Annotated in this window: 214 protein-coding genes and 2 pseudogenes (2 of these 216 cut by a window edge); 123 read left to right on the forward strand and 93 right to left on the reverse strand. The window is 60.0% G+C overall.

Translation table 11 applies throughout. The features are described 5' to 3' along the window. From clsB to ACI77H_RS23630, 3 genes are all read right to left on the reverse strand, one after another. Positions 1-95: the 5' end (the start) of a cardiolipin synthase ClsB gene (gene clsB / locus ACI77H_RS23620; RefSeq protein WP_407014079.1), read on the reverse strand. It extends 1,201 nt beyond the left edge of the window; only the first 95 of its 1,296 coding nucleotides appear in the window; its start codon is at positions 93-95; its stop codon lies off the left edge, out of view. Further along, positions 92-889 (reverse strand): endonuclease/exonuclease/phosphatase family protein, encoded by a 798-nt coding sequence (locus ACI77H_RS23625; RefSeq protein WP_407014080.1) that lies wholly within the window; start codon positions 887-889, stop codon positions 92-94. Before ACI77H_RS23625 ends, clsB begins: the two co-directional genes overlap by 4 nt. Before the next feature lie 275 nt (positions 890-1,164). Next, entirely contained in the window at positions 1,165-2,376 is a 1,212-nt protein-coding gene (locus ACI77H_RS23630) for an MFS transporter (RefSeq protein WP_407014081.1), read from the reverse strand. Between the two features lie 433 nt (positions 2,377-2,809). On the opposite strand from ACI77H_RS23630, the gene ACI77H_RS23635 reads away from it, so the two are divergent. Further along, positions 2,810-4,927 (forward strand): mechanosensitive ion channel family protein, encoded by a 2,118-nt coding sequence (locus ACI77H_RS23635; protein WP_407014298.1) that lies wholly within the window; start codon positions 2,810-2,812, stop codon positions 4,925-4,927. 134 nt (positions 4,928-5,061) lie between these two features. Here ACI77H_RS23635 and ACI77H_RS23640 read toward each other — a convergent pair whose 3' ends face one another. Beyond that, positions 5,062-9,372: a DEAD/DEAH box helicase gene (locus ACI77H_RS23640; RefSeq protein WP_407014082.1), complete on the reverse strand. Its 4,311-nt coding sequence runs from the start codon at positions 9,370-9,372 to the stop codon at positions 5,062-5,064. Positions 9,373-9,697: 325 nt separating this feature from the next. On the opposite strand from ACI77H_RS23640, the gene ACI77H_RS23645 reads away from it, so the two are divergent. Beyond that, positions 9,698-10,582 carry a sugar nucleotide-binding protein gene (locus ACI77H_RS23645; RefSeq protein WP_407014083.1) on the forward strand — a complete coding sequence of 295 codons (885 nt, stop codon included), beginning with the start codon at positions 9,698-9,700 and terminating at the stop codon, positions 10,580-10,582. Next, positions 10,575-11,504 (forward strand): NAD-dependent epimerase/dehydratase family protein, encoded by a 930-nt coding sequence (locus ACI77H_RS23650; protein ID WP_407014084.1) that lies wholly within the window; start codon positions 10,575-10,577, stop codon positions 11,502-11,504. Before ACI77H_RS23645 ends, ACI77H_RS23650 begins: the two co-directional genes overlap by 8 nt. A 73-nt stretch (positions 11,505-11,577) precedes the next feature. Here the strand turns inward: ACI77H_RS23650 and ACI77H_RS23655 are convergent, their stop codons facing one another. Then, the gene (locus ACI77H_RS23655) at positions 11,578-12,276 is read right to left on the reverse strand and encodes an OmpW/AlkL family protein (protein ID WP_407014085.1); all 699 of its coding nucleotides are present in this window, start codon (positions 12,274-12,276) and stop codon (positions 11,578-11,580) included. A 23-nt stretch (positions 12,277-12,299) separates the two neighbouring features. Here ACI77H_RS23655 and ACI77H_RS23660 point away from each other — a divergent pair, with 23 nt between their 5' ends. After that, entirely contained in the window at positions 12,300-12,473 is a 174-nt protein-coding gene (locus ACI77H_RS23660; RefSeq protein WP_407014086.1) for a hypothetical protein, read from the forward strand. A 24-nt stretch (positions 12,474-12,497) separates the two neighbouring features. Here ACI77H_RS23660 and ACI77H_RS23665 read toward each other — a convergent pair whose 3' ends face one another. From ACI77H_RS23665 to ACI77H_RS23680, 4 genes are all read right to left on the reverse strand, one after another. Next, the gene (locus tag ACI77H_RS23665) at positions 12,498-13,016 is read right to left on the reverse strand and encodes a DUF3299 domain-containing protein (protein ID WP_407014087.1); all 519 of its coding nucleotides are present in this window, start codon (positions 13,014-13,016) and stop codon (positions 12,498-12,500) included. An 11-nt stretch (positions 13,017-13,027) separates the two neighbouring features. Then, a complete protein-coding gene (locus tag ACI77H_RS23670; RefSeq protein ID WP_407014088.1) occupies positions 13,028-14,293 on the reverse strand; it encodes an ABC transporter permease in 1,266 nt (421 codons plus the stop codon). A gap of 1 nt (position 14,294) precedes the next feature. Then, positions 14,295-15,005, reverse strand: a complete 711-nt coding sequence (locus ACI77H_RS23675) for an ABC transporter ATP-binding protein (protein WP_407014089.1) — start codon at positions 15,003-15,005, stop codon at positions 14,295-14,297. 137 nt (positions 15,006-15,142) lie between these two features. Next, positions 15,143-15,727, reverse strand: coding sequence for a DUF2796 domain-containing protein (locus ACI77H_RS23680; protein ID WP_407014090.1), 585 nt, complete (start codon positions 15,725-15,727; stop codon positions 15,143-15,145). Between the two features lie 134 nt (positions 15,728-15,861). On the opposite strand from ACI77H_RS23680, the gene ACI77H_RS23685 reads away from it, so the two are divergent. After that, positions 15,862-16,206 carry a hypothetical protein gene (locus ACI77H_RS23685; RefSeq protein ID WP_407014091.1) on the forward strand — a complete coding sequence of 115 codons (345 nt, stop codon included), beginning with the start codon at positions 15,862-15,864 and terminating at the stop codon, positions 16,204-16,206. Between the two features lie 73 nt (positions 16,207-16,279). Here the strand turns inward: ACI77H_RS23685 and trxA are convergent, their stop codons facing one another. From trxA to ACI77H_RS23700, 3 genes are all read right to left on the reverse strand, one after another. Beyond that, complete coding sequence (trxA, locus tag ACI77H_RS23690) at positions 16,280-17,152, reverse strand: thioredoxin (protein ID WP_407014092.1); 873 nt, start codon at positions 17,150-17,152, stop codon at positions 16,280-16,282. A 198-nt stretch (positions 17,153-17,350) separates the two neighbouring features. Then, on the reverse strand, positions 17,351-18,007 hold the full coding sequence (locus ACI77H_RS23695) for a class I SAM-dependent methyltransferase (RefSeq protein ID WP_407014093.1): 657 nt from the start codon (positions 18,005-18,007) through the stop codon (positions 17,351-17,353). Then, a complete protein-coding gene (locus ACI77H_RS23700; protein WP_407014094.1) occupies positions 18,004-18,468 on the reverse strand; it encodes a YbaY family lipoprotein in 465 nt (154 codons plus the stop codon). The genes ACI77H_RS23695 and ACI77H_RS23700 overlap by 4 nt, the downstream gene beginning before the upstream one ends. Positions 18,469-18,596: 128 nt before the next feature. Here ACI77H_RS23700 and nrdR point away from each other — a divergent pair, with 128 nt between their 5' ends. The 12 genes from nrdR to ACI77H_RS23760 all read left to right on the forward strand — a co-directional run bounded on the left by nrdR (position 18,597) and on the right by ACI77H_RS23760 (position 27,411). Then, positions 18,597-19,061, forward strand: a complete 465-nt coding sequence (nrdR, locus tag ACI77H_RS23705; protein WP_003228656.1) for a transcriptional regulator NrdR — start codon at positions 18,597-18,599, stop codon at positions 19,059-19,061. Further along, entirely contained in the window at positions 19,058-20,191 is a 1,134-nt protein-coding gene (ribD, locus tag ACI77H_RS23710) for a bifunctional diaminohydroxyphosphoribosylaminopyrimidine deaminase/5-amino-6-(5-phosphoribosylamino)uracil reductase RibD (RefSeq protein ID WP_407014095.1), read from the forward strand. Before nrdR ends, ribD begins: the two co-directional genes overlap by 4 nt. A gap of 46 nt (positions 20,192-20,237) precedes the next feature. Continuing rightward, a complete protein-coding gene (locus tag ACI77H_RS23715) occupies positions 20,238-20,900 on the forward strand; it encodes a riboflavin synthase (protein WP_407014096.1) in 663 nt (220 codons plus the stop codon). 16 nt (positions 20,901-20,916) lie between these two features. Further along, complete coding sequence (gene ribBA / locus ACI77H_RS23720) at positions 20,917-22,008, forward strand: bifunctional 3,4-dihydroxy-2-butanone-4-phosphate synthase/GTP cyclohydrolase II (protein WP_407014097.1); 1,092 nt, start codon at positions 20,917-20,919, stop codon at positions 22,006-22,008. Positions 22,009-22,099: 91 nt separating this feature from the next. Beyond that, complete coding sequence (ribE, locus tag ACI77H_RS23725; protein ID WP_003185938.1) at positions 22,100-22,576, forward strand: 6,7-dimethyl-8-ribityllumazine synthase; 477 nt, start codon at positions 22,100-22,102, stop codon at positions 22,574-22,576. Beyond that, positions 22,573-23,073 carry a transcription antitermination factor NusB gene (gene nusB / locus ACI77H_RS23730; protein WP_008033741.1) on the forward strand — a complete coding sequence of 167 codons (501 nt, stop codon included), beginning with the start codon at positions 22,573-22,575 and terminating at the stop codon, positions 23,071-23,073. Before ribE ends, nusB begins: the two co-directional genes overlap by 4 nt. 27 nt (positions 23,074-23,100) lie before the next feature. After that, on the forward strand, positions 23,101-24,066 hold the full coding sequence (gene thiL, locus ACI77H_RS23735) for a thiamine-phosphate kinase (RefSeq protein WP_407014299.1): 966 nt from the start codon (positions 23,101-23,103) through the stop codon (positions 24,064-24,066). Then, complete coding sequence (locus ACI77H_RS23740) at positions 24,063-24,566, forward strand: phosphatidylglycerophosphatase A (protein ID WP_008033735.1); 504 nt, start codon at positions 24,063-24,065, stop codon at positions 24,564-24,566. The genes thiL and ACI77H_RS23740 overlap by 4 nt, the downstream gene beginning before the upstream one ends. A gap of 21 nt (positions 24,567-24,587) precedes the next feature. Next, positions 24,588-25,325 (forward strand): substrate-binding periplasmic protein, encoded by a 738-nt coding sequence (locus ACI77H_RS23745; RefSeq protein WP_407014098.1) that lies wholly within the window; start codon positions 24,588-24,590, stop codon positions 25,323-25,325. A 252-nt stretch (positions 25,326-25,577) separates the two neighbouring features. Further along, positions 25,578-26,195, forward strand: a complete 618-nt coding sequence (gene ribA / locus ACI77H_RS23750) for a GTP cyclohydrolase II (RefSeq protein ID WP_407014099.1) — start codon at positions 25,578-25,580, stop codon at positions 26,193-26,195. Further along, a complete protein-coding gene (locus tag ACI77H_RS23755; RefSeq protein ID WP_407014100.1) occupies positions 26,192-26,611 on the forward strand; it encodes an MFS transporter in 420 nt (139 codons plus the stop codon). The genes ribA and ACI77H_RS23755 overlap by 4 nt, the downstream gene beginning before the upstream one ends. Then, positions 26,611-27,411, forward strand: coding sequence for a cobalamin-binding protein (locus ACI77H_RS23760; protein ID WP_407014101.1), 801 nt, complete (start codon positions 26,611-26,613; stop codon positions 27,409-27,411). The genes ACI77H_RS23755 and ACI77H_RS23760 overlap by 1 nt, the downstream gene beginning before the upstream one ends. Before the next feature lie 59 nt (positions 27,412-27,470). On the opposite strand, the gene ACI77H_RS23765 is transcribed toward ACI77H_RS23760, so the two are convergent. Further along, on the reverse strand, positions 27,471-28,589 hold the full coding sequence (locus ACI77H_RS23765; RefSeq protein ID WP_407014102.1) for a succinylglutamate desuccinylase/aspartoacylase family protein: 1,119 nt from the start codon (positions 28,587-28,589) through the stop codon (positions 27,471-27,473). A 251-nt stretch (positions 28,590-28,840) separates the two neighbouring features. On the opposite strand from ACI77H_RS23765, the gene ACI77H_RS23770 reads away from it, so the two are divergent. The 7 genes from ACI77H_RS23770 to ACI77H_RS23800 are packed head-to-tail and all read left to right on the forward strand — an operon-like array spanning position 28,841 to position 36,417. Continuing rightward, on the forward strand, positions 28,841-30,442 hold the full coding sequence (locus ACI77H_RS23770) for a 5-guanidino-2-oxopentanoate decarboxylase (protein ID WP_407014103.1): 1,602 nt from the start codon (positions 28,841-28,843) through the stop codon (positions 30,440-30,442). Between the two features lie 34 nt (positions 30,443-30,476). After that, a complete protein-coding gene (locus ACI77H_RS23775; protein WP_407014104.1) occupies positions 30,477-32,060 on the forward strand; it encodes an amidohydrolase in 1,584 nt (527 codons plus the stop codon). 33 nt (positions 32,061-32,093) lie between these two features. Further along, positions 32,094-32,906, forward strand: a complete 813-nt coding sequence (locus ACI77H_RS23780; protein WP_407014105.1) for an ABC transporter ATP-binding protein — start codon at positions 32,094-32,096, stop codon at positions 32,904-32,906. 54 nt (positions 32,907-32,960) lie between these two features. Then, a complete protein-coding gene (locus ACI77H_RS23785) occupies positions 32,961-33,731 on the forward strand; it encodes a transporter substrate-binding domain-containing protein (protein ID WP_407014106.1) in 771 nt (256 codons plus the stop codon). Between the two features lie 39 nt (positions 33,732-33,770). Beyond that, positions 33,771-34,484 carry an ABC transporter permease gene (locus tag ACI77H_RS23790; RefSeq protein ID WP_407014107.1) on the forward strand — a complete coding sequence of 238 codons (714 nt, stop codon included), beginning with the start codon at positions 33,771-33,773 and terminating at the stop codon, positions 34,482-34,484. Positions 34,485-34,496: 12 nt separating this feature from the next. Beyond that, positions 34,497-35,186, forward strand: a complete 690-nt coding sequence (locus tag ACI77H_RS23795) for an ABC transporter permease (protein ID WP_407014108.1) — start codon at positions 34,497-34,499, stop codon at positions 35,184-35,186. 49 nt (positions 35,187-35,235) lie between these two features. Then, positions 35,236-36,417, forward strand: coding sequence for a pyridoxal phosphate-dependent aminotransferase (locus ACI77H_RS23800; protein WP_407014109.1), 1,182 nt, complete (start codon positions 35,236-35,238; stop codon positions 36,415-36,417). A 55-nt stretch (positions 36,418-36,472) separates the two neighbouring features. Here the strand turns inward: ACI77H_RS23800 and ACI77H_RS23805 are convergent, their stop codons facing one another. From ACI77H_RS23805 to ACI77H_RS23825, 5 genes are all read right to left on the reverse strand, one after another. Continuing rightward, on the reverse strand, positions 36,473-38,356 hold the full coding sequence (locus tag ACI77H_RS23805) for a TonB-dependent receptor domain-containing protein (RefSeq protein ID WP_407014110.1): 1,884 nt from the start codon (positions 38,354-38,356) through the stop codon (positions 36,473-36,475). Positions 38,357-38,524: 168 nt separating this feature from the next. After that, the gene (dxs, locus tag ACI77H_RS23810) at positions 38,525-40,423 is read right to left on the reverse strand and encodes a 1-deoxy-D-xylulose-5-phosphate synthase (protein ID WP_407014111.1); all 1,899 of its coding nucleotides are present in this window, start codon (positions 40,421-40,423) and stop codon (positions 38,525-38,527) included. A gap of 91 nt (positions 40,424-40,514) precedes the next feature. Next, positions 40,515-41,402: a (2E,6E)-farnesyl diphosphate synthase gene (ispA, locus tag ACI77H_RS23815; protein ID WP_407014112.1), complete on the reverse strand. Its 888-nt coding sequence runs from the start codon at positions 41,400-41,402 to the stop codon at positions 40,515-40,517. Further along, positions 41,399-41,641: an exodeoxyribonuclease VII small subunit gene (locus ACI77H_RS23820; RefSeq protein WP_007894317.1), complete on the reverse strand. Its 243-nt coding sequence runs from the start codon at positions 41,639-41,641 to the stop codon at positions 41,399-41,401. Before ACI77H_RS23820 ends, ispA begins: the two co-directional genes overlap by 4 nt. A gap of 261 nt (positions 41,642-41,902) precedes the next feature. Beyond that, on the reverse strand, positions 41,903-43,048 hold the full coding sequence (locus ACI77H_RS23825; protein ID WP_407014113.1) for a Fic family protein: 1,146 nt from the start codon (positions 43,046-43,048) through the stop codon (positions 41,903-41,905). 278 nt (positions 43,049-43,326) lie between these two features. On the opposite strand from ACI77H_RS23825, the gene ACI77H_RS23830 reads away from it, so the two are divergent. The 14 genes from ACI77H_RS23830 (at position 43,327) to ACI77H_RS23895 (ending at position 59,909) form a co-directional block, all read left to right on the forward strand. Beyond that, positions 43,327-44,118 (forward strand): YfaP family protein, encoded by a 792-nt coding sequence (locus ACI77H_RS23830; protein WP_407014114.1) that lies wholly within the window; start codon positions 43,327-43,329, stop codon positions 44,116-44,118. Positions 44,119-44,150: 32 nt separating this feature from the next. Then, positions 44,151-45,863, forward strand: coding sequence for a DUF2138 domain-containing protein (locus tag ACI77H_RS23835; RefSeq protein WP_407014115.1), 1,713 nt, complete (start codon positions 44,151-44,153; stop codon positions 45,861-45,863). Beyond that, positions 45,848-46,498, forward strand: a complete 651-nt coding sequence (locus ACI77H_RS23840) for a DUF1175 domain-containing protein (protein WP_407014300.1) — start codon at positions 45,848-45,850, stop codon at positions 46,496-46,498. The genes ACI77H_RS23835 and ACI77H_RS23840 overlap by 16 nt, the downstream gene beginning before the upstream one ends. Continuing rightward, a complete protein-coding gene (locus ACI77H_RS23845; RefSeq protein ID WP_407014116.1) occupies positions 46,495-51,060 on the forward strand; it encodes an alpha-2-macroglobulin family protein in 4,566 nt (1,521 codons plus the stop codon). The genes ACI77H_RS23840 and ACI77H_RS23845 overlap by 4 nt, the downstream gene beginning before the upstream one ends. A 1-nt stretch (position 51,061) precedes the next feature. Beyond that, positions 51,062-52,681 carry a DUF2300 domain-containing protein gene (locus ACI77H_RS23850; RefSeq protein WP_407014117.1) on the forward strand — a complete coding sequence of 540 codons (1,620 nt, stop codon included), beginning with the start codon at positions 51,062-51,064 and terminating at the stop codon, positions 52,679-52,681. Positions 52,682-52,684: 3 nt separating this feature from the next. After that, positions 52,685-53,500, forward strand: coding sequence for a YfaP family protein (locus ACI77H_RS23855; protein ID WP_407014118.1), 816 nt, complete (start codon positions 52,685-52,687; stop codon positions 53,498-53,500). Positions 53,501-53,781: 281 nt separating this feature from the next. Next, a complete protein-coding gene (locus ACI77H_RS23860; RefSeq protein ID WP_407014119.1) occupies positions 53,782-55,050 on the forward strand; it encodes a tyrosine-type recombinase/integrase in 1,269 nt (422 codons plus the stop codon). Positions 55,051-55,058: 8 nt separating this feature from the next. After that, positions 55,059-55,721 carry a hypothetical protein gene (locus tag ACI77H_RS23865; RefSeq protein WP_407014120.1) on the forward strand — a complete coding sequence of 221 codons (663 nt, stop codon included), beginning with the start codon at positions 55,059-55,061 and terminating at the stop codon, positions 55,719-55,721. Between the two features lie 136 nt (positions 55,722-55,857). Next, positions 55,858-56,100 (forward strand): AlpA family phage regulatory protein, encoded by a 243-nt coding sequence (locus tag ACI77H_RS23870; RefSeq protein WP_407014301.1) that lies wholly within the window; start codon positions 55,858-55,860, stop codon positions 56,098-56,100. Then, positions 56,097-56,486 carry a recombinase family protein gene (locus ACI77H_RS23875; RefSeq protein ID WP_407014121.1) on the forward strand — a complete coding sequence of 130 codons (390 nt, stop codon included), beginning with the start codon at positions 56,097-56,099 and terminating at the stop codon, positions 56,484-56,486. The genes ACI77H_RS23870 and ACI77H_RS23875 overlap by 4 nt, the downstream gene beginning before the upstream one ends. A gap of 198 nt (positions 56,487-56,684) precedes the next feature. After that, entirely contained in the window at positions 56,685-57,272 is a 588-nt protein-coding gene (locus ACI77H_RS23880) for a recombinase family protein (RefSeq protein WP_407014122.1), read from the forward strand. Positions 57,273-57,274: 2 nt separating this feature from the next. Beyond that, on the forward strand, positions 57,275-57,934 hold the full coding sequence (locus ACI77H_RS23885) for a helix-turn-helix domain-containing protein (protein WP_407014123.1): 660 nt from the start codon (positions 57,275-57,277) through the stop codon (positions 57,932-57,934). Between the two features lie 112 nt (positions 57,935-58,046). Continuing rightward, entirely contained in the window at positions 58,047-58,880 is an 834-nt protein-coding gene (locus ACI77H_RS23890; RefSeq protein WP_407014124.1) for a hypothetical protein, read from the forward strand. A gap of 303 nt (positions 58,881-59,183) precedes the next feature. Next, entirely contained in the window at positions 59,184-59,909 is a 726-nt protein-coding gene (locus ACI77H_RS23895) for a hypothetical protein (protein ID WP_407014125.1), read from the forward strand. Positions 59,910-60,093: 184 nt separating this feature from the next. Here ACI77H_RS23895 and ACI77H_RS23900 read toward each other — a convergent pair whose 3' ends face one another. The 12 genes and pseudogenes from ACI77H_RS23900 to ACI77H_RS23955 form a co-directional block, all read right to left on the reverse strand. Next, a complete protein-coding gene (locus ACI77H_RS23900; protein ID WP_407014126.1) occupies positions 60,094-63,294 on the reverse strand; it encodes a type I restriction endonuclease subunit R in 3,201 nt (1,066 codons plus the stop codon). After that, positions 63,294-63,752, reverse strand: coding sequence for a restriction endonuclease subunit S (locus ACI77H_RS23905; protein WP_407014127.1), 459 nt, complete (start codon positions 63,750-63,752; stop codon positions 63,294-63,296). Before ACI77H_RS23905 ends, ACI77H_RS23900 begins: the two co-directional genes overlap by 1 nt. After that, a pseudogene (locus tag ACI77H_RS23910) lies at positions 63,659-64,939 on the reverse strand (N-6 DNA methylase); the annotation flags it as partial. The gene ACI77H_RS23905 and the pseudogene ACI77H_RS23910, both read right to left, overlap by 94 nt. 766 nt (positions 64,940-65,705) lie before the next feature. After that, positions 65,706-66,455, reverse strand: coding sequence for a S24 family peptidase (locus ACI77H_RS23915; protein ID WP_407014128.1), 750 nt, complete (start codon positions 66,453-66,455; stop codon positions 65,706-65,708). Positions 66,456-66,681: 226 nt separating this feature from the next. Continuing rightward, positions 66,682-67,209 (reverse strand): inorganic diphosphatase, encoded by a 528-nt coding sequence (gene ppa / locus ACI77H_RS23920; protein ID WP_407014129.1) that lies wholly within the window; start codon positions 67,207-67,209, stop codon positions 66,682-66,684. Positions 67,210-67,322: 113 nt separating this feature from the next. Beyond that, entirely contained in the window at positions 67,323-68,135 is an 813-nt protein-coding gene (locus ACI77H_RS23925) for a zinc-dependent peptidase (protein WP_407014130.1), read from the reverse strand. A gap of 3 nt (positions 68,136-68,138) precedes the next feature. After that, positions 68,139-68,795 carry a DedA family protein gene (locus ACI77H_RS23930; RefSeq protein ID WP_407014131.1) on the reverse strand — a complete coding sequence of 219 codons (657 nt, stop codon included), beginning with the start codon at positions 68,793-68,795 and terminating at the stop codon, positions 68,139-68,141. Positions 68,796-69,083: 288 nt separating this feature from the next. Then, the gene (locus ACI77H_RS23935) at positions 69,084-69,545 is read right to left on the reverse strand and encodes an N-acetyltransferase (protein ID WP_017341019.1); all 462 of its coding nucleotides are present in this window, start codon (positions 69,543-69,545) and stop codon (positions 69,084-69,086) included. Positions 69,546-69,664: 119 nt separating this feature from the next. After that, the gene (gene eutC / locus ACI77H_RS23940) at positions 69,665-70,489 is read right to left on the reverse strand and encodes an ethanolamine ammonia-lyase subunit EutC (RefSeq protein WP_407014132.1); all 825 of its coding nucleotides are present in this window, start codon (positions 70,487-70,489) and stop codon (positions 69,665-69,667) included. Positions 70,490-70,497: 8 nt separating this feature from the next. Then, complete coding sequence (locus tag ACI77H_RS23945) at positions 70,498-71,892, reverse strand: ethanolamine ammonia-lyase subunit EutB (protein WP_407014133.1); 1,395 nt, start codon at positions 71,890-71,892, stop codon at positions 70,498-70,500. A gap of 193 nt (positions 71,893-72,085) precedes the next feature. After that, positions 72,086-73,456, reverse strand: coding sequence for an ethanolamine permease (eat, locus tag ACI77H_RS23950; RefSeq protein WP_407014134.1), 1,371 nt, complete (start codon positions 73,454-73,456; stop codon positions 72,086-72,088). Positions 73,457-73,648: 192 nt separating this feature from the next. Beyond that, complete coding sequence (locus ACI77H_RS23955) at positions 73,649-75,169, reverse strand: aldehyde dehydrogenase family protein (protein ID WP_407014135.1); 1,521 nt, start codon at positions 75,167-75,169, stop codon at positions 73,649-73,651. 300 nt (positions 75,170-75,469) lie between these two features. Here ACI77H_RS23955 and ACI77H_RS23960 point away from each other — a divergent pair, with 300 nt between their 5' ends. The 4 genes from ACI77H_RS23960 (at position 75,470) to ACI77H_RS23975 (ending at position 79,824) form a co-directional block, all read left to right on the forward strand. After that, positions 75,470-77,383, forward strand: a complete 1,914-nt coding sequence (locus ACI77H_RS23960) for a sigma-54-dependent Fis family transcriptional regulator (RefSeq protein ID WP_407014136.1) — start codon at positions 75,470-75,472, stop codon at positions 77,381-77,383. 185 nt (positions 77,384-77,568) lie between these two features. Beyond that, positions 77,569-78,918 carry a UDP-N-acetylmuramate:L-alanyl-gamma-D-glutamyl-meso-diaminopimelate ligase gene (mpl, locus tag ACI77H_RS23965; RefSeq protein ID WP_407014137.1) on the forward strand — a complete coding sequence of 450 codons (1,350 nt, stop codon included), beginning with the start codon at positions 77,569-77,571 and terminating at the stop codon, positions 78,916-78,918. Next, entirely contained in the window at positions 78,915-79,547 is a 633-nt protein-coding gene (gene ubiX / locus ACI77H_RS23970) for a flavin prenyltransferase UbiX (RefSeq protein WP_407014138.1), read from the forward strand. The genes mpl and ubiX overlap by 4 nt, the downstream gene beginning before the upstream one ends. After that, on the forward strand, positions 79,540-79,824 hold the full coding sequence (locus tag ACI77H_RS23975; protein WP_407014139.1) for a YceK/YidQ family lipoprotein: 285 nt from the start codon (positions 79,540-79,542) through the stop codon (positions 79,822-79,824). Before ubiX ends, ACI77H_RS23975 begins: the two co-directional genes overlap by 8 nt. A gap of 141 nt (positions 79,825-79,965) precedes the next feature. Here the strand turns inward: ACI77H_RS23975 and ACI77H_RS23980 are convergent, their stop codons facing one another. The 3 genes from ACI77H_RS23980 to ACI77H_RS23990 all read right to left on the reverse strand — a co-directional run bounded on the left by ACI77H_RS23980 (position 79,966) and on the right by ACI77H_RS23990 (position 82,912). Beyond that, complete coding sequence (locus tag ACI77H_RS23980) at positions 79,966-80,607, reverse strand: oxidoreductase (protein WP_407014140.1); 642 nt, start codon at positions 80,605-80,607, stop codon at positions 79,966-79,968. 27 nt (positions 80,608-80,634) lie between these two features. After that, positions 80,635-82,353 carry a C13 family peptidase gene (locus ACI77H_RS23985; RefSeq protein WP_407014141.1) on the reverse strand — a complete coding sequence of 573 codons (1,719 nt, stop codon included), beginning with the start codon at positions 82,351-82,353 and terminating at the stop codon, positions 80,635-80,637. Positions 82,354-82,456: 103 nt separating this feature from the next. Next, positions 82,457-82,912 (reverse strand): MaoC family dehydratase, encoded by a 456-nt coding sequence (locus tag ACI77H_RS23990; RefSeq protein ID WP_084319697.1) that lies wholly within the window; start codon positions 82,910-82,912, stop codon positions 82,457-82,459. 183 nt (positions 82,913-83,095) lie between these two features. On the opposite strand from ACI77H_RS23990, the gene ACI77H_RS23995 reads away from it, so the two are divergent. From ACI77H_RS23995 to ACI77H_RS24005, 3 genes are read left to right on the forward strand one after another with little or no spacing between them, the layout of a single operon-like run. Next, positions 83,096-83,458 carry a CidA/LrgA family protein gene (locus tag ACI77H_RS23995; RefSeq protein WP_150630363.1) on the forward strand — a complete coding sequence of 121 codons (363 nt, stop codon included), beginning with the start codon at positions 83,096-83,098 and terminating at the stop codon, positions 83,456-83,458. Further along, positions 83,455-84,171, forward strand: a complete 717-nt coding sequence (locus ACI77H_RS24000; protein WP_084319699.1) for an LrgB family protein — start codon at positions 83,455-83,457, stop codon at positions 84,169-84,171. Before ACI77H_RS23995 ends, ACI77H_RS24000 begins: the two co-directional genes overlap by 4 nt. A gap of 10 nt (positions 84,172-84,181) precedes the next feature. Then, the gene (locus tag ACI77H_RS24005) at positions 84,182-84,760 is read left to right on the forward strand and encodes an LON peptidase substrate-binding domain-containing protein (RefSeq protein WP_407014142.1); all 579 of its coding nucleotides are present in this window, start codon (positions 84,182-84,184) and stop codon (positions 84,758-84,760) included. Between the two features lie 12 nt (positions 84,761-84,772). On the opposite strand, the gene ACI77H_RS24010 is transcribed toward ACI77H_RS24005, so the two are convergent. Further along, positions 84,773-86,089: a bifunctional DedA family/phosphatase PAP2 family protein gene (locus ACI77H_RS24010; RefSeq protein ID WP_407014143.1), complete on the reverse strand. Its 1,317-nt coding sequence runs from the start codon at positions 86,087-86,089 to the stop codon at positions 84,773-84,775. Between the two features lie 192 nt (positions 86,090-86,281). Then, positions 86,282-86,980: a DNA-3-methyladenine glycosylase gene (locus ACI77H_RS24015; RefSeq protein WP_407014144.1), complete on the reverse strand. Its 699-nt coding sequence runs from the start codon at positions 86,978-86,980 to the stop codon at positions 86,282-86,284. Between the two features lie 189 nt (positions 86,981-87,169). Here ACI77H_RS24015 and ACI77H_RS24020 point away from each other — a divergent pair, with 189 nt between their 5' ends. The 13 genes from ACI77H_RS24020 (at position 87,170) to ACI77H_RS24080 (ending at position 99,743) form a co-directional block, all read left to right on the forward strand. Then, positions 87,170-88,441 carry a glutamate-5-semialdehyde dehydrogenase gene (locus ACI77H_RS24020; RefSeq protein WP_407014145.1) on the forward strand — a complete coding sequence of 424 codons (1,272 nt, stop codon included), beginning with the start codon at positions 87,170-87,172 and terminating at the stop codon, positions 88,439-88,441. 64 nt (positions 88,442-88,505) lie between these two features. Further along, a complete protein-coding gene (gene nadD, locus ACI77H_RS24025) occupies positions 88,506-89,132 on the forward strand; it encodes a nicotinate-nucleotide adenylyltransferase (protein ID WP_407014302.1) in 627 nt (208 codons plus the stop codon). Positions 89,133-89,204: 72 nt separating this feature from the next. Next, entirely contained in the window at positions 89,205-89,699 is a 495-nt protein-coding gene (gene rsfS, locus ACI77H_RS24030) for a ribosome silencing factor (RefSeq protein ID WP_407014146.1), read from the forward strand. A 9-nt stretch (positions 89,700-89,708) separates the two neighbouring features. Then, positions 89,709-90,176, forward strand: coding sequence for a 23S rRNA (pseudouridine(1915)-N(3))-methyltransferase RlmH (rlmH, locus tag ACI77H_RS24035; protein ID WP_007937439.1), 468 nt, complete (start codon positions 89,709-89,711; stop codon positions 90,174-90,176). A gap of 9 nt (positions 90,177-90,185) precedes the next feature. Further along, positions 90,186-92,081, forward strand: coding sequence for a penicillin-binding protein 2 (gene mrdA, locus ACI77H_RS24040; RefSeq protein WP_407014147.1), 1,896 nt, complete (start codon positions 90,186-90,188; stop codon positions 92,079-92,081). A 31-nt stretch (positions 92,082-92,112) separates the two neighbouring features. Continuing rightward, positions 92,113-93,216 carry a rod shape-determining protein RodA gene (gene rodA, locus ACI77H_RS24045; protein WP_407014303.1) on the forward strand — a complete coding sequence of 368 codons (1,104 nt, stop codon included), beginning with the start codon at positions 92,113-92,115 and terminating at the stop codon, positions 93,214-93,216. 17 nt (positions 93,217-93,233) lie between these two features. Then, complete coding sequence (mltB, locus tag ACI77H_RS24050) at positions 93,234-94,244, forward strand: lytic murein transglycosylase B (protein ID WP_407014148.1); 1,011 nt, start codon at positions 93,234-93,236, stop codon at positions 94,242-94,244. Beyond that, positions 94,244-95,254 (forward strand): septal ring lytic transglycosylase RlpA family protein, encoded by a 1,011-nt coding sequence (locus tag ACI77H_RS24055; RefSeq protein WP_407014149.1) that lies wholly within the window; start codon positions 94,244-94,246, stop codon positions 95,252-95,254. Before mltB ends, ACI77H_RS24055 begins: the two co-directional genes overlap by 1 nt. Positions 95,255-95,436: 182 nt before the next feature. Further along, positions 95,437-96,594 carry a D-alanyl-D-alanine carboxypeptidase family protein gene (locus ACI77H_RS24060; protein WP_407014150.1) on the forward strand — a complete coding sequence of 386 codons (1,158 nt, stop codon included), beginning with the start codon at positions 95,437-95,439 and terminating at the stop codon, positions 96,592-96,594. Positions 96,595-96,680: 86 nt separating this feature from the next. Continuing rightward, entirely contained in the window at positions 96,681-96,956 is a 276-nt protein-coding gene (locus tag ACI77H_RS24065) for a DUF493 domain-containing protein (protein WP_003215438.1), read from the forward strand. After that, positions 96,956-97,603 (forward strand): lipoyl(octanoyl) transferase LipB, encoded by a 648-nt coding sequence (gene lipB / locus ACI77H_RS24070; RefSeq protein WP_128871443.1) that lies wholly within the window; start codon positions 96,956-96,958, stop codon positions 97,601-97,603. Before ACI77H_RS24065 ends, lipB begins: the two co-directional genes overlap by 1 nt. A 1-nt stretch (position 97,604) precedes the next feature. Then, the gene (gene lipA / locus ACI77H_RS24075; protein WP_010467371.1) at positions 97,605-98,630 is read left to right on the forward strand and encodes a lipoyl synthase; all 1,026 of its coding nucleotides are present in this window, start codon (positions 97,605-97,607) and stop codon (positions 98,628-98,630) included. A 162-nt stretch (positions 98,631-98,792) separates the two neighbouring features. Beyond that, positions 98,793-99,743, forward strand: coding sequence for an LD-carboxypeptidase (locus ACI77H_RS24080; RefSeq protein WP_407014151.1), 951 nt, complete (start codon positions 98,793-98,795; stop codon positions 99,741-99,743). A 129-nt stretch (positions 99,744-99,872) separates the two neighbouring features. On the opposite strand, the gene ACI77H_RS24085 is transcribed toward ACI77H_RS24080, so the two are convergent. The 5 genes from ACI77H_RS24085 to leuS form a co-directional block, all read right to left on the reverse strand. Then, on the reverse strand, positions 99,873-101,195 hold the full coding sequence (locus ACI77H_RS24085) for a lytic murein transglycosylase (RefSeq protein ID WP_407014152.1): 1,323 nt from the start codon (positions 101,193-101,195) through the stop codon (positions 99,873-99,875). Positions 101,196-101,257: 62 nt separating this feature from the next. Next, positions 101,258-101,422 (reverse strand): alternative ribosome rescue factor ArfA, encoded by a 165-nt coding sequence (arfA, locus tag ACI77H_RS24090; RefSeq protein ID WP_071489899.1) that lies wholly within the window; start codon positions 101,420-101,422, stop codon positions 101,258-101,260. A 141-nt stretch (positions 101,423-101,563) separates the two neighbouring features. Beyond that, positions 101,564-102,601 (reverse strand): DNA polymerase III subunit delta, encoded by a 1,038-nt coding sequence (gene holA, locus ACI77H_RS24095; RefSeq protein WP_407014153.1) that lies wholly within the window; start codon positions 102,599-102,601, stop codon positions 101,564-101,566. 39 nt (positions 102,602-102,640) lie between these two features. Next, positions 102,641-103,246 (reverse strand): LPS assembly lipoprotein LptE, encoded by a 606-nt coding sequence (gene lptE, locus ACI77H_RS24100; protein ID WP_407014154.1) that lies wholly within the window; start codon positions 103,244-103,246, stop codon positions 102,641-102,643. 87 nt (positions 103,247-103,333) lie between these two features. Beyond that, a complete protein-coding gene (gene leuS / locus ACI77H_RS24105) occupies positions 103,334-105,940 on the reverse strand; it encodes a leucine--tRNA ligase (RefSeq protein ID WP_407014155.1) in 2,607 nt (868 codons plus the stop codon). 280 nt (positions 105,941-106,220) lie between these two features. On the opposite strand from leuS, the gene ACI77H_RS24110 reads away from it, so the two are divergent. Then, entirely contained in the window at positions 106,221-106,541 is a 321-nt protein-coding gene (locus ACI77H_RS24110) for a hypothetical protein (RefSeq protein ID WP_407014156.1), read from the forward strand. 108 nt (positions 106,542-106,649) lie between these two features. Next, on the forward strand, positions 106,650-107,411 hold the full coding sequence (locus ACI77H_RS24115; RefSeq protein WP_407014157.1) for a YdcF family protein: 762 nt from the start codon (positions 106,650-106,652) through the stop codon (positions 107,409-107,411). Between the two features lie 48 nt (positions 107,412-107,459). Here the strand turns inward: ACI77H_RS24115 and lnt are convergent, their stop codons facing one another. The 5 genes from lnt to miaB all read right to left on the reverse strand — a co-directional run bounded on the left by lnt (position 107,460) and on the right by miaB (position 112,870). Beyond that, positions 107,460-108,983 carry an apolipoprotein N-acyltransferase gene (lnt, locus tag ACI77H_RS24120; RefSeq protein ID WP_407014158.1) on the reverse strand — a complete coding sequence of 508 codons (1,524 nt, stop codon included), beginning with the start codon at positions 108,981-108,983 and terminating at the stop codon, positions 107,460-107,462. A 15-nt stretch (positions 108,984-108,998) separates the two neighbouring features. Then, the gene (locus ACI77H_RS24125; protein WP_017340984.1) at positions 108,999-109,838 is read right to left on the reverse strand and encodes an HlyC/CorC family transporter; all 840 of its coding nucleotides are present in this window, start codon (positions 109,836-109,838) and stop codon (positions 108,999-109,001) included. A 5-nt stretch (positions 109,839-109,843) separates the two neighbouring features. Further along, a complete protein-coding gene (ybeY, locus tag ACI77H_RS24130) occupies positions 109,844-110,338 on the reverse strand; it encodes an rRNA maturation RNase YbeY (RefSeq protein WP_407014159.1) in 495 nt (164 codons plus the stop codon). Further along, the gene (locus ACI77H_RS24135; RefSeq protein WP_407014160.1) at positions 110,331-111,335 is read right to left on the reverse strand and encodes a PhoH family protein; all 1,005 of its coding nucleotides are present in this window, start codon (positions 111,333-111,335) and stop codon (positions 110,331-110,333) included. The genes ybeY and ACI77H_RS24135 overlap by 8 nt, the downstream gene beginning before the upstream one ends. Positions 111,336-111,541: 206 nt before the next feature. After that, positions 111,542-112,870 (reverse strand): tRNA (N6-isopentenyl adenosine(37)-C2)-methylthiotransferase MiaB, encoded by a 1,329-nt coding sequence (miaB, locus tag ACI77H_RS24140; RefSeq protein WP_407014161.1) that lies wholly within the window; start codon positions 112,868-112,870, stop codon positions 111,542-111,544. 135 nt (positions 112,871-113,005) lie between these two features. On the opposite strand from miaB, the gene ACI77H_RS24145 reads away from it, so the two are divergent. Then, a complete protein-coding gene (locus tag ACI77H_RS24145) occupies positions 113,006-113,335 on the forward strand; it encodes a DUF1820 family protein (RefSeq protein WP_007894425.1) in 330 nt (109 codons plus the stop codon). 137 nt (positions 113,336-113,472) lie between these two features. Here ACI77H_RS24145 and ACI77H_RS24150 read toward each other — a convergent pair whose 3' ends face one another. The 4 genes from ACI77H_RS24150 to ACI77H_RS24165 all read right to left on the reverse strand — a co-directional run bounded on the left by ACI77H_RS24150 (position 113,473) and on the right by ACI77H_RS24165 (position 116,991). After that, on the reverse strand, positions 113,473-114,027 hold the full coding sequence (locus ACI77H_RS24150; protein WP_084319725.1) for a tetratricopeptide repeat protein: 555 nt from the start codon (positions 114,025-114,027) through the stop codon (positions 113,473-113,475). Between the two features lie 225 nt (positions 114,028-114,252). Then, positions 114,253-115,536 (reverse strand): glutamate-1-semialdehyde 2,1-aminomutase, encoded by a 1,284-nt coding sequence (gene hemL / locus ACI77H_RS24155; protein ID WP_407014162.1) that lies wholly within the window; start codon positions 115,534-115,536, stop codon positions 114,253-114,255. A gap of 15 nt (positions 115,537-115,551) precedes the next feature. Beyond that, complete coding sequence (thiE, locus tag ACI77H_RS24160; protein WP_407014163.1) at positions 115,552-116,175, reverse strand: thiamine phosphate synthase; 624 nt, start codon at positions 116,173-116,175, stop codon at positions 115,552-115,554. Positions 116,176-116,193: 18 nt separating this feature from the next. Continuing rightward, complete coding sequence (locus ACI77H_RS24165; protein WP_407014164.1) at positions 116,194-116,991, reverse strand: hydroxymethylpyrimidine/phosphomethylpyrimidine kinase; 798 nt, start codon at positions 116,989-116,991, stop codon at positions 116,194-116,196. A 313-nt stretch (positions 116,992-117,304) separates the two neighbouring features. On the opposite strand from ACI77H_RS24165, the gene ACI77H_RS24170 reads away from it, so the two are divergent. The 4 genes from ACI77H_RS24170 to ACI77H_RS24185 all read left to right on the forward strand — a co-directional run bounded on the left by ACI77H_RS24170 (position 117,305) and on the right by ACI77H_RS24185 (position 123,707). Next, a complete protein-coding gene (locus ACI77H_RS24170) occupies positions 117,305-119,689 on the forward strand; it encodes a 7TM diverse intracellular signaling domain-containing protein (protein WP_407014165.1) in 2,385 nt (794 codons plus the stop codon). Positions 119,690-119,762: 73 nt separating this feature from the next. Beyond that, the gene (locus ACI77H_RS24175) at positions 119,763-121,409 is read left to right on the forward strand and encodes an acyl-CoA dehydrogenase family protein (protein WP_407014166.1); all 1,647 of its coding nucleotides are present in this window, start codon (positions 119,763-119,765) and stop codon (positions 121,407-121,409) included. An 88-nt stretch (positions 121,410-121,497) separates the two neighbouring features. Next, a complete protein-coding gene (gene amn, locus ACI77H_RS24180) occupies positions 121,498-122,997 on the forward strand; it encodes an AMP nucleosidase (protein WP_407014167.1) in 1,500 nt (499 codons plus the stop codon). Between the two features lie 68 nt (positions 122,998-123,065). Next, positions 123,066-123,707: a pseudouridine synthase gene (locus ACI77H_RS24185; RefSeq protein ID WP_407014168.1), complete on the forward strand. Its 642-nt coding sequence runs from the start codon at positions 123,066-123,068 to the stop codon at positions 123,705-123,707. On the opposite strand, the gene ACI77H_RS24190 is transcribed toward ACI77H_RS24185, so the two are convergent. Continuing rightward, positions 123,702-123,911, reverse strand: a complete 210-nt coding sequence (locus tag ACI77H_RS24190; protein WP_007937369.1) for a DUF2788 domain-containing protein — start codon at positions 123,909-123,911, stop codon at positions 123,702-123,704. The two genes, ACI77H_RS24185 and ACI77H_RS24190, sit on opposite strands and share 6 nt — an antisense overlap. 211 nt (positions 123,912-124,122) lie before the next feature. Continuing rightward, positions 124,123-124,602 (reverse strand): Lrp/AsnC family transcriptional regulator, encoded by a 480-nt coding sequence (locus tag ACI77H_RS24195; RefSeq protein ID WP_007894448.1) that lies wholly within the window; start codon positions 124,600-124,602, stop codon positions 124,123-124,125. 435 nt (positions 124,603-125,037) lie between these two features. On the opposite strand from ACI77H_RS24195, the gene ACI77H_RS24200 reads away from it, so the two are divergent. Beyond that, positions 125,038-126,105 carry a DUF6515 family protein gene (locus tag ACI77H_RS24200; RefSeq protein WP_407014169.1) on the forward strand — a complete coding sequence of 356 codons (1,068 nt, stop codon included), beginning with the start codon at positions 125,038-125,040 and terminating at the stop codon, positions 126,103-126,105. Here the strand turns inward: ACI77H_RS24200 and ACI77H_RS24205 are convergent. Together ACI77H_RS24205 and ACI77H_RS24210 are read right to left on the reverse strand one after the other, a co-directional pair. Further along, the gene (locus tag ACI77H_RS24205; protein WP_407014170.1) at positions 126,090-126,998 is read right to left on the reverse strand and encodes a cation diffusion facilitator family transporter; all 909 of its coding nucleotides are present in this window, start codon (positions 126,996-126,998) and stop codon (positions 126,090-126,092) included. The two genes, ACI77H_RS24200 and ACI77H_RS24205, sit on opposite strands and share 16 nt — an antisense overlap. A gap of 29 nt (positions 126,999-127,027) precedes the next feature. Continuing rightward, entirely contained in the window at positions 127,028-127,447 is a 420-nt protein-coding gene (locus ACI77H_RS24210; RefSeq protein ID WP_253432399.1) for a polyribonucleotide nucleotidyltransferase, read from the reverse strand. 362 nt (positions 127,448-127,809) lie between these two features. On the opposite strand from ACI77H_RS24210, the gene hrpB reads away from it, so the two are divergent. The 3 genes from hrpB (at position 127,810) to ACI77H_RS24225 (ending at position 131,620) form a co-directional block, all read left to right on the forward strand. Next, positions 127,810-130,329 carry an ATP-dependent helicase HrpB gene (gene hrpB, locus ACI77H_RS24215; RefSeq protein ID WP_407014171.1) on the forward strand — a complete coding sequence of 840 codons (2,520 nt, stop codon included), beginning with the start codon at positions 127,810-127,812 and terminating at the stop codon, positions 130,327-130,329. A 170-nt stretch (positions 130,330-130,499) separates the two neighbouring features. After that, positions 130,500-131,078, forward strand: coding sequence for an NAD(P)H-dependent oxidoreductase (locus tag ACI77H_RS24220; protein ID WP_407014172.1), 579 nt, complete (start codon positions 130,500-130,502; stop codon positions 131,076-131,078). Positions 131,079-131,236: 158 nt separating this feature from the next. Beyond that, positions 131,237-131,620: a MerR family transcriptional regulator gene (locus tag ACI77H_RS24225; protein ID WP_407014173.1), complete on the forward strand. Its 384-nt coding sequence runs from the start codon at positions 131,237-131,239 to the stop codon at positions 131,618-131,620. 81 nt (positions 131,621-131,701) lie between these two features. Here the strand turns inward: ACI77H_RS24225 and ACI77H_RS24230 are convergent, their stop codons facing one another. After that, positions 131,702-132,631, reverse strand: a complete 930-nt coding sequence (locus ACI77H_RS24230; RefSeq protein WP_407014304.1) for a LysR substrate-binding domain-containing protein — start codon at positions 132,629-132,631, stop codon at positions 131,702-131,704. Positions 132,632-132,857: 226 nt separating this feature from the next. On the opposite strand from ACI77H_RS24230, the gene ACI77H_RS24235 reads away from it, so the two are divergent. From ACI77H_RS24235 to ACI77H_RS24255, 5 genes are all read left to right on the forward strand, one after another. Beyond that, positions 132,858-134,351, forward strand: a complete 1,494-nt coding sequence (locus ACI77H_RS24235) for an aldehyde dehydrogenase (RefSeq protein ID WP_407014174.1) — start codon at positions 132,858-132,860, stop codon at positions 134,349-134,351. A gap of 31 nt (positions 134,352-134,382) precedes the next feature. Further along, on the forward strand, positions 134,383-135,753 hold the full coding sequence (locus ACI77H_RS24240; RefSeq protein WP_407014175.1) for an aspartate aminotransferase family protein: 1,371 nt from the start codon (positions 134,383-134,385) through the stop codon (positions 135,751-135,753). A 399-nt stretch (positions 135,754-136,152) separates the two neighbouring features. Then, entirely contained in the window at positions 136,153-137,139 is a 987-nt protein-coding gene (locus tag ACI77H_RS24245) for an ABC transporter substrate-binding protein (protein WP_407014176.1), read from the forward strand. A gap of 9 nt (positions 137,140-137,148) precedes the next feature. Further along, the gene (locus ACI77H_RS24250) at positions 137,149-137,952 is read left to right on the forward strand and encodes an ABC transporter permease (protein WP_192410829.1); all 804 of its coding nucleotides are present in this window, start codon (positions 137,149-137,151) and stop codon (positions 137,950-137,952) included. Further along, a complete protein-coding gene (locus ACI77H_RS24255; protein WP_407014177.1) occupies positions 137,940-138,776 on the forward strand; it encodes an ABC transporter ATP-binding protein in 837 nt (278 codons plus the stop codon). The genes ACI77H_RS24250 and ACI77H_RS24255 overlap by 13 nt, the downstream gene beginning before the upstream one ends. Before the next feature lie 124 nt (positions 138,777-138,900). Here the strand turns inward: ACI77H_RS24255 and ACI77H_RS24260 are convergent, their stop codons facing one another. Together ACI77H_RS24260 and ACI77H_RS24265 are read right to left on the reverse strand one after the other, a co-directional pair. Then, positions 138,901-139,980: an endonuclease/exonuclease/phosphatase family protein gene (locus ACI77H_RS24260; RefSeq protein ID WP_407014178.1), complete on the reverse strand. Its 1,080-nt coding sequence runs from the start codon at positions 139,978-139,980 to the stop codon at positions 138,901-138,903. 66 nt (positions 139,981-140,046) lie between these two features. Beyond that, a complete protein-coding gene (locus tag ACI77H_RS24265; protein WP_407014305.1) occupies positions 140,047-140,721 on the reverse strand; it encodes a YciC family protein in 675 nt (224 codons plus the stop codon). Positions 140,722-140,900: 179 nt separating this feature from the next. On the opposite strand from ACI77H_RS24265, the gene ACI77H_RS24270 reads away from it, so the two are divergent. From ACI77H_RS24270 to ACI77H_RS24280, 3 genes are all read left to right on the forward strand, one after another. Then, positions 140,901-141,659, forward strand: coding sequence for a DUF2076 domain-containing protein (locus ACI77H_RS24270; RefSeq protein WP_407014179.1), 759 nt, complete (start codon positions 140,901-140,903; stop codon positions 141,657-141,659). A 120-nt stretch (positions 141,660-141,779) separates the two neighbouring features. Continuing rightward, on the forward strand, positions 141,780-142,259 hold the full coding sequence (locus ACI77H_RS24275) for an NYN domain-containing protein (RefSeq protein WP_064675757.1): 480 nt from the start codon (positions 141,780-141,782) through the stop codon (positions 142,257-142,259). A 22-nt stretch (positions 142,260-142,281) separates the two neighbouring features. After that, positions 142,282-142,893: a PolC-type DNA polymerase III gene (locus tag ACI77H_RS24280; protein WP_407014180.1), complete on the forward strand. Its 612-nt coding sequence runs from the start codon at positions 142,282-142,284 to the stop codon at positions 142,891-142,893. 11 nt (positions 142,894-142,904) lie between these two features. Here ACI77H_RS24280 and ACI77H_RS24285 read toward each other — a convergent pair. Together ACI77H_RS24285 and ACI77H_RS24290 are read right to left on the reverse strand one after the other, a co-directional pair. After that, positions 142,905-143,000: pseudogene (locus ACI77H_RS24285) on the reverse strand (metal ABC transporter ATP-binding protein); the annotation flags it as partial. A 15-nt stretch (positions 143,001-143,015) separates the two neighbouring features. Then, positions 143,016-143,471 (reverse strand): Lrp/AsnC family transcriptional regulator, encoded by a 456-nt coding sequence (locus ACI77H_RS24290; RefSeq protein ID WP_407014181.1) that lies wholly within the window; start codon positions 143,469-143,471, stop codon positions 143,016-143,018. Between the two features lie 165 nt (positions 143,472-143,636). Between ACI77H_RS24290 and yedA the strand changes: the two genes are divergently transcribed. Both yedA and ACI77H_RS24300 read left to right on the forward strand, forming a co-directional pair. Then, positions 143,637-144,563, forward strand: a complete 927-nt coding sequence (yedA, locus tag ACI77H_RS24295; protein ID WP_407014182.1) for a drug/metabolite exporter YedA — start codon at positions 143,637-143,639, stop codon at positions 144,561-144,563. A 65-nt stretch (positions 144,564-144,628) separates the two neighbouring features. Then, entirely contained in the window at positions 144,629-145,963 is a 1,335-nt protein-coding gene (locus ACI77H_RS24300) for a DEAD/DEAH box helicase (RefSeq protein ID WP_407014183.1), read from the forward strand. 140 nt (positions 145,964-146,103) lie between these two features. Here the strand turns inward: ACI77H_RS24300 and ACI77H_RS24305 are convergent, their stop codons facing one another. Continuing rightward, positions 146,104-147,345 carry a TIGR03862 family flavoprotein gene (locus ACI77H_RS24305; protein ID WP_407014184.1) on the reverse strand — a complete coding sequence of 414 codons (1,242 nt, stop codon included), beginning with the start codon at positions 147,343-147,345 and terminating at the stop codon, positions 146,104-146,106. Positions 147,346-147,624: 279 nt separating this feature from the next. Next, positions 147,625-148,545, reverse strand: a complete 921-nt coding sequence (locus ACI77H_RS24310; protein WP_407014185.1) for a histone deacetylase — start codon at positions 148,543-148,545, stop codon at positions 147,625-147,627. Positions 148,546-148,633: 88 nt separating this feature from the next. Between ACI77H_RS24310 and ACI77H_RS24315 the strand changes: the two genes are divergently transcribed. The 3 genes from ACI77H_RS24315 (at position 148,634) to ACI77H_RS24325 (ending at position 150,769) form a co-directional block, all read left to right on the forward strand. Continuing rightward, positions 148,634-149,203: a GNAT family N-acetyltransferase gene (locus ACI77H_RS24315; RefSeq protein WP_407014186.1), complete on the forward strand. Its 570-nt coding sequence runs from the start codon at positions 148,634-148,636 to the stop codon at positions 149,201-149,203. Between the two features lie 106 nt (positions 149,204-149,309). Further along, a complete protein-coding gene (gene tesB, locus ACI77H_RS24320) occupies positions 149,310-150,179 on the forward strand; it encodes an acyl-CoA thioesterase II (protein ID WP_407014187.1) in 870 nt (289 codons plus the stop codon). Then, positions 150,176-150,769, forward strand: a complete 594-nt coding sequence (locus ACI77H_RS24325) for an HAD family hydrolase (RefSeq protein WP_407014188.1) — start codon at positions 150,176-150,178, stop codon at positions 150,767-150,769. Before tesB ends, ACI77H_RS24325 begins: the two co-directional genes overlap by 4 nt. Before the next feature lie 52 nt (positions 150,770-150,821). Here ACI77H_RS24325 and ACI77H_RS24330 read toward each other — a convergent pair whose 3' ends face one another. Beyond that, entirely contained in the window at positions 150,822-151,781 is a 960-nt protein-coding gene (locus ACI77H_RS24330; protein WP_407014189.1) for an alpha/beta hydrolase, read from the reverse strand. Further along, complete coding sequence (locus tag ACI77H_RS24335; RefSeq protein WP_407014190.1) at positions 151,782-152,672, reverse strand: neutral zinc metallopeptidase; 891 nt, start codon at positions 152,670-152,672, stop codon at positions 151,782-151,784. Between the two features lie 257 nt (positions 152,673-152,929). On the opposite strand from ACI77H_RS24335, the gene ACI77H_RS24340 reads away from it, so the two are divergent. Both ACI77H_RS24340 and ACI77H_RS24345 read left to right on the forward strand, forming a co-directional pair. Beyond that, positions 152,930-153,706 carry an IclR family transcriptional regulator gene (locus tag ACI77H_RS24340; protein WP_407014191.1) on the forward strand — a complete coding sequence of 259 codons (777 nt, stop codon included), beginning with the start codon at positions 152,930-152,932 and terminating at the stop codon, positions 153,704-153,706. Between the two features lie 162 nt (positions 153,707-153,868). Beyond that, positions 153,869-154,747, forward strand: coding sequence for a DMT family transporter (locus ACI77H_RS24345; RefSeq protein ID WP_407014192.1), 879 nt, complete (start codon positions 153,869-153,871; stop codon positions 154,745-154,747). 125 nt (positions 154,748-154,872) lie between these two features. On the opposite strand, the gene ACI77H_RS24350 is transcribed toward ACI77H_RS24345, so the two are convergent. Further along, entirely contained in the window at positions 154,873-156,129 is a 1,257-nt protein-coding gene (locus tag ACI77H_RS24350; protein ID WP_407014306.1) for an MFS transporter, read from the reverse strand. 433 nt (positions 156,130-156,562) lie between these two features. On the opposite strand from ACI77H_RS24350, the gene quiC reads away from it, so the two are divergent. Together quiC and ACI77H_RS24360 are read left to right on the forward strand one after the other, a co-directional pair. Next, positions 156,563-158,464, forward strand: a complete 1,902-nt coding sequence (gene quiC, locus ACI77H_RS24355; protein WP_407014193.1) for a 3-dehydroshikimate dehydratase QuiC — start codon at positions 156,563-156,565, stop codon at positions 158,462-158,464. 102 nt (positions 158,465-158,566) lie between these two features. Further along, positions 158,567-159,244 carry a TetR/AcrR family transcriptional regulator gene (locus ACI77H_RS24360; protein WP_407014194.1) on the forward strand — a complete coding sequence of 226 codons (678 nt, stop codon included), beginning with the start codon at positions 158,567-158,569 and terminating at the stop codon, positions 159,242-159,244. An 86-nt stretch (positions 159,245-159,330) separates the two neighbouring features. Here ACI77H_RS24360 and ACI77H_RS24365 read toward each other — a convergent pair whose 3' ends face one another. The 3 genes from ACI77H_RS24365 to ACI77H_RS24375 form a co-directional block, all read right to left on the reverse strand. Beyond that, complete coding sequence (locus ACI77H_RS24365; RefSeq protein WP_407014195.1) at positions 159,331-160,185, reverse strand: shikimate dehydrogenase; 855 nt, start codon at positions 160,183-160,185, stop codon at positions 159,331-159,333. Positions 160,186-160,190: 5 nt separating this feature from the next. Further along, complete coding sequence (gene aroQ / locus ACI77H_RS24370) at positions 160,191-160,631, reverse strand: type II 3-dehydroquinate dehydratase (protein WP_407014196.1); 441 nt, start codon at positions 160,629-160,631, stop codon at positions 160,191-160,193. A gap of 140 nt (positions 160,632-160,771) precedes the next feature. Next, complete coding sequence (locus tag ACI77H_RS24375; protein WP_407014197.1) at positions 160,772-161,683, reverse strand: LysR family transcriptional regulator; 912 nt, start codon at positions 161,681-161,683, stop codon at positions 160,772-160,774. Between the two features lie 213 nt (positions 161,684-161,896). Between ACI77H_RS24375 and ACI77H_RS24380 the strand changes: the two genes are divergently transcribed. After that, positions 161,897-162,325 (forward strand): DUF4160 domain-containing protein, encoded by a 429-nt coding sequence (locus ACI77H_RS24380; RefSeq protein WP_407014198.1) that lies wholly within the window; start codon positions 161,897-161,899, stop codon positions 162,323-162,325. Continuing rightward, on the forward strand, positions 162,322-162,768 hold the full coding sequence (locus ACI77H_RS24385) for a DUF2442 domain-containing protein (RefSeq protein ID WP_407014199.1): 447 nt from the start codon (positions 162,322-162,324) through the stop codon (positions 162,766-162,768). Before ACI77H_RS24380 ends, ACI77H_RS24385 begins: the two co-directional genes overlap by 4 nt. A 54-nt stretch (positions 162,769-162,822) precedes the next feature. On the opposite strand, the gene trmA is transcribed toward ACI77H_RS24385, so the two are convergent. Both trmA and ACI77H_RS24395 read right to left on the reverse strand, forming a co-directional pair. Beyond that, positions 162,823-163,902, reverse strand: a complete 1,080-nt coding sequence (gene trmA / locus ACI77H_RS24390) for a tRNA (uridine(54)-C5)-methyltransferase TrmA (protein WP_407014200.1) — start codon at positions 163,900-163,902, stop codon at positions 162,823-162,825. Further along, on the reverse strand, positions 163,899-165,194 hold the full coding sequence (locus tag ACI77H_RS24395) for an NCS2 family permease (RefSeq protein WP_407014201.1): 1,296 nt from the start codon (positions 165,192-165,194) through the stop codon (positions 163,899-163,901). The genes trmA and ACI77H_RS24395 overlap by 4 nt, the downstream gene beginning before the upstream one ends. Positions 165,195-165,416: 222 nt before the next feature. On the opposite strand from ACI77H_RS24395, the gene ACI77H_RS24400 reads away from it, so the two are divergent. Beyond that, entirely contained in the window at positions 165,417-165,863 is a 447-nt protein-coding gene (locus ACI77H_RS24400; RefSeq protein ID WP_407014202.1) for a DUF4879 domain-containing protein, read from the forward strand. Positions 165,864-165,929: 66 nt separating this feature from the next. Further along, entirely contained in the window at positions 165,930-166,481 is a 552-nt protein-coding gene (locus ACI77H_RS24405; protein WP_407014203.1) for a DJ-1 family glyoxalase III, read from the forward strand. A 6-nt stretch (positions 166,482-166,487) separates the two neighbouring features. On the opposite strand, the gene ACI77H_RS24410 is transcribed toward ACI77H_RS24405, so the two are convergent. The 3 genes from ACI77H_RS24410 to ACI77H_RS24420 form a co-directional block, all read right to left on the reverse strand. Next, a complete protein-coding gene (locus ACI77H_RS24410) occupies positions 166,488-166,775 on the reverse strand; it encodes a HigA family addiction module antitoxin (protein ID WP_407014204.1) in 288 nt (95 codons plus the stop codon). 13 nt (positions 166,776-166,788) lie between these two features. Continuing rightward, positions 166,789-167,067 carry a type II toxin-antitoxin system RelE/ParE family toxin gene (locus ACI77H_RS24415; protein WP_407014205.1) on the reverse strand — a complete coding sequence of 93 codons (279 nt, stop codon included), beginning with the start codon at positions 167,065-167,067 and terminating at the stop codon, positions 166,789-166,791. A gap of 84 nt (positions 167,068-167,151) precedes the next feature. Continuing rightward, positions 167,152-168,390 carry an MFS transporter gene (locus ACI77H_RS24420; RefSeq protein WP_407014206.1) on the reverse strand — a complete coding sequence of 413 codons (1,239 nt, stop codon included), beginning with the start codon at positions 168,388-168,390 and terminating at the stop codon, positions 167,152-167,154. Between the two features lie 405 nt (positions 168,391-168,795). On the opposite strand from ACI77H_RS24420, the gene ACI77H_RS24425 reads away from it, so the two are divergent. Genes ACI77H_RS24425 through ACI77H_RS24435 form a run of 3 tightly spaced genes read left to right on the forward strand, consistent with a single transcriptional unit; the run spans position 168,796 to position 171,474 of the window. Then, on the forward strand, positions 168,796-170,238 hold the full coding sequence (locus ACI77H_RS24425; protein WP_407014207.1) for a cytochrome ubiquinol oxidase subunit I: 1,443 nt from the start codon (positions 168,796-168,798) through the stop codon (positions 170,236-170,238). 3 nt (positions 170,239-170,241) lie between these two features. Next, a complete protein-coding gene (gene cydB, locus ACI77H_RS24430; RefSeq protein ID WP_407014208.1) occupies positions 170,242-171,249 on the forward strand; it encodes a cytochrome d ubiquinol oxidase subunit II in 1,008 nt (335 codons plus the stop codon). 57 nt (positions 171,250-171,306) lie between these two features. Then, on the forward strand, positions 171,307-171,474 hold the full coding sequence (locus ACI77H_RS24435) for a DUF2474 domain-containing protein (protein WP_064680606.1): 168 nt from the start codon (positions 171,307-171,309) through the stop codon (positions 171,472-171,474). An 83-nt stretch (positions 171,475-171,557) separates the two neighbouring features. Here the strand turns inward: ACI77H_RS24435 and ACI77H_RS24440 are convergent, their stop codons facing one another. Together ACI77H_RS24440 and ACI77H_RS24445 are read right to left on the reverse strand one after the other, a co-directional pair. Next, the gene (locus tag ACI77H_RS24440) at positions 171,558-172,682 is read right to left on the reverse strand and encodes a methyltransferase (RefSeq protein ID WP_407014209.1); all 1,125 of its coding nucleotides are present in this window, start codon (positions 172,680-172,682) and stop codon (positions 171,558-171,560) included. A gap of 149 nt (positions 172,683-172,831) precedes the next feature. Continuing rightward, entirely contained in the window at positions 172,832-173,563 is a 732-nt protein-coding gene (locus ACI77H_RS24445; protein WP_407014210.1) for an autoinducer binding domain-containing protein, read from the reverse strand. A gap of 332 nt (positions 173,564-173,895) precedes the next feature. On the opposite strand from ACI77H_RS24445, the gene ACI77H_RS24450 reads away from it, so the two are divergent. Continuing rightward, positions 173,896-174,672, forward strand: a complete 777-nt coding sequence (locus ACI77H_RS24450) for a ferredoxin--NADP reductase (protein ID WP_407014211.1) — start codon at positions 173,896-173,898, stop codon at positions 174,670-174,672. A 42-nt stretch (positions 174,673-174,714) separates the two neighbouring features. Here ACI77H_RS24450 and mscL read toward each other — a convergent pair whose 3' ends face one another. Further along, entirely contained in the window at positions 174,715-175,131 is a 417-nt protein-coding gene (gene mscL, locus ACI77H_RS24455) for a large-conductance mechanosensitive channel protein MscL (RefSeq protein WP_017340883.1), read from the reverse strand. A gap of 104 nt (positions 175,132-175,235) precedes the next feature. Beyond that, positions 175,236-175,379, reverse strand: a complete 144-nt coding sequence (locus tag ACI77H_RS24460; RefSeq protein ID WP_407014212.1) for a hypothetical protein — start codon at positions 175,377-175,379, stop codon at positions 175,236-175,238. A gap of 413 nt (positions 175,380-175,792) precedes the next feature. On the opposite strand from ACI77H_RS24460, the gene radA reads away from it, so the two are divergent. Continuing rightward, positions 175,793-177,160, forward strand: coding sequence for a DNA repair protein RadA (gene radA, locus ACI77H_RS24465; protein ID WP_407014213.1), 1,368 nt, complete (start codon positions 175,793-175,795; stop codon positions 177,158-177,160). A gap of 130 nt (positions 177,161-177,290) precedes the next feature. Here radA and ACI77H_RS24470 read toward each other — a convergent pair whose 3' ends face one another. Further along, complete coding sequence (locus tag ACI77H_RS24470; protein WP_407014214.1) at positions 177,291-177,659, reverse strand: PilZ domain-containing protein; 369 nt, start codon at positions 177,657-177,659, stop codon at positions 177,291-177,293. Positions 177,660-177,817: 158 nt separating this feature from the next. On the opposite strand from ACI77H_RS24470, the gene ACI77H_RS24475 reads away from it, so the two are divergent. The 3 genes from ACI77H_RS24475 to yjiA all read left to right on the forward strand — a co-directional run bounded on the left by ACI77H_RS24475 (position 177,818) and on the right by yjiA (position 181,191). After that, a complete protein-coding gene (locus tag ACI77H_RS24475; protein WP_407014215.1) occupies positions 177,818-179,884 on the forward strand; it encodes a carbon starvation CstA family protein in 2,067 nt (688 codons plus the stop codon). A gap of 14 nt (positions 179,885-179,898) precedes the next feature. Next, positions 179,899-180,096, forward strand: a complete 198-nt coding sequence (locus ACI77H_RS24480; protein ID WP_007895266.1) for a YbdD/YjiX family protein — start codon at positions 179,899-179,901, stop codon at positions 180,094-180,096. Positions 180,097-180,219: 123 nt separating this feature from the next. Continuing rightward, complete coding sequence (yjiA, locus tag ACI77H_RS24485; RefSeq protein ID WP_407014216.1) at positions 180,220-181,191, forward strand: GTPase; 972 nt, start codon at positions 180,220-180,222, stop codon at positions 181,189-181,191. 57 nt (positions 181,192-181,248) lie between these two features. On the opposite strand, the gene ACI77H_RS24490 is transcribed toward yjiA, so the two are convergent. The 5 genes from ACI77H_RS24490 to ACI77H_RS24510 all read right to left on the reverse strand — a co-directional run bounded on the left by ACI77H_RS24490 (position 181,249) and on the right by ACI77H_RS24510 (position 189,686). Beyond that, a complete protein-coding gene (locus ACI77H_RS24490; RefSeq protein WP_407014217.1) occupies positions 181,249-181,938 on the reverse strand; it encodes a GntR family transcriptional regulator in 690 nt (229 codons plus the stop codon). Between the two features lie 25 nt (positions 181,939-181,963). Next, positions 181,964-182,668 (reverse strand): FadR/GntR family transcriptional regulator, encoded by a 705-nt coding sequence (locus ACI77H_RS24495; RefSeq protein WP_407014218.1) that lies wholly within the window; start codon positions 182,666-182,668, stop codon positions 181,964-181,966. Positions 182,669-182,721: 53 nt separating this feature from the next. Then, a complete protein-coding gene (locus tag ACI77H_RS24500; protein ID WP_407014219.1) occupies positions 182,722-184,035 on the reverse strand; it encodes a C4-dicarboxylate transporter DctA in 1,314 nt (437 codons plus the stop codon). 326 nt (positions 184,036-184,361) lie between these two features. After that, positions 184,362-185,615: a serine hydroxymethyltransferase gene (glyA, locus tag ACI77H_RS24505; RefSeq protein WP_407014220.1), complete on the reverse strand. Its 1,254-nt coding sequence runs from the start codon at positions 185,613-185,615 to the stop codon at positions 184,362-184,364. A gap of 222 nt (positions 185,616-185,837) precedes the next feature. Beyond that, positions 185,838-189,686 (reverse strand): EAL domain-containing protein, encoded by a 3,849-nt coding sequence (locus tag ACI77H_RS24510; protein WP_407014221.1) that lies wholly within the window; start codon positions 189,684-189,686, stop codon positions 185,838-185,840. Positions 189,687-189,971: 285 nt separating this feature from the next. On the opposite strand from ACI77H_RS24510, the gene ettA reads away from it, so the two are divergent. Next, the gene (gene ettA, locus ACI77H_RS24515) at positions 189,972-191,636 is read left to right on the forward strand and encodes an energy-dependent translational throttle protein EttA (protein WP_407014222.1); all 1,665 of its coding nucleotides are present in this window, start codon (positions 189,972-189,974) and stop codon (positions 191,634-191,636) included. A 371-nt stretch (positions 191,637-192,007) separates the two neighbouring features. Then, positions 192,008-193,345 (forward strand): NADP-specific glutamate dehydrogenase, encoded by a 1,338-nt coding sequence (gene gdhA / locus ACI77H_RS24520; RefSeq protein WP_407014223.1) that lies wholly within the window; start codon positions 192,008-192,010, stop codon positions 193,343-193,345. Here the strand turns inward: gdhA and ACI77H_RS24525 are convergent. From ACI77H_RS24525 to ACI77H_RS24540, 4 genes are all read right to left on the reverse strand, one after another. Further along, positions 193,342-193,836 (reverse strand): GreA/GreB family elongation factor, encoded by a 495-nt coding sequence (locus tag ACI77H_RS24525; RefSeq protein WP_407014224.1) that lies wholly within the window; start codon positions 193,834-193,836, stop codon positions 193,342-193,344. The genes gdhA and ACI77H_RS24525 overlap by 4 nt on opposite strands. Positions 193,837-193,906: 70 nt before the next feature. Next, on the reverse strand, positions 193,907-194,263 hold the full coding sequence (locus ACI77H_RS24530) for a hypothetical protein (RefSeq protein WP_407014225.1): 357 nt from the start codon (positions 194,261-194,263) through the stop codon (positions 193,907-193,909). Between the two features lie 195 nt (positions 194,264-194,458). Beyond that, a complete protein-coding gene (locus ACI77H_RS24535; RefSeq protein WP_407014226.1) occupies positions 194,459-196,312 on the reverse strand; it encodes a DUF4105 domain-containing protein in 1,854 nt (617 codons plus the stop codon). A 95-nt stretch (positions 196,313-196,407) separates the two neighbouring features. Beyond that, a complete protein-coding gene (locus tag ACI77H_RS24540; RefSeq protein WP_407014227.1) occupies positions 196,408-196,896 on the reverse strand; it encodes a DUF3015 domain-containing protein in 489 nt (162 codons plus the stop codon). 276 nt (positions 196,897-197,172) lie between these two features. On the opposite strand from ACI77H_RS24540, the gene ACI77H_RS24545 reads away from it, so the two are divergent. Continuing rightward, positions 197,173-199,611: a Lon protease family protein gene (locus tag ACI77H_RS24545; protein WP_407014228.1), complete on the forward strand. Its 2,439-nt coding sequence runs from the start codon at positions 197,173-197,175 to the stop codon at positions 199,609-199,611. 320 nt (positions 199,612-199,931) lie between these two features. After that, positions 199,932-200,273 (forward strand): hypothetical protein, encoded by a 342-nt coding sequence (locus tag ACI77H_RS24550; protein WP_017340866.1) that lies wholly within the window; start codon positions 199,932-199,934, stop codon positions 200,271-200,273. Positions 200,274-200,278: 5 nt separating this feature from the next. On the opposite strand, the gene ACI77H_RS24555 is transcribed toward ACI77H_RS24550, so the two are convergent. Beyond that, positions 200,279-202,108 (reverse strand): hypothetical protein, encoded by a 1,830-nt coding sequence (locus tag ACI77H_RS24555; RefSeq protein ID WP_407014229.1) that lies wholly within the window; start codon positions 202,106-202,108, stop codon positions 200,279-200,281. Between the two features lie 161 nt (positions 202,109-202,269). On the opposite strand from ACI77H_RS24555, the gene ACI77H_RS24560 reads away from it, so the two are divergent. The 3 genes from ACI77H_RS24560 to ACI77H_RS24570 all read left to right on the forward strand — a co-directional run bounded on the left by ACI77H_RS24560 (position 202,270) and on the right by ACI77H_RS24570 (position 203,943). Beyond that, positions 202,270-202,758, forward strand: a complete 489-nt coding sequence (locus ACI77H_RS24560; protein ID WP_407014230.1) for a TIGR00645 family protein — start codon at positions 202,270-202,272, stop codon at positions 202,756-202,758. Positions 202,759-202,892: 134 nt separating this feature from the next. Next, entirely contained in the window at positions 202,893-203,204 is a 312-nt protein-coding gene (locus ACI77H_RS24565; protein WP_407014231.1) for a DUF6482 family protein, read from the forward strand. 121 nt (positions 203,205-203,325) lie between these two features. Further along, positions 203,326-203,943, forward strand: coding sequence for an FKBP-type peptidyl-prolyl cis-trans isomerase (locus ACI77H_RS24570; RefSeq protein WP_008028844.1), 618 nt, complete (start codon positions 203,326-203,328; stop codon positions 203,941-203,943). Positions 203,944-204,055: 112 nt separating this feature from the next. Here ACI77H_RS24570 and ACI77H_RS24575 read toward each other — a convergent pair whose 3' ends face one another. The 3 genes from ACI77H_RS24575 to ACI77H_RS24585 all read right to left on the reverse strand — a co-directional run bounded on the left by ACI77H_RS24575 (position 204,056) and on the right by ACI77H_RS24585 (position 205,998). After that, entirely contained in the window at positions 204,056-204,313 is a 258-nt protein-coding gene (locus ACI77H_RS24575) for a hypothetical protein (RefSeq protein WP_407014232.1), read from the reverse strand. Positions 204,314-204,519: 206 nt separating this feature from the next. Further along, positions 204,520-204,861: a zinc ribbon domain-containing protein YjdM gene (locus ACI77H_RS24580; RefSeq protein ID WP_407014233.1), complete on the reverse strand. Its 342-nt coding sequence runs from the start codon at positions 204,859-204,861 to the stop codon at positions 204,520-204,522. Positions 204,862-205,029: 168 nt separating this feature from the next. Beyond that, positions 205,030-205,998, reverse strand: a complete 969-nt coding sequence (locus ACI77H_RS24585; RefSeq protein ID WP_017340860.1) for a polyprenyl synthetase family protein — start codon at positions 205,996-205,998, stop codon at positions 205,030-205,032. 240 nt (positions 205,999-206,238) lie between these two features. Here ACI77H_RS24585 and rplU point away from each other — a divergent pair, with 240 nt between their 5' ends. The 5 genes from rplU (at position 206,239) to ACI77H_RS24610 (ending at position 209,999) form a co-directional block, all read left to right on the forward strand. Beyond that, positions 206,239-206,553 carry a 50S ribosomal protein L21 gene (gene rplU, locus ACI77H_RS24590; RefSeq protein WP_003230856.1) on the forward strand — a complete coding sequence of 105 codons (315 nt, stop codon included), beginning with the start codon at positions 206,239-206,241 and terminating at the stop codon, positions 206,551-206,553. A gap of 34 nt (positions 206,554-206,587) precedes the next feature. Further along, positions 206,588-206,863 (forward strand): 50S ribosomal protein L27, encoded by a 276-nt coding sequence (rpmA, locus tag ACI77H_RS24595; RefSeq protein WP_407014234.1) that lies wholly within the window; start codon positions 206,588-206,590, stop codon positions 206,861-206,863. 193 nt (positions 206,864-207,056) lie between these two features. Next, on the forward strand, positions 207,057-208,280 hold the full coding sequence (cgtA, locus tag ACI77H_RS24600; RefSeq protein ID WP_407014235.1) for an Obg family GTPase CgtA: 1,224 nt from the start codon (positions 207,057-207,059) through the stop codon (positions 208,278-208,280). Between the two features lie 123 nt (positions 208,281-208,403). Continuing rightward, positions 208,404-209,522 carry a glutamate 5-kinase gene (gene proB / locus ACI77H_RS24605; protein WP_407014307.1) on the forward strand — a complete coding sequence of 373 codons (1,119 nt, stop codon included), beginning with the start codon at positions 208,404-208,406 and terminating at the stop codon, positions 209,520-209,522. 12 nt (positions 209,523-209,534) lie between these two features. Further along, on the forward strand, positions 209,535-209,999 hold the full coding sequence (locus ACI77H_RS24610) for a CreA family protein (protein ID WP_407014236.1): 465 nt from the start codon (positions 209,535-209,537) through the stop codon (positions 209,997-209,999). Positions 210,000-210,070: 71 nt separating this feature from the next. On the opposite strand, the gene rpsT is transcribed toward ACI77H_RS24610, so the two are convergent. Then, positions 210,071-210,349 carry a 30S ribosomal protein S20 gene (rpsT, locus tag ACI77H_RS24615; protein ID WP_008154937.1) on the reverse strand — a complete coding sequence of 93 codons (279 nt, stop codon included), beginning with the start codon at positions 210,347-210,349 and terminating at the stop codon, positions 210,071-210,073. Positions 210,350-210,601: 252 nt separating this feature from the next. Here rpsT and murJ point away from each other — a divergent pair, with 252 nt between their 5' ends. The 6 genes from murJ to ispH all read left to right on the forward strand — a co-directional run bounded on the left by murJ (position 210,602) and on the right by ispH (position 218,101). Continuing rightward, entirely contained in the window at positions 210,602-212,140 is a 1,539-nt protein-coding gene (murJ, locus tag ACI77H_RS24620; RefSeq protein ID WP_407014237.1) for a murein biosynthesis integral membrane protein MurJ, read from the forward strand. Positions 212,141-212,269: 129 nt separating this feature from the next. Beyond that, positions 212,270-213,220 carry a bifunctional riboflavin kinase/FAD synthetase gene (gene ribF, locus ACI77H_RS24625; protein WP_407014238.1) on the forward strand — a complete coding sequence of 317 codons (951 nt, stop codon included), beginning with the start codon at positions 212,270-212,272 and terminating at the stop codon, positions 213,218-213,220. Then, complete coding sequence (gene ileS / locus ACI77H_RS24630) at positions 213,221-216,052, forward strand: isoleucine--tRNA ligase (protein WP_407014239.1); 2,832 nt, start codon at positions 213,221-213,223, stop codon at positions 216,050-216,052. Then, positions 216,045-216,557 carry a signal peptidase II gene (lspA, locus tag ACI77H_RS24635; protein WP_407014240.1) on the forward strand — a complete coding sequence of 171 codons (513 nt, stop codon included), beginning with the start codon at positions 216,045-216,047 and terminating at the stop codon, positions 216,555-216,557. The genes ileS and lspA overlap by 8 nt, the downstream gene beginning before the upstream one ends. A gap of 7 nt (positions 216,558-216,564) precedes the next feature. Then, positions 216,565-217,002: an FKBP-type peptidyl-prolyl cis-trans isomerase gene (gene fkpB, locus ACI77H_RS24640; RefSeq protein ID WP_191623740.1), complete on the forward strand. Its 438-nt coding sequence runs from the start codon at positions 216,565-216,567 to the stop codon at positions 217,000-217,002. Between the two features lie 151 nt (positions 217,003-217,153). Continuing rightward, the gene (gene ispH / locus ACI77H_RS24645; protein WP_008028815.1) at positions 217,154-218,101 is read left to right on the forward strand and encodes a 4-hydroxy-3-methylbut-2-enyl diphosphate reductase; all 948 of its coding nucleotides are present in this window, start codon (positions 217,154-217,156) and stop codon (positions 218,099-218,101) included. Here ispH and ACI77H_RS24650 read toward each other — a convergent pair. Continuing rightward, on the reverse strand, positions 218,078-218,626 hold the full coding sequence (locus ACI77H_RS24650) for a GspH/FimT family pseudopilin (RefSeq protein ID WP_407014241.1): 549 nt from the start codon (positions 218,624-218,626) through the stop codon (positions 218,078-218,080). The genes ispH and ACI77H_RS24650 overlap by 24 nt on opposite strands. A 130-nt stretch (positions 218,627-218,756) precedes the next feature. Between ACI77H_RS24650 and ACI77H_RS24655 the strand changes: the two genes are divergently transcribed. The 7 genes from ACI77H_RS24655 to thiO are packed head-to-tail and all read left to right on the forward strand — an operon-like array spanning position 218,757 to position 225,542. After that, positions 218,757-219,230, forward strand: a complete 474-nt coding sequence (locus tag ACI77H_RS24655; RefSeq protein WP_407014242.1) for a GspH/FimT family pseudopilin — start codon at positions 218,757-218,759, stop codon at positions 219,228-219,230. Beyond that, positions 219,227-219,676: a type IV pilus modification protein PilV gene (gene pilV / locus ACI77H_RS24660; RefSeq protein WP_407014243.1), complete on the forward strand. Its 450-nt coding sequence runs from the start codon at positions 219,227-219,229 to the stop codon at positions 219,674-219,676. The genes ACI77H_RS24655 and pilV overlap by 4 nt, the downstream gene beginning before the upstream one ends. Beyond that, a complete protein-coding gene (locus ACI77H_RS24665) occupies positions 219,673-220,386 on the forward strand; it encodes a PilW family protein (protein WP_407014244.1) in 714 nt (237 codons plus the stop codon). The genes pilV and ACI77H_RS24665 overlap by 4 nt, the downstream gene beginning before the upstream one ends. An 11-nt stretch (positions 220,387-220,397) precedes the next feature. Then, positions 220,398-220,880 (forward strand): PilX N-terminal domain-containing pilus assembly protein, encoded by a 483-nt coding sequence (locus tag ACI77H_RS24670; RefSeq protein WP_407014245.1) that lies wholly within the window; start codon positions 220,398-220,400, stop codon positions 220,878-220,880. Next, entirely contained in the window at positions 220,864-223,974 is a 3,111-nt protein-coding gene (locus tag ACI77H_RS24675; protein WP_407014246.1) for a pilus assembly protein, read from the forward strand. The genes ACI77H_RS24670 and ACI77H_RS24675 overlap by 17 nt, the downstream gene beginning before the upstream one ends. 14 nt (positions 223,975-223,988) lie before the next feature. After that, the gene (locus ACI77H_RS24680; protein WP_407014247.1) at positions 223,989-224,387 is read left to right on the forward strand and encodes a type IV pilin protein; all 399 of its coding nucleotides are present in this window, start codon (positions 223,989-223,991) and stop codon (positions 224,385-224,387) included. A 54-nt stretch (positions 224,388-224,441) separates the two neighbouring features. Next, complete coding sequence (gene thiO / locus ACI77H_RS24685; protein ID WP_407014248.1) at positions 224,442-225,542, forward strand: glycine oxidase ThiO; 1,101 nt, start codon at positions 224,442-224,444, stop codon at positions 225,540-225,542. A gap of 75 nt (positions 225,543-225,617) precedes the next feature. On the opposite strand, the gene ACI77H_RS24690 is transcribed toward thiO, so the two are convergent. Both ACI77H_RS24690 and ACI77H_RS24695 read right to left on the reverse strand, forming a co-directional pair. Then, positions 225,618-226,955, reverse strand: coding sequence for a sigma-54-dependent transcriptional regulator (locus ACI77H_RS24690; RefSeq protein ID WP_407014249.1), 1,338 nt, complete (start codon positions 226,953-226,955; stop codon positions 225,618-225,620). Beyond that, positions 226,952-228,251, reverse strand: partial view of a sensor histidine kinase gene (locus tag ACI77H_RS24695; RefSeq protein ID WP_407014308.1) — the 3' portion only. The gene runs 290 nt beyond the window's last position; only the last 1,300 of its 1,590 coding nucleotides appear in the window; the start codon falls outside the window, past its right edge; the stop codon is at positions 226,952-226,954. The genes ACI77H_RS24690 and ACI77H_RS24695 overlap by 4 nt, the downstream gene beginning before the upstream one ends.

The raw sequence follows: 228,251 nt of genomic DNA on the forward strand, positions 1-228,251 counted from the left end.
CAACCGTACTCAACGTCGACCACGCCGGGTTCACGCGCCGGCGGGTTGGTGGGCACGTGTTCTGCGCTGGTCTTTTCCATCGGTGCGCTGCTCATAGCTCAATCTCCACCGATAGCGGTGCGTGGTCGGAAAGGTGTGACCAGGGCCGGGCCGCCAGAACTTGCGGACGGCTGGCCTTGAGGTTGCGCACGTAGATGCGGTCCAGGCGCAAGGCGGGCATGCGTGCCGGAAAACTGCGCGCCGGTTTGCCGTGGAGTTCGGCGAACACCTCGCGCAAACCACTAGGCTTGAGCAGTGCATCGGCGCGCTGACGCCAGTCGTTGAAGTCACCGGCGACAATCACTGGCGCGTCGCTCGGCAATTCTGCGAGGCGCTGGGTCAGCAGTTTCAATTGTTCGTTGCGATGGGTTTCGCGCAGCCCCAGATGGACGCAAATCGCGTGCACTTCCGGGCCATCAGCGGGCAGGCGCAATACGCAATGCAGGATGCCGCGGTTCTCGTGTCCGCTGATGGACACGTCGAGGTTGTCGTGGCGAATGATCTGGAATTTCGACAGCAGCGCATTGCCGTGATCGCCCGCTGGGTACACCGCGTTGCGTCCGTAGGCGAACTGCGGCCACAACGTGTCGGCGAGAAATTCGTACTGCGGCATCGTCGGCCAATTGCTGTAACGCTGGGGATGGTGCTCGTGGGTGCCGTGGACTTCCTGCAAAAACACCACGTCGGCGGACACACTGCGCACCGCTTCGCGCAATTCCGGAAGGATGAAACGCCGGTTGAGCGCGGTAAAACCCTTGTGGGTGTTGACCGTCAGCACGGTGAAACGGCGCACCGTCGTCACGGTTTCTAACGAGTCATCGGCGGGGTTGAGCTGCTCGGAGCGGTTCATGGCAACACGCCTTGTGCTGCAAGTTCGCCGCAGGCAAAGAATAACCAACCTGAAATACCGATGTGAATCGCCGCCATGTCGCCTCCCGTCTGATGGTCCTCGGTTGCCTCTGTCTTTTGATGACTGCGGGGCAGCGGCGAAAGTTTCGAAGAGACTACATACGGTATGCGGGCTAAACCTGTAGGAGCCGGCTTGCCGGCGATAGCGCTGGCACATTCAACATTGATGTGAATGTCACACCGCTATCGCCGGCAAGCCGGCTCCTACAGGGTTGATCAGTGACCGGAGACAACGCGGCTTGAGCCTTTAGCCGGTTCGGCATACACCGGGCCCAGGCGATCGAGGCGACCGCTCCACGCCGTCAGCGCCAGCGCCACCAACACCACCAGACCACCGATCCACGCGGTATGGATCAGGCCCATGTGAGCGACGATCAAACCACCGCCCCACGCCCCACCGGCAATGCCGAGGTTGAACGCGGCGATGTTCAGGCCGGAAGCCACGTCCACTGCATTTGGCGTGTGATGTTCAGCCTGACGCACCACATACACTTGCAAGCCCGGCACGTTGCCGAACGCGACGGCGCCCCAGACCAGCACGGTGGCCAGCGCCAGCCAAGGGTTGCCGGCGGTGAAGGTCAGCACGAACAGCACGGCGGCGAGCAGGGCGAAGATGATTTTCAGGGCGCTGATCGGGCCGCGCTTGTCGGCCAGTTTGCCGCCCCAGATGTTACCGATGGCCACCGAGATGCCGTACACCAGCAACACCAGGCTGACCGTGCTGGCGCTGAAACCAGAGATGTCCTGGAGAATCGGCGCGAGGAACGTGAAGGCAGTGAACGAGCCGCCGTAACCGACCGCCGTCATGGCATACACCAGCAGCAGGCGCGGTTGCTTGAGGACCTGCAACTGTTCCAGCAGCGAAGCCGGTTTGCTGTGGGTGATGTTTTTCGGCACGTAGAGCAGGCTGCCGATGAACGCAATCACACCCAGTGCAGAGACAGCGAGGAAGGTTTCACGCCAGCCGAAATGCTGACCGATGAACGTCCCCAACGGTACGCCGGTGACCAGTGCCACCGTCAGGCCGGTGAACATGATCGCAATCGCACTGGCGGCTTTTTCCTTCGGCACCAGGCTGGTGGCGATGGTCGAACCGATCGAGAAAAACACCCCGTGGGCCAGGCCAGTGATGATTCGCGCAATGATCAGCGATTCGTAGCTCGGTGCTTTCCACGCCAGCAGGTTGCCGAGGGTGAACAGCACCATCAGCGACAACAGCAGCAATTTACGCGGGACTTTGCCGGTGAGGGCGGTCAGCACCGGGGCGCCGATGGCAACGCCCAGGGCGTAGAGGCTGACCAGCAGGCCGGCGGACGGCAGGCTGACGCCAAGGTCGGCGCCGATAGTGGGTAACAGGCCAACGATGACGAACTCGGTCGTCCCGATGGCGAAGGCGCTGAGGGTCAGCGCGAGCAAGGCAATGGGCATGGCTGCAACTCCGGTGGGTTGATTGATGGAGCGCAGTGTCGGGGATTGGGTTGTGCGGAAAAATGGGGGGCTGGGCATTTGATATTTGCCGTGGGCGCAAATATCGCTCCCTTAGTAACTCGTGGTCCCTTGTAGAAGCTGGCTTGCTGACGAAGGCGGCCACAAATGCACCGCCGTTCTTGAGGGCCTCATCGCCAGCAAGCCGGCTCCTAAAAGGTTTGCGTGTAATCCATGTTTTATAGGGCACCGGACCTGTAGGCGCTGGCTTGCCAGCGATGGCGGCCTCGTATGCGGCGCGGTACTTGAGGGCCTCATCGCCGGCAAGCCGGCTCCTACAGGGTTGAGTTTCGTCAGAGATATCAGCGTGAAAACCGAACTTGCCGGGCATTTGCCAATCAGTTCCTTACAGACCCTTTTCAAGGAACTCCCCGTTTTGCTCAAGTTCAAGACCGCGATGTTACTGGGGGCGTTGCTGTTTCTCGGCAGCAACGAGCTGGAAGCCGTCACGCTGCCGGGTGTTCCCGCCGCAGCCGAGGAGCCGGCAAAACCTGAGCCGCTGGTCCAGGGGGGCCTGCTCGGGGCCATCAGTTCCAGCATCGACGACGTTCAGGACAAGCTCGACCTCAACGAAAACCTGGTCGACGCCTGGCGCCTGCGGGCGGATCGGGCGGCGGATGAAGTCGACAAACTGGTGAACCAGCCTTCGTCTCGATCACCGATGAGCGTGGTCGGCGATTTCCTGTTGTTGTCCGGCGTCTGGCTCGGAGTGTTTGCCTTGCTCACGGTACTCGGTGGGCTGCTGGACAAACGCTTGAGTGCAGGCCGATTTTTTCGAAAATACCCGCGTAGCCAGGACCTGCTCGGCTACCTGCTGCCATACACAATTCCCGCGTTGATCTGCCTGCCGATAACGCTATACGTCAGCCATTTTTTGCCGAATTCGGTGGGCCGGGCGCTGGCGCTGTGCTTTGCCTACGCCACCAGCAGCGGCATTTTCTCCACCTCGATGTTCTTGTGCGTGATCGTCATGTTCAACACCGGACACAAGCGTCCGGCGGTGCAGATCATCCGTGATTACTGCCCCAAACCGCTGTTTCTGATCGGCTTCCTTGCCGCGCTCAGCGATGCGTTGACCAGCCCGCAGATCGCCCGGCAACTGGGCGGCAACATCACCAGCAGCATTGCGGTGTTCACCGGTCTGTTTGCCTCGATCATCTTCGGATTGCTGGTGATTCGCCTGCGGCGTCCGGTGGCGCATCTGATCCGCAACCGGGCGCTGGCGCAGCGCTTGAAACAGCCTTCATTGCAGGAGTCCCTGCGGATTTTTTCCGGGCTCTGGTACTGGCCGATTCTGCTGATGGTGATGGTCTCGGCGATCAACCTGATCGGCGTCGGCGAGGACAATCAGAAAGCCCTGCGCTGCGCGTTGTTCACCACCATTCTGTTGATTGCCATGGTGTTCCTCAGCACGATTTTTCAGCACCTGTTCAAATCCGGAAAAGCCGCTGCGATCCAGCGCAGCAGTGCCTATAAGGAGCGTTTTCTCAGTTTGCTACACGCGTTGCTGCGAATTGTCATGGCCGTGGCGTTCATCGAAATTCTCGGGCGGATCTGGGGCGTGTCGCTGTTCGAGTTCGCCGAACGCAACTCGGTGGGCCGGGCGATCAGTGAGTCGCTGAGCAGCATGGGTCTGATCTTTCTGGTGACGTGGTTGCTGTGGGTGGTGCTCGATACCGCGATTCAGGAAGCGTTGAAACCGCCGATCAATAAACGCACGACACAGCCGAGTACGCGGGTCAAAACCATCCTGCCGCTGCTGCGCAACGCGATCAAAATCATCCTCGTGGTGATCTGCGCCATCACCACCATGGCCAACCTCGGGATCAACGTCGCACCGCTGCTGGCCGGTGCCGGGGTGGTCGGCCTGGCCATCGGTTTCGGTTCGCAGCAACTGGTGCAGGACGTGATCACCGGCCTGTTCATCATCATTGAAGACACGCTGTCGATCGGCGACTGGGTGGTGCTCGACTCCGGGCATGCCGGCACCGTCGAAGGCCTGACCATCCGCACCTTGCGCCTGCGCGACGGCAAAGGCTTTGTGCACTCGGTGCCGTTCGGGCAGATCAAGGCTGTGACCAACCAGTCGCGACAATTTGCCTATGCGTTTTTCTCGGTGCAGTTCACCTACGACACCGATGTCGACAAGGCTATCGAGCTGATTCGCGAGGCGGGGGATTCGATCCGCGACGATGCGTTTCTCAAGTACAACCTGCAAGGGCCGCTGGACGTATTTGGCGTCGACAAAATGGACCTCAACGGCGTGGTGCTGACGGCGCAGTTCCGTACGGTGTCGGGTGGCCAATATGCGGTGAGCCGTGCGTTTAACCAGCGCTTGAAAAAGCTTGTGGATAACAGCCCGTGGGTGCATTTCGCGCAGACTTATCCACAGCAGGTTTTGATGCCCCGGCAGGTTGCTACTGCGCAGGGAGATGATGACCTTGTGCCGGAGAATTCGCCGGTGTTGTTGCCGGATCAGCCGCGTACCCAATGATTTTTGTGGGTGCTGATGGCCCCATCGCGGGCAAGCCCGCTCCCACAGGGATTAGCTGTGTTGCACAGATTGTGTTCACCCCCGAGAACATTGTGGGAGTGGGCTTGCCCGCGATGGGGCCGGCCCGGACAGCATCAATGCCGGATCAGTTTGTTGTGTAGCTCGGCAGTCGATTGCTGATCCAGCTCCAACCAGAAAACCTGCTTTCCGGCGATCTCGGCAGCCACTGGAAGACCATCGCGGTACACCAGCCGATTACTCGCCAGCGCCGGTACTTTTGCACCGGGTAACAGCGTGCCCGCCAGGTTCAGCGGATCAACCCCGCACACCGCGATCAAACTCCCGTCATGCGCCCGCCGCCGCACTTCGCGCAGCAATGGAATCGCCTCGGGCAAGGCAAACTGCTCACCGGCCAGACCACTCACGAACCGCCCGCCGCGAATCTCGCCGCGAGCCTCCAGCCGGTGGAACGTGCGCAGCAATTCACGCCAGCTCGGCAGCCAGTCTGCTTCACGTTCCAGCAGGCGCCAGAACACCACGCCGTAGCGGCGCAGCAAGGTCATGGCGATGTGTTCCAGGGTGTCGCTCGGCGTTGGATGTTTGCTATCCACCAGCGGCGCAGGCGGCCCGCGCCTTAGCAAGGCCCAGCGCCCGGCATCGTCCATGCCGCCAATAAAGGCGCCACGTCCGCGCCGGCTGCTGCGATTCTGCCGTTTACTGGCCGGGGTGATCAGCGCCCGCAAACCGGCAAAACTGTCGGCGTTCACCAACCCGGCGCCGACCAGTTCCTGCAAGGCGATTTCCAGCTCCGAGCGCAGCAGATGAGCCTCGTGAATCAGCTCATCGAAAAACAGTGCGCCGTGCTGACTGAGGGCTTCGTAGACCTTTTGCGTTTTCGGCGACAGTTCGCTGACCGCTGTCTGCTCGGTCAGACCGCTCCATAACCCGACCTGACTGCGCGGCAGCAACACAATGGGCGTGCTGCGCAACGCGGTGCCGGCGTTTTTGTTGCGTGCCGTCAGGCGCGTCCAGACCAACTTGCCGCTGCGGCACAGGTCATCCAGCCAACTCGCCGAATAGCCTTTGATTCGTGCCGGCAGAATGTCGCTGTCCCAGGCTGTAGCGGCGGCGGGATAGCCTTCGAACTGAGCGACGATGGCCGGCAGCACTGCATTGCCCTGGCCTTGAGTCGAGGCAGAAAGATGCTGCCAGTCGAACAGGAATCGCATGAAATCCTGCAACGCCACGGGTTCGATTTCTCGGCGCAGACGCTTGACCGTGTAGCGATGAATCCGCGCCAGCAGATGCCGTTCGCACCATTGTTCCTGATCGGTGCCGGGCGTGAAGCGGCCGCGCAGCACATAACCCTCACGTTCCAGTTGCGCGAGTGCCTGGGTGACGTGAGTCGGGGTTAATCCTAACGGCTCGGCAATCGCGCTCAGCGGCAACGGACCAAAAGCGCTGAGCCGTGCGCGGATGACTTCCAGCACCGCTTCGTCCGGCTCCCAGGCTTCATCAAAACCGGGTAATGCCTCCAGCGGCGGCGAGAAATTGGCCTGTGGATAAATCGCTCGCAGGCAGGTCAGCCGTTCCAGCGCCAGCCACAGCGATGGCTCGGTTTCGATCTGCAAACGACTGGCGCGACCGCTCTCGGCAAGGGCAATCAACCAATCCAGCCACTGCGGATTGGCCTGCGCCTCGGCATCGGTGATGCACGCGAGACTCATCAACGTTTCGCGCATTTCATCGACATTGGTCGGGGTTGGCCAGGCCTCGTCGCGCACCGCTTGAATCGCCTCGGCGTCCAGCGCGCCGAGGTCGTCGGTGGATTGCGGGTCGCTCCAGCGCCGGTTGAGCACGGCTTGGGTGCGGCGCTCTTCCAGTGGCGCGTCGTCAAGAAAAGTGTAAGGCCGGGCGCTGAGAATTTCCGCGGCCAGCGGCGAGGGCGCCGGCAGGTCACGGCTGATCAGGCGAACGTCGCCGCTTTCCATCCGGCGCAACAAAGTGAGCCAGCCTTCGCAGTCCATCGCTTCGTGCAGGCAATCGTCGAGGGTCTGTTCCACCAGTGGATGCTCGGGAATCTCGCGCTCGCCGGCGAGGTTTTCGACGCAGGCGATCTGGTCGGGAAACACGCTGGCGATCAGGTCTTCGCTTTTCATCCGTTGGATTTGCGGCGCAACTTTGCGTCCGCCGCTATAACGCGGCAACGCCAGCGCAACCCCGGCATTCCAGCGCCAACGCACACCGAACAGCGGCGCATCGAGCACCGCTTGAATCAGCATGTGCTCGGCGCTGTTGCTGTGCAGGTAACGCCAGACATCATCGAGCTCAAAGCTGTGGCTGGTCGAAAGCGAGAGGACGATCGCGTCTTCGCTGGCGGCGGCCTGCAATTCGAAATTGAAGGTGCGGCAGAATCGCTTGCGCAAGGCCAGGCCCCACGCGCGGTTGATGCGGCTGCCGAAGGGCGTGTGGATGATCAGTTGCGTGCCGCCCGACTCATCGAAAAAACGTTCCATCAGCAGCGTGTCCTGCGAGGGCAGGGCGCCCAATGTCAGGCGCGCGGGGGCGAGGTAATCCACCAGTTGTCCGGCGCTGTCGAGGTTCATTCCGAGGGTCTCGGTCAGCCAGTCGAGGGCCGGCTGCAAATTGCCGGGCGTGGCGCCGAGCAGCTCGTCGAGTTGCGCTTGCAGACGCGCCACGGCGAAGGACAATTCAGCGCTGCGCCCCGGCGCTTCACCGAGCCAGAACGGAATGCTCGGTGGCTGCCCGTGAGCATCCTCGACCCGGACCTTGCCGGTCTCGACCCGCAGGATTCGGTACGACGTGTTGCCCAACTGAAAGATATCGCCGGCGATGCTTTCCACGGCAAAGTCTTCGTTGACGCTGCCGATGTTCAGCCCTTGCGGTTCCAGCAGCACGCTGTAGTCGGCGTTGTCGGGAATGGTGCCGCCGCTGGTCACCGCGGTCAGTTTGCTGCCCCGGCGACCGCGCAACGTGCGCGTCACGGCGTCGCGGTGCAGGTAGGCGCTGCGGATGCCCTGGCGACCGTTGTAGCCCTCGGCGAGCATCTGCAACAACGCCTGATAATGTTTTTCGTCGAGTTCGGCGTAGGGCGAGGCTTTGCGGAACATCTCCAGCAGCGCTTGCTCCGGCCACTCCTGGCAACTGACCTCGGCGATGATCTGCTGGGCCAGCACGTCCAGCGGCGCTTGAGGAATGTGCAGGGTGTCGAGTTCACCGCGGCGCACGCAGTCGAGCAGGGCGGTGCATTCGATCAAGTCGTCGCGGGTGGTGGCGAACAACCGGCCTTTGGGCGTGCCGCCGACCTGGTGGCCGGAGCGGCCGACCCGTTGCAGAAACCCGGCAATCGAACGCGGCGAGGCGATCTGGCAGACCAAGTCGACATCGCCGATATCGATCCCCAGTTCCAGCGACGCCGTGGCGATCAGCACTTGCAGGTCACCGCGCTTGAGCCGCTGTTCGGCGTCGAGGCGAAATTCCTTGGCCAGGCTGCCGTGGTGGGCGGCGACTGCTTCCTTGCCGAGACGCTCGCTCAAATGCCGGCTCAAACGTTCGGCCAAGCGTCGGGTGTTGACGAAAATCAACGTAGTACGGTGTTCGCGGGCGAGAACGGCGAGACGGTCGTAGACCAATTCCCACACATCGTTGGCCATCACCGCCGACAACGGCACCGGCGGCACTTCGATGCCCAGATCCCGTGGGCGGGCGTGGCCGATGTCGATGATTGCGCAGTCACGATCACGCCCGACCAGAAAGCGTGAAACCGCGTCGATGGGTTTTTGCGTGGCAGACAGGCCGATGCGCATCAATGGCTCGGCGCACAACGCCTGCAAACGTTCCAGGCTCAGCGCCAGGTGGCTGCCGCGTTTGCTCGCGGCGATGGCGTGGATTTCATCGACGATCACCGTGCGCGTGGTGCTGAGCATTTTGCGGCCAGAGTCGGAGCCGAGCAGCACGTAAAGGGATTCCGGGGTGGTCACCAGAATGTGCGGCGCGGTTTTACGCATCGCCGAGCGGTCTTTTTGCGGCGTGTCGCCGGTGCGCACGGCGGTGTTGATCTGCAACTCGGGCAGGCCCATCGCCCGCAGTTGTTCGGTGATGCCGGCCAGCGGGTTTTGCAGGTTGATCTGGATGTCGTTGGACAAGGCCTTGAGCGGCGAGACGTAGACCACCCGTGTTTCGTCGGGAAGTCCGTCTGCGGTTTCCAGGCCTTGGTGAACCAGATCATCGATGACGGCGAGAAACGCGGTGAGGGTTTTGCCGGAGCCGGTGGGCGCGGCGATCAGGGTCGAACGGTGCTGGCGGATCAGCGGCCACGCCCGGGCCTGGGCGGCGGTGACCGTCGGGAACGTGCTGCTGAACCAGGCGCTAACGGCGGGGTGGAAACCGTTCAGGGCGCTGTCTGCGGGGATGGGCAGGTTCATAAATCTATTTATGCCGGTGGGGTGGGGGAGATGCAAGTACCACTTGGGATCTCTGTTGACTGGCAGGGCGCCATCGCTGGCAAGCCAACTCCTACAGGTTTTGGTGTGGACACAACATTTGTGAACAACAACGATCACTGTAGGAGCTGGCTTGCCCGCGATGGGTCCTGTCGCAGCACCACAAATCCTGGAGATCTACACTTTACGGATGACGGTTGCGCACTAAACCCGCAAAATGCAACGATTCCGGCAACTATCGACGACATCGCCCGCGAGCGGTGTCGATAAAAGCCATTGTTCCAATCAGACTGGGCCTGCTGACTCTATGCGAATGCGCCTTATGTTACTGGGCGGCGGAAATGCCCTTGGGCAGGCGCTGATTCGCCTCGGTGCGGAGGAAGACATCGGTTTCCTCGCCCCCCGCCCACCGCAAGACGGCTGGGACGCCGCGAGCCTGACGCAACTGCTCGACGACACGCGCCCGGACGCGCTGATCAATCTCGCCTACTACTTCGACTGGTTCCAGGCGGAGGCGGTCAGCGAAACGCGTCTGGCCGGGCAAGAACGGGCAATCGAGCGCCTGGCCGAACTCTGCCAGCACCACAACATCGTTCTGCTGCAACCCTCGAGCTATCGCGTATTTGACGGCTCACGGGCGACCGCCTACAGCGAAAAAGACGAGCCGGTGCCGCTGGGCCTGCGTGGTCAGGCCTTGTGGCGGATCGAGCAAAGCGTGCGCGCGACTTGCCCGCAGCATGTGCTGCTGCGGTTCGGCTGGCTGCTCGATGACAGCCCCGACGGCACCCTCGGACGTTTCCTGTCCCGCGCCGAACAACCTGACGAGCTGCTGATGGCCGATGACCGCCGGGGCAACCCGACGCCGGTCGACGATGCGGCCCGGGTGATCATTTCGGTACTCAAGCAACTCGATTGCGCGGCGCCGCTGTGGGGCACCTACCATTACGCCGGGCACGAGGCGACCACGCCGCTGGCGCTGGGGCAGGCGATTCTCACTGAAGCCCGCGCGCTGCATCCGCTGGCCATCGAAGCGCCGACCGCCCAGGCTCACGCCGCACGCCCGGATGCTGCCGAAGAGCCGCAACATGCGGTGCTGGCCTGCAAGAAAATCCTCCACACCTTCGGGATCAAACCCCGCGCCTGGCGTGCGGCACTCCCGGGTTTACTGGACAGGTTCTATCGCCATGGCTGACGGCCCCGTTTTAATCACCGGCGGCGCCGGTTTCATCGGCTCGCACCTGACCGACGCCTTGCTCGCCAAGGGCCATTCGGTGCGGATTCTCGATGACCTGTCCACCGGCAAACGCAGCAACTTGCCGCTGGACAATCCCAGGGTCGAGCTGATTCTGGGGGACGTCGCGGATGCGGCCCTGGTCGCTCGCGCAATGGCCGGTTGCAGTGCGGTCGCGCATCTGGCGGCCGTGGCGTCGGTGCAGGCCTCGGTGGACGATCCGGTGAAGACCCACCAGAGCAACTTCATCGGCTCGCTGAATGTCTGCGAAGCCATGCGCCAGAGCGGCGTCAAACGCGTGCTGTTTGCCTCCAGCGCAGCGGTCTACGGCAACAATGGCGAAGGCCAGTCGATCGACGAAGACACGCCCAAGGCACCGTTGACGCCGTATGCGTCGGACAAGTTGGCCAGCGAACACTACTTCGATTTCTACCGTCGCCAGCATGCGCTGGAACCGGTGATTTTCCGTTTCTTCAACATCTTCGGTCCGCGCCAGGATCCGTCCTCGCCGTACTCCGGGGTGATCAGCATTTTCAGCGAGCGCGCGCAAAACGGCCTGCCGATTACCGTATTCGGCGACGGCGAGCAGACGAGGGATTTTGTTTACGTCGAAGATTTGGTCGATGTGCTGGTGCAAGCCATCGAAAAGCCGCAGGTTGAAGTCGGAGCGGTCAACGTCGGCTGGAACCGGGCGACCACGCTCAAGCAAATGCTCGAAGCGTTGAAAGTGGTGGTCGGTGACCTGCCACCCGTGAGCTACGGCCCGGCGCGTTCTGGTGATATCCGCCATTCGCGGGCGAACAATCAGCGACTGCTGGAGCGCTTTACCTGCCCCGAACAGACACCGATGAGTGTCGGCCTGGCGCGGTTGCTCGGTCGCTGAGTTTTTCGCCCTCATGAAAAAGGCGCCTGTGAAGGCGCCTTTTTTTGCAGATCGTTCCCACCACGTGAACGATTTAGAACTTGTAACCCAGGCCCACCATGTAGATGAATGGGTCGACATCCACATCGACCTTGGCACGGGTGCCTGGTGCCACGGCGTTGTTTTCCACGGTGGCGGTGGTATCGATGTCGATGTAACGCACCTGGGCGTTGAGCAGGATGTTGTCGGTGATCATGTAGTCAGCACCGACCTGAAACGCCATGCCCCAGGAGTTATCCGCCTTGAAGTTGCTGAAGCCGTTGGCGCTGGCCTCGCTGCCGACGTGCTCGTCGTAGATCCAGGTGTAGTTGATACCGGCGCCAACATACGGTTGGAATACGGACTTCGCGTCCAGTGGGTAGTACACGACACTCAAGGTCGGCGGCAGGTGTTTCAGGCTGCCGAGTTTGCCGTTGGCCGGGCCGAGGGTGGTGCCTTTGATCTTCACGTCATGTTCGAATGGCGTGGCCGCGAGCAGCTCGATGCCCCAGTGGCTGTCGAGCATGTAAGCGAAGTTCAGACCCAGTTGCGTGTCGCTGCTCATGGTGGCCTTGCCATGCAGATCGGTGCCGGCTAACGGACCTTGATCGACCTTGACGCTGGAGCTGTCGGCTTTCGGGTTGACGGTGATTGCACCGGCACGAAGGATGATGTCGCCGGCTTCGTGGGCATGGGCGAGCGGGGCTGCGAGCGCGAGGGCAAACAGCGAAGCGCTGAGCAAGGACTTGTGCATGGAGGCTCCAGAGGACGTTGAAAATGTTCGATGTCCAATGGTACGGAGCCGTCTGGTCCGGTCTTTTGATTCAGCTCAATGAAACCGTCATGGGGTTGGTTTTTGTGGAACTTTTGATGGCCCTATCGCGGGCAAGCCCGCTCCCACAGGATTTAGGTGATCCCTGTGGGAGCGGGCTTGCCCGCGATGGCGATTGATCAGGCAATACAAAAGTGCCGGATTCACTCCGGCAATTCATACACATAAATCTTGTCCGCTTCCATCTGATACCCCGCATCCGCCAACTCGCTGGTCGACGCCTTGACCTGCAACGCCCCCTCGATCCAATAAGGCTGATACAGCTCGTCCAGCTTCACGCCGACTTCGCTTTTCACATGCACGATCTGGTTCGACGGCGGTGGCGGTACGTGGATGCAGGCGCCGAAATACGGCACCAGCAGAAACTCCGTGGTGCGACCTGCTTCGCTCACTTCCAGCGGCACGATGTAGCCCGGCAGGCGGATGTTCTGACCGTCGAGGCTCTTCACCACCGGTGCATTGGGCATGTCCTGTCTGGCGGCTGGTGCCGACTCGGCAGACAACGTGCTGCTCATCTGCGACATATCGTGCAGCGGCGTCATGTTCGGCACTTCTGGCGCCGCGTCCGGCGGGATCATTTCCGACCAGGTCAGTTCTTTCGGCTCGGCGGCCCACAGCGGCAGCGCGACCAGCATCAACAGCGCAAGCAGAGCGCGGGGCATCATTAACGTCCTCATAGTCGGATCGACAGGCCATCGGCCAGGGATTGGCGATACGCGCGCCAGGCCGGCACGCTGCCCATCAGCAACGCGGCGATCAGGATGCCACCGAGCAGCGTCCATTCATATTCACTGGGCCAGGCCAGCGGCAGATACAAACCGTAATTGGCCTGCACGTAACCCTGAGCCGCCGCGATGCACACGTAAAGCAGGGCCACGCCGGCGATCACGCCCGACAACGCCAGCGCAAACGCCTCCAGCACCAGCAACGTCGCGATGTGCCAAGGCCGCGCGCCGACCGAACGCAGAATCGCCATCTCGCGCCGACGTTCATTCAGGCTGGTGAGAATCGCCGTGAGCATGCCGATCAACCCGGTCAGTACCACGAACAGCGAGACCACAAACAAGGCTTTTTCTGCGGTGCTCATCAAACTCCACAACTCTTGCAGCGCCACGCCCGGCAGGATCGCCAGCATCGGTTCGCCTCGGAATTCGTTGATTTCGCGCTGCAGGGCAAAGGTCGAAATCTTGCTGTTGAGGCCGAGCATGAATGCGGTGATCGCTTGCGGCGTCAGGTCCATGTTGCGCGCCTGATCGGCGCTGACACGGCCATTGCCCCGCGCGGGAACGCCGTCGTGCCAGTCGATGTGAATCGCTTCCATGCCGCCGAGGCTGATGTGCAACGTGCGGTCGACCGGGGTGCCGGTACGTTTGAGAATGCCGACCACGGTGAACGGTTTGTCGTCGTGCTTGACCAGGCTGATCACCGCCACGCCGTGGGCCAGCACCAGTTTGTCGCCGAGGTTGTAGTGCAGCGCATCGGCCACTTCGGCGCCGAGCACCACTTCGAACGGGTCGGTGGCAAAGGCTCGACCGTCGGCCACTTCCAGGTGTTGTTGATGGCCGTACTGGTAGTGCTCGAAATACGCCTCGGTGGTGCCCATCACCCGATAACCGCGATGGGAATCACCGAGGGACATCGGGATCGCCCACTTCACTTTCGGGTTGTTGGCGAAGTGTTCGAAGCTGTCCCAACGGATGTTGTTGGTGGCGTTGCCGATGCGGAACACCGAGTACAGCAGCAGGTTCACCGAACCGGAACGGGCGCCGACGATCAGGTCGGTGCCGCTGATGGTGCTGGCAAAACTGGCCTTGGCTTCGGTGCGTACCCGTTCCACGGCCAGCAACAGGCAGACCGACAGGGCGATGGCGAATGCAGTGAGGATCGCGGTGAAGCGGCGGTTAGCCAGGCTGGCCATGGCTAGACGAAACAAATACATCTCAGACCTCGGACGGGGTGGCGGCGCGATTGAGCTCGGCCAGCGACAGGTGGCGGTCGAACAGCGGCGCGAGGCTTTGGTCGTGGCTGACGAACAGCAGGCTCGACCCGGCTTCGCGGCATTCGGCGAACAGCAGGCGAATGAAATTTTCGCGGGCGTCGTAATCCAGGGCCGAGGTCGGCTCGTCGGCGATCACCAGTTCCGGCTGACCGATCAACGCGCGGGCGGCGGCGACCCGTTGCTGTTGGCCGATGGACAGCGAGTCGGCACGGCGGCTGAGGAGGCTTTCATCCTTCAAACCCAAATGCGCGAGCAGGGTGGCGGCGGCTTGAACGACGCTGCCGTGGCGCTGGATCGCCCGTTCGGCGCGCAGTCTGGAGAAGTGGCAGGGCAGCTCGACGTTCTCGCGCACCGAGAGAAACGGCAGCAGGTTGAACTGCTGGAAAATGTAGCCGGTGTGATCGACGCGGAAGCGATCGCGCGCACCGGCGCCGAGTTCGGTCAGTTCCTGGCCGAGCAGGCGAATGCTGCCGCGATCCGGTTTCTGCACGCCACCGAGCAAGCCGAGCAGGGTGGTTTTGCCGCTGCCGCTGGGGCCTTTGAGGAACAGGGTTTCACCCGGTTCCAGGCGGAAGGCCGGGATGTCCAGCAACGGCGGGTGACCGGGCCAACTGAAGCCCAGGTCGGACAGTTCGATGAGTGCTTGGGTCATGTGAAACCGGTCAGGTGGAGGGTGAGCACCTTGTGGGAGCGGGCTTGCTCGCGAAGACGGCGTGTCAGTCGACATCAATGTTGCATGACACACCGCATTCGCGAGCAAGCCCGCTCCCACATTGGATCTGTGGTGGGTCAGAACTTGAGGGCGGCAGCCTTGGCCGTCACTTCAACCCCTTGCTGCCCGCTCGGGCTGATCAGTTGTACCTGAATTTTCTGGGTCGCCGGGAACGTGTTGAAGAGGTTTGCCAGATCGAGGGTTTTCAATGCCCCCGGCGTTGCGCAGGTGAACTGGTAGTGCGCGTGGATTTCGCTGTGGTCGTGGTGATGTGCGTCTTTGGCATCGTCGTCGTGATCATCATCGGCATCCGGTTTGTCACCAAACAGCGGGCTTTCCAGTTCCTGGGTCGCGACCACACAACCCGCTGCTTTTGGCAGGCTGAACAGGGAAAGCGGTTTTTCCAGTTGCGCACGGGCGGCGGCGACTTTGGCCTTGTCGGCGTCGGTGCTGGCGGCGTGTTCGAAACCCACCAGGTTCATCGCCGGGCTTTCCAGTTCCAGCGCCAGGGTCTGACCGTCCAGTGCCGCATTCAGGCGACCGACGCCATGTTCGTGGGCGCCAAGGCTGCCGTGCTCATGGTCGTGATCATGTTCATCAGCCGCGTGAGCGAGGGCCAGCGGCAACAGGGCAAACGGCAAAGCGAGCAGCAGACGACGCATGGCGGGTCTCCGGAAGTAAAATGAATAAATTGTTATGTAATCTTATAACGTAAGTGCGCAGAGTTTGACCGTCCGCTTGGCGTTGCACAAGTCCCATGGGAGCATGTGGGTCAGAAATGTGCAGGAGCAGACTTATGGTGCGAATACGCGGAAGCATCGGCGACTGGCCGGTGGATTTGACTCTGGAAATGGACGACGGTGACTGGGCGCGGCTCGGCGCGCAGTTGCAGGTGGTCAAGCCCGAAGCCGGTGCGGCGCCGTCGAAACCGCTGAATCAGGACGATGCGCAGTGGCAGGTCGCCAGGGACTTGCTACGCAAGGCCGGGCAATTGAGCGGGCCGGATTTGCTGGAGCAACTGGAAGGACTGACGGGCAGCGCGGGGGCTGGCAAACGCCTGTTGGTGCGTTTGCGACATTGCGCGGAGGTGAAGGTGTCGAGCGGCGGGGATACGCCGCTCTATAGCTGGATCACGCAGTAACTGCTTTCGGGATTTGTGATCACCCCGACCCTGTAGGAGCCGGCTTGCCGGCGATGAACGATGACGTGGTTCGTCAGTACAGCGCAGCAAACAACTTGCGACGGTACGTGGTCACCAACGGATGATCATTGCCCAGCAACTCGAACACTTGCAGCAAGGTCTTGTGCGGCAAACCTTCGCTGTAGCTGCGGTTGCGGATGAACAGCTTGAGCAAGGCATCCAGCGCCGCGTCGTACTGCTGACGGGCCAGTTGCTGAATCGCCAGTTGATACACCGCTTCATCGTCCTGCGGGTTCTTCGCCAGACGCGCCTTCAGGTCGGCGGCATCCGGCAAGTCCTTGGCCTGGCCGAGAAACTGGATCTGGGCTTTTGCGCCAGCCAATGCAGCCTTGTGTTCATCGCTTTTCACCGCGTCGAGCACGGTTTGCGCTTCACCCAGCTCGCCCCGTTCGGTCAGGCAGCGGGCATACAGAATCAGCGCCTTGGCGTTGGTGTTGTCTTCGCTCAGCAGCACGTTGAGAAGGGCTTCGGCGTCGGCGAAACGACTTTCGTCAAACAGCGCCTGAGCCTGTTCGAACGGATCAGCCGCCGCCGGTGGCGGCATTTGTACGTGAGGTTCCAGCATCGCGCGAACGGCGGATTCTGGCTGCGCACCGGCAAAACCGTCCACTGGCTGGCCATCCTTGAACAACACCACGGTTGGCAGACTGCGAATGCCGAAGCGGGCGACGATGTCTTGTTCCAGGTCGCAATTGACCTTGGCCAGCAGCAATTCGCCCTGATAGCTCTCGGCGATGGTCTGCAGCATCGGCATCAGCACTTTGCAGGGCGCACACCATTCGGCCCAGAAATCCACCAGCACCGGTTTGTGGAAAGAGTTCTCGATCACCGACTGGTCGAAATCGGCGGTCGTGGCGTCGAAGATGTATGGCGTTTCCTGACTCATGGGGGATCTCGTAAAAGCGTGAATGGGGCAACTATACGACTTGGTGGGGTGTGGCCGGAAGCGGGGTGGTCTTTGAGAAGTGTGTCGTCTGACAGGACGCTTTCGCGGGCAAGCCCGCTCCCACAGTGGTTTTGTGTGGAACACGGATTTAGCGCCAGGCCCCAACCCCTTGTGGGAGCGGGCTTGCCCGCGATGCTTTTAGCCGCGCCGCGCGTGGTACAGGCTCACATATCGAAACTCTTCGGGCTCGGCTAGATCCGGCAAGGTCATCGCTTCGAGCATGTCGATGCGTTGATACAACGGATGACGAAAATCCCTCACCCGCGAATCCGCCACCAGCGCCTCCCGGCCGCGACTCAAAAACTCATCGAGCAGCGGCAGATTCGCCCGGTCGTACAGCACGTCGGCCACCAGAATCAAATCAAAGCGATCCGCCTCGGCGAAAAAGTCTGTCGAGTAGCTCAGTTCAACTTCATTGAGCTCGGCATTCGCCCGACACGCGGCAATCGCCAGCGGGTCCAGGTCACACGCCACCACTTCCAGCGCCCCGGCCTTCACCGCGGCAATCCCCGCGACTCCGGAACCGGCGCCAAAATCCAGTACGCGCTTGCCTTTGACCCACTCGGGGAATTCAGCGAGATAGCGGGCCATCGACAACCCGCTGGCCCAGCAAAAACTCCAATACGGCGGTTCATGCAGAATCCGCCGGGTTTCTTCCGGGCTAAAGGCGCGGTCCATGTTGTCGCCGTCGATCAGCCACAGTTTCAGGGCGGTATCGGGCAATGCGACCGGGACAAGCTGTGCATCACCGAGCAACTCGCCCAAGGCCTGTTGCAGGTCGAGCGGTGCAATCATGGCGCTTTGACGAATTGCAGTTGACCCATGGCCTGGGTCGTTGCCTGTGTGATGACTTGCGAGGGCAGGTGCAAAATCAGCTGGCCGGACTGGCTGGTGCGACCCCGCAGTTCCACGCGGGCACCGGCCGGAAACGATTCCGGGTTGAAGCGCAGGTGAAACGGCAGCACTTGGTTGGTACCAATCAGGCTGGAGCTGGCGAGCAATTGTTGCGGGCGATCCTTGTCGTCGATCACCAGCAGCGCCAATTCGACTTCAGCACCGGCCGGCACGCCTTGCAGGGTACCGCTCAGTTCACGTTGATACGCGGGCAGCGGGCCGAGGTTGGCGGACTCGCGGGCTTTCTTCTGCGCCGCTTGTGGCGCTGGCCCGGGCGTCGGCGGCTGGGGCTTGGGTGCATCGCTGCTGCAGGCCACCAACAGGCTGAAAAGGCTGAGCAATACGAGCGGTCTGAGTGACATTTGCGGCTCCAGCAAGGTGAAATCCATGGATCGTTCTATATAGCCAGTCTGTATACCGCAAACCCTATGGCTTGTCTTGCCACCGGGATGCGCTACCATGGCCCTCCCTTTTTTTGTTGCCTGCCACCATGCACTGTCCCTTCTGCGGTGCCAACGACACCAAGGTCATCGACTCGCGTCTGGTCGCCGAGGGCGAACAGGTGCGCCGCCGGCGCGAATGCCTGGCCTGCGGCGAGCGTTTCACGACGTTCGAAACCGCTGAACTGGTGTTGCCGCGCCTGATCAAAACCGACGGCAGCCGCCAGCCGTTCGACGAAGAAAAACTCCGCGCCGGCATGCAACGTGCGCTGGAGAAGCGCCCGGTGAGTGTCGAGCGTCTCGAATCGTCGTTGGTGCACATCAAACACAAGCTGCGCGCCACCGGCGAGCGCGAGGTCAAATCCCTCGTGGTCGGTGAACTGGTGATGGCCGAGCTGCAAAAGCTCGACGAAGTCGCCTACATTCGTTTCGCCTCCGTGTATCGGCGCTTCCAGGACCTCAACGAGTTCCGCGAAGAGATCGATCGCCTGGCCCGTGAGCCGGTGAAAGAATGACCACGCCCACAGAACAAGCCATCCTCGACGCGCATTACATGGCCCGAGCCCTGGAACTGGCGCGCAAAGGTCATTACACGACGCACCCCAATCCGCGGGTTGGCTGTGTGATCGTGAAGGACGGGCAGATTGTCGGCGAAGGCTGGCACGAGCGCACCGGCGAACCCCACGCCGAAGTCCACGCCCTGCGCGCCGCAGGCGACAAGGCTCGCGGCGCCACGGCCTACGTGACCCTCGAACCGTGCAGCCACCACGGCCACACGCCGCCCTGCGCCGATGCGTTGGTGAATGCCGGCGTCGCCCGCGTGGTCGCGGCGATGCAGGATCCGAACCCGTCGGTCGCCGGTCGCGGCATGCAGCGCCTGGCTCAGGCCGGCATCGCCATCGAAAGCGGTGTGCTGGAAGGCGAGGCGCGCAAGCTCAATCAAGGCTTCCTGAAACGCATGGAGCATGGCTTGCCGTTCGTGCGGGTCAAGTTGGCCATGAGCCTCGACGGTCGCACGGCGATGGAAAGCGGCGAAAGCCAATGGATCACCGGCCCGGCCGCACGCTCGGCGGTACAACGCCTGCGCGCCCAGGCCAGTGTGGTGTTGACCGGTGCCGATACGGTGCTGGCCGACAACGCTCGTTTGACCGTGCGCGCCGACGAATTAGGCCTGGACGCCGAGCAAACCGCGTTGGCCATGAGCCGTCCGCCGCTGCGCGTGCTGATCGACGGCCGCCTGCGCGTGCCGCTGGACGCGCCGTTTTTCAAGGCCGGCCCGGCGCTGGTCGCGACCTGCATGGCGATCGAAGAGCAATACGCCAACGGCCCGGAATGCCTGATCGTTGCTGGCGAGGATGGTCTGGTGGACTTGCGCAAGCTGTTGGTCGAACTCGCCAACCGTGGCGTCAATGAAGTGCTGGTCGAGGCTGGCCCGCGTCTGGCCGGCGCCTTCGCGCAGCAAGGCCTGGTGGATGAATTCCAGATTTTCATCGCCGGCAAGTTCCTCGGTTCTTCGGCCCGTCCGTTGCTGGACTGGCCGCTGGCGCAGATGAAAGACGCGCCCGAGCTCAAAATCACTGAAATCCGTGCGGTTGGCGATGACTGGCGAGTCATCGCCATACCTGCGCCAGCGGCGAGCGTATAATTTCCGGCCTGCGCCACGCGACGGCCCTGTTCTCGAGGAGGACCCCATGTTTACCGGCATCATCGAATCCATCGGCAGTATTCGTGCATTGACCCCAAAAGGCGGAGATGTGCGGGTCCACGTAGAAACCGGCAAGCTCGATCTGAGCGACGTCAAACTGGGCGACAGCATCGCGGTCAACGGCGTGTGCCTGACCGCGGTTGAATTGCCGGGTAATGGCTTTGCCGCGGACGTCAGTCGCGAAACCCTCGACTGCACCGCCATGAATGACCTGAAAAGCGGCAGCCCGGTCAACCTGGAAAAAGCCCTGACCCCGACCACTCGCCTCGGCGGGCATCTGGTCAGCGGTCATGTCGATGGCGTGGGCGAAGTGGTTGCCCGTAGCGAGAACGCCCGTGCCGTGGAGTTCCGCATCCGTGCGCCGAAGGAACTCGCCAAGTACATCGCCCACAAAGGCTCGATCACCGTCGACGGCACCAGCCTGACCGTGAACGCGGTCGATGGCGCCGAGTTCCTGCTGACGATCATTCCGCACACCTTGAGCGAAACCATCATGGCGTCGTACCAGCCAGGTCGCCGGGTGAACCTCGAAGTTGACTTGCTTGCCCGTTATCTGGAGCGCCTGCTTCTAGGCGACAAGGCCGCAGAGCCTGCTTCTGGAAACATCACTGAAAGCTTTCTGGCCGCCAACGGCTACCTCAAATCCTGACTCAAGGGGGTGCCTTGTGGCGCTCAATAGCATCGAAGAACTGGTTGAAGACATCCGCCAAGGCAAGATGGTCATCCTCATGGATGACGAAGACCGCGAGAACGAAGGCGACCTGATCATGGCCGCCGAGTGCTGCCAGCCTGAACACATCAACTTCATGGCCAAGCACGCCCGTGGCCTGATCTGCATGCCGATGAGCCGCGAGCGCTGCGAACTGCTGAAGCTGCCGCTGATGGCGCCGCGCAACGGTTCCGGTTTCGGCACCAAGTTCACCGTATCGATCGAAGCGGCGACTGGCGTGACCACCGGCATCTCCGCCGCCGACCGTGCGCGCACCGTGCAGGCCGCTGCCGCGAAAGACGCCAAGGCTGAAGACATCGTCAGCCCCGGTCACATTTTTCCGCTGATGGCCCAGGCCGGTGGCACCCTGGCTCGCGCCGGCCACACTGAAGCCGCCTGCGACCTCGCGCGCATGGCCGGTTTCGAGCCGAGCGGCGTGATCTGCGAAGTGATGAACGACGACGGCACCATGTCCCGTCGCGCCGAACTGGAAACCTTCGCCGCCGAGCACAACATCAAGATCGGCACCATCGCCGACCTGATTCACTACCGGATGATCCACGAACGTACCGTTCAGCGGATTGCCGAGCAGCCGCTGGACAGCGAACTGGGCCAATTCAACCTGGTGACCTATCGTGATTCCGTGGAAGGCGACGTGCACATGGCCCTGATCCTGGGCACCGTCTGCGCCGAAGAGCCGACCCTGGTTCGCGTGCACAACATGGACCCGCTGCGCGACCTGTTGATGGTCAAGCAGCCGGGTCGCTGGAGCCTGCGGGCCGCCATGGCCGCGGTTGCCGAGGCGGGCAGCGGCGTGGTGCTGTTGCTCGGTCACCCGCTCGATGGCGACGTGTTGCTGGCACACATCCGTGAAACCGCGGAGCACGCACCGGCGAAAAAACCGACCACCTACAGCATCGTCGGTGCCGGTTCGCAGATCCTTCGGGACCTGGGCGTGCGCAAAATGCGCCTGATGTCTGCGCCAATGAAATTTAATGCGATATCCGGTTTCGATCTGGAAGTTGTAGAATACGTGCCCTCCGAATAATGACTGGGTGTTTCCAGTCCTTGATTCGCGGTTAACACATCACTGAGGGACGCGTAGAAAACGCGTCCCGGCTCTTTAAGAGATCTAACGAATGACCCTGAAGACCATCGAAGGTACCTTCATCGCCCCTAAAGGCCGCTACGCTTTGGTAGTAGGCCGTTTCAACAGCTTCGTCGTTGAAAGCCTGGTCAGCGGTGCAGTTGATGCCCTGGTTCGCCATGGCGTGAGCGAAAGCGACATCACCATCATCCGTGCGCCTGGCGCCTTCGAAATTCCGCTGGTTGCGCAGAAAGTCGCTCAGAAGGGCGAGTACGCGGCAATCATCGCCCTGGGCGCGGTCATTCGTGGCGGTACTCCGCACTTCGAATACGTGGCGGGTGAATGCACCAAGGGCCTGGCCCAGGTGTCCATGGAATTCGGCGTACCGGTCGCCTTCGGCGTACTGACCGTTGATTCCATCGAGCAAGCCATCGAACGTTCCGGCACCAAGGCCGGTAACAAAGGTGCCGAAGCTGCCCTGTCCGCTCTGGAAATGGTCAGCCTGCTGGCGCAGTTGGAGGCCAAGTGATTAGCGACGAAAGCGATCGTTTCAACCCGCGCGATCCAAAGCCTGCGGACGCCGGCAAGCCATCGAAAAGCGTCAAGCGCCGCGAAGCCCGGCAGCTCGCGACTCAGGCGCTGTACCAATGGCATATGGCCAAGCAGTCGCTGAACGAGATCGAAGCGCAGTTCCGGGTCGATAACGATTTCAGCGATGTCGATGGCGCCTACTTCCGTGAAATCCTCCACGGGGTTCCCGCGCAGAAGGACAAGATCGACGCCGCGCTCAAGCCTTGCCTGGACCTGACTATCGAAGAGCTGGACCCGGTTGAACTGGCGGTATTGCGCCTGTCGACCTGGGAACTGCTTGAGCGTGTCGACGTCCCTTACCGCGTTGTGATCAACGAAGGTATCGAGCTGGCGAAAGTCTTCGGTTCCACCGACGGCCACAAGTTCGTCAACGGTGTGCTCGACAAGCTGGCCCCGCGTCTGCGTGAAGCTGAAGTGAAGGCGTTCAAGCGCTGATTGGCGCTTGAACTCTTTGTCTCAGCCATGGGTGAGTTTGAGCTGATCCGCAATTTCTTCGCCGCCGCGCCTTGTGCACAGGGCGGCGAAGGCGTTGCCCTCGGGATCGGCGATGACTGCGCCTTGCTCGCTGTTCCCCCTGGGGAGCAGTTGGCCATTTCCACCGACACACTTGTGGCCGGTGTGCATTTCGCAGACCCTTGCGACCCGTTTCTGCTCGGTCAGCGCTCGCTGGCCGTGGCCGTCAGCGACCTGGCTGCCATGGGCGCCACCCCCGTTGCCTTTACCCTTGCCCTGACCTTGCCGACGGTGACCGCCGATTGGCTGGACGCGTATGCCCGTGGTTTGAACCGCATGGCGCAGAGCTGCGGCGTGGCGCTGGTGGGGGGCGATACCACCCGTGGGCCGTTGAGCCTGACCATGACCGTGTTCGGGCGTGTACCGGGTGGTTTGGCGCTGACCCGTAGCGGCGCGCAGCCAGGCGATTTGCTTTGTGTCGGCGGTGAACTGGGCAACGCCGCCGGTGCGTTGCCGCTGGTGCTCGGTCAGCGCACGGCTGAAGCCGCCATCGCTGATCCGCTGCAGGCACATTACTGGTCGCCGCAGCCGCAACTCGCGTTGGGTCAGGCGTTGCGCGGTAAAGCCACCTCGGCGCTGGACATCTCCGACGGTTTGCTCGCCGACTGCGGGCACATCGCACTCGCGTCGAAGGTCGGCATTCAGGTTGAACGGGATCGATTGCCGCTGTCGAAAGCTTTAGTGGCTTTCCTCGGTCACGCGGGCGCTGAAGAGGCCGCCCTGAGCGGTGGTGACGACTATGTCCTGGCCTTCACCTTACCGCCCGTCGAGTTGCCATCCCTGGTGGCCAAAGGATGGCCGATCCACGTGATCGGGCGTGTGGTGGCCGGGCAGGGCGTTGTGCTGCTGGATGCCGCTGGACAAGACATCACCCCGCAAACCCGGGGTTACCAACATTTTCGGGAGACACCGTGACAGATCATCCCAAACAGGTTCCGGCGGAATTCGTACCGCCGTCGGTCTGGCGCAATCCCTGGCATTTCCTGGCATTCGGCTTCGGCTCGGGCACCCTGCCAAAGGCACCGGGCACCTGGGGTTCGTTAGTTGCGCTACCCTTTATCCCGTTGTGGCAGATGCTGCCCGACTGGGGTTACTGGCTGATGCTGGGCATCACCATGCTGTTCGGCTTCTGGCTGTGCGGCAAAGTGGCCGACGATTTGCGCGTGCACGACCACGAAGGCATCGTCTGGGACGAAATGGTCGGGATGTGGATCACCCTGTGGCTGGTGCCGGAAGGCTGGTACTGGTTGCTCGCGGGTTTTCTGGTGTTCCGCTTTTTCGACATTCTCAAGCCGTGGCCGATTCACTGGATCGACCGGCATGTGCACGGCGGCGTCGGGATCATGCTCGACGACGTATTGGCCGGTGTATTTGCGTGGTTGGCGATGCAGGGGCTGGTATGGATTTTCGCCTGAGTGGCGGAACAGGGGACTAGGATGGCTCGACGCTGGTTGGCTGTGATGGTTTTCGCACTGTTTGCTTCGCTCACCCAGGCGGGTGAGGCAGTGACCACGCCATCGGTGATTCATCTCGCCAGCGAAGACTGGGAAGACTACACCGCCGCCGATGGCCATGGCCTGGGTTGGGACGTGTTGCGCGAAGTCTTCGAGCCGGCCGGCGTCAAACTGGACATCCGCACTGAACCCTACATTCGCGCCATCGGCCTGGCACAGCGTGGCGAAGTGGACGCCTGTGTCGGCGGCTATCGCGACGAAGTCAGCGACCTGCTGTATCCGCGCTGGAATTACGACACCGATCACATCTATGCCCTGGGGCTGGCCAGTAATCCGGCACCGACCCCGGAGACCCTGGGCAATTATCGACTGGCCTGGGTCCGCGGCTACGATTTCCAGAATTACCTGCCCAACGTCAGCCGCTATAACGAAGTTGTTCGGCGCACCGGCATTCTGTCGATGCTGACCCGCAACCGTGCCGACTACTACATCGACGCGCTGACCGAGGTGGATTACGTGGTCCGCCGGGCCAAGGATCCGTCCCAGTTTCGGCGCACGCACATCGCGGAATTGCCGCTGTACCTGTGCTTTGCCAATACGCCTAAGGCACGGAAATTGATGGTGCTGTTCGACCAGCGAATGGAGGTGCTGGTCAAAAACGGCCAGTTGAAACCGATTTTCGAACGCTGGAAGCAGCCGTATCCGTTTGATTCGAATTGAACAGAAACACCGCTGCGAGCGGCGAATCCTGTAGGAGCCGGCTTGCCGGCGATGACGCCCGTTCACGCGATTAATTTGTCAGCTGACTTGTCGCTATCGCCGGCAAGCCGGCTCCTACAGGTCCTGCTGCGCATTCGGGGATCAAACTTTTAGATCGTTATGCCCCATAATTCAGCCTAAGCGTCTGTAGGAACCTGCTGTTACAATGCCGCGTCTGCGAATCTCCAGTACTTATTGATCAGGAGCACACCGGTGCCTGTCGTTTTTGTCGCCGCTTCCAAGCTGCCAACGCCTTTTGCGCAATTCACCATGCACGGCTTTCTCGATGAAGAAAACGGGCGCGAGCACGTCGTGCTGAGCCTCGGTGAGTTCGACGACGGTGCCCCGGTACTCGGCCGCCTGCACTCCGAATGCCTGACCGGCGATGCCTTGTTCAGCCAGCGCTGCGACTGCGGCTCGCAACTCGAGGCCGCCTTGCAGGCCATCGCCCGCGAAGGCCGTGGCGTGTTGCTGTACTTGCGTCAGGAAGGCCGTGGCATTGGCCTGCTGAACAAGATCCGCGCCTATGAATTGCAGGACGGCGGTGCCGACACCGTTGAAGCCAACGAGCGCCTGGGCTTTGCCGCCGACCAGCGTGACTACGCCATGTGCCTGCCGATGTTGCAGCACCTGGGCGTGAAATCCCTGCGCCTGATGACCAACAACCCGCGCAAGGTCAAAGCCCTGACCGACATGGGCATCGTCGTCGCCGAGCGCGTGCCGCTGCACACCGGCCACAACCCGCATAACAAACTCTACCTGGCCACCAAGGCCAGCAAGCTCGACCACATGATGGGCAACGAGCATCAGGGCGAGGTGGGTCGAGCGTGACCCGCGGTCAGGTCCGGCGGCGACTGTCCGTCAACTGGTGGCAATACCTGGCGCTGGCCTTATTGCCACTGTTCGTGATCAACGGCGTATTCGGTCAAAGCGAGGCGATCCTGCCGGTGCTGGCAATGCCGATGTTCATTGCCGGTGTAGCCTCGATGTTTGTCAGCCTGAAGTTTTTCGGTGGCTACAAACACGCACTGATCGCCACCCAGAAAGCCCTCGATACCCCTGAAGAGCCCGCCGCGTGGATTGTCCTGGCGGCCAAGCGTCGTACTGCGTTCCTGGCCGCCGGTTTACCGGCCTGGATCGGTGCGTTGGCTGTCTTCGTCGGGCTTGAAGCGGTGCCGTTGGTGCTGTTGGCGCTGTCGACCACGGTGCTGTTCTACCTCTACCGTATCCCGCGTCAACTCGGCTGATGCGCCGTATCGGGCTGGCGGTTTTGTTGCTGGCCGTCAGTTGCTCGGCTGTTGCGGTCGAGCGCGTCGTCAGCCTCGCGCCGTCGCTGTCTGAAATCGTTGTTGAACTGGGTTCGGCTGATCTTCTGGTCGGTGTTCTGGATGCCGGCGATCGTCCTGCTGAACTCAAGCACCTTCCATCCGTTGGCCGCTACGGCCAGTTGAACATGGAGCGGCTGCTCAGCCTGAAACCCGATTTGTTGTTGCTGTGGCCCGGCAGCGTCGGCCCGGCCCAGCGTGAACAACTCAAACGCTTGAACATCCCCACGTACGTCGCCGACCCCCACAGTCTTGAACAACTGACCGCGCAAATCGAAGCGATTGCCGCGCAGCTCGGCCGGCCCGAGCGTGGCGTGTCACTGGCCAGCGATCTGCGTCAGCGCCTTGATACATTGCGTCAGCGCTATCGACGGGACGAACCGTTGCGGGTGTTTTACCAGGTCTGGGATCGACCGCTGTACACCGTCGGCGGCGGGCAGATCATCAGCGATGCGCTGGACGTGTGCGGCGCGCGCAATGTGTTTGCCGACCTGACATTGCCGGCGCCGCAAGTCAGCATGGAAGCCGTGTTGCAACGAAATCCCGAGGTGATTCTGGCCAGCGACCAGGCACAGCTCGATGAGTGGAAATCCTGGCCGCAAGTGGCGGCGGTGGCGCGAGCACAATTGCTATTGGTCACTGACAAAGGTCTGGAGCGGCCGAGTGGGCAGATGCTCGAGGCAACTGCCAAGTTGTGCGATTTGATCGCGCCCGATCGGTGAGACCAAGGCACAGCCTTCGCGAGCAGGCTCGCTCCTGCGAGACTGATCCTTGATTGGTATCACGCGGAAACTCTCACTCCATCCTCCAGCACCGTCGACCCTGCCACCTTGCACAGCTCTACCCCGGCCGCCGCAAACCGGATCGCACTGCGCATATACATCACTCCGCTGACTGAACTACACACCACTTGGGTAACACCGCTAATGGGATCAATGATGTGCAGCACTGGCTCACCGCATTCAATCCAGGTGCCAGGTTGATGCAGGAATACCACCAGTCCGGCATAGGGCGCACGCAGGGTGAGTGAGCCTTCGAAGGGGGTGGCCGGTTGGAGCAGGGGAGGCATGGGTGGAGGCGTGCCTTTGATGATGCCGCGGTATTGCAGGAAGGCATAAAGTGCTGCTGCGTCCCGGGCAGCCAGTGCGTGCTCGACCTGCGCTTCGCCCCGTAATTCGACTGTTGCGGCGAAGCAGCCCGAGGGGATCGCTACGCGGCCGGCGAATTGTTCTGCCAGTCGACACCACGGCTGGCCGCAGGCTTCGTCGAATGAGCCAGCGCCGCTGCCGTCGGCGAGCAGCGTGGCCTGGGCGCCGATGTAGCGAGCCAGCGGTTCGATCTGCGCCCGGCAAGGCGTCTCTCCGTAGAGGTGGACCACAGCCTGTGCATCGCAATGCAGATCGAGGACGACATCGGCATCGATAGCCAGCAGCAATTGCGCCTGGCGCAGGGATTCGATCTCGCTGTCAGGGTGCATCTGTTTCAGTGCATCGAGCATGGCCTGGCGAATAATCTGACGGTTCTGATCAGGATCTTCAGTCAGTTCATCGGCCAGCCGATTGGCGACCATCGCGGCCAGATCACGGTATCGGCGGTTGAAGTTCTCGCCACTGTTGAAGTCAAAACGGCCCATGGCATCGTGCATCAGGGTCTGTTCCAGACCGATCGGGTTGGCGATAGGCACCAGCACGATTTCGCCAAGGATCTCGTCATGTGTCTCGGCGCGATCCAGCAATTGCCGCAAATGATGCAGTGCCAGCATGCCGGGTAGTTCGTCTGCATGCAGGCTGGCTTGCAGGTACACCTTGCCAGCACGACCTGCCTGGCCGTAGTGCAGGCTGATCAGTTCGCGCCGGGTGCATGGGGTGCGAGTCAACAGAGGATGGTATTCGACGCGCATGGGTTCTTCCTTGTGGGAGTAGTCGATCCATCTTTAAGAAATTGAAAGCGCCCCACAATCGAATAATTTCCCCCTCAATGGTGAGCTAAATGATCCTTTCGATCCCGCTTTCGACGGCGTATCTGTTCAAATAAATTGGACAATTGTGCAAATTTAATTTGATTGATGTAATTATTTTGTCACCAATACTAGAGCCCTCGATTCAGACGCTTCTGCGCCTGACCTCCATAAGAAAAATAAGAGGTGCTCGCATGACCAGTTGTGCTCAGGCGCTTGTTCGTTTGCTCGAAGGCTACGGTGTGGACTCGATATTCGGCATTCCCGGCGTGCACACGGTTGAGCTGTATCGCGGCTTGCACGGCAGCTCATTGCGCCACATCAGTCCGCGGCATGAGCAGGGCGCGGGTTTCATGGCCGACGGTTATGCCCGCGCCAGCGGCAAGCCGGGGGTGTGCTTCATAATTACCGGCCCGGGGATGACCAATATCCTCACGGCCATGGGGCAGGCATACGCCGATTCGGTGCCGATGCTGGTGATCTCCACCACCAGCCGCCGCGAGCACCAGCGACTGGGCCATGGTTATCTACACGAAATGCCCGACCAGCGCGCCGTGGTCTCCGGGGTTTGCGCCTTTAGCCATACCCTGCAGCGTCCCCAGGAACTGCCGGAAGTGCTGGCCCGTGCTTTTGCTCTGTTCACCTGTGCGCGTCCGCGTCCGGTGCATATCGAAATCCCTCTGGACGTGCTCGAAATGCCCGCCGACGACCTCGATTTGCGCCCACGCACCTTGCCGCAAGCGCCAGCTCCGGCCGCGGCGAATATCGACGCGGCGGTGAAGTTGTTGGCGTCGGCGCGCAAGCCATTAATCTTTGCCGGCGGCGGTGCACGTCGTGCAGGCAAGGCGCTGCAGGCCCTGGCCGAGCGCCTTCAGGCAGCAGTCGCGCTGACCACCAACGCCCGTGGCCTGTTGGCCCCCGAGCACCCGTTGCTACTCGATGGCGTGCAATCGTCGGCCCATGGCCGGGAGCTGTTTGCAGAGGCCGATGTGGTGCTGGCGGTGGGCACTGAACTGGGGGAAACCGATTACGACTTTTTTGGCCTCGGGCGTTTGGCGTTGAATGCGCCGCTAATTCGCCTGGACATCGATCCGCTGCAGATTCTCGGTGCGGCGCGGGCCGACGTGGGCTTGCTGGGCGATGCCGAACAAGGTTTGCAAGCGTTGCTGGCAGCACTCCCGCAAGCGGCTGCCAGCGACTGGGCACAACCGAGCGTCGCCCGGGTCAACGCCGCGGAACGTGCCGGCTGGAGCCCCAAGCAAAACGTCATGCAGCTCATGCTCGACACCCTGCGCGACAGCTTGCCGGCACCGATTGTGGTTGGGGACTCGACCCAACCGGTTTACCAGGGTGCGCTGGGCTATCGCGCACCGCAGGCCAATAGCTGGTTCAACGCCGGCACCGGTTTCGGCACCTTGGGCTACGGTTTGCCGGCTGCCATCGGCGCCAAGCTGGCTATGCCCGAGCGACCTGTCATCGCCGTGGTGGGCGACGGCGGCATGCAGTTTTCCAGTGCCGAACTGATTGCCGCGCGCGAGTCCGGGGCCGGGGTGATCGTGGTGCTGTGGAACAACCATTGCTATGCCGAGATCCGCGACTACATGACCGCCCGTGATATCCCTCCACTGGGTGTCGACATCCTGCCCCCGGACTTTGTCGCCCTGGCCAAGTCGTGTCACGTAGAGCATCTGCCGGTACGCAATCGCGAGCAATTGCGCGAGGTGCTTGTCAGCCTGGCCGACACCCGTCAGCCAGTGCTGCTGGAGCTGGACGCCGCCGCTTTCTTGTCTGCCTGAGCACAACGCCGCTGAAATTGAGGGAGTGAACCGCATGGAACTGCAAAAAAGATTTGCCCTGGACTGGATCGAACGGCATCGCCAACAACTGTCGCACTGGCACCAGATTATCTGGCACTTCGCGGAACCCGCGTTTCGCGAATACAAATCCTGCGCCTGGTATGTAGAGTTGCTGCGCAAGGAAGGTTTCACCGTAGAAGAAGGCAGCGGCGGAATGCCGACCGCTTTCTGCGCCACCTTCAGCAATGGCGACGGACCGATACTGGCGACCTACGCCGAATACGACGCGGTGCCGGGCAATTGCCAGGCCGCCGCGACGCGCAAGATGCCCCGCGATGGTTTGTCGCGTTTTGCCCCGGGCCACACCGATCCGCATTCGGCGCTGGGCATCAGTGCCCTCGGTGGCGTGCTGGCGGCCAAAGCGACGATGCTGGAGTTTGGCATTCAGGGCACCATCCGTTTCTTTGGCGAGCCCGCGGAAAAACTCCGCGCTTCCAAGCCGGTGCACGCCGCCAAGGGTTACTACGACGATCTCGATGCAGCGATCAGCTTTCACCCCACCTACATGCTGCCGCTCAACAACACCACCACCTGGGATACCCATTGCGGTATCGCCTACGCCTACATTTACAGCTTCACCTGCGAAGATCCGGAAAACTGGATTGCCGCCGACCGCTACAGTCCGATTCCGCAGAACCATCTGGCTGCACGCGCGCCGGGGGCTAACGATGCGTTGATGCACTTCTATAGCCTCAACGAAAGCTTGCGCCGATCGACACTGCCGTTTACCGGTCTGTGGAGTTACAACGAAGCAATCCTCACGGCCGGGCAGGCCACGGCCGATAACCTGCCACCGCACTTGTCGCAGATCCAGTATCTGCTGCGTTGCGATTCGATCGAACAGGCCGAAACCATTTCTTCGGTTATGGACAACAATGCCGCCGCTGCTGCGATGGCCACCGGATGCCAGTGGAAAAAGACCTGGGTTTGCAAATCCCGCGGCGGCCTGGCCAACCATGTCCTCGCGCAGGCGACCTACGACAACCTGGCGGCCATCGGAGCCCCACAGTGGGGACGCGAAGCCTGTGACATCGCCCGGGAAATCCAGGGCAATCTGGGGCTCAAGCCGATGCCCGAACCGTTCCTGCCTGCCATCGAACAATTGATCGAGCCACAGGAATGCGAGCGGCAGATGCGCCTGCAAATGCCGGCATGGCAGAAGTACCTGACCTCCGACGACTATCCCGAATACACCTGGCATTGCCCGACTGTGCGCCTGTTGGTGGCTCGGCCGATGCTTGCCGCGCCCGCGGGCCACGTGTACCCGGACTGGGTTTCCAATGCCCTAGGCGGCATACCCCAGACCATCGACCCGATGATTTACGTGGCCTCGAAAACCATCGCCGCCACCTTGCTTGATCTGTTCTGCCGTGACGAGTTGCTGAGCGCCGCCAAGGCTGAGTTCATCCAGCGCACCGGCGGTGGCATAGGTGGCGAGCATTGGCAGGCACCCTTGTTGCCGGCCGATTTCCAGGCGCCTCATCGTTTCCGCTGGCCGGAGTACATCCGCACCGTGCGCGGTGAGGAATGGTGGATTCCCGCCCGGGAAGACGAGTAGTTCGCATAACAACAAGAATTCGAGGAGCCAGACGTGCAAGCACTCAACGTGAACATCCCGCAGCAGGAAACAGATACCTCTGTTGTCGCTATAGACGACCTGCACAAAAGCTATGCCGATCACCACGTGCTCAAGGGCATTTCGATGCGCGCCAAAGAGGGCGAAGTGGTCTCGCTGATCGGGTCCAGCGGCTCGGGCAAAAGTACCTTGTTGCGCTGCATCAACCTGCTGGAAATCCCCTGCAGCGGCAGCCTGAGAATCAACGGCGAAACGGTTGGCTTGAAAACCGGCCGCAATGGCGTCGCGCAGGTCGCCGACCCGCGCCAGGTAGAGCGGCTGCGTACCCGCCTGAGCATGGTGTTCCAGAGCTTCAACCTGTGGCCGCACCGCACGGTGCTGGAAAACGTCATCGAAGCGCCGGTGTACGTGCTCGGCGAAGACCGCAAGGAAGCCACCTCGCACGCCGAACAGCTGCTGGAAAAAGTCGGCTTGATCGACAAGCGCAACGTCTACCCGGCGTTCCTTTCCGGAGGGCAGCAGCAGCGGGTGGCCATTGCCCGAGCCTTGGCCATGCGTCCGCAAGTGATGTTGTTCGATGAGCCGACATCGGCCCTGGACCCTGAGTTGGTCGGCGAAGTACTGCGAGTGATCCAGGGCATCGCCGAAGAGGGGCGCACGATGATTCTGGTGACCCACGAGATGGCATTTGCCCGCGATGTATCGAGCAAGGTGATTTACCTGCATCAGGGGCGGGTCGAGGAAGAGGGCCCACCTTCGCAAGTGTTGCTGGACCCGCGCAGCGAGCGCTGCCGGCAGTTCGTGATGGCGCAGGACAACCGCGGGTAAGCCGCACCGATTGTTTCAACCTCGATATCAATAACCAGAATGAGGCATTCAAACATGAAAAAAACACTGTTGGTTACCCTGCAAGCCTGCCTGTTAGCCGGTATCGCGAGCACCGCGGTCGCCGCCGACAAACTGGTGTTCGGCATCGCCCTGGAACCCTATCCGCCGTTTTCGTTCAAGAGCGGCAAGGGTGATTGGAGCGGCTTTGAGCCCGAGATGATCACCGCCGTTTGCGAGCGTATGAAGGCCGATTGCAAACTCAATGAAATGTCCTGGGACGGCTTGATCCCGGCGCTCAAGTCCCAGCAAGTGGACGTGGTGCTCAACTCGCTGTCGATCACCCCGGAACGCCAGCAGGTGATCGATTTTACCCAGCCGTATTTCTTTACCCGCGCCTTGTGGATCGGTGATCGCGCCATTGAACTCGACCCGACGCCGGCCGGCCTCAAAGGCAAGATCATCGGTGTACAGGGTTCGACCACCCATGCAGCTTTCGTCAAGAAGTACTACGGCGAATCGACAGTGCGTTACTACAACGATCAGGACGACATCCTTGCCGACCTGCGCAGCGGTCGCGTCGACATCATGCTGGCGGACCAGTTAGTGGTAGAGCCGTTGCTGGACAACCCCGACAACTCGATGCTCGCCAGCAAAGGAGTGGCCCCGCTTGATCCTCTGTTCGGCGATGGCGTCGGTGCCGGTGTGCGCAAGGGTAACGATGCGCTGCGCGAACGTTTGAACGTGGCGCTGCAATCGCTGCGTGATGACGGCAGCTACGAAAAAATCCGTCAGCGTTACTTCAAGACCGACATCTCGGCCCTTTAGTGAACCGGTCGCTCCAGCAAGTCCTGCGAAGGAGGGCTCATGACGTTATCTGACATTTCCCGGCTGTTCATTGCCGACGGCTGGCTCCAGGCCCTGGCGCAAGGCATGGTGAAAACCCTGGGCATTTCCGTGGGCGCCTTTATCCTGGGACTGGCGATTGGCTTGATCGTGGCGATGGTCAAGCTCAAGGGCCCTCGCTGGATGGTGGTCTGCGCCAATTGTTACACCACCTTGTACCGCGCAGTGCCGGAGTTGCTACTGATTCTGCTGCTGTACTACGCCGGCGCCGACCTGATCAATCTGACGATGGCGGCACTCGGTCAACCGAGCGTCGAAATCAACGGTTTCATGGCGGCCATCGTGGTGCTGGGGATTGTGCAGGGTGCTTACTCGGGTGAAATCATCCGTGGGGCCATTGAGTCGATTCCCCATGGTCAGATCGAAGCTGCACGTTCCTACGGCATCACCCGCAGCCTGCTGGTGCGGCGGGTGATCCTGCCGAGCATGTTGCCGTTTGCTATCGCGGGTCTGTCCAACCTTTGGCTGGTACTGATCAAGGAAAGCGCGCTGATCAGCGTGGTCGGTTACAGCGAACTCTTGACGGCGGGTCGCCAGGCAGCGGCGTCGACCAAACACTACTTGCTGTTTTACCTCGCGGTTGCCGCGTTCTATTACCTGATCACACTGGTTTCCGGTTCGGTGTTCCGGCAGGTCGAAGTTCGCTTCGAGCGCTGGATGCCACGGCACGCATAAGGGAGGCTGGTCATGGATTTTCACTGGTTGAGCAGTTTTTACGGCGAGTTGGTCAGGGGCGTCGGGCTAACCCTTCAGTTACTGCTGATCTCGGGTTTTTTCGGTTTCCTGATGGCAGTGGGCGTGGCTTTGGGGCGGTTGTCCAAGCATCGCTTTGTGGCCAATGGCCTGCGTTTTTACACCAGCGTGCTGCGCGGCACGCCGTTGCTGGTGCAGATCTACGTGCTGTATTACGGCGTCGGCAGCGTCTTCGCGACCTTTCCCCTGATACGCGGCAGCGTGTTCTGGCCGTATCTGCGTGAAGGCTTCTGGTACGTCGCGTTTGCCCTGACCCTGAGCGTTTCGGCGTACGTGGGCGAAGTGCTGCGAGGTGGGTTGCGGGCGGTGCCACGCGGTGAGCTGGAAGCGGCGCGGGCTTACGGCATGCGGCCGTGGCTGGTACTGCGTCGAGTGTGGATGCCACGGGCGCTGCAGATGCTGCGCCCGACGCTGGCGGGCGAGAGCGTGATGCTGCTCAAGGCCACGGCACTGGCTTCGACTGTAGCCGTGACCGATCTGCTCGGCGCGGCGAACCTGGTACGTGCGCAAACGTTGCGGGTCTACGAACCGCTGCTGGTGGTGGCTGTGATCTACATCATTCTGGCGATTGTCATCGAACAAGGTTTTGCCCGTATCGGCAAGACGCCCCAACGTCAGGCCTGACTTCAAAATCGATTGAAACGTCGGCCCGAGGGTTTTTAAGGAGTTTCATATGAAATACTCATCCATGGTCAAGCGCATCAGTGGTGAAACCGTCACTGCCTGGGACATCCACTACGCCGCGTGTGATGCGCAGGCGCGGGGTGAAGATGCAATCGTGCTGAGCATCGGCGATCCGGATTTCGCCACAGCCGATGAAATTTGCGCGGCAGCAGTCCAGGCCATCAACGCCGGTGACACTCATTACACCCACGTGATCGGCCGGCCTGAGCTGCGCGAAGCCATTGCCGCCAAGCAAGCGGTTTTGCTCGGTCAGCCGGTGTCTGCCGACAACGTAGCCTTGGTGGCCGGGGCGCAGAATGGCTTGTACGCTACCGCCATGTGCCTGTTCGAGCAGGGTGATGAAGTGCTGGTGCCCGCGCCGATGTACCTGACGTACGAGGCAAGCATCCAGGCCTCGGGCGCGCGCCTGGTGCCGATAGCGCAGCCGGCGGAAAATGATTTCCGCCTGACCCTGGGGGCCATCGAAGCGGTGATTACCGACAAGACCCGCGGTATTGCCCTGGCCACGCCTAACAATCCCACCGGCAACGTCTACACCCGCGAAGAACTGGAAGCCGTGGCACTGGTCGCTCAGCGCCACAATCTGTGGGTGATCAGCGATGAGGTCTACGGCCAGCTTACCTACGACCGTCCGCACCAGAGCGTGGCGACCCTTGAAGGGATGGCCGAGCGCACCGTGGTGCTCAACAGTCTGTCCAAATCCCACGCCATGACCGGATGGCGGGTAGGCTGGGTGGTGGGGCCGCAGGAATTGATCGGGCACCTGGATAACCTGCTGCTATGCATGCTCTACGGCTTGCCGGGCTTTATCCAGGCTGCCGCGCTCAAGGCACTGGAGCTCGATGAGCAAGTGGTCAGCCAGGCACGGGCCCTGTATCGCCGACGTCGCGACCTGGTGGTCGAAGGGCTGCGTCATGTGCCGCTGCTCAAGTGCAAGGTGCCCGAGGCCGGCATGTTCATGTTGGTGGATGTACGAGAAAGCGGACTGTCGAGCACCGATTTCGCCTGGCAGCTGTTCCGTGAAACCGGCGTTGCAGTTCTCGACGCCAGCGCGTTCGGCGCCAGTACCGCCGGTTTTGTGCGGATCTCGTTTACCGTTTCCGATGCCGCCTTGAGCGATGCCTGTGGTCGCATCGCCCGGTTTGTCAATGGCCTTCAGGCGCGCCGCTGAGGAGCGGCATCAGCTGATCCGTGATGCCGAAGCTCTGGCCTGAAACAGCTCAAGGTCAGATCTGCGGCGTCCACGTCACCCCGAACATCCAGGCCCGACCTTCCTCGCGATACCCATACTGACTGCCGTCATAGCTGTACTGCGCACGGCTGTAACCCTTGTCCAGCAGATTATCCACCTTCAGCTCCAGCTGGATCTCGCGATTCAACGCCCAACTACTGCGCAACCCTAACAGCGCATAACCTCCCAAGAGCTGCAGGTTGTTTTCATCGTCATAGCTGCTGCTCACCGCCTGCCAGCTGGCGCCAAGACCCAGCCGATCAAACTGCCGATCCAGATCCAGACTCAAGGTGCGCCGCGCCCGACGGGCTAGAGTGTGCCCACTGTCGCGGTCCCGAGGGTCGATGATCGCCACACCCAGGTTGCTTTGCCAGCCGAACAACTCCTGCTTCAATGCCGCCTCGAAACCGTTGATGCGTGCCGAGGCGACGTTCTGCGGTCGTGAGTTGCTGCCGAAGATAATCGCGTCTTCAAGGTCAGTGCGATACAGCGAAGCTTCCAGTCGAATGGTCTCGGTCAACTGGCTACGCCATTGCAGTTCGTAACTCTTCGAAGTCTCGGGTTTGAGATCTGGATTGCCGAAATCTGGGTAGTACAGGTCGTTGAAGGTCGGCGCGCGGAAGCCTTCGCTGTAGGTCAACAGCACATCGTTGTCCGGGTTCAAGGGCAGCGTGAACGTGCCGCTCCAGCTGTTCTGGCCGCCGAATTGCTGGTTCTGGTCGCGGCGCAACCCCAACTCCGTAGAGAAACTGTCCGCCTGATAGCGATGCTGGATAAACGCCGCGCGGTTCCAGCGACTGTCCTCGTCGAACGGCGTGTTGCTGTTGATGCGGTCTTCGTACCAGTCGCCCCCAAGGATCAGGCTGTTGCGATCATTGAGCGTCAGGTCGTTTTGCCAGTTCACCGAATCGCGGTAGGTGTTGAACACGCTGCGCTCATCGCTGAGTTTATCGAGGGTCTTTTCACGGTTTTCACTGTGGCCGAACTCAATGCGGGTTTTCCACAGGTCGTTAACCCGAGCGTCTACGTAGCTGCTTATGCTGCTCACGGCAAAATCGCTGTAGGGCTGCTGCTGGACTGACTCGAAAGTGTCCATGTCGAAGCGGCCGAACGGATTGTCGAACTCACTTTTACCGCGGTTATCCAGCACGTTGGCGCCAACTTCCATGTCATCGGTGAGGGCGTGGCTCAGGCTCAAACTGACCGATTGATTGCGGTATTCATCGTGATCGCCGTCGCTGGGATACGACTCATGGGTGCGATTGATCCCGGCGGTTTCATCGAGGCTGGCCCCCAGGTTGAAGCGGGTTTGCTCATCGCCCCCGGACACGCCGAGGCTGCGCTCCCACGTCTGATTGCTGCCAAAACCCATATGCAGACGCGGTTGCAGGCCTTGTTCGGTGCCACGGCGGGTGAAAATCTGGATCACCCCGCCAATCGCATCGCTGCCGTAAATCACCGAACGGGAGCCGCGCAGCACTTCCACGCGCTCGACCTGTTCGATGTTGATGTGTTGCAGGTTGCTGTCGCCGGAAGTCGAGTTACCAATGCGTTGGCCGTCCACCAGCACCAGGCTCTGCGCCGATTTGGTGCCGCGAAGGTAAATCCCCGGCAGACTGCCGCGCCCGCCGGTTTGCCCGACTTGCACCCCTGGCACCCGACTCAGCAAGTCAGTGACGCTGCCCGGTTGCAGACGGTCGATGTCGTCGCGGGTGAACACGGTGTTGGCGGCGCTGCTGTCGTTGCGCGCTTCGACCTGGCGGTTGGCGCTGATCAGCACGTCAGGCAGCTTCAGGGCCTGGTCGCGCTCGAAGGTGTCGGCCAGCAGTGGGCCGGACGGCAGAAGCGTCAGCGCCAGGACGAGGGGGGAGAGTTTCATGGGCAGTCCGTTGACGCTTTAAAGCGAACACATTTTTGAAGGTTGTTCGAAACCAATGTGGGAGCGGGCTTGCCCGCGATGACGGTGTGTCAGTCAATGAATAAGTTGACTGTCATTCCGCTATCGCGGGCAAGCCCGCTCCCACAGGGTTTTGCATGTGTCAGGTGTTTAGATGTTCAGCAGTTGCAGCCGCTGACGCACCGCCGCTTCAATTCCCGCCTCATCCAACCCGCACTCAGCCAGCATCTGCGCAGGCTTGGCGTGTTCGACGTAAACATCCGGCAAGCCCAGGTGCAGCATCGACTTGAGGATGTTCTCGCGGGCGAGGAATTCGCTGACCGCGCCACCGGCGCCGCCCATGATCGCGTTTTCTTCGATGGTCACCAGCAACTCATGGCTGCCGGCAATTTCGCCAACCAGCGCTTCATCCAGCGGTTTGACGAAACGCATATCGACCACGGTGGCATCCAGCGTCTCGGCGACTTTCAGCGCCTCGGCCAGTTGCACGCCGAACACCAGCAAGGCGACTTTGCTGCCCTGACGGCGAACCACGCCTTTGCCGATCTCGATCGGTTGCAGGTCTTTCTCGATGGTTGCGTTCGGGCCGTTGCCGCGTGGATAACGCACTGCCGCCGGGCCGTTGTACAGGTGGCCGGTAGTGAGCATTTTGCGCAGTTCGTTTTCGTCGCTCGGGGTCATCACCAGCATGCCGGGGATGCAGCGCAGGAACGACAGGTCGAAGCTGCCGGCGTGGGTCGGACCGTCTTCGCCGACCAGGCCGGCGCGGTCGATGGCGAACAAGACGTCGAGGTTCTGCACCGCCACATCGTGAACAAGCTGATCGTAGCCGCGTTGCAGGAACGTCGAATAGATCGCCACCACCGGTTTCGCGCCTTCGCAGGCCATGCCCGCGGCGAAGGTGACGGCGTGTTGTTCGGCAATCGCTACGTCGAAATAGCGCAGCGGGAAACGCTCGCTGAAGGCCACCAGGTCGGAGCCTTCTTTCATTGCCGGGGTGATGCCCACCAAGCGCGGATCGGACGCGGCCATGTCGCACAGCCATTCGCCGAACACGGCGGAATACTTAGGCCCGCCGGCTTTTTTCGGCGCGGCGGCCGGAGCGTCCAGCGGTTCGAGTTTGGTGATCGCGTGGTAACCGATCGGGTCGACTTCCGCCGGGGCGAAGCCTTTGCCTTTCTTGGTGACGATGTGCAGGAACTGCGGGCCTTTCAGATCGCGCATATTGCGCAGGGTGGCGATCAAGGTCGGCAGGTCGTGGCCATCGATCGGACCGATGTAGTTCCAGCCCAGTTCTTCGAACAGCGTGCCGGGAACCAGCATGCCTTTGGCGTATTCTTCGGTGCGGCGGGCGATTTCCCAGGCGCCGGGCAGGCGCGACAGGACCTTTTTACTGCCCTCACGCATGCTTGCGTAGGTGCGGCTGGAAAGGATTTTCGCCAGGTAATTCGACAAGCCACCGACATTGCGTGAGATCGACATGTCGTTGTCGTTGAGGATCACCAGCATGTTGGCGCTCACTTCCGGCGCGTGGTTCAGCGCTTCGAACGCCATGCCGGCGGTCAGTGCGCCGTCGCCGATTACGGCAATGGCCTTGCGATCACTGTTTTGCAGGCGGGCGGCAATGGCCATGCCCAGCGCGGCGCTGATCGAGGTGCTGGAATGGCCAACGCCAAAGGTGTCGTACTCGCTCTCGGAACGACGAGGGAAGGCTGCGACGCCGTCCTTCTGGCGCAGGGTGGACATGCGCTCGCGACGGCCGGTGAGGATTTTGTGCGGATAGGCCTGATGACCCACGTCCCACACCAACCGGTCGTCCGGGGTGTCGAAGACGTAATGCAACGCGATGGTCAGCTCGATGACGCCCAGGCCGGCACCGAAATGCCCGCCGGTCTGACCGACCGTGTAGAGCAATTCCAGGCGCAACTCATCGGCCAGGGTTTCCAGCTCGGCTTCGCCTAACCGGCGCAGGCCGTCCGGCGTGTTGGCACGGTCGAGCAGGGGCGTGGTCGGGCGCTTGCGGGGAATCTCATGAAACGTCGTGGGCATCAGGCGAATCGTTATAGGTATAGAAGAGGCGGCAGTTTACCTGATGCATCGGCCCCTGCCCACGCGTTGCTCTTTTTTGGCCGATACGCTGTCAGCTGCGGCGTTCGACGATATAGCGGGCCAAATCACGCAACGGCTCGGCGGCCGCGTCAAACGGTCGCAGCGCGTGCAGGGCCTGATCGCGCAGTTCCAGCGCATAGGCTTTGGCCGCATCGAGGCCGAGCAGGGCCGGGTAGGTCGGCTTGTCGCGCGCGATGTCGGCACCCTGGCGTTTGCCGAGGGTTTCGGTATCGCTTTCGACGTCGAGAATGTCGTCCTGCACCTGGAACGCCAGGCCGATCGCCTGTGCATAGGTCTGCAAGGACTTCAGTTCGTCTTTCTCGGCACGGCCGCTGGCGAGGGCACCGAGTTTGACGCTGACCTCGATCAGCGCGCCGGTTTTGTGCCGGTGCATGTATTCGAGGGCTTTCTGATCGAGTTTCAGGCCGACCGAACCAAGGTCGATGGCTTGACCGCCGACCATGCCGGCCGGGCCTGCCGCCAACGCCAAGGCGCTGACCATTTGCAGGCGGATTTCGGCATCTGACGCGCTCAGGCGCGGGTCGAGCAGGGCGCTGAAGGCCAGGCTCTGCAAACCGTCACCGGCGAGAATCGCGCAGGCTTCATCGAATTTCTTGTGGGTGGTCGGCTGGCCGCGACGCAGATCGTCGTCGTCCATCGCCGGCAGATCGTCGTGCACCAGCGAATAAGCGTGGATCAGCTCCACCGCGCACGCCGCGCCGTTGGCTTGTTCGGCCTTGCCGCCCAATGCTTCGCACGCTGCGTAGGCCAGCAGTGGGCGCACGCGTTTGCCGCCGTTCATCACGCTGTAACGCATGGCTTCGTACAGTCGCGCGAGTTCCGGGCTTGGTGCGTTGAACAGGGTTTCAAGTGCCGCATTGACGCGGGCCTGGCTGGTCGCCGAATACGCTGCAATCATTCTGGCTGATCCGCGTCGAAGGGTTCCTCGGCCAGCTCGCCATCACGCTCGAGCAGCACTTGAACCTTTTGCTCGGCCTGGGCCAGTGCTGCCTGGCAGTCACGGGTCAGACCGATGCCTTGCTCGAAAGCCGTCAGCGAGTCTTCCAGCGACAATTCGCCGTTCTCCAGTCGCTCCACCAGCGTTTGCAGGTCGGCGAGGGATTGTTCGAAATCCAGTGCAGCTTTTTTGCGGGCCATGGCGGCGATTTCCGGTTGACGTTAAACCGGCGCGACACTAGCAGACATGGGGGTTATGGGCAAATGAGCGGGGTGTCTCGGCCAATGTGTTCGGGAGTGAACGCGACCCCTGTGGCGAGGGGGCGTGGCCCCGTTGGGCTGCGCAGCGGCCCCAAAACCAGACACCATCGTTTCGTCAGGTACAGCGTATCCAGCGATTTACGACTGCTGAGCAGCCGGACGGGGGCAAGCCCCCTCGCCACAGGTGGACATAGTTGCCCATCATTGTGTTGAGTCATCGGGATAGCTGATTTGATAGCGAGTACTGCGCCCACCACCAGGCAGTCGTTGCAGGCAGCCTTTTTCCAGTAACCCAGCCAGATGGCGGGTCGCTGTGGCTTTGGATACTTTTGCCGCCGCCTGATACTGAGCCGCGCTGATCCCGCCCGCGAAGCCTCGCTCCCCACCATCGAGCAAGCGGTTAAGGACCTTCATTTGTTCGGCCGACAATACGGACTCCCGATGAGCCTGCCAGAAACGCGCTTTGCCCAACACGCTTTCGATCCGCGTCATGGCCTGCTGCAAGCTGCGCAGCAGCGTCTGCAGAAACCACTCCAGCCATTCGGTGATATCCAGCGTAGCTTTCTGGCTGGTTTCCAGCACTCGGTAATAGCCTGAACGATCATCAAGGATGCTCGCCGACATGGCATAGAAACGGATCGCCTGCGCTTCACCCTGAGCCAGCGCCAGGTCGGTGATCGTTCGTGTCAGGCGACCGTTGCCATCGTCGAAAGGGTGCAACGTCACGAACCAGAAGTGCGCGATGCCGGTTCGTAGCAATGGATCGAGATCTGCCTGGCTTCGGCTGGTTTCAAACCAGGTGAGGAAGGTGTCGAGCTGCCGCTCCAGGCCAAGGCGAGGTGGGGCCTCGAAGTGAACGGTCGGTTTGTCGAGGCGGCCGGATACGACTTGCATCGGGTCATCTCCGCGTAACGCGCCGATACGGATCGCTCGCGCCGCGAGGTCGGTGTCGTGTTCGGGAAACAACCATTCATGCCAATCCAACAGTCGCTCCAATGTCAGCGGTTCGGCGAAATGCTGTGTGGCATCAAGCATCAACTGCGCCAAGCCCTCGCTGCGCAGGCTCACCTGATCGCCATCAACCAGTTCCAGTCCCAGTCGCCGTGCCAGTGACGACCGCACAGAGCCGACGTTCAGTTGCTCGCCCTCAATGGCGGAGGAAGTGACGATGTTCTGCAACAATGCATCCAGCTCGCTTTGCGCACTCAGCGAATTGCCCACTGAACTGGCCATGCCCATTAACCGCCCTTGCGCCTGAACGCACTCGCGCAGCGTGGGCGCCAGGTGCTCGGCTTGCCAGTTGAAGTTCGGCCAATCAAGTTGTTGCCAGATCCAGTGAGGTGTCATGTCCGCGATGCTCTTGAGGGGTGTGAGCCGATTAAGAGAGCTATTCGGCTCATTTGGTGAGCCGAATATGGCGCCTATTCGGCTCACCGTCCAGTAGCCTGCGTGATCTCCCCCGCAAATCAACATGTATCCGATTGTTAAAAAACCACCAAATGGCTAACCTTCGCGCCTTCTACGACCCAATAGTCACGGGTCTTTCTGACGAAACGCAGTTTTTACATCTGTAACGCGCCGAGGATCAGGCGCAAGGTTTCGTTATGCATGGCAGGAGGCGTCACATGCGTTCATTTCTTCTATTACTGATGGGGCTGGTCTGTGCGACCGCTGCCTGCGCCGAGCCGACGGCCGAGCTGTCGGAGCCGGTGGGCGGCTGGCGCTACAACGGCCTGCTCGATCGCAGTGAAAACCCGCAAGTCGCCTATCCCACACCGCCCATCGACCGGGGCGTGCAACGCAATCGCACGATGATCCAGGGCCAGCTCAAGGTCATCGGCGCGCAGCGCGGGCCGCACACGCTGGCGGTCAACGGTAATCCGCTGAATTTGTACACCGACGACCAGGGGCGTTTCGCCCGGCCGTATGCGTTTGGCGCCGGTTCCAACAGCGTCGAAGTGCGCAGTGCCGAAGGCAAATCCCTCAAGCGCGTCCAATTCTATGAAGCCAACAACCTGCGCACTCCGGCTCGGATTCGCGTGGTGCTGGGTTGGGACGATCCGAAAGCCGAGCTCGATCTGCACATCATTACCCCAGACGGCCAGCATGCGTTCTGGGCTCGTCCGGCGATGAGCAATGGCGGTGGCCTGGACCCGGACGGCGTCGATGGTCCCGGCCCGGAAATGTTCACCATGACCGCGCCGATGCATGGCACCTATCTGGTTTACGTCAACTATTGGGGCAACTTCGGCAGCGGCGGCTATAACTTCGATGAGACCAGCAACCAGAACGAGGTGATCACCTCGCAAATCAACCTGGTGCTCAACGAAAACACCGTCGACGAAAAACGCGAGACCTTCATCGTGCCCCTGCGCGCGATCGGTGACCTGCTGCTGGTCAAGACTTTCAACTATTAAACATCCCGCACCACAGATTGGGTTTTGTAAACATGAGCGATAACACTGTTTCTCCTGCCGCTGACGCACCCGCAGCCAAACCTTCCCGGCGTTGGCCAATGCTGCTGGGCGGGCTGATCCTGATGGCTGGCGTGGCGGCCGGACTCGGCTGGTTCATGCACAAACCCAAGGTGCCGCCGGCGGAGTTGGCCAGCGACAAACTGGGCATGAGCCGCCCCGACGGTCTGCTCGAAACCCATTCCTTGAGTCAATTGCCCAAGGACTTGCTGGCGGTGCCGTTCCTCAAGGAAACCCTTACCGAAGATTTCGTCTTCTATTACGAAGCGCACGCCGATCGTCTCGGCTTGATCGGCAGTCTGCGGCGGATCATCTACGAACATGACTTGAAGTTGCAGGACAGCCTGATCGAACAGCTGTTCGATCAACCGGCGGATGTCGCGTTGTGGCGCGGGGCGGATGGCCGCCTGAAAGATTTTTTGTTGGTGATGGATCGCGGTGGCCTGGCCAAAGTGCTGGAGCCGCTGGCGAAAGTCGCGCTGGATGATTCGCAGCTGACGCAACTCGGTGACCTCAAGGTCGTCGGCGATACGGTGCCGCTGTATCAGCTCACCTACAACAACAGCAAAGCGCTGCTGTTTGCCTCTCATGGCGACAAGTTAGTGGTGCTGTCCAATCCTTCGAAACTGTACGACAACAGTAATGGCCCGATCGATGAGCTCGGCATGGTTTCGACTCAATCGCTGGAAGCACTGCTCGGCGGCCAGAAACTGTTCCCCGAAGCCTTCGGCCTGCCACTGCGCGCGCCTGAAGTGAAACAACGCCTGTCGGTCAATTCCAGCGTGCTGGCCATGGGTTACCAGCGTTTCATTCCGAACTTCGCCGGCCTGCGCTTCGACATGGACGACAAGGGCTGGCACAGCTTCCTCGCCATGGATGAACTGGAGAACCAGCCGGACTTCGATTTCAAACCGATCTGGCAAGCCATGCCGATGGGCGCCAGCGCTTGCGTGGCGCTGCCATTGGCTGCTGAACAACAGAAACCGCTGCTGGTGAAGCTCGGCGCCGAAGAAAAAGTGGCGCAAGCCCTGACCGATCATATGGCCGGTGCCGCCGGCCTGTGCTGGTACGCCGACTCGCGGCTGTACACGCCGTTGCTGGTGGCCAGCCTGAATGACAACGACAGCGCCAAACTCGACGGCGATCTGGGCACTCTGTTCGGCTCGATGGTCGGCGCCTACGAAGGTAACGTCGAAGAACACGCGTTCCCGGTGGTCGAGAAACAGGAAGGCGAAAACCACCAGTGGCAGCGTCAGGTCAGCTCCAACTTTGGCCCCTACAAAGCCAAGGATGCCGAGAACCCGGACGCGATTACCGGCAAGGCGTTCATGCGCGTGAGCCTGGCGCGCCACGGTTCGGCGCTGCTGTTTTCCCTTGATGACAAACTCGTGGACAAGGCCCTCGGCACCCTCGACAAACGCTTCCCGCCGATGGCCGACGTGGTGCCCAAAGACCAACTGATGCCGGTCTACTTCGGTCCGGATGCCATGGCGCAACTGATGCAACAGGAAACCCTCGACAGCCTGCCGCAGGACATGGAGCCGGTGTTCTACAACGCCGCGCAAACCTACCTGATCCCGAAACTGCGCAAGCTCGGCGGCTACGGTAAATATGCGCTGACCTTGCCCGAAGGCAGCGAGCCCGACGGCCACTGGCAATGGCTGCCACTGGAATGGAAAGCCCTGTGACTGCACTCATCCGAGGCCTCGGCCTGCTCGCGATGTTGCTCGGCAGTCGCGCATTTGCCAGCGAAGCCGCGCCGCTCGACCCGCAGCAATCCCAGGTGTTCCGCGCCTGGTTCGTGCGCATCGCCCAAGAGCAACTGACCCAAGGCCCGAGCCCGCGCTGGTATCAGCAGGACTGCGCCGGACTCGTGCGTTTTGCCGCCAACGAAGCCCTGAAAGTCCATGACGACAAGTGGCTGCGCAGCAATGGCCTGTCCAACCGCTACCTGCCGCCGGAGCTGCAACTGAGCGAAGCCCAACGCGGCCTCGCCCAGCAGTGGCAGCAGGGCGGCGGCAAGGTCGGGCCGTACGTCAACGCGATCAAACTGATTCAGTTCAACAGCCATCTGGTTGGCCGCGACCTGGCGCAAGCCCGGCCCGGCGACCTGATGTTTTTCGATCAGGGCGACGACCAGCACCTGATGATCTGGATGGGCCGCTACATCGCCTATCACACCGGCACCACCACCCCCACTGACAACGGCATGCGATCCGCGAGCCTGCAGCAACTCATGACATGGAAGGACACCCGATGGATACCCGACGCAGCCAACCCCAACTTCATCGGCGTCTATCGACTGAACTTTCTCTCCCAATGACCGGTGCCCGCATGCTGCGTTTTCTGTCTTTATTGTTGGTGTTGGTACTGCCTTGTTCGGCAGTGAACGCCGAAGACACCGTCGAGCCGAGCGGTTACACGCCGGTGGCCGGTGAAAGTTTTTTTCTGCTGGCGGACAGTAGTTTTGCCAGCGACGAACAGGCGATGGTCCGTCTCGAAGCGCCGGGCCGCGACTATCGCCGGTTCCGCATGGAGCCTTACGGCGGCGCGGACATTCGCGTGTACCGCATCGACAAACCGCTGGATTTCCTCAAGCGCCAGAAGAACCTGCACCGCGTGGTCAGCGACGGCCAGTTCAAGGGCGAAGGCCTGTCGAACACTCTCGCGTACCTGTGGGACAACTGGTACCGCAAATCCCGTCGCGTGATGCAGCGGGCGTTTTCCTACGAGTCGCGCAAACAAGTCACCGAGGAAGTGCCGGAACTGAAGATGGGCACCGCGATTGCCGCGCCAACGCCCTACGACGCCCAGCCGCAATTCGCACTGATTCCGGGCTTGCCAGTGGTCAGTCAGTTCCGTTATCCACTGTGGCAAGCCAAACCGATCCAGCCGCCAGAGGGCGTGAACCTGGCCGGTTCTTCCAGCGAGTTTGTCACGGTCGCGCCGGGCAATGTGTACATCCCGTTGGGTAACCTGAAACCGGGCCTGTACCTGGTGGAAGCGCTGATCGGCAAATACCGCGCGACCACCATGGTCTTCGTCTCCAACACTGTGGCGGTGAGCAAGATTGCCGGTGATGAACTGCTGGTCTGGGCCGCGCGCAAACACGAAGGCAGCTCAGTGCCGAAAGTGAATGTGCTGTGGACCGATGGCCTCGGCGTGATGAGCAGTGGCGCCACGGATGCTGATGGTTTATTGCGTTTGAAACACGTCAGCCCGGAGCGTTCGTTCGTGATCGGCGAGGACGAAGAGGGCGGGGTGTTTGTCTCCGAGAACTTCTATTACGACAGCGAAATCTACGACACCAAACTCTATGCCTTCACTGACCGGCCGCTGTATCGGCCGGGGGATTGGGTGTCGCTGAAAATCGTCGGTCGCGAGTTCAAGAACGCGCGCGATTCGGTGTTGCCGACGGCGGCGGATGTGAATGTCACGGTACTCGATGCCACCGGCACCGCGCTGCAAACGCTGGCGCTGAAACTCGATTCCAGGGCGGGCACCCAAGGCCGTTTCCAGTTGCCGGACAACGCGGTGGCGGGCGGTTATGAACTGCGTTTCAGCTACAAGGATCAGGCCTACAGCAGCGCTTTCCGGGTGGCGGAATACATCAAGCCGCACTTCGAAATCTCCTTGAACCTGGCCAAGCAGGATTACCGCACCGGCGAGCCGGTCAAAGGCAGCCTGGTGCTGCTGTACCCGGACGGCAAACCGGTGGCCGATGCCAAATTGACCCTGAGCCTGCGCGCCCAGCAACTGTCGATGGTCGACAACGAACTGCAATACCTCGGGCAATTCCCGGTGGAACTGACCAGCACCGAACTCACCACCGACGCCAAAGGCAGCGCGACTCTCGACCTGCCCGCCGCCGAGAAACCGAGCCGTTACATGCTCACTGTTTTTGCCAGCGATGGCGCGGCGTATCGGGTCAAGACCACCAAGGAAATCCTCATCGACCGTGGCGCCGCGAGTTTCCGCCTGAGCGCGCCGCAGCGCTTCAGTGCGGTGGGCGACAAGGTTGCATTCCGCTACGTCAACGAAGGTGGCAGCGAGCAAAGCAAAGCGGTCACGCCGAGCGGCTACAGCTGGGTGCGTCTGGAAGATCAGACCTCTGGCGCAGGCAAACTCGCTGCGACGGATAAAGGCTTCACGTTGGCCTTCGAGCGTCCGGGCACCTACAACCTGACATTGAAGGATGAGCATGGTCGCGCGGTCGGCGCCACGGGGCATTCGGTCACTGGCGATGGTGTCAAAGCCGTGCCCGGCACCGTGGAAATTGTCCTCGACAAACCCGAGTACAAGGCCGGCGATGAAGCCCTAGCGCTGATCACTTTTCCCGAGCCGGTGAGCGATGCCTTGCTGTCGCTGGAACGCGACAAGGTCGAGGCCACTGCGCTGATGTCCAAGGGTGGCGACTGGCTGAAGATGGAAAAACTCAGCGATACCCAATACCGCGCGCGCATCCCGGTGAAAGACAATTTTGCGCCGAATCTGACCTTCTCCGTGCTCTACACCAAGGGCGGGCAGTACAGTTTCCAGAACGCCGGGATCAAGGTGATTGCGCCGCAAATCGACGTGGCCATCGCCACCGACAAAGAGCTGTATCAGCCGGGCGAAACCGTGTCCGTGGACCTGACAACCCAGTTCGCCGGCAAGCCGATTGCGGCACACCTGACGGTCAGCGTGGTCGACGAAATGGTCTACGCGCTGCAACCGGAAGTCGCGCCAACCATCGACCAGTTTTTCTACCACCCGCGCCGCAACAACGTGCGTACCAGCGCCAGTCTGTCGTTCATCAGCTACGACGTCGCGTTGCCGGGCAGTCCCGGTGCACCGGGCAAAGCCAACCGCAGCGAGCGCGGCGTGAAAGTGCTGGAGCGGCCGCGTCGTGAAGACGTTGACACCGCCGCGTGGCAGCCGGAATTGATCACCGACGCCAACGGCAAAACCCGCTTCACCTTCAAGATGCCGGACTCGCTGACTCGCTGGCGCATTACTGCGCGAGCCATCGCCGATGACGGTCAGGTCGGGCAGAAAAAGCAATTCCTGCGCTCGGAAAAACCGCTGTACCTGAAGTGGAGCGGCCCGAGCAAATTCCGCGCGGGCGACAAGCCGGATCTTGGTGTGTTCGCCTTTAGTCAGGCGGAAAAACCGGTCAAGGCTGAGCTGGTGATTCATTACGCCGGCGCCGAACAACGGGTGCCCGTGACGCTGAACAACGGCATCAACTACATTGCATTGCCGGCGTTCGCGCTGGCCAGTGGCGAGTGGACCGCCGAGCTGGTGCAGGACGGCAAAACTGCCGACGCCCTGGCCGTGCACCTGACCGCGACCGGCGAAGGCTGGCAGGTCACACAAAGCCAAAGCCTGGACGTGGCCAGCGGTGATACGCCGCTGACCTTGCCGGCGGACGCTACGGACATTCGCTTGCGTCTGGATGACAGCCCGCAAGCGCTGTTCCGCTCGGCGCTCGATGATTTGCTGAGCTATCCCTACGGCGGCGTCGAGCAGACGGCCAGTCGTTTGCTGCCGTTGAGCATCGCCTATCCGACCTTGTCGTCGAACCCGCAAATCCGCGATCGCTTGCGCTTGATCATGCAAAACAGCCGTCTGCGTCTTGTGCAGATGGCCGGGCCGTCGGCGAGCTTCACCTGGTGGGGCATGGACGGTGAGCCGGACGCGTTCCTCACCGCCTACGCCTACTACGCCGATTGGCACGCCAGCAAAGCGCTGGAACTGAGCCTGCCGCCGGAGCATTGGCAGCGGGTGCTGGAGGTGTATTCCAAACAGGCGAAAAACACGCCACTGCTGCAACGGGCGTTGATCCTGTCGTTCGCCAAACAGATGCAATTGCCGGTGAACACGTTGCTCAGTGGTTTGATGGAGGACCTGGCGAAAGCGGGTGAGGGCAATGCCGCAAATCTGATGGAGGATGGCGAAGACAGCATCGTCATGAGCGATCCGGATTCGGCGCTCGGGTTGGCGGCGGCGCGTGCGTTGACGGCATCGCTGGCTCGTCAGTCCAAGGTGACGCTGCCCGACGCGTTCAATCGTCAATTGCCCGATGCACAACAGCGTCTGGCGGTCAGTTCCCAGCCGTTTGCCGAAGCCTTGAACCTGTCGCTGCAAGCCTTCGATCAGGCTCACGCACAAGCGTTGTTGCAACGATTGCTGCCACAACAATCAACGTTGGAGCGCGCATTGGCACTGACCTGGTTGCAACGCAGCATCGAGCAGGCTTCGCCGACCATCGCACTGGCACCGGGTGAAGGCTGGAAGAAAAACTACGGTGACACCGGCGAGATGTATTGGACGTGGCAGGGCGCTACGCCGGTGCCAGCGGTGTTGTCACTGAGCGGGACGCAAGAGCGTCCGTTGCGTGCAGCGTTGAGTTTCCAGACTAAACAACCGCCAGTTGATCCGATGGCTGTGACCATCACCCGTCGCTTGTCGCGTCTGGTGCCGGGCGATGAAGCTTTCACCTTCAAACTGGAAGCGGTCGGCACCAAGCCGTTGTCCAGCGACAGCCTGTATCTGGACGAAGTGATCATCACCAGCAAAACCACCAAACCGCTGCGTTACGGGATGATCGAAGTGCCGCTGCCACCGGGCGCGGATGTCGAGCGCACCACGTGGGGCATCAAGTTGATGGGCAAGGCCGGCACTGAACCGACGGCGCTGGAGAAGGCGCGCTTCGAACCGGGGCAGATGGCTTATGCGATTCCAGTGGATGCCTTGAGCGGTGAATTGCGCTTGCGTCACCTGGTGCGTTTCTCGCAGAAAGGTCAGTTCAACCTGCCGCCGGTGCGCTTCACTCAGGTCTACGCGCCACAGCATCAGGCCCAGGAACAGAAGCCGGCGCTGGGTCAGGTCACGGTCAACTGACATGACCCGACGTTGGCTCTGGTGGCTGCTGTGTTTGATCCCTGCGCTGGCGACGGCGCAGGACGAGCCGCTGCGTCTGGGCTTCAAGGGTGAAATGCTGTCGCTGAGCCGGACTCAGGTGATTTCTCGCGAACCGTTACCCGAGTCGTTGCAGACACCGTTGGGCAGTTTGTGGAAGCTGTTTGTCTACGGTTGGCTGGTGGACACCGGCGCGCGTGAGTCGGCTTATGAATGCCGTGGGCAGTCGAAAGAAGAAGTCTATTGCTGCACCGCGGGGGGCAAGATTGAGCGTGATCAGGCGCTGGTGAAGTCCTGCGGGTTGTATTTTGAACCGCAGCGGTTGGGCATTGCGGGGGCTGATTGGCGCACGTATTGGCAGGCACGAAAGGCGCCTGAGTGGTTGCTGGACTTGCCTTCGTTGCAGCCTTCAACGCGAGTTCCGGTAGCGGAGCTGCTGCGAATGTTGGCCGTGATGCCCGCGCAGGATCAAGCGCGGCGAGTGTTGCTGGATGTGGTGTTGAATGCCGCCGACGGCAATGTCGTGGGCGAACTTGGTGGTCGGTTGCGGGTGAAAACCTGGAGCTGGTTGGGCGACCAGGATCCATCGTCGCGCCAGGGTGGGTTTGCCGGTTGGCTGGCCGATGGAACGCCGATTTGGGCGGGGGGACGCGGAACCAGTCAGATGGTGCTGCGCAATTACGGTATGGCGTTGGCTTCGGTGTTGCCGGTTGATTGGCCTTTGGATGCAGGACGCTGCGTCGAAGTCGGATTGTTTTCCCGCTATCCGATCGGACGTGTTCTGGCGGGGGATCGTGCTGTTTCTTCCGGGCCTTTGCAGGGCGACTTTCGCGTTGAATTCGCCAATGGCAATCAACTGGATATTCACAGCGACGGTGAGCTGTTTTTGGTGGGCGACAAACTGGTCGCACGCCTGGACCGAGAAGAGTACGTCGCCCGGGTCTTGCAGCGCGAAGCCAAACCTGAACCCGCCGAAGCCGCCAAAGCCCTGGCCATCGCCATTCGCACTTACCTGCTGCAAAACGCCACCCGCCACGGCGACTGCCTGAGCATCGACGACAGCAGCAGCCGCCAACGCGTCGCCCCGCGCCCGGCCACCGCCGAGTCGCGCAACATCGCCGCGTGGACCAGCGACCTCGTCCTCGCCGGCAGCACCGTCACCTACCACTCCGACCAACCTGGCCCGGACAAACTCTCCTGGCAGCACGCCGTCGAACAAGCCAACGCCGGCCAACGCTACGACGCCATCCTGCTACACGCCTACCCGCGTGCCAGCCTCAGCCGCTGGGACAACCCCGTCGCCTCCTGCGAAGCACTGCCCGCCGCGCAAGACTGGCTGCAAACCCAACGTCGCGGCTGGCGTGCGCGGTTGGAAAGCGAAATCGGCTACAACGAAGTCAGCACATTCGCCGTCTGCCGCCTGGCTTTCGGCCGCCCCTACGTCGACCGCGAGCGTCAGCGCATTTATGTGCGCGGCGTGCTGTCGCTGCAAGACCGCCTCGACCTGACCCACGAATACCTGCACCTGGCCTTCGAAGCACACCCCAACGGCCAGGATGAAACCTACATCGAAGGGCTCGCCCGCCACCTCTTGCTGGAATAGGCCATGAAACTCCGTTATCCACAGGTTTTCCTGTTCCTTTGTTCTTTCTGCGTATTGCCGACGATTCTCGCGGCTGAAAATGCCGTCAAACTCGACACCCCCGTCGGCGGCTGGCGCACCGGTGCGGTCGAAGGTGAAGGTGAAAACTTCCGCCAGACCGTCAACTACCCGGCCTCCTCGGTGAATACCCCGGCAGGACAGGCCAACACCGCACGCATCACCGGCCAGATCAAAGCCACGCCCAAGTCCACTGAACCGGGCCGATTGATCGTCAACGGCGTCAGCATGCCGCTGAAAATCGACCCCGCCGGCCGCTTTGATCGACCGTTCTCGTTCCCCAACGGCAGCAACAGCGTCGAAGTCCGCAGCCCCGATGGCCAACAACGCCATCGCACCCAGTTCCTCAATGCCAGTGGTGGCGCGACCCCGGCGAAATTGCGCGTGTTGCTGGCCTGGGATAGCGATGGCACGGATCTGGACTTGCACCTCATCACGCCTGATGGCGCGCACATCTGGTATGGCGATCGTGTCGCGCCTAATGGGGCTGCGCTGGATGTGGACGTGACCACCGGTTATGGCCCTGAAATCTTCGCCATGCCTGCGCCGATCAAAGGGCAGTATTTGGTGTATGTGAATTACTTTGGCGGTGGGTATCGGAGTGATGAGGAAGGACAGGAGGAGGCGGTTCAGCCGCTGACGACGGCGCAGGTGACGGTGATTACCGAGGAGGGGACGCCGAACGAGAAGATGGAGACTTTTCTGGTGCCGATGCGGGCGGTGGGGGAGTTGACGTTGGTTAAGGGGTTTAGTTATCCGTGAGGGAAAAGTTTGAGCAGTGTTGGCACTATTAAATCGGGCAGCGGGCAGCTGCCCAATTGCTTGAGGGAGACCTTGAGGTCAAAACGCAAGCATTAAAAAGCCGGCTTGTGGGCGGCTTTTCTAGCGTCCATCAAAGTCTGCGCTCATCTGGAGGAGCCGCATTATCGGCCTGTAAATAAGGGGGTTAGTGCTTATTTACGTCCATTGCTTGCTAGTGCCCGCCAACATCATCTACCGTTCTGGGTATGGGCCCGATTATGGGCTGAGCCTCTGGTGGATATATGGTTAAGCTGACAGTCAAGGGAATCGCCGGGTTGTTGAAATCCGGCAAACGAGGCTACGCCGGTGACGGAGGAAACCTGTATTTCAAGTACAACGTTGATGGCAAGGGGAGCTGGATCTTTCGCTACAAGTGGAACGGCAAGTCCCGTGATATGGGGCTTGGGTCTTATCCCGACATCGGCCTGCCTGACGCTCGCGCGAATGCTCTTGAGGCGCGCCGAGTATTGAATACAGGCGCAGACCCGCTATCGGAGCGAGAGGTCGCACGCGAAGCTAGCAGAGCTGTAGCGCGGGCTGCTGAGGCCAAGCGTCATTCGTTCAAAAGCCTTGCTCTTGAGTACCACCAAGCGCATAGCGGAAAGCACTCAGAGAAGTGGCGAAAGGGTTGGGTACGAAAAATGGAGAAGTATGCGTTTCCATTGATCGGTGACCTTCCTGCTGAGGCGGTCGAGGTGGGCCATGTGCAAAAGATTTTGAATCCCATATGGGGTGAGAAAACTCGTACGGCGGACGAGGTTCGGGGGCAAATCGAACAGGTTCTCGATGCTGCGAAAGCGCGAGGCTTGCGAGAGGGTGAGAATCCAGCGCGTTGGCGTGGGAACTTGGAGCATCTTCTTTCCAGAGACGCTAAGAAGGCGGCACGAAAGCGCGAGCATTTTGCTGCTATGAAGTGGTCCGAGTTACCTATGTTGATGGCGAAGCTTCGAAGGGATGACACTCTCCCATCGTTTGCTGCTCAGTTACTGATCTTGACTGGTGCGCGGGCTCACATGGCTAGGTTTGCACGTTGGGAGGAATTCGATCTTGAGTCTAAGACTTGGGTGCTATCGGCTGAGCGCATGAAGGCGCGGAAAGCTTTTGCAATACCGCTCTCCGATCAGGTTTTGGGCATGCTTGCCAAGATTCCGCGAATTGAGGGAAGCGCATTCCTGTTCCCTGGGCGAGGAAAGAGCGGGGTGATGCACGCAAATGCCGTGCGCACTCTTCTGCATAATATGAAGCATGCTGACATCACCCGTCATGGGTTTCGATCAACATTTCGGGACTGGGCAAGTGAGTCCACGAGCTATCCGCGGGAGGTCTGTGAAATGGCTCTTGCACACGATGAGCGAGACCAAACCGAGGGTGCCTACTCCCGGACTGACTTCCTTGAGAAACGTCGACCGTTAATGCAGGAGTGGGCTGAGCATGCCTCGTCAGAGAAGACTGTTGAAACGGAAATGCCTTTTTTGGCCGACGCTATTGAATCCTCTACTTCTCCCCTTTGAGGTCTGATATGCCTGACCACCTCTCACAGCTAAAATGGTTTACCACCGAGCAAGCGTTGCGATATTTGAAGCAAGAGAAGTCTATTGAGCTGACCCAGCACGATTTATTCACTCACTGCGAGCAGGGGAATTGCACCGCGCGGATTAATCCAGGCCGCCTTGCGGGAAAGAGCGCCTCATGGATTGAGGGCGCTGAGAATTCGTATTTTCAGACCGTTTACAGCAATGGCGAGTCCCGGATACTCAATCCGCTCACTATTCTAGACTCGGTCGCTACGAGCTCGATTACCCTCTACCTGTCTGGAGAAGTGCGGGAAAAGTATGAATCCGATGCTACTTCATACCCGTGTGAAGAATGGGCGGTTGAGCTAAAGCCAGAGGATTGCAAGGTAAGATTCGATCGGTCGGAAATTGATTCATTTGCAGTCAGCATTAATGGCGCCGTCTCCGCTACCGCCAGCCCTACCGAGGAAATACCATCTCACTCACTTGTAATCGCGGCTTTGTTGGAGCTACTGCTTGAGCCTGGTAGGCCTAATTACAATCAGAGCGGTATCACCAAGGCAATCTGCAGCCGTCACGGGAAGTGGTACGGCATCGGTGATAGCAGTCTTCCCAAGCTTTTCGCGGCGTGCAACAAAGCTGCTAAAGAGGCCGATGCAGCCTTGTGAAAATTGCAATTGCAAAACTGATTTTTGCAATTGAAATGACTCCGGAATTCTAGTTGGGTTGAATGTGTGCATCCAATCCACGAGGCACCATAGGTTGCCAAGGAGTTACTAAATGCATCCATCTACATCCTCTCAAATGTCGCAAACCCGAGGCGCTTTGCAAAGTCGTCGAATCCTTCGTCTACCAGACGTGGAGCGTTGCGTAGGATTCAAACGAGCTCATATCTACAGCTTGATGGGCCAAGGATTATTTCCACAATCGGTGCGCCTTGGTCCAAGAGCTGTAGGGTGGGATTCTCTCGCAGTCGAGAGGTGGGTTGACGATCGTATTTCCGGAGAGCCGTCTCGCAGTTTCCGTATGAACGGAGAAGCTTTGTGAGAAATCTTGCCTATATCAGCACTCACGATCAGAGCTCTGACGCCCAGCACTTTGATATCGCCCAAAAGCACAATATCGAACGCTGGTTCATAGAAGGAACGAGCGAATCCATCAGAATTCTTGAGCGGCCCGGTTTCCTGGAACTGCATAAATTCGCCCGAAAGGGGGATACGGTGATCGTTTGCTCAATCGAAACTTTGGGCCGTGACAGTTTCGAGCTCTACGACGCTTTCGAGGCACTCCGGGCAAAAGGGGTAAACGTGGCCTCGGTCGGAGGAAACCTCGATCTTTCAAGTCCTACCGGAAAGATTTTTTTAGAAACGCTGACCACGCTCACGGAGCTGCGTCGAACCATCTCGCGGCGTAGAAGGCGTGAGAGAAAATAGAGATGCTCCATTAGCGGCTCGCGCAATGGGCCTGGATGAATTTCGCTGGCTCAGAGAGTGTACTTTTTGAGCCGCCAAATCTGCCAAGCGTCACCAACCGAAAGACTGGGCGCCTGGCTAGCTCAAATGTGTTGTTTTAATCTGAGCTGTCGCGTATATTCTGAGCCTAGATTATGAGCTATAGAGTGAAGCGCCCCGATGACTGTCCTAGCCTACGCCCGAGTCAGCACAGACGATCAGAGCACCGACGCTCAGCGTCACACCATTGCCCAACACTACAACATAGCCGATGACCATTGGTTCCGTGATGAGGCCACCAGTGGCGCCACCAAGGCCTTGCAGCGTGCCAGCTTTAAAGAGCTGTTCAAGTTCGCCAGGAAGGGCGACACATTGATCGTCACGGCTATCGATCGTCTAGGCCGGGACACAATCGATCTGCTTGAGACAGTCGAAGCATTGACAGCAAAGGGGGTCGCCGTCGTGTCTATGCGTGAAGGCTTCGATCTATCCAGCCCCATAGGCAAGGCCATGCTAACCATGCTTGCTGCCGTAGCTGAGCTGGAGCGCTCAAATATCAAGGCCAGACAAATGGCCGGTATCGCCCGCGCCCGTGCCACAGGCCAGAAGCTCGGAGCACCAAAGAAAATTGATGACGCCGCCGTTAGTGAGTGGCGTAAGGCCCAAGAAGCGACCATCAAGCAGACAGCTCATCATTTCGGGATTTCCATTGCAGCCGTAAAACGAGCCTGCGCCAGCAAATCCGCGATCAGCGTACAAGGGGAATGATTATGGCAGGCAAACAGAAAACACCAGACCAAGCCGCGCAGGCAGTAATACTGTGCGAAGCCGGGTGGACAGTGTCCGCAATTGCAGGCCGTCTTTCGATCAGTGTGAGCACCGTCCAGCGTCTGCTGAAGAAGAACAACGCCGTGGCTGGAGCTGGGACACAGGCTCTCATCGAGAGAGCCAGAGAAGAGCTGCTCACGTCGGCTTTTTCATTGGAAGCTGTACAGCAGACAGTAGCGGCGCTGGTGACGGATGAGCTGGCGCTGAGTCAGCAGATCAGAACAAAACTAGCAAATGCCTTGGAAGCCCTCGACCCGACTGATCCAGTTGCCTTCAGAGGACTTGCCGCTGCATCTACGACGCTCAAGCTAACGCAAGACGTGACCCGGCGCTCACTTCCCATCGAGAAGCTGAATCAAGCTTCGGAGTTCGAAGAGCTTCCCGTATTACAAATTCACATCATGACCGAGCAGGACGTGGCGGAGATGCGGGCAAAGCAGCGGCTAGAGGACGCGGAGATCAGTGGAGATACTCAAGGCACTCAAGATGAATTGGAAAACCTGCGATGGATGGAGAGTAGACGCCTGGCGCAACTAGATCAGACGGATGAAGACGACGACATTGTGTGTGAGGGGGTTGACTCACTCATGACCGGAACTTGACCTGCCATTCGTCAAACCCTTAGAGACTAGTGTAAGTATCGAACACCATGGCGCCTCTGCCGGGATGGCCATTTTGAAAATCCAATATATCGGATCGGTGCCGAGTTAAACCATGAAATACCAGCACACGGACCTCAGCACGAGCGATTTTGTTGAGGAAAACGCAATCAAGGCGAGCGGCCCTTTTCCAAAAAAGGCTGCTATTCCGCCACCAGCAAAAAAGCGCTGCACACCAGCTATCGCGGGGGGCTTGGCGGGTTTCTATACGTCCCATGTGAAGAACCTAGCAGTATTAGGGGAATTAGAGCTTCAGGAAACAAAAGACCAAGCACGCATAGATAGGCTGAAAGCCAACAACGAGCACCTAACAGCAATCGCGCAGGACTACGCTTCTGGTGTATCCCTTCACGACTGGAAAAGAAGATTGTCAGCTGACACAAAGCGAGCGTTTAGCTTTCTAGGGTTCTCTCTGCAATCTGACGCTCAGGTCATAAATTTCCGTCTAGGCCACGAGGTAGCTGAAGCCGCCTTGTCAGCCAAGAAAGGACCGACCGACTACCTTTCAGCACTCCTCAGAACACTCGGCATCGTAGACCTGGTTTTTGTCTTGGAGCTTGCCAGCAGTGACAGCGAAGAGAACCATCCCTTGCACCTTCATGGCATCGCCCGCATCCCGGCTACCGTCTCTACCCAAGCCATTCGACAGCTACTTGCGCCGGAACCAGATCTGGGCGCATCACCTCCGACAAGAGGTTATCGCCAACGCTGGAGCAATAAGGCCATTGCGGTGACTGAGCTTCAGACTCCGGGCACGTGGGTATCCTACAGCGGTAAAGAGTTCGACTTTACCGCCCACCGCTTGCAATCCAATCCGGGATACGCCAGCCGATCAGCGACCAACGCAGGCAGAGAGCTCTATGAAACATTGAGGGTTTGGATTAGTTAAACCATGTCGTCCGCCGTGGAGGGAGGGCTCCAGGGCGCGCCACTGCCACCCTCAATGGTTATCGTGAAACAGAGAGCGGTCTAAAGCTGCCAACCTGACCGTCAAAAAAACGTGCCGTCCAGTACAGTCGTTTTGTTGGCTTTTTCATCGGCAGTCATGCGCTATCAAAAACGCTTTTTTATAAAATAATGGTCAAAATAGTCGAGCGAGCGTACTGAATCATCTTTATACTCCGGCGCCCGCACTCTGCGGATAGCTGTGACTTCTGCTCATAACTAGACTGCAAAAGGACTTGACTGATCCATGACGACGAACGTTTATGACCGAACCACTGGTTTTATCACCAGCGATTCAAGATGGTCAGTCGAGAAAGACTTTGCATTTATGTATGTGGATGACACGGGTTTCGACAAAATCGAAGAAGCTCGAGGAAAGGTCTTCCTATTCGCTGGTGATTCTGAAATTATCCAGCTGTGGAAAACGTTCCTTCGCTCGGGTCCGCTCTCATCGGAGGGGCGACCGAAGATCGAAGGGATTGCTATCCTGATTGCGGACTCCGCAACCGGTAAACTCGTCTACCATTACGGTCAAGACATATTGCTCCCGGACTCCGAGGATCCCGATACAAGCTTCGCAGGATCTGGAGCAAGGTCAGCAGCGCAGTGCTGGCAAGCTAATAACTGCGCAAAAAAAGCGGTCGAGACCGCCAAGAGTTTTGATGTGGCCAGTGGAGGCGAAGTGAAATCTTTTGAACTTTCCACCGGGTTGCACAACCTAAACGATCAAATTGACGTGAAAGAATTGAAAGCCGCGTTTCTCAAAAAGGGGATGGTAATGTTCACCGCTAATAGCCAACAGCCAGTGACAGTGCAGGAAGCCGCCGCCAACGACCCTCGCGTTGCTCAAATTGTACAAGCAATCGCGCAGGGCAGCGTCTCGCTTAAAGCTCCATGTGATGCGATGTATAATCAGCCTACTCACGCGGACAAAAAGCGACTTGATGCTGCACTAGACGCAATATTTGCCTGATCTTCGGCGCAAAAAAAGCCCGCGAAAGCGGGTTTTTTTATGCTTGCCAAAAAGTGACTTGAATAAATTGTGCTAGCGCTGACAGCCAAGGACTGGCCCAGGAAGTGAAAGCTTCCTATGAGGACATCAGCGCTTGGCTCAATTCCTAATTGCCATTGCCACTTCTAAACCCTATTGGCCGCTTTCAAACGCTGCGCAAGCCGCTCTCATCGAGGCCAGCCGCCGACTTCAGCATCTTCAAAATCACCAGCGCAAACGCCCGGCTCTTCGTCTCGTTATCCAACACTTCCAGCGACAGCTTCTCGTGGTCGGTCATGGCATCCAATACGGTGTCCAGAACGCGCTTAGGGAAAAGGCCGTGCATCACTTGATCCACCGAGTGGTTGTTCACCTGAGCCATCACATCGTCCTGGCGACTGATGCGCTGTGCGATGCCGGCCAGGAATTGCAGCTGGTCGTCATCGCTCACCTCGGCACCGAAGATATCGTTCAGTGCCTCGATGATTTCCGACAAGTGCTTCTTCTCTGGGTCATGGGGCTTGCCGCTGCCCACATCACTGCCAGGCTTGAGGGTGTATTCTCCGTCTTCCTCGTTCAGCCGCAACTGGTGCTCGGCACGTTTGCTCAGGCGGTAATGGCTCAGCTGTAGCTCGCCCACGTCCACGTCGTCTTGTTGCAGGCGATCTACCCGTAGCAGCGGGTGCAGGTGCTTGACGTATACACAGAGCTGTTCCAGTTCGCGATCCTCATAAGGCACGATCTGCGAGAGAAACTCGTACAGGCGCACAAAGCTCTGCAGATTCTTGCGGAACAGATCGAGCTGATCAATCTGCTCGCCGGCCTCTTTCAGTGCATGCTCGGCTTTTTTGAGGCCGGCGCTGTCACCGTTAGCCTCGGCCGTGCGCTTGAAGTCCAGCGCTTGCTGGCGCGACTCCACCGAGAAGGCGTAGCGCTTGGCAAAGCGCTCCTTTGCCGGAGTGCAGTAGTAGCTGAGCTTGCTGGCCGCCGCCTTGGGGTCGAAGAAGGCCATGGCGAATGCCTCGACCTCCTGCCAGTGATAGATCCCCTCGGCATCGAGCTTTTTCTGCAGGTCATAGATGATCTGCGGGTCGGTTACATCGGTCAGCTCGGCCTTGGTGTAGTACGGCAAGAAGGCGTCGAGAATATCCTGCGGCTCGTTGAAGAAGTCGAGGATGAAGGTTTCCTTGCTGTCACCGAAAGTGCGGTTTAGACGCGACAGGGTCTGCACGCAGTCCACGCCTTGCAGCTTCTTATCCACGTACATGGCGCACAGCTTGGGCTGATCGAAACCCGTTTGGTACTTGTTGGCCGCGATCATCACGTTGAAGTCTTGGGTGTCGAACGCCACTGCCAGGTCGCGGCCATTCAGGCCGGGGTTGAGCAGGCTGCTGCTTTCCGTCACCTCTTCGGGGATCACCTCATCCGGTAGCACGCTGCCGGAGAATGCCACCAGCGGGTGCACATCGTTGTAACCCATCTGCTGTACGTAGGCTCTCACCGCCAACTGGTAACGCACCGCTTCCTGGCGGCTGCTGGTCACCACCATGGCCTTGGCCTGGCCATTGAGCAGATTGCGGATATTGGCGCGGAAGTGCTCGACGATCACCTCAACCTTTTGACTGATGTTGTATGGATGCAAGCGCACCCAGCGCGCTAGCTTGATGCGCGCCTTCTTGCTGTCCACCTCGTCGTCTTCGCCATCCGGGTGGGCGATCTTCCAGGCGGTGCTGTAGGTGGTGTAGTTGCGCAGCACGTCGAGGATGAAACCCTCCTCGATAGCCTGGCGCATGGAATACAGATGAAAAGCCTCCGGCTTGTTGCTGGAACTGGCCGGTAACGTGGGGTCGGCCGGGCGACCGAACAGCTCCAGGGTCTTGGCCTTGGGCGTGGCGGTGAAGGCGTAGTAACTGATGCGCTCATTCGGTTGGCGCGCCTGTACGGCGGCGTCCAACAACTCTTCGGCGCTGACTTCCTCGGCGTCCAGCGCATCGCTGCCTAGAATCTGTTTCAGCTTGCTGGCCGACGAGCCAGTTTGCGAGGAATGCGCCTCGTCAGCGATTACCGCATAACGTCCGCTAGCCAGCTTGGGGTACTTGTCTAGGGCATCGAACAACGCGGGAAAAGTCTGGATGGTGACGATGATGATGCGCGTCTGCTCAGCCAGCGCCTCAGCCAGTTGTTCGGACTTGCTCTGGTTGCCGACATCACGACTGATTGGTTTGACCACGCCCTGGGCGTGCTCGAACTGGTAGATGGTGTTCTGCAACTGGCTATCCAGCACCGTGCGGTCGGTGACCACGATCACCGAGTTGAACAGGCGCTGGCCGGCGGCGTCGTACAGCGAGGCCAGTTGATGCGCAGTCCAGGCGATGGAGTTGGACTTGCCCGAACCGGCGCTGTGCTGGATTAAATAACGCTTGCCAGGTCCTTCGGCGCGGGTGGTGTTGACCAGCTTGTTGACCACTTCCCATTGGTGGTAACGCGGGAAGATCATCGTTTCCTTGGTAACCAGCGTGCCGTCGAAGCCTACGCTGGTTTTTTTGTCCAGGTGCAGAAAGCGCCCCAGAACCTTGAGCCAGGCGTCTGGCTGCAACAGCCGTTGCCACAGGTAACCGGTGGCGTACTGGCTGTCGTCGGCGGGCATTGGGTTGCCAGCACCGCCTTCCTCGCTGCCGAGGTTAAAGGGCAGGAAGAAGGTGTCCTTGCCCGCCAGTTTCGTGGTCATCGCCACCTCATTCTGCCCTACGGCAAAATGCACCAGCGCGCCACGCTTGAAGGTCAGCAACGGCTCGGGCTTGCGCGTCAGCGGGTCTTTCACAGGGCGGTCGTAACGGTACTGACGCTTGGCGTTCTCGACTGACTGCTTGAACTCGCTTTTGAGCTCCAGCGTGGCGGTGGGGATTCCGTTGACGAACAGCACCAGATCCAGCCGTGGGTCGTAGCTCTGCCCACTGCTGCCAGCCTCACGCGCGTGCGGCGAATAGGACACCTCCGGCACCACTCGCAAGCGGTTGCACTGGTAGCGCTTGAGGGTGTCCCGGTTCATGTCGTGGTCGGGCTGAAAGCTACACAGTTGCACTTTTACCGCCGGCAGCTTAAAGCCATGGCGCAGCACATCTAGGGTGCCGCTCTGCTCCAGTTCACGCACTAACTTCTGTATCAGCACCTCTTCAGGTGCATTCGGGTTAGCCTTGGCGAACTTGTCCCAGCGCTCCGGCCAAGCGTCCTTGAAGTAGCCCACAACATCTTCGGTATACAATGCCGTGCGGCGGTCATAGCCGCAGGCCGTACCCACCAACCAGCCTTGGGCGGCCAGAGCTCCGATGATGTCCTGCTGGAATTGCGCTTCCTTGCTGTCCGCCATTACACGGCCTCTTCTTCTAATTCAGGGGATGGTGCCCTGGTTGGTGGCTTCCAGCCGCGTACATCGATTTTGCCGGTGACGGCGGCGGAGATTAGGGCGGAGCGACGCTCTTGGAGCAGTTCAATACTCTTGCTTGCCTGCTCAAAAAGCGCTGACATCTGATCAAGCTGTTTCCTGATAAAACTACTGATCCTGCGCTGTTCGACAATTTCTGGTACGGAAATCTGGAAGCTCAATATCTGCTCTGGACTGATATGTGGGACGCTAACCCCAGTTAAATCAGGCTCTACATATGCCTTGAACAACTCAGACGCAAGTAGGCAGTACAAATACTCGTCATCAAGCTCTGCATTTGGAGTAATGGCAGAGACTTGCGCATTTTGGCGAAGTGCTGGCTGCCGTCGATCAACTGCACTTTGCCCTGGCGCGCGGCAGGTTTGTGGTTGCTGAGTATCCACACATAAGTGGCGATGCCGGTGTTGTAGAACATGTCCGCTGGCAGAGCGACTATGGCTTCGACCAGGTCGTTCTGGAGCAGGTAGCGGCGAATCTCCGACTCACCCGAACCTGCGCCGCCGGTAAACAGCGGCGAGCCGTTGAGGATGATGCCTATGCGCGAGCCGCCCTCGCGCGGGTCACGCATCTTGCTGACTAGATGCAGAAGGAACAGCAGCGAGCCGTCAGACACCCGTGGCAGGCCAGGACCGAAGCGGCCGTCGAAACCCTTGTGGCTGTACTCGTCGGTGATCTGCTTTTGCACCTTCTTCCATTCCACGCCGAATGGCGGGTTGCTGAGCATGAAGTCGAAGTGCTTGTCGGCCAGTTGGTCGTTGGACAGCGTGTTGCCGAGCTTGATGCTGGCCACGTCCTGGCCCTTGATCAGCATGTCCGCTTTGCAGATGGCATAGGATTCGGGGTTCAGCTCTTGGCCGTGCAGGGAGACGCTGACCTTTTCGCTGATGGACTGAATGTATTCATCACCCTCGGACAGAAAGCCGCCCGTACCCGCCGTTGGGTCATAGATGGTTACGATGCTATTAGGCGCGAGTTTGTGGTCCTGATCGGTGATCACCAACGAAGTGGTAAGGTGCACGATATCGCGCGGGGTGAAATGCTCACCCGCAGTTTCGTTGGAGCTTTCGGCGAACTTGCGGATCAGCTCTTCGAAGATGATGCCCATGCCGAAGTTGCTGATGCGCTCGGGGCTCAGGTCGGTGGCAGCAAACCGTTGCACCACCTGATAGAGCAGGTTGGCGCTGGCCAGCTGCTGAACGAAGTCCTCGAAGTGGAAGTGTTCGAATATCTCGCGGGCGTCCTTGCTGAAGGACTGCACGTAGCTCATCAGGTCGGCCGAGGTCTGGGTATCGGACAGAGTGCCGAGAGTCAGCGGCGAGGCGTTGAAGAACTGCAGGCCACCTGCTGCGCGCAGCATATACATTTCACGTACGGTGTCCGGGCGGCCTTCCTGGGCGTAGGACTCGCGAATTACGGCATCCTTGGTCGGCGCCAGCACGCACTCCATGCGCCGCAGCAGGGTGAATGGCAGGATTATGCGGCCGTACTGGGACTGCTTGAAATCACCACGCAGCAGGTCGGCAATCGACCAGAGAAAGGCGGCCGTCTGGGAATGATTTTCCGTATTCACGCTACAATTCCTTGGGATAGGCAAAAAAAAGCAAGTCTAACCCGTCGAACTGCCTACATGTCACAGGCAATGCAGAATGCCGACCATACGCAGAAGAGGTCCGGCGGCCGCTTTGCGCTCCATTCCCAATACCCAAAGAAACTCAGGTCGCTCACGAGCGTGTCGCCAGCCACGACATTCCTGCTGCAACGGGCTCTGTATTACTCCCCTCAGGTCGATAGGTATTTGAGGATCTGCTTGTGGCTAACCAGGGCTCATTTACAGCAAGTGTCCCAAGTGTTTGCCATGGCCCAGAGCTCGCCATTTTATGATCTGAGGGGTGATAGTTTGGATATGGGCTGAAGTATGGGCTGGAATCGGGTCTTGCAATAAAGGCCCTATTTTATAAAGGCTTGAGGCATTAAAAAGCCGGCTTGTGGCCGGCTTCTCGGGGACTGGCTTGGTTCATTTTTGGTAAACCGCGCCAGCCTTCAAAACGTACACCCGGATCTTGCGTCCGGCTGTGGGACTCGGCGAGAAAATCATCTGCCTTGTCGGTGCGATCTGAGCCGCGGGGCGGGTCGATGCGCAAATGTGGGGCGCAGCATACTGATTTTTTTGCGGAATTCCCAGCGTGGTGTGCGGGTTAGAGCTGTCAGTTGCTTGGGATCGGGTAGCTGACCCGGGTTTTGAGGTGAATGTTCCACCGCCTTCGCGAGCAAGCTTGCTCCAGGTACTGCGCAATCCTTGGGGGCGCGGGTTTGCTCGCGAAGGTCGCGGCGCAGTGTTACAGGAACGGCACTGGCGGCCTGCGTTTGTTCAGCGTCGAACACCAGAATACCCAACCCAAGACCCGTATGTTCTGCTCTTCGATTTGCGCGGCCCTGAAAGACTCATCCAGGTATTCGGCGCTGTTGTGGCTGCGCAATCGCAATCCATTCCCCGGCGTCCGGTGCAGGTACTTGATGCGCAGCATCCCGTCGTGCTCGATTGCGTAAATTTCCCCATCCACGATCTGCGTCAGGCCACGATCAATGGCGACGGTTGATCCGTCGGCAATTTTCTCCGCCATGCTGTTGCCGATCATATGGGCGCAGATGGCGTCCGCATGGTTGATTTCCAGTGAGTCGAGATGGCTGCGTGGAAGGCGCAGGGGCTGGCTGGGGTCCACGATGACATGGGTTTTGTTCGAGCCCGGACCGACGGGGACTTCCTTGTAAAAGGGCAGCTCGACATCGGTAGGTTCGATGACGGTGTAAACGCCGCGGATGGCCTGGGCGTCGAAGGTGCTGCCGGTCTCATCGACCAGCCGCAGGTGTCTGGCATCTTTCGGGCCTTCGAAATACTTGAGCCACTCGCTGTTGACCGACAGCTTCCTGGCAACGGCTTCCATGCAGTGATCGGGCACACCGCGGGTGTACCAGTTGTGGACGTTTTGCGGCGCCGTGCCGAGGAATTCGGCGAATCCGGTCGTCGTGATGTTCGCTACTTTGAGCAGCGCTTTAAACCGTGGACCGCTAGTGTTTTTTTTCTTCATGGACACGAGTTTACGGGCGTATGGCGAGGCTTTGAATAAACGAACCGTTCAAAATGCGCGGGAAATTTGCGACCTCATGTAAGACGTGTCGAGTAAAAATTAAACAAGAAAAAACCGAATCGCTGGGGGGTTAAACGAGGTGTTTAAAACCTTTCTTGCGCGCATAAAAAACCCCGGATCAACCGGGGTTTTTTCAAGTCGTCAGTGGCGCAAGGCCAGTGGCGTCTCAGCCTTTATAGGCAGCAACCGACTTGGTGATCGCTTCGCGGGCGGCGTCTGCACCGGCCCAACCTTCGATCTTCACCCATTTGCCTTTTTCGAGATCTTTGTAGTTCGCGAAGAAGTGCTCGATCTGCTGAATCAGCAGCTGTGGCAGGTCGGTGTATTCCTTCACGTCGACGTACAGCTGGGACAGCTTGTCGTGTGGGACTGCGATGACTTTGGCATCGCCGCCGCCGTCGTCGGTCATGTTCAGGATACCGACCGGACGGGCGCGGATCACGGAACCTGGAGCAACCGGGTAAGGGGTCACGACCAGCACGTCGAGGGGGTCACCGTCGTCAGCCAGGGTGTTCGGGATGTAACCGTAGTTGGCCGGGTAGAACATCGGGGTGGCCATGAAACGGTCAACGAACAGGCAATCGCTGTCTTTGTCGATTTCGTATTTGATCGGCGCGTGGTTGGCCGGGATCTCGATCGCGACGTAGATGTCGTTCGGCAGGTCTTTGCCAGCCGGAATCTTGCTGTAGCTCATTGGGCGGTGCCCCCGTTAGTTGACCAAAAACACTTGGCCGGATTGACCAAAAAGTGGCGGCGATTATAGGCATATTCCGCCGTTGATGCCATGCACCAAGGGTCTTGTAGACCTTAGTCGCGTGCCTGATAGACCGGGTCTTCGGCCAGAAGTTGCCGCAAACGGGTCAACGGATCCTGCCGGTAAAACAGCTTCAGCTGTTCATAGACCTGAGGATACGCCTCGTGCAGCAAATCCGGGGCGCTGAAGAAGTATTCACTGGTGACGGCGAAGAACTCGGCGGGGTTTTCCGCGGCGTAGGGGTCGATGGCGGTTTCGGCGTCCGGGTCGCGGTCCAGTTGTTGGTCGAGGTCGTCGTAGGCCGCTTGCATGACGCTGGCCCAGTCGCTGACGCGCATGTCTGCGTGCAGCGGCGGCAGGCCGTTGGCGTCGCCATTGAGCATGTCGAGTTTGTGCGCGAGTTCGTGGATCACCAGGTTGTAGCCTTCCCAGCCACCGCTGGCCATCACGCCGGGCCAGGCCAGAATGATCGGGCCCTGTTGCCAGGCTTCGCCGCTGTGTTCGCCGTCCCACTCGTGCTCAACGCCGCTGGCGTCGCGATGACGCTGGGGGCTGAGGAAGTCGTCGGGGTAGAGGACGATTTCGTGAAAACCCTGATACCAGTTCAGGTCGCCGAGGTTCAGCAACGGTAATTGCGCCTGGGCGGCGAGCAGCAAACGCTGCTCCTGGTGGAGTTCGACCCCGGGCAGGGCAGTCAGGTGTTTGTCTTCGAGGAACAGCACGCAGGCTTCGCGCAGCCATTGGTCTTCAGCGGCGCTGATGCCGTCGAGAAAACTCAGGTGATGGCGCACCCGCTGCCACATGTCGTCGGCAATCGGGTGTCTGGCCAGGATGCGCCGGCGACGCCAGGCGCTGAGCGACCACATCGGTCAGCGTGGTTCGGCTTTGGACGCGGCGTTGCCGAAGCGGCTGCGGACGACGCCGATGATCATCGGCACCAGCGACAGCAGAATGATGCCCACCACCAGCAGCGAGAGGTTTTTCTTGATGAACGGTACGTTGCCGAAGAAGTAACCGAGGGTCACCAGACCACCGACCCAGAGGATGGTGCCGAGGACGCTGAAAAAGAAGAATCGCGGGTAAGGCATTTTTGCCACGCCGGCGACGAACGGTGCAAAAGTGCGAATGATCGGCAGGAAGCGCGCCAGGGTCACGGTTTTGCCGCCGTGCTTGTCATAGAAGTCGTGGGTTTGTTGCAGGTAATCGCGGCGGAAAATTTTCGAGTTGGGGTTGCTGAACAATCGTTCGCCCACCGTTCGTCCGATGATGTAGTTGGTGCTGTCCCCAAGAATCGCCGCCAGCATCAGCAGGCCACCCAGCAACACCGGGTCCATGCCGCCACCGGCCGCCACGGCACCCGCGATGAAAAGCAGGGAATCCCCCGGCAGGAAGGGCATCACCACCAGGCCGGTCTCGCAGAAGATCACCAGGAACAGGATGGCGTAGATCCAAGGCCCGTAGTTGTTTACCAGCAAGTCGAGGTAAACATCGAGATGCAGGATAAGGTCGAGCGGGTTGAAATCCATGGGGGCACCTGTGGTGACGGCCCGACTCGGCAGGCCTGTGCGGATGACTTCGCGTAAGGCTACAGACGGGTGTAGTTTTTCTTACAAGCCGGGAAGGTCGGCATTATACGGGCTGAGAAGTGAAAAGCGCGTAGAGTTTGTAGCGGGGAATTTCGCTCGAGACAGACGGCGGGCGCGGTCTGTTTTTGTAGGAGCAAGCCTGCTCGCGATTACGGTGTGTCATTCAACACAGGTATCGGATGTCGGATTGCTATCGCGAGCAAGCTTGCTCCTACAGGAGGATGCAGATCAGAGTTCGTCGCTGATCGGCAGCACGTAGTTTTTGAACTCGGTGTCTTCCTTGAACCCGATGGACTCGTAGGTTTTCTGGGCGATTTGGTTGTCGCTGCTGGTGGAGACGCGCATGCGCACGGCGTTTGTTTCCTTGGCCATTTTTTTCGCGGTACGCATCAGGTTGTCTGCAACCAACTGCCGGCGGGCGTCTTCAGCGACATAGATGTCATTGAGGATCCATACGCGTTTAAGCGAAAGCGACGAAAAACTCGGGTACAGCTGACAGAAACCCATCAGCTTTTTGTCGTCGTCATCGGCCAAGGCCAGGTAGATCACCGATTCCTTGCGACGCAGGCGTTTCTCAAGGAACGCCCGGGACGAGTCCGGATACGGCAGAGAGCCATAAAACTCGCGATATTTGACGAACAACGGGGTCAGCAGGTCCAGGTGTTCGAGGGTCGCTTGAATAATCCGCATCGATAGGTCTCGTCTTCAAGTGGCTGTCTTCACGTGCTCTGACGGCGAACGGTTCTCACTCGGGCAGCCGTGTTTCGATCCTGCCTCAAACCGAATGAGAAACGCAATGCGGAAACGGTTCAGGCATCCGGCGGGCTCAGTAGGAAATTACCTTTCATGTCCGCTCCTGCGTCCGACTCCAGCGTCTGAAGCTGCGCTTCGTCCTTCAGATTCACCCCTGACAGCTGCCGTCGACAGGCTTCGCGCATCAGATACAGCAAGCGGTGTGCCGCCATGCCATAGCTCAAGCCTTCCAGTCGCACATTGGAGATGCAGTTGCGGTAGGCATCTGTCAGGCCGACCTTTGGATTGTAGGTGAAATATAATCCCAAGCTGTCTGGGGAGCTGAGGCCAGGGCGTTCGCCGATCAGGATCACCACCATTTTGGCGCCCAGCAACTCGCCGATTTCGTCGCTCACCGCGACCCGGCCTTGCTCTACCAGAATCACCGGAGAAACCGTCCAGCCATCGACTTCGATCTGCTCTCGCATGCGTGCAAGGAAGGGCACGGTGTGACGGTGCACTGCCAGTGCCGACAAACCATCGGCCACGACAATCACCAGATCAACGCCGCCGGGATGGGCTGAAGCATGGTTGCGCAAGATTTGCGCTGACTCGTCGCTCAATTTTCGCCCCAAGTCAGGGCGCTGCAAATAACTGTCCCGGTTTGTGGCGGCGCTGTGCAGGAGCACACTTTCGTATCCGCATTCAGCCAGTTGCGAGCGGAGCCCGGCATGGTCGAATGGCAGGTGCACCGCGTCCCGAGCCTGGGCGTGGGCGTATTGGAAATCCAGTTGTGCGCTGGTCGGCATGCTGGTGCCCGTGCGGCCAAGGGCAATCCGCGCCGGGGTCAGGCGCCGTAGTTGCAGCAGTGGATTTTCTGAGTCAACAGGGGGTTTATCCATCTCGACGCTCATCCCAGTTGCCCCATCGCTTGGCGGAAGGCTGGCGGCAGCCTGTCGCCGAAATGAATCTTGCCATCGGCCTGAGTGAAGATGCCCATTTTTGCCAGCCACTGTTCGAACTCCGGCGCGGGTTTCAGGCCCAGGGTTTGTCGGGCGTAGAGGGCGTCGTGGAACGAAGTGGTCTGGTAGTTGAGCATGATGTCGTCGGAACCGGGGATGCCCATGATGAAGTTGATCCCGGCCACGCCCAGCAAGGTCAGCAGGGTGTCCATGTCGTCTTGGTCGGCTTCGGCGTGGTTGGTGTAGCAGATGTCACAGCCCATCGGTACGCCCAGCAGTTTGCCGCAGAAGTGGTCTTCGAGGCCGGCGCGGATAATCTGTTTGCCGTTGTAGAGGTATTCCGGGCCGATAAATCCTACGACGGTGTTCACCAAAAACGGTTTGAAATGTCGCGCAACGGCGTAGGCGCGGGTTTCGCAGGTCTGTTGATCGATGCCGTGATGGGCGTTGGCCGAAAGCGCGCTGCCCTGGCCGGTCTCGAAATACATCAGGTTTTGTCCCAGCGTGCCGCGATTCAGGCTCAAACCGGCGTCGTAACCTTCCTGCAGCACGTTGAGGTTGATGCCGAAACTGGCATTGGCCGCTTCGGTGCCGGCGATCGACTGGAACACCAAATCCAGCGGAACACCGCGATTGATCGCTTCGATGGACGTGGTGACGTGGGTCAGTACGCAGGCCTGTGTCGGAATTTCGTAGCGCTGGATGATCGCGTCGAGCATTTCCAGCATCGCGCAGATCGAGGCAATGCTGTCGGTGGCCGGGTTGATGCCGATCATCGCGTCGCCGTTGCCGTACAGCAGCCCATCGAGAATGCTCGCGGCGATGCCCGCCGGTTCGTCGGTGGGATGGTTGGGTTGCAGGCGTGTGGATAAGCGTCCGCGCAGGCCCATGGTGCCGCGAAACTGCGTGACAACACGGATTTTCTGCGCCACCAGCACCAGATCCTGTACGCGCATGATTTTCGACACGGCCGCGGCCATTTCCGGCGTCAGCCCCGGGGCGAGGGCGCGCAGGCTCTGTTCGTCGGCGGCATCGCTGAGCAGCCAGTCGCGGAAACCGCCGACAGTCAGGTGGCTGACCGCAGCGAAGGCTTGTTTGTCGTGGGTGTCGATGATCAGTCGGGTGACTTCATCGGCCTCGTAGGGAATCAGCACTTCCTGCAGGAAATGAGTCAGCGGGATATCAGCCAATGCCATTTGCGCGGCCACACGCTCGCCATCGTTGAGGGCGGCGACGCCCGCCAGGAAATCCCCGGAGCGCGCCGGGCTGGCCTTGGCCATGACCTCTTTGAGGCTGGCGAAGCGGTAGGTCTGGGCGCCGACGGAATGGGCAAATTGAGCCACGGTGTCCTCCTGATTCTATGAACTTAACAGCGCCGCGAACCCCGTAGGAGCCAGCTTGCTCGCGATAGCGGGATGCCATTCAACACATGTGTCAGATGTAAGACCGCCATCGCGAGCAAGCTGGCTCCTACAGGGGATCTGCGTGCACTTCAATAAAGCAGGCGCCGGGCATACGGCCCGGCGCCGGTGCAACTCACACGCCTTCGAGCATCGCATCCGCCGGTGCATCCAAACGCTGCTTGGCGGTCAGTTGGAAGTACAAATAACCGGCCGCCATGAAACCGAGGAACACACAGCCGATCAGGGTGTTGAACCACGCCATCGCCACCAGGCACACCACCGCCAGAAACAACGCAATGCCCGGGACGATCGGGTAGCCCGGCGCGCGGAAGCTGCGTTCCAGGTTCGGCTCGGTTTTACGCAGTTTGAACAGGCTCAGCATACTGATGATGTACATCACGATGGCGCCGAATACCGACATGGTGATCATCGCTGCGGTCAGGGTCATCCCTTGCAGGTTGACCAGACCGTCACTGTAGATCGCCGCGATGCCGATCACGCCGCCGGCCAGAATGGCGCGGTGCGGGGTCTGGAAGCGCGACAGTTTGGCCAGCGAGCGTGGCAGATAGCCGGCCCGGGCCAGGGCGAAGAACTGACGCGAGTAGCCGAGAATGATCCCGTGGAAACTCGCCACCAGCCCGAACAGGCCGATCCAGACCAACATGTGCATCCAGGTCGAATTGTTGCCGACCACGGCTTTCATCGCCTGCGGTAGCGGATCGTTGATGTTCGACAATTGGCGCCAGTCGCCCACGCCGCCGGCCATCACCATCACGCCGATCGCGAGGAACACCAGCGTCAGAATGCCGCTGACATACGCCTTGGGAATCGTGCGTTTCGGGTCTTTGGCTTCTTCTGCCGCCATCGCCGCGCCTTCAATGGCGAGGAAAAACCAGATCGCAAACGGGATTGCCGCAAAGATGCCGGGAATCGAGGCCATGGTGAAGTCGTTGGAGCCAGACCAGCCGTTGAGCACGAAGTTACTGAAACTGAAGCCCGGCGCGACCACACCCATGAACACCAGCAACTCGGCGACAGCCAGGACGGTGACCACCAATTCGAAGGTCGCTGCGATGCTGACACCAAGGATATTCAGGGACATAAACACGAAATAGGCGCCAACGGCTGCAATCTTGGGGTCAAGTTCCGGGTATTGCACATTCAGATAAGCGCCGATGGCCATGGCAATCGCCGGGGGCGCAAAGACAAATTCGATCAGGGTGGCGATGCCGGCAATCAATCCGCCTTTTTCGCCAAACGCCCGCCGGCTGTAGGCAAACGGCCCGCCAGCGTGAGGAATGGCGGTGGTCAATTCGGTGAAACTGAAGATGAAGCAGGTGTACATCGTCGCCACCATCAGGGCGGTGACGAGGAAACCCAGGGTGCCTGCGGTGCCCCAGCCGTAACTCCAGCCGAAGTACTCGCCGGAAATCACCAGGCCGACGGCAATGCCCCATAAATGCAGGGTGCCGAGTGTGGGTTTGAGCTGTGTGGAAGAAGTCATAAGTCCTCGCTGTCTTTTTTATTGTTTGATCTGTTGGACTTTCGGGAACTGCTTTTACCTGTGAAACGGGCACGCAAAGCCCGTGCCAGAGCGGCAGGGCGATGCTTTGATGTAGTTGAAGACGCTATCGCCGGCAAGCCGGCTCCTACAGGATTCATGCGCACTGGTAGGAGCTGGCTTGCCAGTGAGAGGTTAGAAGAACCCCAGCGGATTGATGTCGTAGCTCACCAGCAGGTTTTTGGTCTGCTGATAGTGGTCGAGCATCATTTTGTGGGTTTCACGACCGACGCCGGATTTTTTGTAGCCACCGAACGCGGCGTGCGCCGGATACAGGTGATAGCAGTTGGTCCACACACGACCGGCCTTGATGGCGCGGCCCATGCGATAGGCGCGATTGATGTCGCGGGTCCAGAGACCGGCGCCGAGGCCGAACTCGGTGTCGTTGGCGATGGCCAGAGCTTCGGCTTCGTCCTTGAACGTGGTGATGCTCACCACCGGGCCAAAGATTTCTTCCTGGAACACGCGCATTTTGTTGGTGCCCTTGAGCAGGGTCGGCTGGATGTAATACCCGGTCGCCAGGCTGCCCTCGAGTTTTTCCACCTTGCCGCCGGTCAGCAGCTCGGCACCTTCGCCCTTGGCGATCTCCAGGTACGAAAGGATTTTGTCGAATTGCTGCTCGGACGCCTGGGCGCCGACCATGGTGTCGGTGTCCAGCGGGTCGCCACGTTTGATCGACAGGACTTTTTTCATCACTTCTTTCATGAAGTCGTCGTAGATCGATTCCTGCACCAGTGCGCGGGATGGGCAGGTGCAGACTTCGCCCTGGTTGAAGAATGCGAGCACCAGGCCTTCAGCGGCTTTCTCGATGAAAGACGGTTCGGCTTTCATGATGTCTTCGAAGAAGATGTTCGGCGACTTGCCACCCAGCTCCACGGTGGACGGGATGATGTTTTCGGCGGCGCATTTCATGATGTGCGAGCCGACCGGGGTCGAGCCGGTGAATGCAATCTTGGCGATGCGTTTGCTGGTGGCGAGCGCTTCGCCGGCTTCTTTACCGAAGCCTTGCACCACGTTGAGCACGCCAGGCGGCAGCAGGTCGCCGATCAGTTCCATCAGCACGGTGATGCCCAGCGGCGTTTGCTCGGCAGGCTTGAGCACCACGCAGTTACCCGCCGCCAGTGCCGGGGCGAGTTTCCACGCGGCCATCAGGATCGGGAAGTTCCACGGAATGATTTGCCCGACCACGCCCAGCGGTTCATGGATGTGATAGGCCACGGTGTTGCCGTCGATTTCGGCGGCGCTGCCTTCCTGCGCGCGGATGCAACCGGCGAAGTAGCGGAAGTGGTCGGCGGCCAGCGGGATGTCGGCGTTGAGGGTTTCGCGAACGGCTTTGCCGTTGTCCCAGGATTCGGTGATCGCCAGCAGTTCCAGGTTCTGCTCGATGCGGTCGGCGATTTTCAGCAGTACCAGCGAGCGCGCCTGGGCGGACGTGGCGCCCCAGGCATCGGCAGCGGCGTGGGCAGCGTCCAGGGCTTTGTCGATGTCTTCGGCCGTGGAACGCGGGAATTCGGCAATCGGTTGGCCATTTACTGGCGAGGTGTTGGTGAAGTACTGACCTTTGACAGGCGCGACGAACTCGCCGCCGATGTAGTTACCGTATTTGCTCTTGAACGAAACGATAGCGCCTTCAGTACCGGGGTGAGCGTAACGCATGGTGATTTCTCCTTGGCTTTTGTGCTTATAAGGGAGAGCGCATGTGCGCTTGCTATAAGCGTAGAGCAAAGGTCGGGCCACTGCCTTGCAGGTCAGGCAAATCAAGGCCTTGCGCGATTTTTGTCGGACGGGCGGACGGCGCCTGTGACGGTTGCGGTACAGCCTTGGTGACAGTTTGTACCGTTCCTGGCACAGGTTGTGACTGCTCAGTCTTGCCGGCATTGCAATGCACGCCCGGCTGGAGGATGCTCTGGCATCACCTCAGCACGGGTCGCCGAGCCCCGGGGAGAATAATAAGAAATGCACGACAACCATTTGAGTCGCCATGCCCAGCAAGTGCTGACGGTGACCCAAGGCAAATCCCACCTGCACGGTCCTGGCAGCGATCCGTCGATTGCCCGTTCCTGGCTGCGTTGTCTCGAGGACTATCACCTCGACCCGGCCCTGACCATGGCGCCGACGGTGCTGGAGCATGGTCGCGTCCTCGAAAGCCGCGAACGCTTGCAGCAAGTGCTGCACATCGCCGGCAATGAAATGAGCAGTCTGCATCAGCAACTTTCCGGTGCCGGCCACGCGGTGCTGCTGACGGATGCGCGCGGGGTGATCCTCAATTGTGTGACCGCACCCGCCGAACGGAAGATTTTCGAACGCGCCGGGCTCTGGCTCGGCGCCGACTGGAGCGAGGCCTGCGAAGGCACCAACGGCATCGGCACCTGCCTGGTGGAACGCCAGTCGCTGACCATCCACCAGGACGAACACTTTCGCGGCCGTCACACCGGCCTGACCTGCTCGGCGAGCCCGGTGTTCGATCCGCACGGTGAATTACTGGCCGTGCTCGATGTGTCCTCGGCACGGCACGAGGTCTCGCGGCAAAGTCAGTTCCACACCATGGCGCTGGTCAATCTGTCGGCGAAGATGATTGAGAGCTGCTATTTCCTGCGCTACTTCGACAACCAATGGTTGCTGCGTTTTCACCTGCAGGCGGAATCCGTCGGGTTGTTCAGCGAAGGGCTGCTGGCGTTCGACGGGGAAGGGCGGATCAGTGCGGTCAATCAGAGCGCGTTGAACCTGCTGGGGCACATTCGCGGCGGGCTGCTGGGCAAACCGGTGGAAGCGTTTTTCGATTGTTCGCTGGATCAGTTGCTCGGTCGCGCGAGTGTCAATGCCAGCGCCAGTTGGCCGCTGCGCACCCGCGACGGGCGGAGCCTGTTTGCCGTGTTGCGCGGTCAGCCGCGCAGCATTCCGGTGCCGGTGGTGCCAAGCCAGGTCATTGCCGCACCGGCGCGACTGTCGGGCATCTGTCTGGGCGACACGGGGTTGCAGGAAGACTTCCGCAAATCCCTGCGCGTCTTCGAACGCGATGTGCCGCTGTTGATCAACGGCGAAACCGGGTCCGGCAAGGAGGCCTTTGCCAAAGCGGTGCATCAGGCCAGTCAGCGGGCCGAAAAAGCCTTCGTTGCGCTCAATTGCGCGGCGATCCCGGAAAGCTTGATCGAGAGTGAACTGTTCGGCTATCGCGGCGGCAGCTTCACCGGCGCACGCAAGGAAGGCATGCGCGGCAAGTTGCAGCAGGCGGATGGCGGGACCTTGTTTCTCGATGAAATCGGCGACATGCCGCTGGCGTTGCAGACGCGACTGTTAAGAGTGTTGGAGGACCGTCAGGTCGTGCCGATTGGTGGCGAGCCGGAATCGGTCAACGTGCGGATCATCAGCGCCACTCACCGTAATCTTCTGGAACGGGTGCAGGACGGCAGCTTCCGCGAGGATTTGTATTACCGCCTCAATGGGCTGGAGATTGCATTGCCGGCGTTGCGTGACCGCAGTGACAAATCGCAGTTGCTGGATTTTCTGCTGGCCGAAGAGGCGGGCGTTGAAAGCGTACTGATCGACGGTCCGGCCCGTCAGGCATTGCTGGGCTTTGCGTGGCCGGGGAACGTGCGGCAGTTGCGCAACGTGCTGCGCACCCTGGCGGCGTTGTGTGACGGCGGGCGGATCGGCCTGGACGATTTGCCGGCAATGATTCGGCAGGCGCGACCGATGCCGGTTGTTGCCGTTGAACAGCCTTGCGAACACCCCTTGGATGATGCCGAGCGTCTCGCGTTGTTGAACGCGCTGGAACAGACGCGCTGGCATATGACGCATACCGCTGAACAGCTTGGTGTCAGCCGCAATACCCTTTATCGAAAGCTGCGAAAGCACGGGATCGCCCGGTAAACCGCGTCGCGACCAATCGCGGGCAAGCCCGCTCCCACAGGACTTATGTTGTTCACAACATTCAGGCATGGCGCAAGACCTGTGGGAGCGGGCTTGCCCGCGATTGGCGTCCGTGAGATCCGAAACACAAGGTGCGATTTTCGCCTCCCTACGCTAACCTGCGGCCATGTTTACGAGGTCGACTAATGCACATTCATATTCTTGGTATCTGCGGCACTTTCATGGGTTCGATGGCGGTTCTGGCCAAAGAGCTGGGCCATCACGTGACCGGCTCCGATGCCAACGTCTATCCGCCCATGAGCACTCAGCTTGAGGCGCAGGGCATTGAATTGACCCAAGGCTACGATCCCGCCCAGCTCGATCCCGCGCCGGACCTGGTGGTCATCGGCAACGCCATGTCCCGTGGTAATCCGGCGGTTGAATACGTACTGAACAAAGGCCTGCCTTACGTCTCCGGCCCGCAATGGCTGGCCGACCACGTGCTGCAAGGTCGCTGGGTGCTGGCTGTCGCCGGCACGCACGGCAAGACCACCACCAGCAGCATGCTCGCCTGGGTGCTGGAGCATGCGGGCATGAGCCCCGGTTTCCTGATCGGCGGCGTGCCGCAGAATTTCTCGGTGTCGGCGCGTCTGGGCGGTACGCCGTTCTTCGTGATCGAAGCCGACGAGTACGACAGTGCGTTCTTCGACAAACGCTCCAAATTCGTTCACTACCGCCCGCGTACGGCGATCCTGAACAACCTGGAGTTCGATCACGCTGACATCTTCCCCGATCTGCCAGCCATCGAGCGACAGTTCCACCATTTGGTGCGGACTATCCCGAGTGAAGGCCTGGTGATCCACCCGACCACCGAACCGGCTTTGCTGCGCGTGATTGAAATGGGTTGCTGGACCCCGGTGCAAACCACCGGCGCTGGCGGTCAGTGGCAGGTCAAATTGCTGAGCGAGGACGGTTCGAAGTTCGAGGTGATGTTCGAAGGCGTCGCTCAGGGCGTGGTCGAGTGGGACATGACCGGTCAGCACAACGTCGCCAACGCGTTGGCCACCTTGGCGGCAGCGCGCCACGTCGGTGTTGTGCCGTCGATGGGCATCACTGCATTGAGCGCGTTCAAAAGCGTGAAGCGCCGGATGGAGAAAGTCGCCGAAGTCCGTGGCATCACCATCTACGACGACTTCGCTCACCACCCGACGGCCATCGCCACGACCCTCGACGGCTTGCGTAAACGCATTGGCGATGCGCCGTTGATCGCCATCATCGAGCCGCGCTCCAACTCCATGAAGCTCGGCGCGCACCGCGACGGTTTGCCGGAAAGCGTGGTCGATGCCGATCAGGTGATCTGGTACGCGCCGGCCAACCTCGGTTGGGATCTGGGCGCGACCGCGGCGCTGTGTACGGTGCCGTCGATTGTCAGCGATTCGCTGGAAGGCATCATCGACCGCGTGAAGAGCCAGGCGCAGCCCGGCACTCACGTGGTGATCATGAGCAACGGCGGCTTCGGCGGCCTCCACGGCAAACTCGCCGAGGCGCTTAAATGAACAACGGCCCGGAACGCATCACGCTGGCGATGACCGGCGCGTCGGGCGCCCAGTACGGTTTGCGCCTGCTGGACTGCCTGATTCGTGAAGACCGCGAGGTGCACTTCCTGATCTCCAAGGCTGCGCAACTGGTGATGGCCACCGAGACTGACGTCACGCTGCCGCCGAAAACCCAGATGATGCAGGCCTTCCTCAGCGAATACACCGGCGCTGCCGCCGGGCAGATTCGGGTGTACGGCAAGGAAGACTGGATGTCGCCGGTAGCCTCGGGCTCCGGTGCACCGTCGGCGATGGTGGTCGTGCCGTGTTCGACCGGCACGCTGTCGGCCATTGCCACCGGTGCCTGCAACAACCTGATCGAGCGCGCCGCTGACGTCACGCTTAAGGAGCGTCGCCAGCTGATTCTGGTGCCACGTGAAGCGCCGTATTCGAGCATTCATCTGGAACACATGCTTAAGTTGTCGAACATGGGCGTGACCATTTTGCCGGCATCGCCTGGCTTCTATCATCAGCCGCAAACCATCGACGACCTGATCGACTTCGTGGTGGCACGGATTCTCAACCTGCTGAACATTCCACAAGACATGCTGCCGCGTTGGGGCGAACACCATCTGACCAGCGATGAATAAGCTGCTGATGATCGTGCTGGCGCTGCAACTGGCGGGCTGCGCCACGGCACGCACGCTGGATGCTGCCAAGCCGGGGGCGCCGGTGGTGTATGCGGGGACGCGTCTGGATTTGTACGCAATGAATGGCGGTTGCTGCGCGATGGATCGTTTTGGGGCAGAGGCGCCGAGCTATCCGGGTGTCGATCTGCCGGCCAGTGCTTTGCTGGATACGCTGTTGTTGCCGTTGTCGGTGCTGACGGTGATCGGGGTGAGTTTTCAGGCGACGGGCGGGTTGTAGCGTTTGGCGATAGATCGGCGTCGTGGCCTTTGCGGGCAAGCCACGCTCCCACAGGATTGAGGTCGTTCGCCAATGTTGGGTGCGTCATGAAACCTGTGGGAGCGGGCTTGCCCGCCAGGCGTCATTGCAGACGCTAGAGATTTATTTGCCTAGCTTGCGCAACTCGTCGGACTCGACAATCCGCACCCCGTCCTGTTCTTCCAGCGCCAGCCGCCACATCGCCCGGGCCAGTTGGCAGGCTTCGATGCCGCGATATTTGCCAGGGATCAGGCGGGACAACGGCCCGGCAAACTGCTCGGCCAAACGCGGTTCGAGGCGTTCACCCAACAGCACCGAAGGTCGACAAATGGTCAGTTGTGGCCAGTCTTGTGCGCGCAATGCGTATTCCATCTCGCCTTTGACCCGGTTGTAGAAAACCGAGGACCTGCGATCAGCACCCAGGGCGCTGATCACGATCAAGTGCCGTGCGCCCATTTCCCTCGCCCGTTTGGAGAAGGCCACCACCATGTCCAGGTCGACTGCGCGGAAAGCCTGTTCCGAGCCGGCCTGTTTGATCGTGGTGCCGAGGCAGCAGTAGGCGATGTCAACGCGCCCGTTCAGTTGCGGCAGGAACACCGCCGGGTCGCCGACCGGGTTTTCCAGGTGCGGATGCTCGGCCAGTGGTCGGCGTGAGGGGGCCAATACGCGCGTGATCGTGGGCTCGTTGAGCAGCCGATCAAGCAAATGTTCACCGGTTAACCCGGTAGCTCCGGCAAGCAATACATGCTGAGGCGTCAAGTACATAGTGTTTCCCCCTTGATACTGTTCAGCTTAGTTGCTGTTTGCATCTTTGCTGCTGATAGAGACACTTTGTAGCGCTTTTCGTGCCTGCTGTTTGCGTAACAGCTGCCAGTGGGAGAGTACGGTTTTCGGGGCCCAGATTTGCGGTTCGGAGGCTTCGAAGCTGTCCGCCAGTTCCCGCTCGGCCACGGTGGCCTTGGCCAGCTTGAAGGCTTGTTCGAGATCGTCGGTCTGATTCAGGGCCTGGGCAAACAGCGCATCGCCGAAGTAGGTGAAGTTGGCTTCTTCCGAGCACCCGAAGGACACGCGGTCGGCGCGCGAGGCCGTCATGATCAGGGTGCGTTCGTCCTTGAGGGCGGGGATGAAGCCACCGGAGTAGCAGGACGAAATCACGATGATCTTGTCGCGGTTTTTCAACGGAGAGAGTACCGCAGCGAGTTCGTCGGCCGGCAGGTCGGACAGTTCCATGCGCGGCTGATCGAGCACCAGTTCGTGTTCGCTGGTGCCGTGGCTGGTCAGGTAGATAAAGATCAGATCTTCCGGGCCGCTGCGCTCGGCCAGCGTCAGCGCCGCGCGGCGCAGGTTCTCCCGGGTGGCCATCGGCCGGTCGACGAGGTGGTCGCGATGGTTCACCAGACGGATCTGGCCAAACGCACCGAAGCGGCTGGTGAGCATGTTGCTGACGTAATCGGATTCGCGCAGAAACACGCTCTGCTTGCCGTCACCGCCGAGGGTCAGGGTGTACAACTCGATCGCCGGGGTCGAAGCCGGCACATTGGCCAGTGCGTCTTCGAGCAAGCGGCCCTGGGCCAGCAAGCCGAGTTCGAGGCTATCGGGCAGCAGCTTGCCGTCGGCGTCGCGTACGCGCTGGCCATTGATCCACGTGCCGCTCTGCACGGTGCCATCGGTCAGCACCAGTGTGCCGCGACCCTGATAACTGTCGCCGTCGAACTGGCCGATGTAGAAGCTGCCGTCGGGCAAGTTCAATCGGCCCTGACCGGTGAAGCGCCAATCGCTGAACTGGCCGATGTAGTGGCTGCCATCGGCGCCGATCAGCTCGCCCTTGCCGTTCAGCGAGCCTTCCTTGAACTGGCCGAGCCAGACATCGCCATCGGCGTTTTCGTAGCGGCCCTTGCCATGCAGTTGGTTGTTTTTGAAGCCGCCGACGTAGATATCGCCATCAGCGCTGTTGAACGTCCCGTTGCCTTCCAGCTGACCGTCCTTGAAATGCCCGGTGAACTGATTGCCGCTGGCGTCGCCGCGCTGGCCTTCGCCGTTGGGCTTGCCATGGGCGAATTGACCTTGATACGAACTGCCGTCTTCGAGTTCCAGACGTCCGAGCCCTGAATATTGATCGGCCTTGAATTCGCCGCGGTAGGTCATGCCATTTTCTTTGAGGGTGCCTTCGCCTTCACGTCGACCCGCCTTGAAGCCGCCGGTGTAGCTGCTGCCGCTGGTGTTCAGTGTGCCCTGGCCGTCGAACAGTCCCAGGTTGAAATTGCCGCGATACACCTCGCCGTTGCTGCCGTGCCATTCGCCCTGGCCGTGCCATTGGCCCTTGTCGAAACTGCCGGCGTACCAGCTGCCGTTCGGATAGTCGACGCGACCCTGGCCTTGCAGCAGTCCGTTGACCAGGTCGCCGCGATAGCGTCCGCCGTCCGGCAGGCGCGCATCGGGCGGCAACAGCGATTCGCCGTCGCCGCAAGCGGTGAGCATCAGGGTCAAGGCAATGAGTGCAAGTGAGCGCATAGCGGGATCCGGGCAATTAGGCGACCGAGTATGCCGCAGCTCTATGACTTAGATATAGAGAGAGGTCGCGAAACAGCGTGAGCTGCTTCGCATCCGGGCGGATCTACACGAAGCAGAGTGACAACGGCTCGGCGATGTAGGCCGGTTTGTCCGAACCTTCGATCTCGAGCGTGGCGGTGGCTTTGAGCAGCCATTGGCCGGGTTTCTTCTCGGTGACTTCGTTCATGTCGACCTTGAGGCGAACCCTGGAATTGACCTTCACTGGCTGGATGAAACGAACGCTATCCAGACCATAGTTGACCACCATCTTTGCCCCTTCAGGCAGGATCAGGATGTCTTCCATCAGTTTCGGGATCAGCGACAGCGACAGGAAACCGTGGGCAATGGTGCTGCCAAATGGCGTTTGCGCGGCTTTGACCGGGTCGACGTGGATGAACTGATAGTCCCCCGTGGCTTCGGCGAACAGGTTGATGCGCTCCTGATCGATGGTGAGCCATTCGGAACGTCCAAGTTCCTTGCCGACATAATCTTTGAGCTCTGCAACGGGAACATAGGGCATTGAGACTCTCCTTGGGTTCATCGGTTTTATAGTTTTGAGGTGGGGGGATTTGACCTCCCGGATAACCACTTTAGATCAACATGGCAAATTGCTCCGGTCAACTGACCATGCTTTTGGCGAATGCCGGTCTATAGCGTTGGCATGCTTATAATGCCGGGCGCGATTTTTCGGGGGAGAGGACGGATGTTGTTACGTGGCCTGACCTGGCTGGTGCTGTTCCAATTGCTGGGCACCGCCATCAACCATTTGTTTTTGCCGGTGCTGCCGGGGCCGATCATTGGCTTGCTGCTTCTGCTGGTGTACCTGATCAGCCGTGGCCAGGTCGGCGAACCGCTGAGCCTGGCGGCCGGCAGCCTGCTGCGGTATCTGCCGTTGCTGCTGGTGCCGCCGGCCGTGGGCGTGATGGTTTACGCCAAGGACATTGCTGCGGACTTCTGGGCTATCGTCGGCGCACTGGTGTTGTCGCTGCTGCTGTCCATGGCGTTCGCCGGCGTGCTGATGCAGCGCATGGTCAAGCGCCACGCGCACCGCGAGGACTCGCAATGATTTTCGACTGGCAAGGCGCCTGGGCGTCGGTGATTCATCATCCGTTGTTCGGCATCGGCATCACCCTCGGCGCCTATCAGCTGGTGCTGGCGGCGTTCGAGAAAACCCGCTGGATCTTTCTGCAGCCGGTGCTGGTTTCCATGTTGCTGGTGATTGGCGTTTTGGTGGGCTGCGGCCTGACCTACGCCGAGTACCGCAAGAGCACCGAGATCCTCAGTATTTTGCTCGGCCCGGCCACCGTTGCGCTGGCCGTGCCGCTTTACCTCAACCTGCGGCGTATTCGGCAGTTGTTCTGGCCGATATTTACTACGCTGGTGATAGGCGGTGTCGTCGCCACCGGCATGGGCGTGTTGCTGGGCTGGTCGTTCGGTGCCGAGCACATGATCCTGATGACCATGGCGCCGAAATCAGTGACCTCGCCGATCGCCATGCTGGTGGCCGAGCAGATCGGTGGTGTCGCGGCGTTGGCGGCGGTGTTTGTGTTGATCACCGGCGTGATCGGCGCGATCTTCGGGCCGAGCCTGTTGAACCGGCTCGGCGTCCACAGTCCCGAGGCGCGCGGCATGGCATTAGGCATGACTGCCCACGCGGTGGGCACGGCAGTCGCGATGCAGGAAAGTGAAGAGTGCGGCGCCTTTGCGGCGCTGGCGATGAGTCTGATGGGCGTGGCCACAGCGGTGTTCCTGCCGTTGGCGGTGTCGATGGTGGTGTAAGGAAATGTCTATGAGCTTGCCGCTTTTTCCGCTGAACACGGTGCTGTTTCCTGGCTGCATACTTGATTTGCAGATATTCGAGGCGCGCTACCTGGACATGATCAGCCGCTGCATGAAGCAGGGCGGCGGTTTTGGTGTGGTGTGCATCCTTGACGGTGAAGAGGTCGGCATCGCTCCGGCAGGTTATGCACTGGTCGGCTGTGAAGCGCTGATCACCGATTTCAAGCAACAGGACAACGGATTGCTGGGTATTCGCGTGCAGGGCGGACGGCGTTTCCGCGTGTTGCGCACCGAGGTTCAGCGCGATCAACTGATCGTCGCCGAGGTCGAGTGGCTGGAAGACGAGCCGGAGCAACCGTTGCAGGATGAAGACGCCGACCTCGTCGCGCTGCTCAAGGCCCTGGCGGAACACCCGATGGTCGAAGCGCTGAACATGGGTACTGAAGCGACCGGGCAACAGTCGCTGGCCAATCAGTTGGCGTACCTGTTGCCGTTCGCCGAAGTGGACAAGATCGACCTGCTGCAACTCGACGATCCGCAGCAACGACTGGATGCGATCCAGGCGCTGCTGGATGAATTGCAGGGTTAGTTGTTCGCCTGATCAGTAGGCGTATCGCAACATCGCGTGGGGCAGATGTCGCAGTGCGAAGAACCCGAATAACGTCACCATCGCCGGCAACACCAGCCACCAGACCTTGGGTGGCATGGCATTGAGCGGGGTCTGGCGCTGGATCAGCCCCAGGCTCGCCGCACAGACACACGCCGCCAACATGGCACCGGCCAGCACATCCGTTGGCCAGTGCGCGCCGAGGTAGACGCGCGACAAGGCAATCGCCAGCGCTGGCAAGCAACCCACCAGCAACCAGGTCAGGCGCATGCGCGGCGGTTGCCCGCGACCGGCCAGAACGGCGAGTGTCAGAAACAGCGCAAACGAACCCGAAGCGTGACCGCTGGGCATGCTGTAGCTGACCAGCGGATCACTTAGAACCTCCGGGCGCACGCGGGCGAAAAACTGTTTGGTGGCGGTGTTGCCGAGTGCGGTGACGAGCAGGGTGCTGCCAGCGAAAATCGCCTGGCGCCATTGTCGGGTCAGCAGCAGCAAAGCGGTCAGCAGGGTGCTGAACAGCAGCATGTTGCGGAATTCGCCGATCAGCGTGAAAGTCACTGCCACTTCATCGAGCATCGCGCTGCGGTGTTCCTGCACCAGGGTCATCACGCCCTGATCGAGCGCGGTGAGGTGCGGGTAGCCGATGAATAATCCGGCCAGAATCAGCAGGCTCATGCCGGCAATCAACATCGTAGCCTTGCGATGACGGCGCAGGCTGCTGGTCGCGCTCAGGCCGACCATCACCGCGATACTGCCCGCGACAATCCCGGCCTCAGGCCAGAAACCCTCCGGCAATGGCAAGCGAATCGCCGCGCCCGTGGCCCAGCCAGGCAGCAGATAGGCGACGCTCCACCCGGCGGCGGCCAGCAGGCTGACGGCGACGAAGCGCGGGAAGGGCATGTCGAACATCCCGGCGACCATCGGTAGCATCGGTCGCAGTGGCCCGATGAAACGTCCGACCAGCAGGCTGGCGATGCCATACCGTTGGAAGTAAGCCTCGGCGCCGGCGATCCATTCCGGGTGATGGCGCAGGCCAGGCAGGCGGCGGATGTTCTGATGGAAATGGCGCCCCACAAAGTACGAAACGATGTCGCCCAGCACGCCGGCGACGAATCCCAGCAGCAAGGTTTCGCTCAGCGATAGCGCGCCGCTGCCGGCCAGCACGGCGACGGCAAACAGCAACACCGTGCCGGGCACGATCAAACCGGCAATCGCCAGGCACTCCACGAAGGCCACTATGAATACTGCGGCGGCCAGCCATTGCGGGTTGACCGTCAGCCATCCGGTCACGCTATCGAGCCATGGGCCCATAAATACAACTCCATTGAATATTCAAATGGTCCCCGTGGACCCGCGCACATCTCGAAGCACAATTGAATCCTGTGGGAGCGGGCTTGCCCGCGATAGCGGTATAACAGGCGACATTGATATCAGCCTGCATGGCCTCATCGCGGGCAAGCCCGCTCCCACAGGGATTGCGAAGGCTTCAAGTTCTTTGATTGTTCATGTCAGCACAAAATAATCGCGACCTTCGACCTGTCCCCGCCGCAGCGGGTTCCGCGTGCAATACGGCGCGTAAGCCGCATCGACGAAGCGGTACATCAGATGCTCATCGCGCCCATGAGGAATGCCCAGACGGGTGGTTTGAATGATGTGACCCGGCGCCGGGCCGACATCCTCCACCAGCAGCACTTCGTGATCAAAGCGCTTGGCGTCCCATACCGGTACCTTCAAACCCAGTGCCTTGCACAGCAGCGTTTGCCCTGCGCAGAGTTTTTGCGACGGGCGAGGGCGGCCCTGGGCATCGGGATTGTTCAACAGCATCTGCGCCAGGCTTGCCGGGCCGCTCAATTCATCGACCCACGGATAAGCGGATTTGATCAAAACCGCATTGCCCGGACCTTGGGCGCTGAAGTTCAGGGAATCGCCGCCTCGGGCGTAATACATATAGATGTGGCCGCCATCCAGAAACAAAGCCTTACGCTTTTCCGTGTAGCCGAGAGAGGCATGACTGCCTTTTTCTTCGAAATAATAGGCTTCGGTCTCGATGATCCGGGCGCTGAGCCACAGCTCGCCGACCCGATGCCGGATGACTTTGCCGAGTAAATCCCGGGCCAGCGTTTGCGCATCCCGGTTGAAAAACGCGTCTGGGAGCCCGGTGGGCTGGCCGGCAGTTGTCGCGCGAACACTCAGGTTGGACATGATGAGCGGCATTTATCGAAGCTGATTGAGCCGTGATGATAACAATTTGCAGCTTAATCACGGCTGAACGTCGGCAAATTGCCGTCCATTTCGACCATCCGCCCGTCACCGCTGTTAGTCAGGGGACGCGACAGCTATAATCTGCCGCTTTACTCTTTACCAAGACCTTAGCAAAGACCGCCACCGACCATGACTGAGTCCGTTCTCGACTACATGACCCGCCTGGGTCGCGCCGCCCGTGAAGCGTCGCGCATCATCGGCCGTGCCAGCACCGCGCAGAAAAACCGCGCCTTGCAGGCGGCTGCCAATGCGCTGGATGCCGCGCGTACCGAGCTGACGGCCGCCAATGAACTGGATCTGGCGGCTGGTCGAGCCAACGGTCTTGAGCCTGCGCTGCTGGAACGTCTGGCGCTGACCCCGGAGCGTATCGACGGCATGATCGTCGGCCTGCGTCAGGTTGCAGCGTTGCCGGACCCGGTCGGGGCCATTCGCGACATGAGCTTCCGTCCGTCGGGGATTCAGGTTGGCAAGATGCGTGTGCCGCTGGGCGTGATCGGGATCATCTACGAATCCCGGCCCAACGTGACCATCGACGCCGCCAGTCTGTGCCTCAAATCCGGTAACGCGACCATCCTGCGCGGCGGTTCCGAGGCGATTCATTCCAATCGTGCCATTGCAGCCTGCATTCAACGCGGTCTGGCCGAGGCCGATCTGCCGGCCGCCGTGGTTCAAGTGGTCGAAACCACTGACCGTGCAGCCGTCGGCGCGTTGATTACCATGCCTGAATACGTCGATGTCATCGTGCCCCGTGGTGGACGTGGCCTGATCGAACGGGTCAGCCGCGATGCCCGCGTGCCGGTGATCAAGCATCTGGACGGTATTTGCCACGTTTACGTCAGTGCCCACGCCGATCTGCCGAAAGCCCAGCGCATCGCCTTTAATGCCAAGACTTACCGTTATGGTATTTGCGGTGCGATGGAAACGCTGTTGGTGGATCAAGCCGTTGCCAGAGATTTCCTGCCGGTGATGGCTGCCCAGTTCCGCGAAAAAGGCGTTGAACTGCGGGGGTGCGAGCGCGCGCGGGGGATCATCGATGCCGCAGTGGCCACTGAAGACGATTGGCACACCGAATACCTGGCGCCGATCCTCTCGATCCGCGTGGTCGACGGACTGGATCAGGCCATCGAGCACATTAACAAGTACGGCTCCCACCACACCGATTCGATCGTGAGCGAAAACCTTGCCGACACCCGGCGTTTTGTCGCGGAAGTCGATTCGTCGTCGGTGATGATCAACACCCCGACTTGCTTCGCTGATGGCTTCGAATACGGATTGGGTGCCGAGATTGGCATTTCTACTGATAAGCTGCACGCCCGCGGCCCGGTAGGCCTCGAAGGCCTGACCTGCGAGAAGTACATCGTGGTCGGTGATGGCCAGTTGCGCGGCCAGGCGTCGGTCTGACTTGGGCGACCTTAATCCGTCGGCCCCGGCAACTGCCAGCGAACCTGCGCCTCGACGTATCGGCATGCTGGGCGGGACGTTCGACCCTGTGCACATCGGCCATTTGCGCGGTGCGCTGGAAGTCGCCGAATCGCTGGCGCTCGATGAGCTGCGCCTGACGCCGAGTGCCAGGCCTCCGCATCGCGGCACGCCGCAGGTGTCGGCGAAGGACCGTCTGGGGATGGTCGAATGCGCCGTGGCCGGTGTGGCGCCGTTGGTGGTGGATGCCCGCGAATTGCAGCGGGACAAGCCGTCCTACTCCATCGACACCCTGGAACTGATGCGCGCCGAACTGGCCGTTGAAGACCAGGTTTTTCTACTTTTGGGCTGGGACGCATTTTGCGGCCTGCCCACTTGGCACCGCTGGGAAGAGTTACTCCAGCATTGCCACATCCTGGTGCTGCAACGCCCGGATGCCGACAGCGAACCGCCGGATGCCTTGCGCAACCTGCTGGCAGCGCGCTCGGTGAGCGACCCGCTGGCCCTCAAAGGGCCGAGCGGACAGATTGCATTCGTCTGGCAGACGCCGCTCGCGGTATCCGCCACCCAGATCCGTCAACTGCTGGCCAGCGGTAAGTCGGTACGTTTCCTGGTGCCCGACGCGGTCCTGGCCTACATCGATGCGCACGGACTTTACCGTGCGTCGAACTGAAAAAGGGTGCGCTTCAAGGCACGTGAATGCGTGTAGCGAAGCGCCCGAACATACGAGCAAAACGAGTTTTATATGACGAACAAAGACGTAACTAAAGTAAAGCGCAAAGGCACATTCAAGAGCGCCCCCCTGCCAGTAGAAGTTCCAACTGGCGCGCCACTGGCCGGCGAAGAGCTGGTCAAGGTTGCCGTAGCGGCCCTGGAAGACGTCAAGGCCCAGGACATTCAGGTCATCGACGTTCGTGAAAAGCAGAGCATCACTGACTTCATGATCATCGCCACCGGTACGTCCAACCGCCAGATCGGCGCGATGCTGGACAAGGTCCGCGAAGCCGTCAAAGCCCTGGGCGTCAAGCCATTGGGTGAAGAAGGCAAGGGCGACAGCGACTGGGTGCTGCTGGATATGGACGACGTCATCGTGCACATGATGACCGCCTCGGCTCGCCAGTTCTATGACCTGGAGCGCCTGTGGGCCGGTGCAGAGCAGAGCCGTTCGGCCAGCGCTGCGCATCACAGCCCGGAAAACACCCATGAGCATTTCACCAAGCTCAACAAAGACCAGCAATAAGGGACCGCTGTGCGACTGCGACTGATCGCCGTCGGTTCACGCATGCCCAAATGGGTGGAAGAAGGCTGGCATGAATATGCCAAGCGTCTTCCGTCCGAGCTGGCGCTGGAACTGGTGGAAATACCGCTCAACACCCGTGGCAAGAACGCCGACGTGGCGCGCTTCATCCGTCAGGAAGGCGAAGCCATGCTGGCCAAGGTCGGGCCTAACGAGCGCGTTGTCACCCTCGAAGTCCACGGCAAGCCCTGGAGCACCGAGCAGTTGGCGGTCGAACTCGATCGCTGGCGGCTGGACTCGCGCACGGTGAATTTCATGGTCGGCGGCCCCGAAGGGCTGGCGCCGGAAGTGTGTGCGCGGGCGGATCAGCGTTGGTCGTTGTCGCCGTTGACGTTGCCGCACCCGCTGGTGCGGATTCTGATCGGCGAACAGCTGTACCGTGCCTGGACAGTTCTGTCCGGCCACCCTTACCACAAGTAGTTCTGCCTCATGTCCCAGCCGATCCGCATCAAGGACCACGAAAAAGACGCCCGTCTGGTGCGTGGTCGCGTCGTGTTCGGGGCCATTGCAGTGGTGGTGCTGATCGGCGTGTTGATCGCTCGCCTGTATTTCCTGCAGGTGATTCAGTACGAATATCACTCGACCCTGTCGGAAAACAACCGCGTCCATGTGCAGCCGATTCCACCGACGCGCGGATTGATCTTCGACCGCAATGGCGTGGTGGTGGCCGACAACCGGCCGAGCTTCAGCCTGAGCATGACCCGCGAGCGCTCCGGCGACTGGCAGCAAGTGCTCGACGTGATCGTCGAAGTGCTGGAAATGACGCCCGAGGATCGAGTGATCTTCGAGAAGCGCATGCGGCAGGGGCGGCGGCCGTTCGAGCCGGTGCCCATCCTGTTCGAGCTGACCGAAGAGCAGATCGCCCGAATCGCGGTGAACCAGTTCCGTCTGCCGGGCGTGGAAGTGGTTGCACAGCTGGTGCGTCACTATCCACAGGGCGCGCACTTTGCGCACTCGGTGGGTTACATGGGGCGGATCAACGAGAAAGAGCTGAAGTCGCTGGACCCGGTGAGTTACAGCGGCACCCATCAAATTGGCAAAACCGGCATCGAGCGCTTCTACGAGCCGGAATTGCACGGTCAGGTCGGTTACGAAGAAGTCGAGACTAACGCCCGTGGCCGCGTGCTGCGGGTGCTGAAACGTACCGATCCGATTCCCGGCAAGGACATCGTCCTGAGCCTGGACATCAAATTGCAGGAAGCCGCTGAAGCCGCACTCGGCGGTCGTCGTGGGGCGGTCGTGGCGCTGGACCCGAAAACCGGCGAAGTGCTGGCGATGGTCAGTCAGCCGAGTTTCGACCCGAACCTGTTCGTCACCGGCATCAGCTTCAAGGCTTATTCCGAGCTGCGCGACTCGATCGACCGGCCGCTGTTCAACCGCGTGCTGCGCGGTCTCTACCCGCCGGGCTCGACCATCAAGCCAGCGGTGGCGATTGCCGGTCTGGATTCGGGCGTGATCACCGCGTCGACCCGGGTCTTTGACCCCGGCTACTACATGTTGCCCAACTACGATCACAAGTATCGCAACTGGAACCGCACCGGCGACGGTTACGTGGACCTGGACACGGCGATCATGCGCTCCAATGACACCTACTTCTATGACCTGGCGCACAAGCTTGGGATTGATCGGTTGTCGGCGTACATGGGCAAGTTCGGTATCGGCCAGAAAGTCTCCCTGGATATGTTCGAGGAATCGCCGGGCCTGATGCCGTCCCGTGAATGGAAGCGCGCTACCCGTCGGCAGGCCTGGTTTCCGGGCGAAACGCTGATCCTCGGGATCGGCCAGGGCTACATGCAGTCGACTCCATTGCAACTGGCCCAGGCCACGGCGCTGGTGGCCAACAAAGGCGTTTGGAACCGTCCGCACCTGGCGAAGACCGTAGAAGGCGAGAAGCCCAAGGATGAGAACCCGATGCCGGACATCATCCTGCGTGACCCGTCTGACTGGACCAAGGTCAACCACGGCATGCAGCAGGTGATGCACGGCGCCCGCGGTACCGCGCGCAAGGCCTCTATCGGTGCGCAATACAGGATTGCCGGCAAAAGTGGTACGGCCCAGGTGGTCGCGATCAAGCAGGGCGAGAAGTACGACCGCTCCAAGGTTCAGGAACGACATCGTGACCACGCCTTGTTCGTCGGCTTCGCGCCGGCCGACAACCCGCAAATAGTGGTGTCGGTGATGGTCGAGAACGGCGAGTCCGGTTCCGGTGTCGCCGCGCCCGTCGTACGTCAGGTCATGGACGCGTGGCTTCTGGACCAGGACGGCCGACTGAAAGCCGAGTACGCCAGCCCTACCAGTGCGGAGGCTACGGCCCGTGAAGAGTAATTTCGATCGCATCCTCTCCAGCGAGGATGTGATGCGTCGCCGTGCGACGCTGTTGCAACGCCTGCACATCGACGGCCCGTTGCTGATCCTGCTGCTGACGCTCGCCGCCGGCAGCCTGTTCGTGTTGTATTCGGCCAGCGGCAAGAGCTGGGACTTGTTGGCCAAACAAGCCACTTCGTTCGGCATCGGCCTGGTGTCGATGATCGTCATCGCCCAGTTCGAACCGCGATTCATGGCCCGTTGGGTGCCGGTCGGTTATGTAGTCGGCGTGCTGTTGCTGGTGGTGGTGGACGTCATGGGCCACAACGCCATGGGCGCCACGCGCTGGATCAACATTCCAGGGGTGATCCGCTTCCAGCCTTCGGAGTTCATGAAGATCCTGATGCCGGCGACCATCGCCTGGTATTTGTCCAAACGCACTTTGCCGCCGCAGCTCAAGCATGTGGGCGTCAGTCTGTTCCTGATCGGTTTGCCGTTCATTTTGATCGTGCGACAACCCGATCTCGGCACTTCGCTGCTGATCCTTGCGGGTGGCGCATTCGTTTTGTTCATGGGCGGACTGCGCTGGCGCTGGATCATCAGCGTGCTGGCCGCCGCTGTACCGGTGGCCGTGGCGATGTGGTTTTTCATCATGCACGACTACCAGAAGCAGCGAATCCTGACGTTCCTCGACCCGGAAAGCGATCCGCTGGGCACCGGGTGGAACATCATTCAGTCGAAAGCGGCCATCGGTTCCGGCGGCGTGTTCGGCAAGGGCTGGCTGTTGGGCACCCAGTCGCACCTGGACTTCCTGCCCGAAAGCCACACTGACTTCATTATTGCGGTGATGGGTGAAGAGTTTGGCCTGGTGGGCATCTGCGCACTGCTGCTGATTTACCTGCTGTTGATCGGTCGCGGGCTGGTGATTACCGCCCAGGCCCAGACATTGTTCGGCAAACTGCTCGCGGGCGCCCTCACCATGACGTTTTTTGTTTACGTTTTCGTCAACATCGGTATGGTCAGTGGCCTGTTGCCGGTTGTGGGGGTGCCGTTGCCGTTCATTAGCTACGGAGGAACTTCGCTGGTGACGCTGCTGTCAGCGTTTGGGGTTTTGATGTCGATCCATACCCATCGTAAGTGGATCGCACAGGTTTGAATAAGGTGAAGATTTCAATGCAAGTAATGCGTGGCTGGGCGACTCGATACGCGCCATGGGTCGGCCTGGTAAGCATCCTTGGCACAGCGCAGGACGCGTTGGCCGGCGATTACGAAGGCACACCCCAGGTGGCCGAATTCGTCGGTGAAATGACCCGCGATTACGGCTTTGCCGGTGAACAGCTGATGGGCGTGTTCCGCGAAGCCGAGCGCAAACAGTCGATTCTGGACGCGATCTCCAAGCCTGCCGAGCGGGTCAAGCAATGGAAAGAATATCGCCCGATGTTCATCACCGACGCGCGCATTGCTCGTGGCGTGGATTTCTGGCGGCAGCACGAGGCGGTACTGGCCCGAGCCGAGCAGGAATATGGCGTGCCAGCCCAGGTGATTGTCTCGATCATCGGCGTTGAGACCTTTTTCGGTCGAAATACCGGCAATTTCCGGGTAATCGACGCCTTGTCGACCCTGGGTTTCGACTATCCTCCCCGGGCCGAATTCTTCCGCAAGGAATTGCGTGAGTTCCTGCTGCTGGCCCGGGAAGAGCAGGTCGATCCACTGACCCTCAAAGGCTCCTACGCCGGGGCGATGGGCTTGCCGCAGTTCATGCCGAGCAGTTTTCGCGCCTATGCGGTGGACTTCGACGGTGACGGCCACATTAATATCTGGACCAATCCGGACGATGCCATTGGCAGCGTCGCCAGTTATTTCAAGCGGCACGGCTGGGCGGCCGGCGAGCCGGTGGTCAGCCGCGCCGATGTGCGTGGCGAGCAGGTGGATGAGGGTTTGACCACCGGCATCGAACCGACTAAAACCGTCGGAGAGTTGCGGGCTCTAGGGTGGTCAAGTCATGATGCGCTGCGCGATGATATGCCGGTCACGGCATTCCGCCTGGAAGGTGACAATGGCCCTGAGTACTGGATGGGCCTGACGAATTTTTACGCAATCACGCGTTATAACCGCAGCGTGATGTACGCCATGGCCGTACATCAACTGTCTGAACAGCTGGTCCAAGCACGGGGCGTCAAGTAATGCGGGCATTGCCTATGAATAAACCCCTGAAGCTGATGGCATTCGCCGCGTTGGCAGTGCTGGTCGCCAGTTGTTCGACCAGTCGCGCGCCGTCTCAGAAATCCTCTACCGCCGTGCGCTCGACGCCGGGGCTGGACATCAACCGCGCCCACAAAGATGGCGCGCCGTGGTGGGACGTCGACGTATCGCGCATCCCGGATGCCACGCCGACCCTGCACACCGGTCCTTACAAGGCCAACCCGTATACCGTGCTGGGCAAGACTTACTTCCCGCTGCAAGAATCCAAGACCTACGTCGCCTCGGGCACGGCGTCGTGGTATGGCACCAAGTTCCACGGCCAGAACACCGCCAATGGCGAGGTTTACGACCTGTATGGCATGAGCGCCGCTCACAAGACCTTGCCACTGCCCAGTTACGTTCGGGTGACCAACCTCGACAACAACAAGTCAGTGATTTTGCGGGTCAATGATCGTGGGCCGTTCTACTCGGACCGCATCATCGACTTGTCCTATGCCGCCGCCAAGAAACTCGGCTACGCCGAAACCGGCACGGCGCGGGTCAAGGTCGAAGGCATTGATCCTCAGCAATGGTGGGCCGCCAAAGGCCGTCCGGCGCCTTTGATGCTCAACGAGCCGCAAGTGGCGCAAAATGCCGCGCCGACGATTACCGCGTCCGCCGGCACGGTCGAGCAATGGACTCCGCCGCCGCAGCAACACGCGGCGGCCGTCGTGCCCGTGCAGATCGATGCAAAAAAAAACGCTTCTGCACCAGCCTCTGGCCAGTATCTGCAGGTGGGCGCGTTCGCCAACCCGGACGCTGCAGAACTCCTGAGATCGAAGCTCAGCGGGATGGTGAGCGCTCCGGTGTTCATCAGCTCGATCGTGCGCAATCAACAGACACTGCATCGGGTGCGCCTGGGGCCGATCGGCTCGCCGGGTGAAATCCAGCAAGTGCAGAACAGCGTGCGCCTGGCCAATCTCGGTTCGCCGAGCGTGGTCACCGCCGAGTAACACGTAGTACTTGATTGACGGTTCACTTGCGGTTTTGGGGGGTGAACCTGGTTGTTGGCTCGTTGAAGAACAAAAGCCCGGCAAGGGTTCTGAGTGAACGACTGAACACGCGACAACCCGTTAGAAGGTTGTCTGATTAGTTTTGCCCTCGGGCAGTTTCCATTAGCGATTTCGAGAGACGGATGAACATCACCACCTTTGCCAAACGCCTGTGCCTTCTAGTCCCGCTGCTCCTCTCACCTGCCGCCTTCGCGGTCGAGATGATGCCGTCGCCGCCACAACTGGCCGCCAAAGCCTATGTGCTCATGGATGCCAGCAGCGGCAACGTGCTGGTCGAGAACAACGGTGACCAGCGTCTGCCGCCTGCCAGCCTGACCAAACTGATGACCGCGTACATCGCGACCCTGGAAATCCGTCGCGGCCAGATCGGCGAAAACGATCCGGTGACCGTCAGCGAAAACGCCTGGCGCACCGGCGGTTCGCGGATGTTCATCAAGGTCGGTTCGCAGGTAACTGTCAGCGACCTGTTGCACGGCATCATCATTCAGTCGGGTAACGACGCCAGTGTTGCGCTCTCGGAGCACATCGCCGGTAGCGAAGACGCCTTCGCCGACATGATGAACAAAACCGTGGCCGACCTGGGCATGACCAACAGCCACTTCATGAACCCGACCGGCCTGCCTAACCCTGAGCACTACTCGTCGGCTCACGACATGGCCGTGCTGGCTCGCGCAATCATCCACGAAGACCCGGCTCACTATGCGATCTACTCGCAGAAAGAGTTCTTCTGGAACGGCATCAAGCAACCTAACCGTAACCTGTTGCTGTGGCGCGACAAGACCGTCGACGGTCTGAAAACCGGCCACACCGACGAAGCTGGCTACTGCATGGTGTCTTCGGCCGTACGTGATGGCATGCGCCTGATCGCCGTGGTGTTCGGCACCAACAGCGAAGTGGCACGTGCTTCGGAAACCCAGAAGCTGCTGACCTACGGTTTCCGTTTCTTCGAAACCCAGACCTTCTATCAGAAAGGTGCCGAGCTGGCCCAGGCGCCTGTCTGGAAGGGCGCTACCAATCAAGTCAAGGCCGGCCTGGCCGAAGACCTGACCATGACCCTGCCAAAGGGCCAGCTGAAAAAGCTCGCTGCCAGCATGACCATGAACCCGCAACTGGTTGCGCCAATCGCCAAGGGCGACGTGATCGGTAAAGTCGAAGTCAAACTGGACGACAAGGTAGTGCACAGCGCTGACCTGATCGCTCTGGATGGCGTTGAAGAGGGTGGTATCTTCCGTCGCATGTGGGATAGCATCCGTCTATTCTTCTACGGCTTGTTCAACTGAATTAGTGTGCACCTGCATGGTCCCGCGCTCATCCGGCGCGGGGGCATGCCCGTCGCCACGGCTTACGCTTACGAGGCCGTTACGCCATGACCGATACCGAAGTAAAGGCGCCCAAGATCGAATTCCCCAACGTTGATTACCCGGTTAAGGTGATCAGCGATACCGGTGTTGGCAACAAAGACAAGATCATCGAGATCGTCAAGAAACACGCGACGATCAACCATGACCGTGTGGATGAACGCCAGAGCACCAACGGCAAATACACCACGATTCAGTTGCACATCGTCGCCACCGACCAGGACCAGCTGTACAACATCAACAGCGAACTGCGGGCTACCGGCTTCGTGCACATGGTGCTGTGATGTCTGGCACGCTGGGCTTTCGCGAGCTTGGCCAGATGGCTTACGAGCCCGTCTGGCATGCCATGCAACGTTTCACCAACGAACGCGGCAGCGATGCCGCGGACGAAATCTGGCTGGTTGAACATCCTCCGGTGTTCACTCAGGGCCAGGCCGGCAAGGCCGAGCATCTGTTGTTGCCGGGAGATATTCCGGTGGTGCAGGTCGATCGCGGTGGTCAGGTGACTTATCACGGGCCCGGCCAGTTGGTCGCCTATCTGTTGCTCGATGTACGCAAGCTGGGTTTCGGTGTGCGTGACCTGGTCACCCGCATGGAGCACTGCCTCATCGAGCTGCTGGCCAGCTACGGCGTGACGGCTGCGGCCAAACCGGATGCGCCCGGCGTCTACGTCGACGGGGCGAAAATCGCATCCTTGGGTCTGCGGATCCGCCACGGTTGTTCCTTTCATGGCCTGGCCCTGAACGTGGACATGAACCTGGAACCGTTTCGACGGATTAATCCCTGCGGCTACGCCGGGCTGGCGATGACCCAGCTGAGCGATCACGCAGGATCGATTGAATTTGCCGAGGTTAGTGCCCGGCTGCGCGCGCAGCTCGTCAAACACCTCGACTATGCTGAGCAGACGACCCTAACGGGCGGAATCGACTGATATGACTACTGATGCAGTGCAAACCATGATCCCGACGCTGGATGTCACCGAGCGTCCGGCCCCGCGTGCCAAGGTAGAAGCCGGCGTCAAGCTGCGCGGCGCCGAGAAGGTTGCACGCATCCCGGTAAAGATCATTCCGACCACCGAACTGCCGAAGAAGCCTGACTGGATCCGCGTGCGCATCCCGGTTTCCCCGGAAGTCGATCGCATCAAGGCCCTGTTGCGCAAACACAAGCTGCACAGCGTTTGCGAAGAAGCGTCCTGCCCGAACCTGGGCGAGTGCTTCTCCGGCGGCACCGCGACCTTCATGATCATGGGCGACATCTGCACCCGTCGCTGCCCGTTCTGTGACGTTGGCCACGGCCGTCCGAAACCACTGGACGTGAATGAGCCGGAAAGCCTGGCTATTGCCATCGCCGACCTGAAACTGAAATACGTAGTGATCACCTCGGTTGACCGCGACGACCTGCGTGACGGCGGTGCCCAGCACTTTGCCGACTGCATCCGCGAAATCCGCAAGTTGTCGCCGAATGTGCAGCTCGAAACCCTGGTCCCGGATTACCGCGGGCGCATGGACGTGGCGCTGGAAATCACCGCCGCCGAGCCGCCAGATGTGTTCAACCACAACCTGGAAACCGTGCCGCGCCTGTACAAGGCTGCGCGTCCGGGTTCGGATTATCAGTGGTCGCTGACCCTGCTACAGCGCTTCAAGCAAATGATGCCGCACATTCCGACCAAGTCCGGCCTGATGCTGGGTCTGGGCGAAACCGACGAAGAAGTCATCGAAGTCATGAAGCGCATGCGCGAACACGACATCGACATGCTGACCCTCGGCCAATATCTGCAACCTTCCCGCAGTCACTTGCCGGTGGAGCGTTTCGTGCACCCGGACACCTTCGCCTGGTTCGCCGAGGAAGGTTACAAAATGGGCTTCAAGAACGTCGCTTCCGGTCCATTGGTACGTTCTTCGTACCACGCCGATGAGCAGGCGAAGCTGGTTAAAGCTGAATTGATGTCGTCCTTGTAACAAAACGCCCGCAAGGCATTTCAGCCTTGCGGGCGTTTTTTGTTGGCTGCGCTTACGGCAACTACAGTCTTTTCCTGCAACCTGTGGGGCGACTGACCCTCTTCTGTTTATTCCCGTTCCTGACTACTGTGTGCAGAAGTTTTCGCGCAGGGAGATTCATGGATGACCGTTCGACCGACCCACACTCTTTTCCCCCATAAACCCGTACCGGCCTTGCCCTCGGAAGGGCTGATCGGCGTCATCGCGCCCGCCGGCCCTGCTGGGCTGGATACCGATAAGGCCCTCAGCTGGATGCGCGCGCGCGGTTACGCGTTGCGGATTTTCCCTGGTGTGTATGAGCAGGATGGCTATCTGGCGGGCAGTGACGACGTGCGGCTCAATGACCTGCACGCAGCATTCGCCGACAACGAGGTCGATGCGATCATTTGCCTGCGCGGTGGTTATGGCACGCCGCGTTTGCTTGATCGCATTGATTTCGAATTGCTGCAGAACAACGCCAAGCCATTCATCGGCTACAGCGACATCACCGCCCTGCACCTGGCAATCAGCCGTTATGCCGGATTCGTGACTTTTCATGGTCCGCTGCTCAACGCTGATCTGTTGGGGGGCAAGCAAAAGCCTACCGAGTCTTCATTTTTCAACATGCTCAGGGGGCAGGTAAAGGCGGGCAGTGTGTTGACGCACCCGGTGGCTTACCCGTTGACCACAATCGAGCCTGGCATCGCTCATGGGCGCTTGCTGGGCGGCAATCTGTCGATGATTGCCGCGACCATGGGCACGCTTTATGAAATCGACGCGGAGGGCGTCATCCTGCTCATCGAGGACATCAACGAGCCGCTGTACCGCATTGACCGGCTGCTGACCCATCTTCGGCTTGCAGGGACGCTGGGCAAGTTGCGCGGGGTTCTGGTGGGGGATGTGGCCGGGGTCGATCCGGTTGCATTGGAACGGTTGCTCAAGCAGACGTTTGAGCCGCTGCGGATTCCGGTACTGGCCGGGTGGCGCAGCGGGCATTGCGATCCGAACCTGACGTTGCCGATGGGGGCGCTGGTCCGGTTGGATGCGGGGAGCAAGGAGTTGGTGTTGGAGCAGGATGTTGTCACCAAGCGATAGGGCTTCATCGCCTGACATTCAGTCATCGCGAGCAAGCCCGCTCCCACATTCGACCGTGTTTCCATGCAAGAACGCGGTTAAATGTGGGAGCGGGCTTGCTCGCGAAGGCGGCATTCGCCATACGGCTAACTATCGGTTGCGCAAACCTTCGAGCAATTTGTGCGTCGGGTACCCGTCCGCCGGCCAGCCAAACGTCTGCTGGGCGCTGCGGATCGCTTTGCGGGTGTTGGCGCCGATGATGCCGTCGGCGGTGCCCGCATCGTACTTCTGCGCGCTCAGCAGGTTTTGCAGCTCGATCCGCTCGGAACGGCTCAGCGGCAAATCATCCTTCGGCCAGGTGCCATTGATAAAACCCGCGCCGTTGAAGCGCTCGGATAACAAGCTGACGGCCAGCGCGTAGGACGACGAGTTGTTGTACTTGAGGATTGCACGGAAGTTGTCGAGCACCAGGAATGCCGGGCCGCGATAGCCTGCCGGGAGCAACAAGGCCGCCGACAGGTGTTCCGACCCGGCCGGAACCTGGCCGCCGTTAGGCAACGTGACGCCCAATTGCTGCCATTCGGCGACGCTCTTGCGAATGGTGCCATCGGCCAACACGTAGTTGAAGCTGCCCGGCAGCTGCACTTCAAAGCCCCATGGCTGGCCTTTCTGCCACCCCGAGCTTTGCAGATAGTGCGCAGTCGACGCGAGGGCATCGGCGGAACTGCCCCAGATGTCGCGACGACCATCCCCATCAAAATCCACGGCGTGGGTGTTGTAGGTGGTCGGGATGAATTGGGTCTGACCCATGGCGCCGGCCCAGGAACCGAGCATTTTCTCCGGAGCGATATCGCCTTGTTGCAGGATCTGCAGGGCCGCGATCAATTGCGCGTGGGCGAAACCAGGGCGCCGGCCTTCGTAGGCCAGGGTCGCCAGGGAGTTGATCACCGACTTGCTACCCTGAAACTGGCCGAAGTTACTCTCCATGCCCCACACCGCGACCAGTGCCTGACGATCGACGCCGTAGCGTTGTTCGATGCTTTGCAGGATATCGGCGTATTGGCTGACCAGCGCCTGACCTTTGCGCACGCGCAGCGGCGACAGGGCGCCGTCGAGGTATTCCCACACCGGGCGGGAAAACTCCGGTTGGCTGCGGTCGGCACGGATCACGCTGGTGTCCAGGCTGACATTGGCGAAGGCGCGGTCGAACAGGTCGGCGCGGATGCCGGCGGCCAGCGCATCCTTGCGGAAACCCGCTTGCCATTCGGCGAAGGTCTGGGTCGGCTGGATGTCGAGATTTTCACCGGTCGGCACCACGGGCGGGATCACCGCAGGGGCTGTTGCGACGGGAAGGGTCTGAAGCGGTTGGGCGTCGGCGGCGGTCGGTTTTTCCGCGCAGGCGACAAGCAGAACGAGGCTGGAGGCAGCGATCAATTGGCGCAAATGCCAACGACGGGAAATACAAAGGGGCATGCACGGGTCCAGGAAATACGAATCAGGTGCAGACCTTAACATGTTGAGCGATGGCTTGCCTTTCAGGCCGCCAGAAAGTAAGAAGCCTCCCAGCTTTTAGACTGGAAGGCTTCGCGGCGGTAGCTGCCTTTGCCCTTGCCGGCTCGTTCCTGACGGCTTCGGAACAGTGGCTGGGCGATGATGGATTTGGCTTTGTTGGGGCCATGTTTTGATGGCTTTTTGCTCATGATCAGCTCTCTCGATTGAGTGGGGTTTGCGCGGGGAATAATCTGCCGAAGTTGGGGGTCTGTCCAGACCTCACATTGTGTAGGACCTTTCGCAAGCTCGCTCCAGCAGTGGGCAGAACGCAGCGACTCGTTCCAGCCGTCTTACTCCGCAGGCAGCGTCAATCGCTGTCCGGCCATCAGCAGCGACAACCGACTCAAACTCATCCACGGTGAACCCGCTGCCTGACCTTTGATCTGAGCGTCGATGCGCTGTGCTTCCAGCAACAACTGCGCCCAGCGTTGCGCCGAGTAACGTTGCAGGGCTTTGCTCATCAGCGGTTTGCGTTTGTCCCAGACCGGCGGACGGGCAGAGCTGAAGGCTTTGTCCAGCGGCACGCCCTGGCTGTATTGCAGCGACAGGCTGGCCAGCAAGCGCAGTTCCCGGGCCAGCGCCCAAAGAATCACCGGCGGTTCGACACCTTCCCCGCGTAGACCTTCGAGCATGCGCAGGGCATGCGCCGCTTCGCCGTTAAGAATCGCATCAGTCAGGCCGAATACATCGAAACGCGCGCTGTCGGCCACTGCGGCTTGCACGGTTTCGACCGTGATCTGCCCACCTTCGGCCATCAGCTTGAGTTTTTCGATTTCCTGCGCGGCAGCCAGCAAGTTGCCCTCGACTCGCGCGGCGATCAGTTCCACGGCGTCCTGGCTCGCGGACAGGCCGGCCTGAGACAAGCGCTGACGGATCCAGCTCGGCAACTGGTTGGCATCCACCGGCCAGATTTGCACGAACTGGGTGTGCTGACCTTCGACCAGCGCCTTGCCCCACTTGGTTTTCTGCGCGCTGCCGTCGAGCTTTGGCAGGCTGATCAGTAGCACGGTGTCTTCGGCCGGACGCGAGCAGTACTCGATGAATGCGGCAGCACCTTTGTCACCGGGCTTGCCGGACGGCAGACGCAGTTCCAGCAGGCGTTTTTCAGCGAACAACGACATACTCGCGCCGGCTTGCAGCAGCGTTCCCCAGTCGAAACTGGCGTCGGCGGCGAACACCTGGCGTTCGTCGAAGCCTTGTTGACGGGCGGCTGCGCGAATGGCGTCGGCGGCTTCCTGGCACAGCAGCGGATCGTCGCCACTGATGATGTAGACAGGCGCGAGCGCACCTTGCAGGTGTTTGGCGAGTTGGGCGGGGGCGAGTTTCATGGGCGAGGGCAAACGGGGCGCCTGAGCGCCCCGTAAGTCTTATTGCTGCGGGATTTCGACAGGCGACTGGCGCGGCGTTTCCGCTTCAGCCTTTTGCGCTGCTTCCAGTGCCGCGGCTTCAGCCTTGGCCTTGGCTTCGGCGGTCTGTTGCAACTGATCCAACTGAGTTGGCGTCAGCTGTTGCAGGCGGATCATCATGCGTTGAACCATTTCACGACGCGTGTCCTTGCGGGCATCGGCGGCTTCCTGATCGGAACCCACCAGGTTGTTGCCGTCGTGAATGAAGACGCGCTGCATTTCAATCTTGTCGCTCAACAGCGGCAGGTTGCCCTGGCCATTGATGTCGTAGCTGAGCACGGTCGTCAGCTCATACTCGCCAGTACGGCCGGCGCCTGCGTAGCTGAGAATGCGCTGGGTTTCTTTTTCATCGGCCAGCACCAGTTTGTAAGGTGCGCCGCTGTAAACCTTGACGCCGCTGTTTTCCAGCACCTGGCGCATCAGTTGCACGGTTTCGCCGTAGGAGTTGCGTGCGCTCAGGTCAATTTCCTTGATCGCCATTTCATAGGTGCCGGTGCCGCGCAGCTGGAAACCGCAGGCGCTCAACAGGACCGCGAGGCCCATCACCAGCAAATTGCGTTTGATCATCTTGTTGCTCCCCTTGAAACCATGTGGGCCGACCATGCGGCCCGAAAGGTTTTACTCGGCGCCAGGCTCACCTGGCGCCTGATCCAATTAGCTGGCGACGATATTGACCAGTTTCCCGGGCACTACGATCACTTTACGAATAGTCAGGCCATCGACAAAGCGCAGCACGTTTTCGTTGGCCCGTGCGGCGGCTTCGACGTCTTCGCGGCTGGCGCTGGCGGGCATTTCGATGTGCCCACGCAGTTTACCGTTCACTTGAATCACCAGTTGCAGGCTGTCCTGTACCAGCGCGGTTTCGTCCACCACCGGCCAGCCGGCGTCGATCACCGGGTCTGCGTGGCCCAGTTGATTCCACAGCTCGTGGCTGATGTGCGGGGTGATCGGAGCCAGCAGCAACGTCACGGCTTCCAGGCTTTCATGAACCAGTGCGCGATCCTGTTCGGTGCCTTGCGCGGCTTTTTCCAGGACGTTCATCAGCGTCATCACCTGGGCGATGGCGGTGTTGAATTTGTGGTTCTGGCCGACGTCGTGGCTCGCCTGCTTGATAGCCAGGTGAATCGAACGGCGAATGGCTTTCTGCTCGTCGTTCAGGCCGGCGACGTCCAGTTTGCCCGGCAGGCCCTGAGTGATGTGCGCTTGAGCCAGGCGCCAGACGCGCTTGAGGAAGCGGTGCGAACCTTCGACTCCGGAGTCGGACCATTCCGCACTCATGTCGGGTGGCGAGGCGAACATCATGAACAGGCGGCAGGTGTCTGCGCCGAACTGGTCAATCATCGACTGAGGGTCGACGCCATTGTTCTTTGACTTGGCCATCTTCTCGGTGCCGCCGATTTCCACCGGCAGGCCGTCTGCGATCAGCTTGGCGCTGATAACCTTGGCCTTGCTGTCGCGTTCGAGTTCTACGTCCGCCGGGTTGAACCAGGTGTAAGCACCGTTGGCTTCGCGACGATAGTAAGTCTCGGCGATCACCATGCCTTGGGTCAGCAGGTTCTTGAACGGCTCGTTGGAGCTCACCAGGCCTTCGTCGCGCATCAGCTTGTGGAAGAAGCGCGCGTACAGCAGGTGCAGAATCGCGTGTTCGATACCGCCGATGTACTGATCCACCGGCAACCAATGGTCGGCCGCGGATTTTTCCACCAAACCGCCTTCATAGTGCGGCGAGGCGTAGCGGGCGTAGTACCACGAGGACTCGACGAAGGTGTCCATGGTGTCGGTTTCACGCTTGGCAGGCTGGCCGCATTTCGGGCAGCTGCACTCGTAAAACTCAGGCATGCGCGCCAGCGGCGAACCAGCGCCATCCGGTACCACGTCTTCCGGCAGCACGACGGGTAGTTGATCTTCCGGGACCGGCACATCACCGCAGGTGTCGCAGTGGATGATCGGGATCGGGCAGCCCCAGTAGCGCTGACGGCTGATGCCCCAGTCGCGCAGGCGGAACTGAGTGCGCGAGGCACCGAGTTCTTTCTTGATCAGCGCGACTTCGATGGCATCGAAAGCGCCGGCGAAGTCGAGGCCGTCGAACTCGCCGGAGTTGATCAGCATACCGTGTTCGCCGTAAGCGTCCTGCCACGGCGCCGGGTTGGTGTCGCCGGAGCTGGTACGCACCACCGATTTGATCGGCAGGTTGTATTTGTGGGCGAATTCGAAATCACGCTCGTCGTGCGCCGGGACCGCCATGACCGCGCCATCGCCGTAGTGCATCAGCACGTAGTTGGCGACCCACACCGGGAGTTTTTCACCGGTCAGCGGGTGCTCGACGAACAACGAGGTCGGCAGGCCTTTTTTCTCTTGAGTGGCGACATCGGCTTCAGCGACGCTGCCGCCCTTGCATTCAGCGATGAACGCTTGCAGCTCAGGGTTGTTCTGCGCGGCCAGCGTGGCCAAGGGGTGTTCAGCGGCTACGGCAACGTAAGTCGTGCCCATCAGGGTGTCCGGACGGGTGGTGAAAACTTTCAGCGCGCCGGCTTCGCCGATGGAATCGACGTTGTACGGGAACTGCACTTCCATCCCGCGGGACTTGCCGATCCAGTTGCGCTGCATGGTCTTGACCTGTTCAGGCCAGCCCGGCAGGTCGTCGAGGCTCGACAGCAGCTCATCCGCATAGGCGGTGATCTTGAAGTAGTACATCGGGATTTCGCGCTTTTCGATCAGCGCGCCGGAACGCCAGCCGCGACCGTCGATCACTTGCTCGTTGGCCAGAACGGTTTGGTCGACCGGGTCCCAGTTCACGGTGCCGCTTTTTTTGTAGATCACGCCTTTTTCGAACAGGCGAGTGAACAGCCATTGTTCCCAGCGGTAGTAATCCGGCTTGCAGGTGGTCACTTCACGCGACCAGTCCACCGCCAGGCCCAGGCTGCGCAGCTGGGTTTTCATGTAGGCGATGTTTTCGTAGGTCCACTTGGCGGGCGCTACGTTGTTCTTCATCGCGGCGTTTTCCGCCGGCATGCCGAAGGCGTCCCAACCCATGGGTTGCAGGACGTTCTTGCCTTGCATGCGCTGATAGCGGGAAATCACGTCGCCGATGGTGTAGTTGCGCACGTGCCCCATGTGTAGCTTGCCGCTGGGGTAAGGGAACATCGACAGGCAATAGAAAGTCTCCTTGCCTGGCTGTTCACTGACTTCAAAGGACTTTTGCTCGTCCCAGAACGACTGGGCGGCGGCTTCGATTTCACGGGGCTGATATTGTTCGTGCATGGCTACTTTTGAACTGAATAGGGGTGGCCTAATCCTCTTCAATGCAACGCTGGACGGTGATCACGCCAAACTTGGCGTTTCGGTGCCCAGACGAGCTGGAAGTGGAGTTACAGGAAGCGCCGTAGCATACATGACCGCGCTCTACCGAGGGAAACCCTGATTACGCGCGCGCGTTGCCCGATTTGCCCTGCGAGGGCCGTTGGTCGCGGCGTTCAGCCGGTTTGTTCATGGAAGCTAAGCTCTAAATGGGGAGCGAGTCTTATCTTCAATGAGGTGAGGGATGGTTGAGTCACAGCAAAAAGTTACAAAACCGGAGCTGTACGAAAGACTGATCGATCGTCTGGGAATCGCCCTGGATTCGGCAAAAACCGCTGACCGGCTGCGCGATGAGCGTCCCCTGGAGCTGGAATTGCGTGGCCTGAGCCCCGCAGAGTTTGCACTGGTCAAGGCGTATCTGGATCGCAGTGAACGTGAAACACACGGATGCTTGTCAGAAGCAGTGAAGCAACTCGACGCACCACGTTCGGCCAAGATCATCTGGCTCAAGGACAAGGCACCCGGCAGGGACGCGGTAAAGGTCCGGTCTCTGCAATTCAAGTAAGGGTACTTGAACCCATGACGTATGGTTTTTTTGAAGCATAGTCCTTCCGCATTAGTTGTCGCATTGCGTCAACCCACTTAGGCTTCGGGCATCTTCAGGAGATGCTCGATGCCTTTTCGTTACTTCGTTAAACAACTTCTGCTGCCGCCCGGCATTTTATTGTTGTTACTGGTGCTTGCCTGGTGGTTTCGCCGCTCTAGGCCGCGCCTTGCGGCCGTGTGCTTTGTATTGGGCGCGGGCGGTTTCTGGTTGATGAGTTTGCCGGTGGTGGTGCAGTGGAGCGCCGAAGCCCTTGAACGTATGCCACCGCTGGCTCGCGACGAATGGGCGGCCCTGGCGCAGCGCGCCGATGCAATCGTAGTGCTGGGGGCGGGGCGTGAACGTGGCGACCCGGCGTGGGGCGCCGATCAGCCGACCGGTGTCGCTCTGGAGCGAGAGCGTTATGCCGCTAGACTGGCCAAGGCATCAGGCTTGCCGATCCTGACCAGTGGCGGCCTGCATTACGGCGCGCCACCGACAGAAGCCCAATTGATGGCGGACTCGTTACTCGATGATTTCGGCGTCACCGTGCGTTGGCAGGAAGGGCGCAGTCGTACGACGTGGGAAAATGCGCAGTTAAGCGCCGAAGTGTTGCTGCCACAAGGGATCAAGCGCGTTGTAGTCGTGACTCAGGCCTGGCACATGCCACGTTCGGTCTGGAGCTTCCAGAAGGCAGGATTCGAGGTGGTGGCAGCGCCCGTAGGGTTTTTAGGCGTCGACAACGCTCGACCGCTGGGCGGTTGGATGCCGGAATTCAAGTCTATCTGGCAGAGCGGGCAGTTGCTGAATGAGGCGGTGGGGCAGGTGGGGTATTCGTTGTTTTACCGCTAATCAATGTGGCGAGGGAGCAAGCGCCCTCGCCACAAATGCTCGCTGCGATTAAACGGTCTTCGCCATCCGGCTCGCGACCAGCGCCCAGCCAAACAACAACACGCATAGGATGATCAGTGGCCACGAACGCCATTGCAGGTAAGGCGTCAGGTTATGCATCGGTACCACTTCGCCGTACAGGATGCCGCGTTCGAACTGCGGGATCTGCGTGGTGATCTGACCGAACGGGTTGATGAGCCCGGTCACGCCGTTGTTGGTGGCGCGAATCATCCAGCGACCGGCCTCAAGCGCGCGCATCTGCGCCATCTGCAAGTGTTGCAGCGGGCCGATGGAGGTGCCGAACCAGGTGTCGTTGCTGATGGTCAGCAACAGATCGCTGCGCGCGGCAAGGCTGGCGGCGAACTCCGGATAAACCACTTCGTAGCAGATGAACGGCGCAATCTGATAGCCCTTGGCTTGCAACATCGCCTGATCGGCGGGGCCGCGGGCAAAGTCTGACATTGGCAGGTCGAAGAAGGCGATCAGGCCGCGCAGCACGTCCTGCAATGGTACGTATTCGCCGAACGGGACCAGCTTCTGCTTGAGGTAAGTGCCGTCGCCTTCGCCTACGACGGTGATGCCGTTGAAGTAACGCTTTTCGTGGCGCACTTCCTGGCGGATGGGCACGCCGGTAATCAGTGCGGTTTTACGCTCTGCGGCGAAATTCCCCATCATGCTCAGGTAGCCCTCGGCGGACTCCTTGAGCACCGGGATCGCCGTTTCCGGCCAGATCAGCAGGTCGACACGCTTGGAGCTAAAGCTCATGTCGCGGTACAGAGCCAGCTGCGCATTCAGCTGCGCCGGATCCCACTTCATGCTTTGTTCGATATTGCCTTGGAGCGCCGCGACACTCAGCGCCGGGCCAGACGGGCTGGTCCAGGCATGGCCTTTAAGCGCGATGCCGGCGACCCAAGGGCCGACCAACAGCAGCGCACCCGCCACGATAAAGGCTTTGCGACCCGTCTTGATCAGGCGAGAAGCGTTGTAGATCAGCGCGGCGGTCAAGGCCAGGGTGAAGGACACCAGCCACATCCCGCCCACGGGTGCGAGCCCGGCCAACGGACCGTCGAGCTGGCTGTAACCGGAATAGAGCCACGGGAACCCGGTCAGGAACCAGCCACGAAACGCTTCCTGGCCGACCCATAACGCCGCAAACGCCAAGGCATCGGCCAGCGGCGCTTCGTTGCGACGCAGCCAGCGCGCCCAGATCCAGGCGGGCAGGGCGAAGAACCAGGCAATCGCCGCCGTGAAGATCAGCATCAGGAAACCGGCCAGTAGCACCGAAGCGCCGCCGAAGTGGTGGATGCTGTAGTAAATCCAACTGGTGCCGGCGCCAAACAGGCCAAAACCGAAACACCAGCCACGGCCCAGGGCCTGACGAGGATTCAGTTCGCGCAAACCGGCATAAAAGAACCCGACCGCCAGCAGTGCCAGCGGCCAGATGTCGAACGGCGCCAAGGCCAGGGTGGTGAGTGCACCGGCCGCCACGGCCAGCAGGTTACCGGGCCAGCCGGGGCGGTTTATCCAGCGCATTTCAATCCTTAGGTATTACCGGGCAATAGGCGTCAGGCGCAGCAAGTGAATCCGACGGCTGTCGGCGTTCAGGATGCGGAAGCGATAGGGGCCGATTTCAGTGATTTCGTTGCGTTTTGGCAAGTGCCCGAACGCGCTCATCACCAGACCGCCCACGGTGTCGAACTCGTCGTTGGAGAATTCGCTGTCGAAAAACTCGTTGAAGTTCTCGATCGGCGTCAGGGCCTTGACCAGGAAGTCGCCGCTGGGCAGCGGCTTGATGTAACTGTCTTCCTCGACGTCGTGCTCGTCTTCGATGTCGCCGACAATCTGTTCCAGCACGTCCTCGATGGTCACCAGACCCGCCACACCGCCGTACTCATCGATGACGATGGCCATGTGGTTGTGGTTGGCGCGGAACTCGCGCAGCAGCACATTCAGGCGCTTGGACTCGGGCACGAAGGTGGCCGGGCGCAGCAGGTCCTTGATATTGAAGCTGTCGCCGTTCTCTTTGAGGATCAACGGTAGCAAGTCCTTGGCCAACAACACGCCCATCACGTCATCGTGGCTTTCGCCGATGACCGGGTAACGGGAGTGGGCCGAGTCGACCACGGCGGGCAAAAACTCGCGGGGTGTCTGGGTCGCCTTGATGCTGATCATCTGCGAGCGCGGGACCATGATGTCCCGTACTTGCAGGTCCGCAACCTGGATGGCGCCTTCGACGATGGCCAGCGCTTCGCTGTCCAGCAACTTGTTCTGGTGTGCATCGCGCAGGAGCTCCAGCAGCTCCTGACGGTTCTTCGGCTCGTGGGCAAAAGCCTGGGTGAGCTTACCCAGCCATGACTTTTGCCCGTTGCTCGATCGATCTTCGCTCATAGCGATTACTCTGAATCCTTTGTTGTAACGATAGGTGATGGTTCAATTTCGTCGTCCGCGTACGGATCGGGATAGCCCAACTCAGCAAGCAACGTTCGTTCCAGCGCTTCCATTTCTTCGGCTTCGTCATCATCTATATGGTCGTAACCCAACAGATGCAAGCAGCCGTGAATGACCAGATGTGCCCAGTGGGCCTTGGGTTCCTTGCCTTGTTCGGCGGCTTCGCGCTCGACCACTGCCACGCAGATCACCAGATCGCCCAGCAGCGGGATGTCGAGAAACTCGTCAGGCACGTCGGCAGGAAACGACAGCACGTTGGTGGCGTAATCCTTTTGGCGCCAGGTGTGGTTCAGCTCGCGGCCCTCGGCTTCGTCGACCAGACGAATGGTCATCTCGGAGTCGGCGGTGCGCTGGCGCAATGCAAGTTCACACCATTGGCGGAACTCGGCCTCGCTGGGGGCAGACGCTTCGGTAGCCAGTTGCAGATCAAGCTCAAGCATCGCGGCGGCTATCCTTCGGCATATCGTCGGTCACACGATTTTCGAAGCGCTCGTAGGCTTCGACGATGCGCTGCACCAGCGGATGGCGCACAACGTCCTTGGACTCGAAATGGGTGAAGCTGATGCCCGGCACGTCTTTTAGCACTTCGATCACGTGGTGCAGTCCGGACTTGGTGCCTTTTGGCAGGTCGACCTGGGTAATGTCACCGGTGATGACCGCCGTGGAACCAAAGCCGATCCGGGTCAGGAACATCTTCATCTGCTCGACGGTAGTGTTCTGGCTTTCGTCGAGGATGATGAAGCTGTTGTTCAGCGTGCGACCGCGCATATAGGCCAGTGGCGCAACTTCGATCACCTGGCGTTCGATCAGCTTGGCCACGTATTCGAAGCCGAGCATCTCGTAGAGTGCGTCGTAGAGCGGGCGCAGGTACGGGTCGATTTTTTGCGACAGGTCGCCGGGCAGGAAGCCGAGTTTTTCGCCCGCTTCAACCGCCGGTCGGACCAGCAGGATGCGGCGGATCTGCTCGCGCTCCAGCGCATCTACCGCGCAGGCAACGGCCAGATAAGTCTTGCCGGTACCGGCTGGGCCGATGCCGAAGTTGATGTCGTTACCGAGGATTTCCTTCACGTAGCGCAGCTGATTCAAGCCGCGAGGGCGAATCATGCCTTTTTTGGTGCGCAGGGCCACGGAGGGTTCGGACGGCGAAACGTTGTCCAGCTCTTCGACGGCCGATTCCTGCAGGAACAGGTGAACCATGTCCGGCGACAGCTCGGTACCCTTGGTTTCCCGGTACAGACGGCGCAGGAGGTTTTCCGCGGAGGAGGTGTGTTTAGGGTCGCCGATCAATTCGAACTGGTTTCCGCGGTTGCGGATCTCGATGGTCAGGCGTTGCTCGATCAGACGCAGATGCTCGTCGAACATCCCGCACAGGTTGGCGAATCGACGGGCCTCAAAGGGCTCGAGGATAAAACGATGTGGTTCGATGGGTGCGTTCAAGGTCGTATTTAGCCGCCCTGGGGCAATTAAGATGAAATCAAGGATAACGCCAGAGGCCTGGGTGCGAAAGCTCTTAAATAATCAGGCGCCAAACACCGTCCCTGTGGGAGCGGGCTTGCTCGCGAAGGCGGCGCGTCAGTCAACATTGATGTATCTGACACGCCGCCTTCGCGAGCAAGCCCGCTCCCACAGGGGGAATGCGGTTATTACTGGATCAGCGAACCCCGCAGCGAGTGCGGCTGTGCGGCGTCGATGTGCACGTCGGCGAATTGGCCGATCAGGGTTGGATTGTCGCAGCGGAAGTTGACGATTCGGTTATTCTCGGTCCGGCCTTGCAGCTCGCCGGGGTCTTTTTTCGAGTAATCGGTCACCAGAATCCGCTGGACCGAGCCGACCATTTGTCGGCTGATTTCGAAACCTTGCTGGTTCAGACGATGTTGCAGGGCGTTCAGGCGTTCTTTTTTCAGCCCTTCTGGCGTTTCGTCGGCCAGATCAGCCGCCGGCGTGCCGGGGCGCTGGCTGTAGACGAACGAGTAGGAGAAGTCGAAGCCGACGTCTTCGATCAGCTTCATGGTTTGTTCAAAGTCTTTCTCTGTCTCGCCGGGGAAGCCGACGATAAAGTCCGAACTGATGCAAATCCCCGGTACCGCGGCGCGCAATTTGCGCAGTTTGGATTTGTATTCCAGCGCGGTGTGGTTGCGCTTCATTGCCGACAGAATGCGGTCCGAACCGGATTGCACCGGCAGGTGCAGGTGTTTCACCAGTTCCGGCACTTCGGCGTGGGCCTGGATCAGGCTGTCGGAGAATTCCAGCGGGTGCGAGGTGGTGTAGCGGATGCGGTCGATGCCATCGACGGCGGCGACCACGCGGATCAACTCGGCGAGGTCCGCCAGGCGGCCATCGTGAGTAGTGCCGCGATAACCGTTGACGTTCTGGCCCAGCAGCGTCACTTCGCGCACGCCGTTTTCGGCGAGGTGGATGATCTCGGCAATCACGTCATCGAACGGGCGGCTGACTTCTTCACCGCGGGTGTAGGGCACCACGCAGAACGTGCAGTACTTGCTGCAACCTTCCATCACCGACACATAAGCGCTCGGGCCATCGATGCGCGGCTCTGGCAGGTGGTCGAATTTTTCGATTTCCGGGAACGAGACGTCGACTTGCGGCAACTTGGTGGCGCGCGCGGCGTCGATCATTTCCGGCAGGCGATGCAAGGTCTGCGGGCCGAACACCACGTCCACGTACGGGGCGCGGTCACGGATGGCAGCGCCTTCCTGGCTGGCCACGCAACCGCCGACGGCGATCACCATGTCAGGGTTGGCCAGTTTCAGTTCGCGCCAGCGGCCGAGTTGGGAATACACCCGGTCCTGGGCGCGTTCGCGAATCGAACAGGTATTGAGCAGGATCACGTCGGCGTCTTCAGCGCGGGCGGTGACTTCCAGGGCCTGATGTTCACCCAGCAGATCAACCATGCGCGAGCTGTCGTACTCGTTCATCTGGCAACCGTGGGTTTCGATGTAAAGCTTCTTGGCCATGGATACTGTCATCACGTGATTCAAAGAACCGCGCATTATAGGGAACATGTCCCAAGGTTCCTACCGCTGTGCGTCCGGTGGCTATGCTATAGTTCGCGCCCTCATTTTTATCCCCCGATGTGTTGCTCGCCCACCATGACCAAACGTGAAGCTCCAATCTACAAGGTGATTTTCCTCAACCAGGGCCAGGTGTACGAAATGTACGCCAAGCAGATCTATCAAAGCGATCTGTGGGGCTTCCTGGAAGTGGAAGAGTTCGTCTTTGGCGAGCGCACGCAAGTGGTCGTCGACCCGAGCGAAGAGAAACTCAAGGCTCAGTTCGAAGGCGTGGTGCGCAGCTTTGTGCCGATGCATTCGATCGTGCGCATCGACGAAGTCGAGCGTCTTGGCACGCCGAAAATCAGCGAAGCTCGTGGCGCGGTCGGCAATGTCATGCCGTTTCCGATGCCGATGCCTGAGAAGTAAGGCTCAAGACCTAGTCGCTCCCATCGCTGGCAAGCCAGCTCTACAGGATCGCTGGCGTTCACAAATAATGTGCGCGCAGAAGATCTACTGTATGAGCTGGCTTGCCAGCGATGGGGTCAGTCAGAACAATGCAGAAATCAGGGAAGTGGCGAAAACGGCGTACGCCCATCGGCGCTCTGCAATTCCATCAGGTATTTACGGAAGATTTGCCCAAGCACCTGAGTCGCAACTTCCAGTTCTTCACGCGGCATCTTCTCGGCAACTTCATCCGCCGTATCCAGCGCTTCTTCCGCGCCATTGACCGCCGCCATTTTCAGCACGATATACGCCTGGACGTTATTGGCCGGTACGCCTTCGCCGTGGAAGAACATGGTGCCGAGTTTGAATTGCGCCTGGGCATGGCCTTGCAACGAGGCCTTTTCGAAGTAATCCAGGGCTTTTTTGAGATCGCGCGGGGTGTTTTTGCCGTCGTAGTAGAACTCACCCAACTCGTATTGCGCTTGCGCATCCCCGTCATCCGACGCTTTCTGGCAGGCGGCGAGCGCCTGTGCCAGGTCCTGCGGCTGGGTATTGAGGGTGCAGCGACCCATCGCTGGGATTAACAACGAGTTGCCGCCTGCTTGTGCGAGCGCGAGCAGGGGCTGAAGGAGCAACAGGCAGCCCAATGCAAGGGCGCGGCCGGTGCGGTTCATGGGAATCGACTTACCTCTGAAGGGCGCGCGGACCCAACGAGGGGATCCAATAAGCGCGCATTATGAAATAAGCAGGGCCAACCTTACAAAGTCTTTACTCGTTTTTCTGCTGCGCGGGGAATATATCGCCCACTTTGCGGGGGATTATCGGCAGGTGAGTAGGAAAAGAGGCGGGAATGTAGGTAAAAGCTGACGCTGGCAATCGCCAACGTCAGCGGCACAGGGTTACTTCAATGCTGCGAAGGCGCGCTCGGCGGCATCCAGTGTCAGTTTCAACTCGGCTTCGCCATGAGCGATCGAGGTGAAGCCGGCTTCGAATGCGCTTGGTGCCAGGTATACGCCACCTTCCAGCATCAGATGGAAGAAACGGCCGAACAGCTTAGCGTCGCTGGCCATCACGTCATCGAAGGTGACGATGTCGTCGGCACCGCTGAAGTACAAGCCGAACATGCCACCGGCTTGTGTGGTCACGAAGGGAATGCCGGCGGCATCCGCGCGCTGTTGCAGGCCATCGAGCAGGCGGCTGGTGTAGTCGCTCAGTTCGTCGTGGAAGCCGGGGCGGCTGATCAGGCGCAAGGTCGTCAGACCGGCCGCCATCGCCAGCGGATTACCGGACAAGGTGCCCGCCTGGTACACCGGGCCCAATGGCGCGATGTGCGACATGATTGCGCGTTTGCCGCCGAAGCAGCCAACCGGCATGCCGCCACCGATGATCTTGCCGAACGTGGTCAGGTCGGGCGTCACGCCGTAGTGCGCTTGAGCACCGCCGAGGGCGACGCGGAAACCGGTCATCACTTCGTCGAAAATCAGCACCACGCCGTGCTTGTCGCACAGGGTTCGCAGGCCTTCGAGGAAACCCGGCGCCGGCGGTACGCAGTTCATGTTGCCGGCCACCGGCTCGACGATGATGCAAGCCACGTCCTGGCCGACTTCGGCAAGCATGGTTTCTACGGCGTCGATGTCATTGAACGGCAAGGTCAGGGTGTGTTTGGCGAAGGCCGCCGGTACACCGGCCGAGCTCGGCACGCCTTGGGTCAAGGCGCCGGAACCGGCTTTGACCAGCAGGCTGTCGGAGTGACCGTGGTAGCAGCCTTCAAACTTGATGATGCTGTCGCGACCGGTGAAACCGCGGGCCAGGCGAATCGCGCTCATGGTCGCTTCGGTACCGGAGCTGACCATGCGCACCATTTCCATCGACGGCACGATCGAGCAGACCAGGTCGGCCATCTCGGTTTCCATCGCGGTCGGGGCGCCGTAGGACAGGCCGTGCACCAGCTGTTTACGCACCGCGTCCAGCACGTCCGGGTGGCTGTGGCCGAGGATCATCGGCCCCCAGGAACCGACGTAATCCACATAACGCTTGTCGTCTTCGTCGGTGACGTAGGCGCCTTCAGCGTGTTTGAAAAACAGTGGCGTGCCGCCAACGCTCTTGAACGCACGAACAGGCGAGTTCACGCCACCGGGAATGTGTTTCTGGGCATTGGCAAACAGCGTTTCGGAGCGAGACATGATCGGACTCTCAAATCAGATTTTTAGTAGTTCGTTGAATGCGCGGGCACGGCGCGTCACTTCAGTCGTGCTCTCGGCGCCAAACAGGCCGTGGACCACCGCCAGCAGATCGACCCCGTGGGCCACCAGCGGGGCGGCGTTTTCCAGGGTGATGCCGCCGATCGCGCAGATCGGCAGGTGCAATTTGCTGCGGGCCTGGTCGAGCAGTTCGAGGCTGCAGGTCGGTGCACCGGGTTTGGTGTTGGAGTTGAAGAAGCGGCCGAAGGCGACGTAACTGGCGCCTTCCTTGGCCGCTTGTTCGGCGAGTTCAAGTTGCGCGTGGCAGGTCGAGCCGATGATCGCCTGGCGGCCGAGCAGTGCCCGCACCGGCATCAGCGGGCCATCGGTTTGGCCCAGGTGCACGCCGACATTCAGGCGTGCGGCCAGTTCGGCATCGTCATTGATGATCAGCTGGGTCTTGTAGCGTTCGCACAGATCGCGCAGGGCCTCGGCCTCGCGCAGGCGGCGGGCCTCATCGCTGCTCTTGTCGCGGTATTGCAGCAGGGTGACGCCGCCTTCCAGCGCCGCCTCCACGTATGAAAGAAATTTACCGGCCAGTAACTGACTGTCGGTAATGGCGTACAGGCCACGTAGTTTCATCGGGTAAGCCTCATGGCGTTACGAACAGAAATCCAGCGGCAGGCGGCGCGGCACGAACTGACCTTTGCCCAGCTGCTCGGCATCGCGCAGGGTGCGCCACGTGTAGTTAAGCGCGGTCTGCACGGCGCTGACGAGGTTTTCACCCTGGGCCAGACGACCGGCGAGGGCACTCGCCAATGTGCAGCCGGAACCGTGGTAACTGCCGGGCAAGCGCTGGCAGGTATAGGTTTCGCGCAGGCCGTCGCGGCTGTACAGGCGATTGTGTATTTCGTGTTCATCGCCATGACCGCCGGTGATCAACAGGTGTTTGACGTACGGCAGGAGTTTTTCAGCGCACTCGTCGGCGGTGCCTTCTGGCAGTTCGGCGAGGATGCGGGCTTCAGGAAGGTTAGGGGTGGCGATGATGGCCAAAGGCAGCAGGCGTTCGCGCATGGCGTAGCCGACTTCATCCTTGCCCAGTCGTCCGCCACCGCCGGCGCGCAGCACCGGGTCGCAGACCATCGGCAAATGCGGGTGCGCCTGCAGCAGTTCGACGACGGTGTCGACCATTTCCAGGGAACCGAGCATGCCCAGTTTGACGGCCGCGACTTCGGAGTCGTTGAGTACGGCGTTGGCCTGCGCCAGTACCCACTCACGGTCGAGGACGCGGAAGTCCGTGACATTGACTGTGTCTTGCACGGTCAGGGCGGTGACGGCAGGAGCCGCATGACAACCCTGGGCAAGCAGGGCTTCGATATCTGCCTGCAAGCCGGCGCCACCACTTGGGTCGTGGCCGGAGAGACAGAGGACAACGGGGCGAGAGCTGTAGATATTCATGGTGCGCGAGCTTACCACCAAACATCGATTTTCGGGTGCAGTGCCCGCCAGGTCTGCCGATAGAGAGTCATGGGCTGGAAATGCAACGGCCGGGATCGTAAAAATCTGACCCGATAATCAATTTTTACTCAATATTTTCCGCTGTAATGCCCGTGCTAGAGCCTTTACAGGAAAATTTTCGATGGTGCTCAATGGCCATCAACGGCTATGCTAGAGTGGATCCAAACCAATAACAGGTAATGCCGGTTTTACGTCTACTCAAAAGGAATGAGGGGCTTCCTGAGATAACCGGACAGGCCACGCTGGGGCTTAAATGCGCTATTTGCTGATGTTGCTGTTTTGCTTGCCCCTTATGGCGAGCGCAGTCGAGTTCGATGAATTCACTCAAAGCCTGCCCTTGGGCCGAGCCCTGCAAGTGTTCGAAGATGCCGACGGTCAGGCGACCATCGATGAGGTCCGTGCGCAAGCTGCGGCCGGACGCTTCAAGCCCCACGATAAGGACACGCTCAACGCCGGATACTCGCGTTCGGTCTTCTGGTTGAAAATCGACCTGCATTACCGCCCGACCAACCCCTCGGCACAACGGACGTGGCTGCTGGAACTGGCCTATCCACCCCTCGATCACCTTGATCTGTATTTGCCCGATGCTGGCGGTGGCTATCAATTGGCCCGTCAGACCGGCGACGCCTTGCCGTTCAGCAGTCGCGAGATTCGCCAGAACAACTACCTGTTCGATCTGAATTTCGCCCCCGATCAAACGCAAACCGTGTACCTGCGCCTGCAAAGCGAAGGGTCGATCCAGGCGCCGGTCACTTTGTGGTCGAGCACTGCGTTTCTCGAAGAACAGCCGGTTCGGCTTTATGTGTTGGGCCTGATTTACGGCGTGTTGCTGGGGATGCTGGTCTACAACCTGTTCATCTATCTCAGCGTGCGCGACACCAGCTACCTCTATTACATCTTCTACATTGCCTCGTTTGGCCTGTATCAGCTGTCGGTGAATGGCGCAGCCGTGCAGTATTTTTGGCCGGACAATCCATGGTGGGCCAACGCCGCGACACCGTTCTTCATCGGTTGCGCAGGGCTGTTCGGCAGCCAGTTTGCCCGCAGCTTCCTGCAAACGGCGACTCTCAGCCGTTGGCTCGATCGCTTGTTGCTGGCGTTGATTGCGTTCGGGGCGGTGGTGGTCGGGTTGTCGTTGATGACCAGTTATGCCCTGGCCTTGCGCCTCGCGACGACGCTGGCCCTGACGTTTACCGTGGTGATTTTCGCTGCGGGGTTTTTCGCCTGGTGGCGCGGCTTGCGGGTGGCGCGGTATTTCATCATTGCCTGGTCGGCGTTTTTGCTCGGCGGCATCATCAACACATTGATGGTGTTGGGTTACCTGCCGAACGTGTTCCTGACCATGTATTCCAGCCAGATCGGCTCCGCCATCGAAGTAGCCCTGTTGTCCCTGGCTCTGGCCGACCGCATCAACGCCATGCGCGAACAACAGGCGCAGACCTTGTTCGATGCCAGTCAAAAGCTCGAAGTGCTCAACCAGCAACTGGCGCACAGCAACAAGCTCAAGGATGAATTCCTCGCCACGCTGACCCACGAATTGCGCACGCCCATGAACGGCGTGATCGGTTCGCTGGAGTTGATGCAAACCGTCGAGATGGATCCGGAGCTGGAGCAATACCAGAAAACGGCTGCCGGTTCGGCGCGAGACATGATGCGCATGGTCAACGGCATTCTTACCTTGACCGAATTGCAGGCCGGCAAGCTCAAGGCTTCGGCGTCCACCTTCAGTTTGCGCAGTGTGGTCGATACTTTGCGGGTGCAGTTCGAAGGCAGCGCGTCGGCCAAGTCGCTGGACTTCAAGGTCGACGTGACGCCGGGCCTGCCCGACCGCTTGGACGGCGACAGCGTCAAGTTGGCGCAATGCCTGGAATGCCTGTTGGATAACGCGATCAAGTTCACGCGAGTGGGTGGGGTGGCGCTACGGGTCACGGGTAAAAACGTGGCGCCCGGCAGACTGGCACTGTCTTTTGCGGTGATCGACACCGGCATCGGTTTCACCGATTTGGGCGAGGCGACGCTGTATCAGCGGTTCTTCCAGCTCGACGGCTCCATGACCCGTGAGTACGGCGGCCTCGGTGTCGGCCTGGCGATCTGTCGACAACTGGTCGATCTGCTCGGCGGGAACCTCACGCATCGCTCCGAGCCAGGTCGCGGCAGCCGTTTTCAGCTGGACGTCGAGTTTGAACTTCCCGTGGTAGAGCGCGTGACAACGCCATTGATGGCCCGTGAATTCCCGCGCCTGCGCCTGCCTCAGGACTGCACGGTGCTGCTGGTGGACGACAACAGCATCAATCAGTTGGTGATGCGCGGCATGTTGCTCAAGCTTGGGTTCCGCGTCCGCACCGCCGACAACGGCGTGGCTGCGCTGGACATCCTGCAACGTGAAATCTTTGACGCCGTACTCCTCGATGGTCAGTTACCGCCCCTCGACGGGATGTCTGTCTGCTGCCAGATCCGGGCCTTGCCGGGTTGCGCCGAATTGCCGGTGTTCATGATTGCCTTGAGTGCTGACCGGGAACGTTGCCCAACCGGTGCCATGATCGATTACCTGAGCAAACCGGTGAAATTCGAAGACTTGCAGGCTGCGCTGTATCGACGGGTACTTTGTCAAAAACAAGGCGAAAGCGCCGGCAGTTAGGCGGATATGCCACTTTGTTCGGCCTCGGGGCAGTGCTTAACTGAACCTCTTGGCTGACCAAAGGAGCCCCGTCATGAACCTGCATCAGTTCGCCGAAACCCACGAAGTCACCAATCAGCCGCCGTCGCTGGACGGTGTAAACCTGTATCGCATCGACCTGCCTTTGCAGGAATGGTCGCGGCGTTTCGGGGCCGGTTGGGCCGAGTCGCGGATCGACGCTTATGGGGCACTGGCTGGCGGGCCGCTGATGGAAGCAGGGTTCCTGGCCAACCAGAACAAGCCTGTGTTCAGTAGCCATGACCGCTACGGTCACCGCATTGATCTGGTGGAATTTCACCCGGCGTATCACGAGCTGATGCGCACGGCGATCGAACACGGGCTGACCTCGCTGCCCTGGGCGCATCCGCAGGACGGCGCTCATGTTGCCCGCGCCGCCATGACCTACCTGCACAGCCAGGCCGAAGCCGGCAGTGGTTGCCCGCTGACCATGACGTTCGCCAGCGTCCCGGCGATGCGCCTGCAAGCGGACCTGGCCAAGCAGTGGCTGCCGAAAATCCTCGCCACCGAATACGACCCGCGCAACGTCGGCATGGCCCACAAGGCCGGTGTCACCATCGGCATGGCGATGACTGAGAAACAGGGCGGCACCGATGTGCGGGCCAACACCACCAAGGCTTATCCAGTGGGCGCTGGCGGTCCCGGTCAGGCTTACGAACTGGTGGGCCACAAATGGTTTTGTTCCGCACCGATGTGTGATGCCTTCCTCACACTGGCCCAGACCGACAAGGGCTTGACCTGTTTCCTGTTGCCCCGCCATCGTCCGGACGACACGCGCAATCAGTTCTACATCCAGCGCCTGAAGAACAAACTCGGCAATTGCTCCAACGCCTCCAGCGAAGTCGAGTTCCGGGGGGCGCTGGCGTGGATGGTCGGTGAAGAAGGGCGGGGCGTTCCTACCATCATCGAAATGGTGGCCATGACCCGCTTCGATTGCATGGTCGGTTCCAGCTCGCTGATGCGCCAGGCGCTGACCCAGGCCAGTCATCACTGCGCTCACCGTAGGGTCGGCGGCAAGCGGCTCAGCGAACAACCGTTGATGCAGAACGTCCTCGCTGATTTGGCCTTGGAGAGCGAAGCCGCGTTGGCGTTGAGCCTGCGCATGGGCAAGGCACTGGATCATCTGGATAACGAACACGAAGCGAAATTCGCCCGCCTCGTGACCGCCGTGGGCAAGTACTGGATCTGCAAACGCGCGCCCGCGATGATCAACGAAGCCGCCGAATGCATGGGCGGCGCGGGTTATGTCGAAGACAGCATCCTGCCGCGCTTGTACCGTGAGGCACCGGTCAATTCGACGTGGGAAGGTTCCGGCAACGTGCAATGCCTGGATGTGTTGCGGGCGCTGTCGAAAGAGCCGGGTGTGCTCGATGTGCTGTTCAGCGAACTGGGCGATGGTCACGGCGACAAACGGTTGGCCGCGCACATCAGTCAACTGCAGGCAGCGTTCAAGGACACCAGCGACATTCAGTATCGTGCGCGGCAGCTCACCGAAGACATCGCGCTGGGGCTACAGGCCAGGCTGTTGCTGGAGGCGGGTAATTCGGCGGTCAGCGATGCCTTCATTGCCAGCCGCTTAGGCTCCGCCGGTCGTGTGTATGGCGCGTTGCCACGGGGGCTGGATGTGGAGGCCATTGTCGCCCGTTCGACTCCGCTTTTGTGACCAACACAAAAACCCTGTGGGAGCTGTGTTTCAGAATGGGTGTGCAACCAGCACGCCACTGTTCCCGTGAAGCGACGATGCAGGCAAGATGAAGGTCTGCAAGTCAGAACACAGGATGCTGATCGTGACCGAAGCTTTTATTGTCGTTCAAACCGCCGAGGAAGCCGTGGACCGGCTTGCTCACCTGCACAATCGTGCCACCACTGCGCTGAATCAGGCGCTCAAGCGTTATCTCAAGGATCGAGTTGAACCGGACGCCGAACAGCGTGCGATGTTTCGTTATCCTGAACTGCGTCTGACCTACCAATGCCAGGGCGAAGTCCCACAAACCACGCGTGCTTACGCCAAGGTGCAATTGCCGGGGACCTACAGCGTCACCGTCACCCATCCGGCGGCTTTCCGCAAATACCTGCTGGAGCAACTCGTGCCGTTGATGCACGACTTCACCGTGACCGTGGAAGTCGGCATCAGCCAGCAGAACATTCCATATCCGTATGTAGTCGAGCAGGGCGATGAGCTGGCCGGCTCCGGCGTGACTGCGGCCGTGCTGGCACGGGTGTTCCCGAGTACCGACCTGTCTGCCGCCACCGATGGTATCGCTGACGGTTTGTACGATTGGGGAAACACCGATCCGCTGCCGCTGGCCCTGTTTGACGCCGCACGGGTGGATTTCTCCCTGCGTCGCCTGGTGCATTACACCGGCAGCGACTGGCGCCATGTGCAGCCGTGGATTCTGTTGACCAACTACCACCGCTACGTTGACCAGTTCATCGTTCATGGCCTCGAGCAGTTGCGCAGCGACCCGCGTTTCGTGCGCATGGTGCTGCCGGGCAACGTGATCATCGAAAAGAGCATGGACCACGGCGAAGCGTCGGCGATTGCAGCCGGTGTGGTTTGGCACCGCTATCAAATGCCGGCCTATCACCTGATCGCCAGTGACGGTCACGGCGTGACCCTGGTGAACATCGGCGTCGGCCCGTCCAACGCCAAGAACATCACCGACCATTTGGCCGTGTTGCGACCGCATTGCTGGCTGATGATCGGTCACTGCGGCGGCTTGCGTCAGTCGCAGACCATTGGCGACTACGTGCTGGCTCACGCCTATATGCGCCGCGACGGGATTCTCGACCGGGTCGTGCCGCCGAACATTCCGATCCCGGCCCTGGCCGAAGTGCAGATGGCCTTGCAGCAAGCGGCGGCCAACATCACCGGCGAGAAGGGCGACGAGCTGAAGAAACGCCTGCGCACAGGCACCGTGCTCACTTACGACGACCGTAACTGGGAATTGCGCTGGGCGCAGGAACGTCCGCTGATCAACCTGTCCCGCGCCGTGGCGGTGGACATGGAAAGCGGCACCATCGCCGCCCAGGGTTATCGCTTGCGGGTGCCGTACGGCACGTTGCTGTGTGTTTCGGACAAACCGCTGCACAGCGAAATCAAGCTGCCAGGTTCGGCCAACGCCTTTTATGAGCGCGCGGTCAGCCAGCACCTGAAGATTGGTATCGAGGCGGTGGACCTGTTGCGCACCGAACTCAACTCGTTGCACTCGCGCAAACTGCGCAGCTTCGACGAGCCGCCGTTCCGCTAACAGTCATGGTCATTTGACGGTCAGGGCACTAGCATTAGCAGCCCTGACCGTTAGATGTTCTCTTCGCCATGTCCCGTCCCCAACGTCCCGATTCCCGCCGCCCTGGCGTGAAACCTGCGCCATCCTCTTCAGCCCCGCGCCGTGTCGCCAAAGCGCCGCCGGCCGAGCCGAAACTGATTTTGTTCAACAAACCGTTCGATGTGCTGACGCAATTCAGCGACGGCGAAGGACGGGCGACGCTCAAGGACTACATCGAGATCCCCGGGATTTACCCGGCAGGACGCTTGGACCGCGACAGCGAAGGTTTGCTGTTGCTGACCAACGACGGCCAGCTTCAAGCGCGGATTGCCGATCCCAAGCACAAACTGGCCAAGACGTATTGGGTACAAGTGGAGGGCGAACCGAGCGCTGAGCAGTTGCAGCGTTTGCGTGAGGGTGTCGAACTGAATGACGGCATGACCTTGCCCGCTGAAGCGCGGCAACTGGATGAGCCAGAATTGTGGCCGCGCAACCCGCCGGTACGCTTTCGCAAAAGCGTGCCCACTAGTTGGCTGGAGCTGGTGATTCGCGAGGGGCGTAACCGTCAGGTGCGGCGCATGACCGCAGCGGTCGGCCTGCCGACGTTGCGTCTGGTGCGGGTCAGGATCGGAGACTGGTCGATCGAAGGGCTCGATCAGGGCCAGTGGAAGGAAGTGCCGGCGCGCTTATAACGTGCCGGATTCAATCAGGCCGATGACCACGCTTTTGATCACGAATGCGGCCACGCCCAGACCGAGCACGAAGAACAGGATGAACGAGCCAAAGCGCCCGGCCTTGGATTTTTTCGCCAGGTCCCAGACGATAAAACCCATGAAAATGATCAGAATGCTGACCAGTCCGGTCATCATCCACTCTTCGAATACTGCAGGATCCATCGGACAACTCCAGTGCGGGCGGGGCTAAAAGGCGCTGGAGTATACGGCATGGCGGATGAGTGCAGCATTGACCTGCGGCAGTGTGTCGCAGCTATTCGTCGCCTGTGCCGGCCCCTTCGCGGGCAAGCCCGCTCCCACAAGGTTTTGTGTCAATCGCAATATCGTGATCGACACATAACCTGTGGGAGCGGGCTTGCCGGCGATGGCGGATTCAGCTGCGCAGATGAGTCAGCGGCAATTCGGTGCTGTTCAACACCTGATTCAACACAAAACTCGAGCGCACACTTGTCACCCCTTCAATCCGCGTCAGATGCCCCAGCAGCAATTTCTGATAGTGATCCATGTCCGGCACCACCACCTTGAGTTGATAGTCCGCATCCATCCCCGTCACCAGGCTGCATTCCAGTACTTGCGGCAAGGTGCGAATCGCCGCCTCAAAGTTTTCGAAACGCTCCGGTGTATGCCGGTCCATGCCGATCAGTACATAGGCGGTCAGGCTCAGGCCGAGCATCTTGCGGTCCAACAGCGCCACCTGGCGGGTAATGTAGCCGTCGTCCTCCAGTTGCTTGACCCGGCGCGAACACGGTGAAGGTGACAGGCCGATGCGTTCGGCCAGCTCCTGGTTGGAGATGCGCGCGTCGCGCTGCAATTCCGCCAAAATGCTCAGGTCGTATCGGTCGAGTTTGCTCATCAATCAGGCCTTTGTCATATCGATTGCGGCAGATTATCTATCCAGGGTTAAAAATTGCGCAAGTCATGTTTATTTGAGCAATCTTCGCAATCCTCTGTCGCCGCCGCAGGCCTATTCTTATCACCAGAATCACTGCTCGGACAAACAGTCCACAGCGACTCGCCCAATCAGGCCAGTCGCGGTCGCCACCCCCACCGGGGATGTGCCGACCCCCGAGCTGCACACTGTCCAGAAGACGGCGTGAGGTGAGCCGACGTCATAAGCGTCGAGCACGGACGAAGTTCTCAAAGGGAGGCCGACGGGTCTCCCTTTTCTTTTGCGCGCAATTTTTCACCCTCCCTCAATAAATAAGTTGCGCGACTGATAACCTGTTGCAGAACCGGCCTGTGCTTTCCCAGTCTTACCTACAGGCCCTAACCCGCAGTGAGGAAAAGCATGAAGTCGCGCATCTGGCGTTTGGCCGGTGTTGGTTTGCTGTGTATCAGTGTCACTGCGCAATCGCTGGCCGACGAGCCGCAGAACCGGGGGCCTGACAACGGCCAACGCGGTGACGGTCATCAGGGCAACAATCAGGGCCACGGCGGCAACAATCAGCCGCGCCCCCAAGACAATCCGCAGCAGAATCAAGCGCGTCCGCAGAGCAACGAGATCATTCGTGGCGACAACAGTCGTCAGTTCGAGCAAAACGGCCAGCCGCGCAATGGCGGGCAGTGGCAAAACAATCAGCCACGGGACAATCCGCCCCGCGATTTCAACAGTCCCGTGCGGCCGCCACCGCCGCCGCCGCAATTGCCGGCCAACGATCTGCCGATCCAGGGCCGGCCCGACACCGTGCGCCAGACCCAGCAGCCGCAACGTGGTTACTATCAGGACATCCCGCGAAACAATGGTTACAACCAGCAATGGCAGACCGGCGGCCCTGGTTCACGTCCCGACGACCATCAGTGGGCCGGTCGCCCGAACGGCCACGGTAACGGCTGGGGTCCCGGCCCGCAGTATCGTCCCGGTCATGTGATCGACCGCTTCCCGGACCGCGACTATCGCGTGCCGTATCGTGGTCAGGATTATTTCTTCTCCGGCGGCTACTGGTATCGCCCGCTTGGCCCGCGCTATGTCGTCGTGCAGCCGCCACGGGGGATTCGCGTCAGTTACCTGCCCGATTACGCCCGCGAAGTGTGGATTGGTGGCGCGCTGTTGTTTCTCGCGGCCGGTTCGTATTACGCCTATCAGGAAAGCTCTCAGGACTACGTTGTGGTAGAACCGCCCGTGCAAGCGCAGCCGCAACCGACCAGCAATGGCTATGACGTGGTGGCCTATCCGGCCAACGGTCAGTCGCCGGAGCAGGTCAATCAGGACGGGTATGAGTGCTATCAATACGCGGTGCAGCAGAGTGGTTTCGATCCGCGTACGGCCACTTATCAACCGGACCCTTCGGTAGTGCAAGCCTACCGTCAGGCCCAGGGTAACTGCCTGAGCAGCCGCGGGTATCAGGTGAGTTTCTGATTCGCCCCGTCGGCCGTCACCACTTCCTGCGGGTCGGCGTGCACCAGCACTTCGGCTCGCGGGTAAGCGGCGTGAATCGCATCTGCCGCCTGATCGCTGATGCCGTGGGCGACTGACAGGCTCAGCTCCCCCGGCAACTCCAGGTGCAATTGCACGAACCACTGGTTACCGGAAACCCGCGTGCGCAGGTCATGCGCGCCCAACACGCCCGGTACGCTGCAAGCCAGTTCGAGCATGTGCTGGCTAACATCCGGCGGCAGCTCTTCATCCATCAGCACGGTAAAACTTTCCCGGGCGATCTGAATTGCACTCCACAGAATGTAAGCGGCAATCCCCAAGCCGAACCATGCATCCACCTGATGCCAGCCAAACCCGGCCAGCACCAGCGCCACCAGAATGCTGCCGTTGAGCAGCATGTCCGAACGGTAATGCAGGGAGTCGGCACGCACGGCGTTGGAACCGGTGGCCTTGACCACCTGATGCTGCAACGTCAGCAGGGCCAACGTCAGCGCCAGAGAAAACACGATCACGCCGATGCTGATCCACGGCGCACCTACCGGTTCCGGATGCTTGAGCCGATCAAACGCCTGCAACGCAATCAACACCGCACTGCCGCCAATGAACAGCGCCTGCGCCATGCCCGCCAATGACTCGGCCTTGCCATGCCCGTAACGGTGATCGTCATCGGCGGGGCGCAAGGCGTAATGCACCGCCAGCAGGTTGAGCAGCGAGGTGACGCCGTCGAGAACGGAATCGGTCAACCCGGCGAGCATGCTCACCGAACCGCTCAGCCACCAGGCGATGGACTTGGCAACGATCAACATGCTCGCGACCGCCACCGAGGTACGGGTCGCCAGCCGCAGCAGGCGGGCGTGTTCGGAGCTGGAAATCATAAATGCGGCTATTCCTTTATGTGCACGGATTACGCGGCAGGTTGCAAGCCAAGCAGGGCCAGTTGCTGGGTGCTGCCCTTGTGCTGGATCAGGCGTGGGTCATCTAGCGGAAAGCTGCGGCCCAGTTCGGTTTCAAGAATAGTCTGCAACTTGTGGTTATCGACCTTGCCGTCGGCGCCGATGGCTTCCTTGAGTTTTTCCGGGGCGACCTGCGCAGTCTCGCCCGGTGCGTAATAGATCGCGCCGGAGGCGAAGTCCACGGCAAACGCGATCAGGCCGGGGATGATGTAGAACAGCAGGCCCACGGCATCCAGCGCGGCGATGGCGGGGTCGATCTTGCCTTCGATCTGCCCGCGACGATCAGGGTAGAAGATCGATCCGCAAGCGGTGACCTGGGTCAGCAGGGTTGCAACCAATACACCGCCAATCAGGCGAAAGGGAACACGCATAGGAAATCTCCTGAGTAGTCTTGAAACGAAAGGGCGTCTCTATGAATTAGGACCCTGATAAACACTGAGCAGTTCGCCGTTATACTCGGCCCGGCAGGGCGTGCCCACAGTAAATTGCGGCCGCGTCTCACCCCTTCCTGAAATAGTTGAGTACTGAAGTTGTTGTTTCCAGTTCGACCACATGTAACGGCTGATGAATTTGTTCGGGGTTCGGCCCTCCGGGCTGAAGCTGTGGACGTGCCATGCTGCGTTGCGGAACTTGGTAAGGAAACGACCCTTACCTGCGTCCCGCGCCTTGCCTGGCACGCCCACAGCTTCAACGCGACTCGCAATTTACTGTGGGCACGCCCTGGGGAGCCAGCATGATTTCTTTGCCGATTGATGAAGTTTTACCCGCCCTGCGTGAAGCCTTGGCTACACGCCACGAAGCCGTGCTCGAAGCACCGCCCGGCGCCGGTAAAACCACCCGGGTGCCCTTGGCCCTGCTCCACGAGCCGTGGCTGGCCGGGCAGACCATTCTGATGCTCGAACCGCGCCGGTTGGCGGCGCGTGCGGCAGCGGAGCGTCTGGCCAGCGAGCTGGGCGAAAAGGTCGGTGAAACCGTCGGCTATCGCATTCGGCTGGACAGCAAAGTCGGCCCCAAGACGCGCATTGAAGTGGTCACCGAAGGCATCCTCACCCGCCGCCTGCAGGACGACCCGGCGCTGGAAGGCGTGGGTTTGTTGATCTTCGACGAATTCCATGAGCGCAGTCTCGACGCCGATCTGGCGCTGGCCCTGAGTCTGAATGGCCGGGAGCTGTTCCGCGACGATCAGCCGCTGAAAATCCTGCTGATGTCGGCAACGCTCGAAGGCGAACGCCTGGCCGGGTTGCTCGATGACGCGCCGATCCTGCGCAGCGAAGGCCGCATGTACCCGGTGGCAATGCGCTGGGGCCGACCGTTCCAGCCCGGTGAATTCATCGAGCCGCGTCTGGTGCAGACCATCCTTGAAGCCTTGAACGATGAAACCGGCAGCCTCTTGGTATTTCTGCCGGGGCAAGCGGAAATCCGCCGCGTGCATCAACAACTGGCCGATGCGCTGGGCGAAAGCTCGCCGGTTTTACTCTGCCCGCTGCACGGTGAACTGGACCTCGCCGCGCAACGCGCCGCGATTGATCCGGCACCGGCAGGCTTTCGCAAAGTGGTGCTGGCGACCAACATCGCCGAGACCAGCCTGACCATCGACGGCGTGCGCGTGGTGATCGATGCCGGGCTGGCGCGGGTGCCACGTTTCGATCCGGGCAGCGGCATGACCCGCCTCGACACGCAACGGATCTCCCGCGCCAGCGCCACTCAGCGCGCTGGTCGAGCAGGGCGGCTGGAGCCGGGCGTGTGTTATCGCTTGTGGTCGCAGGATCAACACGAGCAACTGGCGGCGTACGCCAGTGCGGAAATTTTATCGGCGGACCTTGCGGGGTTGGCGTTGCAACTCGGTCGCTGGGGTGTGACGCCGGGCCAATTGGTGTGGCTCGACGTACCACCCGCTGCCGCTTATGCCCAGGCTCAGGACTTGCTCGATCGCCTGGGCGCATTGGACGGTGAAGTGCTGACCCGCCACGGTCAGGCCATGGCCGAACTGCCGGCGCATCCGCGCATCGCTCATTTACTGTTGCGCGGGCAAGCACTTGGCTTGGCGGACATGGCGTGCGATGTCGCGGCATTGCTCGGCGAGCGGGATATCTTGCGGGGTGCCGGCGCCGATCTGCACAGTCGATTGGTGCTGTTGTCCGGTGAGGAACGTGCCGCGCGCGGTGCTCAGGGCGGCGTGCAACGGGCCCGGCAACTGGCGCGGCAGTATCGTGGTTATCTGCGTGGCAAGGCGTCGGAGCCGGTCAGCGATCCGGAGCATCCGCGCTGGCTCGGCGCCTTGTTGGCGCTGGCCTATCCCGACCGTGTGGCGCAGCAACGTCGAGCGGGCGGCGCGGAATATCGCCTGGCCAACGGTCGTGCGGCGTTGTTCGCCGAGGCTGACAGTTTGATGAAGCAGTCGTGGCTGGTGATCGCCGATCTCGGCAGTCGTCAGGGCCAGCGTGAGGAGCGGATTTATCTGGCGGCGGATTTTGATCCGGCGTTATTCGATTCGGTGTTGGCCGAGCAAGTGCGGGTGGTCGATCAACTGGATTGGGATGAGCGCGAAGGCGTGTTGCGCGCCGAGCGTCAGCGCAAGGTCGGGGAGTTGATCCTCAGCCGTGAACCCTTGACCGGGCTCGATGAAACCGCGCGCAGTCAGGCGCTGGTGAATCTGGTGCGGCGCAAGGGGCTGGAGCTGTTGCCGTGGACCCCGGAGTTGCGTCAGTGGCAGGCGCGGGTGGCGTTGTTGCGGCAGTTGGATCTGGGTAGCAAGCGTGAGAGCGAGTGGCCGGATGTCAGTGATGCTGCGTTGCTCAAAAGTCTTGAACACTGGCTGATGCCGTATCTGGGAAAGGTCTCTCGGCTCAGTCACTTCGCCAATCTGGACCTGTCTAGCATCGTTCATAACCTGCTGCCGTGGCCGTTGCCGCAGCGGCTGGATGAGTTGGCACCGCATCATTTGAGCGTGCCGTCGGGTTCGTCAATTCGCCTCGATTACAGTGAGCAACCGCCGATTCTGGCGGTGCGTTTGCAGGAGCTGTTCGGCCTGGCCGAAACCCCGCGCATCGCCGGTGGTCGGCAGGTGGTGAAGCTGCATCTGCTGTCCCCGGCGCGGCGGCCGGTGCAGGTGACGCAGGATCTGGCGAACTTCTGGCGCAGCACGTATGCCGAGGTGAAGAAGGATTTGAAGGGGCGGTATCCGAAGCATTACTGGCCGGACGATCCGCTGGTGGCTGAGGCCACGGCGCGGATCAAACCGCGCAAGGTTTAGCGGCCGTGCTCCGCCACGCCGTGCGCTATATCAGTACCCAGTCCAGGGCGGTCTGATTCTTGGTCCGCTCGTATAAAGGCCAGATTATTCGCAAGCCCGGTTGAATCACCCATTGACTCTCCCGTTACGGGCACACCCTACCCTGAAAGCTCGACGTTCAGGATGTCGTGATGATGAGCAAGCGAGTACTGGTAATTCTGGGGCACCCGTCAACCGACAGTTTTTGTGGTGCGTTGACCGAGGCGTATGTCGAGGCGGCCAAAAGTGCCGGGCATGATGTGCGTCTGTTACGGCTGGAGGCGCTGCGCTTCGATCCGGTGCTGCACGAAGGCTATAAACAGATTCAGCCACTGGAGCCCGATCTGCTCAAGGCCCAGGCCGATATCACCTGGGCTGAGCACCTGGCCTTTGTCTATCCGATCTGGTGGGGCGGCATTCCGGCCTTGATGAAAGGTTTTTTCGACCGGACGTTCTTGCCCGGCTTTGCCTTCAAATACCGCGAAGGCAAAGCCTTTCCCGACAAGCTCTTGAAAGGACGGACCGCTCACCTGCTGGTCACGATGGACACTCCACCGTGGTATTACAAATGGGTCTATCGCATGCCTGGCCTGCACCAGATGCGCACGACCACGCTGGCGTTCTGTGGCATCAAGCCATTGAAGACCCTGACGTTTGGCCCGTTGCTCGGTTCCAGGTCCAAACAGCGGGATGCCTGGCTCAAGCAAGCCCGGGACATCGCCAGCCACTGATACGCCCGTTGTGCAGCATCGCCTTGCAATGGGCGATGCCCGCTTCATGACTGCCTGCCCCCGCCATTTGATGTCCTCGGGTTCCCGCGTTCGCATGCCTATGTAAAGATGCCGCCGCGCGAGCGAGCGCCCCGTTCCCGGCATAAAAAGGACTTTTCATGTATATCGGCAAAGCGGCCCGGTTGTCGGGTACGACGATCAAAAGCATCCGCCACTATGAAGACATTGGCTTGCTGCCGCCGCCCCAGCGCGAAGGCAAATATCGTGTCTATAGCCAGCAGAGCGTTGAACTGCTTAGGTTCATCAAATGCGCCCAGCAACTGGGCTTCAAGCTTAAGGAAATGCAGGCGATCCTCCAGGGTCACCGGGGCCAGGAGCTGCCCTGGGACTTGGCGAGCAAGGCAATTGCCGACAAGAAAGCGGAGTTGATGACCCGGATCGAAGGGTTGCAGCAGGTTTACGCCGGGCTTGAGGCGTTTGAAGCCAGCCTGAAGGACGCCCAATCCCCGTGCCAGTTTGAACACCTTGGCAAAACCGCTTGAGCGACCTTACGGGGGTGTTATCGAAGCACGACTGAGGGGAAACAAGCGCCGCCTTCAAGTCCATCGTGAGCAAGCGCGCCCCTACAAGGGCAGGTGTGAACCTTGAGATTTAGCGGTCAGCTGCTCTCGACAATAATCGGCAAACAACTGCGCTGGTTTGGTCAGTTGCCCGCGTTTGAGCCACGCCGCCACCAATCCTGAGCCGGTGACGTCTTCGACGATGTCCACGCACACCACTTTCTGCCCGTCGTAGGTGCATTCCGAGTGCGGGCGCGTGACCAGGATCGAGAAGCCAAACCCTTGGCCGACCATGCCCCGAACCATCTCGATCGACGGTGAGCTGAAGGCAATGTTCGGCGACAGGCCCAGTTCTTCAAAGAGGCTGACGAAGTAGGTTCGGCTCGGTTGCACGTCCAGCAGAATCATCGGTTCCAGGCACAGGTCGCGCAGGGACACTTGCTTGAGTTGGGCAAAACGATGATCCGCCGGTAGCAGCGCGTAAGGCCGTTGCGCCGGCATCAACGGTTCGGTTTCGATGGTGGCGTCGAGATCGTGTTCATAGAGGATCGCCAGGTCGAAGGTGCCCGAAGTCAGGCCTTGCACCAGCTCCTGCTGCTCGCCGTCGCGGATGCGGATTTTTACCCCCGGGTACAGCGCCGAGAACCCGGCAATCAATTGCGGCAGGTACAGCGGGGCGACGGTTTCGAAGCAGCCGATGTCGATTTGCCCGGCCACCACGTCGTTGTCGGCCAGGGCGTTCTGTTCGAACTCCTTGGCCATGCGCAACAGTTCCTGGGCCTTGCGGTAGAAGCGCGCACCGCTGGGGGTCAGGGACACGCCTTGCGCGTGATGACGGATCAGCAGTTGCACGCCGAAGCTGTCTTCCAGGCCTTTGATCGCCGTGGAGATCGCCGGCTGCGCGATGTACAGCTTGCGCGACGCCTCGGCGACGCTGCCGCATTCGACGGTGGTGATGAAGTATTTCAATTGACGCAGGTTGTAGGCAGCCACGGCAAACCTCGGGTTGGATGGACTCGACATCCACGCAATTTTTGCGCCGACTGCATCCGTTCTGACGACGGTGTCGTTGTGCCTGAACAATAACCACATACCGCGCAACGGTGGAGATGGGCTGCCCAGTTTTTTCATGGTCTGCGAAGACATTTTTACTATTTTTCCTCGACACGGGCCTGGGCCACCATCCAATTCACAAGAAAAGCCCTTGGAGCATCTGAACGTGTTCGAGCTTACCTACTGGCAAAACAAAGCCGCCGCGCTGACGTTTCCTGACCACGCCCTGATCGATGGTCAACCCCGTTCGGCGCAGTCGGGGCAGACCTTCGCTGCGATCAACCCGGCCACCGGCCAGCGCCTGGCCAACGTGACCGCGTGCGGCGAGGAAGAGGTGACCGCCGCCGTAAAAAATGCACGGCAGGTGTTTGAGGCCGGCACCTGGTCGGCGCGTTCGCCAAGCGAACGCAAGCACGTGCTGCTGCGCCTGGCCGATCTGATCATGAGCCACCGCGAAGAACTGGCACTGCTCGATTCGCTGAACATGGGCAAACCGGTGATGGACGCCTACAACATCGACGTGCCGGGCGCCGCCGGGGTATTTCGCTGGTACGCCGAAAGCCTCGACAAGCTCTACGACCAGATCGCCCCGAGCGCACAAAACGTCTTGGCAACCATCACCCGCGAAGCATTGGGCGTGGTCGCCGCCGTGGTGCCTTGGAACTTCCCGCTGGACATGGCCGCGTGGAAACTCGCGCCAGCGCTGGCCGCAGGCAATTCGGTGATCCTCAAACCCGCCGAGCAATCACCGTTCTCTGCCCTGCGTCTGGCCGAACTGGCGCTGGAGGCCGGACTTCCCGCCGGCGTGCTGAACGTGCTGCCGGGCCTTGGCGAGCAAACCGGCAAAGCCCTCGGTTTACACCCGGACGTTGATTGCCTGGTGTTCACCGGCTCCACCGAAGTCGGCAAATATTTCATGCAGTATTCCGCGCAATCGAACCTGAAACAGGTATGGCTGGAATGCGGTGGCAAGAGCGCCAACCTGGTATTCGCCGATTGTCAGGACCTGGATCTGGCCGCCGAGAAAGCCGCGTTCGGCATCTTCTTCAATCAGGGCGAAGTGTGCTCGGCCAACTCGCGGTTGCTGGTGCAGCGTTCGATCCATGACGAGTTCGTCGAGCGCCTCAAGGTGCAGGCCGAACGCTGGTTGCCGGGCGATCCGCTGGACCCGTCGAGCAGCGCCGGGGCGATTGTCGACAGCCGCCAGACCGCACGCATCATGAAGTTCATCGAGCAAGCCGAACGCCAGGGCGCGAGCAAGGTGTGTGGCGGTCGGCAGTCGATTTTCAACGGCTCCGACAATTTCATTCAACCGACGATTTTTACCGGCGTGAGCCCGGACATGCCGCTGTTTCGCGACGAAGTGTTCGGCCCGGTGCTGGCCGTCACGGCGTTTGATGATGAGGCACACGCTTTGCTACTGGCCAACGACAGCGTCTACGGACTGGCTGCGTCGCTGTGGACCGACGACCTCAATCGCGCCCACCGCGTGGCGCGGCAATTGCGCGCGGGCACGGTGTCGGTCAACAGCGTCGATGCGCTCGACGTGACCGTGCCGTTCGGCGGCGGCAAGCAGTCCGGTTTCGGCCGTGACCTGTCGCTGCACTCATTCGATAAATACACCCAGTTGAAGACCACCTGGTTTCAGCTGCGCTCATAACAGCCGCTTACAACAAAACGGAGAACTGGCGATGACCACACCACGTGAAACCCGCGACTACCAGGCCGCCGACGCTGCGCACCACATTCACGCATTCGTCGATCAGAAAGCGCTCAACGATGAAGGACCACGGGTGATGGTCCGTGGCGAGCGCCTGCACCTGTGGGACAACGATGGTCGGCGTTACCTCGACGGCATGTCCGGGCTGTGGTGCACCAACCTCGGTTACGGGCGCAAGGATCTCGCGGCTGCAGCGACCCGTCAGCTTGAACAGCTGCCGTACTACAACATGTTTTTCCACACCACCCACCCGCAAGTGATCGAGCTGTCGGAGTTGCTGTTCAGTCTGCTGCCGGGGCACTACAGCCACGCGATCTACACCAACTCCGGCTCCGAAGCCAACGAGGTGCTGATCCGCACCGTGCGCCGTTACTGGACGATCCTCGGCAAGCCCGAGAAGAAAGTCATGATCGGTCGCTGGAACGGTTACCACGGTTCGACCCTGGCGGCGACGGCGCTTGGTGGCATGAAGTTCATGCATGAAATGGGCGGCATGCTGCCGGACATCGAGCACATCGACGAACCGTACTTCTTCGCCCACGAAGGCAACCTGACCCCGGCTGAATTTGGCCTGCGGGCGGCGCAGCAACTGGAAGCGAAGATTCTCGAACTGGGCGCAGACAAGGTCGCCGGGTTTATCGCCGAACCGTTCCAGGGTGCGGGCGGAATGATCTTTCCGCCGGAAAGCTACTGGCCGGAAATTCAGCGGATCTGCCGCAAGTACGACGTGCTGTTGTGCGCTGACGAAGTGATCGGCGGCTTCGGTCGCACCGGCGAATGGTTTGCCCACGAGCACTTCGGTTTCGAGCCGGACACGCTGTCGATCGCCAAGGGTTTGACCTCCGGTTACATCCCCATGGGCGGGCTGATTTTGTCGAAGAAAATGGCCCAGGTATTGGTGGAGCAGGGCGGGGTGTTTGCCCACGGCTTGACCTATTCCGGGCACCCGGTGGCGGCAGCGGTGGCCATTGCCAACCTCAAAGCGTTGCGCGATGAAGGCGTGGTGACGCGGGTCAAGGATGACATCGGCCCATACCTGCAACAGTGCTTGCGCGAAGTGTTCGGCAGCCACCCGTTGGTGGGGGATATTCAGGGTGTCGGCATGGTAGCGGCGTTGCAGTTGGCCGAGGACAAAACCAGCCGCAAGCGCTTCGCCAACGAAAATGATATTGCCTGGCGCTGCCGCACGATTGGCTTTGAAGAAGGGGTGATCATTCGCTCGACGCTGGGGCGGATGATCATGGCGCCGGCGTTGATTGCCCGTCGGGAAGAGGTTGATGAGTTGGTTGGCAAGACCCTGAAAGCGGTGGATCGTACGGCGCAGGAATACGGTCGGCTTTAATCTTGTAGCGCTCTTTCAGGCCTCTTCGCGAGCAAGCCCGCTCCCACACTTGATCGGTGTCGTACACAATTTTTGTGACCGACCTGGATCCAATGTGGGAGCGGGCTTGCTCGCGAATGCGATAGTCAATTCAACACACCTCTCAGCTTTTGCACCCACCCCGTGCACCCCCGCCAACCCCGCCCTTTTACCGCGCACGCTACCCAGTTTTTTCATCACTCCCAACGACATATTTCCTGATTTTCCTTCTCCCGGCCTTGGGCCAACATCGACCTTGCCAGTCAGCCGAACGCTGCCCACAACAAGGTCCATCAGAGGCCACCCGTGGCAGCTCTTCTCCAAACGCTGCTGGCCGTACTGCCCATGACAAAACTAAATCAACAGCTTTGGGAGTGCTCCATGATCAAGTCCTTGCTTACCCGCGTCGCTCATCCACTGGCGGTCACCGCCATCGCCGCGACGGTCGCTACCAGCGCCCAGGCCGGCACCCTCTCCATCGGCCACACCACTTGGGTCGGTTACGGCACGCTCTACCTCGCCCAGGACCTGGGCTACTTCAAGGAAAACGGTCTGACCGTCGAATTGCCCGTCGTCGAAGAAGCCTCGATGTACATGGCCGCGCAAGCCTCGGGCGAATTGTCCGGCTCGGCGTCGACCATCGATGAAGTGCTGAAATACCGTCCGCAATTCTGCTTCAAAGCGGTAGCCGCACTCGATGACAGCCACGGTGGCGACGGTGTTCTCGTGGGCAAGGACGTCAAGAGTCTGCAGGAGCTGAAAGGCAAAGCGGTGGCGGTCAACGAAGGTTCCACCTCGCAGTTCTGGCTCTCGTACTTGCTGAAAAAGCACGGCATGAGCATGAGCGACATCACCGTGCAAAACATGACGGCCGACGATGCCGCCACCGCGTTCATCGCCGGTCGCGTGCCCGCCGCCGTAACCTGGGAACCGCATCTGTCGATGGTGCGCAGCAAGCAACAAGGCAAGGTGCTGATCGACAGCAGCAGTACGCCGGGGGTGATTGTCGATGTGGTCGCGCTCAACTGCACGGTCATCGAGAAGCAGCCGGAAGACGTCAAGGCGTTGGTCGCCGGTCTGTACAAAGCGGTGCAGTACACCAAGGACCATCCGAAGGACGCCTACAAAATCATGGCCAAGGGCGTCGGCGGTTACCTCGCCGATCCGAAGGAGCTGGAAGCCGCCGCGCAAGGCGTGCGTTTCTACGATCAGGCCATGAGCGAAAAACTCCTGGGCTCGCCGGGCAATCCTGGCGACAGCGAACCGCTGATCAAACTGGCCAACGAAACCGCCAGTGAATTGCAGGGCAAGCCTTACAACGTCAGCAATGACGACCTGATCGACAACCGCTTCGTCACCCCGCTCTAGGAGGTTCGCATGTTCAAGCGCAATTCATGGCTGAGCCGCTGCATCACGCCCAAGACAGGCCTGCCGGTGTCGGTGATCTGGAGCGCGAGCGGTCTGGCGTGGGTGCTATTGGTCGGCCTGTGGGCCGGGTTGTCTTACGGCGGCGTGGTGCCGGGCATGTTCCTGCCGACACCGGGCGCGGTGGTCGAAGCCGCTGTGCGCCTGAGCCGCGACGGCACGCTCGGCCAGCACGTATGGGCCAGTCTTGAAGTGGTGATGGTCGGCTTCATTGTGTCGTCGCTGGTGGCGGTGCCGCTGGGGTTGCTGATGGGCAGCTTTCGCATCGTTCAGGCGTTCCTCGAACCGATGGTGAATTTCATTCGCTACCTGCCGGTGACCTCGTTCGTGCCGCTGTTCATTTTGTGGATCGGCATCGGTCTGGAACAGCGCGTTTCGGTGATCATCTTCGGCGTGTTTTTCCAGCAACTGGTGATGATCGCGGACGTGTCCAAAGGCATCTCCAAGGACTTGATCAACGCCTCGTACACCCTTGGATCGAACCGCCGCGATGCGGTGCTGCATGTGATCGCTCCGGCGTCGTTGCCCGGTGTGCTCGACACCTTGCGCGTGACCATGGGCTGGGCCTGGACTTACCTGGTGGTCGCCGAGCTGGTCGCCGCTTCCAGTGGTCTGGGTTACCTGAGCCTCAAAGCCATGCGCGGTTTTCAGGTGGATGTGATTTTCCTCGCCATCGCGATCATTGGCCTGCTGGGCCTGGTCACCGATCAACTGTTCCGTTTCCTTCGTCTGAGGATTGCCGCATGGGCTCAGTAACCGCCGTCAACCCGCGTTTCGTCACCCCGATGGCCGCCCCGGCGCCTGCTGCGCCACGCCTGCAAGTGGATAAGGTCAGCCTGCGTTACCAAAAGCCTGACGGCGGCGTGTTCACCGCACTGGATCAGGTTTCGTTCGACGTCCCGGATCAGCAATTCGCCGTGCTGGTCGGGCCGTCGGGGTGCGGCAAGTCGAGTTTGCTGTACCTCACTGCCGGCTTGAACGAGCCGACGGAAGGCGAGATCTACGTCGGCGGTCAGCAAGTGCAGGGCCCCGGGGCGGATCGCGGCATGGTGTTCCAGAGCTACACGCTGTTCCCGTGGCTGACCGTGCGCCAGAACGTCGAGTTCGGCCTCAAGCGTCGCGGCATGGCGGCGGCGCAGCGCAAGGAGATCGTCGATTACTACGTCAATGAAGTCGGCCTCACCGGTTTTGCCGACAACTACGCCAAGCAGCTGTCCGGCGGCATGATGCAGCGGGTGGCGATTGCCCGGGCGTTGGCCAACGATCCGCAAATCCTGCTGATGGACGAACCCTTCGGCGCCCTCGACAGCCAGACGCGCCTGCAAATGCAGCAGCTGCTGTTGCGCGTTTGGGGCAACAGCAAGAAGACCGTGCTGTTCGTGACCCACGATATCGACGAGGCGATTCTGCTGGGCGATCGGGTTTACGTGATGGGCGCCAGGCCTGGGCGGATCAAGCAGATTCTGGACGTGCCGATCGAACGCCCACGGACCCTGGACATGGTCATGGAGCGCTCGTTCATCGAGATGAAGCGCGATATTTTCGGGCTATTGCATGACGACCTGGAGGAGGTGCATTGAGCCGAGCGATCCCCTGTAGGAGCCAGCTTGCTGGCGATGAGGCCGTCACATCCAACCTCTTCGTTGACTGACCCACCGCTATCGCTGGCAAGCCAGCTCCTACAGGTTTTGCGTTTAGCAGGGATTAGGGCGCAGCCGGCAGGAGAAACCGTGCAATTACCGGCAAGTGATCGGAGATGCGCAAGGTGTCGTCCTGTCGCACCGTCGCTTCGACCCGCTTGATCCGCGGACTGTAGAACAGGTAATCGACGGTCCGGTCCGGGCCGTTCAGCCCCGGGTCATTCGGGTAATGCGTCAACCAGCGCGCCCGATCGATGCCACTGGCTTCATTGTTGGTCGGGATCATCGGGTACTTGTCCCACAACAGGTGCAACGCACTGTCGGCGGAGTAGGGCGTGCGTTGTTCGGTGGGCAAGCGTCGATATTGCCCCAGCGGCAACAGGTTGAAGTCGCCGCCGATCAGCCACGGCGTGCCACGGCTTTCGTATTTGTCGAGGACTTTGGCCACCGCCGTCACTTGGGTCTGCAGCGTTTCATCAGGTTGGGTTGCGCGGTCCAGATGGGTGTTAAGCACCGCTATCTGACCGCCGTCACTCAAGGGCAGGTAAGTGACCAGCAACGCATTTTTCGGTTGGAACTGGCGGCTGATGAGGTTGGCCGGCGCGACCGGCAATTGCAGGCGTTCGGCGTGATCGATCTGGTAGCGGCTGAGGGTTGCCAGTTGTCGACCGACACTGCCAAAGATATGCGGTTGCGGCACGAAGTCGGCTTTCCAGTCGAAGGCATGAGCGCTGCACGGATAGAGGTCGGCGAGGCGTTCCTGGAGCAGTTTGAACTGGTTCTGGTATTCGCTGGCCTTGGCGCCGTCATCGAGTTCTTGCAACAACACGATGTCCGGTTGTTCGTCGCGAATGACCCGCGCCACTTCATCAAGGCTGAAGGCCATGTCTTCAGGCGTCGGTTTTTCATCGCTGCCGGCGGCCAGGTCATTCCAGAACACGTAGCGCTTGCCCGCCAGGTACTGAACGTTCCAGGTCATCACTTTCAAGGCCTGGCCGGGCACCAGTGTCGGTGCTTGAGCATTGCAGCTGACGGGCAGAACTTCCTTGGCGTCGGGGCGCCAGGTCAGGCTGTAGATCAGCAGGGTAATCAGGCCGATGGCAATCACCAGGCCCAGCAGGGTGTAGCGCAGTAGACGGGTCATGGCTCGGCTTATAGCGTTACAAAAGATGGCCCCGAGCATAACCGAGAGCGGGGCCGAAGCCCACGCTTAGAGCGGCCGGTCGTTTTTCTCGGGAGCATCGCTGATCAGCATGAACAAACGGAACAACACCACGCTGGTGAACAGTTGCAGGAAGCTGTGGGCGCTGTCGATCAGCAGGGAAATCACCGGGTTCTGCGGCTCCGGGTAAACCTCCAGGCTCAAGCCCTTGAGCAACCACAACGGCCCCATCACACACAGAATGCACACCAGAATGCGCAGGAAATGACCGCGGGTCAGGCGCAGGCTTTCTTTCATTGCCGCCAGTGGCGCCATGCCGCGCAGCACCAGCAGGTATTCGCCGAACGCCAGGGTCACCATCAGCCAGATGCCCGGCAGGAAATACAGCGACAGGCCGAGCAGGATCAGCAAGGTATTGAGCGCGGTCAGCAGGGCGAAGCGCGGCCACAGCCAGGCGGACCTTGTCAGCAGGTCACGGTTACGCGGTGATTCGCCACGGCTGCGCGCGTCGAGAAACAGGATCAGCGCGCCGGTGTACAGCGGATACACCAACAGGCCGACGATCACGCTGATACCGGGGAAGCTGCCCGGTTCGGTCGTGTGGTCGACCACTTGTTGCAGCAGCGCTTCGAGGATCACCAGCGGCAGGCACAGCTGCACGATCTGGCTCAGATTGCGCTTGAAGAAATACAAAGAGTCACGCAGTACATCGAACGGATTCATCAGTCGGTATCGCAGGTTGAAAGCAGTGGGCCACTTTAACCGATGCAGCGCGTCGCGGCGCAAACGTAAACGTTCGGTAAAGGTCATTGAAACAACTTGTTTCAGCCTCCATTAAGGTCGAGCGCCGTATCCTCCTTGGAGAAGGTCAACGATTTCCCCCGGCAATCTACGAGGTCGCCATGAACAGCGAAGAACAAACCCTGATCGATGGACTGTTTTCCCGGCTGCAACAGGCCGAAACGGACTCAGCCCCGCGTGACGCCCAGGCTGAGGCGCGGATCAAGGAGCATCTGACTCGCCAACCGGCGGCGGGCTACTTCATGACCCAGGCGATTCTGGTGCAGGAGGCCGCGATCAAGAGCCTCGACGCACAGAACCAGCAACTCACCCGGCAAGTCCAGCAATTGCAGGCCGAACTGCAATCGGCCAAAGCGCAGACGGCGGCTCCGGCGCCGAGCGGCGGTGGCTTCTTATCGAGTATTTTCGGCGGCAGTTCCCGGGAAGCGCCTGCTCAGAGTGCGCCGCCCTCCAACGGTGGCTGGCGTGAGCCGGGGCGGCCGTCGTTCAACGCGCAGCCGCCACAGCAGAATTTTGCTGCACCGCCACCGCAGCAGAACTACGCGCCGCAGCAGCAGGCGCCTGCGGCCGGCAGCAGCTTCCTCGGTGGTGCGCTGAAAACCGCCGCCGGTGTGGCGGGTGGCGTGATGCTGGCACAAGGCATTAGCAGCCTGTTCCACAGCAATCAGCAGCCTCAGGAAGTCGTCGAAGTCATTAAGGAAGAGCCGGCTCAGGTCAATGATCACAGCGGCGATAGCGGCTGGGGCGATGACCAGCGCGTGGCGGACAACGCCTCCAGTGATCAGGGCGGTTACGCCGACACGGATTACAGCGATGACAGTTCATCGTTCTTCGGCGGCGACGACGATTCCTTCGTCTGACACGCCATTCGTCCGGAGCGCTGCGGCGCTCCGGGCCGATTATTCGCGGAACAATCCTCCAGGCTGGCATACTGGGCAACTTTTCGGGCCCGGTGCCTGATCCTGCCTTGAGGAAAACCGGTGAAAAAAATTGCAGTGTTCGCCGACGTTCAAAACCTCTATTACACCGTGCGTCAGGCCTATGGTTGCCACTTCAACTACGCCGCGCTGTGGGCTGACATCAGCAAACAGGGCGAGATCGTCGAGGCCTACGCCTACGCGATCGATCGTGGTGACAGCAAGCAGCAGCAGTTCCAGCAGATCCTGCGCAACCTCGGTTTCACCGTGAAGCTCAAACCCTACATCCAGCGCAGCGACGGCTCGGCCAAGGGCGATTGGGACGTGGGCATCACCCTCGACATCATGGACGCCGCCGACCACGTCGACGAAGTGGTGCTGGCCTCCGGCGATGGCGATTTCGACATGCTGCTGGAGCGCATCATCGCCAAGCACGGCGTGCAAGCCGTGGCCTACGGCGTGCCTGGCCTGACAGCCAACTCGCTGATCCGCGCCGCCAGCCGCTACGTGCCGATCGAAGGCGCATTACTGCTCAAGAATTGATTTTTACGGAGTTGAAACAGGTTTGGAACGCATAGCAGTCATCGACTTTGAAACCACCGGGATCTCCCCGAGCAGCAGCTGCCGGGCCACGGAAATTGCCGTGGTGATCCTTGAACAGGGGCGCATCGTCGAGCGTTACCAGAGCCTGATGAACGCCGGCGTACGCGTCCCGGCCTTTATCGAACAACTCACCGGTATCAGCAACGCCATACTGCGCACCGCGCCTTCAGCCGAGCAGGTGATGAACGAAGTCAACGAATTCGTCGGCTGCACTCCGTTGCTCGCGCATAATGCCGCGTTCGACCAGAAGTTCTGGGACTTTGAACTGGGACGGATCAAACGCACGCGCTTGCAGAACTTTGCTTGCTCCCTGCTCCTCGCCCGCCGCCTGATGCCCGCTGCACCGAATCACAAACTCGGGACGCTCACCACCTTCGCCAGCCTGCCCAACACTGGCAAGGCTCACCGGGCGATGGCGGATGCCGAGATGGCCGCCAACCTGACGGCGCATCTGGCGCAGGAACTGCGGCAGAAGCACGGGTTGCGCGAGTTATCCCATGATCTGCTGGTGAGCTTGCAGAAAGTCCCGGCGGCGAAGATCAATGAGCACCTCAAGCGCCATCGCGGGTTCTAAGAACACCACAAACTCCCCTGTGGGAGCGGGCTTGCTCGCGAATGCGGTGGGTCATTCACCATTGATGTTGACTGACACTCCGCTTTCGCGAGCAAGCCCGCTCCCACAGGGGCGGTGTTCTATTAACCTTTGCCATTCCCTTCGATGTGCCCCAACGGCACCCGCTTCTCTATCGCGCTCGACAACACAATCGACGTCTTGCTGAACCCGAATTTGGCAATCCGGTTGATCAGCTCCTCCAGCTCCGGCATCGAGCCCACCGCCGCTTGCATGATCACGCAGGGATCGCCCGTCACCCGGTGGCATTCGGTCAGCTGTGGGATTTTGATCAGGTCGTCGTAGGCCTTTTGGTTGCCGTGCTGGTTCAGGCGCAGTTCGATGACGCACTGGATCGGCAGCCCGAGCTTGGCCATGTCGACTTTTGCCTGATAACCGGTAATCACTCCGCTGGCTTCGAGTTTGGCCACGCGCTCGGCCACGGCCGGGGCGGACAGGTTGACCTTGCGCGCGAGGTCGGCGTAGGACGCACGACCGTTTTCCAGCAGGGCGCTGAGGAGCATGCGGTCGTATTTGTCCATGGTCGGATTCCTGAAAAATGGCTGACTTTCGAAAGCACGGTTTATAGCGCTGATCTCCGTGCTTTGAAAAGTGTACCGGCGCTATAAACAGGTTTTGTAACTTATTTTCCGCCGTTGGCCTTTCTAGAATAGCTGTTCATTTGTCCTTGCCTGCGAGCTGCCCCCATGCCTGGCCTGCGCCGTTTTCCCTTGCCGTTGATCGCTGCCTTTTTCGCCTTGTACGTGATTTGGGGTTCGACTTACCTGGTGATTCGTATCGGCGTGGAATATTGGCCGCCCTTGCTGCTTGCCGGGGTTCGCTTCGTCATCGCCGGAACCTTGATGTACGCGTTCCTGCGCTGGCGCGGGGCGCCGGCGCCGACCTGGGCGCAGTGGAAAGCGGCGGGGATTATCGGGATTTTGCTGTTGGCGTGCGGTAACGGCGGGGTCAGTGTGGCGGAGCACATGGGCGTCGCGTCCGGCGTCGCCGCATTGGCGGTGGCGACGGTGCCGCTGTTTACCTTGCTCTGTGGATATTTCTGGGGCGCGCGTAATACCCGTCTCGAATGGGCGGGGATTGTGCTCGGGTTGATTGGCATTGCCATGCTCAACCTCGGTTCCAACCTGCAATCGAGCCCGCTGGGTGCCCTGTTGCTGATATTCGCCGCGGCTTCCTGGGCGTTTGGTTCGGTGTGGAGCAAGCACTTGCCGCTGCCCCAGGGCGCGATGGCCAGTGCCGTGGAAATGCTGGTGGGTGGCGTGGCGCTGCTGATCGGCAGTGCCGTGAGCGGTGAGCATCTGCAAGCCATGCCGCCGATCGAAGGATGGGCGGCACTGGCCTACCTGACCTTCTTCGGTTCGATCATCGCCTTCAACGCCTATATGTACCTGTTGAAAAACGTGCGTCCGGCGGCGGCCACCAGTTATGCCTACGTCAACCCGGCGGTGGCGGTGTTGCTGGGGATCGTGTTTGTCGGCGAGACCATCGGTATCGAAGAAGCGCTGGCCATGTTGGTGATCATCAGTGCCGTGGTGTTGATCGGTTTGCCGCAGTGGCGCCGGGCGCCGCAACGACCGGCTGCCGTGGTGCAGACAGAATCGAGCGTGAATTAGGGTAAACTGCGCGCCATTGCACACTTGCTTTGCACAATCGCGCTGAATTTTCCTACGGTAATCCCATGACTTTCGCCACCCTTGGCCTGATCGAACCCTTGCTGCGCTCTCTTGAGACGCTCGGCTACCAGACCCCGACGCCGGTTCAGGCGCAAGCCATTCCGGCGGTGCTGGCCGGTCGTGACCTGATGGCCGCCGCCCAGACCGGCACCGGCAAGACCGCCGGTTTCGCTGTGCCGCTGCTGCAATTGCTGGCCATGGAAGGGCCGAAAGTCACCGCCAACTCAGTACGCGCGCTGATCCTGGTGCCGACCCGCGAATTGGCCGAACAGGTTCACGAAGCCGTGCGTCAGTACGCCGAGAACCTGCCGTTGAGCACGTACGCGGTGTACGGCGGCGTCAGCATCAACCCGCAAATGATGAAGCTGCGCAAAGGCGTCGACCTGTTGGTGGCGACGCCGGGCCGCTTGCTCGACCTGTTCCGTCAGAACGCGCTGAAGTTCAACCAGCTGCAAACCCTGGTGCTGGACGAAGCGGATCGCATGCTCGACCTGGGCTTTTCCGAGGAGCTGGGGAACATTTACCGGGTGCTGCCGAAGAAACGTCAGACACTGCTGTTCTCCGCGACCTTCTCCGATGCGATTCGCCTGCTGGCCGGGCAAATGCTCAACGATCCGCTGAGCATCGAAGTCAGCCCGCGCAACGTTGCGGCCAACACCGTTAAACAGTGGGTGGTGACGGTGGACAAGAAGCGCAAGCCGGAACTGTTCATCCACTTGTTGCGCAAGGGCAAGTGGAAGCAGGTGCTGGTGTTCGCCAAGACCCGCAATGGCGTGGACGCGCTGGTGGAAAAACTCCAGGGCCTGGGCATCAACGCCGACGGCATCCATGGTGACAAACCGCAAGCCACCCGCCAGCGCGCGCTGGACCGGTTCAAGGCCAGCGAAGTGCAGATTCTCGTGGCCACCGACGTCGCGGCCCGAGGCCTGGACATCGAAGATCTGCCGTTGGTGGTCAACTTCGACTTGCCGATCGTGGCCGAGGACTACATTCACCGCATCGGTCGTACCGGCCGTGCGGGTGCCACCGGGCAGGCCATTTCGCTGGTTTGTGCCGATGAAGTGAATTTGCTGTCAGCCATTGAGACGTTGACGCGTCAGACGTTGCCTCGGCAGATGGAGCATGACTTTGAACCTGAGCACCGCGTGCCGGATACCGATGCCAGCGGTCAGGTGGTGAAGAAACCGAAAAAGCCGAAGAAGCCGAAAACGTCCGGTGGCGGTAAACGCAATTTGGGTAAATGGGTCGAGAGTGGGGATGCTTCGGCGCCGGAGCCTTCGATCAAGCCAGTGCGAAAGGTGCCGGTGTTCAATACTGGGCCGCGTAAGAAGAAGCCTTGATCAGCTGCGGCGTCTGTTAAGACGCCTTCGTCGGAACGCCGCCCGGAGCAAGCCCGCTCCCACAATTTGACCGCATTCTGTCTGGAATAACTCGGTCTAAATGTGGGAGCGGGCTTGCTCGCGAAGGGCGCGCCTCGGTCTCAAGACTTGTGCTTGAGCCACTCCACCATCCCCAACCCCGCCGCTCGCCCACTGGCGAAACACGCGGTCAGCAAATAGCCCCCCGTCGGCGCTTCCCAATCCAGCATTTCCCCCGCGCAAAACACGCCTGGCAGTTGCTTGAGCATCAAGCGTTCATCCATTGACTCGAACATCACGCCACCGGCGCTGCTGATGGCCTCATCCAGTGGGCGGGTTTTCACCAGCGTCAGTGGCAACGCTTTGATCGCTTTGGCCAGTAATGCCGGATCGGCGAAGCATTGCGCCGCAGTCAGTTCGCGCAGCAACGCCGCTTTCACGCCATCAATCCCGAGCTGGCTGTGCAGGTGTTTGGACATGGAACGAGACCCGCGTGGTTTGCTCAGTGCCGCCTGTACTTTATCCACAGGTCGGCCCGGCAACAGGTCGAGGTGAATGGTCGCCGAGCCATGCTGATTGATGGCTTCGCGGATTGGAGCCGACAGGGCGTAGATCAAGCTGCCTTCAATGCCGGTGGCCGTAATCACACATTCCCCGAGTCGCGGAATATCGTCATTGAGACCGATGGCGATGTTTTTCAACGGCGCACCAGCGAATTTGCTGACCATCAATTCGCTCCAGGCCTGCACCTCGAAGCCGCAATTGCTCGGCTGCAAAGGCATAAGTCCTACGCCGCGTTGCTCCAGTGGCGACATCCACGCGCCGTCGGAACCGAGACGTGACCAACTGCCGCCGCCGAGGGCCAGCAAGGTGGCGTCGGGGTGAATGGTTTGTTCACCGTCGGGACTTGCGATGAGCAATCCACCGTTGTCGTCCCAGCCAAGCCAGCGGTGGCGGGTGTGGATAACTACACCGGCATCTCGCAAGCGTTTGAGCCAGGCGCGCAACAACGGCGCGGCTTTCATGTCGGTCGGAAACACTCGACCGGAGCTGCCGACAAAGGTTTCGATGCCCAGGTCATGAATCCACTGGCACAGCGCCTCGGCGCCAAAGGCACGCAGCAGTGGTGCAATCTGCGGTGCACGCTCGGCGTAGCGTGAGAGAAAGGCCGGGTAGGCTTCGGAATGGGTAATGTTCATGCCGCCGACACCCGCGAGGAGAAATTTCCTGCCTACCGAAGGCATACCGTCGTACAGGTCGACCTTGATTCCGGCCAGGCTCAACACTTCGGCGGCTATCAGGCCGGCGGGGCCGCCGCCGATGATGGCGACGTGAGGGGGGAGGGAAGTGTTGGGCTGGGTCATGGGAAGCGCTGCGGTATGACGGAATAAGCCGGGCATTCTACCAGCCCAAATCCCTGTGGGAGCGAGCTTGCTCGCGATAGCGGTGGGGCAGACGAAATCGATGTGATTGTTAAATCGCTATCGCGGGCAAGCCCGCTCCTACAGGGATCGTCGGTGTTTACAAGAACTGATCAAAAAACAATCACCCCGTTGCAGGCTATATGCAACATGGCCTGCAGGCCCTTTCACTCAGGTTATCCACAGGCAGTTCCACAGGCATTGTGGGTAAAGACGCACACCTCAATGACAGCCTGATGACGTCCACACCCGTTGCGCGCTGTGATGGAGGATTCCATGCCGCCGCGCCAATGCCTTGCGGTCCTTGCTATACCCGCCACCAATCACCCCGACCACCGGAATGTCACGGCCCAGACAGTGGCGCATGACGCTTTCATCCCGCGCAGCCACGCCTTCGTCTGTCAGCTTCAGGTAACCGAGCGCGTCATCCTTATGCACATCGACCCCGGCGTCGTACAACACCAGATCCGGTTGATAGAGCGGCAGCAAATAATTCAGCGCGTCGTCCACCACCTTCAGGTAGTCGGCATCGCCCATGTCTTTGGGCAGCGGGATGTCCCAGTCACTTTCGGCTTTGCGTGCAGGAAAGTTCTTCTCGCAGTGCAGGGACACGGTCACCGCGTCCGGGGTGTTGTGCAGGATGCGTGCAGTCCCGTCGCCCTGATGCACGTCGCAATCGAAGATCAGCACCCGATTCACACGACCGCTTTCCAGCAGGTAATGGCTGATCACCGCTAGGTCGTTGAAGATGCAGAACCCCGCCGGGTAGTCGTAATGCGCGTGATGCGTGCCCCCAGCCAGGTGACAGGCCAGTCCATGTTCCAGCGCCTGTTCCGCCGCCAGCAACGACCCGCCGACCGCCCGCACCGTGCGCCGGGCCAGCGCTTCACTCCACGGCAGACCGAGGCGCCGCTGGTCTTCGCGGGACAACTCACCACTCATGTAGCGTTCGATATAGGCAGCGTCATGCGCGAGGGCGAGAATCTGCGGTGGACAGAGTTGCGGGCGCAGCAGGTCGGCGTCCCGGGTCAGGCCGCTGTCCACCAGGTGATCGCGCAGCAGGCGAAACTTGTCCATGGGGAAGCGATGGTCGGCCGGAAACTCGGGGCTGTAGTCTTCGTGGTAGATCAGCGGCAGCGGCATGGCGGGCTTTTATTGAGTACGGCGTGTAGGGATGAGTGAACGATCCTACCAGCGTTGTAGACTTGCGGCATCGAAACGGAGGGGCACGATGGAGCCGATACTGGAACTCGAGAGCGCGCGGCTGCTGCTGCGGCAGTGGTGTGATGAGGATTTGCCGGCGTTTGCGGCGATGTGCGCCGACCCACAGGTGATGCGCTATTTTCCGGCACCCTTGAGCCGACTGGACAGTGCTTCGCTGATCGGACGTATTCGTGGGCATTTCGCCGAGCATGGTTTCGGTCTCTGGGCGCTGGAGCGTAAGGACACCGGCGCATTTATCGGTTTTACCGGGCTCGGTGTGGTTGGTTTCGACGCGCCCTTCACCCCGGCCATCGAGATTGGCTGGCGCCTGGCCCGCGAGCACTGGGGCCTGGGTTATGCCAGTGAAGCGGCGTGGACCGCTCTGCGCTGCGGGTTTGACCGCTTGGCGCTGAAAGAGGTCGTGTCCTTCACCAGCCAAACCAATACGCCTTCGGAAAAAGTCATGCAGGCCATCGGCATGCACCATGATTCAACCGATGACTTCGAGCACCCGAAGCTCGCGGCCGATCATCCTCTGCGTCACCATGTGCTGTACCGCATTACCCGTGAACAATGGCTGCAAACCTTGCATGGATAAGCCGGCCCGGACGTTTACAATGGCGCCAATGATGGCCCCGGCCAGAACCTGAATCGACCGCCGCAGCCAAGACTGCGCGGCATAGCGTTGTGTGAGGAGAGTCTGAATGAGCCAAGTGTTGGATGATCTGGTCGACTTGCTGACCCTGGAACCAATCGAAGAAAACCTGTTCCGTGGCCGCAGTCAGGACCTGGGTTTTCGTCAGTTGTTCGGCGGTCAGGTGATCGGTCAGTCCCTGTCGGCGGCCAGTCAGACGGTCGAAGCCGCGCGCCATGTGCATTCGATGCACGGTTACTTCCTGCGTCCGGGCGATTCCGCGTTGCCCGTGGTGTATCAGGTTGACCGCGTGCGCGATGGCGGCAGTTTCAGCACGCGGCGGGTGACGGCGATCCAGAAGGGCAACCCGATCTTCACTTGCAGCGCCTCGTTCCAGTACGACGAAAAAGGCTTCGAGCACCAGGCCGAGATGCCGGTGGTGGTCGGCCCGGAAAACCTGCCCTCGGAGCTGGAACTGACCCAGCAGCGTGCGCACCTGATTCCCGAGCACATGCGCGAAAAATTGCTGTGCCCGAAACCGATCGAATTCCGCCCGGTTACCGAGAAAGACCCCTACAACCCGCAACCGTCCGATCCGATCAAGTACGTCTGGTTTCGTGCAGACGGTGCCTTGGCCGATACGCCGGCGCTGCACAAATACCTGCTGGCCTACGCCTCGGATTTCGGTTTGCTGACCACGTCGATGCAGCCGCACGGCAAGTCGGTCTGGCAGAAAGACATGCAGGTTGCCAGCCTTGATCATTCACTGTGGTTCCACGCCGACCTGCGTGCCGATGACTGGTTGCTCTACGCAATGGACAGCCCTTGGGCAGGTAATTCCCGCGGTTTCTCTCGCGGCAGCGTGTTCAACCGTGCCGGGCAACTGGTGGCCTCGGTCACTCAGGAAGGCCTGATTCGTCACCGCAAGGATTGGGCATGAGCCTGGCCGAGGTGCGGCACTGGGTGTTCGACATGGACGGCACCCTGACGGTGGCCGTGCATGATTTCGCGGCGATTCGCGTGGCCTTGGCGATCCCTGCCGAAGACGACATTCTGACCCACCTCGCGGCGTTGCCGGCCGCTGAAGCTGCAGCCAAACACGCGTGGTTGCTGGAACATGAACGGGATCTGGCGCTGGGTTCGAAACCGGCACCGGGTGCCGTCGAGTTGGTGCGTGAGTTGGCAGGGCGCGGTTATCGTCTGGGCATTCTCACGCGCAATGCGCGGGAATTGGCGCATGTCACCCTGGAGGCCATTGGCCTGGCGGACTGCTTCGCGGTCGAAGATGTTCTGGGACGTGATGAAGCGCCGCCGAAACCGCATCCCGGCGGTTTGCTCAAACTGGCCGAGGCCTGGCACGTGCCGGCGAGCGAGATGGTGATGGTCGGTGATTACCGCTTCGATCTGGATTGCGGCCGGGCGGCGGGGGCTCGTACGGTGTTGGTGAATCTGCCGGATAACCCGTGGCCGGAACTGACTGATTGGCATGCGGTGGATTGTGTGGTGTTGCGGGAAATGTTGTTGGCTTGAGCGCCTCATCGCCGGCTTGCCGGCGAAGACGTCAGATCAAACACTCCTACGCTCACTGCCCAAACAAAACCTTCTGCCCCTGCGGCGACGTAAACATCCCATCCCCGTTATGCCCGACCCCTGGCACTTCGATCAATTGCTGATTCAATCCTTGCGGGTGACTGCGCTTCAAGAAATCAAAATAATTGAGTCCGCGAACCAATCGATTAGCGCCTTGGGCTTTCGCCTCACAGCCTTTATCAAGCGCCGGATGATTAGGGTCGATGTCCTGCTGCCCCAGCAGATAAACGATGTCGCGCTGGAGGTAATTTTCCTCCAACTGGGCAGGCGTTTGTCCTTCGGCGTAAGCCGGTAAATCTGTCAGCCCATACTTCCAACGATTGAACTCCGGGCAACCGGCGTGACTGAACGCCACCGGCCGCCGTTCATCGAAGTATGCGTAAGAAGACGGGTTGGCGATGACATAGCGCACGTGCACGCCCGCAGCCTTGAGCTCCGGTTGATCGTGACTCAACAACGCATAACGCTGAACCACCTGAGCGCCACCGGAGTGCCCGGCAATCACGACTTCTTTCAGGTCCGGGAACTGCTGACGATCAGCGAAGCGGGCGATGATTTGATCGAGGGCGCCATAGGAACTCAGGGCAAACGGAGCGGAGGATAAACCGCCGGCCATCCAGTCATTGCCCTGCCAGCGCAACACGGTGTCGGCCACTGGCTGGAGTGCCACGTCGGTCTCATTGAGAAATTGCGGTGCAATCACCAGCGTATTCGCGCTTTGCCCGGCCAGTTCCGCCGCACGCTCGGCGCTCTGGCGATACGTTTCGGCGTTGCGCAACCGTCCATGGATGATGATCAGCACGCGTTCGATTTTCGCCGGCGCCGGGCCAATGCCCACCGCCATCTCACCTTCTTTCAACAACAGCCGTCCGGGGCTGATCTCCTTGACCCCCTGCTCGGCAGCCAGGGTACTTGCGCAGGTGAACAACAGAGCCAGCAGCCACTTATTCATTTACAGATTTTTCGCCGCAAAGGTATCGCACTGGCCCACCTGGCCTTGTGCAAATCCGGTTTTGAACCAGCGCACCCTTTGCGCTGACGTGCCATGGGTAAACGAGTCCGGCACCACGCGACCCTGACCTTGCTGTTGCAAGCGGTCGTCGCCGATGGCGTTGGCGGCATTCAAGGCTTCTTCGATATCGCCCGGTTCCAGCCAGTTCAGGCGCTGCTGCGCGTTGTTGGCCCAGACACCGGCCAGGCAATCCGCTTGCAGTTCCTGGCGCACCAGCAAACCACCGTCGCCTTCCATTTGCCGGCCTTGTTGACGGGCGGTCTGAATTTTCGCCGAGACACCGAGCAAGGTCTGAACGTGATGTCCGACTTCGTGAGCGATCACGTAGGCCTGAGCGAAATCACCCGCAGCGGAAAAGCGTTGCGACATTTCCTGGAAGAAGCTCATGTCCAGGTAAACCTTCTGGTCTGCCGGGCAATAGAACGGCCCGGTCGCCGACGTCGCGAGGCCGCACGCCGAGTTCACCCGGTTGCTGAACAGCACCAGCGTCGGATTTTTATACTGCCGGCCGGCCTGCTGGAAAATCTGGCCCCAGGTGTCTTCGGTGTCACCGAGGATCGAACGTACAAATTCGGCCCCTTCGTCATTGGCCGGCGGTGCCTTGCGGGTTTGCGTCGAGGCCGGTGCCGATTGCTCGGTCATTTGCCCGGTCAGTTGGCCGAGGATCTGCAACGGGTCCTGGCCGGTCATCCAGCCGATGCCGACAATCAGAATGATCGCGGTCAGGCTCAGGCCCTTGCCGCCACCAAAGCGCATCCCGCCGCCACCGCCGACATCATCACCACGGGCGTCGACCACGTTGTCGCTGCGCCGGCCTTTTTTCCATAGCATGTGGGATTCCTCTGATTGTCCGTGGGGATGAGTGTTGCTGGTGAGTGAGAGCAGCGCCAGTCCGGTCGTCCGGCTTTTTTTGCTGGTTGTTCGGGAGTCTTGCAGGCTGTAGGAACATGGATACCCCATCGAATTCCCTCAGGGGACGGGTTTTTATCAAACAGTCGAATGTCTGCGTCTGTCGAACCTCGGGTTCCAGATTTCGCTTTACGCGGTTCGTCTTCTAGAATCAGGGCAAATCGAATTCGGAACCTCCCATGGCCGGCAGTCAGATCGAACGCGTCTTCAACGTGCTTGAAAGCCTCACCCGTGATCCCCGCGGTTTGCCTATGCAGATGCTCGCGGAGCAACTGGACATCCCTAAAAGCGCAACCCACCGTTTGCTCGCGGAGCTGATTCGGCTGGGTTATGTGCGGCAGAATCCGGAGAATCAGCGCTACCACTTGTCAACCAAACTGGTAGCGATGGGTTTTCAATACCTGGCGGGTAGCGGCGTCGATATCGTACAGCCGGTGCTTGATCGTCTGGCCAATGAGACGGGTGAACTGGTGCGCCTGGGTGTTATCGAAGGTGAGCGGCAGATCTGGATCGCCAAATCCCAGGGGGCCCGTTCGGGTTTGCGCTACGACCCGGACATGGGGCGCGACGCCCCCTTGTTTTATACGGCGTCTGGCCATGCATGGCTGGCGTGCATGAGCGATGCCGAAGCGTTGTCGCTGGTGGAGCGGCAGGGGGGCGACCGGCCGAAAGATCTGGGGCCGAACGCGCCGCGCTCCAACATCGAATTACTGGAACGGCTGCGTTTGGCGCGTGAGCAAGGCTACGCCTGGGTCGAGGAGAGTTCGGCGGTGGGCACTTCGGCGATTGCGGCGGTCGTTCGGCATCCCAACGATGGGCGGGTGATCGGTGTATTGAGCATCGCCGGCCCAAGCGCGCGGATGCCTGGCGCTCGCCTTCATGAATTGGCGCCGCTGCTGTTGAAATTTACCGAGGAGTTGTCTGCCGCAAGCCTGGCGTCTGAATTCTTCAATTAATTTGGATGCACCCATTATTCGTTGGAGGAGCGAGCTTGCTCCTACAGTAAAGGGTGTTTTCCGGAAAATTGTGCGCTGTTCGCCCACTTTCAGGGTGTGGCTATGTAAGAATTTGGAACTCGGTTCTAAATTATTGGAATTCGCAACGCGCAAGGGAAACCTATGACCGTCAGCACCCCGCTCTCCGGCGTAAACCAACCCTTCAAAGGGATTTTGCTGATCGTTTTGGCGACCTTTCTGTTTTCCAGTCACGACGCCTTGTCGAAGTATCTCTCGGGGTTTTATCCAATCGTGATGGTGGTGTGGGCCCGCTATGTGGTTCACACCTTGCTGATGGCCGGGATTTTTCTGCCGCAATCCGGGCTGCGAGTCCTACGCACCAAGCGGCCGTTGATGCAGCTGCTGAGGGCATTGTGTCTGTTGGGCACCAGTCTGTTTTTCACCACCGGTTTGCAGTACATCCCGTTGGCCGAAGCCACGGCGGTCAACTTTCTGGCACCGGTTCTGGTGACCGCGCTGTCGGTGCCACTGCTGGGTGAACGTGTCACCCGCGGTCAATGGATCGCGGTGATTTGCGGATTTATCGGCGTAGTGATCATCGTCCACCCCGGCGGCGATCTGTTCACGCCAGCGGTGTTGCTACCGCTCTGTTCAGCACTGTTTTTCTGCTTCTATCAATTGCTCACCCGCAAGCTCAGCAGCATCGACAGCCCGACCACCAGCAACTTCTTCGCCGGGTTGTGCAACACCCTGGTGATGAGCGCCCTGGTGCCATTCTTCTGGCAAGTACCGAGCCTTGGGCACGGATTGATGATGGTCGCGTTGGGCGCGTGCGGAATGACGGCGCACTTGTTTCTGACTCAGGCATTCCGCTACGCCGCCCCGGCGCTGTTGGCGCCGTTCGGCTATTGCCAGATTGTCTTCGCTGGTTTGTTGGGCTGGTTGCTGTTTTCCCACACGCCGACCCTGACCACAGTGGTCGGGATCGCGGTGATTTGCTGCAGCGGTTTGGCGGCGGCGTGGCAGCAGAGTCGTAAGTAGAAAGTCATAAAAAACTGTGGGAGCGAGCTTGCTCGCGATGGCGATAGTTCAGTCAACGTTAATGTTGAATGACATTCCGCTATCGCGAGCAAGCTCGCTCCCACAGGGGGTATTGCGTCAGACTTTTACTCGGTGACGGTCGGAATCTTGCGTGGCGCCATGAAGTACATCCAGGTCAGCGCGATGAAGTACATCGCCGGAATCATGGTGAACAGTACGGTGTAGTTGTTGTTGGTGACGGTCAGAATGTGGCCGACCAACTGGGTCATGAACATCCCGCCGATCGCGGCGCACATGCCGCCGAAGCCGAACACTGTACTCATCATGTGTTTAGGCGTGTAGTCCATGACCAGGCTCCAGATGTTCGCGGTCCAGGCCTGGTGTGCACCGATGGCCAGGGAGATCGCAAACACTGCCACCCACAGGCTGCTCGAACCGGCGGCCATGATCACCCCGACGATGCAGCAGGCGAACAGGAACATCGACATCAGCCGCGCCTTGATCGGGTTCATGCCGCGGCCGATCAGGAACGAGGACAGGATGCCGCCACCGACGCTGCCGAAGTCGGCCGTGAGGTAGATGATGATCAGCGGGATACCCATCTGGGTCACGTTGATCCCCAGGTTGTATTGCTGATTGAGGAAGGGTGGCAGCCAGTACAGGTAGAACCAGAACACCGGCGCCGTCATCGAGTAGGCGAGGGCGAACGCCCAGGTGCCGCGCATGCGCAGGATCTTCGAGAACGGTACGCGGGATTGTTCCGGTTCGACGTCCTTCTGGATGTAGTCCAGTTCCGATTGTTTGACGCTTGGGTGTTCCTCCGGGTTGAAGTACTTCAAACCCCAGAACAGCAACCAGATCCCGCCCAGTGATGCCATGCACAGGAACGCAGCCTGCCAGCCCCACACGTGCAGGATCAGCGGCAGCAACATCGGCGTGAACATCGCACCGACGTTGGTGCCGGCGTTGAAGATGCCGGTGGCCACGGCGCGTTCACCGGCCGGGAACCACAATCGCGTGGTCTTCACGCAGGCCGGGTAGTTGGCGGCTTCGGTCAGCCCGAGGATAAAGCGGCAGACCATGAAGCCGACCGCCGAGGTGGCGAGACCATGGGCGCCGGTCGCCAGGCTCCAGAGCAGCACCGCGCAGAAGAACACGCGTTTCACGCCGACCCGGTCGATCAGTCGGCCTTGCAGCACGAAACCAATGGCGTAACCGACCTGGAACCAGAAGTTGATGTTGGCGTAGTCCATCGCCGTCCAGCTCATTTCCTTGGCCAGGATCGGCTGCATCACGCCCAGTGCGGCGCGGTCGACGTAGTTCAGGGTGGTGGCGAAAAACACCAGCGCCAGCATGCCCCAGCGGGTTTTGCCGACAGCCATGGCGCCACGGATTTTATCGCCGATACCGCCGACGGCAGGAGTCGTGGAGGAGCGCTCCACGGGAGAGCTTTGGGAAGGAGTCATGTAGGCCACCGATTATTTTTATGTGGTGTTTTGAGTCTTGGGTCACCGAGACCGCTGGTTGTGACCGGACTCAATGTGTAGTGGATGGTGGGCAGTGGACGAAAAATCGTCAATTCGCCAAAGGCCATTGTGTTCGATAATCGCACGCAAAACTAACTGGGTAGTACACTTTGAATTGCTGTGCAGGATCTTGCAGCCAATAATTCACGTCAAGAAAAACGCAGTCCCTTGTAGGAGCCGGCTTGCCGGCGATGGCGTCCGCGAAGTTGCCATCGCCGGCAAGCCGGGCTCCTACAAAAACGCGTGCTATGCCCACAACAAGACGGTCTCCACCACCGGGAGTCGAAACATGCAGCGTTCCATTGCCACCGTGTCCTTGAGCGGTACCCTGCCGGAAAAACTCGAAGCCATTGCCGCCGCCGGTTTCGACGGGGTGGAGATTTTCGAGAATGACCTGCTCTACTACGACGGCAGTCCTCGGGAAATTAAACAGATGTGCGCCGATCTCGGGATCGCCATCACGCTGTTTCAACCGTTCCGCGATTTCGAAGGCTGCCGCCGCGACCGTCTGCCGCGCAATCTGGAACGGGCCGAGCGCAAGTTCGACCTGATGCAGGAATTGGGCACTGACCTGGTGCTGGTGTGCAGTAATGCGTCCGCCGATTCCGTGGGGGATGAGCAAATCCTCGTCGATGACTTGCGCCTGCTGGCCGAACACGCCGGTGCGCGTGGCCTGCGAATCGGTTACGAAGCGTTGGCCTGGGGTCGCCACGTCAATACTTGGCAACAGGTGTGGAACATCGTTCGCCAGGCGGATCACCCGAGCCTCGGCGTGTTGCTGGACAGTTTTCACACGTTGTCGCTCAAGGGCGATCCGAGTGCCATCGCCGAAATTCCCGGCGATAAAATTTTCTTCGTGCAAATGGCCGACGCGCCGATCCTGGCCATGGACGTGCTGGAATGGAGCCGGCATTTTCGCTGCTTCCCGGGCCAGGGCGAATTCGATTTGCCGGGGTTCCTCGCACCGATTATCAAAAGTGGCTACACCGGGCCTTTGTCGCTGGAAATCTTCAACGACGGCTTCCGCGCCGCGCCGCCACGGGCCAACGCCGCCGACGGTTTGCGTTCGTTGCTGTACCTGGAAGAGAAAACCCGCGAACGGCTGGCGCAGGAAGCCAAACCAGCGGCCAATCCGGAGATTCTGTTCGAGACGCCGAAGGCCAGTGAATACAACGGTATCGAATTTCTTGAGTTCGCCGTGGACGAAAGCCTCGGCGCCAGGCTCTCTCATTGGCTGGAGCGGCTGGGCTTCGTCAAGGCCGGCCAACACCGCTCCAAAAGTGTGAGCCTGATGCGTCAGGGCGACATCAACCTGATCCTCAACTCCGAGCCCTACTCGTTTGCTCACAGCTTTTTCGAGGCTCATGGCCCGTCGCTGTGCGCCACTGCGGTGCGGGTCAACGACAGCGCCAGCGCACTGGCCCGGGCCGTGGCTTACAAAGGCCAGCCGTATCGCGGACTGGTCGGCCCCAATGAACTGGAGCTGGCCGCGGTGCGTGCGCCGGATGGCAGCCTGATTTATCTGGTGGACCAGGACGCCGACGTCTACGGCACGGACTTCAATCTGCAACCGACGGCAACGGCCAGCGGTGGCCTCAAGCGCATCGACCACATGGCCATGGCCTTGCCGGCTGACAGCCTCGACAGTTGGGTGCTGTTCTACAAGAGCCTGCTGGATTTTGAAGCCGACGACGAAGTGGTGCTGCCGGACCCCTACGGTCTGGTGAAGAGCCGGGCGCTGCGCAGCCGCGACAGTTCGATCCGCTTGCCGCTGAACATTTCCGAGAACCGTAACACCGCGATCTCACACGCGCTGTCGAGTTATCGCGGCTCCGGTGTGCATCACATTGCGTTTGACTGCGACGATATCTTTGCCGAAGTCAGTCGCGCCAAGGAGGCGGGTGTACCGCTGCTGGATATCCCGCTCAACTATTACGACGACCTGGCTGCGCGGTTCGATTTCGATGATGAGTTCCTCAGCGAACTGGCCTATTACAACGTGCTCTACGACCGTGATGCCCAGGGCGGTGAGCTGTTCCATGTCTACACCGAGCCCTTCGAAGGGCGGTTCTTCTTTGAAATCATCCAGCGCAAGAATGGTTATGCCGGTTACGGCGCGGCCAACGTGGCGGTGCGACTGGCGGCGATGGCCAAATCGCGCAGCGGTGCCATTCGTCAGGCCAAGTTGTAGGGATTTGGTAAACGCGAGGTTAAACCGCTGCCGCGCAGCTTCCTTCACTGTGCGGTGCGGCTCATAATCGCCAGCCTGTGCAGTGATGGCCGTGAGCCCGCAATGACAATAACCCCAGAACTCTCCGTAGCGCCCGACGAACCCATGGCCGAGCCGCGCAAGAGCCGCAAGAACAACCCGGAAAAGACCCGCGAGAACATTCTTCAAGAAGCCATTGTCGAGTTCGTCCAGCAGGGACTTTCCGGCGCTCGCGTCGATGCGATCGCCGAGCGCATCCACACCTCAAAACGCATGATCTATTACTACTTCGGCAGTAAGGAACAGCTCTACATCGAGGTGCTGGAGAAACTCTATGGCGATATTCGCAACACCGAGAACCGCCTGCACCTGGCCGAACTGGCGCCGGTGGCAGCGATTCGGCGGCTGGTGGAGTTCACCTTCGATCACCATGATCGCAATGTCGATTTCGTGCGCATCGTCTGCATCGAGAACATTCACAACGCCGAATTCGTGAAGCGTTCCGATGCGATCAAGGCGATGAACAACACCATTCTTGATTCACTGGGCGTGATATTGCGTCGCGGCGCTGAAGAGGGTGTGTTCCGGGCAGGGCTTGATCCGTTGGATGTGCATCTGCTGATCAGTTCGTTCTGCTTCTATCGCGTGTCGAACCGTCATACCTTCAGTGAGATTTTTCAGATCGACCTGCCGGACGAAAGCATCAAACAGCGTCATCGGGAGATGATTTGCGAGTCGGTTCTGCGATACCTGCAGGCGTGATGCTTTTTTGTAGGAGCCCGGCTTGCCGGCGATAGCGTTCTCAAGGGCACCATCGCCGGCGAGCTGGCTCCTACAGGTCTTCTACCTCAGCCATTCATGCTTTGAAAATGCGCCAGCATTCGCTGCACATCCGGCACCACGCCACTGAACAGCTCAAACGCCTTCACCGCCTGAAACACCGCCATGTTGCCGCCATCCAGTGTCCGGCAACCCAAGGCGCGGGCGTTGCGCAGCAGTTCGGTTTCCAGCGGGAAATAAACGATCTCCGCCACCCACAACTGTGGCCGCAGCAACTCCACCGGGACCGGCATGCCCGGCAGTTTTTTCATGCCCATGGGCGTGGTGTTTACCAGGCCGTCAGCCTGAGCCAGCGTGTTCGGCAAATCATGACCCGCCACGGCTCGGCCAGCGCCGAAATGCTGATTGAGATTGTCCGCCAGACTCTGCGCGCGACTGATTTCCATGTCGAAAATAGTCAGCCGCTGTACGCCTTCGCTCAATAGCGCGTGGGCCACCGCAGCACCCGCACCACCGGCGCCCATCTGGACCACACGCTCAGCGGCAACGCCCTGCAAGCCACGGCGAAAACCTTCGGCAAAACCCAGGCAATCGGTGTTGTGGCCGATGCGTTTACCGTCCTTCAACACCACCGTGTTCACCGCGCCGATGCCGCGGGCTTCCGGCGACAATTCGTCGAGCAACGGGATGATCGACTGCTTGCAGGGGAAGGTGATGTTCAGACCAGTGAAGTTCATGCGCTCGGCCGCCATCAACAGGTCGGGCAGGGCGTTGCTGTCGAGTTGCAACTGATCGAGGTCAATCAGGCGGTAGAGGTAACGCAAACCCTGGGCGTCGCCTTCATGTTCATGCAGGGCGGGCGTACGGGACGCCTGAATGCCGGCGCCGATCAGCCCGGCCAGTACCGCGTTGTTCTGAGTCACTGTGTTCACCCTTTCAAGCGCAGGCTGAAATGCTCCAGCGCCAGGCGATAGCCGTGGCTGCCGAAACCGGCCATTACTGCGGTGGCTATGGCTGAAACAAAGGAGTGGTGGCGGAAGGGTTCGCGAGCATGGACGTTGGACAGATGGACCTCGATCACCGGCAATTCGCTGGCGACCAGGGCATCACGAATGGCAACCGAGGTGTGGGTCCAGGCGGCGGGGTTGATGACGATCCCGGCGCAACGACCGCGGGCGGCGTGAATCCAGTCGAGCAGTTCGCCTTCATGGTTGGTCTGGCGAAACTCCACCGCCAGGCCGAACTTTTCGGCGGCCCGGCCGCACAACGCGGCGATATCCGCCAGGGTTTCGTGGCCGTAAGTCGCCGGCTCACGCGTGCCCAGCAGGTTCAGGTTCGGGCCGTTGAGCACCAGAACGATAGGGTTCATCAAGGTCTCTCCACTTATTGTTCTTGGCATCGGCTGATGCTTCAGCCTGTGGAGATAAATTGTACTAGATGGTTAATTTGGTCAATTAAAGAGGCGCCGCTACGGAGCTTTGTGTGCGGTGATCGGACGCTTTCGACTATTCAGCGTGGCAAACGCTCTACCAGAAAATCAATAAACGCTCGTAACCGCAGAGGCACATGGCGGCTTTGCGGGTAAAGGAGGGTGAATGGCCGAGAGCGCCCGCCGTAAGGTTTGAGGATTTCCACCAGCGAGCCATCGGCCAATTCCTTTTCGACGATGAAACGATAGGTCTGGAACAGGCCTGCCCCATGTTTGGCCAGGGTCACACCGCCCAGAACGTCGTCAGAACAACTGAGATCGCCCTCGGCGAGAATTTCGCGCTGCACACCATCGTCGTTGAACAGCCAGGCGATGCGCCGACCGCTGCTGGGCAAATCATACTGGATGCATTCGTGTTTTTTCAGGTCATCCAGGGTTTGCGGTAGGCCCGCGCGCTTCAGGTAATCGGGGCTGGCGATCATCACCAATTCTGCGTCCTCCAGTTGCCGGGCGATCAACCCGGAATCCGGAATCGCCCGCACGCGGATGGCCAGGTCATAGCCTTCACCGACGAAATCAATGTTGCGGTTGCTGATGTGCGACTCGACTTTCACCTGCGGGAAACGCTCCCGAAACGCCGGCAGCAACGGCAGGATCCGGTGATGGGCATACGTCGTCGGAATACTGATGCGCAACGTGCCGGAAGGCTCCTGCTGCTGGCCCATGACCTCGCGTTGCGCCTCGACCAGTTGCGCCAGCGCCTGGCGACATTCTTCGTAATAGCGGCGCCCGCTGTCGGTCAGTTTGACGCTGCGAGTGGTGCGCGCGAATAGCCGTACGCCCAGGCGTTCTTCCATGCGCGATACAGAACGGCTCACTGCTGCGGGGGTCACGCCGGCCACCAGCGCCGCAGCGGTAAAACTGCCTGCTTCGGCGGCGAGGCAAAACAGTTCGATGCTGCCGAGCTGAAGATCGTCGAATGTTCGCTGCATGATTGATTACACCGGGGATCAAATGAAGGGCTTGATGCAGTGTTTATCAAATTGCGGAAAGGATTGCTTACCATTTTTGCCCCGGATCGCCGCGCCCGATACGCGTGGGAACGCTAGCCTCAAGTTCGGTTGGCAAAGTGCACGCCTACCGGTTATCGGATTTTTAAAGGAATGTCGAGTCCTTGGGCTCATTAACCTAACGGATGGGTTAGCATGAAATTGTTCAGCTACAAAGGGCTTTCAGTGGTGATCATGCTCCGCGACGAGCATTGTCCACCGCACGCACATGTGGATGCCGGAAGCTGGAGCGCACGCTTCAAATTCAGTTTTTGGCACAACAGTGTAGAGCTGTGGGACGTGGTGCCTCATTCAAACCGGCCACCGGTGGCCGTGCTGGAAGGATTGCGTCACGCGCTCAGACAACCCGCGCACTTGCGTCGCGCCCGGAGCATCTGGTGGGAAAAGCTGCACACGGTCTGCCTCGACCATCAGATATGGGACTGGCAAACCGGCGAAGTCGTGGTGGCAAAAAGGATTTCCACTACGAGCAACATGATTTATTCGGCTTGCTATGAACCCGAGACGAACAAGACCCTGCTGTCGCTGATCGGTGTTTGGGAGGGCGTGGAGATCAAACTATGAAAACGATAGAAGCAAGCATACTGGCCGATCGGCCCGTCACCGAAGACGTGCTGGATGAAGCCATCCGTCGAGGGCAAGTGCGTCACAAAAGCGGTTTGCAAGCGACTGCCGTGTCCTTCGTGGAACCATGTCTGGCCGTCAGTTTCATTGATGGCAGTGGCGTGCTGCTGCCCGTGCAGCACTATCCCGAATTCGATGATTTCGAGGTCGAGGATTTCGCCGGGCTGACAGTCGGCTTTTCCGGAACGGCCCTCTGCCATGAGGGCAAGGATCTGCAAGTCTCCATCGCCGGCATGATCTCCGCGAGCAAGCCGCTGATGGACATGGCCGCCTCGGTCATCGCTTCTCGCAATGGGCGCCAAAGCAGCGCCGCCAAAGCCGAGGCTGCACGGGCTAATGGCCGCAAGGGCGGGCGTCCGCGCAAGCCAGAAGTCACCGAATGAACGCGCACAAAAAAGCCGTCGAACTGACGGCTGTTTTGTATCGGACGGCTGCAATCAACGGCGGGTCAACAACACTCCGGATTCCATGTGATGCGTCCATGGGAACTGGTCGAACATCGCGCATTGAGTAATGCGGTGGGTGTCGTGCAGTTGGGCGATGTTGGCCGCCAGGGTTTCCGGGTTGCAGGAGATGTACAGGATGTTGTCGAAGCGCCGGGTCAGTTCGCAGGTGTCCGGGTCCATGCCGGCGCGAGGCGGGTCGACGAAGACGCTGCCGAATTCGTAGCTCTTGAGGTCAATGCCTTGCAGGCGACGGAACGGGCGCACTTCATTCAGGGCTTCAGTCAGCTCTTCGGCGGACAGACGCACCAGCGTGACGTTATCCACCGCGTTTTCGCTGAGGTTGCTCAATGCCGCGTTGACTGAGGTCTTACTGATTTCGGTGGCCAACACTTTGCGCACGCGGGTAGCGAGCGGAAGCGTGAAGTTGCCGTTGCCGCAATACAGCTCCAGCAAATCGTCCGGACGATCACCAAGCGCGTCAAAAGCCCAGTTGAGCATCTTCTGGTTCACGGTGCCGTTGGGCTGGGTGAACGCGCCTTCCGGCTGACGGTAGCTGAACGTGCGGCCACCGACTTGCAGTTTTTCGACCACGTAATCGTGACCGATCACTTCGCGTTTGCCCTTGGAGCGGCCGATCACACTGACGTTAAGCTCGGCGGCGAGTTTTGATGCCGCCGCGTGCCAGTGTTCATCCAGTGGCCGGTGGTAGCACAGCGTGATCATTGCATCGCCGGCCAGGGTGGTCAGGAATTCCACCTGAAACAGCTTGTGACTCAGGGCCGCACTGGCTTTCCACGCGGCTTTCAGTTGCGGCATCAATTCGTTGATGCGCAGGCTGGCAATCGGGAACTCTTCGATCAGGATTGGCGTGCGTTTGTCTTCCTGGGAAAACATCGCGTAGTGGCGCTCGCCGCCTTCACGCCACAAGCGGAACTCGGCGCGCAGGCGGAAGTTTTTCAGCGGCGAATCGAACACGGCCGGCTCAGGTGCATTGAACGGGGCCAGCAGGTCGCGCAGGCGCGAGACCTTTTCTTCGAGCTGAGCGGTGTAAGCCTGGGAATCAAAAGTCATGCGTTGAACCAACCCAACTTGATCACGAACAGAATCGACAGAATCACCAGCGCCGGGTTCAGTTCACGGCCGCGACCGGACAGCAACTTGATCGCGGTCCAGGAGATGAAACCGAAGGCGATGCCGTTGGCGATGGAATAAGTGAACGGCATGGCCAGCGCAGTGACCACGACCGGTGCGGCAACGGTGATGTCGTCCCAGTCTATTTCGGCCAGGCCGGAAGTCATCAATACCGCGACGAACAGCAGGGCCGGTGCCGTGGCGTACGCCGGAATGCTGGCGGCCAGTGGCGAGAAGAACAACGCCAGCAGGAACAGGATCGCGACGACGATGGCGGTCAAGCCGGTGCGGCCACCGGCACTGACACCGGCAGCGGATTCGATGTAGCTGGTGGTGGTCGAGGTGCCCAGCAGCGAACCGGCCATGGCCGCGGTACTGTCGGCGATCAGGGCGCGGCCCATTTTCGGCATGTGGCCGTCCTTGCCCATCAGCCCGGCGCGCTTGGCGACGCCGATGAGGGTGCCGGAGTTGTCGAACAGGTCGACGAACAGGAAGGCGAAAATCACGCTGACCAGGCCGATGTCCAGTGCGCCCTTGATATCCAGTTGCAGGAAGGTTGGCGCCAGCGAGGGTGGCATCGACATCACACCGCCGAACGGGGTGAAGCCCATCAGGATCGAAACGATGGTCACCGCCAGGATGCCGATCAGCACCGCGCCGCGCACGGCGAGGGCTTCGAGGGCCACGATCAGGGCGAAACCGAGGGTGGCGAGGATCGGTGCTGGTTGTTTCAGGTCACCGAGGCCGACCATGGTTGCCGGATTGCTGACCACGATGCCGGCGTTGTGCAGGGCGATCAGCGCCAGGAACAGGCCGATACCGGCAGCAATCGCCGAACGCAGCGGCAGCGGAATACTGTTGATGATCCATTCACGGATGCGGAAGATCGACAGCAGGAAGAACAGCACCGCCGAGATGAACACCGCGCCCAGCGCCACTTGCCACGTGTGGCCCATGTGCAGAACCACGGTGTAAGTGAAGAAGGCATTCAGGCCCATGCCCGGCGCGAGGGCGATTGGGTAGTTGGCGATCAGGCCCATCACCGTGGAGCCGATGGCCGCGGCCAGGCAGGTCGCGACAAACACCGCGCCCTTGTCCATGCCGGTCTCGCCGAGGATGCTCGGGTTGACGAACAGAATGTAGGCCATGGCCAGGAAGGTCGTGACGCCCGCAAGAATCTCGGTCCGCACGTTGGTGTTGTGTGCCTTGAGTTGAAACAGCCTTTCCAGCATGTCTGCTCCCCGTGGCGCGCCCGGCGCCGTGAATGTATCGACCTCAACAGCAAAGCACAGACCGCTGCAGGCGCCTGGTAATTTTCTGTGGGTCGGAAAAAGCCGCGCATCATACCAGCCGCGTGGGGTTGTGGCTGCTTATGGTGGTGATCGTCGTCGATGTTTTGCGTTAAAGCCAAGTGCGCCATACTGCGCGCTGGCTTTGGGGGACATGGGGATTGCATGAAAAAGCGTCTGGTTACCGTATTCGCAATAGTGATTGGCTTGTTGCAGGGGGCACAAACCGCCTCGGCGGCGTCGGCAGCGCCGTTAAGTCAGGTCAAGGTGCTCAAGGTTGAGTCACCGGCCTGTGGGTTTGAAGACATTGGCGATGGGCAAGAGAAAACCCTTTGCGATCACAGCGGGCCGAACATCAAGATCTACGTGCTGGAAGTCGGCTACGGCCGCAAGGCGCAAGTCGGGCTCGACGGTTTTGACGTGAACGGCACCCGGACTCCGATTTGCGCCTTTGATAATGGCAACCTGACCGACTGCACCGTCGGTAGAAACACCGTCGGCTATCTGTATGTCTTCGATCTGGCCGGCAAGCAGGAAGGCACCTTCACCTTCAGCAACACGTCGATCAACGCGCCGGGCAACACGATGTCGACGCAGCTTTACATCAAGTAACGGCCCGCCCGAACGGGGAGCAGAAAAGCTGACTACGCTTTAACGATCATTCTGTGGACTGCGCCCATGACCTTTAGAGCCCTGATTACCCTCGCCGAGGGCATCGATGACCTGCAAGCCGTGACGCTGATCGATGTGCTGCGTCGCGCCAAGGTTGAAGTGGTGGTGGCCAGCATCGAGGGCCGGCGCATGCTCACTTGTGCCCGCGGCACCCGCGTGACGGCCGATGCGATGCTGGTGGATTTGCTGGCCCAGCCCTTCGACCTGATCGCACTGCCCGGCGGTGCAGTCGGTGCGCAGCATCTGGCGGCCCATCAACCGTTGCAACAATTGATCAAGGATCAGGCGGCGGCCGGACGTCTGTTCGCCGGCATCGCCGAAGCCCCGGCACTGGCACTGCAAGCCTTTGGCGTCCTGCGTCAGCGGCGCATGACTTGCCTGCCGAGTGCCAGCCATCAACTGTCGGGTTGCAACTTTGTCGATCAACCGGTGGTGGTCGATGGCAACTGCGTGACCGCTCAAGGTTCCGGGGGCGCACTCGCGTTTGCCCTGGCGCTGGTGGAACAACTCTGCGGCAAAGCTACGCGGGCGACGGTGGCGGGGGAGTTGGTGGTTTAGAGCATGTCAGGCGTGAACGGCAAGCGGTTTGATGATCGGTTGTTCCCGCTGCTCTGCTTGCCAAAGATCGTAGTCGGTCTGAACCCCTAACCACATACGCGCCTTGCCAATCCCGGCCCGCTCCAGACGGACCGCCAGGTCTGGACTGATCGGCGCATGGCCATGCAGCACCCGTGAAAGGTGCGGGCGTGCAAAGCCCAAATGTCGAGCCAGTTCCGTTACGCTGATGCCCAGTTCGGGCAATACATCCAATAAAAGTGTTTCGCCAGGGTGTGGCGGGTTGTGCAAGGGCATGTCCTGCCTCCTGTCAGTGGTAGTCCAGATAGTCGACCAGTTCGATATCCGAACCTGTAAAACGAAAAATAACCCGCCAGTTTCCCGAAACGCTCAGTGACCAGTATTCGGTCAGTTCGCCCGTGAGCGGGTGTAGTCGCCATCCCGGCAGGTCGAGGTCACCAGGCGCTACGGCTCGGTCCATGAATTGCAACATTCGCGACAGACGTTTCGCCTGGTCTGCCCGGATTCCACGCGTCGAGCCTGTTTCATAGAAGCCGCGAAGGCCTTTGTGCTGAAAGGATTTGATCATGGGGTGAGTGTAAGGCGTTACATTACACTCAGTGCACTATCTATGTATTGCACTTGGTCGGCAAAATTGTGCTCTAGCCCTGGTTCAAACCCTGGCTTCTTCCAGCGGCACATGCATACGATCACGGTTGGCCAACGTCGGGAAAAGCTTGATCCACACCCCGGTGACCACCAGCGTGCCGATGCCGCCCATGACCACCGCCGGCACGGTGCCGAACCAGTGAGCGGTGAGGCCGGATTCGAACTCGCCCAACTGGTTCGAGGCGCCGATGAACAGGCCATTGACGGCACTGACCCGACCACGCATTTCATCCGGGGTTTCCAGTTGTACGAAGGACGCGCGGATCACCATGCTGATCATGTCTGCCGCGCCCAGCACCACCAGTACGGCCAGGGAGAACCAGAACGAGGTCGACAGGCCAAACGCAATGGTCGCAACGCCGAACACGCCGACCGCCGTGAACATTACCCGACCGACCTGGCGATCCACGGAAAACCGCGCCAGCCACAGCGACATCAATAACGCACCGACTGCCGGCGCCGAACGCAACAGGCCCAGCCCCCATGGCCCGGTCAGCAGAATGTCCTTGGCGAACACCGGCAGCAACGCCGTCGCGCCGCCGAGCAACACTGCAAATAGGTCCAGAGAAATCGCCCCGAGAATATCCGGTCGGCTGCGAATGAAGCGGATCCCCGCCAGCAGCGAATCCAGGGTCGCCTTGCCTTTGTTCAGCGGGGTTTGCCGGGCGGGCAGGTTGAGCATCAGCAGGCAGGCGATCACGTAGAGAATCACCGTCGGGCCGTAGACCCAGGCGCTGCCAAAGGCATACAACAAGCCGCCGAGCGCCGGCGCGACGATGGTCGCCGATTGTTGGGCTGACTGCGCGGCGGCGACGGCGCGGGGGAACAGCGCGGAGGGAACGATACTCGGCAGCAGCGCCTGGGTGGTCGGCATCTCGAAGGAGCGCGCGGCGCCGAGCAGAAACGCGAGGATGAAGATCATTTCCCGGGTGACATGGCCGGTGGCGCCGCCAATCGCCAGGGTCAAGGCAATCAATGCTTGCAGCGACTGACAGATTGCCGCGACTTTGCGCCGGTCATAGCGGTCGGCGACATGCCCGGTGTGCAGCATGAACAGCACGCGCGGCGCAAATTCCACCAGACCGACCAGGCCCAGGTCCAGCACGTTGCCGGTCAGTTGATAGAGGTTCCAGCCGATGGCCACGGTGAGCATTTGAAAGCCGCTGGCGGTAAACACCCGAGCCAGCCAGAACGCGATGAAAGGGCGATGATGACGTAACAGCAAGGGCGCTTGGCTGGGCATCGGCGGCAGATCTTGAGCGTGGGGAGGGCCGAGATTATCACCAACCTGTAACCAGAAGTTGCTGGGGCGGGAAATTTAGTTAGCTAGACACCGATCCCGAAATCGCGCAAATCCCCCCGTGCGAGCTGGGAAATGTGTTGCGAGTGGTTGCCAGGCCTATGAGGCAACCTGTCACGCGGCAAAAGACCACACCGTCCATCGACAGAAACCGGACTACTCTTTTACCCATGCTTGATCCAGATCAAAACCTTTACGGAATTGATCCGGTGGCCAGATGGCCAGACTCCCTGCGTGTGATGTTTGTAAAAAGAAGAACGAATTGAAATTCGCCACACTCCATATCCGTGGGGGCCGTGGGTGTAGGCCGCAAGCCTTCAGCCGGTATTACCTGACAGAGGAAGACTTATGTTCGGTTTGGAGGCGCTTGATCTCGCCCGAATTCAGTTCGCGTTCACCATCTCGTTCCACATCCTGTTTCCGGCCATCACCATTGGTCTGGCGAGTTACCTGGCGGTGCTCGAAGGCCTGTGGCTGAAAACCAACAACGATACTTACCGCGACCTGTACCACTTCTGGTCGAAAATCTTTGCCGTCAACTTCGGCATGGGTGTGGTGTCGGGGCTGGTAATGGCCTATCAGTTCGGCACCAACTGGAGCCGTTTCTCGGACTTCGCCGGTTCCGTCACCGGGCCGTTGCTGACGTACGAAGTACTGACCGCGTTCTTCCTCGAAGCCGGCTTCCTTGGGGTCATGCTGTTCGGCTGGAACAAGGTCGGACGCAATCTGCACTTCTTCGCCACGGTCATGGTCGCTATCGGCACGCTGATCTCGACCTTCTGGATTCTCGCCTCCAACAGCTGGATGCAGACCCCGCAAGGCTTCGAAATCATCAACGGCCAGGTCATTCCAACCGACTGGCTGGCGGTGATCTTCAACCCGTCGTTCCCGTACCGCCTGATGCACATGGCGACGGCCGCGTTTGTCGCCACCGCATTCTTCGTCGGTTCCTCGGCGGCCTGGCATCTGCTGCGCGGCAAGGACAACCCGGCGATCCGCACCATGCTCTCGATGGCCATGTGGATGGCCCTGATCGTTGCCCCGATTCAGGCGGTCATCGGTGACTTCCACGGTCTCAATACGTTGAAGCATCAACCGGCGAAAATCGCCGCGATCGAAGGGCACTGGGAAAACCACGGTGATGAACCGACCCCGCTGATCCTGTTCGGCTGGCCGGACATGAAAGCCGAGAAGACCAAATTTGCTGTCGAGATTCCGTACCTTGGCAGCCTGATCCTCACGCATTCCCTGGACAAACAGGTGCCGGCGCTCAAGGATTTCCCGCCTGAAGATCGGCCGAATTCGACCATCGTGTTCTGGTCGTTCCGGATCATGGTCGGCCTGGGCATGCTGATGATCTTTACCGGTCTGTGGAGCCTGTGGCTACGTAAAAGCGACAAGTTGTATACCTCGCGACCATTCCTGTACCTGGCGTTGTGGATGGGCCCGTCCGGCCTGATCGCGATCCTTGCCGGTTGGTTTACCACTGAAATCGGCCGCCAGCCGTGGGTGGTTTACGGTTTGATGCGCACGGCAGATGCATCGTCCAATCACAGCTTCGTGCAGATGAGCATCACGCTGATCCTGTTCGTCGTGGTCTATTTCGCGCTGTTCGGTGCCGGTCTGGGCTACATGATGCGCCTGGTGCGCAAAGGGCCGAAGATCGACGAAGGCAAGGAAACCAACGACGGTGGTCCTGGCCAGAAACGCACGCCCGCTCGTCCGCTGTCGGCGGCTGACGATGATGGCGCCGAAAGTGACCACAGCCCCAGCCTGACCAAGGAGATTTGAGTCATGGGTATTGATCTTCCGCTGATCTGGGCCGTGATCATCATCTTCGGCATCATGATGTACGTGGTCATGGACGGCTTTGACCTGGGCATCGGGATTCTCTTCCCGTTCATCCCGGGCAAGACCGACCGTGACGTGATGATGAACACTGTCGCGCCAGTCTGGGACGGCAACGAAACCTGGCTGGTGCTCGGCGGCGCGGCGCTGTTTGGCGCCTTCCCGCTGGCCTATTCGGTGGTGCTCTCGGCGCTGTACCTGCCGCTGATTTTCATGCTGATCGGGCTGATCTTTCGTGGCGTGGCGTTCGAGTTCCGCTTCAAGGCCAAGGATGACAAGCGTCATCTGTGGGACAAGGCGTTCATCGGTGGCTCGCTCGCCGCGACTTTCTTCCAGGGCGTCGCGTTGGGGGCGTTCATCGATGGGCTGCCGGTGGTCAACCGTCAGTTCGCCGGCGGGTCACTGGACTGGCTGACACCGTTCACGATGTTCTGCGGCGTGGCGTTGGTCGTGGCTTATGCGCTGCTCGGTTGCACCTGGCTGATCATGAAAACCGAGGGCAAGTTGCAGGAGCAGATGCACAACCTGGCGCGGCCATTGGCCTTTGTGGTGCTGGCGGTGATTGGTATCGTCAGCATCTGGACGCCGTTGGCCCACGCGGAAATCGCTGCGCGCTGGTTCACGTTGCCGAATCTGTTCTGGTTCCTGCCGGTGCCGATTCTGGTGCTGGTGACCATGTACGGCTTGATCCGCGCCGTGGCGCGCAATGCGCACTACACGCCGTTCCTGCTGACCCTGGTGCTGATCTTTCTCGGCTACAGCGGTCTGGGCATCAGCCTGTGGCCGAACATCGTGCCGCCGTCGATCTCGATCTGGGACGCCGCCGCACCGCCGCAGAGTCAGGGCTTCATGTTGGTCGGCACCTTGTTCATCATCCCGTTCATCCTGGGTTACACCTTCTGGAGCTACTACGTGTTCCGCGGCAAGGTCACCCATGAAGATGGCTATCACTAGCGCACACGACAATGGCGCACGGCTGAGACCTGCGCCATTTCAGAGGAGATCACGATGATGGCTGGCAAACATTCCTTGCAGGAAATCGAAGCGGCAGAGAAAAAACCGCTGTGGCAGCGACTTGGCTGGCTGGCGATGATCTGGACCGGCAGCGTCGTGGCGCTGTTCATCGTCGCGAGCCTGATGCGCATGTTCATGAATGCCGCAGGCCTGTCGACTCACTGATTCTTTGCGCCTGATCCCATCCCGCTGCCTTGCGGCACGGATTGACAGCCCTCCGGTCCTGGAGGGCTTTTTTTTGCCCGGGATTATTTTCGGGCTTTGAGGATCACGAACTTCGGTGTGGCCGCCACTTGTTCGACGCCGCGGAACAACCGCGCCAGTTTGCTGTGATAACCCAGATGACGATTGCCGACGATGTACAGCGCACCGCCCACCACCAGCGCTTCTCGCGCTTGCTGGAACATCCGCCAGGCGAGGAAGTCGCCCACGACTTGTTGCTGGTGAAACGGTGGGTTGCACAGCACCACGTCCAGCGACTGCGGTTCCTGGCCGGCCAAACCATCCCCGGCGCGCACGATCACGTCGCGTTCACCCAGCGCCGCGTGCCAGTTTTCGGTGGCCGATTGCACGGCCATGAAGGATTCGTCCACCAGCGTGTAGTGTGCCTGCGGGTTTTGCAGAGCACTGGCAATGGCCAAAACACCGTTACCACAACCGAGATCAGCGACCCGTGCCGCGCCAAGATTTGTCGGCAAGTGCGGCAGAAAGGCTCGCGTACCGATATCCAGCCCTTCGCGGCAGAACACATTGGCGTGGTTGAGCAATTCAATCGCCGGCGTATCGAGCCGATAGCGGGTTGGGTAGGGCGATGTCGCGAGGGCTTTGGCCTCAACGGTGGCCATCAGCAGTCGAGCCTTTTTCACGGCCAACGAGGCTTGAACCGGACCGACATAGCGCTCCAGTAAATCCCCGGCGGCGCGTGGCAGATGCTTGATCATGGCGCCGGCAATCACTTGGGCGCCGGGTGCCAATTGGCTTTGCAGACGGATCAGTTGCTCTTCCAGCAAGGCCAGGGTTTTCGGCACGCGGATCAGGACCCGATCAAACGGACCGGCCAACGCTTCACTGGCGGGCACGCTCGGTACGGCATCGAATGCCCGGTCGTTACGGATCAGGTTTTTTTCCAGGCCCTGAAAGGCCAGGAACGAGTCGCCGCTGCTGGTCACCTGAACCTTGCCCGAGAGGCTGGCGGCCAATGCGCCAAAGCTGTCGTTGAGCACCAACACTCGAGTGTTCGCGCTCGGTTGCTGGTCGGCCAGGTGATTGAGCAGGTATTCGTCGGCGGCATCAAACGCTTGCAGCGGCTCGTTCTGCTGTTCTGGCTGGCGGATCAGGTCGAGGCGGGCGAACGGTGTTTCGAGCAAAGGCATGGGGTGGGGCTCTGGGTAATCAACGGGGATCCCGCGGCCCAGGGGCGTTGTAGCGGGCGAGACCGTCCGGGTGTACTGCGTCGTGAAAGTTCACACGTCAACACTCCGGAGGAATCGCAAATGGTACGTCAGTCGCGGGTTTTAATCGATCAACGTATCGAGGTGCTGTTGAGGTAGCCGGCCTTGATCGCGGCGATGATCGCGGCAATTTTGTTGCTGACCCCGAGTTTCAAAATCACGCTTTGAATATGGAAATGGATGGTCCGCGCGCTGAGGTTGAGAATTCGTGCGCTTTCTTCAGCGGTTTTTCCGGCTGCCGCCAGTTCCAATACGTCGATTTCCCGTGGAGACAAGTGCGGCGCGGGCGGCTTCAACGCTTTCTTGGGCAGCGATTGTGCGATCAACGCATGAAGATGACGGCACATGAACACCGAGAAACCGAGATTTTCATATAGCTCCATGGCCGTGATCGGGCAATGGCTCCTTGCCAGGCTCAGAATACTGCACAGGCCGCTCTCTTGGTCATGCAGCGATTGTGACCAGCCGTGCTGCAAGCCTGGTGCTTCAAGGGCCTCCCACAGCGAAGGCACCTTGGAGAAAAGATTTTCGCTCCACAGAATGGGCAGCATGGAGTGATTGCAATGGGCTACTATCGGATCGATCAAGCTTAAATTTTTCTGTTCATACTCCTTGTTCCAACTGCTGGGGTAATTGTTGTGCTGGATAGTGTTGAATTGGTTGTTTTGTGTTTGATAAGTAGTTGAAAAAGCAAAAAATTTAAACCCGATATTTTTAGCGAACTCAAGTGCGATCGGGTACGCGGCATCTATATGCTTCGTGCTCGATAGTTGGTTGAGTTGCGACTCCTTCCACCGCTCCATCATGTATCTCCATTGTTCAATCCGCTGGGGTGCTGATTGGATCCGAGATCCGGCACGAGCCGAGTGTAGGATGAATCCTACATAACGATGAGACTTTTTTGCTTTAGTTGGCTTTAAAAATTAAATATCAAGTTCTAAAAAGTTTTTAGAAAGTGCGGTCGGTTTTGTATGTCGAGTTTAATTTGATAGGTCTTTTTTTAACCGAATGGTACGTCTAAAAAAACACTATTTTGTAATAGTCTGGATTGATAGTTAATGGCACTACAAATCGTCGGTGTTTGTTTCCCATGCTTTGCGGGACACTGGACGCTATCTGTTGAATGGAGCGCCCCATGACTGCCAGTGCAGAAAAATTCACGCGCCAGACCCTGCTCGACGTCAAGCCGTTGACCTCAAACCTGTTCACCCTGCGCACGACACGGGATCCGGGCTTCCGTTTTCGTGCGGGGCAATTCGCCAGGCTTGGTGTGACCAAGGCTGACGGCAGCGTTGTTTGGCGTGCCTATTCCATGGTCTCTTCGCCTTATGACGAGTTCCTCGAATTCTTTTCCATCGTGGTGCCGGGGGGCGAGTTCACCAGTGAGCTGGGCCGGCTGGGCGTCGGCGATACGCTGCTGGTGGACCGCCAGGCCTTCGGTTACCTGACACTTGACCGCTTCGTCGACGGGCGGGATCTATGGTTGTTATCCACAGGCACGGGCGTGGCGCCGTTTCTGTCGATCCTGCAGGACTTCGAGGTGTGGGAGAAATTCGAGCGAATCATCCTGGTCTACAGCGTGCGCGAAGCCCGGGAACTGGCGTATCAGGAACTGATCGCGGAGTTGGCGCAGCGTGACTATCTGGCTGAGTACGCGCACAAGTTTCACTACATTGCCACCGTCACCCGCGAGCAGCATCCAGGCGCCTTGAATGGCCGGATCACCACGTTGATTGAGCGTGGCGAACTGGAGCAGGCGGCAGGTGTGGCGCTGACGGCCGAGCATTCGCGGGTCATGCTGTGTGGTAATCCGCAGATGATCGATGACACGCGAAAACTGCTGAAACAGCGCGACATGCACTTGAGCCTCAGCCGACGCCCCGGGCACGTGGCGGTGGAAAACTACTGGTAAAAAAAACGGCGCCACGAAGGCGCCGTTTTTGCTTGCATCAGATCATTCTGGTCGATTGTTCTGAGCTTTGAGCAGATCACGGATCTCACCCAGCAGCTCTTCTTCCTTGGTCGGAACCGGCGGCAGGGTAGGCGCCACGGCCTCTTCGCGCTTCAAACGGTTGATGGCTTTGACGCCCATGAAAATCGCGAACGCGACGATGATGAAGTCGATCATGCTCTGGATGAACTTGCCGTACGCCAGCACCACCGCCGGAATATCCCCGTTGGCGGCCTTGAGCGTAATGGCCAGGTCACTGAAATCCACCCCACCGATCAGCAGCCCGATTGGCGGCATGACCACGTCGCCGACAAACGACGAAACGATCTTGCCGAAGGCGGCACCGATGATGATACCGACGGCCATGTCGACCACGTTGCCTTTGACCGCGAAGGCCTTGAACTCACTTATCACGCCCATAGGTTGTTTCCTTGTTACAGATGAGGATGGTAACGCAGTGTAAATCAGCCAAATGGTTCTTGCCCGAAACAACTGCTTACAGCGCTTGCTTGCTATCGACCGGATCATCGGGAAAAAGTTTTCAAAATGCCATCACTGGCGCGCAGGTCTGCGTGGTGCAGACCGACGTGCTCACGCAATCCAGTTGAGGGGTGTTGTTTGTCATTCAGTCGCTTGTGCTGATCAGCGGTGGAGGTGGTGGCCAGCATTAAAAGTGTCCGCTTTGCAAAAGTGACTTATTGAATGTAAGGGGAGTGTGCTCGCTATAAGTTTTACAGCACGGAACTTCAAGTATAAGTTCTCGGTGTGAAAAGTAGTGGCCGGAAAACAAAAGGTGCGTGATGTCGTAACGCCATCGATTTGAATCTCTGGATTAAACTCTTGGCTTATTGGGTAATGTTGTACATTAAGTTCTCAGAGTGTTAAGCCTTGTACAGCTTTGTGAGTGTTGGTTTTAACTTTGGCAGGATTGTCTGAACCGCGCGTTGTACAAGTTATGAAAGTTTCAACACGGTCGCTGCCTCGGCAACTGAATAAGTCGCGACAGTACTCCAGTGGGGTAATGCCGTCGCACTGATCCGGTCCAGCTGAGCTATCATCGCGGTTTTTGCCGGGAGTTCAGATGGCCAAGGCCAAGCGCATGTACGGCTGCACCGAGTGCGGCTCAACCTTCCCCAAGTGGGCCGGCCAGTGCGGCGAGTGCGGGGCCTGGAACACCTTGACCGAAACCATGGTCGAGAGTGGCGGTGCCGCAGCGCCCAGCGGTCGCACCGGCTGGACCGGCCAGCAGGCACAGATCAAGACCCTGGCTGAAGTCAGCGTCGAAGAAATACCGCGTTTTTCCACGGCTTCCAGTGAACTCGATCGCGTCTTGGGCGGCGGGCTGGTGGACGGTTCGGTGGTACTGATCGGCGGTGATCCGGGCATCGGTAAATCAACCATCCTGTTGCAAACCTTGTGCAACCTCGCCAAGAGCATGCCGGCGCTGTACGTCACCGGCGAGGAGTCCCAACAGCAAGTGGCCATGCGCGCCCGTCGCTTGGGATTACCGCAGGATCAACTGCGTGTCATGACCGAAACCTGCATCGAAACCATCATCGCCACCGCCCGGGTCGAAAAGCCCAAGGTCATGGTGATCGACTCGATTCAGACGATTTTTACTGAGCAGTTGCAATCGGCACCGGGCGGCGTGTCCCAGGTGCGTGAGAGCGCGGCTTTGCTGGTGCGCTATGCCAAACAGAGTGGCACGGCGATTTTCCTGGTTGGCCACGTGACGAAAGAAGGCGCATTGGCCGGGCCACGCGTGCTGGAACACATGGTTGATACCGTGTTGTATTTCGAGGGCGAATCCGACGGTCGCTTGCGCTTGCTGCGGGCGGTGAAGAACCGTTTCGGCGCGGTCAACGAACTGGGCGTGTTCGGCATGACGGACAAGGGTTTGAAAGAAGTCTCCAACCCTTCGGCGATTTTTCTCACGCGTGCACAGGAAGAAGTCCCCGGCAGTGTGGTCATGGCAACGTGGGAAGGCACCCGGCCAATGCTGGTGGAAGTCCAGGCGCTGGTGGATGACAGTCACTTGGCCAACCCGCGTCGGGTCACGCTGGGGCTGGATCAGAATCGGCTGGCGATGTTGCTGGCGGTTCTGCATCGACACGGCGGCATTCCAACCCACGACCAGGATGTGTTCCTCAACGTGGTCGGTGGCGTGAAGGTGTTGGAAACCGCTTCCGATCTGGCGCTGATGGCGGCGGTCATGTCCAGTTTGCGCAACCGGCCATTGCCCCATGATCTGCTGGTGTTCGGGGAAGTCGGTTTGTCTGGCGAAGTCCGCCCGGTTCCAAGTGGGCAAGAACGCTTGAAAGAAGCCGCCAAGCACGGCTTCAAACGGGCCATCGTGCCCAAGGGCAACGCACCGAAAGAGGCGCCGCCGGGGTTGCAGATCATTGCCGTGACCCGTCTGGAGCAGGCCCTCGACGCACTATTCGCGTAACTGCAGGCATTACCCAATACTGTGGGAGCCGGGCTTGCCCGCGATAGCGGTTTGTCAGTCGACATTTGTGTTAGGGCTGGCACCGCCATCGCGGGCAAGCCCGGCTCCCACAGGGATTTGCGTCGAGTCGTCAGACCTCGATCAACGCACCCAATTCCCGCTCCAGCGCCTTCTGATCCCCCAGATTGAGTTCGATCAACCGCCGCAGGCGCGCTATGGAATCCAGGCTGATGTATCGGCAGACGAAACCTAACTGGTCCAGATCGTCATGCGTTAGCTGCACATCCATCTTTATCTCGACGTCTTTACTCAGATGAATGTCGACGGAAAAAACCTTTTCCCGATCGCCCAGCCACGGTTCGGGTTTTTCGATCAATAACCCCTTGAGTGACAGGTCAATCAGCTTAACTGGCCAGATGAATTCCCCTTGGCACAGCTCGGTTCGGGCGTCGAACGCAATACGTTTGAAGCGGCGGCGATCGGCAGGGTGTTGGCTCATGGCGCAATCCTCTGAATGTTCGCTGACTATAGACCCGCATTGTCAAAGCCTGCCAGCCGAGCGGGCGTCTAGACCAATGTCGGGGTATGGCCTTTGCCGTCAGGCGAGCTAAACTCGAGGTGGCTGTCTTTCTTGTCCACCCTGGCTGGAATAAAAAAATGAAAAATAATAATAGCCTGCTACGCCATCTACCCTGGCTGCTGCTGGCAATTGTCGGAGCGTGCGCTCTTGGTGTCGTGGCATTGCGCCGAGGCGAGGCAATCAACGCCTTGTGGATTGTGGTCGCCGCCGTGGCCATTTATCTGGTTGCGTACCGTTACTACAGTCTGTTCATCGCTAACAATGTGATGCAACTCGATTCGCGACGGGCCACCCCCGCCGTGCTCAATAACGATGGTCTGGACTACGTCCCTACCAACAAACACATCCTCTTCGGTCACCACTTCGCGGCTATCGCTGGCGCAGGTCCGCTGGTCGGTCCGGTACTGGCGGCGCAGATGGGCTACTTGCCCGGCACGCTGTGGCTGATTGCCGGCGTGGTGCTGGCCGGTGCGGTTCAGGACTTCATGGTCCTGTTCATGTCGACTCGCCGCAACGGCCGTTCCCTGGGCGACATGGTCCGTGAAGAAATGGGCCGCATCCCGGGCACCATCGCGCTGTTCGGCTGCTTCCTGATCATGATCATCATCCTCGCGGTGCTGGCGCTGATCGTCGTGAAAGCCCTGGCCGAGAGCCCATGGGGCATTTTCACGGTGATGGCGACCATCCCGATCGCAATGTTCATGGGCATTTACATGCGCTACATCCGCCCGGGTCGCATTGGCGAAATCTCCGTGGTCGGCGTATTGCTGCTGCTGGGTTCGATCTGGCTGGGCGGGCAGATTGCCGCCGATCCGGTGTGGGCCAAGGCGTTCAGTTTCACTGGCGTGCAGATTACGTGGATGCTGGTCGGATACGGTTTCGTGGCCGCCTCGCTGCCGGTCTGGCTGATTCTGGCGCCGCGTGACTACCTGTCGACGTTCCTCAAAATCGGCACCATCGTGGCGTTGGCGATCGGTATCCTGGTCACTATGCCAGAGCTGAAAATGCCCGCATTGACCCAGTTCGTCGATGGCACCGGCCCGGTGTGGAAGGGCGGTCTGTTCCCGTTCCTGTTCATCACCATTGCCTGTGGCGCGGTCTCGGGTTTTCACGCGCTGATCTCCTCAGGCACCACACCTAAACTGTTGGATAACGAGGTCAACGCTCGTTACATCGGTTACGGCGCGATGCTGATGGAATCGTTCGTGGCCATCATGGCGATGGTTGCCGCCTCGGTGATCGAGCCGGGTGTGTATTTCGCCATGAACAGCCCGGCCGCCGTTGTCGGCGGTGACGTGGTGGCAGTGGCGCAAACCGTCAGCAGCTGGGGCTTTGCAATTACCCCGGAAGCGCTGCAAGCGGTGGCCAAGGACATCGGTGAAACCACCATCCTCGCCCGTGCCGGCGGTGCGCCGACCCTGGCGGTCGGTATCGCACAGATCCTCCACAGTGTCCTGCCGGGTGAAAACACCATGGCATTCTGGTACCACTTTGCGATCCTGTTCGAAGCGCTGTTCATCCTGACGGCGGTGGATGCGGGTACGCGTGCCGGTCGCTTCATGCTCCAGGATTTGCTCGGCTCGTTCGTGCCGGCGCTGAAACGCACTGAATCGTGGACCGCCAACCTGATCGCCACCGCCGGTTGTGTGGCGATGTGGGGCTGGTTGCTGTACCAGGGCGTAATTGACCCGTTGGGTGGCATCAACACCTTGTGGCCGCTGTTCGGCATCTCCAACCAGATGCTGGCCGGTATCGCGCTGATGCTCGGCACCGTCGTGCTGATCAAAATGAAACGCCAACGCTATGTCTGGGTGACCATGCTGCCTGCGGTGTGGTTGCTGATCTGTACCACCACGGCTGGCTTCATCAAGTTGTTCGACGCCAACCCGGCGATTGGCTTCCTGTCGCTGGCGAAAAAATACAGCGATGCGCTGGCCAACGGTCAGATCCTCGCGCCGGCCAAGGACATCACTCAGATGCAACACGTGATCTTCAACGCCTACACCAACGCAACGCTGACGGCGCTGTTCCTGTTCGTGGTCTTCAGTATCCTGTTCTACGCGCTCAAGGTCGGTATTTCCGCCTGGGGCAGCAAGGAACGTACGGATAAAGAAGCCCCCTTCCAGGCGCTGCCGGATGCTTGATCGAGGAGTGCAGCATGTTCAATGACCTGAGTCGCCTCGGTAAGTACCTCGGTCAGGCCGCGCGCCTGATGGTCGGGATGCCCGACTACGACAACTACGTCGAGCATATGCAGACCAAACACCCGGACAAACCGGTGATGAGCTATGAGATGTTCTTCCGGGAACGCCAGGAAGCTCGTTACGGTGGCAAGGGTGGGCCGAAGTGCTGTTGATGCGCGAGGCTTAAGCAGCACACCACTGTAGGAGCCCGGCTTGCCGGCGATGGCGTCTTCAAGATCGCTATCGCCGGCAAGCCGGGCTCCTACAGTTTTTTTAGCGCATGGGAGATTTTCGATTTGTTCACACCAATCCCGGTCACGATCCTCAGCGGCTTCCTCGGCGCCGGTAAGACCACGCTGTTGCGCCACCTGCTCAAAGCCGAGCACGGCCTGAAAATCGCCGTGATCGAAAACGAATTCAGTGACGCCGGTATCGACACCCAACTGTTGGGCGACGAGCCGGTGCAAGTGATGACCCTGTCCAATGGCTGCGTCTGCTGCACCATCCACACCGACCTGACCAAGGCGCTGTACCTGTTGCTCGAACGCCTGGACAGCGGCGAAATCGCCTTCGACCGTCTGGTGATCGAGTGCACCGGCCTGGCTGATCCGGCGCCGGTGGCACAGACCTTCTTCATCGACGAGGAACTGCGCGAGCGTTACATCCTCGACGGCATCATTACCCTGGTCGACGCGGCACACGCCGATGTGCACCTGACCCAAACCATCGCCCAGGCGCAGATCGGTTTCGCCGATCGCTTGCTGGTGAGCAAGCGCGATCTGGTGGACGAACCGACCTTTACCGCATTGAGCGAGCGCCTCACCCGCATCAACCGTCGCGCGCCAATTCGCGTAGTCGACCACGGCCAGATCGACCTGGCCGAACTGCTTGATGTGCGCGGCTTCAATCTCAATGCCGACCTCGGTGGCGGCCTGAGTCTGCGCCCGGTCAGCAAAGCGCCTTCCATCGACCGCATTTCCAGCCTGGTGCTGCGTACCGACAAGCCGCTGGATATCGACAAGCTCAGCGAGTTCATGAACGAATTGCTGGAAGAGCATGGCAAGCAACTGCTGCGCTACAAAGGCGTGCTGAACATCCTTGGCGAGCCGCGGCGGATGGTGTTTCAGGGTGTCCTGAAGTTGTACGGATTCGATTGGGACACCGAGTGGGCAGAGGGCGAGGCGCGTGAAAGCGTGATCGTGTTTATTGCCGACGATTTGCCGGAAGAGAAAATCCGGGAAGGGTTTGCGCGGGTGGCCGCGGACTAGAGCCTGAGATTTCTACGAGGCTGATGCCGTCATCGCCGGCTTGCCGGCGATGGCGATCTAACCGGCAACACGATGCTGGCGCGATATCGGTTGTGAGTTCAGCAATACCACCTCCAAATGATCCAGATGCCGGCTCAGCAATACCTCGGCAGTCACCGCATCACCACGTTCCACCGCATTGACAATGTCTTCATGCACCTGCCACTCGCAATAACCTTCTTCTGGCGTATCAAACTGCGCAATCGCCAGCGAGGTCAACGGCACCAGGCTGCCCAAAAAATGCGCCAACGGTGCATTCCCCGCCATTTCAGCCAATTGCAGATGAAACTCCCCGGCCAACTGAATCGCCGCGCCACGCCTCGTGCACAGGCGCTCGCTATCGATCAAGGTGCGCAGGTGTTTCAGATGCTGTGGATGGGGCTGCTGACAGGCCAGCCGCACCACCGTGGTCTCAGTCAGTCGTCGCGCATGCAGCGTCTGCCGGACCTGCTCGCGATCGAGCGCGGTGACTCGAGGGCGATGGTGCGTGCGCAACACGATGATCTGCTGATGGGACAACTGCGTCAGCACCCCCCGAATATCACTGCGGCGCACGCCGAACATCTGCGCGAGACTTTCTTCGGTAAAGCGACTGGCGGCATCGATGCGCTGTTCAAGAATGGCGTCGAAGACTCGCGAGTAAAGGTCGTCCGTCGGCGTGGCAAAGGGCAGGGCAACAAGAGTTTGCACTGAAGCGAAGCTGTTCATGGCCTGTCTCCGGTTTCAATAGGTTTCAACTGCCGAGGTTGTCGTCCGGGATATTCAATTCGATGCCCATCCGCTTTCCTTCGCGAAGGATATGGCGGCGCATCTCGGCACTGGCCTGGGCGCTGTTCTTGCTGCGAATCGCGCGCACCACGGCTTCGTTTTCTTCGAGGCGTTCAGCCAGATGCTCGGGTGAGTTGCGCAGCACTTCGGCGCTTTGCTTGAGGGCATTGCTGGTCTGCTGCACCACGCTCTGGAAAATCGGGTTTGAGGTCAGCGTGAACAGCTCTTCGTGGAACGCGATGTAAGCGTTCACCCCGGCCTCGCTGTCGTTGGCCTCCAGGGCTTCGCGCATGTCCATCAGGGTCAGGCGCAATTGCCCGACTTCCTTGCTGCTGATCGACTGCGCTACCAGACCGACGATAAATGGCTCAAGGGTGTAGCGCAGTTGCAGCACGTCCTCCAGGCTTGCGCCGGCCACCGCGCTGTCATGGCTTTGGCTGTCAGTCAGATGGGCATCCAGCACCACCACGCCTTTGCCCGGCATCGAGCGCACCAGGCCGAGGGTTTCCAGGACGATGACCGCTTCGCGCAGGCTCGGGCGGCTGATGCCCAGTTGCTCGGCCAGTTCACGCTGGCCCGGCAACATTTCGCCAGAGCGCCACTGACCACGGGCCAAGGCGGTCCGGAGTTTTTCTACCACTGAATTGACGACGGTTGACGAGGTAATCACTGTTCGCTCCAAGTCGCGATAAATGTGCCTGCCCGCAGGCAGGCACACGTTGTTTAAAATTCCTGCTGATGCGCCGGGGCAACCGGTTTTCTCGGTTGGAAGGTATAACCGACCTGACCGGAAAGCACCTTGTTTGCCCGTTGGATATCGATGTCTTTTTCCCAGCGGGCGATGGCCACGGTGGCGACGCAGTTGCCGATCAGGTTGGTCAGCGCGCGGCCGATGCCCATGAACCAGTCAACCGCCAGGACCAATACCAGACCGACCACCGGAATCGCTGGAATCGCGGTCAGCGTCGCCGCCAGAATCACCAGCGCCGAGCCGGGAATCCCGTGAGCGCCTTTGGAGGTGATCAGCGACACCAACAGAATGGTCAGCAAATCGGTCATGGCCAACGGCGTACCGGTGGCATTGGCGATGAAGACAATGGCGAGGGTCAGGTAGATCGAAAAACCGTCCAGGTTGAACGAGTACCCGGTTGGAATCACCAGACCCACTGTCGAACTGCCGATACCCAGGTGCTCGAGCTTGCGCATGATTTGCGGCAGCACGGCGTCGGACGAGGCGGTGCCCATGACGATCAGCAATTCTTCGCGCAGGTATTTCAGCAAGGGCCACATCTTCAGGCCCGAAAGGCGCATCACCAGGCCGAGAATCAATGTCACGAACGCCACGCAGGTCAGGTAAAACAGGCCGACCAGACTGCCCAGGTGTTGCAGCGAGTCCAGGCCATATTTGCTCGTGGTGAAGGCAATCGCGCCGAACACACCGATCGGCGCCAGGCGCACGATCATGCCCATGATGCGGAAAATCACGTGGCTCAGCTCATTGATCAGCCGGGAAATACCCGACGCGGCTTCGCCCACCAGGTTCAGCGCGCTGCCGAACAGTACTGAAAACAACAGGACTTGCAGGATGTTGTTCTCTGCGAACGCGCCGATGACCGAGGTCGGGATCAGGTTCATCAGGAACTGGGAGGTGGTTTGCATGTGCTGACCGCGCTGGGCGATGTCGCCCATGTCGGCAGCAGACAACTGCTCCAGATGAATGTTCGCGCCGCTGCCGATGCCGGTGCTGAAGGCGAACACCAGGCCAATCACCAGGGCGATGGTGGTCAGCACTTCGAAGTAGATCACCGATTTCAGGCCGATGCGCCCGACCTTCTTCAAGTCGCCGGCACCGCTGATGCCGCTGACCACCACGCAGAACACGATCAGGCCAATGAGCATCTTGATCAGTTTGATGAAACCGTCGCCGAGCGGTTTGAGCTGGGCTGAATATTCGGGAAGGGTCAGTCCGCAGACGATGCCGAGCACCAGTCCGAGAACCACTTGAAGGAAGATTGAACGCGAGCACCATCTGAGCATGGGAGGAATCCTGGTCGGTGTCCTGGCTGCCGTGCGCGAGGCGCATCAGATTCAGGACTTAATTATTGTGGTCTTACCGGTATGTCCAGTGCAGGCGCAGTCTAGGCGCTAATTTTGGGTTAACGCAAGTGGAAACTGCGAAATTGGCATGACCGGTCTGACCAGTGGCGCTGGTCCTGTAGGAGCCGGCTTGCCGGCGAAGGCGATGGAAAGATCAATGCAAGGCTCAAGAACGGATCGCCAGCAAGCCGGCGCCTACAAATCGCAGACGAAAAAAAACCGGCCATCACTGGCCGGTTTTTTCTGACTGCGGTTTAACGGGCTGATTAAGCGCCGTACACCGGCAGCTTCTTGCAGATGGCCTTGACCTTCTCACGAACGGCGTCGATCACCGCTTCGTTGTTCAGGTCCGCCAGGATGTCGCAGATCCAGCCGGCCAGCTCTTTGCACTCTGCTTCCTTGAAGCCGCGAGTGGTCACAGCCGGAGTGCCGAAGCGCAGGCCGGAGGTGACGAACGGGGAGCGTGGATCGTTTGGCACGGAGTTCTTGTTCACGGTGATGAATGCTTTGCCCAGAGCGGCGTCAGCGTCTTTACCGGAGATTTCCTGCTTGATCAGCGACAGCAGGAACAGGTGGTTTTCAGTACCGCCGGAAACCACGTCGAAACCGCGCTCGATGAATACGCCGGCCATGGCCTTGGCGTTTTTCACCACTTGTTGCTGGTAAACCTTGAACTCAGGCTGCAGTGCTTCCTTGAAGCAGATCGCTTTGGCGGCGATCACGTGCTCCAGCGGGCCACCCTGGGCGCCCGGGAATACGGCGGAGTTCAGCTTCTTCTCGATGTCGGCGTTGGCGCGAGCCAGGATCAAACCGCCACGTGGACCGCGCAGGGTCTTGTGCGTGGTGGTAGTCACGACGTCAGCGAATGGCACCGGGTTCGGGTAGACGCCAGCGGCGACCAGACCGGCCACGTGGGCCATGTCGACGAACAGGTAAGCGCCAACCTTGTCGGCGATTTCGCGGAAGCGCGGGAAGTCGAGGATCTGCGAGTAGGCAGAGAAACCGGCCACGATCATTTTCGGCTTGTGCTCAACGGCCAGACGCTCGACTTCGTCGTAGTCGATCAGGCCATTGGCGTCGATGCCGTACTGAACGGCGTTGTACAGCTTGCCGGAGGAAGAAACGCTGGCACCGTGGGTCAGGTGACCACCGTGAGCCAGGCTCATGCCCAGGATGGTGTCGCCCGCTTGCAGCAGGGCCAGGTAAACGGCGCTGTTGGCTTGCGAACCGGCGTGCGGCTGAACGTTGGCGTAATCGGCGCCGAACAGTTCTTTGGCACGGTCGATGGCCAGTTGCTCGACCACGTCGACGAACTCGCAACCACCGTAGTAGCGCTTGCCCGGGTAGCCTTCGGCGTACTTGTTGGTCAGTACCGAGCCTTGAGCTTCCATCACCGCTGGGCTGGTGTAGTTTTCCGAAGCGATCAGCTCGATGTGTTCTTCCTGGCGCTGAGCTTCTTGCTCCATGGCGGCAAAGAGATCGGCGTCGTACTTGGCAATAGTCAAATCACGGCTGAACATGGCGGTCCTCAAGGATCGGGGCAGAAAAGGGGGGCATTCTAACCCAATGGGTTTTAGATGGCATATGAAAGGAGATCATGTCGCAGACAAGTGGGCTTCATGACGGGATCAGCGGTGATCGTGCCGGCCCCATCGCCGGCAAGCCGGCTCCTACATTTGGAATGCGGTCCCCCATAGGAGCCGGCTTGCCGGCGATGGCGTCCTTTGCCTCACCACAAAACATCAGTCGAACATGAACAACGCATCATTACTGAATTGCGCTTCAAACCGGCCCGCCGGAATCGGACGCCCGAACAGGTAACCCTGAACCTCATCGCAACCATGCTCACGCAGGAAGTCCAGCTGCTCATGGGTTTCCACGCCCTCGGCGATCACCGCCAGGTTGAGGCTGTGGGCCATGGCGATGATCGCGCGGGCAATCTGCGCATCCTGTTCACCCGACGGCAAGCCATCGACAAAGGTGCGGTCGATTTTCAGCACGTCGATCGGGAACTGCTTGAGGTAGTTGAGCGATGAATAACCGGTGCCGAAGTCGTCGACCGCGATGCTCAGGCCAAGGTTTTTCAACCCGGCGAGAATCTGCATTGCCTCGCTGACTTCGCGCATCAGGATACTTTCGGTCAGTTCCAGCTCCAGGCACGCCGGCGGCAGGCCGGTTTCCTTGAGGATGGTGGCGATCCGCGTGCCGAGCTGGCCGTCGGAGAACTGCCGCGCGGAAATGTTCACCGAGACCTTCGGCACTCTTACTTTGGCTTGATGCCAGGTCTTGAGTTGACGACAGGCCTCGCTGATCACCCAGTCGCCAACGTCCACCACCAGACCCAGTTCTTCGAGCACCGGAATGAAATCTCCCGGCGGCACCAGGCCTCGGCGCGGATGGCGCCAGCGCAACAAGGCTTCGGCGCCGGTCAGGCGTTTGCCGTCGCCGCTGAACTGCGGCTGGTAGTACAGAACGAATTCGTTTTGCTCAAGGGCGTGACGCAAGTCGCTTTCCAGCTCCAGACGCTCGAGGGCGCTGGCGTTCATGTCGGCCTGATAGAACTGGAAGTTGTTCTTGCCGCGCTCCTTGGCGTGGTACATCGCGGTGTCGGCGTTCTTCATCAGCTGACTGAGTTCATTGCCATCCTGCGGGCTCAGGGCGATGCCGATACTGGCGGTGACGAAAAATTCGCGGCCTTCGAGCACGAACGGCTTCACCAGGCTGGCGAGGATCTGCTCCGCCACGTGAATCGCCCGGTTCAGAGCGATTTCCCGGTTGATGCGCGGTTGCAGGAGCAAGGTGAATTCGTCGCCGCCCATGCGCGCCACGGTGTCGTCGTCATCGACGCAACCGAGCAGGCGCGTGGCCATTTCCTTGAGCATGCGATCGCCGGCGGCGTGGCCCAGGGAGTCGTTGATCGGCTTGAAACGGTCGAGGTCGAGGAACATCAGCACCACCCAGGACTTCTGCCGTTCCGCCGATTGCAACGCGGTGTGCAGGCGGTCCTGGAACAGTGTGCGGTTGGGCAGATGCGTCAGGGCGTCGTAATAGGCGAGGCGGTGAATCCGTTGTTCACTGGCCTTGCGCTCGCTGATGTCGCTGAAGAAACACACGTAGCTGGCCAGATCGCCTTCGTCGTCGAGTACCGCCGTGATGCCGACCCACGCCGGGTAGTGCTCGCCATTGCGCCGCTTGAGCCAGACTTCACCTTCCCAGGTGCTGTGCTGATTCAATTGCTTGAGCACATAGCGCAGGTGCGCTTCCTGCTGCTCGTCGACGGTCAGCATGTTTGGCAACTGGTCGAGCACTTGCTCCACCGCATAGCCGCTCACGCGACTGAACGCTTCGTTGGCCTGGACGATGTAGCCCGCCGGGTCGGTGATCAGGATTGCCGAGGTCGAGTGTTCGAATACCGTGGCCGCCATGCGCAGGTCTTTCTCGGCGCGGCGTTGCTGGCTGATGTCGCGACCGACACCGAGCACGCCCTCGAAGGCGCCGTGTTCGTCCCAGACCAGCACCAGGCGCAACTCGATCGGAATCTTGCGCCCGTCGGCGCGCAGGCAGTCGAACAAGAACAGTTGGGTCTGCACCTGACTGCGCAATAGCGCCAGTTGCTCGGGTTTACCCAGCGCTTTGCTGACGCGGTCCATCAGGTGATAGATGCCGGTCAATTGTTGCGGGTTGGCAATGGTCGACTGCCAGCCGTTCTGGAAAATCCAGTCGGTGTCGTAGCCCAGCACGGCTTGTACCGACGGGCTGACGTAGTTGAGCGAGAGCTTGTTGTCGGTGGAGAAAATCACGTCGCTGATGCTTTCGGCGAGCATCCGGTAGCGCTGCTCGCTGTCGCGCAGGGACTCACTGGCTTCGATCTGCTCGGTGATGTCCTTGGCCACGCCGATGATCCGTGTGACCTGGTCGTGTTTGTCCCGCGCCAGCGCCTGTTCACGAATATCGAAACGCCGCCATTTGCCGTTGCGGTGACGGAAGCGCAGTTGGCATTGCAGCAATTGCGTATAGCCCGCTTGCCGCTGGGTCTGGCGAGAGCGATGGTAGTGGTCGGCATCTTCGGGGTGCAGCAGGATTTCCCAGAAGTACTCGCCCATCTGATGCAGCTCGGTGCGGTTGTAACCGAGTGTCTGGCCCAGATGATGGTTGCTGAAAATCATGCGCTGGCTGATCACGTCCTGGACGTACAAATGATCCGGCACGGTGCGCACCACATCGGACCAGAACCCTTCACGCTCGAGCAGCGACAGTTCGACGAGCTTGCGACTGGTGATGTCGCTGATGCTCAGGATGACCGCTTTATAGTCGTCCTGGTTTTCCGGCAAGCGCAGCACCAGCCACAGGTGCTGATCGCGGCCATTGGCGTCTTGCAGTTTTATTTCCAGCTCAAACTGTTTCTGCTGATTAAGCACCGCATCGAGCACTTGGTTGCCGATGGCGGTGCCATCCAGCGGATTGCCGTCGATCAGCAACTTCCAGGCTTGTTCGCAGGAATTGACGTTGAGCAGTTGCAGGGCGACCTGGTTGACCTCGGTGATGCGCAGCTCTTGCAGCAACTGCTGGCGCTGTTCCGGGGCTTCCAGCCAGGTTTGCAATTGTTCGGTGCTGTGCAACTGGGCTTTTTCGAAGACGCTCTTGAGGCCAGACACATCGAGTACACAAAGCGCGACGCCGGTGCCTTCGAAAATATCCTGATAGCGCCGGCGACCTTCACTCACCTGGCGCTGACGGCGGCGCATGTTCAGCAGGGCGATCAGCGGCAGCAGAGAGAGCGCCAGCCCCAACAGGCATTTGCCGATAAACGCCGGCAGCAGTTCTTCGATCACACGTTGTCGGTCGAATAACCCGCGCACTTGCCAATCGCTGCCGGTCAGGGGAACCGTCAGCACGCTATTGGCCACATCGTTCGCGGTCAGCTCGCTCGGTTTGGCCAAGGGCTGTGAATCATCGCGGCTGATGACCTGATGATTGACGCGGTTTTCCACCAGCCACAGCGGGCGGATGCCGGCCTCGCTTGGTTTGATCAGTGACGAGAAAAAGCTCGGCGTCAGGCGCAGGACCCAATAACCCCGGGTGCTGCCGCTGGCCTGATGCAGCAGCAGGTGCACCACCGAACCGTTATCGGCATTGCTGAAATAGTGCGCCTGGGCACGGCTGCGGCGTACCAGTTCGACGAGGTAATCGGCGTCCTCGCTGTCGGCGGCGCTGTCGCTGATGACTTTTCCGGAGGGGCTCAACAGCGCGAGGCTGCGCAGCTCGGGCAGGGACTTTTGCAGCTTGCTCAGCAGCTCCTGCTGTTCGTCGGCGCTTTGCGGCTGTTCGACGATCGGTAGCAGGTTAAGGGCGATCTGCGCATTGAGCGACATGTTCAGGCTGACTTGCGCCGCCATATCGGCGGTGTAGTCGATGGTGTACTGGCGCTGGTTTTTCTGGGTTTCGCGCAGTTGATCCAGCAACTGCCAGAACAGCAACGCGAGCAACAAAAGCACGAGTGTCGCCAGCGCGCCCTTCAATGTTCCGCGCAGGGGGGTACCGGTCACCGCAGTCGGTGCACGGGTGGTCAAGGGCGGAGTGACATTAGACAAACTGTAATCCTGCGGTTTGGCTGGACTGGCGCGACGTGCACTATAAGCCGGACGCCCGGAGGGCGGCTAGCATGCCTTGAGTTGTGGCAAAGTGCCAGTCCTGCTCGGCTGGACTGCCATCTGTCATTAAGGTAGCTTTGCCGGTTACGCGGGAGCGTTCCAGCTCCTAGAATCAGACTTTTTCAGCGCGCACTTATTGATAGCTATCAGTCGGACGACGCGCACGGTCTGGCCGGGCATCGCCTGCGCTCCAATCATTCATCTGTCACTGACCCAAGGTTCTCCATGGCTCAATACGTCTTCACCATGCATCGGCTGGGCAAAGTTGTTCCGCCGAAGCGGGAAATCCTGAAAAACATTTCGCTGTCCTTCTTCCCCGGCGCCAAGATCGGCGTGCTCGGCCTCAACGGTTCGGGTAAATCCACGCTGCTGAAAATCATGGCCGGCGTCGACACCGAGTTCGAGGGCGAAGCCCGTCCGATGCCGGAGCTGAACATCGGCTACCTGCCACAGGAACCGATCCTGGACCCGACCAAGACCGTGCGTGAAGTGGTCGAGGAAGCGGTCAGCGTGATCAAGAACGCCCAGGCGCGCCTGGACGAGGTCTACGCGGCCTACGCTGATGAGGATGCCGATTTCGACAAACTGGCGGCTGAACAGGCCAAGCTCGAAGCCATCCTGCAAGCCAGCGACGGTCACAACCTGGAGCGTCAACTGGAAGTCGCCGCCGATGCGCTGCGCCTGCCGGCCTGGGACGCCAAGGTCGAATTCCTTTCCGGCGGTGAAAAACGTCGTGTGGCCCTGTGCCGCCTGCTGCTGTCCGCCCCGGACATGCTGCTGCTCGACGAACCGACCAACCACCTGGATGCCGATTCCGTCGCCTGGCTGGAGCACTTCCTGCACGATTTCCCGGGTACCGTGGTTGCGATCACGCACGACCGTTACTTCCTGGACAACGTTGCTGGCTGGATCCTCGAACTCGACCGCGGCGCCGGTATCCCTTACGAGGGCAACTATTCGGGTTGGCTCGAAGCCAAGTCCGATCGTCTCGCTGCCGAATCCAAGCAGCAGTCGGCCCACGAAAAAGCCATGAAGGAAGAACTGGAGTGGGTGCGCAAAGGCGCCAAGGCCCGCCAGTCCAAATCCAAGGCGCGTCTGCAACGCTTCGAAGAAATGCAATCGCTGGAATTCCAGAAGCGTTCGGAAACCAACGAGATCTACATCCCGGCCGGTCCGCGCCTGGGCGACAAGGTCATCGAGTTCAAGAACGTCTCCAAGGGCTATGGCGATCGCGTGTTGATCGACAACCTGTCGTTCTCCATGCCGAAGGGCGCCATCGTTGGCGTGATCGGCGGTAACGGTGCGGGTAAATCCACGCTGTTCCGCATGCTGATGGGCAAGGAACAACCGGACTCGGGCAGCATCGAAGTCGGCGAAACCGTGCAACTGGCCTGCGTCGATCAGAGCCGCGAAGACCTGGACGGCAGCAAGACTGTGTTCCAGCAAATCTCCGACGGTTCGGACCAGATCCGCATCGGCAACTACGAGATTCCGTCGCGGACCTACGTTGGTCGCTTCAACTTCAAGGGCGGCGATCAGCAGAAGTTCGTCAAGGATCTGTCCGGTGGTGAGCGCGGTCGCTTGCACCTGGCCCTGACCCTGAAGGAGGGCGGTAACGTCCTGCTGCTCGACGAACCGTCCAACGACCTTGACGTTGAAACCCTGCGTTCGCTGGAAGAAGCCCTGCTGGACTTCCCTGGCGCCGCCATTGTGATCTCTCACGATCGGTGGTTCCTTGACCGCGTCGCGACGCACATCCTGGCGTACGAAGACGACTCGCAAGCGGTGTTCTTCGAAGGCAACTACACCGAATACGAAGCCGATCGCAAAAAGCGCCTCGGCGAAGCGGCGGCCCAGCCGCATCGTGTACGGCACAAAAAACTGGCCTGATTTCGGCTGGGTTGCATGAAAAAACGGAGCCTTCGGGCTCCGTTTTTTTTGCCTGTTTTCTGTGACACCGAGGTGTGTTCATCGATGGCAAGCCAGCTCCCACAGGGATCTGTGGTGATCGCAGGATCTGAGAACACTGGAGATCCCTGTGGGAGCGGGCTTGCCCGCGAAAGCGGTCTCGATGGCAGTGCATGTCTCAAACCTGGAATCCCTATTCGGGTGCGAAAATCACCCGGATAACCGATTAATTTATATCCAATGCACCATTTAATTTCATAACTGCGACATTTTGCGCTGTCATGGTGCGCAATCTGTTTGCTAAAGTCCGGCCCAATCTCTTCCAACGACAATAAATTTGCCGAGACTTTTCCATGATCGAATCCGTCGAAACCTTCCTTGCCCGACTGAAAAAACGCGACCCGGACCAACCTGAATTCCACCAGGCTGTTGAAGAAGTCCTGCGCAGCCTGTGGCCGTTTCTCGAAGCCAATCCGCATTATCTGACCTCCGGCATTCTGGAGCGGATCTGCGAACCGGAGCGGGCGATCGTGTTTCGCGTTTCCTGGGTCGACGATCAGGGCAAGGTGCAGGTCAATCGCGGGTTCCGTGTGCAGATGAACAGCGCGATCGGCCCGTATAAGGGCGGTTTGCGTTTCCATCCTTCGGTGAACCTCGGCGTGCTGAAATTCCTCGCCTTCGAACAAACCTTCAAAAACTCCCTGACCTCGTTGCCCATGGGCGGCGGCAAGGGGGGCTCGGACTTCGACCCGAAAGGCAAAAGCGACGCGGAAGTCATGCGTTTTTGCCAGGCCTTCATGAGCGAGTTGTACCGTCACATCGGTGCGGACGTTGACGTGCCGGCCGGTGATATCGGCGTCGGTGCCCGCGAGATCGGTTTCCTGTTCGGCCAGTACAAGCGCCTGAGCAACCAGTTCACCAGCGTGTTGACCGGCAAGGGTCCGAGCTATGGCGGGAGCCTGATTCGCCCGGAAGCCACCGGTTTCGGTTGCGTGTACTTCGCCGAGGAAATGCTCAAACGCAGCGGTGAGGCCGTCGAAGGCAAGCGCGTAGCGATCTCGGGTTCCGGTAACGTTGCGCAGTACGCGGCGCGCAAGGTCATGGACCTGGGCGGCAAGGTGATTTCGCTCTCGGACTCCGAAGGCACGCTTTACTGCGAGGCCGGTTTGACCGAAGAGCAATGGCTGGCGCTGCTGGAGCTGAAAAACGTCACACGTGGGCGGATCAGCGAACTGGCCCGCCGTTTCGGTCTGGAGTTCCGTGCAGGCCAGTGCCCGTGGGATCTGGTGTGCGACATCGCGTTGCCCTGCGCCACTCAAAACGAACTGGATGCCGAGGCCGCGCGTACGCTGCTGCGCAACGGCTGTGTCTGTGTGGCAGAAGGCGCGAACATGCCCACCACGCTGGAAGCCGTGGACCTGTTTATCGACGCGGGGATTTTGTTCGCGCCGGGCAAGGCGTCCAATGCCGGCGGCGTTGCGGTGAGCGGGCTGGAGATGTCGCAGAACGCCATGCGCCTGCTGTGGACCGGCGGGGAAGTGGACAGCAAACTCCACGGGATCATGCAGTCGATCCACCATGCGTGCGTGCATTACGGTGAAGAGAACGGCCGCATCAACTACGTCAAAGGCGCGAACATTGCCGGTTTCGTCAAAGTCGCCGACGCCATGCTCGCCCAGGGTGTGGTTTAAGCCGGTTCAATGCGGATGATTTCGATCATCTGATCGCCGGCCGGGCGTTGCCACAGCACCTCGTCGCCGAGTTGCGCCCCAAGCAATGCCCGGCCCAGCGGTGAGCCCCAGTTGATCAGGCCCGCAGACGCGTCGGCCTGATCCTCGCCGACCAGTTGCACCGTTTGCTCGGTGCTGTGCTCGTCGGCGAAGGTCACGCGGCTGCCGATCTGCACTTTTTGCGTTGAGCTGGCGGCGGTTACAACCTGAGCGCTTTGCAGGCGCTGATTGAAGTAGCGCAGGTCTCGTTCAAGATCGGCCTGGCGCTGCTTGTCGGCCTGCTCGCCTTTGGCCGATTGTTCGCTGTGCAATTGCTGCAGCTCGGCGACTTTCGCCTGCAACTGGGCAAGGCCTGCGGGTGTGACGTAATTGGGCTGCGCGCTGACCTGCCGTTCGACTGGCTGATCGGCTTGCGCGGCGACGTTGTCTTCATTGACGAAGGCGCGACTCATGGTGTTCTCCCGTTATAGGGTTTGGGCCATGGTCACAGGCTTTTAGTTTCGGCGGATGTCTGGCAGCGACTCATGGCGAGCGAAACGCACGGGCGGCGCCCTGATCTTTCTGTTGTTGCCAGGCCTTTTCACGTTCGTCCCAATGGTGGCTGCGATAGTCCTCGCGGTCTTCGCTTTCACGCATGGCCTGGCACTGCCGGAAGCCATCGCTCCAGCCTTCGGCGTATTGCTTGTCCTTGAGATAACGCGGGACGTTCTTGCGAAACTCACCGGTGATCGCCCCGGCGGCTTGTCGGCCACTGCTGCAGCCGTCATCGAAACCATCGGCGAAGGCCGGTGGATAACCCTTGGCGATCAGATCTTCGTGGGTCGTCTGACAGCCCATGATCAACATCAATACACCCACCACACCCACGCAACGCCACATCTCGGACTCCCGGCCGTTCAACGGCCTATACGTGAAGTCTAGGAGTGGATTCGTGAGGCGTTTGTGAAAGGCGTGTGATGGATCTGTCAGGTAGCGAAAACCCGTTGTAGGAGCCGGCTTGCCGGCGATGGCATCGATGCGGTCATTCAGGTTGCACCGCAGTGATGCCATCGCCGGCAAGCCGGCTGCTACAGGTCAGTAGTGATACCACTTCACCTCAAGCATCACTTCGTTTTCGGGGGAAGCGAGGTGGCTGAACTCGCGCTGGGCGCTCAGGCGCAAGCCGAGGTTGCGCGACAATTCCCACTGCTGATTCAGACTCACGCTACGGCGCACTTCGCCATTGGTGAAGAAGTCCCCCTTGGCCTCCAGGCTGAAATTGCCCAGCGGGTTCTTCCACAGCACACCGCTGTTGAAACCCGCCGCCGGGGCGATGAAACCGGCGAAGTCATTGTTGTGCTCGACGCGCACGGTGCCCAAGGCAAAACCGAGCATGTCGTCGGCCAGTTGCCAGGTGCCGCCGCCACCGCCGTTGACGTGACTGACCAGCGTCTCATCGTCATGTTTGCCCGGCACCCGCTCAAGGCCGCCGGTGACCTGCCACGACAGCGGTTGCAGCAGCTCGTTGCGCGGGGTCAGAGAGCGAATGGTCGCCAGATCCAGTTGCTGCAACTGCCACTGGTTGCCTTCGTACTGGCGCAGTTTCATCTGCAGGATTTCGATCTGCGCGCCGAGGGGAAAGCTTTCCGAGTTGTCGTTGAGATCGTGATACGCCATGCGCAGGCCATATTCACCGAAGGCCTTGTCGCCTCGGGTGCCAATGCCGGCTTGCCAGGTGCGCGATTCATGACCGTCCTCGGGCAGGCCGGGTTGCGGGATGTCCAGCTCCGGCGCCGGGTTCTGGTTGATCGCCCGCAGCAATTCAAAACTGCGTTGCGCCCGTTGCGGGTCGCGTTCCTGGCCGTTGGCGCGGTAGCGTTCGAGCCGGTAAGCCGCGTCGATGATCAGCGCCTGACGCTCGCGCGGTTGCGCCTTGAACGCCGGTTCCTGCAACTGTTTCTGGTCGGCGCTGACTTTCAGCACCCACTGCTGTTCTTCAGGATTCAACGGTTCGGCGCGGCTCAGCAGCTCACGTTCGCGGGACGGCCGATACTGAATGGACTCCACCAGGCCGGCTTCTTTCACCGCTTTGACCGTGTCGGTGGGAATGGCAGTCAGCGGGAATTGTTCAGTCAGGCGCAGGCTCGGACGCGCCACTTGCAGCAATTCCAGCAGGCGATAGGAGCAGTTTTCGTCGAAGAAAAAATAGTCGAACTGGATCTGCTTGAGTTCCCAGACGTGCTCGATCATGCGCTCGGTTTCTTGCTGTGACAGGTTCAGCCGGTACTCCCACAGGTCGCGGTTTTCCAGGCTGCGGTATTCCGAGAGTTTTTCCTGGTACGGCACCAGCGCAAACAGGCCCGGATAGCCGCCCATCAAACCTTTCCAGGCGTAGAGGATGCTGTTGTCCGAGCCTTCGATGTAGGCGCCGAAGTTGATTGCGTAGCTGAGCAGCGACGTCTTGTCGCTCTGCACATCCGCCTGATCGATGCGCAACAAGGTGTGGCCGAACATCGATGACGGACTGTTCAAATAGGCTGCCGGAAAAATCATTACGGCGCTGTGGGGCGAGACATCCTTGAACCATTGCTTGAACTCGGCGCAGTCCAGTGTCGGCAGATCAGTCAGATTGAGTTGTGCTTTCAGCCAGCGAGTACGCGCCGGGTAGACGCATTGCGCGTGTTGTTCGCCGGCACTGGCCGGGGCATACAGCGCCTGCACGGTGGCCGCCAGTTCGCGGTCGGGGTGTTCGTTGCCGTCGGGCGCCAGAAAGAATTTCTTGTCGCTGACATAGCTGCGCCAGCCACCCAGCTTGGCGGTTTCGTAATGACCGAGGGAAATCCAGAAGGGATCGTTGGCCAGTTGCTGCAAACGTTGATTGTCGATGTGAGGCGCGGCGGACAGCGGGGCGCAGACACAGAGCGCCAGCCAGGCAAGGCGTTTGAGCATAGTGGGCAACTTAGATATTCGAGAATAAAGACCCAAAAAAAGGGGCAGGTCCAAAAAATAAAACCCGCTCCCCGAAAGGAGCGGGCGGGTCGAGCTTAAGCTTGAGTTACGTACTTCGCCAGACGAGGATCGGCCTTCAAAACGGCCAGGGTGTTGGTATGTACATCATCAGCGGTCACGTCAGCCTTGCTGAAAATCTGCTGGAAGTGCTCGTGAGTCACGGCAGCGAAGCGCGCACGGTCTTCCGGCGCCACGCCCAGTACCACGGCGTAAGTCGTCAGCGCTTCGCCGTTACCTTTAGCCATGTCTTCGGACAGTTCGTTCATCATGCCATTCATGGCAAGCCAGGATTTGCCGCCATAAGTCAGCGACGCATTAGTCGAGCAACCGTTGGTACCGGAAGTCATACCGAATGTTGCGTTGCCGGAAGTGCCGTTGGTGGTGGATGCCAGGAAGTGAGCCGGGGTGCCACGCTGACCTTCGAACAGCATGTTGCCCCAACCGCAATCCGGACCGCCTGGCGCCTGTGCCATAGCGTTGAGGGATACAACGGTGAAGAGAGTACCGAGAAGAATCCGTTTCATAGCTTTGTTCTCTTTATGTGCATACCAATGGACAAGGGGTCTGGCCCGATCTGGCGCCAGTGGGCCGGTTATTGTTCCAGCCGCGCAGTTTGGAGTTTAGGCATGTTCCAAGGGTTCCGTGACATTTTGTGAAATATTCGTTGAAAACGTTGATTTAGACCCGGTCCGCCTGGGGATAACCGTTTAGCTATGCTTTGGCTCAAGGAGCGCCTTGCAAGTGAGGTATGGGCAGCGCCAGAATGCCGCTATCTGCCCCGCCTGATGTAAGGAAGCCCGATGCCTGATCCTGTTGCTGCCAGCTTGCGTCTAGCGCCCGAAGCGCTGACTCGTCCGTTTTCCGCTGAACAGTTCAGCTTCTCTACCACCAATGATCTGGAGCCCTTCCGTGGTGTGCTCGGCCAGGAACGTGCGGTCGAAGCCTTGCAGTTCGGTGTGGCCATGCCACGCCCCGGTTACAACGTATTCGTCATGGGCGAGCCTGGTACAGGCCGGTTTTCGTTCGTCAAACGCTACCTGAAGGCCGAAGGCAAGCGCCTGCAGACCCCGGCCGACTGGGTCTACGTCAACAATTTCGATGAGCCCCGCGAGCCGCGCGCCCTGGAGTTACCCTCGGGCACCGCCGGCGCGTTCATCGGTGATATCAACGCGTTGATCGACAACCTGCTGGCAACCTTTCCGGCGGTATTCGAACACCCGTCTTACCAGCAGAAAAAAAGCGCGATCGATCGCGCCTTCAACCAGCGCTACGACAAGGCGCTGGACATCATTGAGCGTCTGGCGCTGGAAAAGGAGGTCGCGTTGTACCGCGACGCCAGCAACATCGCGTTTACTCCGATGAGCGAAGGCAAAGCGCTGGATGAGGCGGAATTCGCCCAGTTGCCGGAAGCTGATCGCGAGCGTTTCCATGAAGACATTTCCGGTCTGGAAGAGCGTCTGAACGAAGAGCTCGCCAGCCTGCCGCAGTGGAAGCGCGAGTCGAGCAATCAACTGCGTCACCTCAACGAAGAAACCATCACCCTGGCCTTGCAGCCGTTGCTGTCGCCGCTGTCGGAAAAATACGCCGAGAACGCGGCGGTGTGCGGTTACCTGCAAGCGATGCAGGTTTACCTGCTGAAAACCGTGGTCGAGCAATTGGTCGACGACAGCAAGGTCGATGCGGTTGCGCGCAAGATGCTGGAAGAGCAATACGCGCCGAGCCTGGTGGTCGGTCATTCGTCCAGCGGTGGTGCACCGGTGGTGTTCGAGCCACATCCGACTTACGAAAACCTGTTCGGCCGTATCGAATACAGCACCGATCAGGGCGCGCTCTACACCACTTATCGTCAACTGCGACCGGGCGCACTGCACCGCGCCAACGGCGGTTTCCTGATCCTTGAAGCGGAAAAAATGCTCAGCGAGCCGTTCGTGTGGGATGCGCTCAAGCGCGCCCTGCAATCGCGCAAGCTGAAAATGGAATCGCCACTCGGTGAGTTGGGTCGTCTGGCCACCGTTACCCTGACCCCGCAACACATTCCGTTGCAGGTCAAAGTCGTGATCATTGGCGCCCGGCAGTTGTATTACACGCTGCAAGACCTCGATCCGGACTTCCAGGAGATGTTCCGCGTTCTGGTCGACTTCGACGAAGACATCCCGATGGTCGACGAGAGCCTGGAGCAGTTCGCCCAGTTGCTGAAAACCCGTACCTCCGAAGAAGGCATGGCGCCGCTGACCGCCGACGCGGTGGCGCGCCTGGCGACTTACAGTGCGCGTCTGGCGGAACACCAGGGACGTTTGTCGGCGAGGATCGGGGACCTGTTCCAACTGGTCAGCGAGGCGGATTTCATTCGTCACCTGGCCGGAGATGAAATGACCGACGCCGGGCACATCGAGCGTGCGCTCAAGGCCAAGGCCACTCGCACCGGGCGCGTGTCGGCACGGATTCTCGATGACATGCTGGCCGGGATCATCCTGATCGACACTGATGGCGCGGCAGTCGGCAAGTGCAACGGGCTGACGGTGCTGGAAGTCGGGGATTCGGCATTCGGTGTGCCCGCGCGGATTTCCGCCACGGTGTATCCGGGTGGCAGCGGCATTGTCGACATCGAACGTGAAGTTAACCTCGGCCAACCGATTCACTCCAAAGGCGTGATGATCCTCACCGGGTATCTGGGCAGCCGTTACGCCCAGGAATTCCCGCTGGCGATTTCCGCGAGTATCGCCCTGGAGCAGTCCTACGGTTACGTCGATGGTGACAGTGCTTCACTGGGTGAGGCGTGCACGCTGATCTCGGCGCTGTCGAAAACGCCACTCAAGCAATGCTTTGCGATCACCGGCTCGATCAACCAGTTTGGCGAAGTGCAGGCGGTGGGTGGGGTCAACGAGAAGATCGAAGGCTTCTTCCGCCTCTGCGAAGCTCGCGGACTGACCGGTGAGCAGGGGGCGATCATTCCTCAGGCCAACGTGGCCACGCTGATGCTCGACGAGAAGGTGCTGGCAGCGGTGCGTGCGGGGCAATTCCACGTTTACGCGGTACGCCAGGCTGACGAAGCGCTGGGCCTGTTGGTTGGCGAGCCTGCCGGTGCGCCTGATGAAAATGGCGAGTTTCCTGAAGGCAGCGTGAATGCGCGGGTGGTAGAACGCTTGCGGGTGATTGCGGAAATGATCAGCGAAGAAGACCTGAAAGAAGCCGAGAAGGAGGCAGCGCAGGAAGCGCTGGTGGAGGCCAAGCCGGCCTGACACGACTCCTGGGGTCATTCCTGATCCACTGTGGGAGCGAGCCTGCTCGCGAAAGCGGTGTCTCAGTCGACATTTATGTCAGCTGAGACTCGCTCTTCGCGAGCAGGCTCGCTCCCGCGTTGGTATCCGGTTGAACCTCAAAAAGTGCCATCACTCTGACGTCAATATTCACACAATGACCATTCGGCGCCTTCTGGTCTCAGTTGGCGTGCGCACCTGACTTTTCTTCTATTCTCAGCTCAAGGATATCGACAGTAATCACTGGATCGAGACAGCTCTCCCGTGGGGGCTGAACACCGGATCTACCGAGGGTCGCCGTCATGTCGCGCAACCTCTGCCTCACTCGTCAATGTTTGGGTCTTGTGACCCGTATCGAATGCGCCATCAAGCCATTGGCTGGCGATACGGGCATGTGGACCTTGCTTTTCGCCGCCGGAATGGCCGGCGAACAACCCTCAGCCATCAAAGCCCAGGGCCCGTTTCATGGCCCCTTCGTGGCTGAGTCGATCCTCGACACCATCGTTGAAAGTCTGACCTTGCACGGCTATGAACTGGCCGATGACCCGCAAATCTGGTGCCTGCACCTGCAAGCCCAGTTGCGGGAAATCAATGGGGGACGTTGCCGCAACCTGGGCGGCTTCGAGTTTCGCCCCGATCACTGAGGCGACTATTGGGCAAGGCTGGACGTATCCGCCTTGTCGAGCTTGACCTCGAAACCATATTGCACGGTGGTGAGGTCGGTTCGCTGATAGGTTTCCAGACGTGTGGGCTGGCCATAGAAGTAATGCACGGCGAATAGCGCCGGGCCTTGCGCGCTCGCATCGTGAATGACCGAAAGAATCTCCTTGAGGTAATGGCCGCTGTCGTCCTTGGCGAAAAAGCGCCAGTCCTGGGCGGGAAACAGCTTCAGATCAACCACCAGCGCATTGCCTTTCAATTCCAGGCCTTTGGGCAGTGAGTGGGCGTCGAGAGTTTGCTTGGCGACCGTTGCCAGGAACAGCGGCATGGAGCCCACAGCGTACGCCGGTGTTTGCGCGAACAGGTTCAAGTCATACGTGATGATGCCGCGCAGAGGGTCGATCTGGTACGCCTCTGGCGGCAGTTCGATCGGCTCATCGCGTTTCCCGCTGCTGTCTTCGGTAAAGAAGCTGACCGGACTGTCGCCAGGGTTGAAGGAGGTGCCAAGCAGCTCATCATTGAAACTGCGGGTGTGATCGAACTCGATGCGCGCGGCGCTAGGATCATCGACCGACTGACGAATCCTCACACCCTTTTTCAGCTGCTCCTCATCCAGCGTTGCCCCTTTGAGCCAGTTCGGGGCCTGATCGTCGTACACCACCACCGGTAACGTCAGTGGATGGACGGTTTTTTCGGTGGTGTGCTGATCGAAGCGACGGACCGCCAGGTTCAGATCCTTGCGCGTCACCGTGGCCGCAGAGAAGTCCAACAAACTGACTTCCAGGGTTTCGATTGGCCCGTTGAAATACACTTTGGAGTAGTGTTTGCCCTGTTGCTTCTCAAAGGCGCGCTGTTCTTCATCGAGCTGTTTTTCGAGCGCCTCGCTCCAGGCTTTTTGCTGCTGCATCTTCGCCAGTTGTTTCTGATAGAAGGCAATCTGCGCCGGGGTTTCGTTGATCGAGCCCGAGCGCACGAGAAATTGCCCGGTGGTATCCCTGGCCTGAACGATTAGCGGGTTTAGAGAGGTGTCGCGGACCTCGGGCGCCAGCGGTGCGCTGTTGTTGAATTCGATTTCGGCGTAGTTGTTTGTCAGTGACAGCAGGGTGACGCTGAGGTTGTCGTTGGTGCGGGTCTGGCCAACGTCCTTTTTCGTCAGGTCGAAGCTGTAAAGCCTGCGCGGCGCGATCACTTCTACTTTGCCCTGCAGGCTGGCGGGCTGCGGCTGATTCTTGTTTTCCACGTCCAGACCGTCGATGAAGGGGTAGGTCACCGTAAGATCGTCGGGGTTGGTCAGGTTGGAACTCGACGGACTCAACTGAATGCCAGGATCGGTTTCCGACCATTCGGGTTGGAACGGGATGACACGCTTGTTGCTCAGGGTCACTGATTGCCATTCCAGGCCGTGGGGGAAAAGAAACGTGTCCGGGATGTTGAAGTTGAAGGGGAATACCGGTTGCAGATCGGTCAGGTAGTCGGAGCTGGAATCCTTGTGCAGCACGAACAGACCGTTGATGTACGTGTCGACCAGGGCTTGTGGCGTGGGGTAGTGCTTGAGTACGGCAAGGACGTCTTCGCTGTATTCGGTTTCCACGGGTTTGCTGTCGAGTTTGAGTTGCGCGCGCTCGAGCAGCAGTAGGGAACCGCCGAGTTCGGCCACGGCCTCCTTGAGTTTCGGATCCTGAATGGCATCCAGGTTTTTTTCGAGCTGCGCGGTCTTTTCCTCGAGGCTGACCTGGCGTTTGTCATCGCTGGGTGAGCAGCCGCTCATCAGCAGAGCCAAGCCGATTGCGGCACTCGTCAAAGGCAATCGCACATCCATTTCCCGTCTTCCTGTCCGAGGTCGCTGAACTGTCAATGGTTTGGACACTAGCAGAAAAAACTTGTCTTACACGCGCAGGTTGCGGATTTTCGGGCGGTTTCTGGGTGTAACAGGTGACTGGTATACTCGCGGCCATTTCCAAGCCCACTGTGTGAGATTCAATGGAACGCTTTATCGAAAACGCAATGTACGCCTCCCGCTGGCTGCTGGCGCCGATCTACTTCGGACTGTCCCTCGGGCTGCTGGCCCTGGCGCTGAAATTCTTCCAGGAAGTTTTCCACGTCATCCCTAACGTGTTCTCGATGGCCGAATCGGATCTGATTCTGGTGCTGCTGTCGCTGATCGACATGGCACTGGTGGGCGGTTTGCTGGTGATGGTGATGATTTCCGGCTACGAGAACTTCGTCTCCGAACTGGACATCGACGACAGCAAAGAAAAGCTCAACTGGCTGGGCACCATGGATTCGTCTTCGTTGAAGATGAAGGTCGCGGCGTCCATCGTGGCAATTTCGTCGATCCACCTGCTGCGGATCTTCATGGACGCCAAGAACGTCGATCCCGAGCATTTGAAGTGGTACGTGATCATTCACATGACCTTCGTGGTGTCGGCCTTTGCCATGGGGTATCTGGATAAGCTGACCAAGCACTGATTGCTGCGTTTTTACCTTTGCACTCCGCCCGTCTGTTGCGAAACAGACGGGCGGCGTCGTTTATGGCTTGTACTTTGATGCGGTGAGGCCTATGCCTGTAAGGATGTTGGCTCGCCACTGTGTGAGGTACGTTCATGAACCTGCAAGAGCTGAATGCCTATGCCATCGCCGGGAAGGTCGATGAGTTGAACCTGATCTCCATGGAAGGTGGAATCTACCTGTTGGAAGCGCGCATGCACGGCGCGGCGTATCCCTTGAGCGACGCCCGCGGCCAGATGTTTCATCTGCGCTCGGTCGAGCATGCACGCGAAATACTCCATGCCTGCCCCAGCTTGCCGTTCAACCTTGTGCATACCTCGGTTCATGACGAAATGTGCGGTCTGGGCGGCAGTGCAGGAGAAAGCCTGAAGGTGCCGATCGCTTTCCGTGCAACAGGGCAGCGCTGACACCTCTCATCAGCGCAACGACATCTGTGCTAGTCTGCTGGCCCTTTTGGTTCCGGGCGCTCCGGGACGCGCTGTGCACGCACGGCAAGTTCCAGGGCCGTCCGCACAGCGGAGCAGTGTCATGTCCGAAGTAAATCTGTCCACCGACGAAACCCGCGTCAGCTACGGCATTGGCCGTCAGCTGGGCGACCAACTGCGCGACAATCCGCCACCGGGCGTTAGCCTGGACGCGATCCTGGCTGGTCTGACTGACGCCTTTGCCGGCAAGGAAAGCCGTGTAGGTCAGGAAGAAATGTCCGCCAGCTTCAAGGTTATCCGTGAAATCATGCAAGCCGAAGCTGCTGCCAAAGCTGAAGCGGCTGCTGGCGAAGGCCTGGCGTTCCTGGCTGAAAACGCCAAGCGCGATGGCATCACCACCCTGGCTTCCGGTCTGCAATTCGAAGTGCTGACCGCCGGTGAAGGCGCCAAGCCGACCCGTGAAGACCAAGTGCGTACTCACTACCACGGCACCCTGATTGACGGCACTGTGTTCGACAGCTCCTACGAGCGCGGTCAGCCTGCAGAGTTTCCGGTGGGCGGCGTGATCGCTGGCTGGACCGAAGCGCTGCAACTGATGAACGCCGGTAGCAAATGGCGTCTGTACGTGCCGAGCGAACTGGCATACGGCGCTCAAGGCGTTGGCAGCATTCCGCCGCACAGCGTACTGGTCTTCGACGTCGAGCTGCTCGACGTTCTGTAAGCCTGACTACCTTGTAGGAGGCGGCTTGCTGGCGATTGCATCACCGGGGTGTTCCTGAAACACCGAGGTGGCTGGATCGCCAGCAAGCCGACTCCTGCAGGTTTGATGTGTTTCATATTTCGATTTTGTGCTGAAGTTCACTGGTCGGGCGCAACGCCCGGGCATAGCAGAACAGAAACAGATTGCGTACCAGTTCCTTGAGCACCACCGGCTCGCTGGAGCTCAAGCCGTTGACGTCCAAGTCACCTTGATCCTGCAGTTCGTTCAAGGCTTCTTCTTCAAGCACCGCACAGACTTCCCCGGTTTCCCGATGCAGGATCCTGAGGTAAGGGTGTGGGCGGTCCAGCCAGGCATCGATCAAATAAGTCATGGGTCTCATCTCCATTGATTGGTTTCAATGAGAATAATTCCTATTCATTAAATAGCAAGGACCTATTGGCGGTTTGTGATTTTTTCCGGGTAAAGATTGCGTAGGGTCAAAACGGCTGGCGCATGGCTATCGCGAGGAAATGCCGGGCGCTGCGGGGGATGGTAAAGCACCATCCCACGCAGGGCGCGGGATGGAGGACAGCAAATTCAGACTTTTCTGACGAACTCGGATTTGAGCTTCATCGGGCCGATGCCGTCGATCTTGCAGTCGATGTCGTGATCGCCATCGCACAGACGGATGTTTTTGACCTTGGTGCCGACCTTGACCACCAGTGATGTGCCTTTGACCTTGAGGTCCTTGATCACGGTAATGGTGTCGCCGTCTTGCAGGACATTGCCCACCGAATCCTTTTTTACAGTGTCATCGGACGCCGCTTCCGCATCGCTGCTGGCGGACCACTCGTGGGCGCACTCCGGGCAGATCAGCTGCGCGCCGTCTTCATAGGTGTATTCGGAATTGCATTTCGGGCAGGGTGGCAACGTGCTCACTAAAGCTCCTTGGATTCAGGATCGCTAAAAAGCGCACATTGTATAGGGTTTTAGGCGGGAGAGGGTCGCGGACCTGTAGGCGCCTGCTTGCTGGCGATGTATACGCCTCGGTGTGTCAGGAGCACCGAGGTGATGCAATCGCCAGCAAGCCGGTTCCTACAATGGGGATCAGTGTGTGCGGGCGACCGCAAACTCGCTCAATTCCACCAATGCGTCGCGGTATTCGCTGGCGGGCAGCGCGTCGAGGCATTTGATCGCACGGGCCACGTAGTCGCGGGCCAGTTGCGCGGTGTACTCAAGGGAGCCGGAAGCTTCAACGGCCTCGCGGATGCTCTCGAGGTCTTCGATGCCACCTTTCTGGATCGCCTTGCGCACCAGGGCCGCCTGTTCCGGCGTGCCTTCGCGCATGGTGTAGATCAGCGGCAGGGTCGGCTTGCCTTCGGCCAGATCGTCACCGACGTTCTTGCCCAGGGTCTCTGCGTCACCTTTGTAGTCCAGCAGGTCGTCGACCAGTTGGAAGGCGACGCCCAGGTGGTCGCCAAAGGTGCGCAGGGCTTCGGCCTGTTCCGGCGTAGCTTCGCAGAGGGCGGCGGCGCTGTGGGTCGAAGCCTCGAACAGCATCGCGGTTTTACCGCGGATGACTTCCATGTAGGTTTCTTCGGTGGTACTCGCGTCGCGAACCTTGGACAGCTGCAACACTTCGCCTTCGGCGATGATGCGCGTGGCTTGCGAAAGGATTTTCATCACCGGCATGGAGCCCAGTTCGACCATCATTTCGAAGGAGCGCGAGTACAGGAAGTCGCCCACCAGCACGCTGGGCGCGTTGCCCCACATGGCGTTGGCCGTCGAGCGACCACGGCGCATGCCGGACATGTCGACCACATCGTCGTGCAGCAGGGTGGCGGTATGCAGGAACTCGATGGTCGCGGCCAGCAGGCGCAGGTCATCGCCTTCGCGGCCCAGGGCCTTGCCGCACAGCAGCACCAATAAAGGACGCAGGCGTTTGCCGCCGGCCGAGGTGATGTAATCGCCGATTTTCGAAACCAGCGGCACTCGGGAAGTCAGCTGCTTCTTGATGATGCCGTCGACGGCGCTAAAATCGTCCGCCACCGCGCGGTAGAAAGCTTGGGGTTGCATCAGCGACAGTTGCTCCAGAAGGGTTGCGCGGCATGCTAGGACCCACGTCGGCGGGTGTCAAGGCACGATGGACGGCCTCTTGCATCGCCCCGGCAGCTTGCGTACAATCGCGCACCCTGAACTTCCTGGGCAGCACCTGCCTTACGCAATTGCAAACAGGCCTTCCAGCCCTATGCAGCCATGCCAGCCAATACCTCTTCTTATAAAGAGCTGGGTGAGCAGGATTATCGGAGAAATACCATGTCGTACGCAGTAATTGTTACTGGTGGCAAGCAATACAAGGTCGCCCCAGGTGAATACCTGAAGATCGAAAAACTGGAAATCGCTACTGGCGAATCCGTTACGTTTGATCGCGTTCTGTTGGTCGCCAATGGCGATGACGTGAACATCGGCGCTCCAGTTGTTGCCGGCGCTACCGTTGTGGCTGAAGTGATCTCCCAAGGTCGTCACGATAAAATCCGCATCATCAAGTTCCGTCGTCGTAAGCACCACATGAAGCGTATGGGCCACCGCCAGTGGTACACCGAGATCAAAATCACCGGTATTCAGGCTTAATTTCAGCCTAATTCCTCACTAGGAGAATTGACTCATGGCACACAAAAAAGCTGGTGGTAGTACCCGTAACGGTCGCGACTCAGAAGCCAAACGCCTTGGCGTGAAGATGTATGGCGGCCAGGTTATCATTCCGGGCAACATCATCGTGCGTCAGCGCGGCACCCAATTCCACGCCGGTTACGGTGTTGGCATGGGTAAAGATCACACTCTGTTCGCTAAAATCGACGGCGTGATCAAGTTCGAAGTAAAAGGCGCTTTCAATCGCCGTTACGTGAGCATTGTCCCGAAGACTGTAGTCGTCGCGGCATAATTACGTAGATGCTGGAAAAGCCCTGTCTCGCGACGGGGCTTTTTCGTTTGTGGGGTGAGTCTCTTGCAAAGCTGTTTGTAATGGGCTCCAGCGCTGGATTTGCGGTCGTTGATTGAGGTCGCTGCGCTCATTTTTGCAAGAGTCTTATGTCTGGATTTTTTCGGCTCGTCCGTATGGCGAGAGGCGTTTTGTTATGAAGTTTGTTGATGAAGTATCGATTCGAGTAAAGGCCGGTGACGGCGGCAACGGTTGCATGAGCTTCCGTCGCGAGAAATTCATTGAAAACGGCGGCCCGAACGGCGGCGACGGTGGTGATGGCGGCTCGGTCTACATGATCGCCGATGAAAACCTCAACACCCTGGTGGACTACCGTTACACCCGGCATTTCGATGCCGAGCGCGGTTCCAACGGCGGCAGCACCGATTGCACCGGCAAGAAAGGTGAAGAGTTGGTGTTGCGTGTTCCGGTCGGCACCACCGTCATCGACGCCGCCACTCAGGAAGTGATCGGCGACCTGACCAGGGCGGGTCAGAAGCTGCTGGTGGCTCATGGTGGTTGGCACGGTCTGGGTAACACCCGTTTCAAATCCAGTACCAACCGCGCTCCGCGTCAGACCACTCCGGGTAAGCCGGGTGAGGCGCGTGACCTGAAGCTGGAAATGAAGGTGTTGGCGGACGTTGGCCTGCTGGGCTTGCCGAATGCTGGCAAAAGTACCTTCATTCGCTCGGTATCGGCCGCCAAGCCGAAAGTCGCCGACTACCCGTTCACCACGCTGGTGCCGAACCTGGGTGTGGTCAGCGTCGATCGTTGGAAGAGCTTCGTGGTCGCGGACATCCCGGGCCTGATCGAAGGTGCTTCCGACGGTGCTGGCCTGGGGATTCGCTTCCTCAAGCATTTGTCGCGTACGCGTTTGCTGTTGCACCTCGTGGACATGGCGCCGCTGGATGACACCAGCGCCCCGGATGCTGCTGAAGTGATCGTCAGCGAGTTGACCAAGTTCAGCCCGTCTCTGGCTGAGCGTGATCGTTGGTTGGTGCTGAACAAGTGCGACCAGATCCTTGAAGAAGAGCACGATGCTCGCGTCAAGGAAATCGTTGATCGTCTGGAGTGGACCGGTCCGGTTTACGTGATCTCCGCGATCTCCAAGCTGGGCACCGAACGTCTGTGCCACGACATCATGCGTTACATGGAAGATCGTGCTGATCGCCTGGCGAATGACCCGGCTTACAAGGAAGAGCTGGCCGAGCTCGATCAGCGCATCGAAGACGAAGCGCGTGCTCAGTTGCAGGCGCTGGATGACCAGCGTGCCCTGCGTCGCAGCGGCGTGAAGTCGGTCCATGACATCGGCGACGATGATTGGGACGAAGAAGACGTGGATGACGAAGACGGTCCGGAAATCATTTACGTGCGCGACTGATTCGTTGCAGTAAACTTAAGCGCCGCTCACTCGAGCGGCGTTTTAGTATCTGGAAATCGGTAGTCACGAATAACGTTACGGGCGGCGCTGGGTCGCGCTGCCCTCAAGCTAAGGTTGAAGATGATGCGGAGCAAGGTGACAGGTGCGCAGCGTTGGGTCGTGAAGATCGGCAGCGCTCTGCTGACGGCGGATGGCAAGGGCCTGGATCGCGCGGCAATGGGTGTCTGGGTCGAGCAGATGGTGGCTTTGCATGAGGCGGGCGTCGAGTTGGTGCTGGTGTCCTCAGGGGCAGTGGCGGCGGGCATGAGCCGTCTGGGCTGGACCGTACGACCCAGTGCGATGCACGAATTGCAGGCGGCTGCCGCCATCGGTCAGATGGGGCTGGTTCAGGCTTGGGAGTCGAGCTTTGCCGAGCATGGCCGGCACACCGCGCAGATTCTGCTGACGCACGACGACCTGTCCGATCGCAAGCGCTACCTGAATGCCCGCAGCACCTTGCGTGCACTGGTCGAGTTGAAAGTGATCCCGGTGATCAATGAAAACGACACCGTGGTCACTGACGAAATCCGTTTCGGCGACAACGACACGCTCGCAGCGTTGGTGGCCAATCTGGTCGAAGCTGATTTGCTGGTGATCCTGACGGATCGCGACGGCATGTTCGACGCCGATCCGCGCAACAACCCTGACGCCCAGCTGATTTACGAGGCGCGCGCTGATGATCCGGCGCTGGATGCAGTGGCGGGCGGTACCGGCGGTGCGTTGGGTCGCGGCGGGATGCAGACCAAGTTGCGCGCTGCGCGTTTGGCCGCGCGTTCCGGTGCGCACACCATCATCGTTGGCGGGCGCCTTGAGCGTGTGCTGGATCGCCTGAAGGCGGGCGAGCGCATTGGCACCTTGCTGTCACCTGAGCGCGGCATGCTGGCAGCGCGCAAGCAGTGGCTGGCCGGGCATCTGCAAACCCGTGGCACGCTGGTGTTGGATGCTGGTGCGGTGGCGGCGTTGTCCCAAGGCAACAAAAGCCTGCTGCCGGTCGGCGTCAAACTGGTTCAGGGCAGTTTCCGTCGCGGCGAAATGGTCGTGTGCGTGGCGCCCGACGGTCGTGAGATCGCCCGTGGCCTGGCCAACTACAGCGCGCTGGAAGCACAAAAAATCATCGGTCAGTCGTCTGAGGCGATTGTCGGTCTGTTGGGTTACATGGCGGAACCGGAACTGGTTCATCGCGATAACCTGATCCTGGTCTGAAGGAATATTTGAATGCGCGTGACAAAAGGATTGTTGGGGCTGCTGTTGGCGATGCCGCTGCTGGCCTCGGCCGAGGAGATTGGCCAGGTGTCGACGGTGTTCAAGTTCGTCGGTCCGAATGACCGCATCGTCGTTGAAGCGTTTGATGATCCGAAAGTCGAAGGCGTGACTTGCTATCTTTCGCGCGCCAAAACTGGCGGTGTGAAGGGCGGCTTGGGTCTGGCTGAGGATCGCGCTGAAGCCTCTCTTGCTTGTCGCCAGGTTGGGCCGATCAACTTCAAGGGCGAACTGAAGGATGGCGAAGAGGTGTTCAAGGAGCGCACATCGCTGGTATTCAAGACGATGCAGGTGGTGCGCTTTCTCGACAAGAAGCGCAATACGCTGGTGTACCTGGTCTACAGCGATCGCTTGATCGAAGGCAGCCCGCAGAATGCGGTGACGGCGATCCCGATCCTGCCGTGGGCGCACGCCCAGTAAACTGTTGTTTTTGCCAAATCGCAGGCAATAAAAAACCGACCCTGGGGTCGGTTTTTCAACAAGCTTATCGCTTATGCGGCAACAGCAAGGTTCAGAGCCTTGACGTGACCGTTCAGGCGGCTCTTATGACGAGCTGCCTTGTTCTTGTGGATGATGCCTTTATCGGCCATACGGTCGATAACTGGCACGGCCAGAACGTAAGCTGCTTGAGCTTTTTCAGCGTCTTTTGCGTCGATGGCCTTAACTACATTCTTGATGTAGGTACGAACCATGGAACGCAGGCTGGCGTTGTGGCTGCGACGCTTCTCAGCCTGTTTTGCACGTTTTTTGGCGGAAGGTGTGTTGGCCACCGTCGAGCTCCTCGAAAGACTTTTTAGGAAATAGCAAACAAAATAGGCCGCGAATCATGCCGATGAGTTGATGTCTTGTCAAGGGCGGTTGAGACGTTCCGCTAAGTGGTAGGTATAAAGAGGCGGGATATTTATTTCCGGCGCTTGACCTGTAAACTCGCGAGCTTTGGCTCTGTGCTGCTGCGGCGCGGAGTATCGCATAAGTGGGCGCGTTGTTCGCCTGCTGTTTATCGACAGGCACAAACTCTTTCAATGAATCTGCTCAAATCGTTGGCCGCCGTCAGCTCTATCACGATGCTTTCCCGGATTTTGGGGTTCGTCCGTGACACCCTCATTGCGCGTACATTTGGTGCGGGGATGGCGACCGACGCCTTCTTTATCGCCTTCAAATTGCCCAATCTGCTGCGCCGGATCTTCGCCGAAGGGGCCTTTTCCCAGGCATTCGTGCCGATTCTTGCCGAATATAAAAACCAGAAGGGTGAGGAGGCGACGCGCACTTTTATTGCCTATGTCTGCGGTCTGCTGACGCTGGTGCTGGCGCTGGTCACTGCACTGGGCATGCTCGCGGCACCATGGGTGATCTGGGCGACTGCGCCTGGTTTCGCCGATACCCCGGAAAAATTCGAGCTGACCTCCAGCCTGTTGCGGGTGACTTTTCCTTATATATTGCTGATCTCCCTGTCTTCATTGGCCGGGGCGATCCTCAACACCTATAACCGTTTCTCGGTACCGGCCTTCGTGCCAACCTTGCTCAACGTCAGCATGATTATCTTTTCGGTGTTCCTGACGCCGTACTTCGATCCGCCGGTCATGGCGCTGGGCTGGGCGGTGCTGGCGGGTGGTCTGGCGCAGTTGCTCTATCAGCTGCCGCACCTGAAAAAAATCGGCATGCTGGTGCTGCCACGCCTGAACCTGCGCGACAGCGGCGTGTGGAGGGTCATGAAACAGATGCTGCCGGCGATTCTCGGCGTTTCGGTAAGCCAGATTTCGCTGATCATCAACACCATTTTTGCGTCGTTCCTGGTCGCCGGTTCCGTGTCGTGGATGTATTACGCCGACCGTCTGATGGAGTTGCCGTCCGGTGTGCTAGGTGTGGCGTTGGGCACGATCCTGCTGCCGACCCTGGCCAAGACCTACGCCAGCAAGGATCGCGTCGAGTATTCGCGGATTCTCGATTGGGGCCTGCGTCTGTGCTTCATGTTGGTGTTGCCGTGCTCATTGGCACTAGGGATTCTGGCCGAGCCGCTGACGGTTTCGCTGTTCCAGTACGGCGAGTTCAGTGCCTTCGATGCGGCCATGACTCAGCGAGCGCTGATCGCTTATTCAGTCGGATTGCTCGGGATTATCGTGATCAAAGTGCTGGCGCCGGGGTTTTATGCGCAACAAAACATCCGTACACCGGTGAAAATTGCGATTTTCACTCTGGTGGTTACGCAGTTGTTCAACCTGGTGTTGATCGGGCCGCTGGCCCACGCGGGCCTGGCTCTCGCGATCAGCGCTGGGGCCTGTCTCAACGCCGGGCTTCTGTTCTATCAACTGCGCAAACAGCAGATGTATCAGCCGCAGCCGGGTTGGGCGAAGTTCGGTGCGAAGCTGGTGGTCGCGGTGTTGGTGATGTCTGCAGTATTGCTGGCCGGAATGCACTTCATGCCGGCCTGGGATCAGGGGCATATGCTTGAGCGGTTCCTGCGTTTGGGCGCTTTGGTGGGCGCGGGCGTGGTCTCGTATTTCGGCATGTTGCTATTGATGGGCTTCCGTTTGCGCGACTTCAATCGCAAGTCGCTGAGCTGAGGCTTTTGCCTCGATAAACACGGGCGGGCCGGCGGTTTTGTCGGCTCGATCACTTTGGGTTACGGTGTTGCCTGTCGTCGGCCGCCGGGTGTGGTTATAATCGACCACTTTATGAGCAAGAAGCGCGTTATGCAGCTGGTTCGAGGCCTCCACAACCTGCGCCCCCAGCATCGGGGCTGTGTCGCCACTATTGGCAACTTTGACGGTGTTCACCGTGGCCACCAGGCTATCCTGGCGAGGCTGCGTGAGCGTGCGCTCGAGTTGGGCGTGCCCAGCTGCGTGGTGATTTTCGAGCCGCAGCCACGGGAGTTTTTCGCCCCGGAGACTGCGCCGGCGCGCTTGGCGCGCTTGCGCGACAAGCTGCAGCTGCTGGCTGACGAAGGTGTCGATCGGGTCTTGTGCCTGGCCTTCAACCAGCGCCTGAGCAAGCTCAGCGCCAACGAGTTCGTCGATACCATCCTGGTGGACGGTCTCGGTGTGCAGCACTTGGAGGTCGGTGACGACTTCCGCTTCGGCTGTGACCGGGTAGGAGATTTCGATTTCCTGCAACAGGCCGGCGTCAGGCAGGGCTTCACCGTCGAAGCGGCGCAAACCGTTGAGCTGGACGGCATTCGCGTCAGCAGCACACAAGTGCGAAATGCCTTGGCCGCCGCCGATTTTGCCTTGGCCGAGCGCCTGCTCGGTCGGCCGTTCCAGATTACCGGGCGTGTGTTGCACGGCCAGAAGCTGGCGCGTCAGTTGGGTACTCCAACCGCCAACATCCAACTCAAGCGTCGTCGCGTGCCGCTCACTGGGGTTTACCTGGTCAACGTCGATATCGACGGCAAGACCTGGCCCGGCGTCGCCAATATCGGCGTGCGCCCCACGGTCCAAGGGGATGGCAAAGCCCACCTCGAAGTGCATCTTTTAGATTTTGCCGGCGATCTGTATGACCGGCGTTTGACGGTGGTTTTCCACCACAAGCTGCGTGAAGAGCAGCGTTTCGCCTCTCTGGAGGCGCTTAAGACGGCGATCAATGCGGATGTCGCCGCCGCCCGTGCCCTGTCGCACCTAGCGCCAATCGCTAATGAAGAGCCTTAAATGACCGACTATAAAGCCACGCTAAACCTTCCGGACACCGCCTTCCCAATGAAGGCCGGCCTGCCTCAGCGCGAACCGCAGATTCTGCAGCGCTGGGACAGCATTGGCCTGTACGGAAAGTTGCGCGAGATTGGCAAGGATCGTCCGAAGTTCGTTCTGCACGACGGTCCTCCGTACGCCAACGGTACGATTCACATCGGTCATGCGCTGAACAAGATCCTCAAGGACATGATCATCCGCTCGAAAACCCTGTCAGGTTTCGACGCGCCTTATGTTCCGGGCTGGGACTGCCACGGTCTGCCGATCGAGCACAAAGTCGAAGTGACCCACGGCAAGAACCTGGGCGCGGACAAGACCCGCGAACTGTGCCGTGCCTACGCCACCGAGCAGATTGAAGGGCAGAAATCCGAATTCATCCGTCTGGGCGTGTTGGGCGACTTTGCCAACCCGTACAAGACCATGGACTTCAAGAACGAGGCCGGTGAAATCCGCGCCTTGGCCGAAATCGTCAAGGGCGGTTTCGTGTTCAAGGGCCTCAAGCCTGTGAACTGGTGCTTTGACTGCGGCTCGGCCCTGGCTGAAGCGGAAGTCGAGTACGAGAACAAAAAGTCCTCGACCATCGACGTGGCCTTCCCGATTGCCGACGAAGCCAAACTGGCTGCCGCTTTTGGTCTGCCGTCGCTGGGCAAACCTGCGTCGATCGTGATCTGGACCACCACCCCGTGGACCATCCCGGCCAACCAGGCGCTGAACGTTCACCCGGAATTCAACTACGCCCTGGTCGACGTCGGCGACAAACTGCTGGTCCTGGCTGAAGAGCTGGTGGAGTCGTGCCTGGCGCGTTACAGCCTGGAAGGTTCGGTCATCGCGACCACCACCGGTAAAGAGCTGGAACTGATCAACTTCCGTCACCCGTTCTACGATCGTCTGTCGCCGGTTTACCTGGCCGACTACGTGGAACTTGGCGCCGGCACCGGCGTGGTTCACTCCGCACCGGCCTACGGCGTGGACGACTTCGTGACCTGCAAGAAATACGGCATGGTCAACGACGACATCATCAATCCGGTACAAAGCAACGGCGTTTACGTACCGTCGCTGGAGTTCTTCGGCGGCCAGTTCATCTGGAAAGCCAACCCGGCCATCGTCGACAAACTGACCGAAGTCGGTGCGCTGCTGCACACCACGATCATCGAACACAGCTACATGCACTGCTGGCGTCACAAGACCCCGTTGATCTATCGCGCCACGGCGCAGTGGTTCATCGGCATGGACAAAGAGCCAGTGACCGGCGACACCCTGCGCAAGCGCGCAATCAAAGCGATCGAGGAAACCAAGTTCGTCCCGACCTGGGGCCAGGCGCGCCTGCACTCGATGATCGCCAACCGTCCTGACTGGTGCATCTCCCGTCAACGCAACTGGGGCGTGCCGATCCCGTTCTTCCTGAACAAGGAAAGCGGTGAACTGCACCCACGCACCGCCGAGCTGATGGAAGAAGTCGCCAAGCGTGTCGAAGTCGAAGGCATCGAAGCCTGGTTCAAGATGGACGCTGCCGAGCTGCTCGGTGACGAAGCGCCGCTGTACGACAAGATCAGCGACACCCTGGACGTCTGGTTCGATTCGGGCACCACGCATTGGCACGTCCTGCGCGGTTCGCACCCGATGGGCCACGAGACCGGCCCGCGTGCCGATCTGTACCTGGAAGGTTCGGACCAACACCGCGGCTGGTTCCACTCGTCGCTGCTGACCGGTTGCGCCATCGACAATCACGCGCCGTACCGCGAGCTGTTGACCCACGGCTTCACCGTGGATGAGTCCGGTCGCAAGATGTCCAAATCGCTGGGCAACGTGATCGCACCGCAAAAAGTCAACGACACCCTGGGCGCCGACATCATGCGTCTGTGGGTCGCTTCTACCGATTACTCGGGTGAAATGGCGGTTTCCGAGCAGATCCTGCAACGCAGTGCGGACGCTTACCGGCGGATCCGTAACACCGCGCGCTTCCTGCTCTCCAACCTGACCGGTTTCAACCCGGCTACCGACATCCTGCCGGCCGAAGAAATGCTCGCGCTGGACCGTTGGGCCGTGGACCGCACGCTGCTGCTGCAACGCGAGTTGCAAGAGCACTACGGCGAATACCGTTTCTGGAACGTCTACTCCAAGATCCACAACTTCTGCGTGCAGGAGCTGGGCGGTTTCTACCTCGACATCATCAAGGACCGTCAGTACACCACTGGCGCCAACAGCAAGGCCCGTCGTTCGGCGCAAACCGCGCTGTACCACATCTCCGAAGCGCTGGTGCGCTGGATCGCGCCGATCCTGGCGTTCACCGCCGACGAACTTTGGGAATACCTGCCGGGCGAGCGTAACGAATCGGTGATGCTCAACACCTGGTACGAAGGCCTGACCGAACTGCCGGACAACGTCGAACTGGGCCGCGCCTACTGGGAGCGGATCATGGCGGTGAAGGTCGCTGTGAACAAGGAAATGGAAATCCAGCGCGCGGCCAAGGCCGTCGGTGGCAACCTGCAAGCCGAAGTGACGCTGTTCGCCGACGACGCGCTGAGCGCCGACCTGGCCCAGTTGAGCAACGAGCTGCGCTTCGTACTGATCACCTCGACCGCCAGCGTGGCGCCTTTTGTTCAGGCACCAGCGGATGCGGTAGTCACCGAAGTCAGCGGCCTGAAACTGAAAATCGTCAAGTCGGCCTTCGCCAAGTGCGCCCGTTGCTGGCACTGCCGTGAAGACGTCGGCGTGAACCCGGAGCATCCGGAAATCTGCGGTCGTTGCGTCGACAACATCAGCGGCACTGGCGAGGTTCGTCACTATGCCTAACGCCATTGGCCGTTTCGGACGGCTGGGCTGGCTCTGGTTGAGTTTGCTGGTCCTGGTTATTGACCAGGCCAGCAAGTTCTACTTCGAAGGCAAGCTTGCGATGTACCAGCAGATCGTGGTGATCCCCGATTACTTCAGCTGGACCCTGGCCTACAACACTGGCGCGGCGTTCAGCTTCCTGGCTGACAGCTCGGGCTGGCAGCGCTGGTTGTTTGCCCTGATCGCAGTGGTGGTCAGTGCGGTGCTGGTGGTGTGGCTCAAGCGTTTGGGGCGCAACGAAACCTGGCTGGCCATCGCATTGGCGCTGGTCCTGGGTGGTGCGCTGGGCAATCTGTACGACCGCATAGCCCTGGGCCATGTGATCGATTTCATTCTGGTGCATTGGCAGAACCGCTGGTATTTCCCGGCGTTCAACTTTGCCGACAGTGCGATTTCCGTCGGTGCTGTAATGCTTGCGCTGGATATGTTCAAAAGTAAGAAAACCGGAGAAACCGTTCATGACTGAACAGGTATTGGCTGAGCAACGCATCCGCCAGAACACGGAAGTCACCTTGCACTTTGCACTGCGCCTGGAGAACGGCGACACCGTCGACAGCACCTTCGACAAAGCCCCGGCGACCTTCAAGGTCGGCGACGGTAACCTGTTGCCAGGTTTCGAAGCGGCACTGTTCGGCTTCAAGGCTGGCGACAAGCGTACGCTGACAATTCAGCCGGAAAACGCTTTCGGTCAGCCGAACCCGCAAAACGTGCAGATCATCCCGCGTTCGCAGTTCAAGGACATGGACCTGTCACCGGGTTTGCTGGTGATCTTCAACGATGCGGCGAATACTGAGCTGCCGGGTGTGGTGAAAGAGTTCGATGACGAGCAAGTGACCATCGACTTCAATCATCCGCTGGCTGGCAAGACATTGACCTTTGACGTCGAGATCATCGAAGTCAAATCGCTGTAACTGACCGGATGCGGTCAAAATTGTGGGAGCGGGCTTGCTCGCGATAGCGTCGGCACATTCAATATTTATGTCGACTGATAGACCGCTTTCGCGAGCAAGCCCGCTCCCACAATAGTTATTCATTGTTTTCGCGCAAGACACGAGGCACAGCATGCAAATCAAACTCGCCAACCCCCGTGGCTTCTGCGCCGGCGTGGACCGGGCGATCGAAATCGTCAACCGCGCCCTGGAAGTCTTCGGGCCGCCGATCTATGTGCGCCACGAAGTGGTCCACAACAAGTTCGTCGTTGAAGACCTGCGCGCTCGCGGCGCGATCTTCGTTGAAGAGCTGGATCAGGTGCCGGACGACGTCATCGTGATCTTCAGTGCCCACGGCGTTTCCCAGGCTGTGCGTACCGAAGCTGCCGGCCGTGGTCTGAAGGTGTTCGACGCCACCTGCCCGCTGGTGACCAAAGTGCACATCGAAGTCGCGCGTTACAGCCGCGACGGCCGTGAATGCATCCTCATCGGTCACGCCGGCCACCCGGAAGTCGAAGGCACCATGGGCCAGTACGATGGCAGCAATGGTGGCGCGATTTACCTGGTCGAGGACGAGAAAGACGTCGCCGCGCTGCAGGTGAACAACCCTGAAAAACTGGCGTTCGTGACCCAGACCACCCTGTCCATGGACGATACCAGCCGCGTCATCGATGCCCTGCGTACGCGTTTTCCGGCGATTGGTGGTCCGCGCAAGGACGACATCTGCTACGCCACGCAAAACCGTCAGGACGCCGTCAAGACGCTGGCCGACGAATGCGACGTGGTGTTGGTGGTCGGCAGCCCGAACAGCTCCAACTCCAACCGCCTGCGTGAGCTGGCCGAACGGATGGCCACTCCGGCCTATCTGATCGATGGCGCTGAAGACCTGCAAAAGAGCTGGTTCGATGGTGTCGAGCGCATTGGCATTACCGCAGGGGCCTCTGCGCCGGAAGTACTGGTGCGTGGCGTGATCCAGCAGTTGCAGGCCTGGGGCGCCACCGGTGCCGATGAACTGGCGGGTCGAGAGGAGAACATCACGTTCTCGATGCCCAAAGAGTTACGGGTTCGTTCGTTGCTCTGAGTCCTCTCCTCCGACGCACAGCGTCTGCTCGGTCTTTTTACTGCGCAGGCTGACGAGGCCGGTCCGGGCCAGCACTATCTGGTGCTGACTCACCGGCTCTCGGGCGATGCAAATATGTAATGTTCCTGCTTGAAAGGCACCGCTGGGCAACAACGGCTCTCCCAGACCGCTAAATCGTACGAATCTCCTGACCGGTCGATTACCGATCACTGGCACCCGAGCGTCACTCCGGCGCTCAACCAGCAGCGGATTGCTGCTGTCCTCATGCCCCTTGCCATTTAAATCCAGAATCATTCGCCAGCCTTGGCCCCAATCGTCGTTTATCCCGTGAATGACGACGGTCTGGTTTCGCGTGATCGCCTCGCTTCTGGCGCTGCGAATGCCGCTGACGAGCGACTCCGCTGCCACCTCTCGATGGTTCGATTCAGTCAGCGCTGCAAACGCCGGACTGACCAGATGCAGAACAATCCCGACAATCGTCAGTCCCATGAGCAGTTCAATCAGACTGAAACCCTGCTGACGCATGACATCACCCTCCCTGGAATGCGCTGGCCCGCGCAATCCTTGCGCGAGTAATGGCAAAACAACCGACATCTGCCGGTCGAATGTTCTAGCGTGTAACAGTAGGTATAGCCGACGGCAACGGAGGGCATCGATGGATCATCGTACAAAAGGTTTCACGCTGATCGAGTTGCTGGTCGCGCTTGCGGTCTTTCTGATTCTGATCACCCTGGCAGTACCAGCGTTCACCCGTTCGGTGCAAGGCACCAAGGCCGACACGGAGATCGGCGACCTGCAGCGCGCGTTGAATTTCGCCAGGCTTGAAGCCATCGACCGCGGCACCACCACCCGGGTGCGGCCGACGGCGGGCGGCAGCGCCTGGACCGGGGAATTGGCGGTCTATGACAGTACTGGCACTGCGGCCAATGTATTGCGGGTTGTTCCGGCGATGAGCAGCGGCGCGACTCTGACGCTAACCTCAGGAGTGACCACCCTCGATTTCAACAATCTGGGCGGCCTGTCGGCACCATCCACGGCGGTGGTGATCAGCTACGTACTGGGGGCGCAAAGCAGGACGCTGAATGTGTGTTTGAACGGACGAATTCTATTGGGTGGAAGTTGCGGATGAAGGGATGGAGCAAGCGTGCACAGGAGGGCATGACGCTGATCGAGGTGCTCGTGGCGTTGTTGATTTTGAGCGTGGGTCTGTTGGGGGCCGCGGCGTTTCAGCTCAATGCGTTGAAGTACACCGACAGTTCGCGGATGACCAGCCAGGCGAGCTTTATCGCCTACGACATGATGGACCGCATCCGCGCCAACTCCGGCGCTGATTACACCGTCACGCCACCGACGTCAGGCAACCTCAGCGTTGCCCGGGATCAGGACCTCTACGACTTCACCTCCAATATCGTCAGTATTCTCGGCGCCTCCGCTACGGGCAGCGTCACCCTCAATCAGCGGGTTTACACCATCACTATCACCTGGGACGACTCGCGGGCCGCTAACACCGCCAATTCCCGTCGCAGCTTTGTGCTGACCAGTCGCGCCGCCGTCGATCCGGTGGCGACGCCATGAACCGGCTCAACAGAGGTTTTGGCCTGATCGAAATGTTGATCGCGTTGGCATTGAGCCTGGTCGTGGTGCTCGGCGTGGCGCAGATTTTCATCGCAGCCAAAAACACTTATGTCAGCCAAAACGCGGCGGCCAACATGCAGGAAGACGCGCGTTTCGTGCTGAGCAAGCTGATTCAGGAAATCCGCATGGTGGGAATGTTTGGTTGCCTGGGAACGATAACTGATGCAAGCGCCGGGGCGAGTTTCACTGCCAGCCAGGTAGCACCGATCAGTTGGGACAATGCCACCCTCAAACTGACCCTGGTGACCGCCGATGTCGGAGCGGGTGGCGGTACGCCGACCTGGACGGTGGTTTCGGATTGCCGAAACACTGCGACGGTTTACTCCAATAAGCAGGACCCTGCGACAGGACAATTGGCGTTTCCGATTCGACGACTGATCTACAGCCTCAAGAATGGCCAATTGACGATGGGCAGTGGCATCGGGACGCCGACTCAGGCTGTGCTCGTCGACAATGTCAGCAAATTCGACGTGAGTTTCGGCCTCGCTGCGTCGGCCACCGATACGGCCGCTTCCAGTTACAGCCCCAACCCGTCCGATCCTGCGCGAATCCGTAGCGTGCGCCTGACGCTGACGCTGAGGGATCCGAACAGTCGCGTGCGCGATCAAACCTTCAACGTGGTTGCCGCTTTGCGCAACCGCTTGCCATGAGGGGAAGGCCGATGAATTTTTCTCCCGCAGCCCCTCACGCCCAGCGCGGCATGGCGCTGCTGGTCAGCCTGGTGTTCCTTCTGTTGCTGACGCTGATTGGCATTTCATCGATGCAGAACGCGACCCTGCAGGAAAAAATGGCCAGCAGCGTGACCCTGCGCAATCAGTCATTCCAGATCGCCGAAGCCGCGTTGCGTGTCGGCGAAAGTGCGGTTCAGCTCGATACCTATACATTGCCGGTTTGCAGCGGCAATCAATGTTTACCGCCCGCCGAGTCATCGACCATTACGGCTGCCGGTCTCAATTCCTCCTCGGGTGTCACCTGGATCGCGGCCGCCAACGGTTTCTACGGGGTACAGAACATCGGCACCACGTTGAATGCCGTGAATGTGCCGAGCAACACCTCTGCGACGCTATATCGGGTCACGGCAGTGGCCATCGTGGGCAATAACGTGCGCAGTGTGGTGGAGAGCATTTATGCCAAGTTCCAATAGGTGCTCAGGGATCTGGCGGTTGCTGACCGGCGCTGCATTGGGTCTGTACCTGTCAGCCCCCGCGTACGCGTTCACGCCTTCGGATTCGCCCCTGCTGAGCGCTGCGGCAGTTCCGCCAAACGTGATGCTGCTGATCGATGATTCCGGGAGCATGAACAACATCATCTGGGCGTCGGGTTTCGATCCGACGGTCAGTCGCCCGCAAATTGCCAATTGCAGCTCGAACAGCTCGTGTCTGAGTGGTCAAAATCTGGACATGGACGATACCAACATCGCCTTGTCGAGCCTCAATCGCGGCGGTTGCTCCACCAGCGGCAACTGGTACGGTTTTTATCGGGGCTTCTTGGGGCTGTCATCGATATGCCTGAAGCTCCCCGACCCCGTGGGCAATGAAAACACGCGTTATACGGCTAACTATTTGTCTTATCTGGTAACACTAGCCGCCGGTTCGAACAGGGATTTCACCACGGGGACCGGTGCGATCCCTAATGATTACCGCATCAGCGTTGCGCAGGATGTTTCTACCAATCTGGTTACCAGCAATCGCTCATTGAGAATAGGCCTGGCGACATTCAACCCGCCGACCAGCAGCAACTCCGGCCCCGGTGGGTTTATCGCCCGCTCGATCAGTGATCTGTCTCCCGTCAGTGGCAGCGTTACCCAGGCCCAGGCGGACACCAACTACAACGCCTTGATCTCTTCGATCAACGGTTTGAGTGCCATCGCCAATACCCCGTTGGCGGAAACCTATTATGAGATCACTCGGTACATGCGCGGCCTGGCGCCGTTCTACAACTCGACGCCCACCACTTACACCAGCCCGATCCAGTATCGCTGCCAGAAAAATTACGGCGTGGTGATCACCGATGGCCTGCCTACGTTCGACCGGACCTTCCCGAATGACCCGCTCGGTGGCAGCCGTTTGCCGAACTGGGACGGCAACAGCGCGAACGATGGCGACAACCTCACCGGTGATGGTGAGGGGGATACGTTGTACCTGGATGACATCGCCAAGTTCGCCTTCGACATCGACATGCGCACCACCGGTACCGACGCCGCGGGCAAGAACTGGAACGCCACAGATTTCCCTACGCAGAACATGAACACCTACACCGTAGGCTTCACTGCCGCCAATCAGATGTTGTCGGACGCCGCCAGATACGGTCAGGGCAAGTACTACCAGGCGACGGACAGCGCCGGCCTCAATAGCGCCTTGTCATCAGCGCTCGGCGACATCACGTCGAAAGCCGGTTCCGGCGGGGGCGGCACTACCAGCAGCGCAATTGTCGGGGTCGGTTCCGCTTACTACCAGACCAGCTACGACCCCAAGGATTGGCGCGGCACCATCAAATCCTTCGGGTTCACCTCCAACGGCTCGGTCAATACCTCCACGGTGCAGTGGACGACTGACACGGCCATCGTGCCCGGCGCCACGGCGCCGATCTACCAGTCGTGGAACAACGTGAACAATGCTCCCGTAACGCTGGCCTTCACCAATTTCGCCCCGGCACAGCAGACGGTGTTGAATCAGGGCCTGCCCACCGGCATCACGGGCAGCGACCTCGTGGAGTGGAGCAAGGGCACCAACAAGACCGGGTTGAAAGTGCGCAGCGTGTTGCTCGGTGACATCATCAACTCGCCTTTGGTGCTGGCCTCGCCAACGGAAAAAACCGCGTCAGATCTGGTGAGCGACACCAGCTACAGCACTTATCTGGCCACCAAATCCAGCAACATGAACACCAGCCTGGTGGTCAACGCCAACGACGGTTTTGTCAGCGTCATCAACTCCGGTAACGGCGCCAGGCGCTACGCCTACATGCCGTCCAGTGTGCTGCCATCGTTGCGTTATATCGCCGATACCGCCTACATCAACGGCGTCAGCCACAAGTTTCTGGTCGACGGTCAGGTCGGCGTATTCGATGCACAACTCAACAGTGCCTGGAAAACCCTGGCGCTCGGCGGAACAGGGGCGGGGGGCAAGACGTTCTACGCCTTGCAGCTGTTTGACGCTTCTGCCGGTAACGTGACCAAGGCGTTGTGGGAAATCAGTGCACCCGCCACTGCAAACACGGCGAACGTTTTCAATGATCTGGGTTATGCCTACGCCCGTCCGGAAGTGGCACGCTTGGCGGATGGGCGTTGGGCGGCATTCATCTCCAATGGCTACGGCAGCAATTCGGGAGTGGCGGCGTTGTACGTGGTGGATATTCGCGATGGGTCGTTGATCAAGAAAATCGTCATCGACAGCACGGAAACCACCAACGGCCTGTCTTCGGTGGAGCTCAAGGTTAATTCGCAGAATGTGGTGCAGGCTGCCTATGGTGGCGACCTGAAAGGACGGTTATGGAAGTTTGATCTGAGCGGCGCCACCACCGATACCTGGGGCGTGGCGTTTTCCGGCAAGCCGTTATTCACAACGGCGGGTGGAGGCACACAGCCAATCACCGCGCAGCCATTGCTGGCAGACAATCCACTGGGCGGTAAAGTGGTGTTTTTCGGCACCGGAAAGTTTAACGAGACCGTCGACAAGACCAGCAAGGATCTGCAGGCGTTCTATGCGGTATGGGATGCTGACGGTGGTTCCGGGCAGATCACCACGTCCAGTTTGCAGATCCAGTCGGTGACGGGCGTGTTCTCGGCAAGCACGGGGCAGTTCATCACCACCAGCCAGAACGAAGTGACGTATCCGGCGGAGAAGGGCTGGTACTTGCCACTGGTCTACAACAGCGTATTGACCGGTGAGCGGGTGATCAACCAGGCGACGCTGGTGCTGGGACGGATTGTATTTACCACCGCTAACGTGGACACCACAGACCCTTGTGCCAGTTTCGGTACTGGCAAACTGGTCGAACTGGATGCGTTCAGCGGTAAGATGCTCAACTACGCGGTGCTCGATACCAATGGCGATGGGGTGGTCGACAGCGCGGACGCGATATCCGGCGGGGTGATTTTCACTAGCGGGATGCCATTCTTGAGCGCCGTTACCAACGGCGGACTAGGCAAGGTCGTGACCGATACCGGTGCAACGGTGACCAAACTGACCGAAAAAGGCGGCGGTGGCAGCCGTCGCATCATGTGGCGACAAATTCAGTAAGTGAGAGTTGAGGCATGCGCAGATCCAACCGAGGTTTTACCCTGATCGAAATCATGATCGTGATTGCGATCATCGGGATCGTCATCACCATTGGCTACCCGAGCCTCACCGAATATGTGAAAAAGGGCCGCCGGGCTGAAGTGGCCGGTCTGCTCTCCGAGCAGGCGCAGATTCTCGAACGGTTTTACTCGAAGAGTAATGTCTACACCGGTGCAGTCGGCCTGAGCGCCGGCAACGACTACTACACCATTACCCCGACCCTGACCGACCAGACCTTCCTGCTGACCGCTACCCGCAAGGCCGGCAGCATGGCGACTGACAAGTGTGGCGATTTCACCATCACCAACACCGGTGTCAGAAGCATGGTCAATGCGACGGCCGGACTGACCACCAAAGATTGCTGGGGTCGCTGATTTTTTTTCGGGCGCCTTTTGCGCCTCCTGTCTATTTAACGGTTGGATCGGAACATGACCATGCAACAGCAAGTGGTGATAGTCGGCGGCGGTGTGATTGGTCTGCTGACGGCGTTCAATCTCGCGTCGCAGGTACAGAGCGTTGTGCTGCTGGACCGTTCGAATGTCGGTCAGGAATCGTCCTGGGCCGGTGGCGGCATCGTTTCGCCGCTCTATCCATGGCGCTACAGTCCGGCGGTCACCGCGCTGGCCCATTGGTCTCAAGACTTTTATCCACAGCTGGGCGAGCGCCTGTTTGCCGCGACCGGGATTGATCCCGAAGTGCACACCACCGGCCTGTATTGGCTGGACCTGGATGATGAAGCCGAGGCGCTGGCCTGGGCCGAGCGGGAAAACCGTCCGCTGCGGGCTGTGGATATCTCGGCGGCGCACGATGCGGTGCCGGTCCTGGGTGCCGGTTTTACCCGCGCAATCTATATGGCCGACGTGGCCAACGTGCGCAATCCGCGGCTGGTGAAATCCCTCAAGGCGGCCTTGCTGGCGCTGCCGAATGTGACGATTCATGAACAGTGCGAAGTCAGCGGTTTCGTTCGTGACGGCGAAAAAGTCGTTGGCGTGCAGACTTCGTCGGGCGCGATCCACGGTGATCAGGTGGTGCTGACGGCTGGCGCCTGGAGCGGTGATTTGCTCAAAAGCCTGGGCCTGGCGTTGCCGGTTGAGCCCGTGAAAGGGCAGATGATTCTTTACAAGTGCGCGGCGGACTTCCTGCCGAGCATGGTGCTGGCCAAGGGGCGGTATGCGATTCCCCGTCGGGATGGACACATTCTGATTGGCAGCACGCTGGAACATGAAGGCTTCGACAAGACGCCGACCGGCGCTGCACTTGAAAGCCTGAAAGCGTCTGCGGTGGAATTGATTCCAGCGCTGGCGGAGGCCGAAGTGGTCGGGCATTGGGCGGGACTGCGACCGGGCTCACCGGAGGGCATTCCCTACATCGGACGGGTGCCGGGTTTCGATGGGTTGTGGCTCAACTGCGGGCATTACCGTAACGGGTTGGTGCTGGCGCCGGCGTCGTGTCAGTTGTTTGCGGATGTGATGCTGGGCAGGGCGCCGATCATTGATCCGGCGCCGTATGCGCCGGCCGGGCGGATCTGACCGTTAAGTAATTGTGTTTGTCAGGACGCTATCGTCGGAACGCCGCCCGGAACAAGCTTGCTCGAGATGGGGCCCTCAATCCAAACCAAATTTCTTCAACCTGTAACGCATCGACCGAAACGACAAATTCAATCGTTGAGCCGCCGCCGTGCGGTTCCAGCGAGTCTCCTCCAGGGCCTGGAGGAGGAGTTTGCGTTCGACATTGTCCAGATAGTCTTCCAGATTATCGATCTGCGTCAGGTCCGGCACACCGCTGTCGGCGCTGCAATTGCCTTCGGCCAATCGCAGGTCGCTGGCTTCGATCTGCTTGTTGTCGCACAGGGTGTGCGCGCGTTCGAGCATGTTCTCCAATTCCCGCACATTGCCCGGAAAGCGATAGCTTTTCAGCGCTTCAAGCGCTTTTGGGTGGAGTTTCGTGGCGGGTTGGCCACTACCAGCCGCCAGACGCTTGAGCACATGGCTGGCCAAGGACTCGATGTCGTCGCGGCGTTCGCGTAACGGCGGAACCCGCAGTTCGATCACATTTAGCCGGTAGTACAAATCCTGGCGAAAGCGTTCGGCGGCGACTTCGGCGTCGAGGTCTTTGTGGGTGGCGCAGAGGATGCGCACATCGACCACGGTTTCCTGTTGACCGCCAACGCTGCGAACGGCTTTTTCCTGAATCGCCCGCAGCAGTTTGACCTGCATCGCCAGCGGCAAATCTGCCACTTCGTCGAGGAACAGCGTGCCGCCCTGGGCGGCCTGGAACAGCCCGGGCTTGTCTTCGATAGCGCCGCTGAAGCTGCCTTTGCGATGGCCGAAAAACTCGCTCTCCATCAGTTCCGACGGTATCGCCCCGCAATTGACCGGGACAAACGGCTGGTTGGCGCGCGGACCTTGTTCGTGGATCAGTCGGGCGACCAGTTCCTTGCCGCTACCGGATTCGCCGCTGATGTAGACCGGTGCCTGACTGCGGGCCAGTTTGTCGATTTGTTTACGCAAGCTGCGCATGGGCAACGAATCGCCCAGCAACCGTCGATCGATGGCTCCGCCCGGTGCAGGCATGCGCAGGGCGCTGGTGACCAGTTCGCGCAGTAGCGTGAGGTCTACCGGTTTGGTGAGGAAGTCGAAGGCGCCGGCCTTGAGGGCGTTGATCGCCGTTTCGAGATTGCCGTATGCGGTAATCATCGCCACCGGCAGGTTTGGGTAGCGTTGCTGAATATGTTGCACCAGTTCAAGACCGGTGCCGTCCGGCAGGCGCATGTCGGTCAGGCACAGATCGAACGTCTCGCGCTTCAACAACGCCTGGGCTTCGCCAAGGTTGCGGGCGCTGAAGGTGTCGAGTTTCATCCGTCCCAGGGTAATTTCCAGGAGTTCGCGGATATCCGGCTCGTCGTCGACGATCAGGACTTTTTGCCGTGGGCTGATGTTCAACTTTGTTTCCGTCCGTGAGCAAAGGTGATGCGAAAGCAGCCGCCATCGTGGCGTGGCTTGAAGTCTAGGCGGGCCTGATTGCTTTCGCACAGTTCACGGGACAGATACAGCCCCAGGCCTGTGCCTTGGGCGCTGGTGGTGTAGAACGGTTCGAACAAATGCACCTGCTGATCCGGGGCCACGCCGGGACCATCGTCCCGCACCTCGATGATCGGCAACTGGCTGTCGGGGTCGACGAACAAATCCAGCCAGACCTGCGCCTGGTCGTGGGCCTGAGCACTATGGCGCCAGGCGTTGCGCAACAAATTGTCGAGAATCTGGGTGAGCTGGTCCGGGTCCATCAGGGTTTTGACGTCGCCGGAACCGATGCGCAGGTGAATCTGCTGACGGTCGAGCGCTCCTTCGCGACTTTGCGCAACGAACTGTTGCAACCACGGCTTCAGATCGAGTCGTTGCGGCACGGTTTGCTGACGGCGGGACAGTTGCAGGACGTTTTCGATAACCCGATTCATTCGCTGAGAGTGGTCTTGAACAATCTGGGTCAGACGTCGATCCGCGCCGTTCAGTTCCTCTGATTCCTGCAATAGCTGAGCGGCGTGACTAATGGCACCCAACGGATTGCGAATTTCGTGGGCAATACCGGCCGTCAGGCGACCGAGGGCGGCAAGCTTCAGTTGTTGGGCCTGCTGGGCGATTTGTGCGAGGTCTTCAAGGAAGACCAGGGTTTGGTGGTGCGGACTTTGGGCCAGGGCAATGAAGCTCGGTTGCAGTTCCAGGCCGCTGTTGGCGATTTTCAGGCTGGGGGGGCGCAGCGTCGGATTGTTCAGCCACAGTTGCAGGCGTTCGACCAGAATGGGCGAGCAGTCGTCGATCCGTTGGCCTTCGAGATTGTCTCGGCCCAGTAATGCCCGCGCGCTGTGGTTGGCCAATTGCACCCGCCGCTGGCCGTCGAGCACCAGGATGCCGGTGCGCATGCGCTGCAGGATCAACGCATTGAGAGCTTCCAGGCCCACCACTTCACTGGCCCGCTGTTCGGCGAGGGTTTCGCTGACTTCCAGGCGTTGGATCAAGCCTTGCACCAGCAACGCCGCGGCGAAACACAGCGCGCCGAGGGTGCCGGCTTGCAGGTAATCGTTGGGGCTTGCGGAATGGTTGAAGCTCAGGAGAAAGCTCAGCCCGACGATACCCAGCGCGCCGACGGCGGCGATCAGCAGGCCGATGCGACTTCGCAACAAGGCGTTGCTGATGGCCACCGAAACGATCAGCAGGTTGCCGATGGCGCTGGCGACACCGCCG

It is taken from the genome of Pseudomonas sp. O230 (assembly GCF_045447035.1).
Lineage (GTDB): Bacteria > Pseudomonadota > Gammaproteobacteria > Pseudomonadales > Pseudomonadaceae > Aquipseudomonas.

Coding starts and splice junctions, on each gene's coding strand:
- ACI77H_RS23625 (WP_407014080.1), bottom strand. CDS start 889: ATGAACCGCTCCGAGCAGCTCAACCCCGCCGATGACTCGTTAGAAACC.
- ACI77H_RS23630 (WP_407014081.1), bottom strand. CDS start 2,376: ATGCCCATTGCCTTGCTCGCGCTGACCCTCAGCGCCTTCGCCATCGGG.
- ACI77H_RS23640 (WP_407014082.1), bottom strand. CDS start 9,372: ATGAACCTGCCCATCCCCGCAGACAGCGCCCTGAACGGTTTCCACCCC.
- ACI77H_RS23645 (WP_407014083.1), top strand. CDS start 9,698: ATGCGAATGCGCCTTATGTTACTGGGCGGCGGAAATGCCCTTGGGCAG.
- ACI77H_RS23650 (WP_407014084.1), top strand. CDS start 10,575: ATGGCTGACGGCCCCGTTTTAATCACCGGCGGCGCCGGTTTCATCGGC.
- ACI77H_RS23655 (WP_407014085.1), bottom strand. CDS start 12,276: ATGCACAAGTCCTTGCTCAGCGCTTCGCTGTTTGCCCTCGCGCTCGCA.
- ACI77H_RS23660 (WP_407014086.1), top strand. CDS start 12,300: ATGTTCGATGTCCAATGGTACGGAGCCGTCTGGTCCGGTCTTTTGATT.
- ACI77H_RS23665 (WP_407014087.1), bottom strand. CDS start 13,016: ATGCCCCGCGCTCTGCTTGCGCTGTTGATGCTGGTCGCGCTGCCGCTG.
- ACI77H_RS23670 (WP_407014088.1), bottom strand. CDS start 14,293: ATGTATTTGTTTCGTCTAGCCATGGCCAGCCTGGCTAACCGCCGCTTC.
- ACI77H_RS23675 (WP_407014089.1), bottom strand. CDS start 15,005: ATGACCCAAGCACTCATCGAACTGTCCGACCTGGGCTTCAGTTGGCCC.
- ACI77H_RS23680 (WP_407014090.1), bottom strand. CDS start 15,727: ATGCGTCGTCTGCTGCTCGCTTTGCCGTTTGCCCTGTTGCCGCTGGCC.
- ACI77H_RS23685 (WP_407014091.1), top strand. CDS start 15,862: ATGGTGCGAATACGCGGAAGCATCGGCGACTGGCCGGTGGATTTGACT.
- trxA (WP_407014092.1), bottom strand. CDS start 17,152: ATGAGTCAGGAAACGCCATACATCTTCGACGCCACGACCGCCGATTTC.
- ACI77H_RS23695 (WP_407014093.1), bottom strand. CDS start 18,007: ATGATTGCACCGCTCGACCTGCAACAGGCCTTGGGCGAGTTGCTCGGT.
- ACI77H_RS23700 (WP_407014094.1), bottom strand. CDS start 18,468: ATGTCACTCAGACCGCTCGTATTGCTCAGCCTTTTCAGCCTGTTGGTG.
- nrdR (WP_003228656.1), top strand. CDS start 18,597: ATGCACTGTCCCTTCTGCGGTGCCAACGACACCAAGGTCATCGACTCG.
- ribD (WP_407014095.1), top strand. CDS start 19,058: ATGACCACGCCCACAGAACAAGCCATCCTCGACGCGCATTACATGGCC.
- ACI77H_RS23715 (WP_407014096.1), top strand. CDS start 20,238: ATGTTTACCGGCATCATCGAATCCATCGGCAGTATTCGTGCATTGACC.
- ribE (WP_003185938.1), top strand. CDS start 22,100: ATGACCCTGAAGACCATCGAAGGTACCTTCATCGCCCCTAAAGGCCGC.
- thiL (WP_407014299.1), top strand. CDS start 23,101: ATGGGTGAGTTTGAGCTGATCCGCAATTTCTTCGCCGCCGCGCCTTGT.
- ACI77H_RS23745 (WP_407014098.1), top strand. CDS start 24,588: ATGGCTCGACGCTGGTTGGCTGTGATGGTTTTCGCACTGTTTGCTTCG.
- ACI77H_RS23760 (WP_407014101.1), top strand. CDS start 26,611: ATGCGCCGTATCGGGCTGGCGGTTTTGTTGCTGGCCGTCAGTTGCTCG.
- ACI77H_RS23765 (WP_407014102.1), bottom strand. CDS start 28,589: ATGCGCGTCGAATACCATCCTCTGTTGACTCGCACCCCATGCACCCGG.
- ACI77H_RS23770 (WP_407014103.1), top strand. CDS start 28,841: ATGACCAGTTGTGCTCAGGCGCTTGTTCGTTTGCTCGAAGGCTACGGT.
- ACI77H_RS23775 (WP_407014104.1), top strand. CDS start 30,477: ATGGAACTGCAAAAAAGATTTGCCCTGGACTGGATCGAACGGCATCGC.
- ACI77H_RS23785 (WP_407014106.1), top strand. CDS start 32,961: ATGAAAAAAACACTGTTGGTTACCCTGCAAGCCTGCCTGTTAGCCGGT.
- ACI77H_RS23790 (WP_407014107.1), top strand. CDS start 33,771: ATGACGTTATCTGACATTTCCCGGCTGTTCATTGCCGACGGCTGGCTC.
- ACI77H_RS23795 (WP_407014108.1), top strand. CDS start 34,497: ATGGATTTTCACTGGTTGAGCAGTTTTTACGGCGAGTTGGTCAGGGGC.
- ACI77H_RS23800 (WP_407014109.1), top strand. CDS start 35,236: ATGAAATACTCATCCATGGTCAAGCGCATCAGTGGTGAAACCGTCACT.
- ACI77H_RS23805 (WP_407014110.1), bottom strand. CDS start 38,356: ATGAAACTCTCCCCCCTCGTCCTGGCGCTGACGCTTCTGCCGTCCGGC.
- dxs (WP_407014111.1), bottom strand. CDS start 40,423: ATGCCCACGACGTTTCATGAGATTCCCCGCAAGCGCCCGACCACGCCC.
- ispA (WP_407014112.1), bottom strand. CDS start 41,402: ATGATTGCAGCGTATTCGGCGACCAGCCAGGCCCGCGTCAATGCGGCA.
- ACI77H_RS23820 (WP_007894317.1), bottom strand. CDS start 41,641: ATGGCCCGCAAAAAAGCTGCACTGGATTTCGAACAATCCCTCGCCGAC.
- ACI77H_RS23825 (WP_407014113.1), bottom strand. CDS start 43,048: ATGACACCTCACTGGATCTGGCAACAACTTGATTGGCCGAACTTCAAC.
- ACI77H_RS23830 (WP_407014114.1), top strand. CDS start 43,327: ATGCGTTCATTTCTTCTATTACTGATGGGGCTGGTCTGTGCGACCGCT.
- ACI77H_RS23835 (WP_407014115.1), top strand. CDS start 44,151: ATGAGCGATAACACTGTTTCTCCTGCCGCTGACGCACCCGCAGCCAAA.
- ACI77H_RS23840 (WP_407014300.1), top strand. CDS start 45,848: ATGGAAAGCCCTGTGACTGCACTCATCCGAGGCCTCGGCCTGCTCGCG.
- ACI77H_RS23845 (WP_407014116.1), top strand. CDS start 46,495: ATGACCGGTGCCCGCATGCTGCGTTTTCTGTCTTTATTGTTGGTGTTG.
- ACI77H_RS23850 (WP_407014117.1), top strand. CDS start 51,062: ATGACCCGACGTTGGCTCTGGTGGCTGCTGTGTTTGATCCCTGCGCTG.
- ACI77H_RS23855 (WP_407014118.1), top strand. CDS start 52,685: ATGAAACTCCGTTATCCACAGGTTTTCCTGTTCCTTTGTTCTTTCTGC.
- ACI77H_RS23860 (WP_407014119.1), top strand. CDS start 53,782: ATGGTTAAGCTGACAGTCAAGGGAATCGCCGGGTTGTTGAAATCCGGC.
- ACI77H_RS23865 (WP_407014120.1), top strand. CDS start 55,059: ATGCCTGACCACCTCTCACAGCTAAAATGGTTTACCACCGAGCAAGCG.
- ACI77H_RS23870 (WP_407014301.1), top strand. CDS start 55,858: ATGTCGCAAACCCGAGGCGCTTTGCAAAGTCGTCGAATCCTTCGTCTA.
- ACI77H_RS23880 (WP_407014122.1), top strand. CDS start 56,685: ATGACTGTCCTAGCCTACGCCCGAGTCAGCACAGACGATCAGAGCACC.
- ACI77H_RS23885 (WP_407014123.1), top strand. CDS start 57,275: ATGGCAGGCAAACAGAAAACACCAGACCAAGCCGCGCAGGCAGTAATA.
- ACI77H_RS23890 (WP_407014124.1), top strand. CDS start 58,047: ATGAAATACCAGCACACGGACCTCAGCACGAGCGATTTTGTTGAGGAA.
- ACI77H_RS23895 (WP_407014125.1), top strand. CDS start 59,184: ATGACGACGAACGTTTATGACCGAACCACTGGTTTTATCACCAGCGAT.
- ACI77H_RS23900 (WP_407014126.1), bottom strand. CDS start 63,294: ATGGCGGACAGCAAGGAAGCGCAATTCCAGCAGGACATCATCGGAGCT.
- ACI77H_RS23915 (WP_407014128.1), bottom strand. CDS start 66,455: ATGAAGAAAAAAAACACTAGCGGTCCACGGTTTAAAGCGCTGCTCAAA.
- ppa (WP_407014129.1), bottom strand. CDS start 67,209: ATGAGCTACAGCAAGATTCCGGCTGGCAAAGACCTGCCGAACGACATC.
- ACI77H_RS23925 (WP_407014130.1), bottom strand. CDS start 68,135: ATGTGGTCGCTCAGCGCCTGGCGTCGCCGGCGCATCCTGGCCAGACAC.
- ACI77H_RS23930 (WP_407014131.1), bottom strand. CDS start 68,795: ATGGATTTCAACCCGCTCGACCTTATCCTGCATCTCGATGTTTACCTC.
- ACI77H_RS23935 (WP_017341019.1), bottom strand. CDS start 69,545: ATGCGGATTATTCAAGCGACCCTCGAACACCTGGACCTGCTGACCCCG.
- eutC (WP_407014132.1), bottom strand. CDS start 70,489: ATGGATAAACCCCCTGTTGACTCAGAAAATCCACTGCTGCAACTACGG.
- eat (WP_407014134.1), bottom strand. CDS start 73,456: ATGACTTCTTCCACACAGCTCAAACCCACACTCGGCACCCTGCATTTA.
- ACI77H_RS23955 (WP_407014135.1), bottom strand. CDS start 75,169: ATGCGTTACGCTCACCCCGGTACTGAAGGCGCTATCGTTTCGTTCAAG.
- ACI77H_RS23960 (WP_407014136.1), top strand. CDS start 75,470: ATGCACGACAACCATTTGAGTCGCCATGCCCAGCAAGTGCTGACGGTG.
- mpl (WP_407014137.1), top strand. CDS start 77,569: ATGCACATTCATATTCTTGGTATCTGCGGCACTTTCATGGGTTCGATG.
- ubiX (WP_407014138.1), top strand. CDS start 78,915: ATGAACAACGGCCCGGAACGCATCACGCTGGCGATGACCGGCGCGTCG.
- ACI77H_RS23975 (WP_407014139.1), top strand. CDS start 79,540: ATGAATAAGCTGCTGATGATCGTGCTGGCGCTGCAACTGGCGGGCTGC.
- ACI77H_RS23980 (WP_407014140.1), bottom strand. CDS start 80,607: ATGTACTTGACGCCTCAGCATGTATTGCTTGCCGGAGCTACCGGGTTA.
- ACI77H_RS23985 (WP_407014141.1), bottom strand. CDS start 82,353: ATGCGCTCACTTGCACTCATTGCCTTGACCCTGATGCTCACCGCTTGC.
- ACI77H_RS23990 (WP_084319697.1), bottom strand. CDS start 82,912: ATGCCCTATGTTCCCGTTGCAGAGCTCAAAGATTATGTCGGCAAGGAA.
- ACI77H_RS23995 (WP_150630363.1), top strand. CDS start 83,096: ATGTTGTTACGTGGCCTGACCTGGCTGGTGCTGTTCCAATTGCTGGGC.
- ACI77H_RS24000 (WP_084319699.1), top strand. CDS start 83,455: ATGATTTTCGACTGGCAAGGCGCCTGGGCGTCGGTGATTCATCATCCG.
- ACI77H_RS24005 (WP_407014142.1), top strand. CDS start 84,182: ATGAGCTTGCCGCTTTTTCCGCTGAACACGGTGCTGTTTCCTGGCTGC.
- ACI77H_RS24010 (WP_407014143.1), bottom strand. CDS start 86,089: ATGGGCCCATGGCTCGATAGCGTGACCGGATGGCTGACGGTCAACCCG.
- ACI77H_RS24015 (WP_407014144.1), bottom strand. CDS start 86,980: ATGTCCAACCTGAGTGTTCGCGCGACAACTGCCGGCCAGCCCACCGGG.
- ACI77H_RS24020 (WP_407014145.1), top strand. CDS start 87,170: ATGACTGAGTCCGTTCTCGACTACATGACCCGCCTGGGTCGCGCCGCC.
- nadD (WP_407014302.1), top strand. CDS start 88,506: ATGCTGGGCGGGACGTTCGACCCTGTGCACATCGGCCATTTGCGCGGT.
- rsfS (WP_407014146.1), top strand. CDS start 89,205: ATGACGAACAAAGACGTAACTAAAGTAAAGCGCAAAGGCACATTCAAG.
- mrdA (WP_407014147.1), top strand. CDS start 90,186: ATGTCCCAGCCGATCCGCATCAAGGACCACGAAAAAGACGCCCGTCTG.
- rodA (WP_407014303.1), top strand. CDS start 92,113: ATGCGTCGCCGTGCGACGCTGTTGCAACGCCTGCACATCGACGGCCCG.
- mltB (WP_407014148.1), top strand. CDS start 93,234: ATGCAAGTAATGCGTGGCTGGGCGACTCGATACGCGCCATGGGTCGGC.
- ACI77H_RS24055 (WP_407014149.1), top strand. CDS start 94,244: ATGCGGGCATTGCCTATGAATAAACCCCTGAAGCTGATGGCATTCGCC.
- ACI77H_RS24060 (WP_407014150.1), top strand. CDS start 95,437: ATGAACATCACCACCTTTGCCAAACGCCTGTGCCTTCTAGTCCCGCTG.
- ACI77H_RS24065 (WP_003215438.1), top strand. CDS start 96,681: ATGACCGATACCGAAGTAAAGGCGCCCAAGATCGAATTCCCCAACGTT.
- lipB (WP_128871443.1), top strand. CDS start 96,956: ATGTCTGGCACGCTGGGCTTTCGCGAGCTTGGCCAGATGGCTTACGAG.
- lipA (WP_010467371.1), top strand. CDS start 97,605: ATGACTACTGATGCAGTGCAAACCATGATCCCGACGCTGGATGTCACC.
- ACI77H_RS24080 (WP_407014151.1), top strand. CDS start 98,793: ATGACCGTTCGACCGACCCACACTCTTTTCCCCCATAAACCCGTACCG.
- ACI77H_RS24085 (WP_407014152.1), bottom strand. CDS start 101,195: ATGCCCCTTTGTATTTCCCGTCGTTGGCATTTGCGCCAATTGATCGCT.
- arfA (WP_071489899.1), bottom strand. CDS start 101,422: ATGAGCAAAAAGCCATCAAAACATGGCCCCAACAAAGCCAAATCCATC.
- holA (WP_407014153.1), bottom strand. CDS start 102,601: ATGAAACTCGCCCCCGCCCAACTCGCCAAACACCTGCAAGGTGCGCTC.
- lptE (WP_407014154.1), bottom strand. CDS start 103,246: ATGATCAAACGCAATTTGCTGGTGATGGGCCTCGCGGTCCTGTTGAGC.
- leuS (WP_407014155.1), bottom strand. CDS start 105,940: ATGCACGAACAATATCAGCCCCGTGAAATCGAAGCCGCCGCCCAGTCG.
- ACI77H_RS24110 (WP_407014156.1), top strand. CDS start 106,221: ATGGTTGAGTCACAGCAAAAAGTTACAAAACCGGAGCTGTACGAAAGA.
- ACI77H_RS24115 (WP_407014157.1), top strand. CDS start 106,650: ATGCCTTTTCGTTACTTCGTTAAACAACTTCTGCTGCCGCCCGGCATT.
- lnt (WP_407014158.1), bottom strand. CDS start 108,983: ATGCGCTGGATAAACCGCCCCGGCTGGCCCGGTAACCTGCTGGCCGTG.
- ACI77H_RS24125 (WP_017340984.1), bottom strand. CDS start 109,838: ATGAGCGAAGATCGATCGAGCAACGGGCAAAAGTCATGGCTGGGTAAG.
- ybeY (WP_407014159.1), bottom strand. CDS start 110,338: ATGCTTGAGCTTGATCTGCAACTGGCTACCGAAGCGTCTGCCCCCAGC.
- miaB (WP_407014161.1), bottom strand. CDS start 112,870: ATGGCCAAGAAGCTTTACATCGAAACCCACGGTTGCCAGATGAACGAG.
- ACI77H_RS24145 (WP_007894425.1), top strand. CDS start 113,006: ATGACCAAACGTGAAGCTCCAATCTACAAGGTGATTTTCCTCAACCAG.
- ACI77H_RS24150 (WP_084319725.1), bottom strand. CDS start 114,027: ATGAACCGCACCGGCCGCGCCCTTGCATTGGGCTGCCTGTTGCTCCTT.
- hemL (WP_407014162.1), bottom strand. CDS start 115,536: ATGTCTCGCTCCGAAACGCTGTTTGCCAATGCCCAGAAACACATTCCC.
- thiE (WP_407014163.1), bottom strand. CDS start 116,175: ATGAAACTACGTGGCCTGTACGCCATTACCGACAGTCAGTTACTGGCC.
- ACI77H_RS24165 (WP_407014164.1), bottom strand. CDS start 116,991: ATGAATATCTACAGCTCTCGCCCCGTTGTCCTCTGTCTCTCCGGCCAC.
- ACI77H_RS24170 (WP_407014165.1), top strand. CDS start 117,305: ATGCGCTATTTGCTGATGTTGCTGTTTTGCTTGCCCCTTATGGCGAGC.
- ACI77H_RS24175 (WP_407014166.1), top strand. CDS start 119,763: ATGAACCTGCATCAGTTCGCCGAAACCCACGAAGTCACCAATCAGCCG.
- amn (WP_407014167.1), top strand. CDS start 121,498: ATGAAGGTCTGCAAGTCAGAACACAGGATGCTGATCGTGACCGAAGCT.
- ACI77H_RS24185 (WP_407014168.1), top strand. CDS start 123,066: ATGTCCCGTCCCCAACGTCCCGATTCCCGCCGCCCTGGCGTGAAACCT.
- ACI77H_RS24190 (WP_007937369.1), bottom strand. CDS start 123,911: ATGGATCCTGCAGTATTCGAAGAGTGGATGATGACCGGACTGGTCAGC.
- ACI77H_RS24195 (WP_007894448.1), bottom strand. CDS start 124,602: ATGAGCAAACTCGACCGATACGACCTGAGCATTTTGGCGGAATTGCAG.
- ACI77H_RS24200 (WP_407014169.1), top strand. CDS start 125,038: ATGAAGTCGCGCATCTGGCGTTTGGCCGGTGTTGGTTTGCTGTGTATC.
- ACI77H_RS24205 (WP_407014170.1), bottom strand. CDS start 126,998: ATGATTTCCAGCTCCGAACACGCCCGCCTGCTGCGGCTGGCGACCCGT.
- ACI77H_RS24210 (WP_253432399.1), bottom strand. CDS start 127,447: ATGCGTGTTCCCTTTCGCCTGATTGGCGGTGTATTGGTTGCAACCCTG.
- hrpB (WP_407014171.1), top strand. CDS start 127,810: ATGATTTCTTTGCCGATTGATGAAGTTTTACCCGCCCTGCGTGAAGCC.
- ACI77H_RS24220 (WP_407014172.1), top strand. CDS start 130,500: ATGATGAGCAAGCGAGTACTGGTAATTCTGGGGCACCCGTCAACCGAC.
- ACI77H_RS24225 (WP_407014173.1), top strand. CDS start 131,237: ATGTATATCGGCAAAGCGGCCCGGTTGTCGGGTACGACGATCAAAAGC.
- ACI77H_RS24240 (WP_407014175.1), top strand. CDS start 134,383: ATGACCACACCACGTGAAACCCGCGACTACCAGGCCGCCGACGCTGCG.
- ACI77H_RS24245 (WP_407014176.1), top strand. CDS start 136,153: ATGATCAAGTCCTTGCTTACCCGCGTCGCTCATCCACTGGCGGTCACC.
- ACI77H_RS24250 (WP_192410829.1), top strand. CDS start 137,149: ATGTTCAAGCGCAATTCATGGCTGAGCCGCTGCATCACGCCCAAGACA.
- ACI77H_RS24255 (WP_407014177.1), top strand. CDS start 137,940: ATGGGCTCAGTAACCGCCGTCAACCCGCGTTTCGTCACCCCGATGGCC.
- ACI77H_RS24260 (WP_407014178.1), bottom strand. CDS start 139,980: ATGACCCGTCTACTGCGCTACACCCTGCTGGGCCTGGTGATTGCCATC.
- ACI77H_RS24265 (WP_407014305.1), bottom strand. CDS start 140,721: ATGAATCCGTTCGATGTACTGCGTGACTCTTTGTATTTCTTCAAGCGC.
- ACI77H_RS24270 (WP_407014179.1), top strand. CDS start 140,901: ATGAACAGCGAAGAACAAACCCTGATCGATGGACTGTTTTCCCGGCTG.
- ACI77H_RS24290 (WP_407014181.1), bottom strand. CDS start 143,471: ATGGACAAATACGACCGCATGCTCCTCAGCGCCCTGCTGGAAAACGGT.
- yedA (WP_407014182.1), top strand. CDS start 143,637: ATGCCTGGCCTGCGCCGTTTTCCCTTGCCGTTGATCGCTGCCTTTTTC.
- ACI77H_RS24300 (WP_407014183.1), top strand. CDS start 144,629: ATGACTTTCGCCACCCTTGGCCTGATCGAACCCTTGCTGCGCTCTCTT.
- ACI77H_RS24305 (WP_407014184.1), bottom strand. CDS start 147,345: ATGACCCAGCCCAACACTTCCCTCCCCCCTCACGTCGCCATCATCGGC.
- ACI77H_RS24310 (WP_407014185.1), bottom strand. CDS start 148,545: ATGCCGCTGCCGCTGATCTACCACGAAGACTACAGCCCCGAGTTTCCG.
- ACI77H_RS24315 (WP_407014186.1), top strand. CDS start 148,634: ATGGAGCCGATACTGGAACTCGAGAGCGCGCGGCTGCTGCTGCGGCAG.
- tesB (WP_407014187.1), top strand. CDS start 149,310: ATGAGCCAAGTGTTGGATGATCTGGTCGACTTGCTGACCCTGGAACCA.
- ACI77H_RS24325 (WP_407014188.1), top strand. CDS start 150,176: ATGAGCCTGGCCGAGGTGCGGCACTGGGTGTTCGACATGGACGGCACC.
- ACI77H_RS24330 (WP_407014189.1), bottom strand. CDS start 151,781: ATGAATAAGTGGCTGCTGGCTCTGTTGTTCACCTGCGCAAGTACCCTG.
- ACI77H_RS24335 (WP_407014190.1), bottom strand. CDS start 152,672: ATGCTATGGAAAAAAGGCCGGCGCAGCGACAACGTGGTCGACGCCCGT.
- ACI77H_RS24340 (WP_407014191.1), top strand. CDS start 152,930: ATGGCCGGCAGTCAGATCGAACGCGTCTTCAACGTGCTTGAAAGCCTC.
- ACI77H_RS24345 (WP_407014192.1), top strand. CDS start 153,869: ATGACCGTCAGCACCCCGCTCTCCGGCGTAAACCAACCCTTCAAAGGG.
- ACI77H_RS24350 (WP_407014306.1), bottom strand. CDS start 156,129: ATGGCTGTCGGCAAAACCCGCTGGGGCATGCTGGCGCTGGTGTTTTTC.
- quiC (WP_407014193.1), top strand. CDS start 156,563: ATGCAGCGTTCCATTGCCACCGTGTCCTTGAGCGGTACCCTGCCGGAA.
- ACI77H_RS24360 (WP_407014194.1), top strand. CDS start 158,567: ATGACAATAACCCCAGAACTCTCCGTAGCGCCCGACGAACCCATGGCC.
- aroQ (WP_407014196.1), bottom strand. CDS start 160,631: ATGAACCCTATCGTTCTGGTGCTCAACGGCCCGAACCTGAACCTGCTG.
- ACI77H_RS24375 (WP_407014197.1), bottom strand. CDS start 161,683: ATGCAGCGAACATTCGACGATCTTCAGCTCGGCAGCATCGAACTGTTT.
- ACI77H_RS24380 (WP_407014198.1), top strand. CDS start 161,897: ATGAAATTGTTCAGCTACAAAGGGCTTTCAGTGGTGATCATGCTCCGC.
- ACI77H_RS24385 (WP_407014199.1), top strand. CDS start 162,322: ATGAAAACGATAGAAGCAAGCATACTGGCCGATCGGCCCGTCACCGAA.
- trmA (WP_407014200.1), bottom strand. CDS start 163,902: ATGACTTTTGATTCCCAGGCTTACACCGCTCAGCTCGAAGAAAAGGTC.
- ACI77H_RS24395 (WP_407014201.1), bottom strand. CDS start 165,194: ATGCTGGAAAGGCTGTTTCAACTCAAGGCACACAACACCAACGTGCGG.
- ACI77H_RS24400 (WP_407014202.1), top strand. CDS start 165,417: ATGAAAAAGCGTCTGGTTACCGTATTCGCAATAGTGATTGGCTTGTTG.
- ACI77H_RS24405 (WP_407014203.1), top strand. CDS start 165,930: ATGACCTTTAGAGCCCTGATTACCCTCGCCGAGGGCATCGATGACCTG.
- ACI77H_RS24410 (WP_407014204.1), bottom strand. CDS start 166,775: ATGCCCTTGCACAACCCGCCACACCCTGGCGAAACACTTTTATTGGAT.
- ACI77H_RS24415 (WP_407014205.1), bottom strand. CDS start 167,067: ATGATCAAATCCTTTCAGCACAAAGGCCTTCGCGGCTTCTATGAAACA.
- ACI77H_RS24420 (WP_407014206.1), bottom strand. CDS start 168,390: ATGCCCAGCCAAGCGCCCTTGCTGTTACGTCATCATCGCCCTTTCATC.
- ACI77H_RS24425 (WP_407014207.1), top strand. CDS start 168,796: ATGTTCGGTTTGGAGGCGCTTGATCTCGCCCGAATTCAGTTCGCGTTC.
- cydB (WP_407014208.1), top strand. CDS start 170,242: ATGGGTATTGATCTTCCGCTGATCTGGGCCGTGATCATCATCTTCGGC.
- ACI77H_RS24435 (WP_064680606.1), top strand. CDS start 171,307: ATGGCTGGCAAACATTCCTTGCAGGAAATCGAAGCGGCAGAGAAAAAA.
- ACI77H_RS24440 (WP_407014209.1), bottom strand. CDS start 172,682: ATGCCTTTGCTCGAAACACCGTTCGCCCGCCTCGACCTGATCCGCCAG.
- ACI77H_RS24445 (WP_407014210.1), bottom strand. CDS start 173,563: ATGGAGCGGTGGAAGGAGTCGCAACTCAACCAACTATCGAGCACGAAG.
- ACI77H_RS24450 (WP_407014211.1), top strand. CDS start 173,896: ATGACTGCCAGTGCAGAAAAATTCACGCGCCAGACCCTGCTCGACGTC.
- mscL (WP_017340883.1), bottom strand. CDS start 175,131: ATGGGCGTGATAAGTGAGTTCAAGGCCTTCGCGGTCAAAGGCAACGTG.
- ACI77H_RS24460 (WP_407014212.1), bottom strand. CDS start 175,379: ATGCTGGCCACCACCTCCACCGCTGATCAGCACAAGCGACTGAATGAC.
- radA (WP_407014213.1), top strand. CDS start 175,793: ATGGCCAAGGCCAAGCGCATGTACGGCTGCACCGAGTGCGGCTCAACC.
- ACI77H_RS24470 (WP_407014214.1), bottom strand. CDS start 177,659: ATGAGCCAACACCCTGCCGATCGCCGCCGCTTCAAACGTATTGCGTTC.
- ACI77H_RS24475 (WP_407014215.1), top strand. CDS start 177,818: ATGAAAAATAATAATAGCCTGCTACGCCATCTACCCTGGCTGCTGCTG.
- ACI77H_RS24480 (WP_007895266.1), top strand. CDS start 179,899: ATGTTCAATGACCTGAGTCGCCTCGGTAAGTACCTCGGTCAGGCCGCG.
- ACI77H_RS24490 (WP_407014217.1), bottom strand. CDS start 181,938: ATGAACAGCTTCGCTTCAGTGCAAACTCTTGTTGCCCTGCCCTTTGCC.
- ACI77H_RS24500 (WP_407014219.1), bottom strand. CDS start 184,035: ATGCTCAGATGGTGCTCGCGTTCAATCTTCCTTCAAGTGGTTCTCGGA.
- glyA (WP_407014220.1), bottom strand. CDS start 185,615: ATGTTCAGCCGTGATTTGACTATTGCCAAGTACGACGCCGATCTCTTT.
- ettA (WP_407014222.1), top strand. CDS start 189,972: ATGGCTCAATACGTCTTCACCATGCATCGGCTGGGCAAAGTTGTTCCG.
- gdhA (WP_407014223.1), top strand. CDS start 192,008: ATGATCGAATCCGTCGAAACCTTCCTTGCCCGACTGAAAAAACGCGAC.
- ACI77H_RS24525 (WP_407014224.1), bottom strand. CDS start 193,836: ATGAGTCGCGCCTTCGTCAATGAAGACAACGTCGCCGCGCAAGCCGAT.
- ACI77H_RS24530 (WP_407014225.1), bottom strand. CDS start 194,263: ATGTGGCGTTGCGTGGGTGTGGTGGGTGTATTGATGTTGATCATGGGC.
- ACI77H_RS24535 (WP_407014226.1), bottom strand. CDS start 196,312: ATGCTCAAACGCCTTGCCTGGCTGGCGCTCTGTGTCTGCGCCCCGCTG.
- ACI77H_RS24540 (WP_407014227.1), bottom strand. CDS start 196,896: ATGAAACGGATTCTTCTCGGTACTCTCTTCACCGTTGTATCCCTCAAC.
- ACI77H_RS24545 (WP_407014228.1), top strand. CDS start 197,173: ATGCCTGATCCTGTTGCTGCCAGCTTGCGTCTAGCGCCCGAAGCGCTG.
- ACI77H_RS24550 (WP_017340866.1), top strand. CDS start 199,932: ATGTCGCGCAACCTCTGCCTCACTCGTCAATGTTTGGGTCTTGTGACC.
- ACI77H_RS24555 (WP_407014229.1), bottom strand. CDS start 202,108: ATGGATGTGCGATTGCCTTTGACGAGTGCCGCAATCGGCTTGGCTCTG.
- ACI77H_RS24560 (WP_407014230.1), top strand. CDS start 202,270: ATGGAACGCTTTATCGAAAACGCAATGTACGCCTCCCGCTGGCTGCTG.
- ACI77H_RS24565 (WP_407014231.1), top strand. CDS start 202,893: ATGAACCTGCAAGAGCTGAATGCCTATGCCATCGCCGGGAAGGTCGAT.
- ACI77H_RS24570 (WP_008028844.1), top strand. CDS start 203,326: ATGTCCGAAGTAAATCTGTCCACCGACGAAACCCGCGTCAGCTACGGC.
- ACI77H_RS24575 (WP_407014232.1), bottom strand. CDS start 204,313: ATGACTTATTTGATCGATGCCTGGCTGGACCGCCCACACCCTTACCTC.
- ACI77H_RS24585 (WP_017340860.1), bottom strand. CDS start 205,998: ATGCAACCCCAAGCTTTCTACCGCGCGGTGGCGGACGATTTTAGCGCC.
- rplU (WP_003230856.1), top strand. CDS start 206,239: ATGTCGTACGCAGTAATTGTTACTGGTGGCAAGCAATACAAGGTCGCC.
- rpmA (WP_407014234.1), top strand. CDS start 206,588: ATGGCACACAAAAAAGCTGGTGGTAGTACCCGTAACGGTCGCGACTCA.
- cgtA (WP_407014235.1), top strand. CDS start 207,057: ATGAAGTTTGTTGATGAAGTATCGATTCGAGTAAAGGCCGGTGACGGC.
- proB (WP_407014307.1), top strand. CDS start 208,404: ATGCGGAGCAAGGTGACAGGTGCGCAGCGTTGGGTCGTGAAGATCGGC.
- ACI77H_RS24610 (WP_407014236.1), top strand. CDS start 209,535: ATGCGCGTGACAAAAGGATTGTTGGGGCTGCTGTTGGCGATGCCGCTG.
- murJ (WP_407014237.1), top strand. CDS start 210,602: ATGAATCTGCTCAAATCGTTGGCCGCCGTCAGCTCTATCACGATGCTT.
- ribF (WP_407014238.1), top strand. CDS start 212,270: ATGCAGCTGGTTCGAGGCCTCCACAACCTGCGCCCCCAGCATCGGGGC.
- ileS (WP_407014239.1), top strand. CDS start 213,221: ATGACCGACTATAAAGCCACGCTAAACCTTCCGGACACCGCCTTCCCA.
- lspA (WP_407014240.1), top strand. CDS start 216,045: ATGCCTAACGCCATTGGCCGTTTCGGACGGCTGGGCTGGCTCTGGTTG.
- ispH (WP_008028815.1), top strand. CDS start 217,154: ATGCAAATCAAACTCGCCAACCCCCGTGGCTTCTGCGCCGGCGTGGAC.
- ACI77H_RS24650 (WP_407014241.1), bottom strand. CDS start 218,626: ATGCGTCAGCAGGGTTTCAGTCTGATTGAACTGCTCATGGGACTGACG.
- ACI77H_RS24655 (WP_407014242.1), top strand. CDS start 218,757: ATGGATCATCGTACAAAAGGTTTCACGCTGATCGAGTTGCTGGTCGCG.
- pilV (WP_407014243.1), top strand. CDS start 219,227: ATGAAGGGATGGAGCAAGCGTGCACAGGAGGGCATGACGCTGATCGAG.
- ACI77H_RS24665 (WP_407014244.1), top strand. CDS start 219,673: ATGAACCGGCTCAACAGAGGTTTTGGCCTGATCGAAATGTTGATCGCG.
- ACI77H_RS24670 (WP_407014245.1), top strand. CDS start 220,398: ATGAATTTTTCTCCCGCAGCCCCTCACGCCCAGCGCGGCATGGCGCTG.
- ACI77H_RS24675 (WP_407014246.1), top strand. CDS start 220,864: ATGCCAAGTTCCAATAGGTGCTCAGGGATCTGGCGGTTGCTGACCGGC.
- ACI77H_RS24680 (WP_407014247.1), top strand. CDS start 223,989: ATGCGCAGATCCAACCGAGGTTTTACCCTGATCGAAATCATGATCGTG.
- thiO (WP_407014248.1), top strand. CDS start 224,442: ATGACCATGCAACAGCAAGTGGTGATAGTCGGCGGCGGTGTGATTGGT.